216 protein-coding genes, 5 tRNA genes and 32 pseudogenes (2 of these 253 only partly in view) are annotated in these 228,024 nt (G+C 53.1%); 92 read left to right on the top strand and 161 right to left on the bottom strand.

Annotated features, from left to right (window positions below; genetic code table 11):
- A protein-coding gene (locus tag HA45_RS10025) for a sugar-binding transcriptional regulator (RefSeq protein WP_100702845.1) crosses the window boundary here: on the top strand, positions 1-450 show its 3' portion. It extends 498 nt beyond the left edge of the window; the window shows 450 of its 948 coding nt (coding positions 499-948); the start codon falls outside the window, past its left edge; its stop codon occupies positions 448-450.
- 123 nt (positions 451-573) lie between these two features.
- Here the strand turns inward: HA45_RS10025 and emtA are convergent, their stop codons facing one another.
- Positions 574-1,203 (bottom strand): membrane-bound lytic murein transglycosylase EmtA, encoded by a 630-nt coding sequence (emtA, locus tag HA45_RS10020; protein ID WP_100702844.1) that lies wholly within the window; start codon positions 1,201-1,203, stop codon positions 574-576.
- 163 nt (positions 1,204-1,366) lie between these two features.
- On the opposite strand from emtA, the gene ldcA reads away from it, so the two are divergent.
- Entirely contained in the window at positions 1,367-2,290 is a 924-nt protein-coding gene (ldcA, locus tag HA45_RS10015; protein ID WP_100702843.1) for a muramoyltetrapeptide carboxypeptidase, read from the top strand.
- A gap of 23 nt (positions 2,291-2,313) precedes the next feature.
- Positions 2,314-3,003, top strand: a complete 690-nt coding sequence (locus HA45_RS10010; RefSeq protein ID WP_100702842.1) for an MBL fold metallo-hydrolase — start codon at positions 2,314-2,316, stop codon at positions 3,001-3,003.
- On the opposite strand, the gene HA45_RS10005 is transcribed toward HA45_RS10010, so the two are convergent.
- From HA45_RS10005 to HA45_RS27425, 3 genes are all read right to left on the bottom strand, one after another.
- The gene (locus HA45_RS10005) at positions 2,998-3,381 is read right to left on the bottom strand and encodes a hypothetical protein (protein WP_100702841.1); all 384 of its coding nucleotides are present in this window, start codon (positions 3,379-3,381) and stop codon (positions 2,998-3,000) included. The two genes, HA45_RS10010 and HA45_RS10005, sit on opposite strands and share 6 nt — an antisense overlap.
- Before the next feature lie 131 nt (positions 3,382-3,512).
- The gene (locus tag HA45_RS10000; RefSeq protein WP_100702840.1) at positions 3,513-3,734 is read right to left on the bottom strand and encodes a YgdI/YgdR family lipoprotein; all 222 of its coding nucleotides are present in this window, start codon (positions 3,732-3,734) and stop codon (positions 3,513-3,515) included.
- A gap of 279 nt (positions 3,735-4,013) precedes the next feature.
- Positions 4,014-4,157: a hypothetical protein gene (locus HA45_RS27425; protein WP_162288445.1), complete on the bottom strand. Its 144-nt coding sequence runs from the start codon at positions 4,155-4,157 to the stop codon at positions 4,014-4,016.
- A 136-nt stretch (positions 4,158-4,293) separates the two neighbouring features.
- Between HA45_RS27425 and HA45_RS09995 the strand changes: the two genes are divergently transcribed.
- Complete coding sequence (locus HA45_RS09995) at positions 4,294-4,623, top strand: hypothetical protein (protein ID WP_100702838.1); 330 nt, start codon at positions 4,294-4,296, stop codon at positions 4,621-4,623.
- Positions 4,624-4,683: 60 nt separating this feature from the next.
- Positions 4,684-5,235 carry a hypothetical protein gene (locus HA45_RS09990; RefSeq protein ID WP_100702837.1) on the top strand — a complete coding sequence of 184 codons (552 nt, stop codon included), beginning with the start codon at positions 4,684-4,686 and terminating at the stop codon, positions 5,233-5,235.
- Positions 5,236-5,260: 25 nt separating this feature from the next.
- Here HA45_RS09990 and HA45_RS09985 read toward each other — a convergent pair whose 3' ends face one another.
- Entirely contained in the window at positions 5,261-5,467 is a 207-nt protein-coding gene (locus HA45_RS09985; RefSeq protein ID WP_100702836.1) for a DUF2767 family protein, read from the bottom strand.
- Between the two features lie 184 nt (positions 5,468-5,651).
- On the opposite strand from HA45_RS09985, the gene HA45_RS09980 reads away from it, so the two are divergent.
- On the top strand, positions 5,652-5,900 hold the full coding sequence (locus HA45_RS09980) for a DUF883 family protein (protein ID WP_034822005.1): 249 nt from the start codon (positions 5,652-5,654) through the stop codon (positions 5,898-5,900).
- 330 nt (positions 5,901-6,230) lie between these two features.
- Here HA45_RS09980 and HA45_RS09975 read toward each other — a convergent pair whose 3' ends face one another.
- Entirely contained in the window at positions 6,231-6,428 is a 198-nt protein-coding gene (locus tag HA45_RS09975) for a DUF6404 family protein (protein ID WP_100702835.1), read from the bottom strand.
- A gap of 205 nt (positions 6,429-6,633) precedes the next feature.
- On the opposite strand from HA45_RS09975, the pseudogene HA45_RS09970 reads away from it, so the two are divergent.
- From HA45_RS09970 to HA45_RS09955, 4 genes and pseudogenes are all read left to right on the top strand, one after another.
- Positions 6,634-7,886 (top strand): annotated as a pseudogene (locus tag HA45_RS09970) (mechanosensitive ion channel family protein).
- 262 nt (positions 7,887-8,148) lie between these two features.
- Positions 8,149-8,508 carry a GtrA family protein gene (locus HA45_RS09965; RefSeq protein WP_100702833.1) on the top strand — a complete coding sequence of 120 codons (360 nt, stop codon included), beginning with the start codon at positions 8,149-8,151 and terminating at the stop codon, positions 8,506-8,508.
- Positions 8,505-9,428: a glycosyltransferase family 2 protein gene (locus tag HA45_RS09960; protein WP_100702832.1), complete on the top strand. Its 924-nt coding sequence runs from the start codon at positions 8,505-8,507 to the stop codon at positions 9,426-9,428. Before HA45_RS09965 ends, HA45_RS09960 begins: the two co-directional genes overlap by 4 nt.
- Positions 9,428-10,942 (top strand): hypothetical protein, encoded by a 1,515-nt coding sequence (locus tag HA45_RS09955; protein ID WP_100702831.1) that lies wholly within the window; start codon positions 9,428-9,430, stop codon positions 10,940-10,942. Before HA45_RS09960 ends, HA45_RS09955 begins: the two co-directional genes overlap by 1 nt.
- A 57-nt stretch (positions 10,943-10,999) precedes the next feature.
- On the opposite strand, the pseudogene icd reads toward HA45_RS09955, so the two are convergent.
- Positions 11,000-12,249: pseudogene (gene icd / locus HA45_RS09950) on the bottom strand (NADP-dependent isocitrate dehydrogenase).
- Positions 12,250-12,380: 131 nt separating this feature from the next.
- Between icd and rluE the strand changes: the two are divergent.
- From rluE to HA45_RS09910, 8 genes are all read left to right on the top strand, one after another.
- Positions 12,381-13,019, top strand: coding sequence for a 23S rRNA pseudouridine(2457) synthase RluE (gene rluE / locus HA45_RS09945; RefSeq protein ID WP_240629241.1), 639 nt, complete (start codon positions 12,381-12,383; stop codon positions 13,017-13,019).
- A gap of 43 nt (positions 13,020-13,062) precedes the next feature.
- Complete coding sequence (locus HA45_RS09940; protein ID WP_100702828.1) at positions 13,063-13,536, top strand: NUDIX domain-containing protein; 474 nt, start codon at positions 13,063-13,065, stop codon at positions 13,534-13,536.
- Positions 13,537-13,577: 41 nt separating this feature from the next.
- A complete protein-coding gene (gene mnmA / locus HA45_RS09935) occupies positions 13,578-14,690 on the top strand; it encodes a tRNA 2-thiouridine(34) synthase MnmA (RefSeq protein WP_100702827.1) in 1,113 nt (370 codons plus the stop codon).
- 35 nt (positions 14,691-14,725) lie between these two features.
- Positions 14,726-15,367: a high frequency lysogenization protein HflD gene (hflD, locus tag HA45_RS09930; protein WP_100702826.1), complete on the top strand. Its 642-nt coding sequence runs from the start codon at positions 14,726-14,728 to the stop codon at positions 15,365-15,367.
- Between the two features lie 44 nt (positions 15,368-15,411).
- On the top strand, positions 15,412-16,782 hold the full coding sequence (gene purB, locus HA45_RS09925; RefSeq protein WP_100702825.1) for an adenylosuccinate lyase: 1,371 nt from the start codon (positions 15,412-15,414) through the stop codon (positions 16,780-16,782).
- Between the two features lie 107 nt (positions 16,783-16,889).
- A complete protein-coding gene (phoP, locus tag HA45_RS09920) occupies positions 16,890-17,558 on the top strand; it encodes a two-component system response regulator PhoP (protein WP_100702824.1) in 669 nt (222 codons plus the stop codon).
- A gap of 3 nt (positions 17,559-17,561) precedes the next feature.
- A complete protein-coding gene (gene phoQ / locus HA45_RS09915; protein ID WP_100702823.1) occupies positions 17,562-19,022 on the top strand; it encodes a two-component system sensor histidine kinase PhoQ in 1,461 nt (486 codons plus the stop codon).
- Positions 19,023-19,079: 57 nt separating this feature from the next.
- Positions 19,080-20,201, top strand: a complete 1,122-nt coding sequence (locus HA45_RS09910; protein ID WP_100702822.1) for a ribosomal protein uL16 3-hydroxylase — start codon at positions 19,080-19,082, stop codon at positions 20,199-20,201.
- Positions 20,202-20,327: 126 nt separating this feature from the next.
- Here the strand turns inward: HA45_RS09910 and pepT are convergent, their stop codons facing one another.
- The 5 genes and pseudogenes from pepT to lolC all read right to left on the bottom strand — a co-directional run bounded on the left by pepT (position 20,328) and on the right by lolC (position 25,793).
- A complete protein-coding gene (gene pepT, locus HA45_RS09905) occupies positions 20,328-21,554 on the bottom strand; it encodes a peptidase T (RefSeq protein ID WP_100702821.1) in 1,227 nt (408 codons plus the stop codon).
- A gap of 119 nt (positions 21,555-21,673) precedes the next feature.
- Positions 21,674-22,507 (bottom strand): Sir2 family NAD+-dependent deacetylase, encoded by an 834-nt coding sequence (gene cobB, locus HA45_RS09900; RefSeq protein WP_100702820.1) that lies wholly within the window; start codon positions 22,505-22,507, stop codon positions 21,674-21,676.
- A gap of 149 nt (positions 22,508-22,656) precedes the next feature.
- On the bottom strand, positions 22,657-23,901 hold the full coding sequence (gene lolE, locus HA45_RS09895) for a lipoprotein-releasing ABC transporter permease subunit LolE (RefSeq protein ID WP_100702819.1): 1,245 nt from the start codon (positions 23,899-23,901) through the stop codon (positions 22,657-22,659).
- On the bottom strand, positions 23,901-24,602 hold the full coding sequence (gene lolD / locus HA45_RS09890; protein WP_100702818.1) for a lipoprotein-releasing ABC transporter ATP-binding protein LolD: 702 nt from the start codon (positions 24,600-24,602) through the stop codon (positions 23,901-23,903). Before lolD ends, lolE begins: the two co-directional genes overlap by 1 nt.
- Positions 24,595-25,793: pseudogene (gene lolC, locus HA45_RS09885) on the bottom strand (lipoprotein-releasing ABC transporter permease subunit LolC). The gene lolD and the pseudogene lolC overlap by 8 nt, the downstream one beginning before the upstream one ends.
- Positions 25,794-26,232: 439 nt before the next feature.
- Here lolC and HA45_RS09880 point away from each other — a divergent pair.
- On the top strand, positions 26,233-26,442 hold the full coding sequence (locus tag HA45_RS09880) for a hypothetical protein (protein WP_038647560.1): 210 nt from the start codon (positions 26,233-26,235) through the stop codon (positions 26,440-26,442).
- Positions 26,443-26,749: 307 nt separating this feature from the next.
- Positions 26,750-30,189, top strand: a pseudogene (gene mfd / locus HA45_RS09875) (transcription-repair coupling factor).
- Positions 30,190-30,307: 118 nt separating this feature from the next.
- Here mfd and HA45_RS09870 read toward each other — a convergent pair.
- The 8 genes and pseudogenes from HA45_RS09870 to hinT form a co-directional block, all read right to left on the bottom strand.
- Entirely contained in the window at positions 30,308-30,850 is a 543-nt protein-coding gene (locus HA45_RS09870) for a glycine zipper 2TM domain-containing protein (protein WP_100702875.1), read from the bottom strand.
- A gap of 295 nt (positions 30,851-31,145) precedes the next feature.
- Positions 31,146-32,450, bottom strand: coding sequence for an NAD(P)/FAD-dependent oxidoreductase (locus tag HA45_RS09865; RefSeq protein WP_100702815.1), 1,305 nt, complete (start codon positions 32,448-32,450; stop codon positions 31,146-31,148).
- Positions 32,451-32,663: 213 nt separating this feature from the next.
- Complete coding sequence (gene ycfP / locus HA45_RS09860) at positions 32,664-33,206, bottom strand: alpha/beta hydrolase YcfP (protein WP_100702814.1); 543 nt, start codon at positions 33,204-33,206, stop codon at positions 32,664-32,666.
- 39 nt (positions 33,207-33,245) lie between these two features.
- Positions 33,246-34,289, bottom strand: coding sequence for a beta-N-acetylhexosaminidase (nagZ, locus tag HA45_RS09855; RefSeq protein WP_100702813.1), 1,044 nt, complete (start codon positions 34,287-34,289; stop codon positions 33,246-33,248).
- Positions 34,290-34,304: 15 nt separating this feature from the next.
- Complete coding sequence (gene thiK, locus HA45_RS09850; RefSeq protein ID WP_420849065.1) at positions 34,305-35,147, bottom strand: thiamine kinase; 843 nt, start codon at positions 35,145-35,147, stop codon at positions 34,305-34,307.
- Positions 35,107-35,703, bottom strand: coding sequence for a penicillin-binding protein activator LpoB (lpoB, locus tag HA45_RS09845; protein WP_100702811.1), 597 nt, complete (start codon positions 35,701-35,703; stop codon positions 35,107-35,109). The genes thiK and lpoB overlap by 41 nt, the downstream gene beginning before the upstream one ends.
- 10 nt (positions 35,704-35,713) lie before the next feature.
- Positions 35,714-36,079, bottom strand: a complete 366-nt coding sequence (locus HA45_RS09840) for a YcfL family putative periplasmic lipoprotein (protein ID WP_100702810.1) — start codon at positions 36,077-36,079, stop codon at positions 35,714-35,716.
- Positions 36,080-36,097: 18 nt separating this feature from the next.
- Positions 36,098-36,447, bottom strand: a pseudogene (gene hinT, locus HA45_RS09835) (purine nucleoside phosphoramidase).
- A 359-nt stretch (positions 36,448-36,806) separates the two neighbouring features.
- Between hinT and HA45_RS09830 the strand changes: the two are divergent.
- Positions 36,807-38,411, top strand: coding sequence for an MFS transporter (locus HA45_RS09830; protein ID WP_100702808.1), 1,605 nt, complete (start codon positions 36,807-36,809; stop codon positions 38,409-38,411).
- Positions 38,408-39,547 carry a beta-galactosidase BglB gene (gene bglB, locus HA45_RS09825; RefSeq protein WP_100702807.1) on the top strand — a complete coding sequence of 380 codons (1,140 nt, stop codon included), beginning with the start codon at positions 38,408-38,410 and terminating at the stop codon, positions 39,545-39,547. The genes HA45_RS09830 and bglB overlap by 4 nt, the downstream gene beginning before the upstream one ends.
- Before the next feature lie 378 nt (positions 39,548-39,925).
- On the opposite strand, the gene ptsG is transcribed toward bglB, so the two are convergent.
- The 14 genes and pseudogenes from ptsG to yceD form a co-directional block, all read right to left on the bottom strand.
- Positions 39,926-41,359 carry a PTS glucose transporter subunit IIBC gene (ptsG, locus tag HA45_RS09820; protein ID WP_100702806.1) on the bottom strand — a complete coding sequence of 478 codons (1,434 nt, stop codon included), beginning with the start codon at positions 41,357-41,359 and terminating at the stop codon, positions 39,926-39,928.
- Positions 41,360-41,642: 283 nt separating this feature from the next.
- Entirely contained in the window at positions 41,643-42,434 is a 792-nt protein-coding gene (locus HA45_RS09815) for a metal-dependent hydrolase (RefSeq protein WP_100702805.1), read from the bottom strand.
- Between the two features lie 17 nt (positions 42,435-42,451).
- A complete protein-coding gene (holB, locus tag HA45_RS09810) occupies positions 42,452-43,441 on the bottom strand; it encodes a DNA polymerase III subunit delta' (RefSeq protein WP_100702804.1) in 990 nt (329 codons plus the stop codon).
- Complete coding sequence (gene tmk / locus HA45_RS09805; RefSeq protein ID WP_100702803.1) at positions 43,438-44,073, bottom strand: dTMP kinase; 636 nt, start codon at positions 44,071-44,073, stop codon at positions 43,438-43,440. The genes holB and tmk overlap by 4 nt, the downstream gene beginning before the upstream one ends.
- Positions 44,063-45,082: an endolytic transglycosylase MltG gene (gene mltG / locus HA45_RS09800; RefSeq protein WP_100702802.1), complete on the bottom strand. Its 1,020-nt coding sequence runs from the start codon at positions 45,080-45,082 to the stop codon at positions 44,063-44,065. Before mltG ends, tmk begins: the two co-directional genes overlap by 11 nt.
- Positions 45,079-45,891 carry an aminodeoxychorismate lyase gene (gene pabC / locus HA45_RS09795; protein ID WP_100702801.1) on the bottom strand — a complete coding sequence of 271 codons (813 nt, stop codon included), beginning with the start codon at positions 45,889-45,891 and terminating at the stop codon, positions 45,079-45,081. Before pabC ends, mltG begins: the two co-directional genes overlap by 4 nt.
- Positions 45,892-46,013: 122 nt before the next feature.
- Complete coding sequence (gene fabF / locus HA45_RS09790; RefSeq protein WP_100702800.1) at positions 46,014-47,255, bottom strand: beta-ketoacyl-ACP synthase II; 1,242 nt, start codon at positions 47,253-47,255, stop codon at positions 46,014-46,016.
- Between the two features lie 86 nt (positions 47,256-47,341).
- The gene (acpP, locus tag HA45_RS09785) at positions 47,342-47,578 is read right to left on the bottom strand and encodes an acyl carrier protein (RefSeq protein ID WP_007885774.1); all 237 of its coding nucleotides are present in this window, start codon (positions 47,576-47,578) and stop codon (positions 47,342-47,344) included.
- Between the two features lie 153 nt (positions 47,579-47,731).
- Positions 47,732-48,465: pseudogene (gene fabG, locus HA45_RS09780) on the bottom strand (3-oxoacyl-ACP reductase FabG).
- A 10-nt stretch (positions 48,466-48,475) separates the two neighbouring features.
- Positions 48,476-49,408: an ACP S-malonyltransferase gene (fabD, locus tag HA45_RS09775; RefSeq protein ID WP_100702798.1), complete on the bottom strand. Its 933-nt coding sequence runs from the start codon at positions 49,406-49,408 to the stop codon at positions 48,476-48,478.
- A gap of 16 nt (positions 49,409-49,424) precedes the next feature.
- Positions 49,425-50,377 (bottom strand): annotated as a pseudogene (locus HA45_RS09770) (beta-ketoacyl-ACP synthase III).
- Positions 50,378-51,417 (bottom strand): annotated as a pseudogene (gene plsX / locus HA45_RS09765) (phosphate acyltransferase PlsX).
- A gap of 27 nt (positions 51,418-51,444) precedes the next feature.
- Entirely contained in the window at positions 51,445-51,615 is a 171-nt protein-coding gene (gene rpmF, locus HA45_RS09760; RefSeq protein ID WP_007885783.1) for a 50S ribosomal protein L32, read from the bottom strand.
- Positions 51,616-51,629: 14 nt separating this feature from the next.
- On the bottom strand, positions 51,630-52,151 hold the full coding sequence (gene yceD / locus HA45_RS09755; protein ID WP_100702795.1) for a 23S rRNA accumulation protein YceD: 522 nt from the start codon (positions 52,149-52,151) through the stop codon (positions 51,630-51,632).
- 143 nt (positions 52,152-52,294) lie between these two features.
- Between yceD and HA45_RS09750 the strand changes: the two genes are divergently transcribed.
- Positions 52,295-52,876: a Maf family protein gene (locus HA45_RS09750; protein ID WP_205960963.1), complete on the top strand. Its 582-nt coding sequence runs from the start codon at positions 52,295-52,297 to the stop codon at positions 52,874-52,876.
- A gap of 11 nt (positions 52,877-52,887) precedes the next feature.
- Here the strand turns inward: HA45_RS09750 and rluC are convergent, their stop codons facing one another.
- Complete coding sequence (gene rluC / locus HA45_RS09745) at positions 52,888-53,844, bottom strand: 23S rRNA pseudouridine(955/2504/2580) synthase RluC (RefSeq protein WP_100702793.1); 957 nt, start codon at positions 53,842-53,844, stop codon at positions 52,888-52,890.
- Positions 53,845-54,146: 302 nt separating this feature from the next.
- Between rluC and HA45_RS09735 the strand changes: the two genes are divergently transcribed.
- Positions 54,147-54,353, top strand: a complete 207-nt coding sequence (locus tag HA45_RS09735) for a hypothetical protein (RefSeq protein WP_100702792.1) — start codon at positions 54,147-54,149, stop codon at positions 54,351-54,353.
- 64 nt (positions 54,354-54,417) lie between these two features.
- Positions 54,418-57,786: a ribonuclease E gene (gene rne, locus HA45_RS09730; RefSeq protein WP_100702791.1), complete on the top strand. Its 3,369-nt coding sequence runs from the start codon at positions 54,418-54,420 to the stop codon at positions 57,784-57,786.
- 246 nt (positions 57,787-58,032) lie between these two features.
- On the opposite strand, the gene flgL is transcribed toward rne, so the two are convergent.
- The 11 genes from flgL to flgB all read right to left on the bottom strand — a co-directional run bounded on the left by flgL (position 58,033) and on the right by flgB (position 67,954).
- On the bottom strand, positions 58,033-58,995 hold the full coding sequence (gene flgL, locus HA45_RS09725) for a flagellar hook-associated protein FlgL (RefSeq protein ID WP_100702790.1): 963 nt from the start codon (positions 58,993-58,995) through the stop codon (positions 58,033-58,035).
- A 21-nt stretch (positions 58,996-59,016) separates the two neighbouring features.
- Positions 59,017-60,660: a flagellar hook-associated protein FlgK gene (gene flgK / locus HA45_RS09720; protein ID WP_100702789.1), complete on the bottom strand. Its 1,644-nt coding sequence runs from the start codon at positions 60,658-60,660 to the stop codon at positions 59,017-59,019.
- Positions 60,661-60,779: 119 nt separating this feature from the next.
- Positions 60,780-61,721 carry a flagellar assembly peptidoglycan hydrolase FlgJ gene (gene flgJ / locus HA45_RS09715; protein WP_100702788.1) on the bottom strand — a complete coding sequence of 314 codons (942 nt, stop codon included), beginning with the start codon at positions 61,719-61,721 and terminating at the stop codon, positions 60,780-60,782.
- Complete coding sequence (locus tag HA45_RS09710; RefSeq protein WP_100702787.1) at positions 61,721-62,827, bottom strand: flagellar basal body P-ring protein FlgI; 1,107 nt, start codon at positions 62,825-62,827, stop codon at positions 61,721-61,723. The genes flgJ and HA45_RS09710 overlap by 1 nt, the downstream gene beginning before the upstream one ends.
- An 11-nt stretch (positions 62,828-62,838) precedes the next feature.
- Positions 62,839-63,549 (bottom strand): flagellar basal body L-ring protein FlgH, encoded by a 711-nt coding sequence (locus tag HA45_RS09705; protein WP_100702786.1) that lies wholly within the window; start codon positions 63,547-63,549, stop codon positions 62,839-62,841.
- Positions 63,550-63,610: 61 nt separating this feature from the next.
- Positions 63,611-64,393, bottom strand: coding sequence for a flagellar basal-body rod protein FlgG (gene flgG / locus HA45_RS09700; RefSeq protein ID WP_084935295.1), 783 nt, complete (start codon positions 64,391-64,393; stop codon positions 63,611-63,613).
- 17 nt (positions 64,394-64,410) lie between these two features.
- On the bottom strand, positions 64,411-65,169 hold the full coding sequence (locus HA45_RS09695) for a flagellar basal body rod protein FlgF (RefSeq protein ID WP_100702785.1): 759 nt from the start codon (positions 65,167-65,169) through the stop codon (positions 64,411-64,413).
- A 20-nt stretch (positions 65,170-65,189) separates the two neighbouring features.
- The gene (gene flgE / locus HA45_RS09690; RefSeq protein ID WP_100702784.1) at positions 65,190-66,422 is read right to left on the bottom strand and encodes a flagellar hook protein FlgE; all 1,233 of its coding nucleotides are present in this window, start codon (positions 66,420-66,422) and stop codon (positions 65,190-65,192) included.
- A 24-nt stretch (positions 66,423-66,446) separates the two neighbouring features.
- A complete protein-coding gene (gene flgD / locus HA45_RS09685) occupies positions 66,447-67,121 on the bottom strand; it encodes a flagellar hook assembly protein FlgD (RefSeq protein WP_100702783.1) in 675 nt (224 codons plus the stop codon).
- Between the two features lie 12 nt (positions 67,122-67,133).
- Positions 67,134-67,538, bottom strand: a complete 405-nt coding sequence (gene flgC / locus HA45_RS09680) for a flagellar basal body rod protein FlgC (protein ID WP_034830669.1) — start codon at positions 67,536-67,538, stop codon at positions 67,134-67,136.
- 2 nt (positions 67,539-67,540) lie between these two features.
- Positions 67,541-67,954 carry a flagellar basal body rod protein FlgB gene (gene flgB, locus HA45_RS09675; protein WP_100702782.1) on the bottom strand — a complete coding sequence of 138 codons (414 nt, stop codon included), beginning with the start codon at positions 67,952-67,954 and terminating at the stop codon, positions 67,541-67,543.
- Positions 67,955-68,107: 153 nt separating this feature from the next.
- Between flgB and flgA the strand changes: the two genes are divergently transcribed.
- The 3 genes from flgA to flgN all read left to right on the top strand — a co-directional run bounded on the left by flgA (position 68,108) and on the right by flgN (position 69,618).
- Positions 68,108-68,767, top strand: coding sequence for a flagellar basal body P-ring formation chaperone FlgA (gene flgA / locus HA45_RS09670; protein ID WP_100702781.1), 660 nt, complete (start codon positions 68,108-68,110; stop codon positions 68,765-68,767).
- 105 nt (positions 68,768-68,872) lie between these two features.
- The gene (flgM, locus tag HA45_RS09665; protein WP_100702780.1) at positions 68,873-69,181 is read left to right on the top strand and encodes a flagellar biosynthesis anti-sigma factor FlgM; all 309 of its coding nucleotides are present in this window, start codon (positions 68,873-68,875) and stop codon (positions 69,179-69,181) included.
- Positions 69,182-69,186: 5 nt separating this feature from the next.
- A complete protein-coding gene (flgN, locus tag HA45_RS09660) occupies positions 69,187-69,618 on the top strand; it encodes a flagellar export chaperone FlgN (protein ID WP_100702779.1) in 432 nt (143 codons plus the stop codon).
- 31 nt (positions 69,619-69,649) lie between these two features.
- Here the strand turns inward: flgN and murJ are convergent, their stop codons facing one another.
- The 4 genes from murJ to rimJ form a co-directional block, all read right to left on the bottom strand.
- Entirely contained in the window at positions 69,650-71,188 is a 1,539-nt protein-coding gene (murJ, locus tag HA45_RS09655) for a murein biosynthesis integral membrane protein MurJ (RefSeq protein WP_100702778.1), read from the bottom strand.
- Between the two features lie 121 nt (positions 71,189-71,309).
- Complete coding sequence (locus HA45_RS09650; protein ID WP_100702777.1) at positions 71,310-72,230, bottom strand: Gfo/Idh/MocA family protein; 921 nt, start codon at positions 72,228-72,230, stop codon at positions 71,310-71,312.
- A 1-nt stretch (position 72,231) separates the two neighbouring features.
- Positions 72,232-72,873 (bottom strand): DUF480 domain-containing protein, encoded by a 642-nt coding sequence (locus HA45_RS09645; protein WP_100702776.1) that lies wholly within the window; start codon positions 72,871-72,873, stop codon positions 72,232-72,234.
- A gap of 13 nt (positions 72,874-72,886) precedes the next feature.
- Positions 72,887-73,480, bottom strand: coding sequence for a ribosomal protein S5-alanine N-acetyltransferase (gene rimJ / locus HA45_RS09640; protein ID WP_100702775.1), 594 nt, complete (start codon positions 73,478-73,480; stop codon positions 72,887-72,889).
- A 243-nt stretch (positions 73,481-73,723) separates the two neighbouring features.
- On the opposite strand from rimJ, the gene mdtH reads away from it, so the two are divergent.
- The 10 genes from mdtH to HA45_RS09590 all read left to right on the top strand — a co-directional run bounded on the left by mdtH (position 73,724) and on the right by HA45_RS09590 (position 81,454).
- Positions 73,724-74,926: a multidrug efflux MFS transporter MdtH gene (mdtH, locus tag HA45_RS09635; protein WP_100702774.1), complete on the top strand. Its 1,203-nt coding sequence runs from the start codon at positions 73,724-73,726 to the stop codon at positions 74,924-74,926.
- A gap of 89 nt (positions 74,927-75,015) precedes the next feature.
- The gene (gene grxB / locus HA45_RS09630; protein WP_100702773.1) at positions 75,016-75,663 is read left to right on the top strand and encodes a glutaredoxin 2; all 648 of its coding nucleotides are present in this window, start codon (positions 75,016-75,018) and stop codon (positions 75,661-75,663) included.
- 110 nt (positions 75,664-75,773) lie between these two features.
- Complete coding sequence (locus tag HA45_RS09625; protein ID WP_100702772.1) at positions 75,774-76,337, top strand: lipoprotein; 564 nt, start codon at positions 75,774-75,776, stop codon at positions 76,335-76,337.
- Positions 76,338-76,472: 135 nt separating this feature from the next.
- Positions 76,473-77,519 carry a dihydroorotase gene (gene pyrC / locus HA45_RS09620; RefSeq protein WP_100702771.1) on the top strand — a complete coding sequence of 349 codons (1,047 nt, stop codon included), beginning with the start codon at positions 76,473-76,475 and terminating at the stop codon, positions 77,517-77,519.
- Positions 77,520-77,587: 68 nt separating this feature from the next.
- A complete protein-coding gene (gene dinI, locus HA45_RS09615) occupies positions 77,588-77,833 on the top strand; it encodes a DNA damage-inducible protein I (RefSeq protein ID WP_100702770.1) in 246 nt (81 codons plus the stop codon).
- 142 nt (positions 77,834-77,975) lie between these two features.
- Positions 77,976-78,245: a hypothetical protein gene (locus tag HA45_RS09610; protein WP_100702769.1), complete on the top strand. Its 270-nt coding sequence runs from the start codon at positions 77,976-77,978 to the stop codon at positions 78,243-78,245.
- Positions 78,246-78,533: 288 nt separating this feature from the next.
- Positions 78,534-78,788, top strand: a complete 255-nt coding sequence (gene bssS / locus HA45_RS09605; RefSeq protein WP_013508627.1) for a biofilm formation regulator BssS — start codon at positions 78,534-78,536, stop codon at positions 78,786-78,788.
- Between the two features lie 106 nt (positions 78,789-78,894).
- Positions 78,895-80,010, top strand: coding sequence for an N-methyl-L-tryptophan oxidase (gene solA, locus HA45_RS09600; RefSeq protein ID WP_100702768.1), 1,116 nt, complete (start codon positions 78,895-78,897; stop codon positions 80,008-80,010).
- A gap of 294 nt (positions 80,011-80,304) precedes the next feature.
- A complete protein-coding gene (locus HA45_RS09595) occupies positions 80,305-80,877 on the top strand; it encodes a cytochrome b (RefSeq protein WP_100702767.1) in 573 nt (190 codons plus the stop codon).
- A gap of 1 nt (position 80,878) precedes the next feature.
- Positions 80,879-81,454, top strand: a complete 576-nt coding sequence (locus HA45_RS09590; protein ID WP_100702766.1) for a YceI family protein — start codon at positions 80,879-80,881, stop codon at positions 81,452-81,454.
- Between the two features lie 44 nt (positions 81,455-81,498).
- Here the strand turns inward: HA45_RS09590 and trhO are convergent.
- Positions 81,499-82,553, bottom strand: a pseudogene (trhO, locus tag HA45_RS09585) (oxygen-dependent tRNA uridine(34) hydroxylase TrhO).
- A 268-nt stretch (positions 82,554-82,821) separates the two neighbouring features.
- Between trhO and HA45_RS09580 the strand changes: the two are divergent.
- The 3 genes and pseudogenes from HA45_RS09580 to HA45_RS09570 all read left to right on the top strand — a co-directional run bounded on the left by HA45_RS09580 (position 82,822) and on the right by HA45_RS09570 (position 85,087).
- Positions 82,822-83,744: pseudogene (locus HA45_RS09580) on the top strand (Kdo(2)-lipid IV(A) acyltransferase).
- A gap of 558 nt (positions 83,745-84,302) precedes the next feature.
- Entirely contained in the window at positions 84,303-84,569 is a 267-nt protein-coding gene (locus HA45_RS28060; RefSeq protein ID WP_034820172.1) for a hypothetical protein, read from the top strand.
- A gap of 119 nt (positions 84,570-84,688) precedes the next feature.
- A complete protein-coding gene (locus tag HA45_RS09570; protein ID WP_100702763.1) occupies positions 84,689-85,087 on the top strand; it encodes a MysB family protein in 399 nt (132 codons plus the stop codon).
- Positions 85,088-85,090: 3 nt separating this feature from the next.
- Here HA45_RS09570 and HA45_RS09565 read toward each other — a convergent pair whose 3' ends face one another.
- From HA45_RS09565 to HA45_RS09555, 3 genes and pseudogenes are all read right to left on the bottom strand, one after another.
- Positions 85,091-85,330: a YceK/YidQ family lipoprotein gene (locus tag HA45_RS09565; protein ID WP_100702762.1), complete on the bottom strand. Its 240-nt coding sequence runs from the start codon at positions 85,328-85,330 to the stop codon at positions 85,091-85,093.
- A gap of 139 nt (positions 85,331-85,469) precedes the next feature.
- Positions 85,470-88,019 (bottom strand): glucans biosynthesis glucosyltransferase MdoH, encoded by a 2,550-nt coding sequence (mdoH, locus tag HA45_RS09560; protein WP_100702761.1) that lies wholly within the window; start codon positions 88,017-88,019, stop codon positions 85,470-85,472.
- Positions 88,012-89,546 (bottom strand): annotated as a pseudogene (locus HA45_RS09555) (glucan biosynthesis protein G). The gene mdoH and the pseudogene HA45_RS09555 overlap by 8 nt, the downstream one beginning before the upstream one ends.
- A gap of 279 nt (positions 89,547-89,825) precedes the next feature.
- On the opposite strand from HA45_RS09555, the gene mdoC reads away from it, so the two are divergent.
- Positions 89,826-90,965, top strand: coding sequence for a glucans biosynthesis protein MdoC (mdoC, locus tag HA45_RS09550; RefSeq protein WP_100702760.1), 1,140 nt, complete (start codon positions 89,826-89,828; stop codon positions 90,963-90,965).
- Positions 90,966-91,030: 65 nt separating this feature from the next.
- Here mdoC and HA45_RS09545 read toward each other — a convergent pair whose 3' ends face one another.
- A complete protein-coding gene (locus HA45_RS09545) occupies positions 91,031-92,488 on the bottom strand; it encodes a phospholipase D-like domain-containing protein (protein ID WP_100702759.1) in 1,458 nt (485 codons plus the stop codon).
- Between the two features lie 155 nt (positions 92,489-92,643).
- Between HA45_RS09545 and HA45_RS09540 the strand changes: the two genes are divergently transcribed.
- Entirely contained in the window at positions 92,644-93,792 is a 1,149-nt protein-coding gene (locus HA45_RS09540; RefSeq protein ID WP_100702758.1) for a glycoside hydrolase family protein, read from the top strand.
- Here HA45_RS09540 and HA45_RS27480 read toward each other — a convergent pair.
- From HA45_RS27480 to HA45_RS09430, 24 genes and pseudogenes are all read right to left on the bottom strand, one after another.
- Positions 93,789-93,962 carry a hypothetical protein gene (locus tag HA45_RS27480; RefSeq protein ID WP_167390577.1) on the bottom strand — a complete coding sequence of 58 codons (174 nt, stop codon included), beginning with the start codon at positions 93,960-93,962 and terminating at the stop codon, positions 93,789-93,791. The two genes, HA45_RS09540 and HA45_RS27480, sit on opposite strands and share 4 nt — an antisense overlap.
- Before the next feature lie 39 nt (positions 93,963-94,001).
- Positions 94,002-94,145: a hypothetical protein gene (locus HA45_RS27475; RefSeq protein WP_167390576.1), complete on the bottom strand. Its 144-nt coding sequence runs from the start codon at positions 94,143-94,145 to the stop codon at positions 94,002-94,004.
- A 133-nt stretch (positions 94,146-94,278) separates the two neighbouring features.
- Positions 94,279-96,481, bottom strand: a pseudogene (locus HA45_RS09535) (TonB-dependent receptor).
- A gap of 261 nt (positions 96,482-96,742) precedes the next feature.
- Positions 96,743-97,976: pseudogene (locus HA45_RS09530) on the bottom strand (beta-ketoacyl-ACP synthase).
- Positions 97,973-98,704 carry a 3-ketoacyl-ACP reductase FabG2 gene (locus tag HA45_RS09525; protein WP_100702756.1) on the bottom strand — a complete coding sequence of 244 codons (732 nt, stop codon included), beginning with the start codon at positions 98,702-98,704 and terminating at the stop codon, positions 97,973-97,975. The pseudogene HA45_RS09530 and the gene HA45_RS09525 overlap by 4 nt, the downstream one beginning before the upstream one ends.
- A complete protein-coding gene (locus HA45_RS09520; protein WP_100702755.1) occupies positions 98,701-99,174 on the bottom strand; it encodes a hotdog family protein in 474 nt (157 codons plus the stop codon). Before HA45_RS09520 ends, HA45_RS09525 begins: the two co-directional genes overlap by 4 nt.
- On the bottom strand, positions 99,167-100,324 hold the full coding sequence (locus HA45_RS09515) for a beta-ketoacyl-[acyl-carrier-protein] synthase family protein (protein WP_100702754.1): 1,158 nt from the start codon (positions 100,322-100,324) through the stop codon (positions 99,167-99,169). Before HA45_RS09515 ends, HA45_RS09520 begins: the two co-directional genes overlap by 8 nt.
- Positions 100,321-100,896 carry a DUF3261 domain-containing protein gene (locus HA45_RS09510; protein ID WP_100702753.1) on the bottom strand — a complete coding sequence of 192 codons (576 nt, stop codon included), beginning with the start codon at positions 100,894-100,896 and terminating at the stop codon, positions 100,321-100,323. Before HA45_RS09510 ends, HA45_RS09515 begins: the two co-directional genes overlap by 4 nt.
- Entirely contained in the window at positions 100,893-103,214 is a 2,322-nt protein-coding gene (locus tag HA45_RS09505) for an MMPL family transporter (protein ID WP_100702752.1), read from the bottom strand. Before HA45_RS09505 ends, HA45_RS09510 begins: the two co-directional genes overlap by 4 nt.
- Positions 103,180-103,791, bottom strand: coding sequence for an outer membrane lipoprotein carrier protein LolA (locus HA45_RS09500; protein WP_100702751.1), 612 nt, complete (start codon positions 103,789-103,791; stop codon positions 103,180-103,182). Before HA45_RS09500 ends, HA45_RS09505 begins: the two co-directional genes overlap by 35 nt.
- Positions 103,788-104,204 (bottom strand): acyl-CoA thioesterase, encoded by a 417-nt coding sequence (locus HA45_RS09495; protein ID WP_100702750.1) that lies wholly within the window; start codon positions 104,202-104,204, stop codon positions 103,788-103,790. Before HA45_RS09495 ends, HA45_RS09500 begins: the two co-directional genes overlap by 4 nt.
- Positions 104,197-105,891 (bottom strand): glycosyltransferase family 2 protein, encoded by a 1,695-nt coding sequence (locus HA45_RS09490; protein WP_100702749.1) that lies wholly within the window; start codon positions 105,889-105,891, stop codon positions 104,197-104,199. The genes HA45_RS09495 and HA45_RS09490 overlap by 8 nt, the downstream gene beginning before the upstream one ends.
- Positions 105,885-106,232, bottom strand: coding sequence for an ApeI family dehydratase (locus tag HA45_RS09485; protein ID WP_100702748.1), 348 nt, complete (start codon positions 106,230-106,232; stop codon positions 105,885-105,887). Before HA45_RS09485 ends, HA45_RS09490 begins: the two co-directional genes overlap by 7 nt.
- Positions 106,219-107,544, bottom strand: a complete 1,326-nt coding sequence (locus tag HA45_RS09480) for an AMP-binding protein (RefSeq protein WP_100702747.1) — start codon at positions 107,542-107,544, stop codon at positions 106,219-106,221. The genes HA45_RS09485 and HA45_RS09480 overlap by 14 nt, the downstream gene beginning before the upstream one ends.
- Positions 107,541-108,101: a COG4648 family protein gene (locus HA45_RS09475; protein WP_100702746.1), complete on the bottom strand. Its 561-nt coding sequence runs from the start codon at positions 108,099-108,101 to the stop codon at positions 107,541-107,543. Before HA45_RS09475 ends, HA45_RS09480 begins: the two co-directional genes overlap by 4 nt.
- Positions 108,102-108,109: 8 nt before the next feature.
- On the bottom strand, positions 108,110-108,364 hold the full coding sequence (locus tag HA45_RS09470; RefSeq protein WP_100702745.1) for an acyl carrier protein: 255 nt from the start codon (positions 108,362-108,364) through the stop codon (positions 108,110-108,112).
- An 11-nt stretch (positions 108,365-108,375) separates the two neighbouring features.
- Positions 108,376-108,633, bottom strand: a complete 258-nt coding sequence (locus HA45_RS09465) for a phosphopantetheine-binding protein (protein ID WP_100702744.1) — start codon at positions 108,631-108,633, stop codon at positions 108,376-108,378.
- A 3-nt stretch (positions 108,634-108,636) separates the two neighbouring features.
- Positions 108,637-109,436, bottom strand: a pseudogene (locus HA45_RS09460) (lysophospholipid acyltransferase family protein).
- Complete coding sequence (locus tag HA45_RS09455) at positions 109,426-110,157, bottom strand: beta-ketoacyl synthase chain length factor (RefSeq protein WP_100702742.1); 732 nt, start codon at positions 110,155-110,157, stop codon at positions 109,426-109,428. The pseudogene HA45_RS09460 and the gene HA45_RS09455 overlap by 11 nt, the downstream one beginning before the upstream one ends.
- A 197-nt stretch (positions 110,158-110,354) precedes the next feature.
- Positions 110,355-110,747 carry a hypothetical protein gene (locus HA45_RS09450; protein WP_420849064.1) on the bottom strand — a complete coding sequence of 131 codons (393 nt, stop codon included), beginning with the start codon at positions 110,745-110,747 and terminating at the stop codon, positions 110,355-110,357.
- Between the two features lie 229 nt (positions 110,748-110,976).
- Positions 110,977-112,347, bottom strand: coding sequence for an efflux transporter outer membrane subunit (locus HA45_RS09445; RefSeq protein ID WP_100702740.1), 1,371 nt, complete (start codon positions 112,345-112,347; stop codon positions 110,977-110,979).
- Positions 112,344-113,432, bottom strand: a complete 1,089-nt coding sequence (locus tag HA45_RS09440) for an HlyD family secretion protein (protein WP_100702739.1) — start codon at positions 113,430-113,432, stop codon at positions 112,344-112,346. Before HA45_RS09440 ends, HA45_RS09445 begins: the two co-directional genes overlap by 4 nt.
- The gene (locus HA45_RS09435; protein WP_100702872.1) at positions 113,429-115,108 is read right to left on the bottom strand and encodes an MFS transporter; all 1,680 of its coding nucleotides are present in this window, start codon (positions 115,106-115,108) and stop codon (positions 113,429-113,431) included. The genes HA45_RS09440 and HA45_RS09435 overlap by 4 nt, the downstream gene beginning before the upstream one ends.
- A 2-nt stretch (positions 115,109-115,110) precedes the next feature.
- Positions 115,111-115,542 (bottom strand): MarR family winged helix-turn-helix transcriptional regulator, encoded by a 432-nt coding sequence (locus HA45_RS09430; protein WP_100702738.1) that lies wholly within the window; start codon positions 115,540-115,542, stop codon positions 115,111-115,113.
- A 484-nt stretch (positions 115,543-116,026) separates the two neighbouring features.
- Here HA45_RS09430 and HA45_RS09425 point away from each other — a divergent pair, with 484 nt between their 5' ends.
- Positions 116,027-116,284 carry a biofilm/acid-resistance regulator YmgB/AriR gene (locus HA45_RS09425; protein WP_100702737.1) on the top strand — a complete coding sequence of 86 codons (258 nt, stop codon included), beginning with the start codon at positions 116,027-116,029 and terminating at the stop codon, positions 116,282-116,284.
- 150 nt (positions 116,285-116,434) lie between these two features.
- Entirely contained in the window at positions 116,435-117,931 is a 1,497-nt protein-coding gene (locus HA45_RS09420) for a SulP family inorganic anion transporter (RefSeq protein ID WP_100702736.1), read from the top strand.
- A gap of 653 nt (positions 117,932-118,584) precedes the next feature.
- Here the strand turns inward: HA45_RS09420 and HA45_RS09415 are convergent.
- Together HA45_RS09415 and HA45_RS09410 are read right to left on the bottom strand one after the other, a co-directional pair.
- Positions 118,585-119,064 carry a hypothetical protein gene (locus tag HA45_RS09415; protein WP_128598917.1) on the bottom strand — a complete coding sequence of 160 codons (480 nt, stop codon included), beginning with the start codon at positions 119,062-119,064 and terminating at the stop codon, positions 118,585-118,587.
- Between the two features lie 147 nt (positions 119,065-119,211).
- A pseudogene (locus HA45_RS09410) lies at positions 119,212-119,337 on the bottom strand (DUF4113 domain-containing protein); the annotation flags it as partial.
- A 351-nt stretch (positions 119,338-119,688) separates the two neighbouring features.
- Between HA45_RS09410 and HA45_RS09405 the strand changes: the two are divergent.
- Positions 119,689-119,910: a DUF2116 family Zn-ribbon domain-containing protein gene (locus HA45_RS09405; RefSeq protein WP_100702709.1), complete on the top strand. Its 222-nt coding sequence runs from the start codon at positions 119,689-119,691 to the stop codon at positions 119,908-119,910.
- Between the two features lie 326 nt (positions 119,911-120,236).
- On the opposite strand, the gene HA45_RS09400 is transcribed toward HA45_RS09405, so the two are convergent.
- Genes HA45_RS09400 through HA45_RS09385 form a run of 4 tightly spaced genes read right to left on the bottom strand, consistent with a single transcriptional unit; the run spans position 120,237 to position 122,492 of the window.
- Entirely contained in the window at positions 120,237-120,527 is a 291-nt protein-coding gene (locus tag HA45_RS09400; protein ID WP_052696538.1) for a hypothetical protein, read from the bottom strand.
- Positions 120,524-121,786, bottom strand: a complete 1,263-nt coding sequence (umuC, locus tag HA45_RS09395) for a translesion error-prone DNA polymerase V subunit UmuC (protein ID WP_100702708.1) — start codon at positions 121,784-121,786, stop codon at positions 120,524-120,526. The genes HA45_RS09400 and umuC overlap by 4 nt, the downstream gene beginning before the upstream one ends.
- A complete protein-coding gene (gene umuD / locus HA45_RS09390; protein WP_100702707.1) occupies positions 121,786-122,208 on the bottom strand; it encodes a translesion error-prone DNA polymerase V autoproteolytic subunit in 423 nt (140 codons plus the stop codon). Before umuD ends, umuC begins: the two co-directional genes overlap by 1 nt.
- 50 nt (positions 122,209-122,258) lie before the next feature.
- On the bottom strand, positions 122,259-122,492 hold the full coding sequence (locus HA45_RS09385; protein ID WP_100702706.1) for a DNA polymerase V: 234 nt from the start codon (positions 122,490-122,492) through the stop codon (positions 122,259-122,261).
- 356 nt (positions 122,493-122,848) lie between these two features.
- On the opposite strand from HA45_RS09385, the gene HA45_RS09380 reads away from it, so the two are divergent.
- Both HA45_RS09380 and HA45_RS09375 read left to right on the top strand, forming a co-directional pair.
- Positions 122,849-123,340: a Panacea domain-containing protein gene (locus tag HA45_RS09380; protein WP_100702705.1), complete on the top strand. Its 492-nt coding sequence runs from the start codon at positions 122,849-122,851 to the stop codon at positions 123,338-123,340.
- Positions 123,341-123,351: 11 nt separating this feature from the next.
- On the top strand, positions 123,352-123,780 hold the full coding sequence (locus HA45_RS09375) for a hypothetical protein (protein WP_205960955.1): 429 nt from the start codon (positions 123,352-123,354) through the stop codon (positions 123,778-123,780).
- Between the two features lie 347 nt (positions 123,781-124,127).
- Here HA45_RS09375 and HA45_RS09370 read toward each other — a convergent pair whose 3' ends face one another.
- The 29 genes and pseudogenes from HA45_RS09370 to HA45_RS09230 form a co-directional block, all read right to left on the bottom strand.
- Positions 124,128-124,553, bottom strand: a complete 426-nt coding sequence (locus HA45_RS09370) for a tail fiber assembly protein (protein WP_100702704.1) — start codon at positions 124,551-124,553, stop codon at positions 124,128-124,130.
- A gap of 629 nt (positions 124,554-125,182) precedes the next feature.
- A pseudogene (locus HA45_RS09365) lies at positions 125,183-125,415 on the bottom strand (gp53-like domain-containing protein); the annotation flags it as partial.
- A 3-nt stretch (positions 125,416-125,418) separates the two neighbouring features.
- A complete protein-coding gene (locus HA45_RS09360) occupies positions 125,419-126,000 on the bottom strand; it encodes a YmfQ family protein (protein ID WP_100702703.1) in 582 nt (193 codons plus the stop codon).
- A pseudogene (locus HA45_RS09355) lies at positions 125,991-127,057 on the bottom strand (baseplate J/gp47 family protein). Before HA45_RS09355 ends, HA45_RS09360 begins: the two are co-directional and overlap by 10 nt.
- Complete coding sequence (locus tag HA45_RS09350) at positions 127,050-127,463, bottom strand: phage GP46 family protein (protein ID WP_100702701.1); 414 nt, start codon at positions 127,461-127,463, stop codon at positions 127,050-127,052. The pseudogene HA45_RS09355 and the gene HA45_RS09350 overlap by 8 nt, the downstream one beginning before the upstream one ends.
- Positions 127,460-128,017 carry a phage baseplate assembly protein domain-containing protein gene (locus HA45_RS09345; protein WP_100702700.1) on the bottom strand — a complete coding sequence of 186 codons (558 nt, stop codon included), beginning with the start codon at positions 128,015-128,017 and terminating at the stop codon, positions 127,460-127,462. Before HA45_RS09345 ends, HA45_RS09350 begins: the two co-directional genes overlap by 4 nt.
- Positions 128,017-129,090, bottom strand: a complete 1,074-nt coding sequence (locus HA45_RS09340) for a phage baseplate assembly protein (protein ID WP_100702699.1) — start codon at positions 129,088-129,090, stop codon at positions 128,017-128,019. The genes HA45_RS09345 and HA45_RS09340 overlap by 1 nt, the downstream gene beginning before the upstream one ends.
- Positions 129,087-130,415, bottom strand: coding sequence for a DNA circularization protein (locus HA45_RS09335; RefSeq protein WP_100702698.1), 1,329 nt, complete (start codon positions 130,413-130,415; stop codon positions 129,087-129,089). Before HA45_RS09335 ends, HA45_RS09340 begins: the two co-directional genes overlap by 4 nt.
- Positions 130,416-130,451: 36 nt before the next feature.
- Positions 130,452-132,285: pseudogene (locus HA45_RS09330) on the bottom strand (phage tail tape measure protein).
- An 84-nt stretch (positions 132,286-132,369) separates the two neighbouring features.
- Entirely contained in the window at positions 132,370-132,693 is a 324-nt protein-coding gene (locus HA45_RS09325) for a phage tail assembly protein (RefSeq protein WP_100702735.1), read from the bottom strand.
- A gap of 2 nt (positions 132,694-132,695) precedes the next feature.
- Positions 132,696-133,052, bottom strand: a complete 357-nt coding sequence (locus tag HA45_RS09320) for a phage tail tube protein (RefSeq protein ID WP_100702696.1) — start codon at positions 133,050-133,052, stop codon at positions 132,696-132,698.
- Entirely contained in the window at positions 133,052-134,548 is a 1,497-nt protein-coding gene (locus HA45_RS09315) for a phage tail sheath subtilisin-like domain-containing protein (protein ID WP_100702695.1), read from the bottom strand. Before HA45_RS09315 ends, HA45_RS09320 begins: the two co-directional genes overlap by 1 nt.
- Positions 134,548-134,736, bottom strand: coding sequence for a DUF2635 domain-containing protein (locus tag HA45_RS09310; protein WP_100702694.1), 189 nt, complete (start codon positions 134,734-134,736; stop codon positions 134,548-134,550). Before HA45_RS09310 ends, HA45_RS09315 begins: the two co-directional genes overlap by 1 nt.
- 3 nt (positions 134,737-134,739) lie before the next feature.
- On the bottom strand, positions 134,740-135,300 hold the full coding sequence (locus tag HA45_RS09305) for a phage tail terminator protein (RefSeq protein WP_100702693.1): 561 nt from the start codon (positions 135,298-135,300) through the stop codon (positions 134,740-134,742).
- Positions 135,297-135,803: a hypothetical protein gene (locus HA45_RS09300; protein ID WP_100702692.1), complete on the bottom strand. Its 507-nt coding sequence runs from the start codon at positions 135,801-135,803 to the stop codon at positions 135,297-135,299. The genes HA45_RS09305 and HA45_RS09300 overlap by 4 nt, the downstream gene beginning before the upstream one ends.
- Positions 135,796-136,185: a phage head closure protein gene (locus HA45_RS09295; protein ID WP_100702691.1), complete on the bottom strand. Its 390-nt coding sequence runs from the start codon at positions 136,183-136,185 to the stop codon at positions 135,796-135,798. The genes HA45_RS09300 and HA45_RS09295 overlap by 8 nt, the downstream gene beginning before the upstream one ends.
- A 1-nt stretch (position 136,186) precedes the next feature.
- Positions 136,187-136,516, bottom strand: a complete 330-nt coding sequence (locus tag HA45_RS09290; protein ID WP_100702690.1) for a head-tail connector protein — start codon at positions 136,514-136,516, stop codon at positions 136,187-136,189.
- Positions 136,517-136,525: 9 nt separating this feature from the next.
- A complete protein-coding gene (locus HA45_RS09285) occupies positions 136,526-136,831 on the bottom strand; it encodes a DUF7210 family protein (RefSeq protein ID WP_240629235.1) in 306 nt (101 codons plus the stop codon).
- 43 nt (positions 136,832-136,874) lie between these two features.
- Positions 136,875-138,086: a phage major capsid protein gene (locus tag HA45_RS09280; RefSeq protein WP_100702689.1), complete on the bottom strand. Its 1,212-nt coding sequence runs from the start codon at positions 138,084-138,086 to the stop codon at positions 136,875-136,877.
- A gap of 9 nt (positions 138,087-138,095) precedes the next feature.
- A complete protein-coding gene (locus HA45_RS09275; protein ID WP_100702688.1) occupies positions 138,096-138,944 on the bottom strand; it encodes a head maturation protease, ClpP-related in 849 nt (282 codons plus the stop codon).
- 11 nt (positions 138,945-138,955) lie between these two features.
- Positions 138,956-140,259: pseudogene (locus HA45_RS09270) on the bottom strand (phage portal protein).
- Positions 140,259-142,004, bottom strand: a complete 1,746-nt coding sequence (locus tag HA45_RS09265) for a terminase large subunit (protein WP_100702686.1) — start codon at positions 142,002-142,004, stop codon at positions 140,259-140,261. The pseudogene HA45_RS09270 and the gene HA45_RS09265 overlap by 1 nt, the downstream one beginning before the upstream one ends.
- Complete coding sequence (locus HA45_RS09260; RefSeq protein ID WP_100702685.1) at positions 141,958-142,425, bottom strand: phage terminase small subunit P27 family; 468 nt, start codon at positions 142,423-142,425, stop codon at positions 141,958-141,960. The genes HA45_RS09265 and HA45_RS09260 overlap by 47 nt, the downstream gene beginning before the upstream one ends.
- Positions 142,426-142,585: 160 nt before the next feature.
- Complete coding sequence (locus HA45_RS09255; protein ID WP_100702684.1) at positions 142,586-142,927, bottom strand: HNH endonuclease; 342 nt, start codon at positions 142,925-142,927, stop codon at positions 142,586-142,588.
- 50 nt (positions 142,928-142,977) lie between these two features.
- Complete coding sequence (locus HA45_RS09250) at positions 142,978-143,187, bottom strand: hypothetical protein (protein ID WP_100702683.1); 210 nt, start codon at positions 143,185-143,187, stop codon at positions 142,978-142,980.
- A 92-nt stretch (positions 143,188-143,279) separates the two neighbouring features.
- Entirely contained in the window at positions 143,280-143,819 is a 540-nt protein-coding gene (locus HA45_RS09245) for a hypothetical protein (protein WP_100702682.1), read from the bottom strand.
- A 28-nt stretch (positions 143,820-143,847) separates the two neighbouring features.
- On the bottom strand, positions 143,848-144,318 hold the full coding sequence (locus HA45_RS09240) for a lysis protein (RefSeq protein WP_100702681.1): 471 nt from the start codon (positions 144,316-144,318) through the stop codon (positions 143,848-143,850).
- Complete coding sequence (locus HA45_RS09235) at positions 144,308-144,811, bottom strand: lysozyme (RefSeq protein WP_100702680.1); 504 nt, start codon at positions 144,809-144,811, stop codon at positions 144,308-144,310. Before HA45_RS09235 ends, HA45_RS09240 begins: the two co-directional genes overlap by 11 nt.
- Positions 144,812-144,813: 2 nt before the next feature.
- Positions 144,814-145,065, bottom strand: coding sequence for a phage holin (locus HA45_RS09230; protein WP_240629233.1), 252 nt, complete (start codon positions 145,063-145,065; stop codon positions 144,814-144,816).
- Positions 145,066-145,499: 434 nt separating this feature from the next.
- Here HA45_RS09230 and HA45_RS09225 point away from each other — a divergent pair, with 434 nt between their 5' ends.
- Both HA45_RS09225 and HA45_RS09220 read left to right on the top strand, forming a co-directional pair.
- Positions 145,500-146,615, top strand: a complete 1,116-nt coding sequence (locus HA45_RS09225; protein ID WP_128598916.1) for a nucleoid-associated protein — start codon at positions 145,500-145,502, stop codon at positions 146,613-146,615.
- Between the two features lie 39 nt (positions 146,616-146,654).
- Entirely contained in the window at positions 146,655-147,866 is a 1,212-nt protein-coding gene (locus tag HA45_RS09220; RefSeq protein ID WP_100702678.1) for a hypothetical protein, read from the top strand.
- Here the strand turns inward: HA45_RS09220 and HA45_RS09215 are convergent.
- From HA45_RS09215 to HA45_RS09175, 9 genes and pseudogenes are all read right to left on the bottom strand, one after another.
- Positions 147,863-148,215: pseudogene (locus HA45_RS09215) on the bottom strand (antiterminator Q family protein). The gene HA45_RS09220 and the pseudogene HA45_RS09215 sit on opposite strands and share 4 nt — an antisense overlap.
- Positions 148,216-148,238: 23 nt before the next feature.
- A pseudogene (locus tag HA45_RS09210) lies at positions 148,239-149,242 on the bottom strand (DUF968 domain-containing protein).
- Entirely contained in the window at positions 149,239-149,604 is a 366-nt protein-coding gene (locus HA45_RS09205; protein WP_100702675.1) for a RusA family crossover junction endodeoxyribonuclease, read from the bottom strand. The pseudogene HA45_RS09210 and the gene HA45_RS09205 overlap by 4 nt, the downstream one beginning before the upstream one ends.
- The gene (locus HA45_RS09200; protein WP_100702674.1) at positions 149,601-150,905 is read right to left on the bottom strand and encodes a ParB/RepB/Spo0J family partition protein; all 1,305 of its coding nucleotides are present in this window, start codon (positions 150,903-150,905) and stop codon (positions 149,601-149,603) included. Before HA45_RS09200 ends, HA45_RS09205 begins: the two co-directional genes overlap by 4 nt.
- Before the next feature lie 112 nt (positions 150,906-151,017).
- Positions 151,018-151,440: a MarR family transcriptional regulator gene (locus HA45_RS09195; RefSeq protein ID WP_100702673.1), complete on the bottom strand. Its 423-nt coding sequence runs from the start codon at positions 151,438-151,440 to the stop codon at positions 151,018-151,020.
- A 2-nt stretch (positions 151,441-151,442) separates the two neighbouring features.
- Entirely contained in the window at positions 151,443-152,318 is an 876-nt protein-coding gene (locus tag HA45_RS09190; RefSeq protein WP_100702672.1) for a conserved phage C-terminal domain-containing protein, read from the bottom strand.
- Positions 152,281-152,409: pseudogene (locus tag HA45_RS29415) on the bottom strand (DUF4222 domain-containing protein); the annotation flags it as partial. The gene HA45_RS09190 and the pseudogene HA45_RS29415, both read right to left, overlap by 38 nt.
- Before the next feature lie 348 nt (positions 152,410-152,757).
- Positions 152,758-153,291: a YmfL family putative regulatory protein gene (locus HA45_RS09180; protein ID WP_100702671.1), complete on the bottom strand. Its 534-nt coding sequence runs from the start codon at positions 153,289-153,291 to the stop codon at positions 152,758-152,760.
- Between the two features lie 25 nt (positions 153,292-153,316).
- The gene (locus HA45_RS09175; protein WP_100702670.1) at positions 153,317-153,559 is read right to left on the bottom strand and encodes a Cro/Cl family transcriptional regulator; all 243 of its coding nucleotides are present in this window, start codon (positions 153,557-153,559) and stop codon (positions 153,317-153,319) included.
- A gap of 101 nt (positions 153,560-153,660) precedes the next feature.
- Between HA45_RS09175 and HA45_RS09170 the strand changes: the two genes are divergently transcribed.
- Positions 153,661-154,347, top strand: a complete 687-nt coding sequence (locus HA45_RS09170) for a LexA family protein (RefSeq protein WP_100702669.1) — start codon at positions 153,661-153,663, stop codon at positions 154,345-154,347.
- 327 nt (positions 154,348-154,674) lie between these two features.
- Here the strand turns inward: HA45_RS09170 and HA45_RS09165 are convergent, their stop codons facing one another.
- Both HA45_RS09165 and HA45_RS09160 read right to left on the bottom strand, forming a co-directional pair.
- On the bottom strand, positions 154,675-154,995 hold the full coding sequence (locus HA45_RS09165) for a hypothetical protein (RefSeq protein WP_128598915.1): 321 nt from the start codon (positions 154,993-154,995) through the stop codon (positions 154,675-154,677).
- A gap of 497 nt (positions 154,996-155,492) precedes the next feature.
- Entirely contained in the window at positions 155,493-155,813 is a 321-nt protein-coding gene (locus HA45_RS09160; RefSeq protein WP_100702667.1) for a hypothetical protein, read from the bottom strand.
- 366 nt (positions 155,814-156,179) lie between these two features.
- On the opposite strand from HA45_RS09160, the gene HA45_RS09155 reads away from it, so the two are divergent.
- Genes HA45_RS09155 through HA45_RS09120 form a run of 8 tightly spaced genes read left to right on the top strand, consistent with a single transcriptional unit; the run spans position 156,180 to position 159,980 of the window.
- Positions 156,180-156,341 carry a DUF1317 family protein gene (locus HA45_RS09155; RefSeq protein WP_100702666.1) on the top strand — a complete coding sequence of 54 codons (162 nt, stop codon included), beginning with the start codon at positions 156,180-156,182 and terminating at the stop codon, positions 156,339-156,341.
- Between the two features lie 11 nt (positions 156,342-156,352).
- Positions 156,353-156,862, top strand: a complete 510-nt coding sequence (locus tag HA45_RS09150) for a hypothetical protein (protein WP_100702665.1) — start codon at positions 156,353-156,355, stop codon at positions 156,860-156,862.
- A complete protein-coding gene (locus HA45_RS09145) occupies positions 156,862-157,278 on the top strand; it encodes a YoqU family phage-derived protein (RefSeq protein WP_100702664.1) in 417 nt (138 codons plus the stop codon). The genes HA45_RS09150 and HA45_RS09145 overlap by 1 nt, the downstream gene beginning before the upstream one ends.
- Positions 157,271-157,882, top strand: a complete 612-nt coding sequence (locus tag HA45_RS09140) for an ASCH domain-containing protein (protein WP_100702663.1) — start codon at positions 157,271-157,273, stop codon at positions 157,880-157,882. Before HA45_RS09145 ends, HA45_RS09140 begins: the two co-directional genes overlap by 8 nt.
- The gene (locus tag HA45_RS09135; protein WP_100702662.1) at positions 157,882-158,343 is read left to right on the top strand and encodes a hypothetical protein; all 462 of its coding nucleotides are present in this window, start codon (positions 157,882-157,884) and stop codon (positions 158,341-158,343) included. Before HA45_RS09140 ends, HA45_RS09135 begins: the two co-directional genes overlap by 1 nt.
- Positions 158,343-158,681 carry a hypothetical protein gene (locus tag HA45_RS09130; protein ID WP_100702661.1) on the top strand — a complete coding sequence of 113 codons (339 nt, stop codon included), beginning with the start codon at positions 158,343-158,345 and terminating at the stop codon, positions 158,679-158,681. The genes HA45_RS09135 and HA45_RS09130 overlap by 1 nt, the downstream gene beginning before the upstream one ends.
- 52 nt (positions 158,682-158,733) lie before the next feature.
- Positions 158,734-158,958 (top strand): DUF4224 domain-containing protein, encoded by a 225-nt coding sequence (locus tag HA45_RS09125; protein WP_100702660.1) that lies wholly within the window; start codon positions 158,734-158,736, stop codon positions 158,956-158,958.
- Positions 158,958-159,980 (top strand): tyrosine-type recombinase/integrase, encoded by a 1,023-nt coding sequence (locus HA45_RS09120; protein WP_100702659.1) that lies wholly within the window; start codon positions 158,958-158,960, stop codon positions 159,978-159,980. The genes HA45_RS09125 and HA45_RS09120 overlap by 1 nt, the downstream gene beginning before the upstream one ends.
- Before the next feature lie 113 nt (positions 159,981-160,093).
- On the opposite strand, the gene HA45_RS09115 is transcribed toward HA45_RS09120, so the two are convergent.
- The 6 genes and pseudogenes from HA45_RS09115 to uvrY form a co-directional block, all read right to left on the bottom strand.
- A tRNA-Leu gene (locus HA45_RS09115) sits at positions 160,094-160,179 on the bottom strand.
- An 11-nt stretch (positions 160,180-160,190) separates the two neighbouring features.
- A tRNA-Cys gene (locus HA45_RS09110) sits at positions 160,191-160,264 on the bottom strand.
- Between the two features lie 42 nt (positions 160,265-160,306).
- Positions 160,307-160,382, bottom strand: a tRNA-Gly gene (locus HA45_RS09105).
- Between the two features lie 196 nt (positions 160,383-160,578).
- On the bottom strand, positions 160,579-161,127 hold the full coding sequence (gene pgsA / locus HA45_RS09100; RefSeq protein ID WP_100702658.1) for a CDP-diacylglycerol--glycerol-3-phosphate 3-phosphatidyltransferase: 549 nt from the start codon (positions 161,125-161,127) through the stop codon (positions 160,579-160,581).
- A gap of 68 nt (positions 161,128-161,195) precedes the next feature.
- Complete coding sequence (gene uvrC / locus HA45_RS09095; protein ID WP_100702657.1) at positions 161,196-163,028, bottom strand: excinuclease ABC subunit UvrC; 1,833 nt, start codon at positions 163,026-163,028, stop codon at positions 161,196-161,198.
- Positions 163,021-163,679: pseudogene (gene uvrY / locus HA45_RS09090) on the bottom strand (UvrY/SirA/GacA family response regulator transcription factor). The gene uvrC and the pseudogene uvrY overlap by 8 nt, the downstream one beginning before the upstream one ends.
- 429 nt (positions 163,680-164,108) lie before the next feature.
- Between uvrY and HA45_RS09085 the strand changes: the two are divergent.
- On the top strand, positions 164,109-164,336 hold the full coding sequence (locus HA45_RS09085) for a DUF2594 family protein (RefSeq protein ID WP_100702655.1): 228 nt from the start codon (positions 164,109-164,111) through the stop codon (positions 164,334-164,336).
- A 30-nt stretch (positions 164,337-164,366) separates the two neighbouring features.
- On the opposite strand, the gene HA45_RS09080 is transcribed toward HA45_RS09085, so the two are convergent.
- Together HA45_RS09080 and HA45_RS09075 are read right to left on the bottom strand one after the other, a co-directional pair.
- Positions 164,367-164,978 (bottom strand): acyl-homoserine-lactone synthase, encoded by a 612-nt coding sequence (locus HA45_RS09080; RefSeq protein ID WP_100702654.1) that lies wholly within the window; start codon positions 164,976-164,978, stop codon positions 164,367-164,369.
- Between the two features lie 123 nt (positions 164,979-165,101).
- Complete coding sequence (locus tag HA45_RS09075) at positions 165,102-165,824, bottom strand: autoinducer binding domain-containing protein (protein WP_100702653.1); 723 nt, start codon at positions 165,822-165,824, stop codon at positions 165,102-165,104.
- A 551-nt stretch (positions 165,825-166,375) separates the two neighbouring features.
- Here HA45_RS09075 and HA45_RS09070 point away from each other — a divergent pair.
- Positions 166,376-167,050: a DUF4396 domain-containing protein gene (locus tag HA45_RS09070; RefSeq protein WP_100702652.1), complete on the top strand. Its 675-nt coding sequence runs from the start codon at positions 166,376-166,378 to the stop codon at positions 167,048-167,050.
- Here HA45_RS09070 and HA45_RS09065 read toward each other — a convergent pair whose 3' ends face one another.
- Complete coding sequence (locus HA45_RS09065) at positions 167,051-167,749, bottom strand: extensin-like domain-containing protein (protein ID WP_100702651.1); 699 nt, start codon at positions 167,747-167,749, stop codon at positions 167,051-167,053.
- Between the two features lie 284 nt (positions 167,750-168,033).
- On the opposite strand from HA45_RS09065, the gene cycA reads away from it, so the two are divergent.
- Entirely contained in the window at positions 168,034-169,425 is a 1,392-nt protein-coding gene (cycA, locus tag HA45_RS09060; protein ID WP_100702650.1) for a D-serine/D-alanine/glycine transporter, read from the top strand.
- A gap of 43 nt (positions 169,426-169,468) precedes the next feature.
- On the opposite strand, the gene HA45_RS09055 is transcribed toward cycA, so the two are convergent.
- Together HA45_RS09055 and rutR are read right to left on the bottom strand one after the other, a co-directional pair.
- Complete coding sequence (locus tag HA45_RS09055) at positions 169,469-170,443, bottom strand: metal-dependent hydrolase (RefSeq protein ID WP_100702649.1); 975 nt, start codon at positions 170,441-170,443, stop codon at positions 169,469-169,471.
- Positions 170,444-170,465: 22 nt separating this feature from the next.
- On the bottom strand, positions 170,466-171,038 hold the full coding sequence (gene rutR, locus HA45_RS09050) for an HTH-type transcriptional regulator RutR (protein ID WP_128598914.1): 573 nt from the start codon (positions 171,036-171,038) through the stop codon (positions 170,466-170,468).
- A 370-nt stretch (positions 171,039-171,408) separates the two neighbouring features.
- Between rutR and rutA the strand changes: the two genes are divergently transcribed.
- The 5 genes and pseudogenes from rutA to rutG all read left to right on the top strand — a co-directional run bounded on the left by rutA (position 171,409) and on the right by rutG (position 175,896).
- Complete coding sequence (rutA, locus tag HA45_RS09045) at positions 171,409-172,500, top strand: pyrimidine utilization protein A (RefSeq protein ID WP_100702648.1); 1,092 nt, start codon at positions 171,409-171,411, stop codon at positions 172,498-172,500.
- Positions 172,500-173,210, top strand: coding sequence for a pyrimidine utilization protein B (gene rutB / locus HA45_RS09040; protein WP_100702647.1), 711 nt, complete (start codon positions 172,500-172,502; stop codon positions 173,208-173,210). Before rutA ends, rutB begins: the two co-directional genes overlap by 1 nt.
- Before the next feature lie 44 nt (positions 173,211-173,254).
- Positions 173,255-173,650, top strand: coding sequence for a pyrimidine utilization protein C (rutC, locus tag HA45_RS09035; RefSeq protein ID WP_100702646.1), 396 nt, complete (start codon positions 173,255-173,257; stop codon positions 173,648-173,650).
- Positions 173,650-174,453, top strand: coding sequence for a pyrimidine utilization protein D (rutD, locus tag HA45_RS09030; protein ID WP_100702645.1), 804 nt, complete (start codon positions 173,650-173,652; stop codon positions 174,451-174,453). The genes rutC and rutD overlap by 1 nt, the downstream gene beginning before the upstream one ends.
- A 118-nt stretch (positions 174,454-174,571) precedes the next feature.
- Positions 174,572-175,896: pseudogene (rutG, locus tag HA45_RS09025) on the top strand (pyrimidine utilization transport protein G).
- Here the strand turns inward: rutG and HA45_RS09020 are convergent.
- Both HA45_RS09020 and HA45_RS09015 read right to left on the bottom strand, forming a co-directional pair.
- A complete protein-coding gene (locus HA45_RS09020; protein ID WP_100702643.1) occupies positions 175,893-176,807 on the bottom strand; it encodes a DMT family transporter in 915 nt (304 codons plus the stop codon). The pseudogene rutG and the gene HA45_RS09020 sit on opposite strands and share 4 nt — an antisense overlap.
- Before the next feature lie 109 nt (positions 176,808-176,916).
- The gene (locus HA45_RS09015) at positions 176,917-177,081 is read right to left on the bottom strand and encodes a con-10 family general stress protein (protein WP_071845623.1); all 165 of its coding nucleotides are present in this window, start codon (positions 177,079-177,081) and stop codon (positions 176,917-176,919) included.
- Positions 177,082-177,391: 310 nt separating this feature from the next.
- Here HA45_RS09015 and wrbA point away from each other — a divergent pair, with 310 nt between their 5' ends.
- The 3 genes and pseudogenes from wrbA to HA45_RS09000 all read left to right on the top strand — a co-directional run bounded on the left by wrbA (position 177,392) and on the right by HA45_RS09000 (position 179,668).
- On the top strand, positions 177,392-177,991 hold the full coding sequence (gene wrbA / locus HA45_RS09010; RefSeq protein WP_100702642.1) for an NAD(P)H:quinone oxidoreductase: 600 nt from the start codon (positions 177,392-177,394) through the stop codon (positions 177,989-177,991).
- Between the two features lie 20 nt (positions 177,992-178,011).
- Positions 178,012-178,242, top strand: a complete 231-nt coding sequence (locus tag HA45_RS09005; protein ID WP_100702641.1) for a YccJ family protein — start codon at positions 178,012-178,014, stop codon at positions 178,240-178,242.
- A 54-nt stretch (positions 178,243-178,296) separates the two neighbouring features.
- Positions 178,297-179,668: pseudogene (locus HA45_RS09000) on the top strand (NAD-dependent succinate-semialdehyde dehydrogenase).
- Positions 179,669-179,715: 47 nt separating this feature from the next.
- Here HA45_RS09000 and agp read toward each other — a convergent pair.
- From agp to HA45_RS08985, 3 genes are all read right to left on the bottom strand, one after another.
- The gene (agp, locus tag HA45_RS08995) at positions 179,716-181,356 is read right to left on the bottom strand and encodes a bifunctional glucose-1-phosphatase/inositol phosphatase (RefSeq protein ID WP_205960954.1); all 1,641 of its coding nucleotides are present in this window, start codon (positions 181,354-181,356) and stop codon (positions 179,716-179,718) included.
- A 256-nt stretch (positions 181,357-181,612) separates the two neighbouring features.
- A tRNA-Ser gene (locus HA45_RS08990) sits at positions 181,613-181,700 on the bottom strand.
- Between the two features lie 35 nt (positions 181,701-181,735).
- A tRNA-Ser gene (locus tag HA45_RS08985) sits at positions 181,736-181,823 on the bottom strand.
- Between the two features lie 224 nt (positions 181,824-182,047).
- Here HA45_RS08985 and yccA point away from each other — a divergent pair.
- Positions 182,048-182,704, top strand: coding sequence for an FtsH protease modulator YccA (gene yccA, locus HA45_RS08980; RefSeq protein ID WP_100702638.1), 657 nt, complete (start codon positions 182,048-182,050; stop codon positions 182,702-182,704).
- A 98-nt stretch (positions 182,705-182,802) separates the two neighbouring features.
- Entirely contained in the window at positions 182,803-183,129 is a 327-nt protein-coding gene (gene tusE, locus HA45_RS08975) for a sulfurtransferase TusE (RefSeq protein WP_100702637.1), read from the top strand.
- On the opposite strand, the gene yccX is transcribed toward tusE, so the two are convergent.
- Entirely contained in the window at positions 183,130-183,408 is a 279-nt protein-coding gene (yccX, locus tag HA45_RS08970) for an acylphosphatase (protein WP_100702636.1), read from the bottom strand. It abuts the gene before it with no gap.
- A gap of 82 nt (positions 183,409-183,490) precedes the next feature.
- Between yccX and rlmI the strand changes: the two genes are divergently transcribed.
- Both rlmI and hspQ read left to right on the top strand, forming a co-directional pair.
- Positions 183,491-184,681, top strand: coding sequence for a 23S rRNA (cytosine(1962)-C(5))-methyltransferase RlmI (rlmI, locus tag HA45_RS08965; RefSeq protein WP_100702635.1), 1,191 nt, complete (start codon positions 183,491-183,493; stop codon positions 184,679-184,681).
- A 58-nt stretch (positions 184,682-184,739) separates the two neighbouring features.
- A pseudogene (gene hspQ / locus HA45_RS08960) lies at positions 184,740-185,056 on the top strand (heat shock protein HspQ).
- A gap of 32 nt (positions 185,057-185,088) precedes the next feature.
- On the opposite strand, the gene HA45_RS08955 reads toward hspQ, so the two are convergent.
- Positions 185,089-185,511, bottom strand: a complete 423-nt coding sequence (locus HA45_RS08955) for a CoA-binding protein (RefSeq protein ID WP_100702633.1) — start codon at positions 185,509-185,511, stop codon at positions 185,089-185,091.
- A gap of 177 nt (positions 185,512-185,688) precedes the next feature.
- On the opposite strand from HA45_RS08955, the gene HA45_RS08950 reads away from it, so the two are divergent.
- Together HA45_RS08950 and HA45_RS08945 are read left to right on the top strand one after the other, a co-directional pair.
- Entirely contained in the window at positions 185,689-186,315 is a 627-nt protein-coding gene (locus HA45_RS08950) for a YccT family protein (protein WP_100702632.1), read from the top strand.
- 68 nt (positions 186,316-186,383) lie between these two features.
- Positions 186,384-186,845 (top strand): methylglyoxal synthase, encoded by a 462-nt coding sequence (locus HA45_RS08945; RefSeq protein WP_100702631.1) that lies wholly within the window; start codon positions 186,384-186,386, stop codon positions 186,843-186,845.
- Positions 186,846-186,848: 3 nt separating this feature from the next.
- On the opposite strand, the pseudogene helD reads toward HA45_RS08945, so the two are convergent.
- Positions 186,849-188,902 (bottom strand): annotated as a pseudogene (gene helD / locus HA45_RS08940) (DNA helicase IV).
- Positions 188,903-189,025: 123 nt separating this feature from the next.
- Between helD and HA45_RS08935 the strand changes: the two are divergent.
- Both HA45_RS08935 and yccS read left to right on the top strand, forming a co-directional pair.
- A complete protein-coding gene (locus HA45_RS08935) occupies positions 189,026-189,469 on the top strand; it encodes a YccF domain-containing protein (RefSeq protein WP_100702629.1) in 444 nt (147 codons plus the stop codon).
- A gap of 12 nt (positions 189,470-189,481) precedes the next feature.
- Entirely contained in the window at positions 189,482-191,620 is a 2,139-nt protein-coding gene (gene yccS / locus HA45_RS08930) for a YccS family putative transporter (protein ID WP_100702628.1), read from the top strand.
- A gap of 2 nt (positions 191,621-191,622) precedes the next feature.
- Here the strand turns inward: yccS and HA45_RS08925 are convergent, their stop codons facing one another.
- Positions 191,623-192,246, bottom strand: coding sequence for a TfoX/Sxy family DNA transformation protein (locus HA45_RS08925; RefSeq protein WP_100702627.1), 624 nt, complete (start codon positions 192,244-192,246; stop codon positions 191,623-191,625).
- 221 nt (positions 192,247-192,467) lie between these two features.
- Here HA45_RS08925 and sulA point away from each other — a divergent pair, with 221 nt between their 5' ends.
- Together sulA and ompA are read left to right on the top strand one after the other, a co-directional pair.
- A complete protein-coding gene (gene sulA, locus HA45_RS08920; protein ID WP_100702626.1) occupies positions 192,468-192,959 on the top strand; it encodes an SOS-induced cell division inhibitor SulA in 492 nt (163 codons plus the stop codon).
- Positions 192,960-193,307: 348 nt separating this feature from the next.
- The gene (gene ompA / locus HA45_RS08915; protein WP_100702625.1) at positions 193,308-194,381 is read left to right on the top strand and encodes a porin OmpA; all 1,074 of its coding nucleotides are present in this window, start codon (positions 193,308-193,310) and stop codon (positions 194,379-194,381) included.
- Between the two features lie 69 nt (positions 194,382-194,450).
- On the opposite strand, the gene matP is transcribed toward ompA, so the two are convergent.
- Positions 194,451-194,918 carry a macrodomain Ter protein MatP gene (matP, locus tag HA45_RS08910; protein WP_143808500.1) on the bottom strand — a complete coding sequence of 156 codons (468 nt, stop codon included), beginning with the start codon at positions 194,916-194,918 and terminating at the stop codon, positions 194,451-194,453.
- A 53-nt stretch (positions 194,919-194,971) separates the two neighbouring features.
- Here matP and HA45_RS08905 point away from each other — a divergent pair.
- Positions 194,972-196,833: pseudogene (locus tag HA45_RS08905) on the top strand (AAA family ATPase).
- A 67-nt stretch (positions 196,834-196,900) separates the two neighbouring features.
- Positions 196,901-197,419: a bifunctional 3-hydroxydecanoyl-ACP dehydratase/trans-2-decenoyl-ACP isomerase gene (gene fabA / locus HA45_RS08900; protein WP_100702622.1), complete on the top strand. Its 519-nt coding sequence runs from the start codon at positions 196,901-196,903 to the stop codon at positions 197,417-197,419.
- A gap of 65 nt (positions 197,420-197,484) precedes the next feature.
- Here fabA and rmf read toward each other — a convergent pair whose 3' ends face one another.
- The 6 genes and pseudogenes from rmf to rlmKL form a co-directional block, all read right to left on the bottom strand.
- A complete protein-coding gene (rmf, locus tag HA45_RS08895; RefSeq protein ID WP_007887362.1) occupies positions 197,485-197,652 on the bottom strand; it encodes a ribosome modulation factor in 168 nt (55 codons plus the stop codon).
- A gap of 269 nt (positions 197,653-197,921) precedes the next feature.
- Positions 197,922-198,488, bottom strand: coding sequence for a membrane integrity-associated transporter subunit PqiC (pqiC, locus tag HA45_RS08890; RefSeq protein ID WP_100702621.1), 567 nt, complete (start codon positions 198,486-198,488; stop codon positions 197,922-197,924).
- Entirely contained in the window at positions 198,485-200,128 is a 1,644-nt protein-coding gene (gene pqiB / locus HA45_RS08885) for an intermembrane transport protein PqiB (protein WP_100702620.1), read from the bottom strand. The genes pqiC and pqiB overlap by 4 nt, the downstream gene beginning before the upstream one ends.
- Positions 200,100-201,383 carry a membrane integrity-associated transporter subunit PqiA gene (gene pqiA / locus HA45_RS08880; RefSeq protein WP_100702619.1) on the bottom strand — a complete coding sequence of 428 codons (1,284 nt, stop codon included), beginning with the start codon at positions 201,381-201,383 and terminating at the stop codon, positions 200,100-200,102. Before pqiA ends, pqiB begins: the two co-directional genes overlap by 29 nt.
- A gap of 16 nt (positions 201,384-201,399) precedes the next feature.
- On the bottom strand, positions 201,400-203,313 hold the full coding sequence (locus HA45_RS08875) for an ABC transporter ATP-binding protein (protein WP_100702618.1): 1,914 nt from the start codon (positions 203,311-203,313) through the stop codon (positions 201,400-201,402).
- A gap of 5 nt (positions 203,314-203,318) precedes the next feature.
- A pseudogene (gene rlmKL / locus HA45_RS08870) lies at positions 203,319-205,435 on the bottom strand (bifunctional 23S rRNA (guanine(2069)-N(7))-methyltransferase RlmK/23S rRNA (guanine(2445)-N(2))-methyltransferase RlmL).
- Positions 205,436-205,532: 97 nt separating this feature from the next.
- On the opposite strand from rlmKL, the gene HA45_RS08865 reads away from it, so the two are divergent.
- A complete protein-coding gene (locus HA45_RS08865) occupies positions 205,533-206,642 on the top strand; it encodes a YcbX family protein (RefSeq protein WP_100702616.1) in 1,110 nt (369 codons plus the stop codon).
- A 4-nt stretch (positions 206,643-206,646) separates the two neighbouring features.
- On the opposite strand, the gene HA45_RS08860 is transcribed toward HA45_RS08865, so the two are convergent.
- The 5 genes from HA45_RS08860 to HA45_RS08840 all read right to left on the bottom strand — a co-directional run bounded on the left by HA45_RS08860 (position 206,647) and on the right by HA45_RS08840 (position 212,265).
- Positions 206,647-207,189: a cell division protein ZapC gene (locus tag HA45_RS08860; RefSeq protein WP_100702615.1), complete on the bottom strand. Its 543-nt coding sequence runs from the start codon at positions 207,187-207,189 to the stop codon at positions 206,647-206,649.
- A gap of 139 nt (positions 207,190-207,328) precedes the next feature.
- On the bottom strand, positions 207,329-208,339 hold the full coding sequence (gene pyrD / locus HA45_RS08855) for a quinone-dependent dihydroorotate dehydrogenase (RefSeq protein WP_100702614.1): 1,011 nt from the start codon (positions 208,337-208,339) through the stop codon (positions 207,329-207,331).
- 117 nt (positions 208,340-208,456) lie between these two features.
- Positions 208,457-209,458 (bottom strand): glycosyltransferase family 2 protein, encoded by a 1,002-nt coding sequence (locus HA45_RS08850; protein WP_100702613.1) that lies wholly within the window; start codon positions 209,456-209,458, stop codon positions 208,457-208,459.
- Positions 209,455-210,981 (bottom strand): lipopolysaccharide biosynthesis protein, encoded by a 1,527-nt coding sequence (locus tag HA45_RS08845; RefSeq protein WP_100702612.1) that lies wholly within the window; start codon positions 210,979-210,981, stop codon positions 209,455-209,457. The genes HA45_RS08850 and HA45_RS08845 overlap by 4 nt, the downstream gene beginning before the upstream one ends.
- A 303-nt stretch (positions 210,982-211,284) precedes the next feature.
- The gene (locus HA45_RS08840) at positions 211,285-212,265 is read right to left on the bottom strand and encodes a glycosyltransferase family 2 protein (RefSeq protein ID WP_100702611.1); all 981 of its coding nucleotides are present in this window, start codon (positions 212,263-212,265) and stop codon (positions 211,285-211,287) included.
- A 781-nt stretch (positions 212,266-213,046) separates the two neighbouring features.
- Here HA45_RS08840 and ssuE point away from each other — a divergent pair.
- From ssuE to ssuB, 5 genes are read left to right on the top strand one after another with little or no spacing between them, the layout of a single operon-like run.
- On the top strand, positions 213,047-213,598 hold the full coding sequence (ssuE, locus tag HA45_RS08835; RefSeq protein ID WP_100702610.1) for an NADPH-dependent FMN reductase: 552 nt from the start codon (positions 213,047-213,049) through the stop codon (positions 213,596-213,598).
- 10 nt (positions 213,599-213,608) lie between these two features.
- Positions 213,609-214,562 carry a sulfonate ABC transporter substrate-binding protein gene (locus HA45_RS08830; protein WP_100702609.1) on the top strand — a complete coding sequence of 318 codons (954 nt, stop codon included), beginning with the start codon at positions 213,609-213,611 and terminating at the stop codon, positions 214,560-214,562.
- Between the two features lie 11 nt (positions 214,563-214,573).
- Positions 214,574-215,719 (top strand): FMNH2-dependent alkanesulfonate monooxygenase, encoded by a 1,146-nt coding sequence (gene ssuD / locus HA45_RS08825; protein ID WP_100702608.1) that lies wholly within the window; start codon positions 214,574-214,576, stop codon positions 215,717-215,719.
- A gap of 10 nt (positions 215,720-215,729) precedes the next feature.
- Positions 215,730-216,518 carry an aliphatic sulfonate ABC transporter permease SsuC gene (ssuC, locus tag HA45_RS08820; protein ID WP_100702607.1) on the top strand — a complete coding sequence of 263 codons (789 nt, stop codon included), beginning with the start codon at positions 215,730-215,732 and terminating at the stop codon, positions 216,516-216,518.
- Positions 216,515-217,306, top strand: a complete 792-nt coding sequence (ssuB, locus tag HA45_RS08815) for an aliphatic sulfonates ABC transporter ATP-binding protein (RefSeq protein ID WP_100702606.1) — start codon at positions 216,515-216,517, stop codon at positions 217,304-217,306. The genes ssuC and ssuB overlap by 4 nt, the downstream gene beginning before the upstream one ends.
- A 75-nt stretch (positions 217,307-217,381) precedes the next feature.
- Here ssuB and pepN read toward each other — a convergent pair whose 3' ends face one another.
- Complete coding sequence (gene pepN, locus HA45_RS08810) at positions 217,382-219,997, bottom strand: aminopeptidase N (RefSeq protein WP_100702605.1); 2,616 nt, start codon at positions 219,995-219,997, stop codon at positions 217,382-217,384.
- A 244-nt stretch (positions 219,998-220,241) separates the two neighbouring features.
- Between pepN and pncB the strand changes: the two are divergent.
- From pncB to HA45_RS08790, 4 genes and pseudogenes are all read left to right on the top strand, one after another.
- Positions 220,242-221,448 (top strand): annotated as a pseudogene (gene pncB / locus HA45_RS08805) (nicotinate phosphoribosyltransferase).
- A 147-nt stretch (positions 221,449-221,595) separates the two neighbouring features.
- Positions 221,596-222,996: an asparagine--tRNA ligase gene (gene asnS / locus HA45_RS08800; protein WP_100702603.1), complete on the top strand. Its 1,401-nt coding sequence runs from the start codon at positions 221,596-221,598 to the stop codon at positions 222,994-222,996.
- A gap of 300 nt (positions 222,997-223,296) precedes the next feature.
- On the top strand, positions 223,297-224,403 hold the full coding sequence (gene ompC / locus HA45_RS08795; RefSeq protein ID WP_100702602.1) for a porin OmpC: 1,107 nt from the start codon (positions 223,297-223,299) through the stop codon (positions 224,401-224,403).
- 199 nt (positions 224,404-224,602) lie between these two features.
- Positions 224,603-225,792 (top strand): annotated as a pseudogene (locus HA45_RS08790) (amino acid aminotransferase).
- Positions 225,793-225,835: 43 nt separating this feature from the next.
- On the opposite strand, the gene HA45_RS08785 reads toward HA45_RS08790, so the two are convergent.
- The 3 genes and pseudogenes from HA45_RS08785 to ldtD form a co-directional block, all read right to left on the bottom strand.
- A complete protein-coding gene (locus HA45_RS08785) occupies positions 225,836-226,465 on the bottom strand; it encodes an MBL fold metallo-hydrolase (protein WP_100702600.1) in 630 nt (209 codons plus the stop codon).
- A gap of 36 nt (positions 226,466-226,501) precedes the next feature.
- Positions 226,502-227,052 (bottom strand): annotated as a pseudogene (gene mepK / locus HA45_RS08780) (peptidoglycan L,D-endopeptidase MepK).
- A gap of 189 nt (positions 227,053-227,241) precedes the next feature.
- Positions 227,242-228,024, bottom strand: partial view of a L,D-transpeptidase gene (ldtD, locus tag HA45_RS08775; RefSeq protein WP_100702598.1) — the final stretch only. It continues 1,029 nt past the right edge of the window; the window shows 783 of its 1,812 coding nt (coding positions 1,030-1,812); its start codon lies off the right edge, out of view; the stop codon is at positions 227,242-227,244.

Raw genomic sequence — 228,024 nt, 5'->3', positions numbered from 1 at the left:
GATTGCCCAGCCTGGCTGCTGCCCTCACAGTCAATTGAGCATTCGGTGCAGGATCGCCAGCGTTTATCGGTCAACCCCGACGTGGCGGTGGTGCTGGAAAAATTCGAACAGGTGGATCTGGCGATTGTCGGTATCGGCGATCTCGAGCCCTCAGCGCTACTGCGTAATTCCGGGAACTACTACGACGGTGAAATGCTGCGCACGCTGGCCGAACGCGGTGCCGTGGGCGATATCTGCCTGCATTACTTTGACGCCGATGGCAAACCGGTGCTGAGCGCGGAAGAAGATCCGGTGATTGGCATGGAGCTGGCGCAAGTCAGGCAGTGCGCGCAAGTGGTGGCGCTAGCGGGGGGTAAAGAGAAAGCACAGGCGATTCGCGGTGCATTGCGCGGCGGATACGTGAAGGTGCTGATTGTGGATTATCCCACGGCGCGGCTGTTGATCGAGTGATGTCATTCAAGTGGGCGCCATACATGGCGCCACTACACCGACAGGGTATGCATCAATGGTGCCCCTCATCGAGAAGGGCGTCATTACGACAGACAGGTGCGTATTGCAGCGCAGCGGGCGCTATCAGCCAATGGTGCGGTAAGCTGTCGTGACCTTCCATAAGTAACGTGGTGCCTGCGCCGCCGGATGTTTATCCTGCACGTGCTGATAAAACTCGTCTGGTGACATTCTGTTAATCATCGCAATCGCCTGGTCGCGGTTGCGTGAGAAGGTGCGCAGCAGTGCACCTGCACCATTGGCGTAGGAAACGATGGTGGCGTAGCGTAGCGTCAGCGGGTTTTGAATACCGGCTAACTCTGAATCCTGCAGCAGCTTGAGATAAGCCGCGCCGATTTGAATATTCTTCGCCGGATCGCGCAGTTCCGATGACGTCGGCTGGCCGTGACGGCCCTGCGTGCGATACACCGCACGACCTGCGGTAGAGGCTTTAATTTGCATCAATCCTACCGCGTTAGAACGGCTGGTCACGGTAGGATTGCCGCCGGATTCGACACTAATAATGGCGCTGATTAACTTCTCATCAACGCCATAATGACTGGCGGCATCTTCGGTAAACAGTGACCACGCATCATTCACTTTCGACGGCGGTGCCTGGGTTAATGGCGTATTTTTTTCTGGCACGACCGTTTTTTCTGGCTCACTGGCACAGCCCGCAAGCAACAGAGCAGAGAGCATAAGTAGTCGAATTTTCACTGATTTTTGGTTCCGCAATAAGGTTGGCGCAAGCTATCATACCTGGCGCAGCGCAATGCAAAATTACCGTTTATCCTAAATAAGTAAAAAACCTTGTGCTGCCGTGACTTCAGTAACGGTTTTCGCCATCATCGGCATGCCAATTTTAATCAGGATCTACGCTATGGTCGCCTCCCGCTCAATTCGACTGATCGCCCCTTCTGGCTATTGCCACAATCAGGATGCGGCTCAGCGTGCCGTTAGCCGTTTAGAGGCTGCGGGCCATCATTTGGACAATCAATCCGTTATCGCGCGCCGCTTTCAGCGCTTTGCCGGTGAGGACAGTGAACGCCTGAATGACATCAACCAACTGGCCACGCTCGCCACACTGCCCGATATCGTCTTAGCGGTGCGCGGTGGTTATGGCGCCTCCAGATTGCTTGACCAGATTGATTTCGTCGGGCTGCAGCGCCAGTTGCTTAATCAGCCCATCGCACTGTGCGGACACAGTGATTTCACCGCTATTCAGTTGGCATTACTGGCGCAAACCGGGTTGATCACCTTCAGTGGGCCGATGCTGGCTGGCAATTTTGGTGCAGAGGTATTATCCGAATTTACCCAGTCGCACTTTTGGCAGGCGCTTTCTTCTCCTACAGTCAATATAGGCTGGCGCAGCCTCAGTCCGGATACGGGTCGCTGGCAAGGGACATTGTGGGGCGGAAATCTGGCGATGATCTGCTCGCTGATTGGCACACCGTGGATGCCGCAATGTGATGGCGGTATTTTGGTGATCGAAGATGTGAACGAACATCCCTTCCGTATTGAACGCATGCTGATTCAGCTGCAACAGAGCGGAATTTTGGCGCGTCAGCGCGCGATCGTTACCGGCAGTTTCACCAGCACCTCGCTCTCGGCCTATGATAATGGCTTCGATTTTGCCAGCGTATGGCAGCGCATCCGCGATGAGTATCAAATTCCGGTGATCAGCGATCTGGCCTTCGGACATGATGCCGATACTGTTACGCTGCCATTGGGCGCCAGCGCTACGCTACAACTTGATCAGGGCGAAGCCCAACTTGCCTTCACCGGCCACCCGACATTGCGCTGACGTTTTGCCGCAGGAGACCGACATTGAAGCCACTCTACGAAGATTTGTGGATCTCCACGCCGGAATTTCCCTCTGAAGAAACTGCCAGTGATGTGATGATGCATGGCTTTATGCTGCGCCATCCGCGCGGCAATTTGCTCATTGGTCGCGTGGAGCATCCGCTCGATCACGAATTTCTCAACGATGCCGGTGGCGTGATCCGCCATTATCTTACCCACTGGCATGAGGCCGCGCCCGGTGCGCTGGCCATTCAGCAGCGCTTTAACAGTGCATTGTACTGCCATAGCCGCTCGTTGGGTCCAGTGAGCCTGATTATCGAGCCGGATGAAACCTTCATCCAGCAGGAAACCCATTTTGGTGATTTCCATCTGTTGCCCACGCCCGGCCATACGCCCGGCAGCAGCAGTTTTCTTTACCACTCCCCACTTGGGCATACTTATCTGTTTGTGGGCGATACGCTCACCTGCGATTACAACCGCTGGATCAGCGTGCTGGTGCCGGAAAGCAATCCCGCGGAGCTACAGCAATCGTTGGAACTCTATCGCGCATTGCGCCCCGATGTGGTGTTGATGAGCACCACACGCGGTCATCTGTCATGGGCGAAAGTGGATTTGCAAAGCTGGCTGGCCGCCATTGATGAGGCAGAACAGTCACCGCTGGATCTGCGCCAGCAGCAGCTGCTTAATCACGTTGATATGTCTCGGCCATCATGAGTTAGGCCGCTGACTGTCGTCGTAGCGCTCCAGCGAAAGGATCTCCGTATCGCGTTTTTCCGTGCGATTGCAGGGTATCAGCTTATTGCTGTCGGCGAACACGAAGAACGTATCGTCGTTGTTTTTGTTCACAATCAGCTGATCGCCATTGCGGAAGCGCGTAATCGCCACTTTGTCTCCACCTTTCATGCTGACGCGCTGCTGCCCAGCCGCAATTTGGAAGTGACGCGTGGGCCACATCAGGGTGCTTAAACCGTATTCGGCACGTGAAACGGTCATGGTTGGGCGGCCCGGACAGGTGATTTGAAATTCGGTTTCGCTCCACGCCGGCGCGATTTGACATGCCATCAGGCCAACGGCAATAGCTATCGCCTTCATTGGATTCTCCGCTGAGGTTAGATGATGATTTCGTTGGGTTTTGTGCGGAGAAGCCTAGCATAAATTCAAGCGGGATGATGTGCAATGGCCCGCCAGCAGCGGGCCAACAAGGATTTTTGCGCGAGAATCAGTTAGTTAACTGAATTCATGTCCTTGATTTGATTTCGATTTATCTGCTGTTCCTTACCGTCGATATCTTTGTAAGTAATCATGCCAGTATCTTCATCTACCACCGGTTTACCTTGCACAACAATGGTTTGCCCGTCAGTGGTGTGCAACACGTGGTCGGATGCACAACCCGCCAACAGCAGGCCGAGGCTAAAAGTACCAATTAAAAGCAGTGTCTTTTTCATCTCATCCTCCTTTTGGATCCACTGTCAGGTTTAGCACAGCCAGCCGCAAAGTGAACCAGGAGAAAGATTAATGCAGGGTAAGACAACCGCTGTGCATCAGCCGATATCGACTGAGCAGCAGCTTTATTGCGTGGATTTTCCACCGCAGGCGGGTGGGAGAAAGGCGTGACGTGGGGGATTACTCTGCGGCAACCTGTGCGGCCACCAGCATTAATGCCAGCCCCGCGTCTTCTGGGTCGAAACGCTGCATCACTTCATGGATGGCCGCTACGCAGTTCATTACCTGCTTTTTTTGTCGGCTTCTAATTTATCAATCGCGTGCTGAAGAATCATTAAACTCGCTTCTTCTTCTCTCATAGATTTGCCCTTGTTTTGCTTACCTGATGCGCAACGCTGGCAAGAATAACGTTTATCTGCTACCAAAGTCACCCCTTAACATTCTTACCGCTTAACGATTAAGCAAATGCCAAATGGGAAGCGGCGCCAGAAATGCTATGATCAGGTATTGAGTGTGCATTTGCGGGCCACTGCAAACCAGGGAACGAACCAGGACAGGATCATGTTGCGAATCACCGTTGTACTCACCCTCTTATTACTGGCTGGCTGCAGCTCTACGCCCAAAGGCGTCGACTGCCCAGGAGAAGTTGCGACCATTTATGGTCAGTCGAAGGGAAATACTCAGGCGCGCATTTTCGATTTAGTGAATGCTTTCGCCGTCACGCGCGAGGGTGTTACGGTCCAAAGCGGCAGACTGCACTCGACCGATCGCTTCCAGTATGTCCCTTCTGCGGTAACAGCCGAGGGTTTTACGGCGCAACGCCTGTCAGATAAACAGTTCCGACTGATCAATCCTTATCAGAACACCATGATTACCTGGACGTGCCCTTAAACGTGCTTAGCCGGGCAAGATGGTTTATTGTCAGGCTTCCTCACGCTGCGGACCTGCACCATGGAAAAGAGTCTGGATAATAACGGCTATATTGATTTCCCCTTCCCTGCCTCCACCAATGCGGATGGCTCGGTGAATCCCTGTGGGTTTGATCTCACGCTGGAGACCGGCCGTATTGATGAAATATCAGCAAGTAAACATTCCGAAAATTTACGCCGTTTACTGGAAGAGGTGAATCTGCAGGAAGGCGTGTTCATGACGCTAGCCTGTGACTGGCAGCAACGTGAAGATGGCGTGTGTGGATTTATAGACGTGGCATTACGCCCCACGCTTTCGAGCGGCAGCAGTGAAGAGACGCAAAGTCTGGATCAGGCGTTTGAACTCTATCTCAGTCGCCAGGAGAAGCAGCACAACATGCAGAGTGGCGCCTTGGTTAATTACGCGCGCGCCGTGCTGGACTGGAGCTGGTCGCCCCTGCATCAGCGCCACATGCGCTACGAGAAAGTCACTATTCGCTATTACTGCCAGCAGTCTGACGATGCTGAATGGTGTTTTGACCACTTACGCCACTTTTTAGTGACCTGGTATCCGGCCTATCGCGGCAATCAGTAAGGGCGCCATGTCGCGCCCTCCAATTTCATGGCCTGACCAAACGGATAGCATGTTCTAACATCCGTTGCTCATCGCGCTCGTCATTAGCGCGGTGATGGCGGGTTCGCTTTAGCAAATCCGTGATTTCAGCCCGTTTGGTCTCATGGCCACACTCGGTGAGTACAATCACAGCATCGCCAATGACACGGCACACCTCATCATAATCGTCTTCACTCAACACATCGCGCTTCATGCGTCCTCCCGCTGTAGTTCGGCCAGTCAAACAATGATGCCAAATGCACCTTCGCACGTTTAAGCCTGGACAGAATTACTCATTCCTGCAAACCGCTGTTACAACCTTATCGGTTTGAGGGTTGCTGGCCTGAAAATCTGTGACTACGCTGAAACGTAATATTCACAACCAACAGGGAATTATCATGACTGATAAAGCGGAAGCAAAATTGAATGAAGCAGCGGGCGCTGTAGAAGAGAAGATCGGGGAATGGACTGGCTCTCGCAAACATCAGGCTAAGGGTGCTGCACGTCGTTATCCGGCGCAAGCCAGCTATGCAGTGCAGGATGCTGCAGACTGCGTGGTTAAATCTGTGCGTGATAATCCGGCAACCGGTCTGGCCGTCGCCGCCAGCATCGGAATCATTGTCGGTTTCCTGCTCGGCAGGAAATAATCTGCAATCAGGGGCCTTTACGGCCCCAATGACTATTGATGTTGACCTGCTTCATCCAATCGTTCCTGAATGTGCTCATCTGGCGTCTCTGCCACATCAGCCGTGCTGTTATTCACATCCAAATGACGACCATGTTGTCCAATGACTTTCATTGGGACATCAGGTAACTGCGCGCAACTGCCCAATGACACCAGCAAAAATAGCCAAGCAGCTATCGATGTCTTTCCCATTTCAACGTCCGCCCACACTGTTTTGAGTCGGCTCAGCTTGCCTGAGGGAGTGCAAATTAGCGTCAGCCCTGCGCAAAGCTGTGTGGGGAGATGTGATCAATCAGGCTTGTGCACGGCGCGCTTTGAATCGCGTCACCATGGTTATCAACGCCTGGTAAATTAAACCGGCGTACAGGCTTTTCACCACCACCATACTGATGGCTTCCCCCTGCGCCTGCCACGATGTGAACCACATAAAAATGCCCCACAGCAGCGAAAACAACAGCCAGCCTTTGACGAATTTGATCACACCTTGCATATCACCTCCTGAATCTGAAGCGCTGAAGATAGCGGGTTTCCCGCTGAAAGACACTGCGCAGAGTGCATGGATGCTATCTGTTTCAAAGTTTTGCTAAATGTATGAGCATGAACGCGTCTTTTTTAAAAATTGCGCACTTGTCGCATACAGTGTGGTGTCAGTTTGTGGTTGAATCCCCGACAACGTAGTCAGGCTTGTGAATGAAATGAATTATTTAGTCAATATCCAGAAATTTATCGAAGGCAATACCCTGTTATCCGCCAGTTTCAGCCTGTTGCTGCTGGTGATTGCCGGGATGGTAGCGCATTTAATCTGTAAGTTCTTTGTGGTGAAAGTGGTGCGAAAAGTCTTCTTTAGCACCCACAAAAACAAGTGCCGTTGGATAAAGACGTTCGCCTCTCTGAGAAGCTCTCGAACTTCATTCCCGTCATAACGGTCTATTACCTGCTGCAATTTATGCCGGATCTGCCAGAACATTTGCTGATCGCGATTAAAACCATCTGCGGTATTTTGTTCTTTGTCTACCTGTCGCTGTTTTTTACCGAAGTACTGGAGATCGTCAATAACTCCTACTCGCGTAAGTCAAAGCGTAAAAATCACTCGATTAAAGGCTATATCCAGGTCGGCAAAATCCTGGTGCACATTCTTTCGGCCATCATGATTCTGGCGATTATGTCGAATAAATCGCCGGTGATTATTATTTCGAGCCTGGGTGCGGTTGCTGCCGTACTGATGCTGGTGTTTCAACACACTTTGCTATCACTGGTGGCAAACATACAGGTGTCGTCTAATGATGTCCTGCAACTGGGCGACTGGATTGAGATGCCAGAAAACGGTATCAGCGGTGAAGTGATCGATATTGCGCTGCACACCATTACCATCCGCAACTGGGATAACACGCTGTCACGCATTCCCACCAAGAATTTCCTGACCGAAACCTACACCAACTGGCAGGCGATGTTCACCTCGGGTGCGCGCCGTATCATGCGAAGCTTTCATCTTGACCAGACCTCGATTCGCTTTATCGATCAAGAGATGGTGCAGCAGATGAGTCAGGTGCGCGGCGTTAACGAGCAGTTGTCCGCGCTGATGGATGGACGTGACAGCAGCGTGGTGGGAGACCGCTGGTTTGCTGATAATGGCATCACTAATCTGACGGTGTTCCGTAAATACCTCACCGCCTGGCTGTCTCAACGTGACGATATCAAAAAGGATATGTATATCGTGGTGCGCGCCATGAAACCCTCACCAGAAGGTTTGCCGGTGGAAGTGTATTGCTTTACCTCATCGGTGCTGTGGGTAGATTACGAGAACTCGCAGTCAGCGATCTTCGAATATATCTACGCGATCCTCGCTCAGTTTTCACTGCGCACTTATCAACATCCTACAGGCAATGATTTCTGGCGGCTGTCGCAGCATCGCGAAGCACTGAACCATCAGCAAGGACCGGAAGCGTAATAATGTCTCTGGAGCAGGAGCATGCGCTTCTGCTTCTGCTTCTGCTTCTGCTTCTGCTTCTGCTTCTGCTTCATTGATTATTTGATCCCTTGTAGAAGATCGCTTTGGTTTTTTATCGTTAGCGACTCTGGTAAGATTTGTCCTCATCACGTTGTGATTTAATCAACATTTCATTGTGGCTCCCATTTCAATAAGCACGTTCAAATGGGTGGGCAGTTTGAAGCACTCAATCTCTTACCTGGGTTAACACTGCACCGCAACAATGTTTAAAATTTTCGCACGATACTTATCGATTGGGGTGGTTAATAACATTATCCATTGGGCAATTTTTGGCGTGCTATACGCCTTCGGCTCATCTCAGTCGATTGCCAATTTCAGCGCCTTTTGCCTGGCGGTGACCTTTTCTTTCTTCGCTAATGCGCGCTGGACGTTCAAAACTCAGGCGACACGTTTGCGGTATGTGCTTTATGTGGTGTTCATGGGAGCGCTAGCACTAGGCGTTGGACGTTCGGCAGATCATTTCGCTATCAATCCACTGGTTACTCTCGTTATTTTTTCATTGGTGAGCGTGATCGTTGGGTTTCTTTATTCCCGTTTCATCGTTTTCAGGATTAAAACGTGAAAATTTCTCTTGTGGTTCCTGTCTTCAACGAAGAGGACGCCATTCCTGTTTTTTATCGGGCAGTGAAAGAAACGCTTGGCCATTATGATGTAGAAATCCTGTTTGTGAATGATGGCAGCAAAGATGCTACAGAACACGTTATCAATGCGCTAGCTGAAGCAGACCCCGCAATTACAGCCATAAATTTCGTGCGCAATTTCGGTAAAGAACCTGCGCTACTGGCGGGTCTGGAGCATGCATCTGGCGATGCTATCATTCCCATTGATGTTGACCTGCAAGATCCTATCGAAGTGATACCTCTGCTGATTGAAAAGTGGCAAGAAGGCTGGCCCGTGGTGTTAGCGAAGCGCACAGACAGAAGCCATGACACTAATTTTAAGCGTAAAACAGCCGAATGGTTTTACCGCCTGCACAATAAAATCAGCACCCCAAAAATTGAAGAAAACGTTGGGGATTTCAGACTGCTTTCGCGGGAAACGGTTGAGAACATAAAACAACTTCAAGAAAGAAACCTTTTTATGAAAGGTCTTCTCAGTTGGGTTGAAGGTGAAGTCGCGATTGTTGAATATTCACGTGCAGAACGCCTGCATGGTGACTCAAAGTTCAACGGTTGGAAGTTATGGAATCTCGCACTTGAAGGCCTCACCAGTTTTTCAACCTTCCCGCTTCGCATCTGGACTTATCTTGGGTTAACCGTTGCCGCGTTGTCATTTATCTACGGTCTCTGGATGATTATCGATAAATTGGTGTGGGGAAACCCTGTAGCGGGCTATCCATCCATACTGGTCTCTATTCTCTTTCTGGGAGGAGTACAGCTAATTGGGATTGGTGTGCTTGGGGAATATATTGGCCGAATTTATATTGAGACCAAAAAAAGACCTCGTTATTTAATTAAAAAGAATAATGGAAATAAAAAATAATGGATGCAAAAAAATCACAAAGCCTGGCATGGATAGGCATTATCTTACTTTGCCTGGCGGCGTCATGGTACTTAACCTTCCGCTATTTCCCATTTGAGCCTGATGTGGCGAATAGCCCTCTGGTGTGGCGCGCGTTTCAGCAAGAAGGGTTCTCAATTTTTCGTGACTGGCTCCCCACGCCTGATAACTGGTACTTCACCGTTTATCCCATAAATTTCATTTTCTTTTCCCTGCTTTCGAGTGATGGCCGGTTCGCCCTGACGCTTTCCACTGCGTTCTTTGTTTTCTTAACACCACTACTGATTGCCGCGGTGATTAATTCAACTCATCGAAAAATCACCTTTATCTTAGCGCCGTTGCTGATTGTTTTTCTTCCAGCCTATTGCTACATCAGTGGATTCATTGCTCATCCATTTTCCCATTACTCAACCAACTTTTTTGGCGTGCTGATCTTTGCTCTGTGTTTTTATAATCTGCAAAAACGTTCGCTTACCATTGTTATACTTTATAGTCTACTCTCGTTGTTATCTGCAGTATCTGACCCTTGGTTTGCTGCAACCTTCTTCCTTCCTCTGTTACTGGTGCATGCCTACTTCACATGGAATAAGCACATCAGTAAAACAGCGACCATTATCTACCTTGTCACTTTCATCTTCACCATGATTCATGCTGTCCCTCGCTGGTTGCATATTCCTGTTCAACGATTCACATTAGTGCCGTTTGAACAGTGGGTGATCAACGCTGAATGGACCGCACATATATTGGGGCGCGGACTGAACCTGTTCTTTGTTGAGAACAGCATTGCCTACATCGCCTCGTTGTTGATTTGGGTGGTAATGTTTCTTCATGCAATGGTGATTTGTTGGAAAAAGGGGAGTCAAGCACGCTTTATTACCTTATTTTCTTTCCTGAGCATCGCAGCCATCATTACTTCATTCATCATTGGTTATGACATGCCTTATGAAGGAAGTGCCCGATTCTTTGTTAATGTATTTTGCTTTGTCATGATGCTAGTGACTTTACGACTCTCATTTAAAAATAATGTCATTGTAGGTTGTGTATTCATCTTATTCTTAGCATCATCCGGCTACTCCTATTATAAAAACACCGGCCCCTTCGCGGACAGTGAAGCCCAAACACGTTCTTACATCGACTTCCTGAATAATAACAATTTGACGTTTGGCTACGGTGACTTCTGGAAGCTATCTAATAATGTTAACTGGCTTTCAGAAAACAAAATTCATATCACGCCAGTGTTGTGGGAAGATAACTATCAAATCATGTTCTCTAGTTCTCGTGGGCAGACGTTGCGCTCCTGGTTACAGCCAGCATTTATTGCGCAGTCACCTGAACGTCAATTTATTTCCATCCCTGCTTTAGCGACTGCGGATAATAACAGCGAAGCAAACCGTCGACTCGCCGCGATACGTCAGCAACTTGGCGAACCGGATGAAGTCCAGACCTTCGCCGACATGACTTTCTTCATCTACAACCACAGAATAATGTTTAACTAACGCCCATAAAAAACGGGAGCCCTTGGGCTCCCGTTATGCATTCTGCCTATTGGCAAATTACATGTTCGCGATGATCGCGTCACCAAACTCTGAACATTTCAGCAGTTTAGCGCCATCCATCAGACGCTCGAAGTCATAGGTCACGGTCTTGGCAGCAATTGCGCCTTCCACGCCTTTAACAATCAGGTCTGCTGCTTCGAACCACTCCAGGTGACGCAGCATCATTTCTGCTGACAGGATTACGGAACCTGGGTTCACTTTGTCCTGACCGGCATACTTAGGTGCAGTACCGTGGGTGGCTTCGAACAGCGCGCATTCATCACCGATGTTCGCGCCCGGTGCGATACCGATACCGCCAACCTGTGCCGCCAGGGCATCAGAAATGTAGTCACCGTTCAGGTTCATACAGGCGATAACGTCGTATTCGGCTGGACGCAACAGGATCTGCTGCAGGAAGGCATCGGCGATCACGTCTTTAACGATGATCTCTTTACCGGTGTTCGGGTTCTTGAACTTCATCCACGGGCCGCCATCGATCAGCTCGCCGCCGAACTCTTCTTTCACCAACTGGTAACCCCAGTCTTTGAAAGAGCCTTCGGTGAACTTCATGATGTTGCCTTTGTGAACCAGGGTCAGAGAATCACGGTTGTTGGTGATGGTGTACTCAACTGCTGCACGCACCAGACGTTTGGTACCCGCTTCAGAGCATGGCTTCACGCCGATACCACACTGCTCTGGGAAGCGAATTTTCTTCACGCCCATCTCTTCACGCAGGAACTTGATCACTTTGTCAGCTTCTGGCGTGCCCGCTTTCCACTCGATACCGGCATAGATATCTTCTGAGTTTTCACGGAAGATCACCATGTCAGTGTCTTCTGGGCGTTTAACCGGGCTTGGCGTACCGGTGTAGTAGCGAACCGGACGCAGACACACGTACAGATCCAGCTCCTGACGCAGTGCAACGTTCAGAGAACGAATACCGCCACCAACTGGGGTGGTCAGCGGGCCTTTGATGGCAACGCGGTATTCTTTGATTAAATCGAGGGTTTCTTGCGGCAGCCAGACGTCCTGACCGTAAAGTTCTACTGATTTTTCACCAGTATAAATTTCCATCCAGGAAATTTTGCGCTCGCCGTTGTAGGCCTTCTTCACAGCGGCATCAACCACTTTCAGCATGACAGGGGAAACATCAACGCCGATGCCATCACCTTCGATATAAGGAATGACTGGGTTATTCGGAACGTTCAGTTTGCCCTGATCCAGGGTGATTTTTGACCTTCCGCCGGAACAACTACTTTGCTTTCCATCAACCTCTCCTTCGAGCGATTTTTTGTTAATGATTTGTAAGATGCGGGTCAATACTACTTGAATATTTCCGCTACGCCAATCACCGTAGTTTCGCGCTATAATGCGCCGATTGTTTCTGACTGCAAAGCCCATGCGAAAAACTTCTCAACGAATTCACCAGGATAACCGTCGAAATAGCGCAGCACGCCAGCCCGTGCGCCGAGACACGCGCCCGAAAGGGCCACGACGCGTCATACTCTTTAACAAACCTTTCGACGTACTGCCGCAATTTAGCGATGAAGCCGGGCGCCGCACGCTCAAGGATTTTGTGCCCATCGGTGACGTCTATGCCGCAGGCCGCCTCGATCGCGACAGCGAAGGATTGATGGTCCTGACCAACGATGGCGCGTTACAGGCGCAGCTGACTCAGCCCGGCAAACGCACCGGCAAAATATATTACGCACAGGTTGAAGGCGTACCGCAGGAATCAGATTTATCCCCATTACGCAGCGGCGTGATACTCAATGATGGTCAAACGCTGCCTGCCGGGGTGGAATTAGTGAGTGAGCCAGAGTGGCTGTGGCCGCGCCAGCCGCCGATCCGCGAGCGTAAAGCCATCCCCACCCGTTGGTTGAGAATCACGTTGTATGAAGGACGGAACCGCCAGGTGCGGCGCATGACGGCCCATATTGGTTTTCCTACGCTGCGTCTGATTCGCTTTGCAATGGGCGAGTATCAGCTGGATGAATTGGCCCCGGGCGCATGGCGCGATATCAGTGCCGAAGTCTGAAAGGGGATTTCAATAACTTTTAGTTAACAATTTTGGAGGAAGGATGTTTAAACCTCATGTAACGGTGGCGTGTATTGTGCAGGCGCAGGGAGAATTACTGGTGGTCGAGGAGCGTGTTCATGGCCGCATTACCTGGAACCAGCCTGCCGGTCATCTGGAAGCGGATGAAACGATTATCGAAGCAGCGCAACGTGAATTATTTGAAGAGACGGGCATCGACGCGCAGCCTGAATACTTTCTCGGCGTTCAGCAATGGATCGCCCCGGACGATACACCTTTCGTGCGGTTCCTGTTTGGCCTTGATCTGCCGGAAAAATGCGAGACCTCGCCGCACGATCGTGACATCGATTGCTGCTGGTGGCTACCGCCAGAGCAGATTCTGACGGCCAATCGCCTGCGATCGCCGCTGGTCGCCGAAAGCGTACGGTTGTGGCAGCAAGGTGTACGTTATCCGCTGCAACTGGTGGCACCGTTCCAATGGCCGTTTCACGAGGGTGCGCGCCCGGCTTCGGCATGATAGAATGCGCCGCCTGTTTTTATCGTAATTAAGAGTGCGTCATGTCTGACAACAGCCAGAAAAAAGTGATCGTCGGAATGTCCGGCGGCGTCGATTCTTCCGTATCCGCCTGGTTACTGCAGCAGCAGGGCTACCAGGTTGAAGGCCTGTTCATGAAGAACTGGGAGGAAGACGATGGTGAGGAGTATTGCACCGCCGCTGATGATCTGGCTGACGCACAAGCCGTGTGTGACAAACTCGGCATCAAACTGCACAAAATCAACTTCGCCGCTGAGTACTGGGATAACGTGTTTGAACACTTCCTGGAAGAGTACAAAGCGGGCCGTACGCCAAATCCTGATATTCTGTGCAACAAAGAAATCAAGTTCAAAGCGTTTCTCGAATTCGCGGCTGACGATCTCGGCGCAGACTTTATCGCCACCGGTCACTACGTGCGCCGTGCCGATGTGGATGGCAGCAGCCAGTTGCTGCGCGGCCTCGACGGCAATAAAGATCAGAGCTACTTCCTCTACACGCTGAGCCATGAGCAGATTGCACAAAGCCTGTTCCCGGTCGGTGAGTTGGAAAAGCCAGAAGTACGCCGTATCGCCGAAGAACTGGATTTGATCACCGCGAAGAAAAAAGACTCGACCGGTATCTGCTTTATCGGTGAGCGCAAATTCCGCGACTTCCTTGGCCGCTATTTACCTGCACAACCGGGCGAAATCGAAACCGTTGACGGTGAAATTGTCGGTGAGCATCAGGGTCTGATGTATCACACCCTGGGCCAACGCAAAGGACTGGGGATTGGTGGTCGCAAAGAGAGCAACGACGATCCCTGGTACGTGGTGGATAAAGACGTGGCGCGCAATCGTCTGGTGGTGGCTCAGGGTGCGGAACATCCACGCCTGATGTCTGTTGGTCTGATTGCTCAGCAGTTGGATTGGGTCGATCGCCAAATGATGACGGCACCGTTGCGCTGCACGGTGAAAACCCGTTATCGCCAGACCGATATTCCGTGTGAAATTATCCCGCTCGATGGCGAGCGTATTGAAGTGCGTTTTGACGAGCCGGTTGCGGCCGTCACGCCTGGCCAGTCGGCCGTATTTTATCTGGGTGATGTTTGCCTCGGCGGCGGCATTATTGAACAGCGCCTGCCATTGGCAGAAGCCTGAGGTCGGCTCTGCCGGCGCGATGACAGGAGTTAAGCGTGGCTAAGAACTATCATGAGATTACACTCGCGCTGGCGGGTGTTTGCCAGGCTGCCCATTTAGTGCAGCAATTAGCACATCAGGGATCGTGCAATACGGCAGCGCTGAATGTGTCGCTGCGCAGTTTGCTGGACCTCAATCCTGGCTCAACGCTGGCGGTGTTTGGTAACGATGAAGCGAATCTGCAGCTGGGGCTGGAATCCTTAATGGCGGTGCTGAACAGCGGCAGCCGTCAGGGTGCTGGCGCGGAACTGACCCGTTACACCCTGAGCATGATGGTGCTGGAACGCAAACTGCATGGTAACAGCGCGGCGTTAAACACGCTCTCACAGCGTATTGCACAGCTGGATCGGCAATTGGCGCATTATGAGCTGGAATCAGAAACCATCACTAGCGCCATGGCTGGCATTTATGTCGATGTCATTAGCCCGTTGGGTCCGCGTATTCAGGTCACCGGTTCGCCACAGGTTTTGCAGAACTCTCAAGTGCAAAGCAAAGTGCGCGCCGCCCTTCTGGCCGGTATTCGCGCTGCGGTGCTATGGCAGCAGGTTGGCGGTGGCCGCTTGCAGTTAATGTTTTCACGCCAGCGTCTGCTGCGTGAAGCCAAAACCATTTTATCCCGGCTGGGTCCGGCGTATTAAGCGCCCCCCTGCCCTTATTTGTTAACGATTCAGGAGTTGCACTGATGGAATTATCCTCTCTGACCGCCGTCTCACCTGTCGATGGCCGTTACGGCGATAAAGTCAGCCCGCTGCGCGCCATTTTCAGCGAATACGGTTTGCTGAAATTCCGCGTTGAGGTTGAAGTTCGCTGGTTACAGAAATTGGCCGCGACCGCAGAGATCAAGGAAGTTCCTGCATTTGATGCTGACGCAAACGCTTACCTTGATGCTGTTGTCGCGAATTTCAGCGAAGAAGACGCGGCGCGCATTAAAACCATCGAACGCACCACCAACCACGATGTAAAAGCGGTTGAGTACTTCCTGAAAGAAAAAGTGGCCGATGTGCCTGCGCTGCACGCGGTGTCAGAGTTCATCCACTTCGCCTGTACCTCTGAAGATATCAATAACCTGTCCCATGCACTGATGCTGGAAACCGCTCGTCGCGACGTGATCCTGCCGTACTGGAACAAAATCATTGATGCCGTAAAAGGTCTGGCACTGGAATACCGTGATATTCCACTGCTGTCGCGTACACATGGTCAGCCCGCTACGCCGTCGACTATGGGTAAAGAGATGGCCAACGTCGCTTACCGCATGGAGCGTCAACTGCGCCAGCTGAGCAAAATCGAAGTGCTGGGCAAAATCAATGGTGCGGTGGGTAACTACAACGCCCACATTGCTGCCTACCCGGAAGTGGACTGGCATCAGTTGAGCGAGCAGTTTGTCACCTCGCTCGGTATCACCTGGAACCCGTATACCACGCAGATTGAGCCGCACGATTACATCGCTGAGCTGTTCGATTGCGTCGCACGTTTCAACACCATCCTGATCGACTTTGACCGTGATGTCTGGGGCTACGTTGCGCTGAATCACTTCAAGCAGAAGACGATTGCCGGTGAAATCGGCTCTTCCACCATGCCGCACAAAGTGAACCCGATTGACTTCGAAAACTCCGAAGGCAACCTCGGTCTGGCGAATGCGGTGATGCAACACCTGGCGAGCAAACTGCCGGTTTCTCGCTGGCAGCGCGACCTGACCGACTCCACCGTGCTGCGTAACCTCGGCGTGGGCGTGGGTTATGCGTTGATCGCTTATCAGGCCACGCTGAAAGGTATCTCTAAGCTGGAAGTGAACCGCGACCGTCTGCTGGACGAGCTGGATCACAACTGGGAAGTGCTGGCTGAGCCGATCCAGACCGTGATGCGTCGCTACGGCATTGAAAAGCCATACGAGAAGCTGAAAGAGCTGACGCGCGGCAAGCGGGTTGATGCTGCCGGCATGCAGGCGTTTATCGACAGCCTGGAACTGCCAGAAGAAGAAAAAGTGCGACTGAAACAGATGACACCGGCCAATTACCTCGGTCGCGCCATTCAGATGGTTGATGAACTGAAGTAAGCCAAAATAAGAGCGCGCAACGGCGCGCTCTTATTATGTTGCTCTGCGGTTTAGCCGACTTCGCATATACTTTTTCCCATCATTGAGTGGGAAGTTAAGGAAATACTATGCGTGTTCTGGTTGTGGAAGATAATGCCCTGCTGCGCCATCATCTCGCGGTGCAGTTGCGCGAGATGGGTCATCAGGTGGATGCCGCCGAAGATGCCAAAGAGGCCGATTATTTTCTTCAGGAGCACGTTCCAGACATTGCCCTGGTCGATTTAGGCTTGCCTGATGAAGATGGCATGTCGCTGATCCGCCGCTGGCGCAGTGATGCAGTGCGTCAACCCATCCTGGTGTTGACGGCACGTGAAGGTTGGCAGGCCAAGGTGGAAGCGCTGGAAGCCGGTGCCGATGACTACGTCACCAAACCTTTCCATATTGAAGAAGTGTCTGCGCGTTTGCAGGCATTAATGCGCCGTAACAGTGGACATGCTTCGCAAATTATCGCCATGCCGCCGTTCCAGGTGGATTTGTCGCGCCGCGAAGTCACCGTCAATGATGCACCGGTTAAACTCACCGCTTTTGAATATACGATCGTGGAAACCCTGATCCGCAACGCCGGGAAAGTCGTCAGTAAAGACTCGCTGATGTTGCAGCTTTACCCGGATGCCGAACTGCGTGAAAGCCACACCATCGACGTGTTGATGGGACGCCTGCGCAAAAAAATTCTCGCACTCCATCCGACCGAAGTGATTAACACGGTGCGTGGGCAGGGCTATCGCTTTGATCTCTGATTTATGACCTGGTTAAGTCGCTTACGCCCTTTCTCATTACGCGCCCGCTTTTTACTGGCGACCGCCGCGATTGTGCTGTTTTTGTCGCTCTCCTACGGCATGGTTGCCGTAGTCGGCTACGTGGTGAGCTTTGATAAAAATACTTATCGCGTGATGCGCGGTGAGAGCAACCTGTTCTTTACCCTGGCACAATGGCAAAACAGTAAACTCACCATTGCTCAGCCAGAGCGTATGACGCTCAATTTCCCCACGCTGGTCTTCATCTACGATGAACATGGCAAACTGCTGTGGCAACAGCGTGACGTGCCAGAAATTCGCAACAATATTCGCCGCGAATGGCTGCTCAAGCCCGACTTTTATGAGATCGACACAACGAACCGCACCAGCCTGGCGGCAATCGGCAATAACTCTGAAGTGAAAGAGCGGCTGCACCAATTAGACAGCGACGATAACGATACCTTTACCCACTCGGTCGCCGTGAACCGCTACGATGCCACCACTAACCTGCCCGCGTTGACTATCGTGGTAGTGGATTCTATTCCCCAGGAGCTTCAGCATTCGGATGTGGTGTGGTCATGGTTTAGCTACGTGCTGGCGGCGAACCTGTTGTTAGTGATTCCGCTGCTGTGGCTGGCAGCGCACTGGAGCCTGCGCCCGATCGGCCATTTGACCGCGCAAGTGCGCGAACTGGAAACCGGTCATCGCGAGAATCTTGATGATCATCCGCCGCAGGAGTTACGCAGTCTGGTGCGCAACCTCAACCTGCTGCTGACCAATGAACGTCAGCGCTACACCCGTTATCGCACCACGCTTTCTGATTTAACCCACAGCCTGAAAACCCCGTTGGCGGTATTGCAGAGCACCCTACGCTCATTGCGCAGCGGCAAAGAATTCACCGTTGAACAGGCTGAGCCGGTGATGCTGGAGCAGATCAGCCGCATATCGCAACAAATCGGTTATTACCTGCATCGCGCCAGCATGCAGGCCGACCATAATCCGCTGCAACGCGATTTGCATTCGGTCTCAGGTTTACTCGATAGTCTGTGTTCGGCACTGAACAAGGTTTATCAGCGTAAGGGAGTGGACATTACGCTGGATATTTCGCCTGAACTCACCTTTATCGGCGACCAAAATGACTTTATGGAAGTGCTGGGCAACGTGCTGGATAACGCCTGCAAATACTGCCTGGAATTTATCGAGGTCAGCGCACGGCAAACGGATAAAGCGCTGCACCTGTTTATTGATGATGACGGCCCCGGCATCCCAGAGAGTAAACGTGACTTAATCTTTTTGCGTGGGCAGCGTGCCGATACGCTGCGTCCGGGCCAGGGCCTGGGTTTAGCGGTGGTGCGTGACATCCTCGAACAGTATGCCGGTCAGGTAATCGCCACCACCAGTCCGCTGGGTGGTGCCCGCATGGAAGTGATTTTCCAGCGTCAGGAAGTTGAACATCACCGCGAGTAGAAAGGCCTGCGGGCTGTTATACTTGCCTGCATTCATGGCCCTAACCGGAACACTCGTATGGACTATCAGCTCGATATCAATTGGCCCGACTTTATTCAGCGCTACTGGCAAAAACGCCCGGTGGTGCTCAAGCGTGGTTTTAAAAACTTCATTGATCCTATTTCTCCTGATGAGCTTGCGGGTCTGGCAATGGAAAACGAGGTGGATAGCCGCCTGGTGAGCCATAACAACGGCAAATGGCAGGTTAGCCATGGTCCATTTGAAAGCTATGATCATCTCGGTGAAAGCAACTGGTCGCTGCTGGTACAGGCGGTTAACCACTGGCATGAACCTTCTGCCGCGCTGATGCGCCCGTTCCGTTTCCTGCCTGACTGGCGCATGGACGATCTGATGATCTCCTTTGCCGTGCCGGGCGGCGGCGTAGGTCCGCATTTCGATCAGTATGATGTGTTTATCATTCAGGGCACCGGCCGTCGCCGCTGGCGTGTTGGCGAGAAAGTGCCCTTGAAACAGCACTGCCCGCATCCCGATCTGCTGCAGGTTGAGCCGTTTGACGCCATCATCGACGAAGAGATGGAGCCTGGCGACATTCTGTATATCCCGCCAGGATTCCCGCACGAAGGGTATTCACTGGAAAATGCCATCAACTATTCGGTGGGCTTCCGTGCGCCAAATGGCCGAGAGCTGATCAGCGGTTTCGCCGACTATATGCTGGCGCATGAATTGGGCAGCTACCGTTTCAGCGATCCGGACGTACCGTCGCGTGAGTGCCCGTCACAGATCCTGCCTTCTGAAGTGGAAGGGATTCGTCAGGTCATGCTGGATGTGATTAATCAGCCTGAGCAGTTCAATCAATGGTTTGGCGAATTCATCTCGCAGTCACGCCACGAACTGGATATCGCGCCACCGGAGCCGCCGTATCAGCCCGATGAGATTTACGATGCGCTGCAGCAAGGTGATGCGTTGACCCGCCTCGGCGGACTGCGTGTGTTAACGCTGGGCGATGCGGTGTTTGTGAACGGAGAGCGCGTGGCGTGCAGCCATCCAGAAGTGCTGGCGGCACTGGCACACAATCAGGTGCTGACGCTGGAAGATTTCGGTGACGCGCTGGACGATCCGTCGCTGCTGGCACAGCTTGCTGCACTGGTAAACAGCGGCTATTGGTTCTTTGGCGAGTAATTTGTTGCGCTAAATCGCGCCTTTTAATGGCGGCGCGATTTAGCGTGCATGTCTGCAGCCAGATTGACGCGGACAGATACGCAGAGATATGTTGATGAAAGGCCTGCTGAGCAGGCCTTTTTCATGTTATTTCTTCTCTGCTGCCAGCGCTGACAAGCGCACAATCACATCCACCGCCTGCGACATCACATTCAGTGACGCGAACTCGTGTTTGCCGTGATAGTTATAGCCACCGGTAAACAGGTTTGGACAGGGCAATCCTTTCCATGACAGCGCTGAGCCATCGGTGCCGCCACGAATCGGCTTCACCACCGGTTCAATTCCGCAATCGCGAATCGCCTGCAGCGCCAGCTCAATGATCTGCGGATGCGGCTCTACCTTTTCTCGCATGTTGCGATAGCTGTCGCTGATTTCCACTTTCACCGAGCATTCGTGTTGCAGCCCTTTGCTGATACGCTCACCAATGTCCAGCAGCAGCTGTTTACGCTTTTCGTAGCTATCAGCATCGAAGTCACGAATCAGATACATCAATTCGGCGTGCTCAACCGTGCCTTTGATGGTGTGCAGATGGAAAAAGCCTTCGTAGCCGTCGGTAAACTGGGGTTTTTCTTGCGCAGGCAGCTCTGCATGAAAGCGCATGGCAAGGTCAAGGCTGTTGACCATCACGTTTTTCGCGCTACCGGGATGCACGTTATTTCCGGTGATTTTCACCATCACGGTGGCGGCATTGAAGTTTTCAAATTCAAACTCGCCGAGATCGCTGCCATCGATGGTGTAAGCCCAATCCGCCGCAAATCCTTCCACGTCAAAGTGCGAAGTCCCGCGACCAATCTCTTCATCCGGCGTGAACGCCACGCGGATAGCACCGTGCGGAATATCGTCCTTCACCAGACGCGCCATCGCCGTCATGATTTCCGCAATCCCGGCTTTGTCATCAGCACCCAGCAGGGTTTTGCCATCGGTAGTGATCAGCGTGTGGCCAATCAGCCTATGCAGAATGGGGAACATCACCGGCGAAAGAATTTCATCGCCGTTGCCCAGCGCAATATCGCCGCCGCGATAATTTTCGATAATCTGTGGATTGACATTTTTGGCGGTGAAATCTGGCGAGGTATCCATATGCGAGATAAAGCCAATCACCGGCGTTGGCCAGTCAACGTTGGCGGGCAACGTGCCCATCACGCAGCAATGGTCACTTAAGGAAACATCGACAAATCCCAGTGCGATCAGCTCTTCCTGTAACTGACGCGCCAGCGTCCACTGCCCTTCACTGCTCGGCACCTGACGCGCCTGCGGTTTTGCCTGGGTTTCTACTGCCACATAACTGAGAAAACGCTCAAGTAATTGATCCATTTGTCATCCCTCTAAAGAACCTGCGTTATTATCATGGCGCTTGAACCGCGCCATGTTGCGTCAAATCATTATCCTTCAGGTTAGCGTTCTCAGCGCGAATTGCTTAACCAGTTATCGCCTTACTTATACAGTCCGCGCAAAAACGTATGCACATAATCCGGCACCACTTCACTGGCTAAACCATACTGGCTTTCCGCAAACTCATTGCCCACCTGACTCGGTTCCAGATTGAGTTCAACGGTATGCGCACCCTGTAGTTTTGCTTCATGCACAAAACCAGCGGCAGGATAAACGTGGCCCGACGTGCCAATCGCGATAAACAGATTCGCTTTCTCAATCGCCTGATAAATTTCTTCCATGCCCAGCGGCATTTCACCAAACCACACTACATGAGGACGCAGTCTGGACGGGAACTGGCAGCAGGTGCAGCGATCGTCTGGCGTGACATCTTCTGTCCACTCCAGCACCTGGCCACTGCTCTCACAGCGCACTTTCAGCAACTCACCGTGCATATGCAGCACGCGCTGGCTACCGGCGCGTTCGTGCAGATTATCGATGTTTTGCGTCACCAGCAGGAAGTTATCGCCTAATACCTGTTCCATTTCGGCCAGCGCTTTGTGCGCATCGTTAGGCTGGATTTCCGGCTGTTGCAACTGACGGCGGCGCGCATTGTAGAAGGATTGCACCAGGTCTGGATTGCGATGAAAGCCTTCTGGTGTGGCGACATCTTCTACCCGATGCTCTTCCCACAAACCATCCGCCGCGCGGAAGGTGCGGATGCCCGACTCAGCGGAAATGCCTGCACCGGTCAGCACCACCACGCGTGGTTGCGGATGCGCAGCCAGTTCAGCTTTGCGATCGCGTTCAAAGATGCGCTGGCGAAAGCGCTGGTGCACTTTGCGGCGATTTTTCTTGTCGCGGGCGAGTCGTAGGCGGCGGCGCGGTATGCGCATAAAGGCTCCTTATGCTGCGGTGGTTATCACCGCATGTCGGGTGTTTAGCTCGGGTTAATGGTTCCCGATAATAGCGGCTACGCATGACGGCTGCATGCCACAGACGCTGAAAATGTGCGCAGCCGCGAAGGCGGCTGCGTTTTATATCTTTATTGCCCGCTGAGAACGCGAGCGGGATCGATACGGCTGGCACGCCGTGCCGGATACCAGCTGGCAATCAGGCTGAGCAGGATAGCGGTCACCAGCACCGAAATCACATCAATCCAGTGCAGCTCCGAGGGCAGGAAATCAATAAAGTAGATATCCCCCGCCAGCAGCTGATGGCCGGTAACCTGCTCCAGTCCACGGATGATTGGCGTTAGGTTGAGCGCCACCAGCACACCCACCACGACGCCGCTGATGCTGCCGAGCAATCCAGCCAGCAAGCCATACCAGATAAAGATGGCGCGGATCAGGCCATCTTTGGCACCCAGCGTGCGCAGCACCGCAATATCGCTGCTCTTGTCTTTCACCGCCATCACCAGCGTTGAGACAATATTGAAACAGGCCACACCAATCACCAGCACCATCGCCAGATACATAATCGCGCGGATCATCTGGATATCGCGATACATGTAACCGTAAGTGCCAATCCAGCTCTTAATATAGACGTAGGAGTGAGTGGCTTCACCGGCATCGCGCACCAGTTTTTGCGCCTGGAACGGATCGCTCATCTTTAGCGCAATGCCGCTGACGCTGTCACCCATATCAAGATATTTTTGCGCATCCGCCAGGGGTACCAGCGCCAGGCTGTGATCCAGCATCCCGCTGAGCTGAAGAATACCCGACACCTGCAGGCGAATACGCTTCGGCTGCAGCAGCTTATTCTCTCCGTCATTGTTGGGGATCATGATGGTGATCCAATCGCCCTGCTTCACGTTGAGTGATTTGGCAATACCACCACCCAGGATGATCTGCTGCTTATCCGCGCCAAATTGCTGCCATGCATCGCCATCGACAAAGCTCGGCAAGGCGCTCAGGCGTGATTCCTGTTGCGGATCGACACCTTTCACCTGCAGCGCCTGCATCTTCGCGCCGCTCTCAATCAAACCGGTGAAGTTAACGTAAGGCGCCGCTGCCGCGATGCCCGGCACTTTTTCAATCGGTGCAATCATCGGTTGCCAGTTGCGGAAAGGCTGATTCACCGGTTCGATCTCACCGTGCGGTACCACGGCCAGAATGCGCTTATTCAGCTCGCGCTCAAAACCGTTCATTGCACTCAGGCCAATAATCAACACGGCGACACCGAGGGCGATACCGATCGTCGAGATGATGGAGATCAGTGAGACCATACCACCGCGCCGCCGACCGCGACTAAAGCGCAATCCAAGCAGCAGGGATAATGACGAACCCATCAGATGGCTCCCAGCGTCAGATGTTCGCTCAGCTGACCGTCGAGCATCTCCATCTGACGGTTTAAACGTTTAGCCAGGTTCAGATCGTGCGTCACCACCAGAAATGCGGTGCCCTGCTGCTGATTGAGTTCACCCAGCAGTTTGAAAATCGCATCGGCGTTACGCGCATCCAGGTTACCGGTGGGTTCATCTGCCATCACCAGACGCGGACGATTGACCAACGCGCGCGCAATCGCCACACGCTGACGCTCACCGCCTGACAGCTCAGAAGGACGATGTGCGGCACGTTTTTCCAGCCCTACCGCTGCCAGCATTTCCAGCGCACGTGAGGAAGCTTCGGCTTTGGCGGTTTTGCCAATCAACAACGGCATCGCCACGTTCTCCAGCGCCGTGAAGTCTGGCAATAAATGGTGGAACTGGTAGATAAAACCGAGTTCACGGTTGCGCAGTTCGGCTTTAGCCGCAGACGACATGGCATTCAGTGATTTGCCGTCAAACACCACGTCGCCCGAGGTTGGCGCATCCAGGCCGCCGAGCAAGTGCAGCAAGGTACTTTTACCCGAACCGGAGCTGCCAACGATGGCTGTCAGTTCGCCTGGCTGCAGGCTGAAAGCCACATTGCGCAGCACATCGGTCTGCACGCTGCCTTCCTGATAGCGTTTGCACAGGTCACGACACTGCAACAAAGGGGTATTACTCATAACGTAAAGCCTCAGCGGGTTGAACGGCGGCAGCGCGCCATGACGGATAAAGGGTAGAGAGCAACGCAACGATCATTGAGACCAGCGCAATAGTGACCACCTGCCAGACATTGATATCAACCGGTAGCGCCGCACCATCAAGGAACAGGCCAATCACCGGCATCAAATTGTTCAGCTGGCTGGCGAGCAGCACGCCGAGCAGCGTACCGAGCAAGGTGCCGATAATGCCGGCACTGGCGCCCTGCACCATAAACACCGCGACAATCTGTCGACGGGTTAAGCCCTGCGTTTGCAGAATCGCCACTTCGCCCTGCTTTTCCATGATCAGCAGGCCGAGTGAAGTAATGATGTTAAACGCCGCTACCGCAATGATCAGGCTCAGCAGCAGGCCCATCATGTTTTTTCCATGCGCACCGCCTGGAACAGATCGCCTTTGCGCTCGCGCCAGTCTTTCAGCGTCAGGCCATCCGGCAGTTTCTGTTCGCTGAAGGCATCCACATTCAGCGGTTTCTCCAGCCACAAACGCCAGCCGGTGATGTTACCCAGCGGATAGCGCATCACGCGTGAGGCATCCTGCTGGTTCACCAAAATCTGGTAGGCATCGACTTCGCTGTTGGCGGCGTAAGTCCCCGCCACCGTGAAGATACGCTGACTTGGTAAACGCCCGACCGGCGTGAACTGGCTCACCGTCGGCACCATCAGACGCAGCTGATCGCCACGTTTCACACCTAACTGAGAGGCCAGCTGTTCGCCGAGAATCACATTGTATTGGCCTGGTTGCAGTACGCTTTGTTGAGTATTGACGAGGTACGGCGTCAGCGGATCCTGTTCGTCAGGATTGATGCCCAGCATCACGCCCACCGAGACGTTGCGCGCGCTCTGCAGCACCACATCCGCGGTGGTCAACGGTGCCACGCGCGTCACGCCCTGCAATTTGAGGCTCTCCGCCGTCACCTGCTGCGGATTGATGCTGCCTTTATCGCTGGTGACCAACGCTTGCGGCATCAGGCCGAGGATATTGCCTTCCAGCTCACGCTCGAAGCCGTTCATCACTGACAGCACCGTCACCAGCGCCAGCACGCCGAGCGTGATGCCGATAGTGGAAAGCCAGGAGACGAAGCGACCGAAGCGGTCTGAGGCACGTCCACGCATGTAGCGCAAACCGATGAATAACGCGACTGGTTGATACATGAGATCCGTCTTGGCAGTTGCCTGAAAATAAGTACAGGGATGATAAAGGAGCCGTCCTGTTTATGAAACCTCTAACCCTCTGAGTCTGCGGCAAAGTTGCATCCAAATACGTCGCGATCTGCGTCAATGCATAAAATTGCGACAAAATAATGATACTCATTGTGCGTTTATTAGGCATACCCTGCGGTAGACTCGCTCGTGTAGCAAAGATTTTATGTCCAACCGGCACCCCCGTTAGCCCGGTCAATCAGCACCGTAGTCAGCCGGCACCGCAGTAAGCCCGTTTAATCAGCACCGCAGTCAGCCCAAAGATTTCGTGCTGTGGCAAGGCGGCAAGCCTGCTAATCCCCAGGAGTTTACATCAGTAAGTGACTGGGGTTAGCAGGCGCAGCCAACGCCGCCACGGTGCGAAAGATGCCGGGCGAAAAGGAGAATACCCATGTTCAGATATCCCAAGGGCAGTATTGTTAAGCACAAATCGGGAGAAATCAGAGGCGAGATCGTCAACGTCTTTGAACAGGGAGATGCGGCAACCGGCTATTACGTGAAGTGGGACGACGGCAATCACAGCTATCATCTAGAAAAAGAGCTGTCCTGGGCCAACGTCGATCGTCCGCGCATGCACTACACACAGCAATCAAGTAAGTAGCTATACCCGAATAATTCAAGGTGCTGACCCACAGGATAAGGTCGCCAAGCGAATCACGCGGCAATGAAATGAATCTCCAGTCACTGACTGAAGTCAGCCCAAAATAATTCGTGCTGTGGCAAGGCGGCAAGACTGCGAATCCCCGGGAGCTTACTGAAGTCAGTGACCGGGGATTCGCAGTCGCAGCCAACGCGACCACAGTGCGAAGTATGAAGGGCGATGAGAAATAGCACCGCGACAGATGATCCTTAGGGCGGATTATGGAATGATGACGCCCTGGAATCCAAGGAGAGAATGTCGAGTCCTTATGTCGGAACAGAGTCGTTATACCCTGCCTGCGAAAGCGGGCGATCATCGTCAGCTCGGCGAACTGATTGGTGCCGCGCAGGCGGTTGAGTGCGCCAGTATCACCGAACGCCACCCGGGTCCGGTGCTGATGATTACCCCGGATATGCAATCTGCCCTGCGCTTGCAGGAAGAGATTCGCCAGTTCACCGATCTGCCGGTCACGAATCTCGCCGATTGGGAAACGCTGCCCTACGACAGCTTCTCCCCGCATCAGGACATCATCTCCACTCGTCTTTCCACCTTATACCAGTTGCCCAATTTACGCGCGGCATGCTGATTATGCCGGTCAACACGCTGATGCAGCGTGTCTGTCCGCATAGCTTCCTGCACGGCCATGCTTGGTGATGCAGCAGGGGCAAAAGCTATCGCGTGATGCACTGCGCGACCAGCTGGAGCAAGCCGGTTATCGACATGTTGATCAGGTGATGGAGCATGGCGAATACGCCACGCGCGGCGCCTTGCTCGACTTGTTCCCGATGGGCAGCGATCAGCCCTACCGTATCGATTTCTTTGATGATGAAATTGACAGTCTGCGCCTGTTTGATGTCGACAGCCAACGCACGCTGGAGGCGGTCAACGCCATCAATCTGCTGCCTGCGCATGAGTTCCCCACTGACAAAGCCGCGATAGAACTGTTTCGCAGCCGCTGGCGCGAATTGTTCGATGTCCGCCGCGAGCCGGAACACGTCTATCAGCAGGTGAGTAAGGGCACGCTGCCTGCGGGTATCGAATACTGGCAGCCGCTGTTTTCGAGCAGGAATTGCCGACGCTGTTTAGCTATCTGCCCGCCAATACGCTGGTGCTCAACAGCGGCGATCTGCACAGCAGCGCCGACCGCTTCTGGCAGGACGCGAATGCGCGTTTTGAAAATCGCCGCATCGATCCCATGCGTCCGCTGCTGGAGCCCGCCACCTTATGGCTGCGGCCGGATGCACTGCTCGGTGAGCTAAAAAGCTGGCCACGTATGCAGTTAAACAGCGAGACGCTGCCAGAAAAGCCGCGAATACCAATCTCGGCTACCAGCCTCTGCCGGAACTCACGGTGCAGGCTCAGGCGAAAGCGCCACTCGATTTGCTGCGTCAGTTCCTCGAACAGTTTGATGGTCAGATCATTTTCTCCGTAGAAAGTGAAGGCCGCCGTGAAAGCCTGCAGGAGCTGCTGGCGCGCATCAAGCTGCGTCCGTTACCGATTGAGCACTTCGACGAGGCCAGCAAACAGCCACACAGTTTGATGATCGGTGCCAGCGAACGCGGGTTCATTGATAGCGCAGGCCATCGCGCGCTGATTTGTGAAAGCGATCTGCTCGGTGAACGCGTCAGCCGTCGCCGCCAGGACAATCGTCGCACCATTAATCCTGATGTGCTGATTCGTAACCTTGCCGAACTGCATCCTGGCCAGCCGGTGGTGCATCTGGAACATGGCGTAGGCCGCTATATCGGCCTGACGACGCTGGAAGCCGGCGGCATTATCGCGGAATACCTGATGCTCTCTTATGCAGGAGACGCCAAGCTCTACGTGCCCGTTTCGTCGCTGCATCTGATCAGCCGCTATGCCGGTGGTGCCGATGAAAATGCCCCACTGCATAAATTAGGCAGCGATGCCTGGTCACGCGCCCGGCAGAAAGCCGCCGAGAAAGTGCGCGATGTGGCGGCGGAACTGCTGGATATTTACGCCCAGCGTGCGGCGAAAACCGGTTTTGCCTTTAAGCACGATCGCGATCAGTATCAACTGTTCTGCGAAGGCTTCCCGTTTGAGACCACGCCGGATCAGGGCCAGGCGATCAATGCCGTCCTCAGCGACATGTGCCAGCCGCTGGCAATGGACCGACTGGTGTGCGGTGACGTGGGCTTTGGTAAAACCGAAGTTGCCATGCGCGCCGCGTTCCTTGCGGTAGAAAACGCCAAACAAGTCGCGGTGCTGGTGCCCACAACGTTGCTGGCACAGCAGCACTACGACAACTTCCGCGACCGCTTTGCTAACTGGCCGGTGCGCATTGAAATGCTGTCACGTTTCCGTAGCGCCAAAGAGCAGAGCCAGGTGCTGGAGCAGGCCCGCGAAGGCAAAGTGGATATTCTGATCGGCACCCATAAGCTGCTGTCAAACGACCTCAAATGGCACGATCTCGGCCTGTTGATTGTCGATGAAGAGCACCGCTTTGGCGTGCGCCACAAAGAGCGTATCAAAGCGATGCGCGCCGATGTCGATATCCTGACGCTCACCGCCACGCCGATTCCACGTACGTTGAATATGGCCATGAGCGGCATGCGCGATCTGTCGATTATTGCCACGCCGCCGGCGCGACGTTTGGCAGTGAAAACCTTTGTGCGCGAGTACGACAGCCTGGTGGTGCGCGAGGCGATCCTGCGTGAAATTTTGCGCGGTGGCCAGGTCTACTACCTGTATAACGATGTCGAGAATATCGAAAAAGCCACGCAGAAACTGGCAGAGCTGGTGCCGGAAGCGCGTATTGCCATCGGTCACGGCCAGATGCGCGAGCGCGATTTAGAGCGGGTGATGAATGATTTCCACCACCAGCGCTTTAACGTGCTGGTGTGTACCACCATCATCGAAACTGGCATTGATGTGCCCAGCGCTAACACCATCATTATCGAACGAGCCGATCACTTCGGTCTGGCACAGTTGCATCAGCTGCGTGGCCGCGTCGGTCGCTCACACCATCAAGCCTATGCATGGCTGTTAACGCCGCATCCGAAAGCGATGACCACCGATGCACAAAAGCGTCTGGAAGCTATCGCCTCGCTGGAAGATTTGGGGGCAGGCTTTGCGCTGGCCACTCACGACCTCGAGATTCGTGGTGCCGGTGAACTGCTGGGTGAAGATCAGAGCGGCCAGATGGAAACCATCGGCTTCACCTTGTATATGGAGCTGTTGGAGAATGCGGTAGATGCGTTAAAAGCGGGGCGCGAGCCGTCGCTGGAAGACCTTACCAGCAATCAGACCGAAATTGAGCTGCGCATGCCCGCCCTGTTGCCGGACGACTTTATCCCCGATGTCAGTACCCGTTTGTCATTGTACAAGCGCGTGGCATCGGCCAGCGATGAACAAGATCTGGCGGAATTGAAAGTGGAGATGATTGATCGCTTCGGTAAATTGCCTGATGCGGCACGTAATCTGCTGGATGTTGCCGGGTTACGTTTGGTGGCTCGCGAGCTGGGTATTCGCAAAATCGAAGCCAGTGACAAAGGCGGATTCTTCGAGTTTGCACCGCAGAATCATGTCGATCCGGGTTGGTTAATTGGCCTGCTGCAAAAAGATCCTAAACAGTGGAAGCTGGATGGTCCAACGCGACTGAAGTTCACTCGCGATCTGGAAGAGCGCAAAGCGCGCATGGAATGGGTACAGAACTTTATCGCTGAGTTAGCGAAGAACCGGGTGTAAACGTCGTGCGTGCAACCATGGCGCCTGAAGAATTCCGCATTCCCCTTCACCACCGCATAAAAAAAAGCGCCTTTCGGCGCTTTTTTCGTTACTGCTGCTGTGACGTGTCTTTGCCCAATCAGGCCTGATTCGAATTCAGGATCAGCTGACCATTACGGTCGAGCGGAATGCGGGTGCCAGGGTCATTTTCCATGCGGATTTTGCCCTGCTGGTCGCCTATTTTATAGGTCACATCATAACCCAGCATTTTTTCCTGTTTGTCATAAACGGTTTTGCAACGCTGCTCGTTGGTGGTGTAGGTATCACGGTCCTGCATGGCCCCCTGCACCTGATTACCACCGTAACCGCCCGCCAGCGCGCCCGCTACCGTTGCGACATCGCGCCCACGTCCGCCACCAAACTGGTGACCGAGCACGCCGCCTGCTACCGCACCCAGTACCGAACCGGCTATACGGTTCTCATCCTGTACTGCACGACGATGCGTTAACGTCACATTGCGACACTCCTGTCGCGGCTGTTTTATGCTCTCTTTGATCGGCGTAGCCGAGAGAACTTGTGCGAACTGCGGGCCGCGGTCAAACACATCCATGCTGGCGACGGCGGCAACACCTAACGCTGCTGCTACGCCGATACCGATACCCGCTAACATTGATTTATTCACAGGAATGTCCTCCTGAATGTTGTTACCGCGCATTCCTGCCGCTACGAAATCCTGTGTAGCCGAGGCATAACCGGCGTGCGCGCCGCGCCGTTTTTGTTGAGATAAGTTTTACAGATGGACCGTAATTGCAACATCAGATTAATGGAGGAAACGCAGCGGAATGGCATCAGGGCCAGTTTTTCGGAGAGTTCTGAATGCGGGTGAAATATCGCCGTAATCTTAAGCTGAATGATTGTTTCTCAGCAGCTTACGGCGCTTAAAGGGCAGCGGGCGGCGCAATACCGCCCGTTAATCATCAGTGCAGCTTGAGACGAGGACGCAACACGCGGTTCAGACTACCCACCAACATCATCAGGCCGGTTTTGAAGTATCCGTGGAGCGCAATCTGGTGCATACGATATAGAGAGATGTAGACAAAACGCGCGATGCGCCCTTCTACCATCATCGAGCCGCGCATCAGATTACCCATCAGGCTACCTACGGTGGTGAAGCGTGACAGCGACACCAGTGAACCGTGATCTTTATAGACATAGGCTTTCAGTGGCTTGCCTTTACGCTGCGCCAGAATATTTTCCAGCGCGCGTGATGCCATCTGGTGTGCAGACTGCGCACGCGGTGGCACAAAGCCGCCGCTCGGCAGTGCGCAGGAAGCACAATCGCCAATCGCGTAGATGTCATCATCCAGGGTAGTTTGCAGGGTGTCTTTCACCACCAGCTGATTGATACGGTTGGTTTCCAGCCCACCAATCTCTTTCATGAAGTCCGGCGCTTTGATCCCTGCAGCCCATACCATCAGGTCGGCGTTAATGAATTCGCCGCCTTTGGTGTTCAGCCCCTCATCTGTGGCGCTGGTAACCATGGTTTGCGTCAGGACGCGCACGCCGAGCTTGGTGAGTTCCTGATGCGCAGCCGCTGAGATACGCGGTGGCAAAGCAGGCAGAATACGTTCACCGGCTTCCACCAGCGTGACATTCAAGGAGGAGCTGTCGAGGCCTTTATAGCCGTAGCTGTGCAGTTGCTTCACCGCGTTATACAGCTCAGCTGACAGCTCAACGCCGGTTGCGCCGCCGCCAACAATCGCGATATTCACTTTTTCCAGGCTACCTTCGCTGGCTGAAAAACGCAGGAACAGGTTGAGCATTTCGTTGTGGAAACGACGTGCCTGATGCGGGTTATCCAGGAAGATGCAGTGGTCTTTTACGCCCGGCGTGCCAAAGTCGTTCGAGGTGCTGCCCAGCGCCATTACCAGACGGTCGTAAGACAGCTCGCGCTGTGGCACCAGTAACTCGCCGTTAGCATCACGGATTTCCGCCAGCTCGATGGTTTTACTGTCGCGCTTGATTTGCGTCAGCGATCCCAGCTGGAACTGGAAGCCGTGGTTACGCGCGTGCGCCAGATAGCTCAGCGCATCAATCCCTTCGTCCATTGAACCGGTAGCCACTTCATGCAGCAATGGCTTCCACAGATGGCTGTGGTTGCGATCGACGAGAATAATCTCGGCTTTCTTATTGCGCCCAAGCTTATGGCCGAGCTGCGTTGCCAGCTCTAAGCCACCGGCACCACCGCCAATAATGACGATTTTTTCCATAGATGTAGTCAACAAAGACCCCCTCAAAGTTGTAAACCAATAGTTAATTAATGGTTACTAAAAACCTTAATAAACATAGGGTTGGCGACGTTTAAATCGCGAGCTGAGGGCAGAATATCACGGCACAATCGACATATCATAAGAAAATTGATGTACATCAATCTTTCAACAGCATTATCAGAATGTTACACATTTTGTGCGCCGCATCACGCGGCGCGCCGGGGCTCAGGCAAGGGATTTAAAGGCTTTGATGCGCTGCAAATGGGGCGAGATATTCTTGAATTTATGACTGGCTGCTTCGTCCCATACGATCTCGTAAAAAGGATGCAACTGGGCGGCAGTACGCTGATTATCCAGCGCTTCATCATGGCGTGACAGAATGGTCAGACAGCGGTCGCGATTTTTTTCACGAAAATCACTGACGCACTTGGTGGCAATATCCAGGTACTCTTCCGGACGATCGATCTTGCCCTCCATGTTCTCAAACGGAAACAGGTTAGGGTTAAACATCACCTGCCGCATGCCACACAGAAAGCCAATGCGTTCAGCCCAGTAACCGCCGAGGCCGACGCCGCAAATCAGCGGATGCGCATCGCCACCCTGCTGTAACAACTTATCGCACTCTTTTAACAAAAACTGCATGTCATGTTTGGGGTGAAGCGTGCTGTAGCTAATGAGTCTGACGTCCGGGTCAATAAACTGTAGCTGCAGCACCTTCTCGTGATTGCCCGGACTGTTGGAATCAAAACCGTGCAGATAAATGATCATGATTTTCCTCAGTGTGGATGGATATCCGGGCAGCGACGCTTAACTGCCCGAAGCTTTGTGCGCCAGCCAGCGCTCCTGCAACGCACTGAGCTGGCGTTGATTCTGCTTCCAGCGTGCGCTGGATTGCAGCGTCTCGCGGGTATAGCGTCCCTGATGGTATAACTGCGTCACACGCTCTGCCTGGATCGACGTCAAGTTATCCAGCACACTCACCGCACCGGCGCGCTGATTGCACACCAAAATCATATCGCATCCGGCATTGAGCGACTGTTGCGCGCGTTCAGCGTAGCTGCCCATCACCGCAGCGCCTTCCATCGACAAATCGTCGGAGAAAATCACACCGTTAAAACCCAGCTCTTTGCGCAGCACGGTTTGCAGCCAATACGGCGAGCCGCTGGCGGGTAACGGATCCACCTCAGTATAGATAACGTGCGCGGGCATCACCGCATCCAGTAACAGCTCATCGATGAGCTGTTTAAAGATCGCCATATCGTGCTGGCGCAGTGTAGCCGCGTCACGGGGATCGCGCGGCGTCTCTTTATGTGAATCTGCGCTAACCGCACCGTGGCCTGGGAAATGCTTACCGGTGGTTTTCATGCCGGCTTCATGCATACCGTTGATAAAACGGCGGGCGATTTGCAACGCAATGGCCGGATCTTCATGGAATGAACGATCGCCAATCGCCGCGCTGATGTGGCCGATATCCAGCACCGGTGCAAAGCTGATGTCGATGTCCATGGCGATCATTTCGGCGGCCATCTGCCAGCCCGCCTGCTGCGCCACTTCACCCGCCGTCGCGATATCATGCAATGCGGCAAAAGATTGCATCGCGGGCAGTTGGGTGAAGCCTTCACGGAAGCGCTGCACGCGCCCGCCTTCCTGATCGACGGCGACCACTAAGCGATTGCGCGAGGCGGCACGAATCTGGCGCACCAGTTCCGCCAGCTGATCCACATCGTGGAAGTTGCGGGCAAACAGAATGAGTCCACCCACCAGCGGATGTTGCAGAATCTCGCGCTCTTCGGCATCGAGTTCATAGCTTTCAACATCCAGCATCAGCGGGCCGGGGGTATGCATGGTCATGGTTACAATCCTGAGTTATAAATCCTGCCAGCTGGCCTGCGCCAACTGTTGTAAATGTGGGTCACGGCTCTGCTCGGCGCGTAACTGATACCAACTGGCCATCAGCAGTTGCAGCCACGGCTGCCAGCGGTGCATATGTCGTTTGAGTATCGCTTCATTAAGCTGGCTGCGCTGTGAGTATCCGGCAATCCAGTCGGTTTGATGCTCTCCATCGACCGCGCACAATGCGGCGAGTTCCAAAGCCACATCGCCGTCAGCGGCGTATTCCCAGTCGATCAAGCGTAAGCCGTCAGGGGTGGCGATGACATTACCTGCATGCACATCCATATGAATGGGGGCAAGGCGTAACGGCCGCGGTTCACCCTGGCTGGTCAAGCGCTGCAGAGCATGCTGCCAGCGCCAGTGACGTTGCTGACACAGCTGCCAGTAGCGTTGCAATAGTGGAGTGAGTTGCAAGCGATAACCGGTCAATGGCTGCTGGTGAAAACGATAGATCAACGTCAACACCGCTTCGCGCTGCTGATTGAACTGCGCAGACGACAGCACATCGCCGGGCAACCAACTTTGTAACAGCCAGGGAGAATGCCAGTCCAGCGGTGCTGGTCCTAGCTGCGCGGCACGCATTTTACGCAAAATGCGAAATTCACGTTGGCGATCGACAAACGGAATCGGTTGTTGCGGCGCACGGCGCGCCAGCAGTTCGCCCAGCTCAGTTTTCACCTGCACACTGTTGCCGCTCAATCCCGGCAGGGCGAAAAAATGACCGGCAGCTTGCGCCGTCGGCCATTGTTGCTGAATCCGCTGTTGCAGTTGCGAATCAGGGCTGAGCAATACCGTTACCTGACCAGATAATCTCACCGGTCTGCACCAGCATCAGCTGCATTTGCAGCGTTGGCGCTTTCACGTCGCCCTGCGCACTGCTGTACAACACATACTGTGCGTTGACGTTGCGCGCCAGGCCAATCGCCTTGCTACGCGAGTTGAGGCTATCGTCTGCAGACAGGCCCAGGGTTTGTTTCGCCTGTGCCAGTTGCTCTGGCGTCACCAGCGTGAACTTGCCGTTGTTTGCTAACGCATTTTGAATCGCATCGGTGGCTTTATCGCTTTGCAGCGATCCATTGGTGCTATTTTTGATGCGGTCTACCAGCAGCACGCTGCCTGCATTCACGCCCGCCGACTGCACCATGTTGCCCACTAACGGCTGCACGCTGGCATTCCAGTTGATGGTTTTCAACTTCGGCGGCTGCGGCACGGTTTCTGGTGGTGGAACCGGCTGCGGCTGTGGCTGCTCCGGTTGCGTCGGGGTGGTCGGCTGGGTCGGTTCAACCGGTGCCGGGGTTTGCTGTTTCACCACACAACCGGTGAGCATCAGCGCAAATAACAGCGCGCTGGAACGTTTTACACTGCGAATCACAGGTTACTCCTCAGAGATAAAGATACAGACGCACCTTGCTGGCGGTCAGGTTACCGATTTGCGAGACAACTTCAGTGCTGCCATGCGCCGGAACGGTTTGGGTTTGTGCCGGTTCTTCGGGCGTAATCTCCAGGCCCTTATCGTCGTACCAATAGAAACGATAGTGCACCGTCACCGGAGTCTCACGCTGATTATAGAGCACGCTTGACGCACGCATCTGTCCATCGCTGCTGGCTAGCGTGGGTTCATCGGTGATGATGCCCGCAGAGAGCACAGAAGATTCCATTACCAGCGACTGCGACGTATTGATCATCGGTTTATCGCTACTGCATCCCACCAGGGTCAGTAACAGCAGGCCACTCAGCCATTGACGCATCACAAAGTCCGCCTGAGGTTAAATTGCCAACATCGGACCGAGCGGCTGACCGCCGACAAGGTGCATGTGGATGTGGTAAACCTCCTGACCGCCATGGCTGTTGCAGTTCATGATCAGGCGATAGCCATCTTCGGCAATGCTTCATCTTTAGCAATTTTGGCTGCCACGGTGATCATACGGCCCAGCGCGTGCTCGTGCGCCTCTTGCACGTCATTGGCCGTAGGGATCAAGACGTTAGGGATAATCAAAATATGCGTCGGCGCTTTGGGCGCGATATCGCGGAAGGCGGTGACCAGTTCGTCCTGATAAACCACATCGGCGGGGATTTCGCGACGAATGATTTTACTGAAAATGGTTTCTTCAGCCATGGTGCATTTCCTTAAGCCTGGAGTTCAGTCAGGCAGTATGCGTGAGGAATTCGATTGCTTTCAACCTCAGGACAACTTTTCTTGTATTAAATGGCCGCCTTTACACCATTTTTCACCCCTGACGCTGCCACTGTGCTGCGGCTCTCATTTTTAACACTGCGCCAACTACAAAAATGAAACGCTGTTTTATAAATTAGAGATGTCACGTCAGTTTCTTTGTGTTTTTGCCACTTCCCGATCAGACCTTGCCAAATCGCGAAGGTTTGCCGCTGCGTGGCGCTCTACTTTCTATCCAATCCGGGCAAGCAGTACGGAGTAATGAGGGATGTGTCATCCGTCGATTTCAAGGAGAACCTGCCATGCAGTCTCGTAAGATTGGTTTCGGCCATTATCTGGCTTACGGTTCCGGGGATTTTCTCGGCGCCGGCACCACGGCGCTCACTGCCGCCTGGTTGCTCTATTTCTACACCACTTTCTGCGGCCTCTCGCCCATCGAAGCCACCTTTATATTCGCTGCGGCTCGCGTGCTCGATGCCGTTGTCAGCCCGTTGATGGGCTTTCTCACTGACAACTTCGGATCCACCTGGCTCGGCAAGCGTTTCGGCCGCCGCAAGTTCTTTATTTTGCTCGGCATTCCCTGCGTGTTCAGCTACAGCCTGATGTGGATTAGCGACATGAGCTTCTGGTGGTATCTGCTGACCTATCTGCTGTTTGATGTGGTCTACACCATGATTCTGGTGCCGTATGAAACGCTGGTGCCGGAAATGACCGATGACTTCAAGCAAAAAACCCGTTTCTCCGGGGCTCGCATCGCACTGGCACAGCTCTCCTCGATTCTGGCCGCCTTCCTGCCCGGCGTGCTAATCGGCTGGTTCGGTAAAGAGAATCCCATCTCCTTCTTCTATGCCAGCCTGGTGTTTTCGGTGATCTGCGCGCTGGTGCTGACGCTGGTGTGGCGCTTTACCTGGGAACGCGCGCCCGAGGACTTCTCTGCCGAGTCACGTCGAGCAGAGGAAGAAAAGTCGCAACTCTCGCTGATACAAAGCCTGAAACGGCTCTATATCGAACTGGCCTCAACGCTGCGTATTCGCATCTTCCGTCAGCATCTCGGCATGTATCTGGGTGGCTACATTGCTCAGGACGTATTTAATGCGGTGTTTACCTGGTATGTGGTGTTTGTGCTGATGCAAAGCGCGCAAATCGCTTCCAGTCTGATGGGCACCATGGCGGTGCTGCAATTTATTGCGGTGATGGCGATGATCCCGCTGTGCATTCGCATGGGACCGGCACCGGCATATCGCTTAGTGGTGGTGCTGTTTGGCCTCAGCGCCCTTTCCTACGCGGGACTGTGGTACAGCGGAATGAACGATAACTTCGCGCTGTTGGTACTGATATCTGCCTTCGCCGGTTTGGGACGTGGCGGCATCAACTATGTGCCCTGGAACACGTACACCTACATCGCTGATGTCGATGAAGTGATCACCGGGCAACGTCGCGAAGGGATTTTCGCTGGGATCATGACGTTGACGCGCAAAGCTTCGCAGGCCGGCGCCGTGATGATTGTCGGCATCATGTTGCAGTTGGCGGGCTTCACCTCGGGTAAACCCGAGCAGGTTCCTGCGGTCGGCCACACCATTTTGCTGATCCTCAGCGTTGGCACCGTTGGCGTGCTGATTTGCGGCTTCATCGTCTCGCTGCGCTTCAAACTCAATCTGCATACCCACACTGTTCTGCGCGAAGAGACGTTGAAGATGCGTGAAGCGGGACGCGTCGTCCCGGAACGTATTACGCCGCAGGCACGCGCTATCGTCGAAACGCTGGCAGGTATGCCGTATGAAAACTTATGGGGCAATAACAACGTCGGTTATCTCAACCGTGACAAGCCCCTCGCACCGCCGCTGCCCGCGCAGCGCGGCACGCTTCACCCTCTCCCTACCCTGATTAACGATAGGAATGAACCATGACTGTATTTCCTGTGAAACACAGCGCGTTACTGCGTCAGCCGGAATATCTGTTGCCACGCAGCGAGCTGGTACAGCTGATCCACAAACTCACTGACAATTTGGTCAATATCACCGATCACAGCGGTGAGTTTCTGCTACGGCTGGATGACGGACGCGTCATTGACACCAAAGGCTGGGCCGGTTGGGAATGGACGCACGGCATCGGGCTATATGGCATGCTGCATTACACCCAGCAAACGGGCGATCGGGCGACGTTGAAGATTATCGATGATTGGTTCAGCGCAAGACTAACGGAAGGTACGCCAACCAAAAACGTCAACACCGTCTGCCCTTTCCTGACCTTGGCTTATCGCTATGAAGAGACCGTCAATCCAGCGTGGCGCCCGGTTCTGGAACGCTGGGCAGAATGGGTGATGTACGACATGCCGCGCACCGAACAAGGCGGCCTGCAGCATATCGTTTACAACAATGAGAATACCCAGCAGCTGTGGGATGACACCCTAATGATGAGCGTGATGGCGCTGGCGAAAATCGGCCAGTTACTGGATCGCCCTGAATTTGTCGAAGAAGCCAGCTATCAGTTTCTGATCCACACCCAATACCTGATGGATCGACAGACCGGTTTGTGGTTCCACGGCTGGACCTTCGACGGCCGCCACAATTTCGCTAACGCGCGCTGGGCACGCGGCAATAGCTGGTTAACCATCGTTATTCCTGATTTTCTGGAGATGATGAACTGGCCAGAACAGCATGCGACACGTCGTTTCTTACAACAGGTGTTAGCCAGCCAGGTCAAGGCGTTGGCAACCTGTCAGCACACCAGTGGATTGTGGCATACCTTGCTCGACGACCCGCAAAGCTATCCCGAAGCCTCTGCTACCGCCGGGTTTGCCTATGGGATCCTTAAAGCGGTGCGCAAGCGTTACCTTTCCGCAGAATATCTGCCGCTGGCAGAGAAGGCATTGCGCGGCGTGATTGCCAATATTGATGAAAACGGGGAATTAAAACAGGTGTCATTCGGCACGGCGATGGGCAGCGACCTGGATTACTACCGCCAGGTGCCACTGACTTCAATGCCCTACGGCCAGGCAATGGCACTGCTGTGTCTGACGGAGTATTTGCGCGTGTATTTATGATTGTATGTTCGCGGAGGCGGGGAAGCATTCCGCGACAGAAACTCCCTAATGTCGAAGTATAACGCTGCAAAGTTTGACAATATCTGAAGGATTTATCCATGACCGCACCCAAGGTGAGGTGCGAGGGAGCGGCGGCAGAGGAGTAAAGCGTCCCGCCCCCTGATTTCTTAGGATAACGCTGCAAAGTTTGACAATGTCTGAGGGATTTATCTATGACCGCACCCAAGGTGAGGTGTGAGGGAGCGGCGGCAGAGGAGTAAAGCGTCCCGCGACAGGGATGTCGCGGGCCGAGCCCCAGGGATGGTTTATGGCGTCTTTACGATCTGCCGCCGCTTCATCGCACAGGCTCGGCCCCTGCCTTGACCTTGACCTCAGCCACTACATATTACGAATATAATCATCCATTTCCGTTTTCAGGTTATCGGACTTCGTGCCGAAAATCGCCTGAACACCGGAGCCTGCTACCACCACGCCACGGGCGCCGAGGTTCTTCAACTCTGTCTGGTTCACTTTCGCCACATCCGCCACGCTAACGCGCAGACGAGTGATGCACGCATCAAGGTTAGTAATATTCTCTTTACCGCCAAACGCGGTCACCAGTTTACCTGCCATTTCGCTACCGGTTGCGCTGCTCTGCTCCATTACCGTGTCCTCACGTCCAGGTGTTTTCAAATTCAGTTTCACAATCAGCACACGGAAAACGGTGTAGTAAATCAGACCGTAAATGATGCCGACAATCGGGAACAACCAAATTCTGCTGCTATTGCCGCTCAGAACCACAAAATCGATCAAGCCGTGCGAGAAACTGGTGCCATCACGCATACCAAGCAAAATGGCAATAGGAAACGCCAGACCGGCCAGAATCGCATGGATCACATACAGAATCGGTGCCACGAACATAAACGAGAACTCGATCGGTTCGGTGATACCCGTCAGGAACGAGGTCAGTGCAGCGGAGATCATAATGCCGCCCACTTTGGCGCGGTTCTCCGGCTTAGCCGAATGCCAGATAGCGATTGCCGCTGCTGGCAGGCCGTACATCTTGAACAGGAAACCGCCCGACAGTTTACCCGCGGTTGGGTCACCCGCCATATAGCGTGGAATATCGCCGTGGAACACCTGACCCGCAGCGTTAGTGAATTCACCAATCTGCATCTGGAAAGGAACGTTCCAGATATGATGCAAACCGAACGGCACCAGTGAACGCTCAACCAAACCGTAAAGACCGAACGCCACAACCGGATTCTGATATGCAGCCCATTGTGAGAAGTCCTGAATAGCAGTACCTATCGGTGGCCAGATAAAGGACAACACAATGCCGGTGAAAATGGCGGTCAGGCCAGAAATGATCGGCACAAAGCGTTTACCGGCAAAGAAGCCAAGATATTCAGGCAGCTTAATGCGGTAGAAACGGTTAAACATATAGGCGGCAATCGAACCGGCGATAATCCCGCCCAGCACCCCGGTATCCGCGAGATGTTTCGCCTCAATCTCTGCGGCTGGCAAATGCAGCACCAGAGGCGCAACCACCGCCATGGTTTTCACCATAATACCGTACGCCACAACGGCGGCTAATGCGGAAACCCCGTCGTTATTGGTGAAACCAAGCGCTACACCAATCGCGAAAATCAGTGGCATGTTGGCGAACACCGAACCGCCCGCCTCTGCCATCACATGAGAAACCACAGCAGGCAACCAGCTGAAGTTAGCCGAACCAACACCTAATAAAATACCGGCAATCGGCAAAACCGATACCGGCAACATCAGCGATTTACCTACTTTTTGCAGGTTCGCAAATGCGTTCTTGAACATAGAAACTCCTGAGTATGAGTGCATATTTGCGCAGTGCGCTGGCAAAGGGGGAGGATCCTTCACCGGGGTGACGCTGAGCGTCTTTTGATTTATTACGAAGGGTAAAATAAATCGATAATTGTTACTTTGACGGCTATCACGTTTCGTTAATGAGGCGCGCTTGCTTTCAGTCTTTTCTTACTGACTTGCCTGGATAAACAACAATAAAACACTGCCCGTGCCGCGATAAACGCAGCACAGGTTAATGTTTACAGATTAATTACAGAGTTAAAAATAAAGCGGATTAGCCGCCGAGACGACTCATAGGGACATGAAACAGACGTGAGAAGTTTTCCGTGGTGGCAGCGGCCAGCGTTTCGATATCCACGCCTTTCAGCACCGCCATATAATCAGCAACATCGCGGGTAAAGGCAGGTTGATTCTCTTTGCCACGGTGCGGCACCGGTGCCAGATACGGTGAATCGGTCTCCACCAGCATACGATCCAATGGCACATAGCGCGCGGCATCACGAATTTGCTCCGCATTGCGGAAGGTCAGGATGCCCGAGAAGGAGATATAAAAACCCATATCCAGCAACTGCGCGGCGGTTTCTTTATCTTCAGTAAAGCAATGCAGCACGCCGCCACACTTCTCCACCTGCTCTTCACGCAAAATCGCTAAGGTGTCTTCACGCGCATCGCGGGTATGCACGATGATCGGCTTATTCAGCGCAATACCGGTGCGAATGTGTTCGCGGAATGAAGCTTGCTGCTGCGCTTTGGTTTCCTGCTGATAGAAGTAATCCAGCCCGGTTTCACCCAGCGCGATCACCTGTTCTTCCGCAGCCAGGCGGCGAAACTCTTCTACATCGTACGGCGCTTCCTGATTCAATGGATGCACACCGCAGGCCAGCGCAACGTTTTCCCGATCACCAACCAGTTGCTTAATTTTGTAGTAATCCGGCAACGTGGTGGCAATCGCCAGCATAAATTTCACATCACGTGCCGCCGCTTTCGCGATGACATCATCTAAATCACGATGCTGCTTTTCATAATCGAGGCCATCAAGGTGGCAGTGCGAATCTACAATAAACATACTTCTCTCTTATACGCTTAGCCGACCGCCGTGGGCGACATCAGGCGTCCCCAGGCTAACAGGCGATCGGTCAGAATGAGTTCACGGTTCAGGGCGGCGACATGCAGCAATTGCTCACGGCACTGCATCCATTGCTGGACGCTGGCATTAAGCGCACTGCTGCTGAGTTGCTGAGCCAATTGCGCGACCACGTCCGGGCGATCGCCATTACTCAGCCAATTGCTGGCCCCTTGCTGCACTTTCATCGCATCGACCAGCAACGAGATCAACCAGCTGAGACGCTCCGCCACATCGTCATGATTGAGCGCGGGGAGCAGCTGTAACACGTCACTGCTCAACGCACTCAACAAGGTTTCGCACAATTTCTCACGCGCCTGCCAGCGATCTGGCTGCAACAACGCCAGTGCGGCTGCCGGCGCGCCATTGCTCAAGCGCAGTGCTGCACGCATTACCGCTTCCGATTGCGGCAGCTGCTTCTGCAACCATTGCAGGCTTTGTACTTCTTCAGGCGGCGACAGATGCCATGTCATGCAACGACTGCGCAGCGTTGCCAGCAGGCGTGATGGCTCCTGCACGCTGAGGAAAAACCAGCAGTTCGCCGGCGGCTCTTCCAGCGTTTTTAGCAAGGCATTGGCCGCGGCTTCGGTGAGTTGCGCCGCATCGGGCAGCCAGACAATCTTTGCGCCGCCCTGCTGAGCAAAATGATAGAGCTTTTCAGTGACATCACGCACCGCGTCAATGCCTAACGAAGACTTGCCCTTTTCCGCTTCCAGACGATACCAGTCAGGATGCGTTTGAGCCTGCATCAGGTGACAGCCATGACAGTGGCCACAACTTTTCAAACCTTCGGGATGTTGGCACATCAACCAGCGACTCACGCCCCAAACCAGCGCATCGTCGCCCATGCCATCGATCGCCTGAATCAGCAAAGCATGATGCGCCTGACCGCTTTGATGGCGAGTGATTATTTGTCGATAAGGCTGGTTCAGCCATGGATACCAGTTCATGCCACCTGACCTGCCAGCCATTGACGCAAGGTGCTTTGAAGTGACGATGTCACGTCTGCAATATTCTGTGTGGCATCAATGGTTAAAATCGAAGCATCGGCCGCCGCTAATGCCAGATAACGTTCGCGCGTGCGCTCAAAAAAGCGCAGTGATTCCTGCTCGATACGATCCAGTTCTCCGCGCGCACGGGCGCGCTGCAGGCCGATTTCCGGCGTAACATCCAGATAAAGTGTCAAATCTGGGCGGAAATCGCCGAGCACCGCCTCACGCAACGTGGTCATCAACTGCGTATCCAAACCCCGTCCGCCGCCCTGATAGGCTTGAGAAGAGAGATCGTGACGATCGCCAATCACCCACGCGCCGCGAGCCAATGCCGGCTTGATGACGTTTTCAACCAGTTGAACGCGCGCGGCATATAGCATCAGCAGTTCAGCTTGATCGGTCACTTGCTCGCCATCAATCCCCTGCTTGACCAGCACACGTAACTGTTCAGCCAGCGGCGTTCCACCCGGCTCACGGGTAAACACCACGTCATGAATCCCTTGCTCATGCAAAACGGCAACCACCGCATCACGTGCCGTGGTTTTGCCTGCGCCCTCAAGGCCTTCAATGACGATAAACTTACTTTTCATTTTTTTCCTTCATAGCCAGCCGATACACCTGCACAGCTTTATTGTGGCTGGCGAGATTGGTGGTAAAGGTATGACCGCCTTTACCATCCGCAACAAAATAGAGGTAATTGGTTTTTTCCGGATGCGCAGCCGCTTCCAGAGAAGCGCGGCCCGGCATGGCGATCGGGCCCGGCGGCAGACCGCTAATGGTATAGGTATTGTAATCGGTTGGCGTTTCGAGGTCTTTACGTGTAATCGATCCGGTGTAGTTATCGCCCATGCCGTAAATCACAGTGGGATCGGTTTGCAGCTTCATACCCGTGCGTAAGCGATTGATAAACACCGAGGCGACGCGCGCGCGCTCTTCCGTCACGCCGGTCTCTTTCTCGATAATCGACGCCATGGTGACCAGATCCTGCTCTTTTTTATAAGGCAGGCTGTCATTGCGTCCCTTCCAGATTTCATCAACCAATGTGTTCATGCGGCTATGCGCACGTTCTAACAGCGCCACGTCGCTGGTATTGGCGGTATAGAGATAGGTATCGGGATAGAAAGCACCTTCAAGCTGGTTCGCCTCTAACTTCATGGCGCTCGCTACGGTAGCAAACTGATCGTCAGTCAGCGTGTGCTTGAGATAAGGCGCTTTGCGTAATTCGGCCAGCCACTCTTTCAGGCGGGAGCCTTCAACAAAACGCACTGGGAACTGCGCCTCTTTACCGCTGGCCAGCAGTGCCAGTAATTGACGTACCGTCATGTTGCCTTCAAGCCGGTAGGTCCCCGCTTTAAATTTGGCCAACTCAGGTTCAAGTTTTAACAGTGGTCCAAACCACATGCTGGTGGGAATGATGTGCTGACTTTCCAACTGCGCTTCCAGCACCACGCGTCCACTGCCGGCCGGCAGTGTATAGATGGTTTCCTGGTGAATAGTCAAAGGTGTATCGGCGAAACGTTCAATCTGCCAATAACTAAAGGCGGCCGCGAGGCCTGCAATCGCCAGAGCGCTGACGATGATTTTTTTCATTCGAGTCATGATGCTTCCATCTTTTGGCAACTGGCTTGCAGTTGCTGATACAGCGAGCGTGCGGTGAACAAGACATCGTCAATTTGTCGCACGGGTAATACCGGCATCAGGGCATTGCAGAGCACCACTTCATCGGCGTTTAGCACATCTTCCCTGCTACCATCCATCAATTCACAAGACTGACCTGCCATTGCCATTTGCGCCATCAGAAAACGACGCATAATGCCGTTGACGCCAGCGTGATCAAGATGCGGCGTGTAGATTTTCTCGCCTTTGCGCCAGAATAAATTGGCCGCACAGCATTCCACCACCGTCCCTGCAGTGTCAAGCACCAGCGCTTCATCGGCGTCTGTCTGGTCGATATGCTGACGAATCAGCACTTGCTCTAATCGATTCAGGTGTTTTAAGCCGGCCAGCAATGGATTGCGCGCTAAAGGTATCGGACTGGTTACCAGACGTGCGCCATGTAGCTGCAACGCCGCGTAATGCTGCGGCCAGGGGGAGAGCGAAATAATGCGCGTAGGCGTTTCGCACCCCGTGCGGCTGTAACCCCGCCCTCCCGCGCCCGGCGTGAGGATCACTTTCATCACCGCGCGCACTTGCCCGGCGGCCGCCTGCTGCATCTCTTCAGCGAGTTGTGTCAGGTCGGGCAGCGGCATGAATAAGCGCTCACAGCTTTCGTGCAATCGCTGCAGATGCGCATTCAACAGTTGGATCTTACCCCCAACCACTGCTGCGGTGGTAAAACAGCCGTCACCAAACTGTACCGCACGATCGCGCGCGGAAAGTTCGGTTTGCGCTACGCCATTTATCCACATATTGAACCCCTCTGACGACTATGCCTGTTTCAATATCACCGACCGCAGTAAACATCCACGCCACTGCGTGACAAAATATAAAAAAGGCCCGCATTGCGGGCCTTTGTTTAGGCGGGTGTGATTTACACCTTGCGGAAGATCAGCGAGCCGTTAGTGCCGCCAAATCCGAAGGAGTTACAGAGTGCATACTCCAGTCCACTGACCTGACGTGCCGTGTGCGGCACGAAGTCCAGATCGCAACCTTCATCAGGATTATCCAGATTGATGGTTGGCGGAATAGCCTGGTCGCGCAATGCCAGAATCGAATAAATCGATTCAACAGCGCCTGCGGCACCCAGCAAGTGTCCCGTCATCGATTTGGTGGAGCTGACCATCACACTGTGGGCCGATGCACCAAACACCGATTTAACGGCCTGTGCTTCTGCTTTATCACCGGCAGGTGTAGAAGTACCGTGCGCGTTAACGTAGCCGATTTGTTCTGCGTTCAGTTGCGCATCACGCAGCGCATTCACCATCGCGGCGGCTGCACCTGAACCATCTTCCGGTGGAGACGTCATGTGATAAGCATCGCTGCTCATGCCAAAACCAATGATCTCAGCATAAATTTTCGCGCCACGCTTTTTCGCATGCTCGTACTCTTCCAGTACCACAATGCCTGCACCGTCACCCAACACAAATCCATCACGATCTTTATCCCACGGACGACTAGCGGCCTGCGGGTTATCGTTATGGGTTGAGAGCGCACGTGCCGCACCGAAGCCACCGACACCCAACGGGGTACTGGCTTTTTCAGCGCCACCCGCCAGCATGACGTCAGCATCGTTGTAAGCAATGATACGGGCTGCATGACCAATATTGTGTACGCCAGAAGTACAAGCCGTCGCGATGGAAATGCTAGGACCTTTCAGACCGTACATGATGGTCAGGTGACCGGCTACCATGTTAACAATGGTAGAAGGAACAAAGAACGGGCTGATTTTGCGCGGACCGCCATTGACCAGTGAACTGTGGTTATCTTCGATCAAACCCAGTCCGCCGATGCCGGAACCGATAGCTGCGCCGATGCGACCAGCATTCTCTTCAGTTACGACCAGACCGCAGTCTGCCATAGCCTGAATACCAGCAACAATGCCGTATTGGATGAAGTCATCCATCTTGCGCTGATCTTTGCGCGAGATGAAATCATCGCAATTGAAATCTCTTACTAAGCCCGCAAAGCGTGTTGCGTAGGCACTAGTATCAAAATGGTCGATCAGGCTGATGCCGCTCTGACCGGCAAGGAGAGCACTCCAGGTAGACTCTACGGTATTGCCGACAGGAGACAACATGCCAAGACCAGTCACAACTACACGACGCTTAGACACGTACGTCCTCCAGGGAGGGAAAAAATAACGCTATGTGGGGCAAACATAAAACTCAGGCGGTCGAGGTGACCGCCTGAAGATATTCATTAGCCTTGGTGGCTATTGATGTAATCGATCGCTGCCTGAACGGTAGTGATTTTCTCAGCTTCTTCGTCTGGAATTTCAGTATCAAACTCTTCTTCCAGAGCCATTACCAGCTCAACGGTGTCAAGAGAATCTGCACCCAGGTCTTCAACGAAAGAAGCAGTGTTAATCACTTCGTCTTCTTTAACACCCAGCTGCTCAGCTACGATTTTCTTAACGCGTTGTTCGATATCGCTCATACTATTTAATTTCCTATCAAAACTCGCTTTCGCGATGGTTTTCGTAGTGTATAAAATGTTGAAAAAGATGCAACAAAATCCCGGCTGGTCGAACCACGATTTTGCGTTATTCTGCGGTGTTTACCGCAGATAATGCAAATGTTTTCGTGATTATCAGACCATGTACATGCCGCCATTGACATGCAGCGTCTCACCCGTGATGTAAGAGGCTTCGTCAGAGGCTAAGAATGCAACAGCATTGGCAATTTCCTGCGGGTCGCCTAAACGACCTGCCGGCACTTCTGCCAAAATACCCGAGCGCTGATCTTCGTTCAGTGCACGCGTCATGTCCGTCTCAATAAAGCCCGGAGCCACGACGTTTACTGTAATGCCACGTGACGCAATTTCTCGCGCCAGTGATTTGCTAAAGCCAATCAAACCTGCTTTTGCTGCCGCATAGTTTGCTTGACCCGCGTTACCCATGGTTCCAACTACAGAACCGATGGTAATGATACGGCCCACGCGTTTTTTCATCATGGCACGCAATACCGCCTTAGAAAGACGGAAGACAGATGTCAGGTTGGTATCGAGGATATCCGCCCATTCATCGTCTTTCATGCGCATCAACAGATTGTCACGCGTAATGCCTGCATTATTGACTAAAATGTCCACTTCGCCAAATTCGGCGCGAACTTTCTCGAGAACGCTCTCAATAGAGGCCGCATCGGTTACGTTCAGCAGCAGACCTTTGCCGTTATTGCCGAGGTAAGCCTGATTGCTTCCGCACCGCTTTCGCTGGTGGCAGTTCCCACCACTTTAGCACCGCGCGCAACCAGCGTTTCCGCGATGGCGCGGCCAATGCCACGGCTTGCGCCAGTCACCAGCGCTACTTTACCTTCAAAGCTCATGTTTTTCCTCTTATTCCTGTGTAATCGCAGCAGACAGTGAAGCAGAGTCGTTCACGGCTGCAGCGGTCAGGCTATCCACAATACGTTTGGTCAGACCGGTCAGAACTTTACCCGGACCGATTTCCAGCAGTTGGCTCACGCCTTGCGTGGCAATAAATTCAACGGCTTCCGTCCAACGCACTGGGCTATAAAGCTGACGCACCAGAGCACTGCGAATCGCAGCGGCATCGGTTTCACACTTCACGTCAACGTTGTTGACGACAGGCACAGTCGGTGCGCTGAAAGTGATGTTTTCCAGCGCGACAGCGAGTTTATCCGCAGCAGGCTTCATCAAGGCACAGTGAGATGGCACGCTGACAGGCAACGGCAGAGCACGCTTGGCACCCGCCGCTTTACAGGCCGCACCCGCACGTTCAACCGCTTCTTTATTGCCCGCGATCACCACCTGGCCCGGCGAGTTAAAGTTAACCGGCGAGACCACCTGACCTTGTGCACTCTCTTCACAGGCTTTACGGATTGACGCATCGTCAAGACCGATAATGGCTTGCATGGCACCCGTGCCTTCCGGAACGGCTTCCTGCATCAACTTACCGCGCAGTTCAACCAGCTTAATGGCATCAGTAAAGTTCAGCACGCCTGCACACACCAGCGCAGAGTATTCACCCAGGCTGTGGCCTGCCATCAATACCGGCTGTGGGCCATTTTTGCTCTGCCAGACGCGATAAATCGCGACGGAAGCCGCCAGCAGCGCAGGTTGCGTCTGCCAGGTTTTATTCAGTTCTTCAGCTGGACCTTGCTGCACCAACTGCCATAAGTCGTATCCCAGCGCATCAGAAGCTTCACGGAAAGTGGCTTCAACCTGCGGGTTTTCAACAGCCAGGTCAGCTAACATGCCGACGGTCTGCGATCCCTGTCCTGGGAAAACAAAAGCAAATTGTGTCATTTGTCGTTCCTGTCAATCAAAAGCGAACCAGCGCGGAACCCCAGGTGAAACCACCACCAAAGGCTTCCAGCAAAATCAGTTGGCCTGGCTTGATACGGCCATCGCGCACCGCTTCATCCAGTGCACTCGGTACCGATGCCGCCGAAGTATTACCATGGCGATCAAGGGTCACAACCACTTTATCCATGCCCATGCCAAGCTTTTTGGCGGTGGCACTGATAATGCGCAAGTTGGCCTGATGAGGGACCAGCCAGTCCAGCATTTCGCGATCGAGATTATTGGCCTGCAGCGTTTCATCAACGATGTGCGCCAGTTCGGTCACCGCAACCTTGAACACTTCATTACCCGCCATGGTGAGATAAGCAGGTTGATCCTGATTCTCGCGATCCTGATACGGCAGCGTCAGCAACTTGCTGTAACGGCCATCGGCATGCAGGTGAGTAGACAGAATCCCCGGCTCTTCGCTTTGGCTCAGGACGACTGCGCCGGCGCCATCACCGAACAAAATGATCGTACCACGATCGTTCGGATCCAGCGTACGGGCTAATACGTCAGCACCGATCACCAGAGCGTGTTTCACCACACCATTTTTGATGTACTGATCGGCAACGCTCAATGCATAGGTAAAGCCCGCGCAGGCGGCAGCCAAATCGAAGGCTGCGCAATCGTCAATCTCCAGCATCTGCTGGATCATGCACGCTGAACTTGGGAAAGCGTGGCTGGAAGAGGTGGTCGCCACGATAATCAGGCCAACATCACTGGCAGCAACACCCGCCATCTCTAGCGCGCGCTGTGCCGCGGCAAAGCCCATGGTGGCGACGGTTTCGTCCGGTGCAGCAATACGACGCTCACGGATGCCGGTACGGCTGACAATCCACTCGTCCGAAGTCTCCACCATTTTTCCAGATCCGCATTGGAGCGAACCTGCTCAGGCAAATAGCTGCCCGTACCGATAATTTTGGTAAACATCTACGCTTTGTCACTCCTGGCTAATACAGCGTCAAGGCGCGCCGCAATCCTCTCTGGGACTTGCCTGCGCACCGCCTGCTCTGCCTGCTCTATCGCCACGGCAAACGCACGTTGATTCGCCGCACCGTGGCTTTTGATCACTGTTCCGCGCAATCCTAACAGACAAGCGCCATTATACTGGTCGGGGTTGAGATGACCGAAACGTTTGGCCAGACGCTTTTGTAACCAACGCCCTACCCATTTCAGCCACCAGGCCCGTTTTTCCCATCCTCTGACGACTTCAGCAGAGAAAGGAACATTCTTACCACGCCTTCCATGGTTTTAAGCGTGACGTTTCCCACGAAGCCATCACAAACCAGCACATCCGTCTTACCGGTGAGGAGATCGTTCCCCTCAAGATATCCAATATAGTTGATTTGCGGCGTGTCTCGCAGAACCGCAGATGCTGCGCGAATCGTTTCCAGACCTTTGGTCTCTTCCTGCCCAATATTGAGCAGTGCGACGCGTGGCCTGACGATTCCCAGCACTTCCTCGGCCATGACTGCGCCCATCACCGCAAATTGCACCAGCATTTCGCTGTCGGAATCGACGTTCGCGCCGAGGTCCAGCACCACCGTTTTACCCTGCTGCTGATGCGGCAGTACGGTCATCAACGCCGGACGCTCAATGCCATCCAGCGGCTTCAACAACATTTTAGCCAGCCCCATCAGCGCACCGGTATTACCCGCACTGACACAGGCTTGTGCACGCCCTTCTTTAACCAGTTCCAACGCCACGCGCATGGAACTGCCGCGACTGTGACGAATGGCCTGTGAAGGTTTAGCATCACTTGCAATAACCGATTCGGCAGGGATCACCTGCACACGCCCCAGTAACGAGGAATCCGCTTTGGCAAGAAATGACGAGATGATGTCGGGATCACCGACCAGAAGAAGAACCAGATGCGTATGAGAGGCCAGTGCCTGCAAGGATGCAGGCACTGTCACGCAGGGACCGAAGTCCCCGCCCATGGCATCAACTGCCAGGGTCAAACGTGTCAAGGTATCGCCTTGCGTAACCGCAAAGAATTACTTGGTGATAACCTTGCGACCGCGGTAGTAACCATCCGCAGTGATATGGTGACGCAGATGAGTTTCACCAGAAACTTTATCTACTGACAGAGCTGCGGTGGTCAGCGCATCGTGCGAACGACGCATACCACGCTTAGAACGGGTTGGTTTATTCTGTTGTACGGCCATGGACCTTACTCCTATTACTTACGCTTTAAACTGGCTAATACGGCAAATGGATTTGGTTTTTCTGCCTCTGCAGGCAACTTACCAAATACCATGTCCGCGTCGGACACTTCACAGTGTTCAGAATCATGCACCGGAACTACAGGCAGCGCGAGGATGAGTTCATCTTCGATAACTGCCAGCAAGTCGATTTCGCCGAAATCATTGATATCAACTGGCTCGTAAGCTTCCGGCAGTGCCTCGGCCTGCTCATCAGAAGAGACAGGACTGAAACAATAGCTTACGTGGACAGCGTGCGGGAAAGACTGGTTGCAGCGTTGACATGACAAAGTCACCTGCACATCAGCAGTTCCTTGCAGAACCGCCAGGCGCTGGTTGTCAATCGCAAACGACATGGTGCAATCCACATCACTGTCCACACTAACGACCGTGTCGGCCAGGCGTGCCACCAATTCAGGTGCATACACACCTTGATAATCAAGGCGCTTTTGCGCGGCACGGGCCAGATCGATCGTTAGGGGTAATTTTACCTTTTGCATAGGGCGCGCATATTAACTTTGTAACGTCATAGAGTCAAAGAAAAAGGCCGGTTTACGGCATCTTTCACCCGTTAGTCGCATCCAGTGCGGCGCATAGTTTAAAATGACTGTCATGTTTACGCTATATATTCTGCAAAAAAATGATGACACCTTTAATTCTGGCCTCAACCTCCCCGTTTCGTCAGGCGTTGCTGCATAAGCTCGGCCTGCCTTACATCGCCGCCGCGCCCGATTGCGACGAAACACCGCTGCCTGATGAATCCGCTCCCCAGCTGGTACAAAGGCTGGCGCTGGCTAAAGCGCAAGCGCTGGCGCATCAATATCCTCAGCACTGGATCATTGGATCCGATCAGGTCTGCGTGCTGGACGGCAACATCACCGGAAAACCGCATACTATGGAAAACGCCTGCCGACAGTTGGCGGCGGCCAGCGGTAAGGTGATTACGTTTTATACGGGACTCGCATTGCTTCAACCACAAACGGCACAACAGCAGGTGATTTGTGAACCGTTCAACGTGCATTTTCGCCACTTAAGCCCGGCGGAAATCCGTCACTACGTTGAAAAAGAGCAGCCGTTGAATTGTGCAGGCAGCTTTAAAAGCGAAGGTATGGGAATTTGTTTGTTCGAACGACTAGAGGGACGCGATCCCAATACGCTGATTGGATTACCGCTGATTGCCTTAAATGAGATGCTCATAAAAGCGGGCATCAACGCATTAGGTTGATGCCCGTCGTGTCAGGCTTTTTTCTGGCGCAGATGCGTGAGGCAGCGTTGCAACGCGCCATCCAATGGCGCTTCCATCCGCATAACTTCCCCGGTATTCGGATGGGTGAAGGTCAACGCCGCCGCATGCAGGAACAGACGCGACAAGCCGGTTGAACCCAGCTGGCGGTCAAACTCGCGGTCGCCATAGCGATCGTCAAACGCGATCGGATGGCCACCATGCAGAGTGTGCACGCGAATCTGGTGAGTTCGGCCCGTAACCGGACTGGCTTTCACTAAGGTGGCGAAGCCAAACCGCTCTTCAACTTTAAAACGCGTTTCAGACGGTTTGCCTTCCGCGTTGACGCGCACCACGCGCTCTCCACTTTGCAGAATATTTTTTAACAGCGGCGCCTGAACCACTTTCAAATGCGAGGGCCAATCGCCGCGCACCAGTGCCAGATAATCCTTCTGCATGCCTTTTTCACGTAACTGCTCATGCAGTGAACGCAGCGCGGAGCGTTTTTTGGCCACCAGCAGAATGCCGGAAGTATCGCGGTCGAGTCGGTGTACCAGTTCGAGGAAGCGGGCTTCCGGACGAAGCGCACGCAACCCCTCAATAACACCAAAGCTTAAGCCGCTGCCGCCATGCACCGCAGTACCCGATGGTTTGTTCAGCACCAGCAGATGATCATCTTCATACAGGATGGCATTCGCCAGCGCCGCGACTTTATCCAGTTTTGGTGAAACGGCCTGCTCTTCACGCTCCGCCACGCGCACGGGCGGAATGCGCACGTCATCCCCTTCTACCAACTTGTATTCAGGTTTAACGCGTCCTTTATTAACCCGCACCTCGCCCTTACGCAAGATGCGATAAATCATGCTTTTCGGCACACCTTTAAGATGAGTGCGCAAAAAGTTATCAATTCGTTGACCGGCATTTTCAGCCGTGATGGCGACATAGAGTACGCCGGGATTCTCTGTTTTCATGGCGGCGATTCTAAATAGTGTCCCTGGATAGCGCCACCCCTTTTTCTGTGCTTAACTCTCTCTTTGTCGTGTTGGGAAAAGGTGTAAATGATGACTTTTTCAGCGATGCGATGATTAGCCCTGCAAATGAACAGGTTAAGGACACACAAACTTCACAGCTCGGCAAAAGTCGCCTTGCTATATGTTGGTGAGCAATGGAATAATGCAGGGGTTTCTGCCCTGGAAAAATTCAGGCCGGAATAAAGAGCGAAATAAGTCATTTTGCCGGATTGAACGGACACGCAGCAATGGCGTAAGACGTAATGTTAAATCAGGCACTTAGCGGGCTGCGGGTTGCAGCCTGGACGACAGACTGGGATGTGTGGATTTCTGAATTTACTCTAGCTATTCCACCTTCAGGCGCTGTTTTTCCTTATGAAAAACAGGCCACCGACAAGATTTGCGCCCCTTTAGCCGCCGACAACCGTGAGGTTGACGTCAGTGCATTAAGACACGGGGCCATCGGTTGATTCTCGTCCAGGGTAACGATGCCCGCAGCTACATCACTCATGTGAGAATAACGAGTAAGTCACGATGAAAAGAATGTTAATTAACGCATCTCAGCAGGAAGAGTTGCGCGTTGCCCTTGTTGACGGCCAACGTCTGTACGATCTGGATATCGAAAGCCCAGGCCACGAGCAGAAAAAAGCCAACATCTACAAAGGTAAGATCACCCGTGTTGAACCCAGCCTCGAAGCGGCATTTGTCGATTATGGTGCTGAACGTCACGGTTTCCTCCCTCTGAAAGAAATTTCCCGCGAATACTTCCCTGCTAATTACAATGCACACGGCCGTCCAAACATCAAAGAGGTGTTGCGTGAAGGTCAGGAAGTTATCGTTCAAATTGATAAAGAGGAGCGCGGTAATAAGGGTGCAGCACTCACCACCTTTATTTCGTTAGCCGGTAGCTATCTGGTTCTGATGCCTAATAACCCGCGTGCGGGTGGCATTTCACGCCGTATCGAAGGTGACGATCGTACCGAATTGAAAGAAGCCCTGTCCGCGCTGGAACTGCCAGACGGTATGGGTTTGATCGTGCGCACCGCAGGCGTTGGCAAATCTGCCGAATCCCTGCAGTGGGACCTGAGCTTCCGTTTGAAGCACTGGGAAGCGATCAAGAAAGCCGCTGAAAACCGTCCAGCCCCGTTCCTGATTCATCAGGAAAGCAACGTGATTGTCCGCGCCTTCCGCGATTATCTGCGTCAGGACATCGGTGAAATCCTTATCGATAACCCGAAAGTACTGGAACTGGCACGTCAGCATATCGCTGCACTGGGTCGTCCAGACTTCAGCAGCAAAATCAAACTGTACACCGGTGAAATTCCGCTGTTCAGCCATTACCAAATCGAATCGCAGATCGAGTCTGCGTTCCAGCGCGAAGTGCGCTTGCCTTCCGGTGGTTCGATTGTTATCGACAGCACCGAAGCGCTGACCGCGATCGACATCAACTCCGCACGCGCCACACGCGGCGGCGATATCGAAGAGACCGCGTTCAATACCAACCTCGAAGCGGCCGATGAAATTGCCCGTCAGTTGCGCCTGCGTGACCTCGGCGGACTGATCGTCATCGACTTCATCGATATGACGCCTGTTCGTCACCAGCGCGCGGTGGAAAACCGTTTGCGTGAAGCGGTACGTCAGGATCGCGCACGCATCCAGATTAGCCACATCTCACGCTTCGGCCTGCTGGAAATGTCGCGTCAGCGTCTCAGCCCATCGTTGGGTGAATCCAGCCATCACGTGTGCCCACGCTGTAGTGGCACCGGCACCATCCGTGATAACGAATCGCTGTCACTGTCTATCTTGCGTCTGATTGAAGAAGAAGCGCTGAAAGACAACACCAAAGAAGTGCATGCAATTGTACCGGTGCCCGTTGCCTCTTACCTGCTGAACGAAAAACGTGATGCGGTCAGTGCGATCGAAAAACGCCAGGGTGGCGTGCGTGCCATCATCGTGCCAAACGATCAGATGGAAACCCCGCACTACTCCGTATTGCGCGTTCGCAAAGGCGAAGAGACTCAGACGCTTTCTTACCACCTGCCGAAATTGCACGAAGCAGAAATGGCGTTGCCTTCGGAAGAAGAGAGCGCCGAACGTCGTCGTCCAGAGCAGCCTGCGCTGGCAGCCTTCGTGATGCCTGATGCACCGCCGGCTCCGGTTGAAGTCGAGCAAGAGATCCAGCCGGTTGCGAAAGCAGAAGCAAAACCTGCCGCTTCAGTGGCTGCACCTGCCGTTGCCAGCACCGGTTTTGTGGCTCGCCTGTTGGGTGGTTTGAAGAAACTGTTTGCTGGCGACACGCCTGCTGCTACTCCGGTTGAAGCTCAACCAGAAGTGAAAGCCGCTGAGGGTGAGAACAATCAGCCGCGTGGCGACCGCCGTAACAATCGTCGTAGCAATAATCGTCGCGATCGTACACCGCGTAACGGTGAAAATGCACAGGGTCGCGAAGGCCGTGAACCACGTGAGGCCCGTGAATCGCGTGAGCCGCGTGAATCACGAGAGTCTCGTGAACCACGTGAAGCCCGCGAACCGCGTAACGACAATCAGGATAATCGTCGCAACAAGCGTCAGAACGAACCGCGTGGCGAACGCCCAGCGTTGACTGATGAGCAGTTGCAGCAGCGTGATGAACAGCAGCAGCAGCGTCGTGAGCAGCGTGCTGAGCGTCAACGCCGTCGTCAGGAAGAGAAGCGCAATCAACAACAAGATCAGAAAGCGGCTGAAAACCCAGTGCAGACTGATGTTGTTGACGAAAACGCTGTGCAGGAAGAAGAACGTGTTCAGGTGTTGCCTCGCCGTAAACAACGTCAGCTGACTCAGCGCATCCGCGTGGGAGATACTGGTGAAGTGGCAGCGGCTATCCCGGCACCGGCAGTGAGTGAATCCGCTGAGGAATCAGCCCAGCGTCAGACCTTCATCGAACAGCCAGAAGTCAGCAACGATGAGCAGGATGATAACGAAAACCGTGATAGCGCCAATATGCCGCGCCGTTCACGTCGTTCGCCTCGTCACCTGCGTGTCAGTGGTCAACGCCGTCGTCGCTATCGTGATGAGCGTTATCCAACCCAGTCTGCGATGCCGCTGGAATCTGCTGCTGCTTCGCCAGAAATGGCTTCAGGCAAAGTCTGGATCACCTATCCGGTTGCTCAGGCTCACGATCAGTTCTCCTCTCAGGAGACGCTGAACGAGATGCCAGATTACAGCTATCAGCATGACGCCGTCGTGGAAGACGTGGCGGTTGCTGCAGAGACGCTGGAAACGGTAACGGCTGCACCGGTTGAAGCGGAAGTCGTTCATCAGGCAGAACCTCAGGCACATACTGAAGTGCCGGTGGTGAATACTGATGATCTGGCGCCTGTCGCTGCACCTGTCAACCAAGAGCCTGCCGTGGTGTCTGTTGTTGAGCAACAGGTAGCAGAGGAAATCGCTGCTGAAGCTGAACCGGCAATCGTCGAACCCGCAACGCCTGCGGCGGTAGAACCAGAAGTGGTTAACGCAGCTGTAGAACCAGAAGTGGTCAACGCAACTGTTGAACACGAGGTGGTTAACGAAGCCGTTGAGATTGCTGAGCAAGCACCGATTGAGGCCGCTCCAGCAGTTGAAGCTCAGGTTGAGGAAGTCCTCAGTGCTCCGGTTGCCGCTGAAGCGCCGGTTGCCCCAGTGACTGAACCTCACGCACCGGTTGCTGCACGTGATACTGCGGTAAACAGTGCTGATACTCGCTGGAAGCATCATGCGACTGCGCCAATGACCAAAGCGCCTGCTCCGGCATGGGAACCTGAAACCGTTCGCCAAAGCGATTGGGTTCGCCCACCGTTTGACTTCGAAGGTCGTGGTTCAGCGGGTGGTCACAGTGCAACGCATCTCGCCACTGCGCCAGCGACTCGCCCAGAAAGCGTGTAAGCTGAAGCAGTCATCATAAAAACCCCGACTGGTTCGGGGTTTTTTATTGCCTGTGATTTGCTGTTTACCCTTCTTTCCGCATCAAGGGAGGAGTGATTGCGTGGACATGGCATCGTCAGGTAGGTACTGCACAGTTAAGTTCGGATATCGCCACTGAGCAGGCAAAAAATCCCACGGCCCCGAAAGGCAGTGGGAGAAACTAAGCGCGCCCGGTTAAAGCACGCTCAAATTTTCAGGTCAGGTCAATCAGGAATTCAGCTGGAACAGTGACATCTTCGACATGTCAGTGAAGGTCTTGTAAGACGCCTGTAATGCTGTCTGTTGCATGGTGTAGCTGGAAATGGCAGAGGTATAATCCACCTCGACCAGATTACTCATCTGCGTAGCCATGATGGTGTCATTGGTATCGCCCTGCGCATCTAGCGTGTCTACTTCATCCATCTTAATGCCGACTTCAGAACGCACTGACAACACGTTATTGAGCGAGTTACTCAAACCACGGTTGGTCTTGTCCATCGCATCCTGGAACGTTTGTTGAGTGGCCTCATCAGCATTATCCTGCGGCACCTTCAGTGCAGCGATAGCGCTATCCAGCATATCAAACAGATTCGTTTCACTGGTGCTGCCATCTGGCTCAGCTTTGGCATTGCTGGTGATCGACATAAACACCGAATCGCCGGTGTTGCCTACCGTCATGGTTCGGCTGTCACTCACTTTCTGGCTAATGGCATCGGTGCCGCCTACGTAGGTGACGCCCGTTCCCGTGTCGCTGAAAGGTTCGGCTTCGGTTTTGTAACCCGCAAAGATGTAGCGACCGCTGGCATCCTGGCTGTTCGCCAGTCCCAACAGTTGATCGCGCAGCCCTTGTAATTGCGTCGCCAGAGAGCCACGGTCATCATCACTGAGCGTGCCCGTTGAAGCATTGACGATGGTGGTCTGTGCATCCTGAATCGCTGACGTCACGCCCTTGAGGGTGTTCTCTTCCAGGGACAAGCTCTGGTTAGCGAAAGTGCGCGCGGTCGCATATTGGCTGCTTTTCGCCTGCGACTGCGCCAGGACAACCGAACTCGCTGCCGCAATCGGATCATCAGAAGGATTATTCACACGCAGACCGCTCGAAAGCTGCTGCCCTACTTTTAACCAGGAGGATTGCGAACCGGTAATGCCGCGCACCTGCTGGTCGAAAATCATATTGGTACTTAAACGCATGGTTTTTTATCCTTTGATGACTTAGCCGCGGATATCCATCAGCGCATTAAAGATGGTACTTGCTGTCTGCAATACCTGCGCATTGGCCATGTAAAACTGCTGGTACTTGGTCAGGTTGGCGTACTCCTCATCGAGGTTAACGCCGGAAACGGATTGCTGACGGTCAGTTAACTGCGTCACCACGTTTTCCTGAGTGGTACTGGCGGTCTCTAACGAACTGGTTTTGTTGCCCACGGTGCTAACGATGGTGGCGTAGGCTTGTGCCAGTGTGGCATTGCCGTTGACCAGGTTAGCATCCTGCAGTGCCAGCATTTTTTGTGCGTTAGTGTTATCACTTTCGCCGCTGGTGGCAGACGATGCTGCAGCAATTTGTGACTCATCGGTAATCGCGACCGACATACCGCCAATGACGTCTTGCACCGGTTTGACCAGGAAGCTGTCTTTAGCCTGGGCAGTACCGCTGACGGTCAGGTCAAGACCATCGAAACTCAGCGTCGTGTTGCCATCAGTATCGGTACCCGTCGTCGGCGATACTTTCACGTTGTCCGACAGACGCGTGACTGACCAGTTAGTGCCGTCGTAGCTCACGGTGTAATTTGAAGCCTTCAGCGCACTGCTGTCTGACCATGCTGCGGTCACTTCAGCCGTACCGGTATTCTTGGTGTTGCTCAATACGTTCGGGCTGCCAATGGTGAAGAAGTCAGTGCCCTGGTCGCCATTGCTGTCATAGCCAGCAGTTTGCACGGCGTTGAAGCTGGTCGTGAACGCAGCGGCCAATTGACCCAACTGGTTCTGTGCGGTGTCCAGGTCCTGGGTACGGAAAGCCAGTAATCCGCCTAAAGAACCGGTGGTCAGGGTCTTCTCCGGGATTTCAACGTTCCCTGCGCTCTTGTCTACATATCCCACCGTGGTGCGTGAAGGATCGCTGCTGGAAGGCATTGCCACCAGCTGAGTGGTGTTTTTACCGTTCACCAGGGTCGTGCTGCCCATGGTGACGATGTAGCTGCCGTCCTGTTGCGAAACGTTAACGCCAACGACGTTGTTCAGGTTGTTGACCAGTTGATCGCGCTGATCCAAAAGATCGTTCGGCGCGCTGCCAGCGGTGGTGAGCTTGGCGATTTGCGTATTAAGGTCGGCAATCTGGCTGGTGTAGGTATTGATTTGGTCGACGCTGGAAGCGACGTCCGTATTCACGCTGTTTTGCATATTGGTGAGATATTGCGCGGTGGTCTGGAACTGATTCACCAGGCCTTGCGCATAACTCAGCATCGACTGACGAGCTGACGGATCGTCTGCATTGCTGACCACGTTCGATACGTTGGTAAAGAAGCTTTGAATCGAGGTCGACAGACTGGTGGTCGAGGTTGACAGCAAATCATCGATATTGGAAATCTGTGAATATTGCGTATTCACTGCACTGTAATTGGCACTGGAACCGCGCAATTGAGCCGTAATGAATTCATCATATTCACGCTGCACGCCAGTGACATTCACACCGTTACCGTAATAGCTGTTGCCCGATAAGGTACTGTTTGCCTGGTTCAACAAAATGGTCTGACGCGAGTAACCCGCCACCGTATAGTTGCTGATGTTGTTACTGGTGGTGCTTAATGCGGCCTGTGCGGCGCTCAGCCCACTCATCGCTGAGTTAATTATGCTGGACATCTCGGTTCCTTAATTTCCCGTTAACCGGGCTGGCAGTCATCAGTGCGATTGCGCGGGCGGAGTCGCCCGCGGCATGTGATAGTTATCGGCGTGCTTAAGTGAAACTTGAGGCAAAAAAATCAGAACAAATCAGTGATATCCTGGCTGTACGCTTTAACCACTTTCTCGCCCATGTTTTTGAATTGTTGGATCATTCCCACCAGCTTTTGTGCATATTTCGGATCGGTGGCATAACCCGCGGCCTGCAAGGCACGTGCGCCCTGCTCTGGCGTAGCCGCATTGGCTACGGCGGCATATCGTGGATTGTTGGAGAGCAGTTTGACGTAGTCACTCAGCGCTTCCATGTAGGATCCATAAACACGGAAAGTGGCATGCACTTTCTTCGCCACGCCACCTTCATATTCGGTGGTCATGATGTCGGTGGTTTCCCCCTTCCAGTCACCGCTCGCCTTGATGCCAAACACGTTGTAACTTGGCTTGCCTTCACGTGTCAGAATCTGGCGTTGTCCCCAGCCCGATTCCAGTGCCGCCTGGGCAAGAATCAGGTGATGCGGAATACCACTTTGCTGGCTGGCGACCTGCGCCGGTTGCGCCAGCTGAGAGATAAAGTCGGTGCTATCGGTTGGCAAGCTTGACGGAGACACCGGCAGACGCGGCACCGCTTTGCGCACCATCTGCTCCAGCTGGCTGGAAGGCAGGTTGCTATAAATGAAGCTGTTATCCAGCTTCATTGGCACGGTACCCGCGCTTTCATCCGGTTCCTGCGCGGGCTGCATCTGTTTGACGATCAGATCCGCCATCCCCAGCCCGCGTTTGCCAATTTCCTGCGCAATTTGCTGATCGTACATCGAGGTGTACATCTTCGTTGAGTCGCTGCTGAAGATGCCGTCCTGCGGCAAGGCTTCACGCATGCTTTTCAACATCATCTGTACGAACATCCCCTCAACCTGTTTGGCGACCTGCAGCGCCTTCCCTTTCGGGTCGGCGGCCGCTTCACGCTTCAGGTTGTTCAGTGAGCGGCTGTCATACGCCGCATTCATCAGCGATTGCGTATCGGTCATCAGATGATTTCCAGTTTGGCGCGCAGACAACCCGCCGTCTGCATGGATTGCAGAATCGACATCAGTTCAATCGGTGTCGCACCCAACGCGTTCAGTGCGCGAATCACGTTGTTCAGATTGGCGCTCGCATTAACACTCTGTAAGGCGCCACCGCTCTGGCGCAGATCGATTTGCGTCTGAGTCGTCGCCACCGTTTGCCCGCCCGCGAATGGCGTATTTGGCTGGTTAACGTTCTGCTGTTGGTTAACGGTGACGGACAGATTGCCCTGCGCAACCGCACAGGTGTTCAGCGTCACTTCACGATTCATCACCACCGAGCCAGTACGTGAGTTGATGATCACTTTGGCATCTTCCAGCGGTACAGAGACGTCGAGGTTCTGAATCTCAGCTAACAGTCGCACCTGCGAACTGTTGTTAGGTGAGACGCGGATCTGCACGGTGCGCGCATCCAGTGGTTGAGCTGAACCCATGCCGCGGCTGTTAATCGCATCCGCAATCCGCTGAGCCATAGTGAAATCTTCACTGTTCAGCTGCAGGTTGATGGTGTTCTGGCTACCAAAGTTGCTCTGCAACTCTCGCTCCACCGTGGCACCGCCGGTGATACGACCGCCGTTCAGCTGGTTGACCTGCACGCTGCTGCCGCCCGCAGACGCGCCCGCGCCGCCCACCAGGATGTTGCCTTGCGCCAGCGCATACACCTGATTATCAACGCCTTTCATCGGCGTCATCAGCAGCGTTCCGCCGCGCAGACTTTTGGCGTTACCCAGCGAAGACACCACCACATCAATGGTTTGTCCCTGACGCGCAAATGAAGGCAGTTTCGAGGTGACCATAACGGCTGCCACGTTTTTCAGCTGCATGTTAGTACCCGTAGGTACGGTGATGCCGAGCTGTGACAGCATGTTGCTGACCGTCTGGGTGGTAAACGGGGTTTGCGTGGTCTGGTCACCGGTACCGTCCAGACCCACCACTAAGCCGTAACCAATCAGCTGGTTTTCGCGCACGCCCTGCACGGATGTCAGATCGCGAATGCGGTCAGCATGGGCAACCAGGCTAACGCCAAGTAGCAAGCCCAGGCTTAGACGCAGCAGAGTGTTCATTTTCATCATTACCTCGATTACATCGGCGACACGTTCAGGAAGAAACGCTGGAACCAGCCCATGGTCTGCGCCTCATTGATATACCCGTTTCCGACATACTCAATACGTGCATCGGCCACCTGCGTTGACAACACGGCGTTGCTGGCGCTGATGGTGCGTGGGTTAACCACACCGGAGAAGCGAATAAATTCGGTTCCCTGGTTAATTTCGATCTGTTTCTCACCCACCACGCGCAGGTTGCCGTTCGACAACACCTGATTGACGGTGACGGTGATGGTGCCGGTAAAGGTGTTGTTGGCGGTAGCGCCACCTTTACCTGCGAAGTCGTTTTTGCCATTGGCATCCAGTCCGGCTTTCTCGCCGGCAGCACCGACCAGACCACTCAGGCCGGTTGGGACAGTACTCACACCGAAGCTGTTGCTGCCATCGCGGCTGGCGCTGGCGGTGGAGCTTTTGCTGGCGCTGACATTTTCTTGCAGAGTAATCGTCAGGGTGTCGCCAATGTTACGTGGACGACGATCTTCAAACAGCGGCTGATAGCCGTAGTTCAGCGGCGCAACGCCCTGAAAAATAGAACCGTTCACCACCGGCGGAGCGGAAGGCGTCGGTTCTGCCGTTGTTGTGCCCTGCACCAGTGGCGTGCGCGGAATCAACGCACAACCGTTTAATGTCAGTAGCAGCGTGGCTACTAACCAATGCCCAGGCTTGAGAATCACTTGCTTCGCCACGGAGTTCTGACCTTCTTCATGTTCTTAATCGGGCCAGCCAGGCCGGCCCAACGATCCCAGATTAAATCTGGGTTAATTTCTGCAGCATCTGATCAGAGGTGGTGATCGCTTTGCTGTTGATTTCATACGCGCGCTGCGTCTGGATCATCGTCACCAGCTCTTCCGCTACGTTAACGTTAGAGGTTTCGACATAGCCCTGATACAGCAGACCCGCGCCGTTCTGGCCCGGCGTACTTTGCGTGGCCGCACCGGATGCCTGCGTTTCCTGATAGAGGTTTTCACCCAGGCTATCCAGACCGGCATCGTTCATGAAGGTGCTGATCGTCAGCTGTCCGACCTGTGCCGGGTTGGTCTGGCCCTGCTGTGTCACGCTCACCACACCGTCACGAGAAATGGTAATGCTGGTGGCGTTTGCCGGAATGGTAATCCCCGGCTGCACCGGATAACCGGCGTTGGTCACCAGCTGGCCATTCTGATCCACCTGGAATGAGCCATCGCGGGTATACGAAGAGGTGCCATCTGGCATCTGCACTTCGAAATAACCCTGACCGTTGATCGCCACATCTTTGGAGTTGCTGGTCTGCGACAGGTTGCCCTGAGTGTGCAGACGCTCGGTGGTCACGGGACGCACACCGGTACCAATCTGCAAACCTGAAGGCAGCGTGGTCTGTTCCGATGACTGCGTGCCTGGCTGACGCAGCGTCTGGTACATCAGATCTTCAAACACCGCACGCGAACGTTTAAATCCATTGGTGGATACGTTGGCCAGGTTGTTCGAAATGACGTCCATGTTGGTTTGCTGGGCATCAAGACCGGTTTTGGCGATCCATAAAGAACGAATCATGCTGTTTTCCTTACGCCTTAGCTGCTCATGTTGAGCAGTTGATTGGCTTTCTGTTCGTTTTCATCGACGTTGGTGATGACTTTCATCTGCATCTCGAAACGTCGGGCGTTGGCGATCATGTCGACCATGGTTTCCACTGGCTTCACGTTGCTGCCTTCCAGCACGCCTGGCATGACCGCGACGGTCGCGTCAGCGCCCAGTGCGGCGCCGCGCGTGGCCTGAGTGGCCTGAGTTGGACGGAACATGCCGTCGTCACCGCGCTGCAACTCTTTGCCTGTGGCCTTGACCAGCTTCAGCCTGCCAATCTGCACCGTGGCGTTCGGCGCATCACCCGCATTACGCGAGGTGATGGTGCCGTCAGCCGCGATGGTCAGTTCGGCGCCTTGTGGAATGGCAATAGGACCGCCATCGCCCATCACGGGATTGCCCTGAATGGTCAAAATACCGGTGGAGCTGATCTGCATGTTGCCGTTGCGGGTATAAGCTTCAGAACCGTCAGCCGTGCGCACGGCCAGCCAACCATCTTGCTGTACCGCTACATCCAGCGGACGACCCGTGTTGTCCATCGCGCCCGGTGTCATATCAGCACCAGGCGTTGAAGCGGCAACCAAAGTACGCGTCGGCAGCGACCAGCCGTTGACCGGCACCGCGCGCAACGCGTTGAGCTGGGCACGAAAACCCGGCGTTGAGGCGTTGGCGAGGTTGCTGGCAGTCACCGATTGCTGTTCCATCGTCTGACTGGCGGCGCCCATTGCGGTATATATTGCGTGATCCATAGTGCAATCCCGTTAGCGTATTAGCGTAATTGAATCAGTGTGTTGAGGATCTGATCCTGCGTCTTGATGGTCTGGCTGTTCGCCTGATAGTTGCGCTGTGCAACGATCATGTTCACCAGCTCTTTACTCAGATCCACGTTGGAAGCTTCCAGCGCGCCCGAGGTCAAAGAACCGTAGGTGCCGGTGTTCGCCAGACCAATCGCTGCCTGACCGGAAGAGTTGGTTGCTGACCAGACGTTATCGCCCTCTGACTGCAAACCTTCTGGGTTAGAGAAGCTGGCCAGAACGATTTGACCCAGCAGCTGAGTTTTCTGGTTTGAATAGGTACCGGTGATGGTGCCGTCATCGTTGATGGCGTAGCTGGTCAGATCGCCCGGTGCATAACCATCTTGCGTTGGGTTACCGAATGAAGTAGTGCCGGTGTTTTGTTGCAGGCTACCCAGAACACTCAAGGTGATAGGCTGATTTGCTGCCGCGCCGTTGGAGCCTTGGATAGTCAAGCCTACCGTTGTGGCGCCAGCAGTAGTTGTTCCACCGCTGGTGATTGAGGCCAGCTTACCGCTGGAGTCAAAGGTCATGGCGAAATCACCCGCTGAAGCGCCGGTGGTTGAATCCACAGCATGCACATCCCAGTTGTTATCACTGGTTTTCACATAATAGAGATCCAGCGCATGATCGTTACCCTGCGAGTCATACACAGTGACGGTGCTTTTGGCGTTGTAGCTATCCACGTCAGAGGTACTAAACGTCGCCACCGTTGGGATAGCATCGGTTGAGTTCAGGTTTGATACTAAACCTGCAGTGGTGGTTGCACGTGCAGACATCTGGGTCGTCGGCACACTCAATGCCACTGGGTTTGCACCGGTCTGAATGGTTGGCGGTGTGCCCGTTGCCGGATAACCCGTCACGCTCATGCCTTGGGTGTTCACCAGATTACGGTTTTCATCCAGCGTGAACTGACCATTACGCGAGTAGTAAACGCTGCCTGCAGCATCGGTCATACGGAAGAAACCGTTTCCGCTCAGTGCCACGTCCAGCCCGCGGCTGGTTGAAGTGGTGGTACCGTCATTGAAGTTCTGAATGACCGCAGCCACTTTGGTGCCCATACCAATATCGGAACCGGCAAACATGTCCGCGAATGAAATGGTGCTGGATTTGAAACCCGCAGTGGCGGAGTTGGCGATGTTGTTACCAATGACATCCAGGTTACTGGAGGCCGCATTCATACCACTTACAGCTTGAGAAAAAGACATAGCGTGTCTCCTGCTAAAATTGAATTAGAGAATCTGACGAACTTCATCAAGAGTGGCGGAGCCCATGGTGCCGAGATCCAGTTTTGAGGTGCTATCCACCGTACTCACGCCATTCACGTAAGCGTAATTAAGCGGTTGTGCCACCAGTTGGGTGCTGCCGTTACTGGCGGCAATCGATACAGAATATTTCCCGTCTGCGACAGTGGTGCCATTGGCATCAGTGCCATCCCATGAGAAGGCATGCACGCCCGATGTCAACGCGCCCAAATCAATGGTGCGCACCACTGCGCCGCTGCTGTCTTTGATGGTGGCAGTTGTCGCAGTGGAAGCGGTGGTCAATTCCACGCCAAACGGTGTGGTGGTGCCGCTGCCGACTAACACCTGGCTGCCATCAATCATCACGCCATGACCGATCAGCGTCGTGCTTTGCAGTGACTGGCTAGTGGTGAGCTGACCCGAGATCGAACCCAGCGTGGTGTTCAGCTTCTCAATACCGCTCAGGGTGTTGATCTGTGCCAACTGTGTCGTCAGCTGGCTGTTATCCATCGGATTAGTAGGATCCTGGTTCTGCAACTGCGTCACCAGCATGGTCAGGAACTGATTTTGTAAATCTTGTGCGCTATTACCGGTACCCGTTGAACTGGAAGAACTCAGCACCGTGGGGTCAAGGTTTGCGTTAACGCCTACTGCTACGCTCATGATCGTGCTCCGTTATTGACCCATCGTCAGGGTTTTCATCATCATTGACTTCACCGTGTTCAGCACCTCGACGTTGGCCTGATAGCTGCGCGACGCTGACATGGTGTTAACGGTTTCCGATACGACATCGACGTTTGGCATCTTGACGTAACCCTTCTCATCCGCCATCGGATTGCCTGGGTCATACACCAACTTGGCAGGTGTTGGATCATTCACGACACCCGCCACTTTGACGCCACCGGTGGCTGCGCCAGGCGCGGCATCGGTCTGGAAGATCACCTGTTTGGCCACATACGGTTGGCCATCTGGCCCGGTGACGCTGTCGGCGTTGGCCAGGTTACTGGCGCTGACGTTAAGGCGCTGTGATTGCGCCGTCATCGCAGAACCGGCGATATCAAAGATATTCAGCAATGCCATGGTTATTGCCCCTGCAATACGGTCATCATGCCCTTGATCTGGCTACTGATGAGGGTGAGATCGGTTTGGTATTTCAGGCTGTTATCAGCAAACTGCGTACGTTCACGATCCATATCCACGGTGTTGCCATCCGCGGCGGGTTGATCGGGAATGCGGTACATCAGATCCATTGACGGCTGAGAATTGGTTTCGGCGGCAATATGGCGTGAGGATGTGACCTTCAGCGACATGCTGCTGCCTTCCGCGCGACCATTTTCCATCACCTTGCTCAGCTGGCTGGCAAAGTCGATATCCCGAGCCTGGTAGCCCGGGGTATCGGCGTTGGCAATATTTGACGCCAGGATTTCCTGGCGCTGAGCACGCAGGTTTAACGCTTCTGTACCAAATCGCAGCGCGGCATCGAGTTTGTCGAGCATGCTTCCTCCGCGAATGAGAATTTCGAGCTGACAGCTTAGTTCGACAAAAGCAAGAGCCATCGTCTGAATAGCAGCAAAAATGACGGCTATTTTTGAGATTGATTTTCCCGCACCCAGAGTAGACTCAGGCCATCTTCTCGACAGGAGGCGTTTATGCGCAGATCTTCACCCTTGCTGGCCACCATTTTGTTGGCCATCGCGCTGCCCGGCCACGCGGCGGACCTGACCGCCCAGCTCACGCAGTTTTTTAAAGCGCGCGATCCGCAACATGCGGCGGGGATGACGGTAGTGGTACGCACGCCCAAAGAACAATGGCCGACCTGCGCCGCGCCGGAATGGCAACTGCCGGGGAATAGCCGACAATGGGGTAATCTCAGCATTGCAGCCAGTTGCGATCAAAACCGTCGCTTCTTGCAGGTTCAGGTGCAGGTGACCGGGGAGTATTTGGTGGCCAGCCGGCAGATATCGCGTGGCAGTGCACTCGATCCCAATGACTTCCGAATGGAAACTGGTCGTCTGGATGAGCTACCCCCGCGCGCGCTGGTCAATAATGGCAACGTGATGGATGCGATTGCCTTGCGAGATATCCCACCAGGACAGCCCGTAACGGCCATGATGGTGCGTCAACCATGGCGCGTGAAAGCCGGGCAAAATGTGATGGTGGTGGCGAGCGGAAACGGGTTTAATGCCAGTAGCGAAGGACGTGCGCTGAACAACGCCAGCGCGGCACAAATGGTGCGCGTGCGCATGGGAAATGGTCAGGTTGTCAGTGGTCGCGTCGACGCGGATGGGAATATTCTGATATCGCTATAAAGCGTTAAAGAACCCTGTTGTTCTGCCGATAGAGATATCAACGAAGACATTACCCTATGCTGACTCAGTTGACTGACCCTCAGCTGACCTTACAGGAGCACTACCATGAGCATCGACAGAACGCAGCCTTTAATCCCGGTTAGCACTGTACAGACCCGCGACACCAACGATAACAACGGCAAAGTCCGCCAAAGCGCGACGGCTGCAAGCCCAGCGGCCACCAGCGAAAGCGGTGCCGAAGTGAAATTAAGCACGGCTCAGGCGCAATTGATGCAGCCGGGCAGCAAAGACATCAACACGGCACGTGTTGAGCAGTTGAAAACGGCCATTCGTAATGGCGATCTGAAAATGGATACCGGTAAGATCGCCGACGCGCTGATCGCCGATACCAAGGCGTATTTAGAGGGTAACTAATCCCAATGGACAATCTGCTGACCACCTTAGATAAAATGCAGGATGTGCTGGCTTCACTCACTGTGGTGATGGATGAAGAACAACAGCAACTTTCTGCCGGCCAGGTTAATGGCAACCTGTTGCAGCGCATATCAGAAGATAAAAGCGCGCTGCTAACGACGTTGAATTATCTGGACGAAATGCGCCGTAATACCGAAAAGTCACTCGGTATCCAGGCGCCTTATGGTGGTCACAGCGATCGTGAACGCCGTTGGCAGAGCATCCAGCAGCATACCCGCCGTTTGCGCGATACCAACACCCATAACGGTATTCTGCTGCAGCATCAAATCAGCTACACCAATGATGCGCTCGCGGTGTTGAAACCGCATCAGACCCAGGCGTTCTACGGCCCCGATGGATTAGGGAAAGGTCAGTCGACGCTCAGTCGCAAAGGTTAATAAAGAAAAATCCCGCCGAGGCGGGATTTTTTTATGCTATTGTACGGCGGGCAAAGTCTCTCGGTCGGAAGCCCAGCAAGCCCAGCATCACAAAGTAGGCGCCACCGCCAATTGCACACACCGCAGCCAGACGCAGTAATCGCGACCACATCTGCCCTTCTTCCCAGGCAGGCATGATTTGCAGAATGCCGAGCAGCGCTGCCGCCATCACCACCACCGCGATCAACAGACGCACCAGGAAGCTAAACCAACCCGGCTGCGGCTGGAAAATATCCTGTTTGCGCAGTTGCCAGTACAACAGTGCGGCATTCAGACAGGCCGCCAATCCAATCGACAGCGACAAGCCAGCATGTTTGAGTGGACCGATAAACGCCAGGTTCATCACCTGCGTCATGATCAACGTCACGATGGCAATCTTCACGGGGGTTTTGATGTTCTGACGCGAATAGAAGCCTGGCGCCAGCACTTTAACCACAATCAGTCCCATCAATCCCACTGAATAGGCCACCAGCGCACGCTGCGTCATCGCAGCATCGAATGCGGTGAATTTGCCGTACTGGAACAGCGCAACCGTCAGCGGACCAGACAAGATCCCGAGAGCAACGGCGCTCGGCAGCGCCAGCAGGAAACAGAGACGTAAGCCCCAGTCCATCAGGCGTGAATATTCATCATGATTGCCGCTGGCGAAGCTTTTTGCTAACGACGGCAGCAGAATCGTGCCGAGCGCCACACCCAGCACGCCGGAAGGGAACTCCATCAAGCGGTCGGCATAGTACATCCAGGATACCGAGCCTGAAACGAGGAATGAGGCAAAAATGGTGTTGATGATCAGGGAAATCTGGCTCACCGACACGCCAAGAATCGCCGGTCCCATTTGACGCATAACGCGCCACACACCCGCATCGCGCAGATTGAGGCGCGGCAGCACCAGCATGCCAATTTTCTTCAGATGCGGCAGCTGATAGAACAGTTGCAGCACACCCCCCACCACCACTGCCCATGCCAGCGCCATCACCGGTGGATGAAAATGTGGGGCGGCAAACACCGCGAAGCCAATCATGCTGATATTCAACAGCGTGGGCGCAAACGCGGGCACCGAAAAGCGATTCCAGGTATTCAAAATCGCGCCAGCTAGCGATGCCAGAGAGATCAACAGAATATAAGGAAAGGTGACGCGCAGCAGTGAGCTGGTGAGCGCGAATTTATCGGCGGTATCGGCAAAGCCTGGCGCGGTGACCACAATCACCCACGGCGCGGCAATCATGCCAAGCACCGTGACCACCGCCAGCACCAGCGTCAGTAGGCCGGAGACGTAGGCGACAAACACCCGCGTGGCATCTTCACCCTGCTTGCTTTTATATTCGGCAAGTATCGGTACAAACGCCTGGGAAAATGCGCCCTCCGCGAAGATACGGCGCAATAAGTTGGGCAGTTTGAAAGCGACAAAGAAGGCATCGGTGGCCATACCGGCACCGAAAACGCGTGCCACGATGGCATCACGGGCAAAGCCCAGCACGCGGGAAAACAGGGTCATCGAACTGACCGCAGCCAGCGATTTCAACAAATTCATATTGAGTGGCGCATCCTGAAAAGTGTCGGATAAATGAGCGACTTAGCGCGGACATCCGATGATGTCCGGCGCTAGTCTACTGCCACGGCGGGAAATGACCAGCATTGAGTGTTACAAGGGGTTATTCCTGTTCGGCATCACGCCAGAGTTTTTCCACCAGACGCTGCGCCGCCAGCGCCTGTTCACCGCTGGTTTCAGGCATCGTCTGATTTTCGATGCACTGAATAAAATGGTGTGCCGCGCCGCTGAAACCGCGCTGGGTAAGATGGCTTTGCCACGAAGGCGCGGGATCGGTACGTAAGCCGCTGAGGTTTTCTTGCTGCCAGTCATGCATATCACGAATGTCGATGTAATCACCGTCGCAGATGGCGCTGACCACTTCGCGCTGCGTGCCCGCACGACGATGCATACTGGTGGTAATTTGCAGCGCGCCCGCCGAGAAGTGATGTTCGGCATACAGCATCGCGCCCTCCTCATTGGTTTCAATAAAGCCCTGCTCACGCGTCAGCTTGCCGCCCGCCAGCCACAGCGCCGTATCCACCACGTGCAGATAGTCATCCAGCAGGGTAAAACGCAGATCCTGTGGGCCAACGCTATCCGCACGATGCTTCTCAATGCGCAGTGAGGCCGCACGCGGCATCTCGGCTTTCAACTGTTGATAGCGTGGCGCAAAGCGGCGATTAAACGCCACCATCAGTTTACGTTTGCGCTTTTCTGCCAGTGCCACCAGCGCTTCCGCCTGCTGCAAGGTTTCGGCTAAGGGTTTATCCACGCAGACATCTTTGCCCGCGAGCAACAACGCCTGTACCACCTCAAAATGACTGGCAGTGCTGCTGTGCACAAATACCGCATCACTGGCTGCTGCCAGTGCGTCAAGCTGATTGAAATAGGGTATGCGATAGCTATCACAGATCGGCTGCGCTTTTGCCTGATTCGGTGAAAACGCCCCTGCCAGCTGCCAGTGCGTGGCCTGAGACAATACCGGTAGCCAGGCTTTTTGCGCGATGCCGCCTAATCCCACGATGCCAATGCGCAGCGTCATGTTAATGCTCCTTTTGCAGCAGTTGCTGTAACTGGGATTGTAATTCGGCGACCTGCCGTTCCAACTGTGCAACCCGGCTCACCAAATCCTCGCTCTCCCCCTCGACCTCACTCATCACTGACGCTTCGGCAACCTCACCACTGAAGAGATGCATATAACGACTCTCACGTTTACCAGGCTCACGTGCCAGACGCACGATCATGGGGCCATCATCACGGGTGATTAAGCCGTTCAGCGTTTGCTCAACCTCATCCATATCAGCGAACTCATGCAAGCGCCCGCTGCGGGTGCGCAGTTCACCCGGCGTTTGTGCGCCGCGTAAAAACAGCAAGGTGAGCACGGCGACCTCAGCGCTGCTGAGTTGCAGGTTGCCAAACGCCGAGTTGCAAAAGCGCTGTTCATATTTGCTGACGCGTTGGCCAAACCCGTTGTTGGGCGTGACCAGATGCTTTTTCACCAGTTCATCGAGTTGAGACTGCACTTCCATCTCACTCAGATTCATCACCGGTTCACGATTGGATTTTTGATTGCAGGCGGTGACCACGCCATTAAGAGAAAGCGGGTATTGATCGGGTGTGGTGACCTGTTTTTCCAACAGGCAACCTATCACACGTAAAGCCTGTGTGGATAAAGCCATCTTCATGTAAATGTCCTTGTTATTGTCCACGACGATCCGCGGTCCACTCCTGCCAGGTTAACGCCGTCAGCACATGATCCTGCCAGCGTCCATCAATCAACAGGTAATCTTTGGCGTAGCCCTCTTTCTCAAAGCCAAGGCGGGCCAGCAGATCGCCGCTGCGCTGATTGTGCGGCATGTAGTTGGCCATGATGCGGTGAATACGCTGTTGCCGCTGCATATAGCGAATCGCCGCCTGCAACGCTTCAAACATCATCCCTTGTCCCTGCCACTTTTCGCCCAGTGAATAACCGAGATAACAGGCGTGAAACGAACCGCGCAGCACGTTGCTAAAGTTGGCGACACCGCGCACTTCATGCTCTTCCTGGTCCATCAGCACAAAATAGTAGGCTGAGCCCTGTTTGTGCATATCAGCGATCAACCCAAGGCGTGCCTGCCAACCCGAGGGATAGCAATGACTTTCGTCACGCACCGGCTCCCACGGTTTTAGAAAGACACGATTCTCGGCGTAATAATCCGCCAGTCGCCAGGCATCGCGTTCGTGAACTAAACGGACCACCAAACGATCGGTAGAGAGGCGCACGCGGGGTCCAGCAGAACGATAGCCAAACATCATGACTCCTGAAATCCATAACTGTAAGAAAGATGTACGCCAACGGCGATACTTCTCACTATAACCGTCACCTTCGCTGCGGTAAAACCCTCGGCAGTGTGCGAAAGGATTGTTCCTGATTCAGGATTAATTTTTCTGCGCATTCGATGAAAAAATATCATCCTCGATTCGCTGTTTTTCCCCTCATCGCAGGCGGAAAATAGACCAACTGGTCTCTTATTTCATCTCTTGCTCAGGAAAAGCATGTCTCGGGTAGCGCGGGCACGACGCCTCGGTAAAACTTTTTTGTTAGTCGATAACATGTTGGTGGTGTTAGGGTTTTTTGTGGTATTTCCCTTAATCTCCATCCATTTTGTCGAGCAGCTCGGCTGGGCAGCGTTAATGGTCGGCATCGCGCTGGGTTTACGCCAGTTTGTGCAGCAGGGGCTGGGGATTTTTGGCGGTGCGGTGGCCGACCGTTTTGGTGCCCGCCCGCTGATTGTCACCGGGATGCTGATGCGCGCGGCCGGATTTGCCTGCATGGCGCTGGCTCACCAACCGTGGATGCTGTGGCTGGCCTGTTTACTCTCCGGACTTGGCGGCACTTTATTTGATCCTCCCCGCAGCGCCATGGTGATGAAATTGGTGCGTGCCCGCGATCGCGGTCGTTTTTTCTCCTTATTGATGATGCAGGACAGCGCAGGCGCCGTGCTGGGTGCACTGATTGGTAGCTGGCTGCTGGCGTGGGATTTCCGTCTGGTGTGCTGGGTCGGCGCAGCGGTGTTTGTCGTGGCGGCGATATTTAATGCCGTGTGGTTACCGGCATGGCGCATCTCAACCGAACGCATCGCCATGCGCGAGGGCATGCAGCGCGTTTGGCAGGATAAACGTTTCCGCCTTTATGTACTGACGTTGACCGGCTACTACATCCTGGCTGTGCAGGTGATGCTGATGTTGCCGGTGATGGTCAATCAGGTGGCTGGTGCGCCCGCCGCAGTGAAGTGGATGTACGCCATCGAAGCGATGTTGTCATTAAGCCTGCTGTATCCGCTGGCACGCTGGAGTGAGAAACGTTTCCGTCTGGAAACCCGTCTCATGGCTGGCTTGTTCCTGATGACCTTTAGCCTGCTGCCCGTGGGAATGACCCAATCGCTGCCCTCCTTGTTCATGCTCATTGGCGTGTTTTATCTCGGTTCGATCATCGCCGAACCGGCGCGTGAAACCCTCAGTGCTTCGCTGGCCAGTGCGCGTGCGCGTGGCAGCTATATGGGTTTCAGCCGGCTAGGACTCGCCATCGGCGGTTTAATTGGCTACTCCGGCGGCGGCTGGATGTTTGACGTCGGGCAGCAAATGGCGCTGCCGGAACTGCCTTGGATGCTGCTCAGCAGCGTGGGCATGGTTACGCTCATGGCATTATGGTGGCAGTTCCAGCCGCGATCCGTGGCACCGGCCATCTTCAGCAGCTAGTTTGCCCCTTCGAGTGATCTCTTCCATACTTCCCGCACGTCCGGAAAAAGGGTGACCTCCGTCACCCTAAGACTCACAGGAGAAACGGGATGAAACTTTACATCTACGATCACTGCCCTTTCTGCGTCAAAGCACGCATGATTTTCGGCTTAAAAAATCTGCCGGTTGAACTGATTGTGATGCTCAACGACGATGAGCAGATGCCCAAAAAACTGATTGGTCAGAAGATGGCGCCCATTCTGCAAAAAGCTGACGGCAGTGCCATACCGGAAAGTATGGACATTGTCCGTCTGGTGGATAAACAGGATCGCGAGCCGCTGCTGAACGGTAAAAACAATCCTGCCATCAGCGAATGGCTGCGCCGCGTCAACGGCTATATTAATAAGCTGCTGATCCCGCGTATCGCTGACGCCTCGTTTGCTGAATTTGCCACGCCGGAAGCGCGCCGTTATTTCCGCGATAAAAAGCAGGCGAGCATTGGCGATTTCGCTGAGCTGCGCAAACACTCGTCGGGTCTGATTAAAAACATCAGTGATGATCTGCGCCAGCTCGATAAGCTCATCGTCAAAGCGAATGCCGTGAACGGTGAACTGTCAGAGGACGATATTAATCTGTTTCCTCTACTGCGTTCGCTCACGTTGGTGGCGGGCATTGAATGGCCGAGTCGCGTCGCAGATTATCGCGACAATATGGCTAAGCAAACGCAAATCAACCTGCTCTCTTCCATCGCTGCGTAATGCGATCTGTTGAGAAACGCTGCGGCGTTTCTCATCCCTCACCTGGTGACACCTGGCCCGGTTTCAGGCAGGCTATGGCTGGTTTGCCGTATCGTTCAGGATGAGGAACTATGAAAAAGGCGATGTCCGGGCTGTTGGCCCTGTTTTTAGCCGCGCTATTGAGCGGCTGTAATCAATTGACGCAATACACCATCAGCGAACAGGAAGTTAACCAGGCGCTGCAGAAGCGCAATAACTTCGAAAAAGACATCGGCGTTTCCGGGTTGGTTAATGCACATATTGTGCTGAGTGACCTGAATAGCCAGATAGGTCGGGAGGAGCCAGGCAAAATTACCCTGTCCGGTAAAGCGAACATTAATGTCAGTTCGCTGTTTGGCCCGCAGCAAGCGGAAATGCAGCTGAAGATGAAAGCGCAGCCAATTTTCAATGCCCAGGAAGGCGCGATTTATCTGCATGATATCGAGATTGTCGATGCGCAGGTGCAGCCGGAGAAGATGGCGTCGATAATGAAAAGCCTGACGCCTTATCTGAATGAATCGTTAAAGCGTTACTTTAATGAGAAGCCGGCGTACGTGCTGAGTGAAGATCGCAGCAAAGGCGAAGCGCTGGCGAAGAAATTCGCCAAAGGCATTGAAGTGAAGCCGGGGCAATTGGTGATTCCGTTTACCGATTGACCTGCCAAACCGCACCTTCGGGTGCGGTTTTTGTTTGCCGCAATAAAATCCCGTGCAAACGGTTGCTCACACCCTTATGATTACTCCCCGGCCTAAACGTGCCCATTCGTTTTTTCACAGCCGGAGCCTTTTTGAATGACAGCCCAACCCCAGCAAATCACGATTCGCCGCCCTGACGATTGGCATATCCATCTGCGCGATGGCGCAATGCTCAATGCCGTTCTGCCTTATACCAGTGCGGTGAATAGTCGTGCGATTGTCATGCCCAACCTGGTTCCACCGGTAACCAGCGTGGACGCCGCCGTTGCTTACCGCGATCGCATCCTGGCTGCGCTGCCTGCTGAACACACCTTTACGCCATTAATGACCTGCTATCTCACCGATACCCTGGATGCGGATGAGATCGAACGCGGCTTTCACAACGGCACCTTCACGGCGGCTAAGCTCTATCCTGCGCATGCCACCACCAACTCCAGCCATGGCGTCACCAATATCGACGCCATCGCCAGCGTGCTGGATCGTATGCAGCAGATCGGGATGCCGATGCTGGTGCACGGTGAAGTCACGGATTCGCACATTGATATTTTTGACCGTGAAGCCCGCTTTATCGAAACGGTGCTAGAACCGCTGCGTCAGCGCTTCCCTGCCCTGAAAGTGGTCATGGAGCACATCACCACGAAAGAGGCGGCAGAATATCTGGCCGCGGGCAACGACCTGCTGGGCGCCACCATTACGCCACAGCATTTGATGTTCAACCGTAACCATATGCTGGTGGGCGGTGTTCGTCCGCACCTCTATTGCCTGCCGATCCTGAAACGCAATATTCATCAGGAAGCGCTGCGTAAACTGGTGGCAAGTGGCAATCGTCGCGCCTTCCTCGGCACGGACACCGCGCCGCATCTGCGCCATCTCAAAGAAGCGAGCTGCGGCTGTGCCGGCGTGTTTAACGCGCCCACCTCATTGCCCGCTTATGCGACGGTATTTGAAGAGTTAAATGCACTGGAGCACTTCGAAGCGTTCGCTTCTGAGAATGGGCCAAACTTCTACGGCCTGCCGCTGAACGAAGGCACGCTGACGCTGGTACGTGAGCCGTGGACGGTGCAGGAAACGATCGCCATGACTGACGACACGCTGGTGCCGTTCCTTGCCGGTGAAACGTTGAACTGGCGCATCAAAGAATAATTGAGCCCTGCTTGCCTTTGGGATAATTATACTGTACAAATAACCAGTATATTATCCCGGAGGCTTTTATGCGTGTTGAAATTACCGTAGCGAAAACTCAGCCCCTTCCTGCAGGTGCCTTAGATGCACTCGGCGCCGAACTCACTCGTCGTATTTCCCGTGATTTTCCTGAAGACGATCACCATGTCAAAGTCCGCTATGCCGGGGGCAATCAATTGAGCGTATTCGGTGGCTGTAAAGCGTCACGCGAACGCATTAGCGATATTTTACAAGAAACGTGGGAAAGCGCAGACGACTGGTTTATTACTGATTAACTGCCACTGTGCCGTTTTTACCGGGTTTCGCCACCCGGTTTTTTTGTTTTTATTTCCCCTCGCCAGAAAAAGTCACTGCATCTAGACTCATGTTAAACGATCCCCTATTCTTGCCTCGTCATGCTTACAGGAGGTGTTTTACATGACTACTGAAAAACCAGAAGAGGCGATGACCTTCGGTGAATTGCTGGCATTCATTGCCGAACAGCAGCGCCGTTTAACCGTGCTGGAAAATGCCTTTGCCAGTTTGACGTTCTGTCTTGATGAGCGTGCCAGTCAGTTGCTGGTGCACAACCTGTCACTCGAAGCGCAAAATCAGAACCACGACGCCCAGTTACAGCAGCATTTTACTCGGCTGGCAGAAGAGATTCAGAAACGCAATGGTCAGTTACCACCGGAAACACAGGCCTAAAGCTTTCACTTTTTTACCTGCTCCCACAGCGTAAAGTTTTACTCTGGCACTGCCGATAACCAGGGTGTAGCCGCTGCGTAGGATATCTAATAAATGCCCAGTGCATCGGGCATTTTATTATTCGACAAAAGTCGCATTTTAAACGCATTTATTATCGTTATCTTTTTAATCGCCACACCTTTTAACTATTGTACCGTCTGTTTCATGTTATAATTGTTCCGCTAGTGCAAGAAAAGCTGCATTGAACCTCAAGAAGCACTTCGTTTAACGAGTAATAAGGAGGTTATAATGGACAGAAATAAAGACGTCATTCAGACTCATCCGCTGGTCGGATGGGATATCAGTACCGTTGACAGTTATGACGCCATGATGATCCGCCTGCACTCGCTATCATCGCAGGATCAGAAAGAAGAAGAAGCTGACGTAGGCCCTACCTACTGGCTGACCACTGATGTGGCCAGACAGTTCATCTCGATACTCGAAGCTGGCATTGCAAAGATTGAGTCCACAGAACAATACCTACGCGATAATCAAAAGCACTAATTTCTTATCTCGCGTGAAAGGGCACCCAACAGGGTGCCTTTTTCATGGGGGCTCTCTTTTGATATGCTGTTGAAAAATTTCGCCGTTTTGCAGGAGTGATGTGGTTATGATTTATGATCTGATTGTGGTGGGTAGCGGATCGGTCGGGGCAGCCGCCGGTTTTTACGCCACTCAGGCAGGCTTATCGGTGTTAATGATTGATAGTGCCCATCCGCCGCACAACCAGGGCACACACCACGGTGAAACTCGCCTGATCCGCCATGCTTACGGCGAAGGTGAACGCTATGTGCCACTGGTGCTGCGTGCGCAGACCCTGTGGGATGAGCTGGAGCGTCAGAGCGGTGAGCGCATCATGCATCGCAGTGGCATCCTCAACCTTGCACCAATGACCTCTTCCTTTATTCAGAATGTGATCGACAGCGCCAACGCTTTTCAGTTAGACGTCAAAATCCTGCAGGCGGATGAAGTGCGTAAACGCTGGCCGCAAATTTCTGTGCCTGACGGCTACATTGGCGTATTCGAGCCCCAATCCGGTTTCCTTAAATGTGAGCAGGCGGTGCGCAGCTGGGTGCAATTGGCTGAACAGGCCGGCTGTGCGCAATTGTTTAACTGCCCGGTGACCGAAATCGCACGCGATGGCGATCTGCAACAGGTGACGACGTCAGACGGGGTGTTCCGCGCACGTAAAATACTGGTCAGTGCCGGCACCTGGGTCAGCGAACTGGTGCAAGGCTTGCCGGTTGCCCCGGTGCGTAAGGTGTTTGCCTGGTATCAGGCTGATGGCCGATACAGTGAGAACAATCAATTTCCAGGCTTTACGGTAGAAATGCCCGATGGCAGCCATTTTTATGGTTTTCCTGCGGATAACAATGCATTGAAAGTGGGACGCCATGATGGCGGCCAACTCATGCATAAACCTGAAGATCGGAAACCGTTCGGCAGCATCGCCGCCGATGGCAGCGAAGCCTTCAGCTTCCTGCGTCAATTCTTGCCTGGTGTAGGCGTCTGTTTGCATGGCGAAGCCTGTAGCTATGACAACACGCCAGATGAAGACTTCATCATTGATACGCTTCCCGGCGAACCCAATCGTTTGATCATCACGGGTTTAAGTGGACACGGATTTAAATTTGCCAGCGTATTGGGCGAACTCGCCAGTGAATTTGCGCAGGATAAACCGTTTTCTTTTGATCTCACGCCGTTCTCGCTGGCACGTTTTCACTGATATTTTGCGCTGGCCCGCATCCCGCGCCAGCGCAATTGACAGAACTTGACGATAATAAATCTTTCCTGACTATTTCATCTGCTGCGTGACGCATTAGGTGTAGCAATCGCTTATTACTCCCCGTTTGACATCGATATTCCCATGCCATATTCAATAATCCTGAATCTTATTTGAATAAAGAGTCATTATTTCCGAATATCTTTTAAAAAGTTATAGAAAGGTAAGCCTGATTGCATTCATATTTCAAAATGTAGATGCTCATGACATCTTATTTCCTGTTGCTGGCAAATTCTCATGTGGCGTAATTCCAAACAGCATTTCGGACGACTTTCCATTATGTTGCACTGGCTGATGGCGTTGGCCATTTACGCTATGTTCGCGTTGGGTCTGTGGATGGTGGGCTTAGGTTATTACGATGGCTGGTATCATAGCGCACCAGAAATACATAAGGGCATTGGCATCCTGTTATTCGCCACCCTGATGTTGCGTCTTGCCTGGCGGTTCATCTCGCCACCCCCTGCTCCTTTGTCACATTACTCACCGCTGATACGACGCTCTGCGCGCGCAGCACACGGGCTGTTGTATGGCTTGTTGCTTCTGCTGCTGATCAGCGGCTATCTCATCTCCACCGCGGATGGCAAACCTATCTCTGTGTTTGGCTGGTTTGAAGTCCCTGCTGTCTTTAGCGGCGCGGGCGAGCAGGCCGACCTGGCCGGAGACCTGCATTTATGGCTGGCGTGGGGACTGGTGCTCTTTTCCGCTCTGCATGCGCTGGCCGCATTGAAGCACCATTTCGTTGACCGTGACGTGACGCTAAAAAGGATGTTGGGTTACCGCATCCCGTTAACCTCTGAAAAGGAAAAGTAACATGTTAAAAAAGACCCTATTGGCCCTAAGCGCCGCAAGCATCCTGAGCACTTCATTTATTGCCAGCGCGGCGGACTACAAGTTTGACAAAGAAGGGCAGCATGCCTTTGTGCAGTTCCGCATTCAGCATCTCGGCTACAGCTGGTTGTACGGTACATTTAAGGATTTTGACGGCACCTTTACTTTTGATGAAGCCAATCCGGCAGCCGACAAAGTGAGTGTGACGCTTAACACCGCCAGCCTCGACACCAACCACGCCGAGCGTGACAAGCATATTCGCAGTGCAGATTTCCTCAATACCGCGAAATTCCCGCAGGCCACCTTCACCTCGACCGCAGTGAAAAAAGAGGGTAAGGATTACAAAATTACCGGTGATTTAACGCTCAATGGAGTGACCAAACCGATTACGCTGGATGCGAAGCTGCTGGGCGAAGGCAAGGACCCGTGGGGCGGCTATCGTGCTGGGTTTGAAGCCAATGGTGAGATCGCCTTGAAGGAATTTAATATCACGAAGGATCTTGGGCCGGCTTCGCAAAAAGCAGAGTTGATTATCTCGGTGGAAGGTGTGCGCCAGTAAAACAGTCTCAGCCTGAGGTCGTATGATCTCAGGCTGGACAGGCGTTACTTCTTCTCTGGCGCGGGGATCGCCATGGTCATGTTCAGTAAACCACGAGATTTGTTGAACACCTTGTTGCCGTTTTCACGACCGGCACGACGAGAGCGCTGCTCTTCTGGCGTCAGCGTAGACTCTTCCATGCAGATTGGGCTGCAGCAGTTTTGATACTTCTCAGCACAGCTTGGGCACTGAATAAACAGCAGATGACAACCGTCATTTACACAGTTGGTGTGGCTATCGCAGGGCTCGCCGCACTGGTGGCAGCTGGAGAGGATATCATCAGAAATACGCTCACCCATGCGCTCATCAAAGACAAAGTTTTTGCCCTTGAATCGCACCGGTAAACCTTGCTCACGCGCACGGCGGGTATATTCGATGATACCGCCTTCAATGTGATAAACATCATTGAAGCCATTATGTTTCATCCAGGCGCTGGCTTTTTCACAGCGGATTCCGCCGGTGCAATACATGACAATTTTTTGTCTTTCTGGTCCTGCAGCATATCAACGGCCATCGGCAGCTGATCGCGGAACGTGTCAGCGGGCACTTCCATCGCCTGATCAAAATGCCCCACTTCGTATTCATAGTGGTTACGCATATCGACAAACACCGCATTGGGATCGTCCAACATGGCATTCACATCTGCGGCCTTCAAATAGGCACCGACATCGCTGGCATCAAAGCTATTGTCTTCAATCCCATCCGCCACAATGCGCTCGCGAACTTTAAGACGCAGCACCCAGAAGGATTTGCCGTCATCGTCCAGCGCGATATTCATCCGCAAGTTATTGAATGCCGGATTAAACGCATAAAGCGCGGCCTTCATCGACTCATATTGACTGGCGGGAACACTGATTTGTGCGTTGATGCCTTCATGCGCCACGTAGACGCGGCCAAAGACCTTGAGCTTCATCAGCGCAACGTAGAGTTCATCACGGAATGCTTTGGGGTCGGCAATCTGGAAGTACTTATAAAAAGAGACTGTAGTCCGCGGCTCGGTTTCAGCCAGCATACGATCTTTCAGCTCTTTATTGGAAACAAGGTTATGTAACACTGGCATGGTGTTCGATCCTGTTAGCAATCAGAGAAATTTAGCGCGCATATGATACCTGAATTAGGCTTGATGCAAAGCCCCTGGCAGGATAATCCTTGCAGCCGTGATAAGCGGCGCGATTCTCTGCCATAATTGCCGTTTAATGCGCAAAGCCACTGCCCAGAGCCGATCAGCCAGCTATGCTTGATTTCAGTCAGCTCGAAATAATGGCATAATCTCAGTAAATAACAGAAACCGGACTCTCTGGCACAAGACGCAGGATACTGACATTTCAATGACTCAACTTCCTCAATTTAATCGTGAACTCCTTCACCCACGTTACTGGCCTACCTGGATTGGTATTGGTTTCCTTTATCTGCTGGTGTTGCTTCCTTATCCGCTTTTGCACGCGCTGGGCTGTGGTTTAGGGCGCATTGCCATGCGCTTTTTGAAGCGGCGCGTGGACGTGGCACAACGCAATCTGGCGCTGTGTTTTCCGGATATGCCCACTAACGAACGTGAAGCCATGGTAAAGCACAATTTTGAATCTGTGGGAATGGGTTTGATTGAAACGGGGATGGCGTGGTTTTGGCCTGACTGGCGTATTCAAAAGTGGGTCAGCACTTCCGGTCTTGAGCACATCGAGAAAGCGTTAGCTGAGAAGCGTGGCATTCTATTGATTGGCATGCATTTCCTCACCCTTGAACTGGGTGCGCGCGTCTTTGGCATGCACAATCCTGGCATTGGCGTATATCGTCCGAATGACAATAAACTCATCGACTGGCTGCAAACCTGGGGACGCATGCGCTCGAATAAAAGCATGCTCGATCGTAAAGATCTCAAGGGTATGATCCGCGCGATGAAGAACAACGACATCATTTGGTATGCACCCGATCATGATTACGGCCCGCGCAGCAGCGTGTTTGCGCCCTTTTTGCGGTACCTGATGCTGCCACCACTAGCGGCACGCATATGTTGATTCGTTTGGGTAATCCTGCCGTGGTGCCTTTTCTCGCCCGCCGCCTGCCCAATGGGCGCGGTTATGAGCTGAAAATGATGCCTGACATCCGCGATAAGTTCTCACTTGAAAATGAACTGGATACGGCAAGCGTGATGAATAAGGTGGTTGAAGAGACCGTCTTGCTGGCGCCTGAGCAATATATGTGGCTGCACCGTCGCTTTAAAACCCGCCCGGAAGGTCAACCTTCGCTGTATTAATGTGATGTGGAGCACACTTCGTGCTCCCCCACTTCCTGAGTCAATTTGCGTTATGACGCGCTGATATTCCGCTAATTTTGGTGAAACTGGACCAGTCTGAATTCAGGCTGATGGGATTAAACGGTCCAAATTTTACTTTATCCACTGCCTCGAATAACTTATAGAAATGCAGAATATTAATCTTTGTTAACGAAATGTGAACAAGAAATAGTGCATCTTATTGAATTGCCTCCAAAGCTCATTAAGGGGCTTTACTGATTGAAACATGTCTATTCGGACCTGATTTTCATGAAATCCAGGTCTATTCCTATTTAATATTGCTGAATGCTTTGGCTTCGCTTATCAATCCAGTAAAATTAACTTACTTAACAAGGTTTTGTCCGAGTGATCCACCCGTATATTCTGTTTCTATAGAAGAAGTACTATCGTTATTCCTTTCTGGAATTTGTCCGCGAAATCGATTCCAGTTAATTTCAACCGTGACAGTTAGCTCAATAACTGCCCTTCTAAAAATATAAAAAGATTACACACAGCAAATATATCGCAGGAACTCATAATATGAATAAAGGCATCTATTACTACGTGACAATCAGTACTGATCAAGAGGGCTATCACCTCTTGCATCGTAAAGAATGTAAACGTCTCCCCGTAAAGGAGGATATGGTGTTTATCGGTACCCTCTACAATTTGAACCAGGCTTTATCGACCGCGCGAATTAATTTTAAAAAGGTGAAACCCTGTATTAAATGCTGTATTCGTTATTCTGCTCCTATTATTCGCGAGTCTGTACGTCCTGTACTGCATTTCCCGCAAAAGATGATCTAAACGGTTTGGGCGGATGAATTTTACTCATCCGCCCGCCGTTATTCCCCTCCTGCACTGCACACCCTGATTTTTCGTCTATCCTTCTGTGAAATCCCTTTTTTACAGACAAGGAGTTCATCATGAGCCTCTACAGCACCCTTGAAGAAGCCATCGACGCTGCACGCGAAGAGTTTCTTGCTAGCAAACCAGACCTCAACGAAGACGATGCCAATGTAAGTCAGTTCTCACTGCAGAAATATGTGATGCAGGATGGTGACATCATGTGGCAGGCGGAGTTTTTTGAAGGTGAAGATGAGCAAGGCGAGTGCCTGCCGATTCACAGCGGTGAAGCGGCTCAGGCAGTATTTGACGGCGACTTCGACGAGGTGGAACTGCGTCAGGAGTGGCAGTCGGAAAACACTCTTCACGAATGGGATGAGGGCGAGTTTCAGCTGGAACCGCCGCGCGACCTCGAAGAGGGCGAAGCCGCCGCGCAAGAGTGGGAAGATGATGACAGCCCGTCAGACAAATGGGCCTAGAATCTATTCGTATGGGCCGTGGTTGGCATCCACTGGCAACAGCAGCGTGTCCATCACCAGCGATAACGGCAGGTCGAGGATGGTCAGTACGCGCCAGGGTCCGTCACGCACATCCCATTGCACGCCAGGATAATACTGGCTGCCGTGGCCCTGACCCGGAATGGTTCGGCTGATAATACTGCCGCAGCCGGTCAGCAACAAAATGGTGGCGCAAAGTACGGTTAATTTCAGGAAAGGATTCACAACATTTACTCACAATGAACTGGCGTCAGTTTAACCGGGTACCGAGGGCAATAACTATACTCAGGCGCGTAAAGATTGTGTTAGTCAGAATACTGGTATAAAAAAAGCGGCATCTCTGCCGCTTTTTTAGTTTGAAAACTTATCGCTGAGGCAACGCCGCAGGATTAAGTTTCAGTTTCTGATAACTCTCCACCCACTGATGGTATTTGTCAGCACTTTCCCACAGACGTGAGTGTACGCGTGCCAACACCACCGGATCGCTGATCAGCTGCAAACGCTGCTCGCGATTCAGTTTCTCCGGCGCATCACTCAGGGCCTGATCAACACGACGATCGCGCGCATGGTCCAGCAAGGCACTCTGCTTATGACGAGAAGTCGCCATCGCTGTTGCCAGCGCGTTAAACGCCGGATTAAACAGCGCGTGCATAAAGCCATTTTTCAGCGCACGTTCACGGTTCAGCTGCAGATAATGATCGGTATCGACCAACTCCTTCGGCGGCTCATACTCTTCCGGAATCAGGAACAGTTTGGCGTTACGGCTTTTCTGGCCCACGGTTGCACGGCTCGACATCACCGAAACAAACGGCGACAGGATCAGTGAGAACACGATAGGCGACAGCCACCACAGGAAGTTAAGATCCAGCAAGCCCATACCACCAGCCCACACGATACCCAGCAACATCTGAGAACCATGACGACGGAAGGCTTCGCTCCACGGCGTGGCATCATCATCACGCTGAGGTGAATTCCACACCACTTCCCAACCAAGGAATGCACTGACCACAAACACCGTGTGGAACAGCATGCGCACCGGCGCCAGCAGCACTGAGAACAGCATTTCCAGAATCAGCGAGCAGAACAGGCGAATCGCACCGCCATACGGCTTGGCACCTTTAAACCAGATCAGCACCACGCTCAGCAACTTCGGCAGGAACAGCAGCACCAAAGTGGTGGAGAACAGTGCAATCGCCAGATCAGGACGCCACTGCGGCCACACCGGGAACAGCTGGCGAGGTTGCAGGAAGTAGGTCGGTTCCATTAGCGTATGCACCACCTGCAAGGCAGTGGACAACGCGAGGAACATAAACCACAACGGCGCAGACAGATATGACATCACACCGGTCAGGAACACCGCACGGTGGACCGGGTGCATCCCTTTTACCAGGAACAGACGGAAGTTCATCAGGTTACCGTGGCACCAGCGACGGTCACGTTTCAGCTCATCCAGCAGGTTCGGCGGCAGCTCTTCATAGGAGCCAGGCAGATCGTAGGCAATCCACACACCCCAACCGGCACGACGCATCAATGCAGCTTCTACAAAGTCATGCGACAGAATCGATCCGGCAAAGGAACCCTCACCTGGCAACGGTGCCAATGCACAGTGCTCGATGAACGGCTGCACGCGGATGATGGCGTTATGACCCCAGTAGTGCGATTCACCCAACTGCCAGAAGTGCAGACCCGCAGTAAACAGCGGACCATAAACACGCGTGGCAAACTGCTGACAACGCGCGTAAAGCGTATCCATGCCAGACGCTTTTGGCGACGACTGGATAATACCGGCGTTCGGGTTGGCTTCCATCATGCGCACTAAACCGGTGAGACAATCACCGCTCATCACGCTGTCGGCATCCAGCACTACCATGTAGCTGTAGTTGCTACCCCAGCGACGGCAGAAGTCATCGATGTTACCGCTTTTACGCTTCACACGGCGGCGGCGGCGGCGATAGAAAATCTTGCCTGCGCCTCCGACATCACGCACCAGCTCCATCCAGGCTTTCTGCTCGGCGATGGCGATATCGGCATCGTAGCTGTCGCTCAGGATATACACATCGAAGTGCTCTGCGTTACCGGTACGCTGCACCGATTCCCAGGTGGCACGCAAACCGGCGAATACGCGTTCAACGTCTTCGTTACAGATCGGCATGATCAGCGCGGTGCGGTGCTCCGGATTCAGCGGCTCGTCGCCGGTGGTCGAATACGAAATACTGTATTTATCACGACCAATCAGCAACTGGAGGAAGCCCATCAACGCGGTCCAGAAACCGGCGGACACCCAGCAGAACAAAATCGCAAACAGGAACAGGATCCCGGTTTGTAAAATGTACGGCAGCACCAGCTCCACTGACTGCAGCCAGTTCTGGTTAAACAGCTCGATAGGATCGAGCAGTGTCCAGCCCTGATACGGCAGAATGGTTTTCATGTACCAGGTCGCAACCACGGTCTGCAAAATGGTCAGAATCAACAGCACATATCGGCGCATCGAGCCGACATGACGCCATTTATCTTCTGTTTTCTGCTCTTCTACCGTGGCATAGCGCGGATTGGATTTCTGACCACGCAGGGAATCCCACGCGCGAGCGATGGGGTTAGTGCGCCAGATTTCCGGGAACATCAACGAACGCTTGACCTTCGGCATCGCCTTCAGCGTGGTGCGATCGAGATAATCTTTGCTGAGCTGCTGACCTTCCGCCAGTGAATCTGGCCAGGCCATCTGCACACGGGATGACACCGATTTCAGCGGTGCATCATCCGGGCGCTCGCTGGCCGCGTTATCTTGCCCCAGCGACGTATGAATAGCGTGGAACGCCTGCGCATTCTGTAACGAATCGCTTAGACGCGCGCGCCCCGCCGCATCAAGCGGCAGGGCCTCCACGTAAGATTGAGGTAGAAAAGTCGATTTATTCATTGGCAGGTAGCTGATAGCTCCAGGTTTCCGTCAATGTCTTGTCGCCGCTCACCAGCGCCGCACGCATTTCGGTCGGCTGCTTGTTATCTTTCACGCGCAGACGCAAGACTAAACGCCAGCCTTTGGTCACTGGGTTGTAACGTACGCTTTGCTCCACGACATCCGCATTGTTGCCGACGCTGACCTGCGGTGCGACCTGAGTGTTGTCCGGCAGCTTGCTCATGTCTTTACCGACAAAGTCGATGGTAAAGGCAATCGAGCCATCCGGTTGACGCACCAGATTAGACTGTTTCACATCACCGGCTGAGCGCAGCGTGTTTTTCACCCAGGCTACATCGTCAGAGTGCAGCTGATTTTCATCACGCGTGAAGTGCAGGCGATACTGGAAGTTCATCTCTTTGCCCGGCTCTGGCAGCTTCTCCGGCGTCCAGAACGCAACGATATTATCGTTGGTTTCGTCAGCAGTCGGAATTTCTACCAGCTCAACACGACCTTTGCCCCAGTCACCCTGTGGCTCAACCCAGCCGCTTGGACGCTGATCGTAGCGATCGTCGAGATCCTGATAATGGCTGAAGTCACGCCCACGCTGCAGCAGACCAAAACCTTTCGGGTTTTCCACGGTAAAGGTGCTCACCGCCAGATGTTTCGGGTTGTTCAATGGACGCCAAATCCATTCGCCGTTGCCCGCGTGAATCGACAGCCCGTTAGAGTCGTGCAACTCATTGCGGAAATTGGTCACCGGCGAAGGCTGGTTCGCACCAAACAGGAACATACTGGTCAGCGGCGCAACACCCAGCTTGCCGACGTTATCGCGCAGGTAAACTTTCGACTGCACATCAACCGTGGACTCTTTGCCCGGCTTGATGATGAAGCGATAAGCACCAGCGGCACGTGGCGAATCCAGCAGCGCATAAATCACCAGTTGTTTGTCCTGTGGTTTAGGACGCTCAATCCAGAATTCTTTAAAGCGCGGGAACTCTTCACCTGAAGGCAATGCGGTATCGATAGCCAGACCGCGCGCGGACAGACCATACACCTGGCCTTCACCAATCACACGGAAATAACTGGCTCCGAGGAAGCTGGAGATTTCGTCGTCTTTACCCTTTTTATTCAAAGGATACAGGACCTTGAATCCGGCAAAACCGAGGTTTTTAACGGAATCAGCATCGTGCTTGACGTTACCGAAGTTGAAATAGTCAGGGTTATATTTGATTTCACGTACCGACGATGCAGTGACTTCGTTAATTTTCACTGGCGTATCGAAATACATGCCTGATGGTAGAACTCGAGCTTAAACGGCGTGCGCAGTTTGCCCCAGTACGCTTTGTCGTGGTTAAACTGAATTTGCTGGTAATCCGCAAATTTCATTTCACGAAACTGAGAGGGTAAATTGCTCTTCGGCGCTTCGAAACTTTTATCCGCCAACGCCTTGGCCTGTTTTGCAACATCATCAATGTTAAACGCCCAACTATTATTGGCGTACATCGCCAGCAGAACTGCTGCGCCTAACCAGCGCATCTTCACCAGCCCACCATTATTTTTTACTTTAGTTAGCACGTCCCCCCCTTTCGTGTGCTTAGATCAAACCCGCTTATCTTAAAGGATTATTCTGTTTTCCGACAGCGTATGTAAAAGATTGTTCCGCTGAATCATAGGCCAAAAGGGTACTTTTCAGATAATTAGACGCAGGAGATTAAGATACAGATTCACCTGATAGTATACGCTGTTTACAGCCAGTAGAATTTTCATCCGGCATAATCCGGTTTCAGGGTGAAACCGGCAAGAAAACTGACAAGTTGGAAGCTTATGAGTTCAGCAAAACCCGAACGCGAATATTTTCTCGACTCCATTCGAGCGTATTTAATGTTATTAGGCGTGCCCTTTCACGTCTCGTTGATTTACTCCACCCAACGCTGGGCGGTCAACAGCCATGATGCCTCCATGTGGCTGACGGTGTTGAATGATTTTATCCACGCCTTCCGCATGCAGGTGTTCTTTGTTATTTCAGGATATTTTTCCTATATGCTCTACCTGCGTTACCAGCCACAACGCTGGCTAAAGGTGCGCATGGAGCGTGTGGGCATCCCATTATTGACCGCCATTCCGCTCATCACTCTGCCGCAGTTTTTTATGCTGAAAAACCTGACGGATAAAGTGGGAGACTGGAGTCAGCTTTCGCTGTACGACAAGTACAATACCCTGTCGTGGGAACTCATTTCTCACCTGTGGTTTTTACTGGTGCTGGTGATCCTGACGGCGCTGGGGATGCTGACCTTCCGCTGGTTGCGCACCCAGCAACGTAAAATTGATTATCAGCAGGTCGGCTGGGGAAAATTGACGCTGGTCTTCATGGCGTACGCGCTGGTGTGGTGCCTGTTCCGCCGCGCGCTGTTTTACTCGGTCCCGGGCGTGTTTGCTGATGGTCTGTTCAGCGTGGCGGTCATGCAAACCCTGACTTTCCTGCCGTTCTTTATGCTCGGCGCGCTGGCGTGGAAGCATCAGGCGCTCAAGGCGCTGTTTATCCGCTTCAATCCGGTGATGTGCTTTGGGTCGATTGTGGTGTTTGTCGCTTATAGCCTGAATCAACGCTTTAGCAGCGGTGAGGGTTGGTTGTATGAACTCGATGCGATCATCTCCATCATGATGGGACTGTGCATGCTGAACGTCTGCTTCAGCTTCGGCCACAAGCTCCTCAACAGCCATTCGCCACGCATCATGTATTTGGTTAACGCTTCACTGTTCATCTATCTGGTGCACCATCCGCTGACTATTCTGTATGGCATTTACGTTACGCCGCACATTAGCAGCAACACGCTGGGCTTCTTTGTTGGTTTGCTGATGGTATTCGGTGTAGCGTTTGCGCTCTACGAAATCCACTTGCGCATCCCGCTATTGCGTTTCCTGTTCTCCGGTAAACCGCAGCGTAAAGAGCCGCGCAGCGCATAATAATTGAAACCTTAGCGGCGCAATTCATTCATTGCGCCGCTAAGGTTGATACGTAAATGACACGCCTACAACAACCACTCCACCGGCAAGCGCCAGACTAATCGCACCAGCAGCCTTTGTATCCACGTGCACTGCGGTTCATGTTTGTGGACCACCTCACCCGACTCACCGGCATACTCCACCCAATTGACGCGTCCCCAGTTGTCGAGACGCAATGTCCAGGCACGATCGCGCATCCCGGCGATAAAGCGCTGATGGGTTTGCTGGGCCAGCGTTTCGCTCTCAATAACCAGCCCCATTTCGGTGTTCAGCTCCGCCGAGCGCGGGTCAAAATTGAACGAGCCGATAAACACTTTTCGATTATCGACGGTGAAGGTTTTGGCATGCAAACTGGAACCGGAGTTACCGGTTAATCCGCGGTCGTGCGGGGCTTCGCTGGCATTGGCTTGCGGTTTCATCTCATACAGCGCGATACCGTGGCGCAACAGTTTTTTGCGCCAGCGCGCATAGCCCGCATGCACCACCGATACATCATTAGCCGCCAGCGAATTGGTTAAGATGGCGATTTTCACCCCGCGCCGCTTCAGCGCCACCAACTGCGCCACGCCCGCGCGCGTAGGCACAAAGTACGCCGAAATGATGTCAAACTGCTGTTGCGGCGTGCCGATCACCTCGAGCATACGCTGCGGCAACAGGCTGGAACGTTTGGCTTTGCCCAATCCTTTGCGTGGGTCATCACTCAACAGACGCGATGCTGCCCAGGTCATCTGCATCGACCCCTGCTCCATTTGGCTGACAAACGACGAATGCTCGAGTCGTGACAGATAGCGCTGAACGGCCTCGCTCTGCTGCCATTCTGCGGGCAGGAGCACCGACTGGTGCGCATCACCTGTGACATCGACCACCGCACGCAGCGGCGACACCGCTTTGCTGTGCCAGTAGCGTTCAAAATCGTGCGACACCTGTTGCACTACAGGCCCAATCGCCAGTACATCGAGATCGGTAAACAGCGGCTCATCGCCAGTACCAAAATATTCGTCGCCGATGTTTCTGCCTCCCACCAGCGTAGTCGCGCCATCCACCGTCAGGCTTTTGTTGTGCATACGTCGATTGAGGCGGGCAAAATCAGTCAGATAGCCGAGCGCACGCAAGGTACGGAACGAAAAGGGATTGAACAGGCGCACCGCAATATTAGGATGACGATCCAGCTGAGCAAGCGTGTCATCCAGCCCCGGCGTGTTGTTGTCGTCCAGCAGCAGACGCACTTTAACGCCGCGCTCGGCGGCTTCCAGCAGTGCACTGAATAATAAACGACCAGACATGTCGTTGTGCCAGATGTAGTACTGCACATCAATCGTGTGTTGCGCCATACCCATCAGCAGGTACCGCGCGGCAAACGCATCCAGACCATCATTTAGCGGATGAATGCCGCTCATATCAGGATGCAGCGCACAGCGCGCATCAACAATTTCTCGTAACCCTTCGCCCGTTGGCTGCGGCTGGACGGATGCTGCTTCACTCATACCGAATCCCTGAATTCACTGGATCTATTATTGTTGGTATAACCGCGTCACACGGCAATCAGAGGCTTCTGCATCCGCTCGCTGACGCGTCGTTAATTTACAGTCTAGACTTAGGCTTGCGTTCTGCATCCGACGTTTACCGTGAGGAGAGGATGATGACTCAGCAATCCCCGCGCCATCACCCGCAGCTTTTCCGCAGTTTCTTCCAGGGCAGCTTCCCCTGCTCTACCGCTTGTCGTAGCGGCGGTCGGCGCATTGATATGGTGATCAGTAGCGGTCACGACATGTTACTGGAGAAAGATTACGCAGCGCTGGCGCAAGAGGGCTTACACACCGCCCGCGATGGCGCACGCTGGCACCTGATTGAAGCCACCCCCAATGAATATGACTGGCGCAGCTTTTTACCGATGGTACAGGCTGCCAAGCGTCATGACATGCAAATCATTTGGGAGTTGGCGCATTTTGGCTATCCCGACCACCTGGATATCTGGCGAGCGCCGTTTGTCGACCATTTCGAACGATTCGCGCGCGCAATGGCACAACTGATGCGGGATGAAGGCATTGAACAGCCGTTCTTCACGCCCATCAACCAAATTTCGTTTTGGTCGTGGGCCGGTGCCGATGTGTCCTGGCTTGACCCTTACGCCAGTGAGCGCGGCCGTGAGCTGAAGCGTCAACTGGTGCGTGCTTCACTGGCAGCGATGCACGCCATTCGCGATGTTTATCCCGATGCGCGCTTTGTGTTAACCGATCCGCTGGTGCAAATCGCCACCGATCCCGATAACCCCGACAGCAAACCTTATGCCGATGCCCAGCATCAGGCGCAGTTTGAAGCCTGGGATTGGATTGCAGGGCGCGATGCGCCTGAACTGGGCGGACGCGAGGACTTTCTCGATATCCTTGGCCTGAATTACTATCCCGACAATCATTGGTTCTTTTCTGGCGCCACCATTTCCACCGACCACCCCACTTATCAGCCGCTGCATCAATTAATGTTGCAATGCTGGCAGCGCTATCAGCGTCCCTTGCTGCTGGCAGAAACCGGTGCCGAAGGTGACGCACGCGCGCCCTGGCTGCGACACGTTACTGAACAAGCACGATTAGCCCTCGATGAAGGGGTGGCGCTGGAGGGGATTTCGCTCTATCCGGTGGTGGAATATCCGGCCTGGGCAGACGATCGTCGATCGCCCGGTGCGCTGTTTGGTCCTGGCGATCCCAATGGTAATCGCACCCTGCATGAAGCGCTGGCGTTGGAGTTGCGCAGTCAGCAAATAAAGTGGCACAACCGGGAAAAACAGGATTAGGAGTGTTGCGTCGGAATGGTTTTTGGCGGGCAGGTTTGCACGTCGAGCGTGGGGTCGGCGGGATGGCGCACATCGGTGAGCCACGTCATGGTAAACAAGAACACCACGCCAATCAGACAGGCGGAAAGCAGGCCAATTATGGCGATCAGTTTGTCATCTCGGGCTTCCATCGACATCTCCTTGCAGGCTTCCATGAACTGTTGCTGACCTTAACTCATCCATAACGTCACCATCAGGACGAAGATTATAAGGGTAACAGAGGTCACTGCAAGTACCACAATGGCGAAGTGCGCGTCGTCCAGTGATTGCTTTAGCGGTTCGTCGTGATCGTCAGGTGGAGCAGGTGAACTCATGTTGACTCAATGACAGTGAGACTTTTGTGCGCAGGATTGCCGCACTGAGTGTAATGGAATGCGTGGCAAGGTACATAATTATTTCAGTATGAAATGACAACAGGGACGCGATGGCGTCCCTGTTAAGAGCGGATTAGAAATCGTAGCTCATGGAGACTTTCAAGGTGCGTGGATCGCCCTGGTAGATGTAGTAGCCGTAGCTTTCTACGCTCGACCAGTACTTCTCGTTGGTGACGTTATCAACGCCCACACGCCAGACCATATCATGGTCGTTCAGCTTGGTACGGTAACGCACACCGAGATCCAACGTGGTGTAGCTATCCAGCGACTTGGTGTTCTGCGCATCGGCATACTGCGAACCTGAATGGTTAACATAAGCCGTGGCCGTTAAGCCATCCACCGGTTTGATGTCGTATTCAGCACCGAGTACAAAGTAGTAACGAGGAACGCCAATCGCCTGCTTGCCATTTAACGTGCCGTTGGCGGATTCAGTGATCTGCGCATCCAACCAGGTCGCACTGCCGTTCAGGCGGAAGCCCAGCACCGGCTCACCAAACAGATTCAGTTCAACACCGCGGTTACGTTGCTCACCGTTCAGCGCATAAACATTATCGCTGTTGGTGATAGCGTTAGGTTTGCGGATATCAAACAGTGACAGCGCGCCGCCAACACGATCGAAGTCGACTTTTACGCCCACTTCATTCTGCTTAGAGTGCGCGATGCCAGTGGTTTTCCGTAGTTGACCGCAGTGTTTGGTGCAGCACTACCCGGTTGCAACGCTTCGGTATGGTTGGCATAGAAAGAAACTTCTTTCCATGGCTTGTAGACCACGCCATAGGTTGGCATCCAGCGGCTGGCGTCAAAGCGAGAATCGGTATCTTCAGCACCGGTGTCGTTATTGTAACTGCGCACCACCACTTTTTGATGACGTGCTCCGGCGGTAAACAGCACAGTGTCATCGAAGAAGCCTAAGGTATCGCTCAGCAGATAACCCTGGGTACGCGTGCGGCCGGTGGTCAGCGGATCGTGGTAATCACCACTGCCGGAGGTGGTCACTGGGACAGCGGTGGTCGGGGTGTTATAAATATTGGTGTCTACCGAACCTGCACCATAACGCCACGCCGTTTTGACCGCCTGAGTCACGGCAGAGTAACCAAAGTTAACTTTGTGGGTGACAAAGCCGGTGGTGAAGTTACCGCGAATGCCCGTCATGCCACTGAAAGCATCACTGATACGGTTGGTATCTAAGCGACCATACTGCGCATCGCCGCTGGCATCGGAAACCGCCGGGCTGGCATACAGGCCAATTTCATGCGAGTGCTGAGCACCCACCGCACCGTACCAGGTCCAGCTATCGGTTAAATCATACTCGGCTTTCGCCATACCGAATTCGCTTTCGATATTGCTGTAGACCCAAGGCTGGCTGGTATTGTGCGTAGCGGCTGTCGGTGCAGGAATAAAGTCCAGTCCACTGACGTTAACGCCAATACGGTCACCGTGGAAAGTCTGTTTCTGGTAGCCGAGGTCCAGTGAAGTACGCAGGCGATCGCCACGGAAATCCAGACCGAGGGAAGCGGCCGTGGTGCGGCGTTTAGCGCCATGCACTGCGGTATCACCTTCACGATCCAGCACATTAACGCGCACGCCGAACTGGTTGTTGTCACCAAAACGACGTCCAGCATCAACCGAACCGCCCACCTGAGAAGAGGAGGTATAATCCAGGCCAACACGCGCCATTGGCGTATCTTCAGCGTGTTTTGGCTCAAGGTTGATCATGCCGCCAACGCCCGACGTTGCCGCACCGTTGACCAGTGAGTTAGCGCCTTTAAATACTTCGACGCGGTCAATCAGCTGGGTATCGATCACCTGACGCGGCACGACACCTGGCAGCCCGCCATAGGTCATGTCATCGCCATCCAGCTCAAAACCGCGGATGCGATAGGTCTCGGCATAGTTGCCGTAGCCCTGAACGTTCTGCACGCTGGCGTCGTTGCGCACTACATCAGCAATGGTTTTTGCCTGCTGATCCTGAATCATCTTCGAGGTGAAGCCGATGACGTTAAACGGCACGTCCATCGCGTTCTGCTCACCCAGCATGCCGAGGCGGCCACCGTGGGCGATTTGACCATCGAGGTAGGCAGGCACTAAATCGTTACCGCCTGCTTTGAAATCAGTTTGTGGTGCTGCGGTCACGATCAGCGTCTGCTGTTCGTTTTTGCCGCAGCTGAAGATGTTGTGGTGTTGGTGGTAGCAGCCATCACTGGCAAACAACCGGCACTGACCAGAACGGCGAGCAGCGTCGGTTTCAGTCCGGGATTGAAAGGCGAAGTACGCATGGATATCCCCTGATACAAAATGTATTGATAATCATTATTATTGCGGTTTGCGATTATGCTTGGCGCTATTACGAAAGCAAGTAAAATCGCTGAACTTTCTGAATCAGGCGCGGTCGTAAGCGCGCAACCGTCAGGAAAGCGCAAAGATTGCGGCTTTTTTAAGCAACTCCCTGCATTTCACGCAGCTTTTGTGGGGATTTGAGGCCGGAAAAAATCAGAGGCCAGCGGCTCTATGGCTAAAGCCGCCGGTTAAAAGAGGAGTTAAGCGTCGCGCCAGCGTTTAAACACCAGAGAAGTGTTGATCCCACCGAAAGCAAAATTATTGGATTGGATATAATCGGTATCAATAGCGCGTGATTCGCCGATGATGTAATCCAAATCACCGCACTCCGCCGCGGGCTGTGTCAGATTCAGCGTGGGTGCAAACCACCCTTCTCGCATCATCTCAATGCTCATCCAGGCTTCTAATGCACCACAAGCACCGAGCGTGTGACCAAAGTAGCTTTCAGCGATGAAATTGGCGTGCTGTTGCCGTAGATCGCCGCCGTGGCCTGGCTTTCGGCGATATCACCACGATCGGTGGCTGTGCCGTGTGCGTTGATATAGCCAATCTGATCCGACGTCACACCCGCGGTTTTCAGCGCACGCTCGATACAAATCTGCATGGTTTCACGCTGCGGCTGGGTAATGTGCGCAGCGTCGCAGTTGGTGTGGAAACCCACCAGTTCAGCGTAAATGGTCGCACCGCGTGCCTGCGCATGCTCCAGCGATTCAAGAATCAAGGTCCCGGCCCCTTCGCCAATCACCAAACCGTCGCGCTGTTGATCAAACGGTGACGGCGTGGTTTGCGGGGCATCGTTGCGCTGGCTGGTGGCAAACAGCGTGTCAAACACCGCCGCTTCAGAGGGACAGAGTTCTTCCGCACCACCTGCCACCATCACGGTTTGATAACCATGGCGGATCGCTTCCCACGCATAGCCAATCGCCTGGCTGCCCGACGTACAGGCGCTGGAGGTGGGGATCACCCGGCCACGCAGGCCAAAAACAGCCCGGCGTTTACCGCCGTGGTGTGCGGCATCATCTGAACATAGGTGGTGCCGGTGATGTTATTGGTGTGCTTCTCCGTCAGCATGGTGGCGAATTCGCTGACCGGGCCAGTGCTGCCGGTGGAAGAACCATAGGCAATGCCGGTTTCACCGCTGGTCAGTACCGGATGATCGATCAATCCCGCCTGCTCCAGCGCCAGTTCGGTGGCACGGGTCGCCATCAATGAGACGCGGCCCATCGAGCGGATGCGTTTACGCGTGTAGTGCGCGGGCAGTTCGAAGTGATCAACCGGTGCACCAAGCAAGGTGTGCAAACCGTCGTAAATCTGCCATTCCGGCATTTTCCGCACCGCGTTTTGCCCCTGCTTAATCCGCGCCGCGACCGACTGCCAGCTCTCGCCAAAAGCCGTTACGCCGCCCATACCGGTTACCACTACACGCTGAATCACAGCATACCTCCGTTGATTGAAATCACCTGACGCGTCACATAGCCCGCGATATCCGACATCAAATAGCTGGCGAGTCCGGCGACTTCCTCAGCCGCGCCCATGCGCTTCATCGGGATGATTTTTAGCGCTTCATCCATCACCCTCGGCTCTAAATCGGTCATACCGGTATCGATCAAGCCCGGTGCAATGCAGTTCACAGTGATTTTGCGTTTCGCTAACTCGATTGCCAGCGCTTTGGTGGCACCGATAATCCCGGCTTTGGCCGCGCTGTAATTCACCTGACCCCGGTTGCCCATGATGCCAGACACTGAGGACAAGGTGATGATGCGGCCGCCATTGCGCAGACCGATCATCGGCATCACGCACGGATGGATCACGTTGTAGAAGCTGTCGAGGTTAGTGTGGATCACGCTATCCCACTCATCTTCGGTCAGGGCCGGGAAAGCACCGTCGCGTGTGATGCCGGCATTGTTCACCACGCCGTAATAGGCGGCGTGCGCGGCAATATCGTTCTCAATCGCGGTGCGCGTGGCTTCGCGTTCGGCCACGTCAAACTGCAGGATGCGCCCCTGGCCACCCGCGTCGGCGATCTCCGTTAGCGTCTGTTGTGCGCCTGCTGCATCACGGTGGTAATGCACCACCACGTGAAAACCGTCCTGCGCCAGACGAAGCGCGATGGCGCGGCCAATCCCTTTACTGGCACCAGTCACTAATACGCTGCGTGTCATGGCTGAATTCCCTGTTGTAGTTGATTAAGTTCCTGCTCATCTGGCTGATAAGTATTTAACCGTCCGCTGGCAATCACCGCGTCCTGACTTCGGATTTCGCCTTCGAAGCTGCCGAGCTTGTCGTCGCGCATCAGCAGATGCATTTCCACACGCAGCGTGCTGTCTGCCGCAAAGGTGGCCGCAGTGGCGCGATAGCCGCGTCCGCCCAGTAACATGCCAGGCTGGATATCCCGATCGCCGCGCTGACGGGCATGATAGCCTGACCAGACGCCCACGGTTTGCGCCATGATCTCGACACCGAACCACGCGGGCAACTCGCCCTGCGCATTGAGAAACGGGGCCAGCACGCCATGGTGGTTGATCGTCACTTCACACACTACGCGCTCGTCGCTGACCTGAATGACGCGATCCAGCAGCAACATCGGTGCACGGTGCGGCAGATAATCGCTTACCGGCAGAAAATCAGTCATGAGGCTTTCCTACAATCAGGCAGGTATTGTTCCCGCCAAAAGCAAAAGAGTTTGAAGCAATGATCGGACGCGCCAGCGGCTGCGGCGAAGTCAGCAGTCCACAGGCAGGCAGCGTGCTATCCAATGTAGTGGTGGTGAAATCCTGCGCCGGTAACGCCAGATTCTGTTGCACGATAAGTGCCGCCAGCGCCGCCTCAGTAGCACCCGCCGCACCCAGCGTGTGGCCCGTCAGATGTTTGGTGGAGCTGCACGGCACGCGATCGCCAAACAGGCGATGGATCACTGCCGATTCAACCTGATCGTTGAGTAGCGTGGCGGTGCCGTGCAAATTAATGTAGCCGATATCCTGCGGCTGCAAGCCGGCCTGCTGCAACGCCATCCTCATCGCCTGTTCTGCGCCTACGCCTTCCGGATGTGGAGCCGACATATGCCAGGCATCCGATGATTCACCCGCGCCAAGCAGCGCCAGCGGCTGCGGTTCACGCGTTAGCAACAGCAGCGCCCCCGCCTCACCAATCGAGATACCGTCACGTTCTGCGCTGAACGGCGCGCAATGGCGCTCGGATAACGAATCCAGGCTGGCAAAGCCGTTTATTGGCATGCGGCTAAGCGAATCCGCGCCGCCCACCAGCGCCACATCCACCAGACCGGCCTCAATCAAACGCTGTCCGCTGATCAACGCACGGGCGCTGGAGGAACAGGCGGTCGAAATGGTGTACGCCGGGCCGTCCAGTTCAAGGTAATGTGCCAGGAAACGCGACGGATCGCCCAATTCCTGCATGCGGTAATCGTAGCCCGGCAAACCACCGTCAACCTGACGATCGCCCTCATCCACACCCGAGGTGCTAGTGCCCAGCACCACCGCGACGCGTTCACGACCAAAGTGGGCAATCGCGGCATCGACAGCCGGACGGATCTGCGCCAGTGCCGCCAGCAGTAGCTGATTATTGCGCGTATTGTGTGCGGCAAGGGCGGCGGGCACTGGCGGCAGTTCACCCGGCACCTCGCCCAGCCAGCAGGTTTTATCTTGCTGCAACCAGCCTTCGCGCGGCTGCATGCCGGGTGCATGGCCTGACGTTAGCTGCGCGGCAATCTGCTCCAGCGTGTTGCCGAGCGCATTGACCATACCAAACGCCGAGATGTAGATCATGAAGATGCGTCCAGATGCTGGATTTGAATTTGATAACCGAATGCACGCTGGTCGATGCTGATCGGTTCACGTACGGTTCCTCGTTGCAGATAGCGAATCAGCGTCACCACGTTACCGGCAGGATCGCGTAACTCACGACGGTCGCCCTCGTCGACCAGCTGCCAGCCCGGCGGCAGCTGCGGCTGCCACGCACTGAGCGGCCAGTGGCTCAGCATCACATCGGCTAACACCTGGCTGGCGGGCGGCATTTCGGGCAGCGCCATCATCTGCTGAGTATGAATACCGTTTTGATCATAGGTCACGCGGAACAAGCGAATACCCAGCGAAGATAACCCGGCCAGGCTGATTTGCTGCGAATCGGCACTCAGCAGCACCAGCAGTGACTGGGTTTTGCCTTTGGCGTGGCCGGTCAGCAGTTGCTGCTGCTGAAACGCGGGTGAAATACCCGGCGCAGGCAAAGTGACGCGCACGCCCGGTTTTAGCCACGCGGTGGGCCGATCGGATGGGCTGTCATGCTGTGCACAGCCGCTCAACAGCAGGCTCAGCATCAATAACAAAGCACCTGTTTTCATCGTTGCTTTCTTTTCCCAGGGGCCAGCGCTAGCGGAGCCAGCAAGAATGCACAAAAGATCCCGCTGCACAGCACGGTGCCAAAGCCACTGATTGCCGCCGTGCTGCTGAACACCAACATGCCTAACGTCAGCAATGTGGTCATCATCGCCAGCGTGACCGCCAGCATCGAGGTCAGCGGCGTACCGCGGGGATTACTGAAGAACAGCGTGTAATTGATGCCGATGCCGAGCACCAGAATCAGCGCCAGTAAGGCGAATAAGTTCAGGCTGGCACCAATCCAGCCTAACGTCGCCAGCGCCGCCGCCAGCGACAGCCAGGAAGGCAACGCGCTGCGCAAGCCCGCTGGCAAACCAAGGCGTACGATGTAACTCGCGGTGATCAACAGCAGCGCCAGCCCCAACAGGCCACTTAGCATCGTGCGCCAGAAGCGGAAAAGCTCATCGTAACTGGCTTTGCGATCGACCCAGCTCACACCCGCCTGCTGCGTTGCTAAGTCCAGTAACGCCGCACTGTTTTTCACGCCATTGACCGGCACCAGCACGCTGCTGCGTCCATCCGGTAATGACAGCCACAGCAAGCGCCAGCCTTCGCTGAGCGGACTCGCCAGCCAGTCATCGGCATTGACCGGCATCGCCGCAAGGTCGGCATTGGCTAACGTGATTCCCGCCTGTTTTAACCGCGCCAGGATATTCGGCGCGGCCTGCTGCAACAGCTGGACATCCTGCTGTTGCTGGTCCAGTGAATTGAGCGGCAAGACGCGATAACCCGCCATCCAGCCCTGCTGCTGTGCTTGTTGCAGTTTCGGCGTCAGCGCGCTGAGACGCTGCAATGCCTGTTGTTCGTTATCGCCCCACACCACAAACCAGGTTTGATCGGCCTGCTGGCCGGTGAGTTGCGCCAGCTGACGATCCTGTGCCAGCAGTTTCGCGGGTGCGCTTTGCAGATGGGCAATATCGTCATCAACGTGCAGCTGAATGATGCCGCTCAATGCATAGATTGCCACCAGCAGCGGCAATCCGATTTTCAACAGTTTGTTGCGACGCCACGCCGCTAACCAGCGCGCCAGCCACACCATGCCGGGAATCGGTCGCACCGGCAAGCCGCGCACCAGCCACGGATAAAAACAGATCACCGTCAGACAAGAGGCACTCAACCCGCTGGCGGCGAACACCGCCAGCTGGCGCAAACCGGGAAACGGTGCCAGCAACATCAGCAGCCAGGCAATCGCCGTGGTGCCCAGTGCCAGCAGTAAGGTGGCGCGCACCTTGTGCAGGCTTTGCCATGGCGTGGATTGCTCGCCGTGCACCATGCGCTCCGTCAGGTAGTACAAGGTGTAATCGGCAGAGATACCGACAATGCTGAGGCTCATCACTAAGGTGGTGAGATGCAGCTCGCCAAAGCAGAGCAAGGTCAGCACCGTGCCGGCCATCGCACCTATCGCCACCGAGAGCGCACAGAGTGCCAGCGGCCGCAGCGAGCGGAACACCAGCCACACCAGCAGCAACAATCCGGCCAGCGTTACGCTGCCGAGCGTTTCAACATCATGCTGCGCACGCTGGCTGGCATCATCACTGAACAGCACCGTGCCACGCGTTAACAGCTGCGCATCAGGCCAGCGCGTTTTTAATTGCTGTTCAAGCTGGTTGAGGGCGGTTACCAACTGATGGCTCTGCTGAATGCTAAAGGCATTGCTGGCCAGTTCACCGTGCAGGAAATACCAGCGGCGAGGCTGGGCATCATTCACGGTTAACCAGCCGTTATGCAGCACCATTTTGCTGGCATTCTGCTGCAGTGCCAGCTGCGCACCACGCACCAGCATCAGTGGATCGTTTTGGATCTCTTTACTGCCAACACCGGCAAACGCTGAGAATAACTGCGCCAGAATCCAGTCGGCTTGTGCGGTGCCGCCGTTTTGCAGACGTGCTCGTGTCAAAGGATCGATCAGGCCATTACGATGCTGGAAAGCATAGGTGCCCCAGCGTTGCATCTGATCCTCATCCAGCGCACCGCTGACCTGTTTCAGCATCGGCAGCGCCTGCAACTGCGCTTGCCACCACTCCGCTACCTGATCACCGTGCGCGTCATCGGCGCTCACCAGCCACACCAGCTGACGATCCAGCCGCTGCATAAAGCCTTGCTGGATCTCAGCGGGTGCCTGCCCGAGATTTTGTTGCGGCAGTAAGGCCAGTACGCTGCTGTTCAGCTGGCTGCGCGGCAACAGGATGGCAAGGGCCACCGCCAGCGCCAGACACACCGCCAGCCACAGCAGCGCAGCAGTTTTCTCACTGCGCTGGGGCAAAACGCGCTCGCTCTTCATCGGTCAGTTGTTTTGGCTCAGTGCGGGTATCACTCAGGGTAATGGCGGTTTTATCGCCCTGCTTATCATCCAGTGTAATGCTGCTAAGGAAGGCGGCGCCCTGCAGATCGATACGGTTGAAGATTTTATTCAGCGGTGCCGCTTTCGGCGTCAGGCTCAGCTGCCATTGATCATTGCCTCGATCGTGGAAATCGAGATCGAAATTCTCGCGCAGCACCTTTTCATCGGCCTGGAACAAGGCGCGCATCAGATGATTGAACTGGAACATCTGCGGATTGCTGTCGGCGGTGATCACCTGCGGCGGCTGGCCACTCATGCTCTGCACCATGCGCTTATCATCGAGAATCAGAGTCATTTCAAACGGTGTGGCCTGATGCCACCACAAGCCTTGCTGCTGAGCGATCAATAACTGGCCGCGCGACACCAGCGGCTGCGACATGCCGGAAATGGTGCGCACCTGCTCGAAGTTGGCACGGATCACTGGCTGGCTGGCAAAACGCTGTTGTAGCTGATCCAGCGTCACGGCGTGTGCGCTGGCACCGATCAACGTCAGCAGTAAGCAAAATAGTCTGATCACGGTTTGACTCCCAGGCGCTCAAACAAAATATCCGGCGAGACGAAATTCATCTCCTGGCTGGCCGCATCCACCGCCACCTGCAACGTGTGCGCTTTGGTGGTGATTTGGTCCGCCGCATTGCGGATCACATAATCGATACGCAGGCGGTTTTCGTATTCCGTAATGCTGGCTTCTACGCGAATCACCTCTTCGCAGCGCAGCGGCTGGCGATACTTAACGCGTGTGTCCACCACCGGCCAGACAAAACCGCTGGCGGTCATCTCACCGTAGCTGTAATTGATGCTGCGCAGCAGCGCTTCACGCGCCACTTCAAAAAAGCGGAAATAGTTGCCGTGCCACACCACGCCCATCGGGTCGCAGTCGTGGAACGACACGGTCAGTGCAACTTCAGCGCGCCAGGTGCGTTCACTCATCGCGGCTCTTCTCCTCTGGTAACGTCCAGAAATCGTAAAAGTTAAACCAGTCCAGCGGCGCCATCAGCGCATGCTGTTGCAGTCGTTCGGCGTAGCAATCCACCGTGGCCTGCAGCGCTGCCTGTCGTTGGGCGCGCGGTAGCTGGATAGGATCGGCGAACGGTTCACAGTGCACCCGCAGTCTGCCCTGTTCACGCAGGGCAAACATTAACAGCACCGGGCAACGCAATGCCGCCGCCAGCACAAACGGCCCCTGCGGAAACGGTGCCGGACGGCCCATAAATTGACTCCACACTACGCGGCGTTCACCTCCGCGCTGACGATGCACGGCGGTACGATCGCCCACAATCGCCACCCATTCCCCGGCATCCAGCTTTTGTTGCAGCAGAATGGCGGTATCCGGGCCGATATCGGTGACCGGCATCAGATTTACCCCGGCCTGCGGCGCGATGCTCTCCAGCACTTCACGAAAGCGCTGGGCGTTATCGGTAAACACCAAGGCGTTAATCACCAGCCCGCTGACCTGTTTTGCCATGGCGCGGCAGGCTTCGATATCACCCAAATGCGACGCGAGGATCAAATGTCCTTTGCCATCCGCTGCACGGATGACCTCTTCGGCACCCGGTGCAAAATCAATATCGCGTCCCCACTGTACATCTCCGCGCCAGCTGGCGACTTTGTCCAGCATGCTGTAACCAAAGCGCAGAAAGTGGCGATAGCTGTTGATCGGCGTTGGCAGCGCAATCTGCTGCTTGCTGGCTTCGGCCTGCACCCGCGTCAGCCACTGCTGAGAAGCGGCACGCGCCTCACGTCCGCTTAGCCAGTAAACCGCCACCACCGGCCACAGCAGCAGCACAAACGGCAGCCGCCCGGCACGACGGTACAACCACAGCATAAAACGCAATCCGCTCTGACCGCGTCGTTCAGGCGTGGCTGACCAGTGCTGTTCAGCTCTACGACGGCTCAGCAACTGTGGGATGCGCGGCAACATGCCAAAGAACAGGCGCGTGTGCATCCACGAGATACGCAGGTTGTCGTGCAGCGCATCAAAATGCGACAGACCACTTGCCGGATAGGTGACGCGCGTGCTGATAAAACGGCTCGGTGTGCCCTGCCAGTACAGACGCACCATGATTTCGGTGTCGAAATCCATGCGCTGACCAATCGGCTGACGGTCACACAGTTGCAGAGACGGTTGCAGTGGATAAACGCGGAAACCGCACATGCTGTCTTTTAGTGAAAATGACAGCGTTTCGATCCACACCCAAAAATGGGTGATGTAGCGGCCGTATAAGCGGGATTTGGGGATGGAATCATCGTATACAGGCTGGCCGGAGATCAGGCAATCGGGATGGCTTTCCGCTTCCGCCAGCATGCGCGGGGTGTCTTCCACCTGGTGCTGGCCGTCTGCGTCGAGTTGCAGCGCGTGGCTGTATCCTGCCGCAGCGGCTCTGCGCATCCCGGCGATCACCGCCGCGCCTTTGCCCTGGTTCACCGGTAAGGTGAGGATTTCCAGCTGCGGAGCGTCCAGCGCGGCGATCTGCTGCTGTGTCTGCGCATCGCTGCCGTCATCGACGATAATCACCGGCAGATTAAAGGCAGCCAGTCGCGCCAGCACCGAGGCCAGCATGGCGCCGTGGTTGTAGCAGGGAATCAGAACACAGGGTTTGAAAGACGTGCTCAGCACAGGCGTATCTTCCCGCTGCTGGCCATCTCAGCGCTATCACCACGAATCAGGCTGAAGCTGAACATCAACAGTGATTTCTCTTCCTGCCAGTTCAGCTGCAACTCCAGTTCCGCATCAGGCGGCACCGGCTGCTGAAATTTGATGTTTTCGATAGAACTGAAGTGTTTGCCGATCGCCAGGCGCGACAGGCCATAATGCAGCGCCCAGTCAAGCTGCGCGACGCCGGGTAAAATCGGTAAGGTGGGAAAGTGGCCGCGGAACCAAAACAGATCCGCGGCGGCATGCAGGCGCAACGTTAGCGTCGCGCCCTGCTGCTGGGCGTTAAGTTCAACCGGCAACATCAAACAGTTCCTCAATTTGGGGCCAGGCGCGTTTGCTCTGCGCCGTAACCGGAATCGCGTTGACGACTCGCCAGTAACGCGGCATGGCAACCGGCTCCAGCCAGGGTTGCAGCGCGATTTTCCATTGTTTCTTACGTTGGGTCAGCTTTGCGGCATCGAGCGTGTCCGGCAAGGCCAGCACCACGCCAATTGCCTGACGGCCATGACGCTGAATCGCCAGAGCCGCTGCGTCTTCTACGCCGGGCAAGGCTAGCAGACGGCGTTCGATTTCGCTCAGCGACACGCGTTTGTCTTCAATCTTCACCACCCGATCCTGACGGCCTGCCAGCTGAAATGCGCCTGAGGGCTGTTGCACAATACGATCGTCGAGCGGCCAACCTTCGCTGGTTTCCAGCAGAGCCGAAAACACCCGCCAGCCGGCTTCCTGCTGAACCAGCTTAACCTGTGGGAAACAGTGCCACGGGGAATTTTCTGCCTGCGCACAGCGCCAGCCAACCACACCGGTTTCGGTGCTGCCGTAAATTTCATCCACCGCACACTTAAAGGCGCGCTGTGCCTGCTGTGCATCAGCCCAGGGCAATGCCCCGCCAGCCGAAACAATCAGCGCACACGACGGAGCCTCCAGGGAAGGATCCAGGCGACGCAAAAAGGCCGGGCTGCTAATAAAGGCGTAGCGGCGATCGCGGCGCTGATCGGCCAGCTGTTCACCGTAAAAGATTTGCTGGGCGGCGAGCGGCAAGCTCAGCGCCATCGGCAACACAATGCGAAACGTCAGGCCATACAGATGCTGATGGCTCACGGAGGCAATAACATGGCATTGCTGCAGACGGTCGGCCCATAAGTCCGCCAGCCACTGGGCTTCCAGATCGAGTGCGCGCAGTGATTTCACCACGCGACGCGGCGTGCCGGTGGAACCGGAGGTGAACAGCACCAGCGCGGCATCTTCAGCGATGGCAGGCAATTCACCCAGCGACAGTGCGCCGTCCCAACGCAGTTGCGGCAGTGAGACCGCCAGTGGCATATCACTGATCACCCCATCCAGCTGATCGGCCATCTCTTCCAGCTGCGCGGCGCGACAATGTCCAGGGATCACCGGCGTTTTGCCGGCGTGCCAGAGCGCCAGCAGCGCAGCCGTGAAGTGATAACTGTTATCGAAGCACAACGCCCAGTGCTGGCCCGGCAGCCGTTGCAGTGTGTCCACTAGCGCCTGCACCTGCTGACGCATCTCCGATAGCCAATGCTGTTGCTGCCCTTGCCAGGCCACCACGCGATCCGACGCAGCGAGCCAGTCGCGGATACTTACCACCTTCATGCCTTGTTCCTCATACGCTGACGCAGCAGCCATTCGCCGCCCATCAGCGTGCCCATCAGCAGATAGCTGATGCACCCATTCCAGAGTGTCCATAGCGAGACATCATTGCGCAGGCAGGTGACCAGCGCCACGCTGCCGTTAAAAACGAAAAAAACACACCATACCTGGGTGACGCGGCGCGTATAACCTACGGCTCGCGCGGGCAAATCCGGCTCGCGCAGGCGCGCTAAACGCTCAACCAGCGGCATGGGACTCCATAAAGATGTGCCAAACAGCAGCAGCATTAAGACATTCACCACCACCGGATACCACAGCAACAAATGCTGACTGCGCAACAGCATACTGGCAAGGCACAATAGCGCGCCCACCAGTGCCACCGTTAGCATCACCCGCCCCATCGCACCCTGTGCGTGACGCAACGACCAGATGCGCCAGCCAAACAGCAGCGCCAGCAGGGCAATCACGCCACGCCACTGCGGATGAGTAACGGCGAGCCACACCAGAAACGGCCAGGCCAGCAGGGCCAAACCATTTAACAGGCGCAGAATGGCAGGCATAGTGCGAATCAGGCTTCGTCGCGCATGAGTTGGTCGACGGCGTCCACCACATCCTGCACGGTACGCACCGCGCGAAACGCTTCCGGTTTGATTTTACGACCGGTACGCTTTTGCAGGTGCACCACCATGTCTACTGCGTCAATGCTGTCGAGTTCGAGGTCTTCGTACAGACGGGCATCCGGGCGGATATCATCGGCTTCAATTTCAAACAGCGAGGTGAGCAGCGAGGCCACTTCCTGGTAAATTTCGTCTTTATTCATCATTTTGGCTGTTCTCAGGCTTGCTGTTGTTCAACAAACGCGGCCAGCGTGGCCACGGAAAAAAAGTGCGCGCGTAAGGTTTCGCTTTCAGCCGAAAGCTGTACGCCGAAGCGATTTTTCACCGCCAGTCCCAGCTCAAGGGCATCGATGGAATCGAGTCCCAGCCCTTCGCCAAACAGCGGCGCGTCAGTTTCAATATCGTCCGGGCTGATCTCTTCCAGATTCAGCGTGTCGATAATCATCAGTTTGATGTCGTTAATCAGTGCTTGCATAACTTACTTCGTCTCTTCAGGGACCAGTGCCTGTTGCAGGTGACGCGTCAGACGGCGCGCGGCGAGCGGCTGCGCATCCTCATCGGCTTCACTGAAGGCCTGGCTATCAATACGCGATTGTACGCGTACAGTAAAAAGTGGTTTAACCAGCGGAATCTGATACCAGCGACTTTGCTTATCGAGCATACGCTGGCTGCAACTAATGTGTACCACGCGCAGATCGCATCCGGCACGCACCGCAATATTGGCGGCACCGCGCTGCAGCTTCAGCGGTTCACCGTAGCGGGTGCGCGTACCTTCAGGAAAAATCAGGATAGTATCGCCGCGCGCCAAACGTTGCTGGCTATCTGGCAGCAAGGTATCGGCTTCGCTGTTAATCAGATAATCGGCAGATTTGATCACGCCATTAAAAAAATATTGTGCTGCAGTTCGGCCTTCACCAGACAATCCATTTCTGGCAGTACCGAGGCAATCATTACGTAATCGATTAACGAAGGATGATTGGCGACGATCAGACAGCCGCGATCCTGGCGCAGTAACTCCGCACCCATAATTTGGTAATCGTAGACGCCGACAAAACGACAGAAACGCAGGAAACAGCGGAAGCTCCACGCAATGCTGCTGCGCGCAATTTGACGACGGCGCAGGCCATCACGCTGAACCAGCAGTAGCAGGTTAAACCAGGTTACAGACAGCAGCAGGCCGCCCACGCTGAACAACGTAAAGCTGACGGCGGTCATCACCAGCCGCCAGTAAAAGTTGCAGGCAGCACGCCAGCGCAGGACAAGAGAATTAGCTGCCATGATGGCGCTCCCAGTGCCACAGGTGACGTTCACCGGCAATCGTCATTTGCGCATCACTCCGCAACATCGCCTGCAGGAATTGCAGACTTTGCGGCAACGGCGCAGATTCGGGGCGCGCGGATGTTGCGGTACAGCACCACTCAGCGCCGGATTGCAGCAACAGTGCCACCGCGTAAGGGGCGTTGAAGCGCTCAATTTCAGGCAGCCAGGGCTGATAATAGGCGGGGACAACGCCGTCGAAATCCACCAGCAGCACCTGCGCGTAGCCCGCCTGATGCAACGCCGTGACTTCAAGCAGCCCCTGCTGAAAACTGTCAATGCCCGCAGAGATCGATGAAGAGACCAGCGGCTGACGCGCCGCGATGGTTAAGCTGCCCACCGCAGAATTATGCACTGACATAGCAAAGTCGGTCGGCGACAGCGCCTGCTGATCTTTTAACGCCGTCAGTATGCGCAGATTGCGTTCCAGCTCACCGTGGCGGCTAGTGAACACAACGGCATCCACTGATTGGCGTGCCAGCAGCGTCAGTCCGCACTCCACAGCCGCACGGCTGCCCGCACTGAGGCGACGCGCGGTCATCATCGGCAAAAATTGGGGTTTGGCGATCGGTAAGGTGGCGTCCAGCGCAGATGCCTGCCCGGCCCAGCGCTGCCATTCGTCGGCGGTGCTGTGACCCGGTGCAATTGCGTGCCAGTCAACCAGGGTGTAAGCGAGTTTCATACCTGTATTCTTTCTTCAGCCTCAGGGATGGTCAGATTTTCGCTGTGCGGCATCCCTTCCCTGCTTGCGTTCGAGTCCGTCATCCGTCTCATGCGGATGTCGCCGATTAACAAGGCGGGCACATGGCCCGCCTGTTTTCTCTTTCGGCAGCGTTACCGCATTCTTTACAACAATATCTCAGCGGTGACGCATGGCGCTTATTTTACCGCTTGAACCGCAAGGCGCGTCTGGATGCCCTGATTCAGGTTCTGAATCCAGTGATTATAGTTACGGTGGATCTGACCGCTGCCTGCTTTCAGATTGGTACTGCTCACGTAATCAATACGATAGCTGTTGGCGGTGTAGGTGATACGAATATCCGCCGTGTGACCGCGCTCGGACAGTTGGCCGTTCATCACGCCAGGACCCGCCGGGGAAATCACCCAGTGGTTGGCTGCACCGGCTTCAACGATAGCACGCTGCATTTGGCTATCCGTGTAGCTCTGCCCAACGGTCTGGCTTACGTTCTGAATCGGTGCGGTGCGCGGTGCACAGCCGGTCATTAATGCCGCCGTCACGATCAAGGCGAAAGCCGCTTTTTTATTCATCATTTCCTTTTTTTCCCCTGTCATAGCCAATCGCCGGATGGGCGACCGTGCAAGTCATCAAACTGGCACTGATCCGTTCAGACTTTGTAAAGCGCGCGAATAATACCACTAGATGTAAAGACAAGTAAAAAAAGCACGAATGACTTAAGAACCGCCTCACGCCATGGCAAAAGCAGAATTTGCCGGGTTTACAGCAGAAAATATGCCGCAAATTCGCTTTGCGGCATCATGTTTACCCCTGCCAGCCGCCGCCCAGCGATCGGTAAAGATCGATTTGTGCGAGCAGCAGAGTATTTTTCACTGAAACGATGTTGAGCTGAGTGCTAAACAGCGTGCGCTGAGCGTCCAGTTCATCCAGATAGGAGGCGTATCCGTTCTGATAGCGATTGTGTGCAATGCGGTACGCTTCTGTGACATAGCCTTCCTGCTTCTGCAGTTCCGCTAGCTGTTCCTGGCTACGGCGAATGGCATCCAGCGCGTTATCGACATCCGAAAAGGCACTGCGTACCACTTTTTCATAACCGTACAACGCCTGATTGCGCGTTGCCATTGCCACATCCACCTGCGCCGTTAGCGCTTCGCGATTGAGCAACGGTGCGAGAATGCTGCCGCCAATGCTCCACAGGCGGAAAGGATTATCCAGCAGCTGATGCAATTGATAACTTTCCAGCGTGCCGCTGGCGGTAAGATTGAGCGATGGCAATAAATCCGCTTGCGTCGAGGCCAGCGAAGCATCCGCTGCGATCAGCTGACGCTGCGCCTGCACGATATCAGGACGGCGGTTGAGCAGCTGAGACGGCAACAGCGATGGCAGCGTCTGCGGTTTGATGTGGTCAAACGCAGTGGGGCGGGCAATCTCACGCGGGTTCATGCCCACCAGCACGCTAAGCGCGTTTTCCTGCTGCTCGATCTGATGCTGTAGCTGCGGCACCTGCGCTTTGGCAGTTTGATATTCCGATGCGGCCTGCATCCACTCCAGTCGCGAGGTGTAGCCGGTTTCAAACTGGCGCTGTGCCAGATTGAGTGAGTTTTCACGCGTGGCTAGCGTGGCTTCGGTGACACGCAATTGCTCATCCAGTGCGCACAGGCTGAGATAGCCGGAGGCCACCGAACTGGCGACGGTCAATTCCGCCGCCGAGGCTGCGGCACGCTGCGCATCTAGCGAAGCTTGCGAGGCGCGAATGCTGTTGCTGCGGCTGCCCCACAGATCCACCTCATAGTTGGCCTGCAACAACCCCTGAAATACCGCGTTCTCATACGGTTGCCCGGTCACAGCCGACAACGCGCGCTGATGCGTGGCCGCCACGCCCGCCGATAACGTCGGGAAGTTGTCACCCTGAGCCGCACGCAGCTGCGCGCGATACTGATCGACCCGAGATCGGGCAATCAGGATATCGCTATTATGCTGCAACGCCTGGTTGACTAAGCGATTGAGGTCGTCGTCGCCAAAGCGTTGCCACCACTGCGCTTCGGGTGCTGCTGAGGGCCCCACCTGCTGGCGCCAGCTCTCCGGGATCGGCAACGATGAGGGGGCTTTTTCCACCTCTGTCGCACAGCCGCTGACCATCAACGCCATCAACGAGGCGAGGAGTAACCGCTTCATGGTGCATCCTTGTGCGGCTCTGCTGCGGTATCAATATTAACTTCAACCGACATGCCAGGACGCAATCCTTCCGTGTCATCCAGAATACGGATGCGCACCGGAATGCGCTGAGCAATTTTGACAAAGTTACCGGTGGCATTGTCTGGCGAAATGGCACTGAATTCAGAACCTGCAGCGGGCGAGATAAATTCAACCCGGCCGTTAAAACGCTTGCCGTCGAGCGCATCCACACGAATGGTGACCGGTAAGCCCGGACGCACACGTGCCAGCTGCGTCTCTTTCAAATTGGCGATCACCCACTTGTTGTCCGGCACCACAGAAGTCAGCCGCGTGCCCGCCGTAACATAAGTGCCTTTGCGCACTGACAGTTGCCCCAGCTGTCCGCTATCGGGCGCGATAATGCGCGTGTTAGCCAGATCGATATTGGCCAGTTCCAGCGCGGCTTTGGCGCTTGCGACATCGCCTTCCAGTGAACCGCGATTTACAATCACCGTTTGTAAACTCTGCTGCGACACCGCAACCTGCGCATCGGCCTGGCGGAGTTGCGCCTGCGCCTGCGCATTGGCCGCGCGCGATGCATCACGCTCGCGCACTGACAACGATCCATCGGCTGCCAGGTTTTCCACACGCTTAAGGTCCAGCGTGCTTTTCAGCGCCTGCGCTTTTGCATTCTCCAGCGCGGCTTTATTGCTGAGAATATTCGCTTCGGCACTGCGACGCTGTTGCTGGTTGTTATTTTGTGCCGCGATTTTCATATCCAGCTGCGCCTGCGCCTGATGCACGCGCTGGCGATAGATACGATCGTCAATGGTCATTAGCAACTGCCCTTTAGTGACAGGCTGCAAATCCACCACGTTGACGTCGGTCAAATAGCCGCTCACCTGCGGGCTGATAAAGGTCACCTGACCGCGCACGTAGGCGTTTTCCGTGGACTGAATGGTGCTGGTAAACGGCCACAGCTGCCAGGCGTATAAAATCACCAGCACACCAACAATCACGATGCCGCTGCCGAAAGCGATGGAAAGAATACGTCGGCGGTTGGCGCGTTCGCGCTCCGCAGCCTGAATATCGTCCTGTTGGCTCATGAATTCTCCGTCGGGTTTGAAGCTTGCTGACGCTGTTCCGTCAAAGTACGGCGTGCCTGACGCCAGTTGATGTAACGCAGCCGCGTCAGTCGCCACAGCACCCACATCAGGGTGATCAACGCCATCGCAGCAGTGAGTAAATAGGTGTCGTTATAGGCCAGTACATTCGCCTGCAGCGTGGCCACGGTTTGCAGTTGGCTCGAACTCTGTGCGCTGAGCAAAACGTTATCGGACAGCTGGCTGCTAAACAGTGAACTGTATTGGCTCAGCCGCTCGGTGACGTTGGGATCGAGCTGCGAAAGCTGATCGCCCAGCAGGCTGGAGTGATATTTCTCCCGCCACGTCTGGAAAGTACCGAGAATGGCCGAGCCAATCAGCCCACCGAGATTTTGGCTCATACCAAACAGCACCACAAAACTCACCAGATTTTTCGGCTGCGTGACCACACCGCCAATTCCTAACAGCATCGCGGGCCCGAGGAAAAAGGCGCTGCTAAAGCCGAGTAAAAACTGACTGAAGTACAGATTGTTGCCGCGCGTCAGCGGGCTCGATTGCGCATCCATGTACGACGCGACGATCATCACCACCAGCGAGGTGACAATCGGCCAGCTAAGATGCGTTGGCTTGATGGTGAGCGCACTGGCGATCATGCCAAAAATCACCCCGGCGATAATCGCCAACGCCAATCCACGCATCTGATCATTCAGCAGCCCGATCTGTTGCAGGAATCCCACCGCGCCGGTGTTCTGCTCCGCCAGCACGATACGCATCATGATCATCACAATGCCCAGCCGGACAATCATGCCGTTGCTCAGCCATCGGGTGTTAATCAGCGGGTTCGCGCGGTTATGTTCTACCACCACCGCCGCGACAATCAGCACCAACGAGATGGCTAATGAAATGCCCAACCACGGCGTGGTAAACCACCACTCGATGCGACCCAGTGACAAAACGCCGCACAGCAAAGCCATGCCCGGTGCCAGCAATATAAAAGTGACAAAATCCATCTTTTCAAACGCTTTGATACGGTCGCCGGGCGGCAACTTCACCACCAGTACACAGCCGAGCGCAATCAGTGCCAAGCCAAGCTCAAACAGATACAGGCCGCGCCACTCTTCCAGCTGCAACAGTTCTGTTGAGAACAGGCGGGCCAGCGGGATCGCCAATTGTGAGGCGGTAATGCCGATCACCAATGCTTTAAGCCGATGTTTGGCCGGCCACGCTTGAATCTGGTAATAGATGCCCAGCGAGCTGAGTGCCGCGCCCACCATGCCGTGCGCGGTGCGGACAATGATGGCGGAGCTGAGATCGTTGGCAAGGATGTGGAAGAACGCCACGATGACGTAAAGCACCAGGAACGCTTCGGTAAATAGCCGCAGGCCGAACTGCTGGCGGAATTTCACCAACAGCAGGTTGATGGAAATATTGCCCATCACATAAACGGCCGGCAGCCAGGCAATTTCATTGCTGTAGGCGCCAAAGGTGCCCTGAAGATTGGTCAAATTGGCGGTCACCAGCGCATTGCTGAGCGCGCCGGTGATGGAAATCAGCAGTCCGATAATGCCGAATGCCACGCGCTTTGAGGGCGAGTGGATTGGGGTCGAGGGTGAGCCTGGCAGCATCGGCTTTTCATGCGGCAGCCATTCACGTTGAGCATAGGGATTGCGTTTTGCCACGATCACATACTTCCTAATCGCGCCAATAACTGTTGCAGCACCTTCTCGGTCACCGCCAGCGCTTCAGGATCGATATCAGCCAGCAGTTGCGTACGCAAAGCGTCCGCCTGCGTTTTCACTTCGTCAAAGGCCACGCTTCCCTGCTCGGTCAGCACCAACAAACGTTTGCGGCGATCTTCTTTGGGCTGAACACGCGCCAGTAATTGCTGTTTCACCAGACGATCCACCAGCGGTACCACGCTCGCTTCTTCTAATCCCAACAGTTGGGCCAACGCTTTTTGAGTTGGCGGCTCGGTGGCAGTGGCTACCGTCGCGATGGCCATCCAACTGCTCATGCTCAGGCCGCTCTCTTTGAGGCGACGATCAACCGCCAGCCGCCAGGCATGGGCCGTTAAATGCAATAAACGCGAAAAAGGTTGTGGGTAGTCGCTCAAAACGTAGTAGCCTAATGGTTAGGTATCTAACTAACTGGGTGCGTTATTATAAACAAAGCGCACGCACGATGAAAAGTTTGCTTACATTAGCCATGTTAGTTCACCTGTTCACTCTCTCGCATTTCCCACCAAAATGTAACGCTTTGAGCCTAAATTTGACTCTGTACAGCTATATTGTATAAGTTTGCAGTCTCTCGCCAAATATAAGTGCATGTTAAATAAAACAAAGCACGAATCACTCAAAAATATCATTGTACAAGTTAAGTTACTTTGTATAAGTTTACACCCCGTGAGCCGGCTAACGGCTCCGTAACGAATGATGCACTTTGCGTCGCCTCTGAAGGTGTTTTTGGATTTCCACCTTCAGAGGTGTCTTTTTGCGTTGGTTGATGAGTTTGGGTCTTGCGCGCCTGTCCGCGCGTGAATTTTTCATCATGGAACTGAGGGCCTGGTTGCCATCAGACCGATCTTAAGGGCTTCACACATGCAAAACGCCGCTACCAGCAGCGCAGCTATCGCTGACTATTTTAAACTCGCAGGCAACAGCGACAGCACTGAGATGGAAGTTTTCGGACAGATCATTGCTGAAATCCTGCAGGCCGGCAAACCGGTCACCAATAAAGCCATTATTGCTTCGCTGATTAACCGCCTTGAATTGGAAAGCGATGTGATTCAGCTGGATATTTATCGTCATTTGTTGGAACTGGTTGTCAACAAAACACCGGACGACCTGTCGGTTTAACACCGGATTCCAGGGACGGAATCACTCTCTTCTTCGCTCTCCGCTAGCTTCATTTCTCGATGCCCGCTAACATCATCCGCGTTTACTGTCTAACTGGTTAATGCCTTGCCGTGACGGCATGTGCAAAATAATAAAAGAGCCTGCACATTTATGAGCAAATCCCCTGATCACGCCCCTGAGGCGAACGATATTACCGTGGGCAGCGTTTTACGTTCGCCCGCGCTGTTAACCCGCGAGTGTCTGGCGGGCGTCATTACCGCTTTGGCATTGATCCCAGAAGTCATCTCCTTTTCAGTTATTGCCGGTGTCGATCCGAAAGTGAGTTTGGTCGCTTCGGTGGTGTTGTGTCTGACCTTGTCGATTTTAGGTGGCCGTCCGGCGATGGTCACGGCGGCGGCTGGCTCAGTGGCGCTGGTGATTGGCCCGATGGTGCACGCGCACGGTGTGGAGTACATCCTGCCTGCCGTGATCTTCGGCGGTATCATCCAAATCATCTTTGGCCTGGGCGGGCTATCGCGCATGATGCGTTATATTCCGCGCTCGGTGATGCTGGGTTTTGTCAACGCGCTGGGTATCCTGATCTTCTTTGCTCAGGTGCCGCATGTTTGGGGTCAGTCTGGATTGGTCTGGGTGCTGTTTGCCGCAACGCTGGCCATCGTGTTGTTGTTGCCAAAAGTACTGAAGAGCGTGCCGTCACCGCTGGTGGCGATTGTGGCCGTCACCGCTGTGGCATTGCTGCTGGGCTATCGCGTGCCCAATGTGGGAGATGAAGGCCCGATGAGTGCGGGTTTGCCCGGCTTTACGACCCTGCTGGTGCCGTTTAATCTGCAAACGCTGCAGATCGTCTGGCCGACAGCACTGAGTATCGCGTTTGTTGGCTTAATGGAGTCGTTGCTGACCGCCAAACTGGTGGACGATATTACCGATACCCCATCCGGAAAACGCCGTGAATCCTGGGCGCTCGGCATCGGCAATATTTTAGCCGGATTTTACGGCGGCATTGCGGGCTGCGCGATGATTGGCCAGACCATCGTTAACGTGGAACTGGGTAAAGCACGCACCCGCATTTCCACCCTCGCGGCGGGTATTGTGCTACTGCTGATGGTAACCGGGCTGAGCCAGATTATGGCGCAAATTCCCATGGTGGTTTTGGCCGCCATTATGATGGTGGTGGCGGTGAAAACCGTGAACTGGCATAGCCTGCAGCCCGCTACGCTCAAGCGCATGCCGTGGTCAGAAACCTCAGTGATGGTACTGACCGTGGTTGTCACCGTCTGGACCGGCAACCTGGCGCTGGGCGTACTGATCGGCGTTATTCTCGCCATGATGCTGTTTGCCCGCCGTATTGCCCATGTGATCCATGCCGAGCGCCAGTTGAGCGATGACGGTGAGCAAGTGTATTACACCGTGCGTGGCCCGCTGTTCTTTGGCAGCAGCAATGATTTATTTGAGCATTTCGATTACGGCCACGATCCGAAAATCGTCACCATTGATCTGACGCACGCCCAGATCTGGGACGCATCCAGTGTCGCCGCGCTGGATGCCATTGAATATCGCTACCAACGCCACGGTGCAACCGTGCAGGTTATCGGGTTGGATAACCGCAGCAGCGATTTCCGCGATCGGTTAAGTGGCAATTTGGGATGATTGGCGTGGCGCTTTAGCGGCCTGTCAGCGCAATTTTACGGTAACACCCAGCGGCTATTTCTGACGAAATAGCCGTTTTTTATATCCGGAAAGGTTGCGAACAGGTATTAGGGCATAAACAACAAAAACAAAAAAACCGCCCTTGGGCGGTCACGACATTGCTTATATTGCTTTGTTTTAATTCGTTTTTATTTACTACTGAATATGGTGCCCGGGGCGGGACTTGAACCCGCACAGCCATAAGCCGAGGGATTTTAAATCAGTCTTTTTAATCACTTTAAACAACAATTTAACCAATATATTCATAATATAATGAAATCACATGACTTATATAAATCATATAGTTAGTGATTCACTCATTCGCTTATTATGAAGATATATTTGGAGTTTTTGAAGCGTTGAGTGGAAGTTATAAAATTTCGAACTTTTCACAAAAAAAGGCGCACAAGGCGCCCTATTATCAATCATTACTTAAAAAAGTAAACGCGACGAACCGCTGTGGGCGTATGCCCAAATGTGTGAGGTGTATGGGTCGTGCCCGTACCAAAAATACGCGATTGAATCACCTCTTAATGAACCAAACAGATAAGCAATTAAAACTAGAACTACTGGGACGGCAGCAGCAATAGCCAGAAAGTAAAAGGCTTTCCACATTAACTTAGGATACGCGCTACGAAGACGGTTGATAATGGAGGAAAGTACAAAAAGCCAGATAAATGCGATAATCGGCATCGCAAAATAAACGCCGGTAGTGCCAAAAAATATGCCAAGTAGTAAGGCGCTCCAGCCACCTTAACGGCTAAATCCCATGCCGTGTAAAGCAATGAACCTATCCAGCTGAAAGGCGCGGGGGTGTTCATAAGGAGCCATGAGGCGTTTAGTGCCGGAAATGCAACTAACCAGTACAACACTAATACCGGCCCAATGAATGCTATCAGCGTTTTGAACTCATCCCAACTGATATCGATACCACCAGCGCCTCCGCCTCCGCCTCCAGATGCATGATCAGTTTGTGGATGTAATGCAGCCTGTAAATCCCTCTCATGGCGGTAAGCTGCATCCGCGTAGTCAAATTCCTGCGTATTGTCCGCGTAGGTTCTATATTTCCCGTTTTCGTCTCTGTAAACACTCATTCCTACATCCTTATTTGAGAATATTCTGAACGATTATTTAATCAATCACAGTGTTTAGCAAGACATGAAAAAGGGCGCAAATGCGCCCTTCCCACTCCACTAAGTAACAGGTACTGCTGGTTGTCGTCAATTTCTAAGCCGGGAGAGTCACCTCGCCACTGGCAGGTCCGAATATCGAGTGGTGTATGCCGGAGACAACATTTCCCGCTTCATTGTCCACGATTTCTGAATACCCTGACCTGCGAACCATGGCTTCCACTTCCCGCTTTGGTCTGAGCCGTTAGTATCAAATGCCGCTTCGCTAGCTTTTCCTCAGTGCCATCCTATTATCAATGTGTCACTTCTACTTACCTGTGATGTTGACCAACTCTCATTGGAAATGTTTGGCATAGGATTGTGCCAGCCCGGCCTGCCACCAGTAACGGGCTTTTATTTTTCAATAGGGTATGACGCAGGTTCTTATCCAGAGTGATACCTCGACCACCACCACATCTTCTAGTTGCTCACCCTCTACCAATCGAAGCTTTTTACTTAGACCGGAGCTAATTTTTATTGTCTGAAACTAAACCTTAGATATGAGCTATCATTGCTTAAATTTTGACGACAATGCATTAGGAATTAATTATGGATGATGTAGATCTGGCGCAAGAACGCGAAGAGGCTCACTTGGCGGCTTCGATGTCAGCGCGTATACCGAGATTAGTTAGCCGAAACGGCAACTGCATCTGGTGTGCGGACGAGCCAATCGTTGCAGCAACAGCTTTCTGTTCGGCCGAATGTGGTGAGGATTACCACAAGCATAAACGTGAGATGAAGCAGAGAATCACTGGTGATTTAATGACCTGAGTCGTATCCATTAGAAAATAAAATCCTGCCGGATAATTCTTATCATCGATCATTTTCGGAGCGTTTCGGAAAGTGATGCTACTATATCCCCGTGATACACACAGCAAACGTGTTGTTTTACGAGAAGAGAATTTTAGCATTGAACGAATTTTGGCCCGCCTCTGTGCGGGCTTTTTTGTGGGCTCTAACTAGTAAATTATTCAGAAAGCGTTATTATCCAAAAGTTCTAGTTTTCCTCGGGACTACCAACACTCCATTGATGTATCAGGCATGTAATTGTTGCCGCCCGGGTGACTGTTGTTTCCCGGGCTTTTTTATTCTGGGCATTAAATTGGTGAGCCGTCCTGTTCATGTATCGCGGTGACCTCATGCGTTACCACCCCCACAACAGCCACATCCTCAAGCAAATCATCTTCCAGTGTAAGGCCGTCATCCGTGATAATCCGGCTAGGGTGCAGATAAGCGTGACCCCATTCATAGAGGCCTGACATATCGAGCAAAACAGTATCGCCGTTTTGTGGCCGCCGCTTCTCATCAACTATGCAACTCCGCCCCTTCCACTCCACCAGGTAGCAGGTCGTGCTGGTTGCCATGACCTTTTGAACCGGCAGCGTCATCTCGCCACTGGCAGGTCCGAATAGCGAGTGGTGTACGCCGGTGACAGCATTTCCCGCTTCATTGCCCACGCTTTCTGAGTACCCTGTCCTGCGAACCATAGTTTCCCCTTCCCGCTCTGGTTGAGGCCATCTACAACGCGCATCAGCGCCTCACTGTTGGCCTGTGGTTTGTGTTCGTCAAAGAGATTGAGTTGTGAAACACCCTGGCTGAAAAAGTCGCCCAGCATGACGCCTGCCTTCATGTAACGCCGATTATCGAGCCAGATGCGATCCAGCATCTCCATAGCAACTCGGATGATGTCGCGGGTGTCATTGGATGGAGTCATCAAATTACCCATAGCCTGATTGCCGTAGTAAATTTCATTTTCTGCATGTGGGCTGGTTCGGACGAATACCGCTACCTGTCTGCAGAATTGACGTTCTCCGCGCAGCTTCTCCGCAGCACGCTCCGCATAAGCGCATATCGCCTGTCGCATCCCCATGTATTCGGTTATCCGTGAGCCAAACGAGCGTGAGCAAACAATTTGCTGTTTAGTTGGTGCGAACTCTTCTATCTCAAGGCATTGCTCGCCACGCAACTCTCGCACCGTTCTCTCAAGCACCACATTGAAGTGCTTACAGATGATATAAGTGCTCTGCTCTGAGAGGTCTTTGGCCGTGATGATGCCCATGGCATTTAGCTTCTTGCTGATTCGACGGCCAACGCCCCAGACGTCTTCGACTGGCACAAGAGCCATTAGCTTCTTTTGACGGTCAATATTGGACAGGTCCAGCACACCGCCTGTCTTTGACCATTTCTTGGCTGCGTGATTTGCCAGCTTAGCCAATGTCTTGGTTGGCGCGATACCAACTCCAACAGTGAGATGCGTTTCCTGCTTTATGCGCGCCCTTACACGGCGTCCGAAGTTTTCCAATGGCTCAATCCTGCTCATTCCATCAAGCAGCATAAAGGCCTCGTCTATTGAGTAGATTTCAACAGCAGGCGCCATCTCTTCAAGCGTGGTCATTACCCGGTTAGACATGTCAGCGTAGAGCGCATAGTTCGAACTGAAGATGTGGACACCATGCTTTCTGAACTCGTCTTTAAGCTTGAAGTAAGGCGCGCCCATTGGCACCTGCAACTTTTTGGCCTCAGCCGAACGAGCGATCACGCAGCCATCGTTATTGGATAAGACAACAACCGGCTTACCGCGCAGGTCAGGACGGAAAACAGTCTCACAACTAGCATAGAACGAGTTCACATCAACCAGGGCGAACATTATCGACTCATCGTTTTAATGGAGTGCTTCACCACGCCAAATATTTCAAACAGGTCAGGGTCAGTAATCTCTATGACTGAGTGAGCAGAGTTCATTGGCTTCAGTTGTAGAAATGGCTTAGTTATTAGCTGCTTTACCGTGAACTCACCACCCAATGAAGCAACGATAATGTCGCCGTGTTCGGCCTTGACTGAGCTGTCAACAACAAGCATGTCGCCATCACTGATTCCAGCGTCAATCATCGATTCTCCACTTACCTTGATGAAATAGGTCGAGCTGGGATGACTGATAAGCAGGCTGTTAAGGTCAATGCGTTGCTCAACATAATCCTGCGCCGGTGATGGGAAGCCACACGGAACCCGGTCATTGAACAATGGCAACTCTAAAATGGCGCGTAAATCCGCAGGCTTGTAAAATTTCATGGCTATGGTCTCAATAGAAGCACTTCATTACGCGTTTTATATTCATTAGATCAACCATTTGGATTGAACACCTGAAATACACGCTCCTCTCCCTCACTTGAGGATATATCCCGGAAAGTGGTCGTGTGCGTCTCGATCCACTTATTGGCGTCACGCAGGGAATAATCCCACTTGTAGCGTTTAAGCACGGTAACAAAGTCGAGGGTACTGATGGTAAAGCGGCCTTCGGCATCACGCGTAATCGCCTGCCTAAAAGCCATCATGATTTCGTAGTCGCGGGGCATGAGATGTTCCTCCATAACTTTACTGTATATACGCACAGTATTATTTGTAAGAAGAACCTTATCAAGATGCTATTAGGGAGGTTTTTGTAAAGTCTTTGGCGGGTATGGGAATTTTGTTGTAGGGGTGTAAAAATTAGCTCAAATCACATTCAATAAGTTAATCGTGCTGTCATTCATGAATCCTCAGCACATAATGTTATCTGCGAACGGTGGCGGCTAACTCCGTTACAATATAATATGTGCATTGTGATGTGCTTGGGGTTATTATAATTACTGTACATCCATACAGACCACTCTTAGGTAGACACCTTTAGAGAAGTTTTCACACATCTTAATTTTAACGAAGGAGGCATAAGATGGCTTACTCAGCTAGCGCGGTAGCTAATGCCTTCATTGAAAGAGCAGCTCAGGGTAAGATCTCTGATCTGACTCCTATGAAGGTTCAAAAGCTGTTGTTTTACACACAGTCTTGGTTCCTCAAGCTCTATGGTAACACTCCAATAATTGACGATAGTTTTGCCAGATGGCGTCACGGGCCAGTCATTACTTCGCTTTACCATGACTTGAAAAATTACGGATACACCCCCGTAATGAACAAAATAACCAGAGCGGTTCCATCTCCAGATGGCAATGGTATTAGACTGATAACACCTGAAGTTGACCCTAATGATAAGACAGCAACTGAACTCATTGATCGCATTACTGAAGTTTATGGTAAGTTTTCAGGCACTCAATTATCAGCAATGACTCACGCCCCGGGAACTGCGTGGAGTCTACGTGGCGGTGATGGATCAATTATTAATTTTGATGAAATGGCCAACTACATCCATCCTAACCAAAATGCCTAAATTGGAAGATCATGGAAGAGCATCCTAAGGTAGACATTCTAAGTCAAGTAGTCCCTCCAGCTGATGCGGGGCTACTTGCTCCTGAAAACTCTCAAGTCGATGAACCACCTCATACCGCTAAGGGCGAGGTAGTTCGTGAAGAGAAATCTAGCGAAAAAGACCTTATGTTACTCAATGAAGAGGTTGAGGACAGAAAGGCTGATAGGGCTCTTCGAGAAAAGTTTGGCGATAAAGCGTACAAGGTTGTTAGAAAAACATTGTATGGGTGGGCCATACTTCTGTTCTGTTATGGGTTCTCCAGAATCTTCGGTTTCACGATATTCCCAGACCCAGTCATCATAGCAATTACATCTGCTGTAACTTTAAATGTTTTTGCTGCGTTTTTGGGAGTTATACGTGGTCTATTCCCCACTTCTAAAACGTCAAAAGAAAAGGATTAACCCGGCCACCGCGCCGGGTTTTTTGTGCCCCAGCATAGAACAATCCTAACCTAATAACTTGTCAGACCATTCCCACATAGATACAACTGACATTGCCCTAGCCTTTAATAGCTACACGCATACAGGATGTTGCGCGTTAGCGTACGAGATTTGCAGGTCAACCCTGCCATGAACCACTTTGCCCGCCACTGCGCGGGCTTTTTTACGCATGATGCATGGGAAGGGATTGGCGGGAAGGGAATTTTGTTGGAGTGTAACGGAGTGAGGAGTTCACCTGTACTCACCCAACTCGCAGTCTGCAAAAAGATAGTCGCGGCACATGCCTGCCCCGTTACCGGGGCTTTCAGTTACGCAGGCTGGTCAGGCCATGTGATGTCATCGGCAGTGTTGGCATCAATGCGATTCACAGCCACGCGATACTGTTTCCATAGCTTAAGTGACGATGTTTCTGCGTCAGTCGCTTCATCCAAGTCCACAGCATCCTGAAGTGGTGCAATCGCAATCGTTGCCTGTGCAATTAAGCTGGCTTTGGTCGATACATTATTGGCTATATTTTGCTGATTCTGCGCCTCTATTTGCTCATCAGTAAGAGGGGGAACAGCAAATTTAGAACCATCATAACTCCATCCGATTGAAGGTTGATTACCTTCGCCGTCTGGTATTTCCGCGTAAGTTACACCTTCACCAAAGTCAACCGGTGAAACATCCGGACCATCCCATACGATCGTGTTAGTGACGGTACCATCTTGAATAAGTGCGTATGATTTCGTCATTATGCCATCTCTCTTAGTATGCAAAGGCCTGGACCACCAATATTGCCTGCTTTTGCTGTAGTGTCTGATGAAATAGCTCGGCTACCACTTCCCCCTGCCCCGTTACCAGCTGAATCTGGGCCAGATGAACCAACAGGAGTAGCACCACCAAGGCCGGGTGAACCACTGGTGTTGTTAGACAGATACCCCGGGGCACCTGCCTGTCCTCTGGATTTAGCAATCACTGTGACTGATGATGAAATAGTCGCTTCAGCAGGAGAATTTGCTCCTCCTGCGTTAGTTGCTGTAGTTGACGTTGAGTAACCACTTCCAAGACCGCCGGGACAGACAACCAGTGAGCCGAAAGATGAATTTCCACCTGCTCCGCCAGTGCCCCCACCTGATACACCGGCCACCCCTGGAATACCGATTGTTACAAGAACGCCAGACGCTATTAAAGAAACGGGTATTCTGAACTTAACCCAGGTTCCTGCCGACGCCCCCCCAGCTATCGCAGCAGTACTTCCTGAGTATGCTGGCACTCCCGCGCTACCTCCCCCGGGAGCATAAAGCTCAACTTCAACATATTTAACCAGTGATGAACTGGGAGTATATGTTCCTGTTGCTGTCATTACGATTGGCGCGCCAATTTGACGACCTGTAAATAAGGCTCTCATGGCCGTTAGCAACTGCGAGTTCGTATCTTTTTTAGTGTAATTCCAGCGGCTTCAATTACACCTGCAAGTTCTTCCTGCAGGCTATCGAAGTAATCCGCATCAAGCGCTGTAGGCAGGACGCCGGTTTGTGGGTTGCCACCCGTGAAGCCATTTTTACCCGAGCCGAATTTGTCCACCTGAGCAGTAGACGTGTCAATACGATGCATGGATTACTCCGTGTATAAAAAGATTACGTAAGTGTGAGACGGGGCAAGCTTGTTGAGCACGCACTCAACCACGGTTTCGCCCCATGAACGGATTGAATCAGTACAATTACTGATGCAGATCATAGGGCTGATTTGAGCTGCTGCAGGGATGTTTACGCGCCAGTAATATCGCCATTCATCGCTATATAAGGATTCTGTGCAGTCAGATACACAGGTGAAACTACTTTTGGGATATCGCGTTATTGTCGCTTCGGTATAACCCAGCGCATCCAGCTGCGCGCGATAAAAAGCTTCGTTTATCCCACCAGCAAGATTTACTTTCGCATCTAAACGCTGGCGGCGCTGCTGAAGCGTTTGTGTGCCTGCTGGCGTGCAACTGTCGGGAAGCCCGGTAATACCTTCGTAGCGATCTATGAGTTCGGTAACGGAACGTGGGTCGATCTCCAGCATCAGTGCGTCAGCACGTTGATGTGCGCGAGACATAACCGGAGCAAAACCCTGCAGCAACGGGTCTTCAGCATCCCACGCTGGCCCACGCGGCAGCAACGCGCCCAGCATCTGCTCGTACTGCGCTGTCAGGTCCATGTGAAGTCTCCCACTACTCCCACTTCACCTTTTGCGATTGGCACCTCATCTGCCGGGCTTACGAGAACGTGGCTGTATTCACCGGTCGCCAGGCTGATGGCTTCACTGATTCGGGACGGCTCAAGCGCGCCCTCAGGTACACCATCTCGGAGATTCATCGCTCTGATCTCCGCCTCTACAGCCAGCCTGATATCTTCAGTGTCGGGCGTGAGGCGGATGTGATAATCAACGACATGAGGGGTTGCGGCGAAAGCGTAAACGTCCGACCCTGCTATCGGGGCAAGCGGTTCAATATGTGCCTGGACGGCAGCCACAACAGCGGCATCCGGTATCGGGTTATAAAGGTCGCTGTTTGCAAGCATGACGCCCACCGTTCCGCGACCTGCCCAATGCCGGTAGGTCCATGCACGGGTTACGCCAGATACCTCTTTCGCCCACACCTCATAATCGGGATCTGCTCCACCTGCGGGGTGTAATACCAGCGCTCAATAATTCTGGCGCGCCATACCTCAAGGTCTTCGATATCGGTGCCGCCCTGAATGGTATCTGCCACTCCAGCTGAAGCCAGCCCAGTTACCGGACTGGTAAGGCGCATTGTGATACCGTCATCAGTATTGCCGGTGACGCCTGCCGTATCGCAGGTGACTGGCACACGAAGCACGCCACCAGAAGGCGTAGCGCTGGCAGTAGTGGTGAATGACACCAGATCATCACGCTGGATGGTCACACCAGCAGCAATACCGGTAGTACCCGTTACGCCATCCCAGCGAACATAGCCACTTGCGTAAGTAGCTGCCTTGCGCGGTGCTCGCTTCATGTTCCCATGGCGGATTAGCCAGTCTTCATCGGCAAGGTCGGCAAGAAGATTGCGGGCGAGATAGTCGATATAGCCATACACGGTATGGACTGAGGCAGCCAGAACGCGGCTGTAGACCTCGGCGTCTGTGCGGCGTAATTCTGCCAGCGTTGAATCAGCCGCGAGGCGTGTAAGAATATCGCTCCGTACTGCGGTGATCAGCTGCGGGAGTGTCGGGCGGGAATATCCGCTATCAGCCATTAAGTTCACTCCATAAATCATCAAAGGTAAGCGTCAGGGTTGTGCCGTCCTGTTTCTTAATAACCGTAGAAGCTGACAGTGCATTGATGCCGAGCCTTTGTGCGGTGACATCCACACGCGCGGCCACACCATCAGTCGTGAGCCACTGCAGCGCTTCTGCGATGTACTCACGGGCTTTAAGCGGCGTCTGGTTTGTAAGTTTTGAGCGCTTAAGTAAATAAAGGCGGGAGCCGATCCGGTCATTCTGAATAGTCGGGAACGAGTCTCCCCACCAGCCATTGACCTCTTCAGGCACGTCGTCTTTTCCTGCTTTTCTCCAGGTGAAGAGGGAGATGACAACCGCGCGGGTTAGCGGGTCGGTTAACTCGTACACCGCCTGCTGCTTACCATTTATTGTGAGGATCATGAGCTATCCATTTGTTGCAAGGTTGCGTCCGTTGTGCCGCCACCGTCCCCGTTTTCTTTGTGCTTGTGACCGTTGTAAGTCACGCGCATCTGAGCCATGGAGACGCCGCCAGAGTCACAGTTGTCGGTGATGTTTCCGGTTGCCTCAATGTCCATTTCAAAACGGGCTTTTGGGGCATTTTTGAGCGTGATGAGTTTCCCTCCACCATCAACAACAATTCCTGTTCGTGTAAGTGTTACCGACTTGGCCTCATCGTCATAAATGGCAACCTCACCGCCCTTCAAGCCTTTAAGGCGATAACGCCGATCCGCCACCACCAGCACGACGCCATGAGAGCGATCGCCATCAAAGTAAGCCGCAACTGCTTCCGCGCCGCTCAATGCCGCTGACGTAAAGCCATAGGGCTCAAGATGTTCGATATCGTTTTTTCCTTCACCGCCTGGCATACTGATTTCCAGCATCTGGCACTTACTGGCGGTATCGATACCACGCAGCACCGCTCTGGCGAGAACATTTGAAATAGCCCGATTAATCGCATCAAGTGGACCAGCCATCAGAAATCATCCTCCACTGCTGCTTTCTTCTTACGCTTGCCGGACTTAGCAGGCTCAGGGAGATAAGCGTCGGCAGGGCCAACTCGTAGCTCACTGATGGTGCCGTTTTCATCCTGCTGATAGGTCACCTCCGCGATCACCATTTCACGGTTATCAAATCCTAGGACGGGATCGAATACGTTCACCAGCATGTTGGGCTGCCACAGCTTTCCGTCTCCCTGATGCCAACCCTGAACGGTGTAAGTCACCTCGTCAGTTTTGGCAGCACGCTGGCGCATTTCAAACTCGCTACGCTCTGCACAGGTTGCTGAAGTGGCATTACCTGTCTGCCTGACCAGAAGCGGCCTGTAGCGGGCAATACCAGTGTCTGTTGCCGAGCCCCGAATAGCCGTTGTGGTTGCTTCGCCAAAATCATCATTGTTTCCGGCACGCATGCCTGACACCTGGTAGCTACTGAAGCGGTCTTTAATGCTCTGCTCGCTGTCGCAGGTCAGGATATTTTCGCCCAGCACCAGTGCGGTGGTGGCTTTTACAGTGCCGATCCCGCCAATGACTAAATCCCCCGCTGCGTTGTCATAGGCCAGCGCCTGCTGCAGTCCCAGCATCTTATTCAGCACATCCATAACGGATTCGCCCTGGTCGGCCTGCACGCCCTGCAATACGCCAGACACGCCGCCCGCATCCACAACGTTAATGCTGAAAGGTTTGGCAAGGTCAGACGCAACCTGAACGATTGAACGTCCGTTGTACTGCGAGGGTGAGGCCGAACAATCAACGAGGTCGGATGTTTTACTGCGGCCAACGATACCCATTGAAATGCTGTTAGCGTCATACCGCACGGGCATTGCTTCCACCCATCCGGTGATAACCAAATCGTCACCGATCAGCACTTCAACCTTGTCGGCCTTTTTAATGCGGCTGCGACGACTGACCTGTGATTCGTCACCCGGCCATGAGCGTGTAATCTGAACGTTGAAATCTCTTGCGATACGTTCAATGCCTCCGGCAATGCGGACAGAGGTCCACCCGCCCCACTCACGGCCATTAACGCGTAGAAGTACGGTTGTATTCACTGGACGGGCACTCTGAGGGTTTTTACCGGAACGAATCCGGGGTGCCGGATGGCATTGCGCGCGGTGATGTCATATTCACGCCCGGCATCGTCATACCAGTCAGCAGCAAGCACTACTGCAGGTAAAACTTCGGGCGGGATGCGTTCAACCGTTCTTGAGGTTTGTTCAAGACGTGCCGTAATATCTTCATTCAGCGCGGTGCGTACCTGTCGAAGCGCAAGGAAAAGTCCGTCATCGGTTACGCGGATCATCTCCTGATCGATGGCGGTATTTAGCGTGTCGCGAACTTCGGTTAAATCATCCCAGGACGGAACCGTGTCAGTTGCTGTGGAAGTGGTTACCCCCACGGCTGTATCGTCTTCCAGCACGTCATTAACTGCAGGGTGCGAAACAATGACTGTCGCTGACGCCTGTTCTACCGCATTCGTGCTTGATGATGCGGATTTGGGAAGGCTCGTTACCGTATTCACTGCCTCGCTCAGTGCCGACGTGCGAATAGCCTGCGCCACGTAATTTCGCTGCTCTGTTCTTGCCTGCGTGCTGGCACTGTCTGTTTTCCAGACTCCACGCGGGGCAAGTCCTGTATCGAGGGTAATACCGCTGAGGCCTTTGACCATTGAGATAAGGTCTGTGACATTACCGCTCAGCTTTGTACCGGCTCGCCACATAGTCTGAAGCTGATTTACAAAGCTCATGCCACTGGATGGCGGCATCAACAGCACGGACAAATCCCCCTGCAACAAACGGGATGCTGCGCTGATACCTGAATCCACGTACTGCATGGCGTCAGTTACGGTATTGAACATCTCCGTTGCATCATCCAGCAGGCCGTTTTGCGTGAAGTCTGGCAGACCATCAAGCCCAAACGCTTCAAATGCCGATGACAGGAAATCATCCATTAGCGCTGCGGCACCAGTAAGCTTCATCCCTGTTGCAATACCGGCTTTAGGGAATGACAGTTCGCCCGACTCGATGAAGCTGAAGCTGACTCGGCACATGCGGCCTTCGTCTTTGGTGTGGCTTACACGCACTTCATCCGTAACAGTGACGGTCATTTCGCCGTAGAACGGATGAACGAGCGTGCAACTACCGGGCTTTTCAACCGCCTCGATCAGCCTATTTCGCTGTTCAAAATAGTCATCGCCGACCAGATACGCCTGAACGCTGAAGCGCCGCGTTGCACGCCCCATATCTTCTGCCCATGGCTTATCGCGGTTAGGGTATTCATGAACCTGAACACGGCGTCCGAAAGTAGCTTCATCCTCATCGACTTTGAAAGGCACGCCGCGCAGTGAGGCATCCTGCAGATTATCAATCCAGCTCATGCAATCTCCGGGCAATAAAAAACCCGCCGGAGCGGGTTACTGGTTTGAGAAGCGGTTATATCCGACATCATAGTTAAGCCAGGGTAGTGAGTTACCCGCTGGCGCAACTCGCATGCCGGGCGGCGCATTATCGAATGTTACCTTCAATTCGCCCTGCTGTGGGCGAGAAAGCGGAACCGCTGACTGATAGCCTCCGCCGCCCTGCTGATTGTTGTACCAGCCTCCCGCATTCCAGCGGTTCTTCAGGGATTGCCAGAAGGATGTTGTGCCGTCCTTTTCAGTAACTGCATCAGCGATATCATTTAGTTTTTGAAGATGTAAATCGCAACGCCAATGGACACCGTCAAAGCACCGAGTGAAGCTATCTGCGCCAGCACGCCGGAAAGTGAAGTCGCTGTTGTAAGCGCGGTTTTCAGAGTGCCAACGGTGCGGATTGTGAATACGCCAGCCATGACGGCACTGATACCTTCAATCGTGCTCTGCCATCCACCCATCGCTTCAACGACATCATTCACGTCTTGCCATACTGCTTTAACAACCGGCCCAACCTGATCCCAGTTACTGACAATAAGGCTTCCACCCAGTACCAGCAGCGAGACCAGTTTGCCCATGGTGGACATCTTCAGCACGGTTTCAAACATTTTCACTGCCTTGACGGCAATACCAACAGCAGAGGCTGTGCCAAGCAATGTGAGGCCAAACTTAAAGGTGCCGCGAACCATCTCGGGGTTAGCTTTGGTGAACTGCCTGAACTGTTCAACCATCGGCTGAACCTTCTGAGTCAGCCTGACGATATCTGGCAGGAACATATCTCCGATGGTTATGCTGGCAGCGTTGAACTGATTCTTAAGCAACTGAACAGAGTTCGCCGTCGTAGCCGCGCGCGACTCATATTCCTTCTGCATCGACCCTGCATACTGCTGCGCATCCGCAACACGATTGAAGTTGGTGCGCAGTAAGTCCAGGTTCGTCAGCAGAGGTGCAATCGCACCAAGCGACTCTTTGCCAAACAGCGCATTCATGACCGCTGCCTGTTTGTCTTTTGGCACCTTAGCCAGAGAGTCCAGCACCTTAAGCATCGCGGCGCGTGAATCCTTCTGCATGTCAGCCGCTAACTGGCCAGGATCAATCTTTATAAACTTCAGCGCTTTCTTCTGTGATGCCGTGGCTGACTTGCCAGAGGTAAGGGAAAGCATGAAGTTTTTGATGCCCGTTGCGGCTATCTCAGACTCCACGCCCATACCCGCGATGGTTGCGCCCATCGCGGCAATCTCACCGGAAGCCACACCAGCAACACCACCCAAAGGACCAATGCGGGTGACGATATCGGAAATCTTTTGTGCATTAGCCGGTCCAGTGTTGCCCAGGTAGTTAATTTTATCGGCGAGAACCACCACGCCATCCTGAGTCATTTTGAAGGCGGTTCGCCATTGCGCCATCATCTGGCCTGACTCTTCTGCAGTCTGGTCAAATGCCACGCCCATCTTCACCGCATCGCTGGCGAACTGCATCAGGTCTTTACGCGCAATACCTGACTGACCACCAGCCGCAACGATCTGAGCAATGCCGTTTGCAGCCATTGGCAACTGAGTCGAAAGCTTGAGTACGTCCTCACTCATCTCTTTAAACTGCTGTGGGGTGTCGAAGTTCACGACCTTGCGAACGTCTGCCATCTGCGATTCAAAATCCATCGCCTGGCTGATTGGCACTGCAAAGGCAGATGTCAGCGCGACGCCCATAGCCGCCGCATTGACCATGATATTTTTGGCTTCTTTTTGGAAGCCTTTGAGGTTTTGCTCATCCCCTTCAGTGGACCAGATAACTGATCCACTGCCGTGATGATCGCCTTCAGCTGAAAACTATCTGCCACGGTTCATTTCCTCAGAGATGCGGACAGCCTCAGATTCCATTTCAAGGAACTTGCTGAGGCTGACATTTTTTAACTCAAGCGGATTTATGCGCCAGAAGTGGGCTGTGTTGTAGAGTCGCTTTCTGAACCCTCCGCCGCTTCCGACCCCGTAAAAAAACCAACGATTGTCATTGAAGCCATAAATACATCCTTGAGCGCCAGTTTCGCAGCCGAAGAACGCGGGATAGCTGCAAGCACCGGGATGTATTTCAGCGTGACGCGGGAATCCAGTTTCATTTCACCGGACTCGTTGTAGCTGAAAGGGATGCCGAATTGCTCAACTTCGTCGTAAGTGGGCTCGCGGATTTCCAGCACATGAAGCGTCTCATTTGCCGCCACAATGGGTTTAGTCAGTACCAACTCTTTCACTGTCACTGGTAAAATCCTTCTGAACCGTGGAATTCAAGGTCAACCGTACCTTCTTCGGCATTGTGATTGGCCTCACCAAACAACCAGGCTTCGGTCAGGACATACACCTGACCATTCGCCAGCTCAGCAGTACCGGTCATGTTGTCGGACTCTGTGATTTTGCTGAGAGGGAAAGTCTTCGGTACCTTGAAAGTGCCTTTGATGTAAGGGGCACGATGTGTTTCTTTACGATCAACATCACCAGCAAGCCCGATCAAATCATCGTTTACCTTGGTGTTCATCGGCACTTCAATGCCACCCGTCAGCGACAACTGAAGCCCGTCGAGTTTGAAATACGTGGTACCAGCAATACGGGCCATTATTCGCTCTCCTCGCTGTATTGCAGACGGAACTGATTAACCAGAGCAAATACACGCAGCTGATTAACGTAGTCAGGCGGGAACAGCACATCAACGCGGTTTGGATTATCCGCGTTGCGCTCCACCACCAGATAGGTTTTGAACAGGTCAAAGTTTTCAACGATGGCTGAACGCTCCATCTGCTTGTAGACCGAGCACATCTCACCTTTGATAACCGCTGGCGTCACCACCGCCTGGCCATCACCAAAGCGGGTGCCGTCATTAGCCAGTTTATGGCGCGGGTACTTGGAGGTGATAACGCTCTTCAGTTCGCGCAAAACGTAAGCGCTGGTATGCAGCGTTTCACTGTCCAGATAGCTGTCATCAGACACGCCGTAGCTGTTCTGCTGATAGGTTGTGATATCGCGCTGAATACGCAGCACACCGCTTTCGGCATAGGCCATTGCAATACCGTGCGTCAGCAGAGACTGCTGCTCTGAAAGGATGAAGCGGCTCCCCTTCGGTGCCGGCAGTGCACCGGTCAGCTCTCCGGTTTGCGTTGGGCGCGCCGGATCGTTGCGGATAAATACCGCGTTGCGGGCGGTGCGCATCGCTACAAGCTCATCGCAGGCTGTCTGCGTGGCCACTTCATAACCCGCAACGGTGATGTGCTGGTTATTCATGGTATCGCCAAAAGCAACCAGGTCTGACAATGTGCCAGTTTTGGCCGTGTATACGTGGCCATACAGCTGACGCGCATAGCTCCAGCGTCCCGATCCATCATTCATTTCCAGCGCCATAGTGGCGAGAGATGCCGAATCGCTGAACGGTAGACCAATGAAATCAAATGGCTCATCGCCCATTGCCGCAATGGTGTCGGTAAGGTCCGGTGAACCGGTACCGCCAGACAATGCGGTAATGGTCACGGTAATGCCGTCCGGTGTAGTTTCACCGCCCACCGTGCCGTAGTAGTTCATCATCAGCGGAATGTCATTCCCGGTCAGGCCTTTGTGGCGCGCTTTCACTGCCACTGATCCGTCAGTGACTGTTGCAGTAACAGGCAGACTGGCATTCGCGTTGATAGCAGCTGCCAGCGTGGTGGCAACGTCAGCAGCCTCATCGCCAATCACCACGGCGGCCTGCACACGTTCAACCCCGATATAAAGGCTGAGCGTACCTGACGCCTGAGCTGTGCCTGCAATGACTACCGAGCCTGCTGCCTGCGCACCTGTAGATTCACCCACAGCCAGAATCCACAACTCACCAAAGGGATCGATGGCGCGATAGCGCTTGACCATACGGTGTAACTGGCTACCGAAGCCACAAATTTTCCCGGCAAGATCAGCAGAGGGCATGATAGTGAGCGTGTTTTTTACAACCGTTGCCGTGGTCGCCACGGTACCGATTAGCAGTGCCGGGCTGCTTGAACTCGCGCTGTTTGCCTGGCTGGCATCCATCTCTGCCCAGAACAGCGGCACGCGGATATCAGAAGGTACCTGATTAAAGCTGACAGTCATCACTCGCCACCTTGTTTAGTTGCGTCTTTTGCAGAAGCCTTTGTTTCTGCTTTGACTTCCGTAACATCCCCAGCCTTAATACGGCGGAGCCAGTAGGTACTCATTTCGACGTTTCGCCCTTCTTTGGGCAATAGGTCGCCACGGGCAGGATCAGGAACTGATCGCCCGGCTACAGGTTTTAGTTTCATTGGTTACTCGCTGAGGTTGACCTGAAGTTTGTGTTCGATCATGCCGTCTGGTTTCTGATCTTTGCCGATAAAGTCCACGTCGACATCGATTTCTCTAAAATCATCCAGAGCATTGAGATCGTCATGCTGGCGCGTCAAATCTTCTGTGATTTCACGCGTCAGCATGAATTCATACTGGTAATAGAGTCGTCCACGGTCCATATCCAGAAGCTGACCGCCGGAATAAGCCACCGGGCCCGCGTCTTCATCCGGTTGCCAGCCCAACAGCGCCTTCCAGATTTCACCCCGCACGTCATGCACCGCGTCATAACCTGATGCCTGACCGCGTTCGTCGCGGGTATTGTCCAGTACAACGACAACCGCAAACCCTTCAGTGACGTTCTGCCAATAATCGGTCAGTGACTTTTGTTCGGCAGTGATGTCTTCAGTCGGCACCACGTAGGCTGCCGGAAGTTTCATTTTTCCGGTCTCAGGAATGGCTTTGAATTCCGCCGCACCAGCCACGTTGCCCGCAAAGCGCGGACATCGCGCGCGAAGCGCAGCTATCACAAGAGACAGCTTCATTTCTTTTTCCTTTCAGGCCTGAGTGAGGTACGTAGCGCCCTGCTGAGTACGTAACGCGTCCAGCTTTTGCGGGATTCAAGCACCTCCGCCATATAGTTCTTACGTGGTGCAATACGCCAGCCGTTGCCGCCAGACTTGCCTTTATGATGGCTTTTACCGCGTTTCGCCCCGCGCCGGACACCGTAAAACAGGAAGGCAGGATAGAAATCGCCTTCAATGAGCCTGTTTCCCTCACCCCGCTTCTGGTTTGGCGCAATGCGCACCATCAGGCCAGGACGGTTTTTGGATGCGCGCGGAACGTAGTAACCGATTGAGCGAGCCAGCCTGCCAGTGAGGTATGCAGGACTCTCACCCGGCGATGAACGCCCACGGCTCATCACCATCCGGCGTGCATCACGCATGTGCACCTGGCCTATTTTTACAAAGGCCTTCCGCATTTTGGCGCGATTAAAAACAAGTTCTTTCGGCTGGTCGAAATCGACGTGCAGCAGAGGCTTATCCATACATCTCTCCATCGCGCTCTACCGCACCCAGCTCTTCGCATTCCATCAGCAGGTAACGGCCAGCGGAGTTAAGATCACGAAGGCGCTTAACCCGGTAAATATTGCCGCCATAAACCACCTCAAAATCTGAAGTAATGCCCTGGCGAAAGCGGATCGTAATGTAGTGGGTGATGATGTCATCAGCCTGAATGGATTCGTGATATGTGGTAGCCCCTACCTGACGGACCTTTGCCCACACATCCTTTTCATTCTGATAAACCGGCTCAACGCCATAATCCGCCGCCGCATGATCTATACGCTGCCGTAAGTGGATGCGCTTATTAAGTTCACCGGGATCGGGTAGCGTGAATACAGCGCTAGTATTTGATGACCGTAACTGCATATCAGTACCCCGACACAGGCAGGCGGCGTGAATAAAGAAGGAACTCAAACGCCTGCGGCGTTTCTGTCATCTCCAGTTCAGACACAGAACTACGGTGTTCGTACCAGTGACTGACCAGCATCAGGATGGCAAGCCGGATGTCTTCTGTGATCACCATGCCGTCAGTATCAAGCGGGGCAATGTCGGCAATTGTTTTATAGAGGTTGCGGTTGAGGTAGGTCACCGCCTTCGCTTCAGCAGCCAGAGCAAAAAGCTCAAGAAGCTGATCCTCTGCAGTGAAATCGCTTTCCAGACGGCACTGCAATTTGATTTCTTCGAGCGTCAGCAGCATGACCAGGCCTTATTTTTTAGCTTTTTCCTTTGCTTCAGCTTCTGCTTTGGCTTGCGCTTCAGCAGCGGCTTTAGCCTGGGCCTCTTCTTCAGCCTTGGCCTTGGCTTCAACTTCGGCCTGCGCTTCGGCTTCTGCTTTGGCTTGCGCTTCAGCAGCGGCTTTAGCCTTTGCATCTTCACCGCCTTCATCATCGACTGGGCGGGCATACTTAAGCTTGATGAGTTGTCGACCGTGTTGCTCATCCGTTTCAATGGTTTGGCCTTCAGTTACAACCACACCCTTGAAATAATTCGGCTTTAACAGAATCAGTTTCATGAACGTACCCCTGAATGAGGCGGCACTCAGGCCGCCGGATTAATTAGCTGGCAGCAGGAATGGTGAATGTACCGTAGATGAATGCTTCAGGACGTTTAACCGCCAGAGCCAGACGCTCTTCACAACGGATTGAGATCATGTTTTTCTCAAAGTCGTCGGCGTTTTCGGTGGAGATCACAACGTTAGCATCTTCACGGTCGAAGATTTGCGCACCGGCATTAAACGCGCCAGTCAGGAATTTGCCCTGGAATGCGGCCGCTTCGGTAGCCACTACCGGAAGACCCCAGAGGGTTGGTCCCGTTAGCGCCGCAGGATTCGCCAAGATATAGCGACCCAGCGTGTCTTTGGTCAGTTCAATCTTGGCCCAGTCGATAAAGTGCAGGACGTGACCAGAAGCCGGGAATCTCGCCAGCTGAGCCTGAAGCATGGCTAAGCGAAGATCGTCAATGCCGTTCTGGCTTTCAACTTCAAAGGCAGCGGCAAAAGCTGAAGCCTGCGGAACAATGCCGTCGAGATGCGCACCCGTTCCATCACCGAACAGAATTTCCTGTTCTTCAACATACTTCAGCCCATAGCGAAGCTCTGCATCGATAGTGGACTGCAGTTGCGGCATATCATCCAGAATCTGCTTGGCCGCCTTAAACAGGTGAGCGATCGTGCGGACTGGCGTGATCTTCTCCGCAAAGGCAATGTCGCTGTACGGCTTGGTCGTGTTTTCAGCCACGGCAGCAGCTCTGTTGGTGAAACCGGTTTGCTGCACCCAGTAAATGGTGTTGGAAGCCGTACGACCCGGCGCAATCAAATCACGGATAAACAGGCGCTGCTTTGGCTGGGTGTCGATACCTGGAAGGCGGTCAGGTGCAACGATTTGACCAGGGACATCGACTGAAACCAGCGCTGCACTAACCGGAATGCTGAGGCGCTTATTCCCTTCAACGCCAGCAGCGAAAGCCTTAAGCGCTTCAGAGGAAACAACCTGACGGCCCACTGTCTCAACAACTTTAGCGGCGTTGTTTAAAGGCATCTGAGCAACGTGCTGCTCCAGTTCGCCAAGAGAGGCTTTGAGAACTTTTTCTGCTTCACGCATGGCATTGAGTTCAGAAGCCATTTTATCAACTGCGTCCTTCGTTTCAGCAGAGAGTGAGCCCGCCTTCTTTGCCTCTTTCAGGGCATCTTCTGCCTTGGCACTGAATTTGCCATTAGCTTCTTCAATGCTTGCCGTGACCTTTTTAAGAATCTCATTTACTTCAGACATGGGTAATCCTCATTTGCCGAACGCGGCCAGCGCGTTATTAAGTTGTTCAATACTTTCAGGGTTGATTTCGTCGGTAGCGCCCGGCATACCTTCAGGGGTGGCAGCAGCGCCTGGCTTGCTGCCGGTTAGTGCTTTGAGAAGTTTTCGACGTTCGGAGCGAGGTGCATCGGTTTTAGCCAGCATCGCGTCAAGTTTGCGTAATGCAGCGGCGGGGCTGTCGTCGTCGTCTGCAATTTCATCTGCTGAAAGCAGCCGGTCCGCAAACCCCTTATCAACGGCATCACTCCCACCGATGTAGGTTTCAGCGTCCATCATCGCGTCGATAGTGGCGGTATCCAGCCCAGTGCGAGCGCCGTAGATATCGTTCATAGCCTTATCAAAAGGCACCATGTCCGAAGCAATCTGCTGCAGGTCGTGACGGTTGCCCATCGCATACACCCAGCAGTTATGGATCATCAGGAAAGCACCGCGACCAATCTGCACCTCATCACCGGCCATCGCGATAATCGACGCTGCAGAGGCGGCGAGACCAAGCACCTTAACAGTGACCTTTCCCTCGTACTCGCGCAGCAGGTTGTAAATCGCCAGACCTTCGAACATATCGCCACCTGGCGAATTGATATTCACGGTTACATCAGCACCGCCGATTGAGCGGAGCGCCGCCGCGATACGGCTGGCGGTGACTCCATCGCCGTACCAGTCGGCACCGATCACATCAAATACTGAAATGCTGTTTTCAGACTGCTTTGCGGCTTTAATACCACCGTTCCAGCGATCCATTGCGGAGGACGGCAGATCGCGATTTTCGCGCGCAAAAGGCCGCCCCTCCGGCGCTGCCGGAAGACTTTTCAATGTCATGGGGGTTGCTCCTAAGCCGCTTTTTTAAGCGGTGACTGTTCTAAAGGAATGTCCGGGAAAACTGCATTGTGAACTTCGCGCAACAACGTAGCCCTTGCTTCGATGCTGTTTTTCGCAAGTCCTCAAGCGGGGTAAGGTTAAGCTGCACGGTGTAGATATCACCGCCTTCAATTGGCGGCAGATTCTCTAGGCGACGAACGTCATTACGTGACATCCAGCCATTCTGCAGTGCGGTGGTGTAGTAGGCGGAACGTCCGGCGCTGTCGGCGCGTAGCAGACCCTCAACGGAGAATTCAGCAAATAAATCTTCATCACCGTTAAGCAGGCAGCGTGAAATTTCCTGCTCAATATTAACCAGCATCGGGCGCAGCGTATTGGTCAGAAACAGCAGGTTCATACCCTCTACACTCGAAGCCCAGCTGCTTTGTTTATCAACGTGTCCCACCATAAAGGGCGGAACACGGAACCAGCGGCAGATTTCTTCAATACTGAACGAACGTGACTCCAGCATCTGAGCGTCTTCAGGATTAAGCGTAATGCCCTGATAGGACATATCGCCTTCCAGCACCATTACCTTTCCGGCATTTTTTGACCCAACGAACCGATTAAGGTTTTCACGGTTCTTCTGGCGTTGCTCTTTTGTCAGCAGGTTCTTCGACAGGAAAAAGCCGGATGTCTGAATACCGTTTTCAAAAATCTTGGCAGCGGATTCTTCGACCGCCATTGCGGCACCGAACACATCACGCCCGGTGCGCATCGGCATCATCCCGCAGACGCCATCTAGCCCGAAACCACGAATATGCATCATGTTCTTCACAGGAATGATGCGGGGTATGCCCTTTTCGGTGTAGGTATATTGCAGTTCACCGCTGTCAAGTCGCTCTACCTTCATACTCTGTGGAAGAAGTGGCACAAGCGAAACCAGCTTGGTGCCGATCATTTTTTTCTCAACGTAGGCGTTGCCCCGCAGACAGATACTGGCAACCACCATCAGCATGAATCGTGACGGTGTCATTTCACTGTTCGGGCGGCGGCAAAGCAGCTGATAGGCCGGATGATTCAGAGCAAGCTTGCGGGAACCATCGGCAGCGCGTTCATAAACCTTCATGGGCAGAGTTGAAACCGATTCACTTAGAAGTCGAACACATGCCCAGACCGAAGCCAGCGCCAGCGCTTTCTCAGCTGTCACTACTTTTCCGCTGCTACTGGTGCCGTACCATTCCTGCCAGAAAGCAGCATCGTTAAGCCCAATGGACTCGCCAAGCCAGTTAACAATCGCGCTCTTAATGCGGCCCGGCTGTTTCTTTTCCTTCATCAGATACCTACCATAATCGGGTCGTCAAAAAAGTCATCGGGGTCGCCACTGTCTACCAGTACTGCATCCTCAGCCGCACCGATTGCCATAGCAGACGCCACCACGCCATCAATACGGCCAGTGCTTTTCTTTTTGGCAAAAATACGGTTGTCCTTCTGATCTGCCTCCAGTACGGCAGAGGCAGCGTTCCAGCGCAGGCAGGGATTAGGCCGGATAACAAGAACCCGGTTATTGAGATGTTCCTCAAACAACTCGATAGAGCGCGGCATCCAGAGTCCGGATTCCTGCGCCTTATAAAAGCCCTGACCGTGCGGAACAAGGTCAACGCTCACAGATTCGCTTTCGAGTTCGGGCTCCAGATACTTAATGCGATACTGGTCAAACGCGATGCACTTAATGTCATATCTGGCAGCCAACTCACCAATTCGCACCGCCACAAAGCCGTAGTTAACTGCCTTCCCCGGTGGTGCGTGAATGAAGCCGTTACGCAACCAGGCGTCATAGGGAACATGGTCCGTTTTGGCGCGCTCAAGCAGCGAGTCTTTAGGGGTCCAGAATTCGACTAAAAGCTTCTTGGATTTCGGGAAGTAAAGCGCCAGTGCCGTCAGGTCTCGGGAGCCTGAGAGGTCCAGCCCCCCGTAACACTCTTCTCCCGCCAAATCTTCGGGATCAAAGTCCTTTTCGCAGTTCATCCAGGTGTCGCTGTCAATCCACGGATCGGACGCTTCTACCCACTGACAGAAGTTAAGGCGGCGAACGATGCTCTCTTTTGAAGGCATGCCGCGCGCCTGCGTCACCTGCTCACGCAGATATTTATCCGTGAATGTTTGCCCCAGAGAGGGGTTAGCTTTACCCCAGCATGTTTCGTCTTTGAAGGGATCATCACCTTCATCAAGTGAACAGATGAAGCTGAAAAAGCTGTCATCAACCAAATCACCTGCAGCAACCTTGCGTCCGTACTCGTGATACTCGAAGCAGACGCTGGTCTTATCGTGGCCGCTGTTGGTGATGAGGAACATCAGCGCCTGACGACGGCCCTTAGTCCCGGCGCGCATCATCTCAACAACGGCGTTTGTTTTGTGCTCATGGACTTCATCAATCAGCGCGCCGTGAGGGCGCGGACCTGACTGACCATCATCGGAGCTGATCGGCTTGAAGAAAGAACCCGTCTGCAAGAATGCAAGGTTCCAGACGTTGAGACCCGTGCCTGATTTGGTAATGCGTTGAGACAGTGCGGGAGACTGATCTACCATCGTGACCGCATCGCGAAACAAAATCATCGCCTGGTCTTTTTTGGTTGCCGCTGCATAAACCTCGGCGCGTGGCTCCTTGTCTGCCATCAGCAGGTAAAGCCCAACACCACCAGCCAGAGGCGACTTGCCTGAACCCTTACCGGATTCGATATAACTCATGCGAAAGCGGCGCGTGCCGTCTTCCGCTTTCCAGCCAAACAGAGAACCTACAATGAAACACTGCCATGGCAGCAGGATAAAAGGTTTTCCCTCATGCTCCCCGCCGTTAAGTTTAAGAACCTGAGCGAAGAAATTAACGACGCGAGTTACAGCTTCAACATCCCAGAACAGGCCACGCTTCGGACCCTCTTCCAGATCGCGAAGGTGGCGGGCACATGCAGCGCGGATGTCTGGTCCGGCAATAACCGTGCCGCTGGTAACGTCCATTGCATACTGCGTTGCCGGATCAACCGAAGAACTGGTTGAGCGGGTCTTCTTCCTTTTCTCCACCATCAGCATTTACCTTTGACCGGGCAGCCGGTGTAAGGCCGAACTCCACCAGATAACTTTTAAACCGACGATCCACATCCGCCAGCATGGCGACAGCCGGGTTAGCTTTAATAAGAAAATCACCCATCTGGGTTTTAGTCGTATAGGTGCGCCCTTCGATATCGACTATCTGGCGCAATTGCAGAATTTCTGCATACAGATCGCAGAGCCGTTCGAGCGCAAATGTGTCCGCAACCGTGAGCACGCCCATCCCGTCCAAAAGAACGGTGAGCTTTCCCCAGGCTGTTTTACCCCAGTCGGTCAGATGTGATGGAGGGCTTGGAATTTCCCGTGCTGGCTTCGGCTCTTTTTTATTGAGCGCGCGCTTGCCGGGATTCCCAGTAACAACTTTCAGATGGGTAGGTTTTGGTCGTCTTCCGGCCATAAAAACCTCCCAGAAAAAAACTTTTCATTTCGCGGTTGTGCATAAAAAGGGGGGCGGGCGGTCAGGAAGGCGATGAACCCTGAAGATTTGCCCCGCCCTCCCCCGCATAATGCTAAATTTTTGCACCACTTTCGTGCTGATATCGTGCAAATGATAATGATTATCGTTTTCTCCAGTGGGATGATGGGTCGAGTGGCATGCCGTTCTCGTCGCATCCGATGACATGACCACGCTTTTCTTCACGCTGTTTCGTCGAATCATGATGCTGTTTGCACAGCGGCTGCCAGTTGCCTTTGTCCCAGAAAAGCTTCTGAGCAATGGCAATCTCTTCCTGCTTGCCACCGTTGATTGCTTCTTTAAGGCGGTGAGGCTTGATGTGGTCGACAACTGCTGCGGCGACTGCCCGCCCTTGTCGGTGACACATTACACATAGCGGGTGAGATCTGAGAAATGACTGCCTGGCTTTGTCCCAGCGGCTGTTATAGATACGTGGCTCGGACACTTAACCTCCCCAAAAAAACCGCCCGTAGGCGGTTAGGTGATGAGTGTGTTTTACCCACCCCAAACAAAATCATCGGTGCCTAGCTTGTGCGATCCGTAATGCACAAAATAATCAGCGCCCATTTCATCTGCCTTAACTGCAGCTTCTTCTTTGGAACCATAAACTCCAGCCAAATGCCATTTGTTACTGCGCACAACGCCCCACGCTTTAACCATGCCGGGATTATCTTCGTCTACTGGTAAATGATTATCGACAAACATTTTTTAATCCTTTTCAACGCTGGGAAAATTATTTTATCTTCTTCCTTTAAATTTAAAAAGCTCAGTAATCTCACAGAGAGCAAGATTATTGATCACGTTTTCAGAGAATTCATCAGGGGGCGATCAAGTTTGAAAATTAATGATTGACCAGTTCCGAGCCTGACTAAATATCTAAGCTTTTTCAATTTTCCTTGAGAATTTTCAATGTTTTTTAACATTAAAGCTTTCCATTCACCAAAATCATCAAACTGGTGAAAGAACATCGCTGACTCGCCGTGCTCAAGTTTTTTGGGGAGTGATGCTGACCCAACGCCATTCATACTCATTACAAACTTTTTATTCCCTCCGCACTCCCACGTTATTGAGCTCACCATAACTGGATAGATGCCGATATTAGCAATTTCAACACTCAATCCAATAAGGCTTATGCCAGGCGCGGGAGAGATAATTACGGTGGAACAGTGGGATGATATTGATGGTTTGGGCTTTCTGTTTGCTAAGTAGAGAGTCGTTACAACCGCAAGAAAAGTTGCCGTACCCGCTACCCAAGTTGCGTACATCATCCATAAAGTCCATTTTGCCGTTTCTTGAGCCGCAAGCATCGTTTCAAGGGCTATAAAGTCTGTGTCCATTGTCATCCCTTTTAGTAAAAAAGAGATTTTACCTCAAACATTGTTCACTTATGAACTGCTGTAATCCGGCTATTTGCTTTCCGGCGATTTCGATTCGCTCTCTGAGGGTGAAATAATCCCGTTGAGCGGAGTCAGTAAGTCGGGGGCTGGCTGCATAATCCACGCTGGCGGTGCCGGTGGTGTTACCCGCTGGGCATTTTGCGTTGAGGCGCAGCCCACACTTGCCAGAATTAACACACTGCTGAAGAGCTTCGAGACGGGCTTTAGCATCTGCTAATTCCTTCGTGTATTTCGCATCGAGAGCGGCAATTTCCCGCTGACGCGTGGTCATATCCGTGATCGTGTCGTTTGCCAGCTTTAGCTTGTCTGTGGCCGTATCTCTCTGCGCTTTGTATTCGATGGCATTGCCACGGTAATAAAGAGCTAATGAGGATGCAGATACGATAGCGATCAGACATACAACGACGAAAACGATAAGAGCCTTTGCCTTAGAGGTCATCTGCACCTTCCGCAAGACATAGTGAACGCTCCATATCGCGGCGGTTCTGGAGTCCTCGCCACTTCATACCGCCTGCATAGACCCAGCGGCGCATCTCTTCACACGCTCCGGTAACATCGCCAGCATTAAGCTTTTTGAGAAGCGTTGATTTCGAGAAAGCCGATGTGCCAACGTTATAGGTGAAGCTGTAAAGCGCGGCGCGCTGATACTCACCCAACGGAACCTTGACCAGTCCATCTACTGCTTTCTTAACGGGCTGTAGATCATTGCACATCAGGCGTTCGCATTCGCGGTCGGTGTACTTGCGGCCTTTCACAATGTCGTTGCCAGTATGGCCGTCACAAACAGTCCAGACGCCAGCAACATCTTTGTAAGGCTCATACACGCGGCCTTCGACGCCGTCTTTACCACCGATGAACAATGAAGCGATGAGCATTGACCCACCGCCTGCCGCGGCAATTAGCTTGTTACGTAAGCTGGCAGACATAGCCATATTTATTCCTCGCCAAGCTTATCGGATGGGATGTATCCACGCTGCTCAAGTGCTCTTATCTGAGCCAGTGAAACCTTGCGCTTAAAATAGGCATTGATCGCAAACGTCATCAGCGCCAGGACGATACCTGCTATAACGCCGACCGCACTCCATTCATCCGGGCTCAGTCGCGATAAAACGCCATTTGCCACAGCTGAACCAGCCGCGCCGTATGCCGCTCCTGATGCTAGTTTGCTCATATGGTTGATACTCATCTTCACCTCCGTGATTACGGTCGGTGCTGTCTGTAGTCACAATTAAAATTGCGCGCCGCCACAGCGTGAAAGGGTGAGAGTCGATGTGATTGGCGGGCGCAAAAACGAAAGAAGGCCGCTCTATGGCGACCCTCTGTAAATAAAACCCTGACGCATTACGCGATAGTTACTTGCCCCGTCGAGCACAGGGTTAAGCTTGATTTAACGCAAACGCAAGAATGCACGTTAGTGAGATTTGATGTAAATAAAAACGCCCATAAGCCAGCAAGGCTAAGGGCGTTAGAATTAACTAAATTTTTCGCAACTAAATCATGATGATAAGTAGTACTGCGTAGTAACAACTCTTAGCACATTACAATACTTTTTGCGTACGCGTTAGTATTTTTATACTATTTCTATAAGAATTTTCCGCAACAAAACATGGAAGGTTAAAAATGAGTAAAATCAACATCAAGCACGTTATTGTCCACGAGCTTATCAAAGAGGCTCAAAAGGATTTTGATCATTCAAAACCGTATAACCTGCGTGATACTGAACTTGATAAGAGCAATAAGGTCGTACAACAGCTTGTTGATGGAGTTGTTGAGCTTTACGGCACTAAGGGTAATTCCGCGCATTATGGAATTTTCATTCAGAAAGGTGAACACAAAGGTCCAATACCTGAGCTATTTAATCAATATCATCAGTTAGCGGGTTATGATTCAGATAAATTTATTGAACTTAGCCAGCAAATAATGAAGCAAATGTTTGAAGCTGCAAAATCTCAACCTTGGTCATCTGGAGGGTATGTTGTATTCTCGGATTACGTCTTATCAGGAATGCGATATCTTATAGTGACAATGATTAAGAAAACCAACGGTGTGACAATCAGCGACAATTTAGAACCAGAAGAAATGATCCATCTTGAGCTTAGTAATATCAATCAAGCTGCTAAGATAAATTTTCGTTTATATGACGAATATCAAAAAGCAGATGAAGAACAAAAAACTGAATTGAGCTATTTAAGCTTTATAAACAAGGTGACGGGTCAGTCAGCAGCTGCTTATTTCATAGCGGCTTTAGGTTGCGATAAGGGCACAGCTTCGGCTGGTGCAACTAGGAAGTTACCCAATGAAGCCAAGCGCTATTTCAAAAAACATCAGGAGTTAATGGCGCATGCAGATAATTTTAGAAATTCTTTAATTTCTTACATGGAAACCCAATTTAAAGCCAGTAATTCTGCTCGACTATCTGACGTGGAGGCTTTAGCAATAAGTAAATTAAGCTTTCTTGATGAAGAGAAAAGGGATCAATTAGTCCGTGGCCTGATGAAACACCTAAACAACGAAGATAACCAAATCCCCACTGAGTTTGTAATTAACAAGACCTCGTTGGATAAGATAAGAAACGTCATTTTTAAAGATCCTGACTCCCAATATAGCTTTAATTTTGATAAGGATTTGCTCGGCACCACAAGCGATGCTAAAATATTTTATGATGACGAAAAAGGCAACCTAACATTTAACCATTTGCCGCTCGAAGCTAAAAACAAAAATCAAAAAAGCAATTAACGAGATGGGAATGACTACTGTTAGTAGAAAAGGTTAACAATGGCAGACTTAAATGATGTGATAAAACTTTATAGAACATCCGGATGTCCTGAATTCAGGGGGGCTTTTTTTTCTGCATCATTAAATTTTATAGAGAACCGTGAACTTATAGTATCTTTATTTCAAGAAAACACTGGCTTGGGGAGGTTTAAAGATGTAGAAGTTGACGGTGTTGATATAGATGAAGCTAACAAACTACCCAAGAATGGTAAAAAAGTAGTATATACTTTCTCGGTAAATCAAGGTAGCGCTGAGAAATTTTATCCAAGAAGAATTGATTTCTTAATTACCAACACCTTAAAGAGAGGCGAAGTTCCTAATAATTACTATATTACTGAAGACAACTACTGCCCAAAGGATGATTTTAAACCCGATTTTATAATAAAGATTGAAGCAATATGTAAGCTGATTAAAAATCTGGCTAAATTAGCTCATTTTAATGATATAAAGCTAGAGGGAAATGAATCCTTTTATAAACTTGTATTTATATTAAACTCAGAATCCAAATCTTCAACAGCTGTAGTTGAGATAAATCTAGATGAAAGCATTTTGGGCATTGATAATTTAGATACTAGTATAATCGATGCTTTGGCACAGCCTGGAGCAGAAAAAGACATACACTATATTGAGAAACTTAATACTTTCAGAAATACTTTCATTGAATACGTTAACTCATCTTCACGAAACTTCTTTCAGATACTTAAAGGATGGGAGGAGCTTAATAATCTTTATGTGAATAACTTAGCCATATACATGTCTGCATTCTCCTTTCATAAGTCCAGGAAAGAGGTATCTGAAGCCGAGTTAGAATATGCTGAAAAAATTTCTAAAGTCGTGTCAGAACTAACTACGAAAGCATTAGCTATACCTGTATCTATAGCGGCATCAATTGCCACCTTTCAACTTACATCAAAGTCAGAAGCGATAATCGCTCTTATAGGGTTATTCTTAACTTCGCTAATTACCTCTTTAATGTGCTCATCTCAAATGAAGCAATTACAGAGAATAGTACATGCAAAAAACACGCTATTCGATGGCATTGAAAAAAGGCTACTTAGCGAGCAGTCAGAAATAAAATCTCGCTTATCAAGTGCAAAAACGCACCTTCGTGATAATGAGGTTTTTTGCCACAGAGTTTTGGAGTTTTCATTAATTATATCTTGGGTGCCCACAATCATAGGCACCTTAGGATTGATGCAAAGATATCTTTAGAATTTATAATCTAATATGCATAACATTCCTTCTACAAAACCTAACGCAGTCTGTAGGTCTTTCCTTACTGTACCATCCGAGCACTTTCTTTTTTTGCGATTGTTCTTAAAGATAAGCCTAGCACAAAATGGGCTATAATAATTTCATATTCTTCTGGCCTCAGCTGCTTCAATTTGCCCAAACAACTGTCGATTAGAATACCCTCATCGTCACAGCATTGTTGTCTTCCGCTTATACCATAAGGTATTAACCCCTTAAATCCTGCAGCTATGTGTTGCCAATCAACTCCACTGCTATCCGCAGCGGCCCACGCGCCCCAACAATTAAGTATTAGTGACATGTCACGCATATAACTCCCTCCACGCTTTAACTTTACCCGACCACGCCGACAGCAATCGAGTGATCGAGGAACCTGACCAGCAGCTCCACCTGACTGCCGTATTTTTCATCAAATGCCCTCATGTCCCGGTGCAGTTCATCGTGATGCGCCCTGCAAAGCGGTATCACAAATAAATCATGCGCCTTCGTTCCCATTCCCCCCTGACCATGTCCGATGATGTGATGCGGGTCGTCTGCTGGCTTTCCGCAGCATGCACATGGCTGTGCTTTGACCCATCGTGTGTATTTCTCGTTGATCCAGCGAATACGCTTTGGTCGTGCCATGTATGACTGTGGTGATTCAGTATCAATGCTGATGGTCAGCACCTGCTTAACCACTTCTGCCGCTTCCTGAATCATTTGCTTCGCCGATGGTGCCGGGTCTATCCACGCTTCAGGCATTGGACCTGTGACAGCCACAGGCTTTGGCATACGCAGAACGCGGCGGGCATGTGATTCCGGTATCAGGTCGATAACGTCATTCAGACTGGCCCACCAGCACAGTTCCGGCAACGTCATCTGATGGTCCGTTCCTAATCCCATCTGGATGCAAGCAGAGTCGATAATCCACTGCGCCAAATTGACCGCTGCGACATTTTCCAGGATACCAGGTACGCCGTTCAAACGACAGGAATTGTCGCAGGAATAACATAGGCAAAGTGAGCCTGAATCGGTCCGCAGGGTAGTGTAATCGTGATGGTGAAAAGAATCTTTTTCCCGGTACTGGCAGGCTCTGATTTTTGCACCCAGGCATCATGAATTTCCCATCCACCAGCGGCTTTGATCACCCTGCCGTCGGCGAAGAAGGCTTTCAGGCTGGCATCGTCCAGTAGTGGCTGGCTGCTCGAATTTACCAGCCCCGCTGGTAGGTGTGACATGTCACGGGGAAGTGTGCAGACGAGCACGCGCTCACGGAACATCGGTATCAGTTCGCTCCCCGGCTTGAACAAGACAATACCGGTTTTGTTGGCAACATCAGGTGTGAGAATCGCCCTCATGCAGCCACCGCCTGATAAACGCCAATGCTTATCTCAGCAAATCCGCCTTTGGTTACTGGCCCCCACTCCACCGCCATTCTTTTCACCTGGCTGTCATCCCTCCAGATTCCGGCATGAGTCATGCTGTCGAACAGCGCTTTCAGGTAATTGTCCAGGTCACGCTGCCGGCGATCAGGTGGCGAGATGATCACAGTCACCTCTACATCCACCTCAATCGGTTTTGGCTTGCGGCCTAACTGCATATACACAGCCGCAATAGCGTTGGATCGGAAAGAGCGCCCGGAGGCGCTGATTAATACTCCCTTCCCGGTATTTCTCCAGTAGGTGTTTACGGATGGAGGGAATGGCAAAGTTAATTTCATTCATTCCCCTCGCTGTCAGGAACTACAACGCGGGAAAGGCGGTTGCTGACTTCTTGGCGCAGCGCTCGGATGTTGTAACCACATTCATGATCGATGTTGTCGAGTAATGCCAAAACCACATCGAGCGACATGTCGGTTTCTGATAGCACGTCAGCGAAACGCTCAATGACGTCATCAAGCTGTGGATCGTCCTGATACTTCGCCGAAACCCATTCAGCAATATCTTCATGCGCAGCATGTTTGCTGATGAATGAAATGGCTTTATCGACTGTCTCAGCAGGGATAACCAGAAACTCAGGATTGGCAATGCTGTCTGCTGCCCATGTGTGAGCGTATTTCGATTCAGTGTGCGTGTAGGTCGGCTTATCGCCGAACGCGGCAACTACACAGGCCAGCACCTCAATCCCGCTTTGCTGCTGAATGTCTTCACGGCTCAGCGGTAACGTGGTTTCATGAATGCCGATATCGTCAGATTTAACTTCTGATGCGAAGTGCTCACGGGCTTCTCTGATAATCTGCATCGCTTTCAGCGCTTCGAAGTCGCTGGAGAAAACCAGTGTGATTGCGAAGGTCTCTTCTGCAAAATCCACTTCACAATGTTTCGCCACCAACTCCAGTAACTCACGCATCTTGGCAGCGCTGAACTGAGGCATTGCATCATTCAGGGTCAGTTTCTTTTTGCCGCTCGCTTTAGCCTTCTGCAGCTGGGTTTTAGCAACGGTCTCAGCTTTCGCGCCATGCTCACGCACCATGGCTACTGCGGTTGATGCCGCCACTTCACCAGCCTTAACCATCGCGATTAATCCATCACCGGCAGTCAGCAACTGGAGATGATGATCCACATCGGCGGGAGAGCGCTTAACCTTCTTGGCAATTTCAGCAGGCTCCCAGCCTTGGTTTATCAGGCGCTGATATGCTGCTGCGCGTTCCAGTGGCTCAAGTGCACGGCCCTGACTGCTTGTCACCATGAAGGCAATGCGATCGGCTTCGCTGCCAACGAAGTCTTTGCACTCCAGGCGGATATCGTAACCTGCTTCCTGTGCCATCTTCGCGCCATGCCAGCGGTGATGACCGTCGATAATCTTAATACCCTGCTCTGTGACCTGAACGGTCAGTGGCGGGACATGCTCACCTGCAATGTACGCATCGCGGAATTCTTCGACGTGGGTCTGATCAATGTCGCGGACGTTATAACCCGGCTCGATGTACAGCTCATCAACGCCCAACAGATGGGTTTTACGAACGGTGATATCGGTGTTGCTGTCGTCTTTGTTTTTATAGACCTGATTTAAATTGCTCATGCTTTGTGAAACTCCCACGCCAGATAAATAGTCAAACTGATGATTGCCAGAATCGAAACTCGCGCGCCGATGTAAAATCCTGCGTTGCACTGGAAATGCGCTTTAATCGGTCTCATCGGCTGTAACTCCTGCCCAGAAGCGGGTCAGGCTCTGGCTTGGGCGCTCGGATGTTGCCCTCTTCCATGCAGCGCTGATGCTGATAAATGGCTTTTTCTTGCAAGCCAGGACGGCTGGTAGAGTTACGTGCTTGTGCCCATGCCTGTCCGGCGCGATACCAGCAATTACGTGACTGAAGCTCTTCAGCCAGTTTCGCAAGGCGCAGATACTCAGTTTCGGCAATGCCATCGGCCTCAACAGCGAAATGAAGGGAGTAACCGTCATTCCATACATCACAGTTGGCTAGCATGATCTTGAGTGTGCTCTTCACCGTTATGTAAGTACGTCCAATTGCTTGAGCAATCTGCGCCGGAGTCTGGCCGGGGTTCGCCACCAGGTGAGCCAGAATCAGCGATTCAGTGTTAACTGCGTGCTTCATGGTTAAGCCCCCTTGAATCCGTCAGGAATCTGGTAATCCATGCTCGCCACCTGTGTGGTGTCGCGCTGCCACTTGCCTTTGACGCATGGCGGACGGCCAGCGCGCTCCCATGCCTGAGCCGAACCGAGGTATGCGGGGAACTTTCCCTGACGGAAAATCGTTTCCGGGCGGACGTAGTCGCGCATCTTGGCGTCATCGGACCATTTAGCGATGGTGTAATCCACGGCGAGGATCAGCTCATCGGCGGTAAAATCCTCTAACAGGCGACCACGGATTGGGCCTAGCGATGAACGAGATTTCTGGTAACGAAGACCAGCGGCACGGTTCAGATGCTCAAGAACCTTGAACTCATCCAGCTCATCGTCGGGTTTCGCAGAAACCGGACAAGAGTCTTTACCTGTAATCTCTGTAGTATTCTCTGTTGTATTCTCTGTAAGAACAGGGCGTTTTGCCCCGATGGATGAGGGCAGATTGCCACCAATCGAAGATGGTGTTTTTGCCCTGCTCGATGAGGTGGAATTTGCACCCTTCGATGAGGGCAAATTGCACTCATCGGTTAGCAGTGGGTTGTCATAGTTAATTGCGTAGAAATTGGTGCGGTCATGTTTAGACTTGTTCCACTGTTCCACATGAATCAGACCATGTTTTTTCAGGCTGTTAAGTGCGCGCTTGACCGTATCTGACGACCAGAACGGGAACTGCTCATTCCACTGCTCATGTGTGTTGTACACCCACTTACGGCCAGCCTTTTCAACGCCAGACGGCGTGTCTTCCAACCAGTAGCAAATCTGCTGAAGCACGATTGCTTCGTTGAGACCGATACGGCAGGCAAGCACAGGGCTAACCACCAGCGGTTTCACTTTCAGAAGTAAACTCATGTGGTGCCTCTATTTCCCGAAAGTCGCGGAGGAACATTTCCAGAGGGCTAAAGCACTCTCCATGTTCGTAACCGGGTATGAGGTAGATAACCCGTCCAGTGTCTCACTCCCAACGAATGACATGCACAGCGATGCCTCTTCGGTTGGTGAACCAGCGATCAACGATTCGCATATGGAACCCTCTGGTTTACGGTAAAAATCATTCCACGCGTTGCCCACTACCAGATGATCCACTGAGTGGTAGTTGTTCACCCCACCAGCACCAGGTATGATTTGCTCATACCGAATGCCGCTAACCTCCACGCGACACCGGAATTGCAAGACAGGTCTTGTATGATTTATGCTGGACATATCGTTGTTTCTCCACGCTGGACGATTTGACGATGCCGAACGCTCTGGTCTGCAAACCGGGGCGTTCAACTTTTCTGCTCTACTCACTTCATACCTCCGCCGACTGAACCTGCATCCCGGCAACTTCCACCTTGCGGTTAGCCATGAACATATCCACGTTGTGTTCTGAGACGCTTGCGCCATACAGCGCGAGGAAGCCAAAGAAACCGTGCATCTGGTGGCGAATCTTTTGCTGAAATAAACCGGAAAGCTTCTTCAACTCTTGCTTGTCAATCACGCCATCAGCTGCGGCTTCCTGTTTGGCAATCGCCAGTTGGCCAGCTGCTGCGTTAGAGCGCATCTCAATGTCGAACAAATCAACCTTGTCCACATTCTGTACGGAGGCAATGTCCACCAGCGTTAAGCCACGGCGGTTAGCGAAGTACTCAGCCAGGTGATTACTCTTGGACAGGTCTTCCATCTGCTGCAGCTCATCCATGGTGAAAAAGCGACTTCCGCACTTCCGGTACAGGTGGTTTTGGAACTGATCGATGGTCATACCCATGTCAGAAGCCATGCCCAAACGACCATGTGGATGCGCTTTGCACATCAGGCGGATCGCTATGTTTATGGTGTCTACCATTTCTATTTCCCTGTTGTAGTTACCGCTAAGCTGCGGTGGCTTTAGAATTCAGTTCGGGCCAGATTTTCATCCAGTCTTCCGGGTGAAGGTCTTTCCTGCTTACTGCACCTGATGAATTAATTTCGATAAGAACTGATAACGCTGGGCCAAGCTTTTGGCCTTTACTGATTGCTTTGCGCAGGTACTCAAGTGACGTTTCGCAATTAGCGGCGAAGTCCCGTTGCTTACCCAACGCAAGGCCATTTAGATACGCTCTTAACGTTTCCATGAAGCCTCCTGTGATTGATGAAAATGAGTATACCCGTAAGTATATTTTATTCAATACCTGAGAGTCATTTACCTGAGAGTAAATTTTCGTATGATTCGGGTATGAAAATTGAATCAGGCAATGACATCTTCGAAATCCGCAGGCAGAAACTGCAGGAATTGGTAGATGGATATGAGACACAAAGAAAATTTGCTGAAGCGGCAGGGCTAGACGCGACCGTTGTTTCTCGAATGCTCTATCCAGCAGGAAAAGCCAACAAGCGAAACATTGGAGAGCAGTCCGCTCGTCAAATCGAAGAATCTTTAAAGCTCAGTCGAGGCTGGCTGGATGGTTTGGTTAAACCTGAGCCATCAAACGTGGCCTTCGCTGGCATGAATGAACCAAAGGGAAGTTTCCCAGTTATCAGCTGGGTTAGCGCAGGACAATGGATGGAAGCTGTAGAACCCTATCACCGCAAGAGTGTTGATCGCTGGTATGAGACGACTGTTGATTGCTCAGAGAATGCATTCTGGCTTGATGTTAAGGGTGACTCGATGACAGCTCCAGCTGGCCTGAGCATTCCTGAAGGTATGGCAATCTTGATTGACCCCGAGGTTGAGGCTCGTAACGGGAAGCTGGTTGTCGCCAAGCTCGACAATGAGAACGAAGCAACCTTCAAAAAGTTGGTAATTGATGCGGGCAGAAAGTTCCTCAAGCCCTTAAACCCTCAATACCCAATGACAGAAATCAATGGCAACTGCCGGATCATAGGTGTGGTTGTCGATGCGAAGGTTACCAACTTGCCCTGACTTGAATGATTCTTCCCCTGACCCGGCCACAGCGCCGGGTTTTTTATTGCCTCAACCCCCCTTAAAAATTTATTTTCATATAAAACAGCGTAGTATACCTAAAAGTACAATTAATTTACCTTTGAGTATTTACACTCAATATACTCGAAAGTATATTTAACTCATCGGATAGATGCCGACTGATGTGGAAAGCTGTATCGGGATGATTCGCGATTAAGCAGGATGATGGATATGAATTACTCGTTCTTTGAGCACCTAAATGTTATTGCTCCCGGCTCGGTTAGCATTAACAAAGAGTTAGGCGAAGTTAAGGTTTACGGCTGGGACTTAAAAGAACTTGTAAATCCCTATTGCTGTGAGTGTGGCACCAAGAACGTCAAAGGCGATGCCAATGGGTTTGTTGCTTCTCCATCTGATCGTGAAGACGCGTTCCCTAAAAGCATCTTCCTGATAGATGGCAGTTTTCAAAGGGTGATTTATCCATTCGCCGATGCCAATGAAAACACAGCCGAGAGAGATAGCTCCTGTTGCTGCTGTAGGAAAAGCAGGAAATGCACCAGCGCCAGTGAGAAGAAACACTGCGCCTCCAAGGGCGATCAGGACCTTGTACCAGGCATTAAGGGCAAGTTGAGAAAGTGGATTTTGCAAGCTTACGAATTCCTTTTTCAGCCGCTTTAGAGATGCATAAAGATTATCCGATTACTTAGCTTGTTGGAATTATCTGGGTTGGATTTTTGCGGAGGTTGTCAGGTGAGTAAATTGCCAATGATGGTCAAGCAGATGACGGCTACAGCATTGGGGATTTGATTACCTTCCTTAAGCTTTTCCCAAATGCTGAGCTGATATGTGATGCAGATACTGGTGTGCTGAGTGTTGATCTTGACGAAGTGCAGTTACCCTCAAAGAGTCCGTTTTGAAGGCTGTGTGTAGTGGAAAGAGAGATATTGTTTTATTTAAGCGGTTGCTCCGGGGCTTTCACCCTTTGTAGGAGAGGGAAGATAGTGTTCGACCCGGTAACCGCCACTTTTTAGCGAGGTTATTGATGGCTAACAAATCAAAAAGCGCCGCAAGTGGACGCTTAAAAGTTGTCGAGACCAAGCCGTTCGCAATTCAAAACGGGCCGGTTTTCATTGATGTATCGGTGATTAAGCAGGCTTCGCTGACGAAAGAATCTTAATGATTGTTTGCTTCGCTCCCTGGACCGCTTCCTCTTGTCCAGGAATATTTAAAGGTGCTGATTTAACAAATTCACAAGCCTTATCTTTATCAATAAGGCCTGAATTAATTAGCGCAGCTATGAGGCTAACGGTGATTTCTGTTCTTACCGTTAAGTTTGCGAAGTTGGCGTCATAATGCTTTTGCGCGGCTTTAAGTCTATCAATGTCGAAATTTAATGCGTTGATTTGAGCCTGAAGTCCATTGATATCCATAAGATTCTCTAAATTCTGTGTAGGAATGAACAGCATACCATCGAGCCTGATGTGGTGAAAAGACAGGCACACAACGATGAGAGCATTTGGCGGGCGTAAATGGGCGCGCCACAGAGGCGCTAAGTGCTCTCAACGTTGTGGTGAATGCGGCTATGCGCTCGTGGTGAACTGATACCAACTTTCATGCGGTCAGTTGGTGCTTCAAGTCTAAGTCACCGCTCTGGACCTTGTCAGTTCGGCCAGAGCACCGGGAGGCACCCGGCACCGCAATACCTTTCATAGCGTGGAGTTAACCGGCTGCAGGTTTTGCAGAACCTGCCAGCCAATTTTATGAATCCCTCAGTGATTTATTGCCATCAAAGGCAAGGGATTCGTGCAAACAAAAAACAGCGTGGAGGAAGTATGCAACACCCTAAAGACCACATCACTGTAGGCATCATCACCCTGCCCTACAGCATCATTTTGGCGGGTTGGATCATGCCTGACGGCTCAGTAATCCATAACCCTGTTGCAGCACAGAACGCAGCTGAGCGACTCAACAACGCTCACCGTACCATTCACTAAGGGCCACCAGCATGTTTAATAAATTATCAAATAAAGAGCTGGTTTCGGTCACTCACGACCTGGCTAAAACATTGGGCGCTGACACCCCACTACTAGATATTGCAAAGCTACTGGCGGAATCAGCTACACGTCTCGATGTTGCGATTGCTCGCGGTAATGAGCTGCAGCGGAAAGTGGAAGACACAGAAGCACTGATGCTGGCTATGCGTGATGATTCGCGTGAGTCGCGCTCGAAGCTGGAGTTGGTCACAGCAGAGTGCGCAGCGTTGGTTAATTACATCGATGGCGAGTGCTACACCGAGAGCAAACGAACTGGCGTCTACACATGTGCCGGCATCAATAAGCCAGCTTCTCCAGCTACTGATGCCATGGTCAATGAGATTCGCGCTGAAGGTGTCGAGTTGGCTATCAATTACCTGATGAATAAGTTTGAAGGCACTGGTCATATCGGCGTTCCAGTAATGGCTCTTGAATCTCTTGCCAACCAACTCCGGGCCGATGCAGCTAAGGATGGTGAGTGATGGCTACCAAAAATGAACGTCTGGAACATGCCAACCAACTCATTCAGGTTATCTCAGCACACGGGCGGCGGTTCTTCTATAACGACAGCACCGACATGACTTCTAAGCTGCTTGTAGATAAGCGCGGTCGTGTTTGGTTCCTAGATGATTACACGCTCAAGTGGGTTTTCACGCACAAAACCACCTGGACAAACAAATGGCGTGGTTTCTCTCACGGGGGAACCTTGCGCGGTTTAGTTGAAATGATGCGCGACTACATCATCCACGGCACCCAAATCCACCCCTACTATCTTGGTATGGAGCGCCGCAATGTTTATGACGGCAATATATGGGGCTACCCAGACGATGCCATCAAAGCGGTTCGCGATCAGGCATCACTTTTGCCAATCATTGCAGAGGTGAAAAGCCATGCGTGAACGTCCAATCATCTTTAACAGCGAAATGGTTCGTGCAGTTATGGAAGGCAGGAAGGTGCAGACGCGCCGGATCATCAAGCTAGACCATGAGCGTGGAATGCAAAATCCGGTTGTTCGCGGTAAATGTGGCGCGGTGAGCTATGTCGGCTGTCGCCTTGCTGCCAATCTATGCCCGTTCGGTGCAGTAGGTGATCGTTTGTGGGTGCGTGAGACGTGGAGTGAAGACTTTGCGAATTACTACCCAAATGACCGTGTCTGGTACGCAGCTGATGACGATCGCCGCTTGGACATTGAAGTCGTGGATGGTGTGCGCGGTATTTTCAGCCCTGAAAGCGATGTGCATGTTCCTTTCCGCTGGCGTCCATCCATCCACATTCCGCGCTGGGCTTCCCGCATAACGCTGGAGATTACCGGTGTTCGTGTGGAGCGGTTGCAAGATATCAGCGAGGCTGATTGTGCAGCGGAAGGTTTAGGCAGTCCATTTCTACGCGATTACAAAAAGCCCAAGTTCGCAGCGTTGTGGCAGTCCATCTACGGAGAGGAAAGCTGGCAGGCTAACCCGTGGGTGTGGGTAATTGAGTTCAAGCGCGTGGAGGGTGAGTGATGAGCAAGGTGAAATTTTCTGCCCTCCAGGACATCAGTTCAAGTGCTGCCGAGGTGCTACTGGCTATCGCTGGGAAGCATGAGGATGTAAGCAAGAACGACAGCACCGAGATGTGCCGTCTATGGGACAACCTAAACGACCATTCCGCTCCACCAGCGGTGGTGAAATCAATGGCCGATGAGCTTATTAACCTGCGAAAACAAAACCAGCGGCTGCTCGCGCAACGTATTGCTGACCGTCGAAGATTTTCCAACCCTGCTCCAATTGAACTCCTCTCATTGGTATGCAGTGAAACAAAGACCGGAAAAGAGTTGTTTATGCATGACATCAAGAAAATTTGTCTTGGTCATGGATACACAGAGCAGAATTGGAATAAAGGTTCTCATGACTGGGGTGATTTATACGACCAAGGCTATCGGGATGCGGGAGAGGCTTTCCAGGAAGCGCGGAGGTGTGAGTGATGGCAATGTCACCCACCGAACGCAAAGCAGCGCAGCGGGCACGTCAGGCCGCTGCCGGTGAAACAAAGGTTGAACTGGTACTTGATGCCGAAGAGGTGCAAATGCTCGATTACGATTGCTCTCAACGCCGTCCAGGTCGTGAGCCATACAGTCGGGAAGAACTGGTGTCGCTCATGATTCGCAAGTATCACGCAGAGCTACTGGCTACGCAGGAAGAGTTGAGTGGGCGGCAGTGCGGGAAGTGTGGCGATCAACTGCCGGTGCAGGATTGCCCGTGCAAGGGCGAAGCGGCCTGTTGGGTCAACCTTGGTTGGCACGAAACGAAATTATCACTGTGACATGTCACAGCAACTAACGCCTGTTGCAGCAGGTAAAGCGTGGAGATTGGAGATGGCTATGCAGAACGACATAATTTCCGATGCTGACATCGAAAAATTAACCGGCTACAAGATTCCTTCGAAACAGTGCAATTGCCTAAAGCAGGCTGGCATCTTCTTCGTTGTGAGACGTGATGGCCGTCCAAGAACAACCTGGCAGCACTTTAACGATCCGATCACGCATCGCAAAGTGGCTGAACAGGAAACCCATGAACCAAACTTTGGCGCGCTGGATTAATGGCAAGAACAAGAAAAAATACTGAAGACGCATGGATGCCGCCGCGAGTATATCGCGGCCGTTCAGCTTACGAGTTCCACCCTAAGAATGGCGGCGCTATTCGCCTGTGCAGTCTTGATGCTGTGCAGTCAAAGGTTTGGGCAGCGTATGAAGCGTTGATCAACGAGATACCCGACGACAAGCTGTTAGCATCACTGGCTGACCGATTCTTTAAGTCGGCAGATTTCTTTGAGTTGGCGCGGGAAACACAGAAGGACTACCTCAAGTATTCAAAAAATGTTTTGTCTGTCTTTGGTGCCATGCCTTCTGATGCGATCAAGCCTGAGCACATCAGGAAGTACATGGACAAGCGAGGATTGAAAAGCCGCGTCCAGGCTAACCGTGAGAAGGCATTTATGTCCCGTATGTATCGCTGGGGATATGAGCGCGGCATGGTGAAGGGGAATCCTACAAAGGGCGTGAAGAAGTTCAAAGAGGAGTCTCGTGACCGCTACGTCACAGATGCGGAATATCAGGCACTGTATTCGTGTGCGCCGGATATTGTGAAGGTGGCAATGGAGCTGGCCTATTTATGCTGTGCCAGACAAGCAGATATCCTTTCCATGAAAAAGAGCCAAATCGTGGAAGAAGGTATTTTAATTAAGCAGAGTAAAACAAGCGTAGCGCAAATTAAAGGCTGGTCCCCTCGCCTAACTACTGTGATCAGCATGGCTGGAGAGCTGACCCTTAAGCCTGGCATGAGCAGTATATTCATCATCCACCAGCCAAACGGTTCAGGCTATACGCGCGATGGCTTTAACAGTCGCTGGAGTTCAGCGCGTGAAGAGGCCCGCGTTAAATTTCCAGAACTGCTTTTTGATTTCACTTTCCACGATCTGAAAGCAAAAGGTGTGTCCGACCTTGAGGGTGATCTTTATGAGAAGAGAGCCATCACCGGGCATAAGAACGTGGAACAAACCGCAGCATACGACCGCAAGATTGTTGTTGTTCCGGTGGTCGGCGGTCAGAAAAAGAGTGTCTGATATTAGGAAGTTATATTAGGAAATAAATTGCGGGCAACAAAAAACCGCCCTTGGGCGGTCACGACATTGCTTATATTGCTTTGTTTTAATTCGTTTTTATTTACTACTGAATATGGTGCCCGGGGCGGGACTTGAACCCGCACAGCCATAAGCCGAGGGATTTTAAATCCCTTGTGTCTACCGATTTCACCACCCGGGCAGGGTGTAAATTGGAGGCGCGTCCCGGAGTCGAACCGAGGTAGACGGATTTGCAATCCGTTGCATGGCCACTCTGCCAACGCGCCTTTAATCTGAGGCGTAATACGTTGAAAACGTACTACTAAATTTGGAGCGGGAAACGAGACTCGAACTCGCGACCCCGACCTTGGCAAGGTCGTGCTCTACCAACTGAGCTATTCCCGCATCATCTTCGTCTTTCAATTGCTGACTTATCGCAAACTGAAACACTAGATTCTATACTTCACCGAACTCGCTGATTTTATTCAGCTTCTTGCAGACTCGCTGCTGTTCGATGCGATGCATTCTACTTATCTGACGCAATGAGTCAATATAATTATCCACACACCGCGTCCGTTTGCTGCTTTTTGAATCGCATCGATCAGCTATCGAGCAAATCACCGCGTGCGGCGCTGAGATACTGGAACATTGACCAGAAGGTCAACACCGCGGCGATGTACAACGCCACCACGCCAATCCCCACCACTGTTGCCTCTGGACGCCACAACAGCGCGAACAGCGAAAACATCTGCGCGGTGGTTTTCACTTTACCAATCCAGGAAACGGCCACGCTGCTGCGTTTCCCAATTTCCGCCATCCACTCACGTAACGCAGAGATGATAATCTCGCGGGCAATCATGGTGGCAGCCGGCAATGTAATCCACCAGGCGTGGTAATACTCGGCCACCAGCACCAACGCAATGGCAACCATGACTTTGTCGGCAACCGGGTCGAGGAAGGCACCAAAGCGCGTGGTCTGCTTCCAGCGGCGTGCAAGGAAACCATCGAACCAGTCAGTGACAGCCGCAACCACAAAGATCAATGCGGTGGCAAAGGGTGCCCAATGGAAGGGCAGATAGAATGCCAGCACAAAGAATGGAATCAGTACAACTCGAAACAGGGTAAGAGACGTCGGAATGTTAAATTGCATATGCCAGTAACTGTCTGGTGTGTGTAGGATTTAACGTATGTTCCTACATTGCCCCCCCTGTTTCAATGTTAGTGTTTCAGCGAGTGGTAGATTTTTTCTGCTAACGCTGAAGAAATACCCGGAACTTTGGCAATCTCATCGACGCTGGCATTCATCAATGGTTGCAGGCCACCCATATACTTAAGTAGCTGCTGACGGCGTTTGGGGCCGACGCCTTCGATGCTTTCAAGCGCACTGGTGTTCTTTACTTTGGCGCGTTTTTTACGGTGACCCGAAATTGCATGATTGTGAGAGTCATCACGAATATGCTGGATCACATGCAGCGCCGGCGAGTCCGGCGGCAGCGAAACGCCCTCACCTTCCGCTTCGAAGAACAGCGTTTCCAGACCGGCTTTACGATCAGTGCCTTTTGCCACGCCCAGCAAGATAGGACGATCTTTGTCCCAGGGCACATCCAGTTCAGCAAACACCCGCTTCGCTTGCGCCAGTTGGCCTTTACCGCCATCGATGATAATCACATCGGGAATTTTATCTTCTTCCAGCGCTTTACCATATCGACGGCGTAATACCTGATTCATCGCCGCATAATCATCGCCTGGCGTGATGCCCTCAATGTTATAACGACGATAATCGGAGCGCAGTGGGCCATCACGGTTAAACACCACGCACGAGGCAATGGTCTGCTCGCCCATCGTGTGGCTGATGTCGAAACACTCCATACGTTTGATGATGTCCAGCTCAAGAAACACCGCCAACGCCGCCAGCCGCTGTTGAATCGTGGAGTGCTGAGAGAGTTTGGTGGTTAATGCGCTGGCTGCATTGGTGCGCGCCAGCTTAAGGTAACGTGCCCGATCGCCACGCGGTTTGCTTTGAATATTGACTTTACGCCCCGCCAGTTCGCTCAAAGACGTCGCCAGCAGCTCGCGCTCGGGCAGCGTGAAGTCCAGCAGAATATCCGCAGGCAAGGTACGCGCTTCGCTGCCTTGCAGATAAAACTGGCCGACAAAGGTTTGCACCACTTCAGTGAGATCGGTATCAGCAGGTACTTTGGGGAAATAACTGCGGCTGCCCAACACTTTACCCTGCCGAATAAACAATACGTGCAAACAAGCCATTCCGGCATCGAACGCCACGCCCATCACATCCAGATCGTCCCCCTGATTGGAGACAAACTGTTTCTCAGTGACACGCCGAACCGCCTGAATCTGATCGCGCAGGCGCGCCGCTTCTTCAAAACGCAGCCCATGACTGGCATCTTCCATACGTTTAACCAGTTGGTTGATTACCTGGTCATCTTTACCGGCCAGGAACAGTCGCACGTAATCCGTCTGCTGCACATACTCTTCTTCGCTGACCAATCCGGCAACGCACGGCCCAAGGCAACGGCCAATCTGATATTGCAAACAAGGACGCGAGCGATTGCGATAGACACTGTTTTCACACTGACGAATAGGAAAAACTTTTTGCAACAGCGCCAGCGTTTCACGCACGGCATAACCATTGGGGAACGGTCCAAAATATTCCCCTTTGGCATGCTTGGCACCACGATGCATCGCCAGCCGCGGATGGGTATCGGCACTGAGAAAAATATAGGGATAGGATTTGTCATCGCGCAGCAACACGTTATAACGCGGCTGATAAAGCTTGATGTAGTTATGCTCAAGCAGCAGCGCTTCGGTTTCGGTATGCGTAACGGTGACATCAATGTTCTGGATGTTACTGACCAGCACTTCGGTTTTACGGCTGCCAACCTGTGCACGGAAATAACTGGTCAGGCGCTTTTTGAGGTCTTTCGCTTTACCCACATAGATCACCGTGCCTGTCGCGTCATACATACGATAGACGCCGGGCTGACTGGTCACGGTGCTGAGAAAGGCTTTGGAATTGAAAACGTCACTCACTACTGATTAACGGCTCCGCATTGAACAGGCCATGTCGTATGGCCAGGTGCGTTAACTCTACGTCGCCACTGATATTCAGCTTACTGAACATGCGATAACGGTAGCTGTTAACGGTTTTGGGCTGAGATTGAGCTGCTCGGAAATATCCGTCACCTTTTGCCCTCGGGTGATCATCAGCATAATCTGCAATTCCCGTTCCGACAAACAGCTAAACGGTGATTCCGCTCTTTGTGGCTCGATTTGGCTCAGTGCCATTTGTTGCGCAATATCTGACGCGATATAGCGCTGACCAGAATGCACCGAACGAATCGCACTCACCACTTCTTGCGGGGCCGCACCTTTGCTCAGGTAACCGGCTGCTCCCGCCTGCATGACTTTCGCAGGCAGCGGGTTTTCCGTGTGTATGGTCAGCATAATGATGCGGATGTCAGGATTGAAGCGCACAATTTTGCGCGTCGCTTCCAGGCCACCAATGCCGGGCATATTCATGTCCATCAGCACGACGTCAACGGGATTGCTACGGCACCACTTAACCGCATCTTCACCACAAGCCACTTCCCCGGCAATTACCAATCCCTTCATATCTTCCAGTATGCGGCGAATACCGGCGCGAACCAGTTCATGGTCATCAACAAGAAGCAGGCTGATCAACGGGACGTACTCCGCAGGTTAGTGAGGGGAAAATATATTACAGGAGGGCCATCTTACCGGGTTTGCCGGAGAAAAAACATCTGGTAACGCAGATAAATCCCAAACAGAATGACCTAAATCAATGCTTCACCCACGGCGCTTGATTTCTTACTAATTCGTAATAACATGCAAGAATTAAAATGTTAAATTGTGACTAATATCATTAAGTTATAATTTATAGCCATTTGTGCTGACGCATTTTCGCCCAAATTTCAATTATCCCCTTTGACGCATTTTCCTCAGTCGATAAATAGCGCAAACGTTAATTAATCGCCGCAATGGTCTCCACCGCTTCGCCTGGGCTAAATTCCTCCGACAACCCTATGATATACTCTGTTTTTACACACAGGTATTGTGTCAACATTGAGTAACACCACCAAGGAGTCAATTATGAGTGATGAGAACTTTTCAACTTCGCAGGATACGCAGGCGCTGGCAGATGAAGTGGCTTGCCTGAAAATGATGGTGACGCTGATTCTGAAGGGAATGGGTCAGGCAGATGCCGGTAAGGTGATTATCAATATGGAGCGCTACGTGCAGAGCGCATTAGCCGATAAACCGCAGGCGGAAGTGTTCAGCAACACCATTCGTCAAATCAAAACCGCTTATCGTCAATAAGCGGCATGCCCCGCGCACCGCGCGGGGTGATTAGCTGTGCGACTGCCAGTTGACGGAAACACCGAGTGACGGTAAGACCTCTTCAGGACTGAAGCGGCGCGTACCACGATATTTATCTGCCAGCGCCGGTTGATGCACCGGAATGCGAATGGCAAACAGATTATCTTCGGATTGAATCAGGCCCGGTGACAATGGCTCGTACTCGACCCGGTGCTGTTCAAACATCTTTTCCAGCATCGGCGTGGCTGAACTGATGAGATAATCCATACCACTCAGTTCCGCCAGTTGCACAGAGTGCCATAAAATAGTCAGCGGCAGCTCCACATCGACTTCCAGACGAGCCGAAAAGCGCGACATTTCCCAGACTTTGTGCTGATCGAACGGTAGCACCATGCCCTCTGGCACTTCGGGCTCATTCCACGGCAGTAAACGCGCGCAGCCGCAAATGCCCTGACGCGCATTCCAGGCGATTATCCAGGTCACATCAGAACGATCAAAACGGTCATATTCCTGGCCGGGCGTGCTTAATCGCGGCGGAATGGACCAGCCTTCACCACGCGCAAATACGCTGTAGCGATACGTTCCCAATTCTGCCAACAAAGAGGACGGCATATCCTTAAGCTGTGTTTGAATTACTTTCATCATGCGCCCCTGACATCCCCCATGTTTGCAATGATTTCTTTGCGCCAGCCTGGCAAAGTTCCGGCGCAGGGTAGACAACTGACTAAAGAGTGGGAACTACTAAAATTAGTAGTTGCCTTTTTGCTATATCAGGCCAATTGCTGCCGCATAACATGCAATCTGCGTTTTATTGGAAACATTAAAACGCTTTTGCATATTCTTTTGGTGAAAATTCACCGTATGTTCAGAAATCGCTAAAATAAGTGAAATTTCCGCAGAGGTTTTTCCTTCTGCCGTCCATTTCAGAATTTCCAGTTCGCGTTGACTAAAATCATTAGATAAAACGACCATAGAACTGTCATTCAGTCGCTCAAGCACGCGCAAACTCAGTTCCGCCAGAAGATGCAGTTTCACCTCTAGCTGAACGCGTAAGTGTTGGGTCTGACTGTGAAGCGACGATGCTATAGATAATATACCAATGGCACGATTTGGCGCCATTGCCGAGCAAGAAAAGCCGCTATTGAGACCTGCAGCGTTTGCATCCGCCCATAAATTACCTGCGCCGGTAAATAAATCACGCGTCCATTCCACGCCACGCCCCGGTCGCTGACAAAGTAACAGCACCGGATCAACAGCATAATAGTTTTCGCTTTCATAGCGTTTTACCCAGCTTTCCGGGTAAGTACTGAACAAAAACACGCGCGGCCGGGTAAAAGGCACGGGATGCTGAACCAAAAAAGCGAAGGAATCAAAACCCAGCGCTTCAATGTGTTTTTGTAATAGCTTTTTTACCTGCAGCACTTCCGTCAGCGCCTGAAATTCATTTTCAGTTTCGCTACGCCAGACGAAATAATTATCGGTAGTCATTATTGCCTCAGCGTTGTTTCACGCTTTAACTTGTTATTCGTTCTGATTAACACAAAAATAAATTAACGAGAGAAAAAATATTGATTGAGATGAGAGCAGCCCGCGGGGTAACAATCATAAACGTCCTGTTGTCAATGCGTTACCATTATTGGGGGCTGTAAGCAGATATTTTTTGCTAACAGCTTCACAACTTTAATCCTCTTTCGTGATTAGAATAGGATTTTTCTGAAGGAGTTTCAATCACCCTGTTCATCGAAAATTATCATTAGATTGATAAATTTTTAGCATCGTCATTAACTAAAATCACTCACTTAAGAGCGGTTACTGATAACTAAAGACTATTTAGCGGGACGATTACCCATCGGCTTAGTCTTCATCCCAGCTATTTCTGTGGCAAGCACGACAACCGGATTTCCGCCACCCTCTTTTCCGGCTACTCTTAGAGGATGCGCGGCGCAACACGCCACGGGATTTTGCAAAGGGAAGACAATGCCGCAGCATCTACTCAGGCGCATTGTTGCGCGTATTCGGGCATCCAAACGGGACTGACTATGTTGAACCAGTTGGCATTACCTTTCCTTGTGCTGGGCGGCTGTACAGCCCTGATGATTCTAAAAGATCTTTTCCGTCACCCGCATCCGGTGGCGATAATGAATATCATCTGGCCATTAACCGGCCTCTATATGCCCTTCATCGGCTGGCTGGCCTGGTGGTATCTGGGACGTAAACCGTCGCGTCAGGTAAAACTCGCCCTGTTGGTTCCCCAAAAAATTCAGAGTAATGCCAGCTGGCAGACGATATTTATTTCCACCTCTTTATCCGCCGCTGCTTGTATATTCGGCGACATCATGACACTCCCAATAATCACCCTGCTAAATCAATTTGCCATTAACCCAACCCTCTGGATGCAGGCGATTATTTGCGTGATAGTTTCATTCGTGGTGGGATTATTTTTCCAGTTTCTGGCTATTCGCCAACGTGAAAAACGTTCATTTGGCCGCGCGTTATTATTAGCATTTAAAACCGAAACTTTTCCGCTGCTCATTTATCAATTAGGTATTTTTATCTTTATGGCGCTGGCACTAAAATTTGTGCTCAATCAGCAAATCAATCCATTGCTGGTGGCATTCTGGTTTATGCTGCAATTGTCCATGATAATCGGCTTTCTATTCTCCTGGCCGGCTAATCATTTCCTGATAAAACGTGGGCTTAATCCCGCCGTCTAGTTAACGACAGTACCCTGCGCCGCGCATGCCGAGATGAAAATGCCCGGCGTGGGCAGCGTTGTAATCTGGCCCCAGCGCATTGCCAAAGGTGGCACAACCGTTGCGCCACAACGCATGAAGACCGGCCGCTGCATCCTCTGGTTGCTGCCAGTTTTTACTCACCTGAAGCCAACGCCCGTTAGCCAACTGAAACCCTGTCACATCCCATGCATCAGCTGTGGCATGTTCGCTCAAGCGACCTTGCTGGCGATGATAGATATTGCGACAGGCATAGCTGCCAACATGGGCAATTCGCCGGAGTGGGCTGTTAATCCCTGCCTGCTGCAACGCGGCTGTGCTGTTTACGACAAATAGCGTACTGCTGACGGCCATCGGACAGCTGGCAATAAAACTGCTGCTCAATGTCACTTCCCCAAAACCGCTCACCCGAACAGGTTGATCAATCGGGCAATCGCCTTTTAGCGCGGGGACGCGACGAAACGCTACCCATCCCTGTTGGCTCGCGCGCTCCATTACCGCCAGACACGCGGCGGGGTCGTGACTTAAGCGTTGTAATTTATAACGCATCATCCATCCTGGAGGATCGGTGACCGACAGCGGCGTAAACGGATTCCACTGTGGCGGAAGATGAATTTTTAGCCAGGGCAAACACCACCAGCCGCACAGGGCCAGCACTGCAACAGCAATGAATGCGCGCACCACACCTCACGTTTACTGATTAATAGAACCACTAAGTGTAGATGGCTAAAAGTCGCTATCACGGAGAAAAGGCTTAATTGTTGAAGATTTACGCGAAATGACCGAGGTTTATGCCATGTAAATTTTTACTGACAGAACGAATCGCGTAAAAGGTCACAATTGTTAAAAAACAATTACCGAGAGTAGCGGCCTTTCCACTATCTTATGCCACTTACCCTGTAAAAGGGTGCGTCATCCAACAGCCAGTAGAGCTGACACAACATCAAGACAGGAAAGATATCTTTATGGTTGATCAATCCAAAGAGGCGCTGGTAGAGGCCGAACAGCCGGAAAAACTCCAGCGTAATCTGCATAACCGTCATATCCAGCTGATCGCCATCGGTGGCGCGATTGGCACCGGGTTGTTTATGGGCTCAGGTAAAACCATCAGTCTGGCCGGACCCTCGATCATTTTCGTTTATATGATCATCGGTTTTATGCTGTTCTTCGTTATGCGCGCGATGGGTGAGTTGCTGCTCTCTAATCTCGAATATAAATCCTTCAGCGATTTCGCCGCCGATTTACTCGGCCCGTGGGCGGGATACTTTACCGGCTGGACTTACTGGTTCTGTTGGGTGGTCACCGGCATTGCTGATGTTGTCGCCATTAGCGCCTATTTCCAGCTCTGGTTCCCCGATTTTTCCATCTGGATGAGTGCACTGCTGTGTATTGTGGTGTTCCTTGCGCTCAACGTGGCCACGGTGAAACTGTTTGGCGAGATGGAGTTTTGGTTCGCCATTATTAAAATCGTGGCGATTGTGGCGCTGATCGTCACCGGCATCGTGCTGGTGAGCATGCATTACCCTTCACCAGGCGGCAGCACCGCTTCACTCAGTAATATCTGGGATCACGGTGGTATGTTCCCGAAAGGCCTGAGCGGTTTCTTTGCGGGCTTCCAGATTGCGGTGTTCGCGTTTGTGGGTATTGAGTTAGTGGGGACGGCGGCGGCGGAAACCAAAGATCCGCACAAGGTCTTACCGCGCGCGATTAACGCCATTCCTTTACGCATCATTATGTTTTACGTATTGGCGCTGCTGGTGATCATGGCAGTGACGCCGTGGAATCAGGTACTGCCTAACCGCAGTCCGTTTGTTGAGATGTTTGTGCTGATCGGTTTACCTGCTGCTGCCAGCATCGTTAACTTCGTAGTGCTGACTTCAGCTGCGTCTTCGGCTAACAGCGGAATCTTTTCAACCAGCCGCATGCTGTATGGCCTGGCGGAACAAGGCGTAGCGCATAAAGCCTTTGGTCGTCTGTCGTCGCGCGCCGTTCCCACCACCGGGCTGTTCTTCTCGTGCTTCTGCCTGCTGTGTGGTGTTGCGCTGATTTATCTGATCCCTGACGTGATGACCGTATTCACCATGGTCACCACGGTGTCCGCGATTCTGTTTATGTTCGTCTGGACCATTATCCTGTGCAGCTATCTGGCATATCGTAAACAGCATCCACAGCGCCATGCGGAATCGAAGTTTAAGATGCCGCTGGGCAAGTTGATGTGCTGGGTATGCATGGCGTTCTTCGCCTTTGTGCTGGTGCTGCTGACCCTACAGGAAGATACCCGCCAGGCGCTGATGGTGACGCCGCTGTGGTTTGTAATCCTTACCATGGGCTGGCTACTACGTCGTCGTAAAGCCTGATAACCCTGCCGATAAAAAGCCCCGACACTCTCGGGGCTTTTTTTTATAGCCTTTCGCGTAATTTATGCCATGCCTGCACCAATGATGGCCGCACAGAAGGTTCTCTTTCTGGTGCTGGTTCCGGGGCATGTGCCGACCCGAGATTGAAGGTGAAGGTGTAATCTGGCGCTTCCCCCATCCTCAAATCCGAGATTAAGGTATCTTCACCCTGCTGCTGCATGGCGTAAAAACCGTGGCTAAACCAGGCAACTCGCTCGGCATACCAGTCACCTTTAAATGCATCGAACAGTTGCGGATTGCGCGGATGCCAACGGATCTCCAGCGCACGATCAGGTGATAGCAGAGACCAATAGGCTTCCCCGTAGCGATCGGGGGTGATAATAACGGTTCGCCACACCAAAGTATTAAACGCCGTTGGCGTCACCAGCACTTGCTGCGGCTTGATGGATTGCTGGGTTAAATCACGACCGATGTGCTGCGTCGCCACGGCCTGCACCACCATGCTCCAGCCGAGATACAGCGTGCTGAGCAACAAACCAGCCTGGTTCCAGCGTAATCCCACCCCATCACGCCGCCACAAGGCAATGCCGAGGGCAATCAACAGCGGCAAGGTATATAGCGGATCGATGATGTACATGCTGCCAATAGCGTAGGGAAAATCGGTAAAGGGCAAGCCAAGTTGAGTACCGTATACCGTGGTGAGATCGAGCAAAGGGTGGGTAATCAGTGCCAGCCAGATAGCCAGACACCAACTGCGCCAGCTGGTACGACTGCGGGTGATGCCAGCCACCAGCCAACCCAGCAACGGTGCAATCAGCGTCAGCCATAGCAGCGCATGGCTTTCGGTGCGATGCAGCGTCATATTGCGAATGGCATCGCCGTGGTCGATAAAGACATCAAGATCGGGCAAGGTGCCGGCAATCGCGCCGACCAGCGCCGATTGCCACAGTGGCACGCGCTTGCCCATCACCGCGACGGTAACCGCCGCGCCCAAGGTCAGTTGTGATAGCGAATCCATGCACGCTCCTGGCTAAGCGGGATCAGCGCACGCGGATCCCTTCAATAATCATGCGCTGTACATTCTCCAGCGTCTGTTCAAAAAACTCAGGGTCGCTCAGTGTTTGGCCGGTGATGGCCTCCACCTGCGACGCAAAATCAGCGTAGTGTTGCGTGGTCGCCCACAGCAGGAAAAACAGATGCTGTGGCTGCACGCCCGCTAATCGACCTTCTGTGATCCACTGTTCAATGATGGCGGCTTTTTCATCCACCAGCGCTTTTAAATCACCGGCTAATTCGCCTTTAAGCAACGGCGCGCCTTGTAACATCTCCAGGCAGAACAGGCGCGAGGCCTGCGGGTGATCGCGCGAGACTTCCAGCTTAAGACGAATATATTTCCGTATAGCGGTCAGAGGATCCTGATCGTGGCGTAATGCGCGCAGCGGCGCCAACCAAACGTCAAGAATCTCTTTCAACACCGCAACATACAGCACCTCTTTCGAAGGATAGTAGTAGAGCAGATTGGTCTTGGAGACATCAGCCCGTTCCGCCACTTTATCGAGGCTGGTGCCGTGAATACCGTATTGCGAGAAGAAGGTTAACGCCGCTTCCAGAATCGCGGCCCGTTTGGCGGCAACGGCTCGCGAACGTCGCCCCGGTTTTTTTCATCGCTTTTCACACTGTTACCTCTTCCATCCTGCATAACCGCATCATAACAAAGGCCCTCTTTCCTGCCTAATCGCTGCCACTGCACCTTTTTTGACCATGCCACGCATGAAAAATGTGCAAAAGGTTTTGACCAAACGGTCTGTTTTAGACCATTCACTCCACTTTATCGCGCAGTGGATTTTTAACACATTGTTGTACAAGACATTTAAAAATGTGGCACAGGCTTTGCAATTTTGTGACTGAGCGCCGCCCACAGGATGTGTGCAGGAAGCAGCGTAGCGCGTGAAGCAATTCCCGTTCAATGCAGAGAGGTTTCACATGAAAATTGGCGTCTTCATCCCGATTGGCAACAATGGCTGGCTCATCTCCACTCATGCGCCGCAGTACAAACCGACATTTGAACTGAACAAAGAGATTGTGCTGAAAGCCGAGCACTATCACTTCGACTTTGCGTTATCGATGATTAAGTTGCGCGGCTTCGGTGGCAAAACCGAGTTTTGGGATCACAACCTCGAGTCCTTCACACTGATGGCGGGACTCGCGGCGGTGACCTCACGCATTGAAATTTATGCCACGGCAGCCACTCTGACGCTGCCACCGGCGATTGTGGCTCGCATGGCCTCAACCATTGATTCCATCTCCAATGGTCGTTTCGGCGTCAACCTGGTCACCGGCTGGCAAAAGCCCGAATACGAGCAGATGGGCTTATGGCCGGGTGATGAATACTTCTCCAGCCGTTACGACTACCTCACGGAATACGTTACCGTGCTGCGCGATTTATGGGGCAAAGGCCAGAGCGATTTCAAAGGTGAATTCTTCACCATGAACGACTGCCGCGTCAGTCCGCAGCCGCAAAAACCGATGAAAGTGATCTGCGCCGGTCAGAGCGATGCCGGTATGGCATTTTCCGCCCAGCATGCCGATTACAACTTCTGCTTCGGTAAAGGGGTGAACACCCCAACCGCCTTCGCCCCCACCGCTAGCCGCATGAAAGCGGCGGCCGATAACGCCGGACGTGATGTCGGTTCTTACGTGCTGTTTATGATCATCGCCGCCGAAAGCGACGAAGCTGCGCGCGCTAAATGGGAGCATTACAAAGCGGGCGCCGATGAAGAAGCCCTTGCCTGGCTGACCACGCAAAGCCAGCAGGACACCAAATCTGGCAGTGACACCAACGTGCGTCAGATGGCCGATCCCACTTCGGCGGTGAATATAAATATGGGCACACTGGTGGGCTCTTACGCCAATGTGGCACGAATGTTGGATGAAGTTGCTGAGGTCGACGGCACTCAGGGCGTATTACTGACCTTTGATGATTTCCTGCAGGGCATCGAGGATTTCGGTCAACGTATCCAGCCGCTAATGCAGTGCCGCCAAAATGTCATCACATCGCAGAAGGAGGTTGCCTGATGAGTACCATCACTTGCGCCCACACATCGAGCTTGCCCAACATCACCCTGCCCGCGCGTCCCGAGGCGATCGCGCTACCGCCAGCACAAAGTGCGTTGATTGTGGTGGACATGCAGAACGCCTACGCCACCGAAGGCGGTTATCTCGACCTTGCGGGTTTTGATGTCTCGGCCACCAAACCGGTGATCGCCAAAATCCATCAGGCGGTGACTGCTGCCCGTGCTGCAGGCATACAAATCATCTGGTTCCAAAACGGCTGGGACGATCAATACGTCGAAGCGGGTGATGCCGGCTCGCCTAATTTTCATAAATCGAATGCGCTAAAAACCATGCGTAAACGTCCTGAATTGCAGGGCACCTTGCTCTCCAAAGGCGGATGGGATTATGCGCTGGTGGATGAACTGGTGCCGCAGGCGGGCGACATCGTGCTGCCAAAACCACGCTATAGCGGTTTCTTCAATACGCCGCTCGACAGCATGCTACGCAGCCGTGGTATCCGCCATTTGGTGTTCACCGGCATCGCCACCAACGTGTGCGTTGAATCGACGCTGCGCGATGGTTTCTTCCTCGAATATTTCGGCGTGGTGCTGGAAGACGCCACTTATCAGGCTGGCCCGCCGTTCGCTCAGCAGGCAGCGATTTTCAATATTGAAACCTTCTTTGGCTGGGTCAGCGATACGAACACGTTTTGTGAAGCCCTGAAAGCCTAGGATCTCTATCACCTGCAAAACCATAACGATAAGGAACAGCGACGATGCCTAAAAGTGTGATCATTCCTGCCGGTAGCGGCACCCCGATAGCGCCCTTTGTGCCGGGAACGCTGGCCGACGGCGTGGTGTATGTATCAGGCACGCTACCGTTCGATGCCAATAACAATGTGGTACACGTTGGCGATGCGGCGGCACAAACTCGCCACGTGCTGGAAACCATCAAAAAGGTGATTGAGACCGCCGGCGGCAACATGAATGACGTCACCTTCAACTCCATTTTTCTCACCGACTGGAGCAATTACGCAGCCATTAACCAGGTTTACGCCGAGTATTTTCCCGGTGATAAGCCTGCACGCTTCTGCATTCAATGCGGATTGGTCAAACCGGATGCGCTGATTGAGATCGCCAGCGTGGCTCACATTGGCAGCCAGGAGGCGTAATGCATCTTGAGACCCATGGATTAACGGCTGACGATGCCCCTACGCTGGTGTTGTCTTCAGGACTTGGCGGTGTGGCTGGCTTCTGGCAACCCCAGTTGGCGGCACTGACGCCACATTATCGCGTGGTGACTTACGACCAGCGCGGTACCGGACGCAGTGCCGATACGCTGCCAGAAGGCTACACCATGGCGATGATGGCAGCTGAATTAGCAGAACTGCTGGCAGAGCACGACATTCATCATTACGACATTGTTGGCCATGCGCTGGGCGGGTTGATTGGCTTGCAGTTGGCACTGGATTACCCCGAACGCGTTGGTCGCGTTGTGGTGATTAACGGCTGGCTATCGCTGGATGCCCACACGCAGCGCTGCTTCCAGGTCCGCCAGGATTTGTTGCTGAACGTGGGCGTAGAAGCCTTTGTGCGTGCTCAGCCGCTGTTCCTGTATCCCGCCGAATGGCTGGCGCGTAATCAAACGCGGATCAACGCAGAAGATGCCCATCACGTAATGCATTTTCAGGGGATGGAAAATCTGCTACGCCGATTACATGCGCTGATGAGCTGCGATTTTCGCCCGCATGCTAAGCAGATCGCTCAGCCAGTATTAGTTATTTGCAGCCAGGACGACCTGCTGGTGCCGTGGAGTTGTTCTCCGCAACTGGCGCAGGCTCTGCCCAATAGCAGTTTGATTGAGATGGCATGGGGCGGACATGCCATGAGCGTGACCGATGCCGATAACTTTAATGCGCTACTGCTGGAATGGCTGGCCGAAACGGCATCCTCTGCACAGCATGCCCTGAGCTAGACAGAAGAGCACAACGATGATCGGCCTGAGCTTGCAGGAATATCATCAGCTTTTACGGCAGGACGCCCGCTAACGCCGCCCTGTGCGGCCTGGTTCCACCGACACCCTGGAGAAGACGATGGCGAGTTCCTGGTTCCCCCGCTGGCAGAAAAAGTCAGCCATGACCGAAGATGGGCTGATTGCACCGGATGAAACGCTGCCGTTTGGGCAGACCTTCGTGCTTGGCCTGCAGCATGCTGTAGCAATGTTTGGCGCAACGGTGCTTATGCCGTTGTTAATGGGCCTCGATCCTAACCTGGCGATTCTGGTTTCCGGCATCGGCACGCTGCTGTTTTTGTGGTGACCGGCGGCCGTATCCCCAGTTATCTTGGCTCCAGTGCGGCGTTTGTCGGGGTGATTATTGCTGTGACCGGATTCAACGGTCAGGGACTGAACCCCAACCTGTCGCTGGCGCTGGGCGGCGTGATCGCGTGCGGCGCACTTTATACGCTGATCGGGGCCATTGTCATGAAAGTCGGCACGGGCTGGATTGAACGTTTGATGCCACCGGTGGTGACCGGCGCGGTGGTGATGGCGATTGGCCTGAATCTGGCACCGATCGCCGTTCACGGCGTTTCCGCCTCAATGTTCGACAGCTGGATGGCGGTCATGACGGTACTGTGCATTGGCGTGGTGGCGGTATTCACCCGCGGTCTGGTGCAACGCTTACTGATTCTGGTTGGATTGATCGTTGCCTGGGCCATCTACGCGTTGCTGACCAATGTGTTTGGCCTGGGTAAACCGGTGGATTTCAGCGGCATGGCCAATGCGCCGTGGTTTGGTTTACCGCATACCACCGCGCCAGTATTCGATATGCAGGCAATTGTGATGATCGCGCCGGTGGCAATCATTCTGGTGGCGGAAAATCTCGGGCACATCAAGGCTGTTGCCGGCATGACCGGGCGTAATCTTGATCCCTGGATGGGCCGCGCGTTTGTCGGTGATGGCCTGGCCACCATGTTGTCCGGTTCGATCGGGGGCAGCGGCGTCACCACTTACGCGGAAAATATCGGCGTAATGGCGGTGACCAAAGTTTACTCAACGCTGGCGTTTGTCGCCGCCGCTGTCATCGCGTTGGTACTCGGTTTTTCACCGAAGTTCGGCGCATTAATTCACACCATTCCCGGCCCGGTCATTGGTGGCGCATCGATTGTGGTGTTTGGCTTGATTGCCGTGGCAGGTGCGCGTATTTGGGTGCAGAACCACGTGGATTTTAATCAGAACGGTAATCTCATCATGGTTGCTACCACGCTGGTGCTGGGTGCAGGCGACTTTGCTTTAAAAATCGGCAGTTTCACCCTTGGCGGGATTGGCACTGCGACCTTTGGTGCGATCATCCTTAACGCGATTCTTAAACGTCGCGGTGCCGCACTGGCAAACCAGGCGGCACGGCAGCATCCTTAAGGTTCTTGCGGTGCCTGCTCGGGCACCGCTTTTTTCCGGCGAAAACGCAATTCGCTGACGATCACCCCACACACAATTAGCACTCCGCCCAACAGCGCGGCAGCGGGTAAACGTTCACCCGCCATACGCCCAACGACGCCAGCCCAAACCGGTTCGCCCGCGTAAATCACCGTAGCACGCGTCGGTGATACGCTACGCTGTGCCCAATTCATGGTGACCTGAATCAGTGCGCTCGCCGCCCCCAAACCTAGCGCGCTAAATAACAGTGGCGCAGACATTGATGGAACCGACTCACCGTTCGGGATCATAAAAACAAACGCGCAGGCTGACGCCACCATCAGCTGGACCAGGGTCACGCGGCGCACATCGACCTGACCGGCGTAGCGGCTGATCAGTATGATTTCTGCCGCAATCGCTAACGTGCTGATTAATGTGGCTATCTCACCCGCGTTTAACGTCAGGCTGCCGTCCTGTGGACCCGCGACCAGCACCAGGCCGGTAAACGCCAGCAAGATGCCTATCCACGCCATGATACCCGGTGGGCGGCGCAGAAATAACCATTGCAGCAACGGCACGACCGGTACATATAACGCGGTGAGAAATGCCGACTGACTACTGGAAATGGTTTGCATACCCCAGGTTTGCAAGCCATAGCCGCCCGCAATCGACAGGCCAATTAACGCACCGGCTTTAATTTCCAGCCACGTCATCTGCTTTAAGTAGCGACGGAAGAAGAACGCCAGCAGCAGTGAAGCCGTGGCAAATCGCAGTCCGACAAAGAAAAAAGGACCGGAGTGTGCCATCGCTCGGTGCACCACCAAAAAGGTGCCACCCCAAACCATGGTGATGAAGATGAGAACCAGTTCCTGGCGCGAGATGCGCAGGCTGAGACGAGAGGTTGTAGCGGACATAACGCACCAAAATAATCTGTTGGCGGTCATTTTTGCCTGGTAACAGGGGGAAATGCAATGTCTGTTACCGCCGGGTGAACCCGGCGGTTGGGGAATCGAAAGCAATCGCCTACTTCTTGCTGCGACTGCGTCCCCCTTTTTCACCTGCTTCGGAAGCGCGCTGCGGATCGTTTCTGAAATTACCCCCGCTATTTTTGCCGCCTTTGCGACCTGCTTCCGCGGCTCTTTCACGGTCTTCCGCAAAATTGCCTGATCCTCCACGATGTTGAGCCATCATTTCCTCCAGGGATTGAGCATCGGTGGTTAGGACTTTTCATCCAGTTTGGTGAAAAGCAAGGTGGCGAAAGGTTCGCATCACCTGAACAAAGAATAGCCAGGCGAGCCTGAGATCTGGCTGATATTCATACTTTGAAACACATAATCCACTTATTTTTGCCCTGTTAACCAGATTAATGGCCCCGTTACAAGCGGTTAGTCGGGGAAAAGCGCAGCGGTAATCGGACAAGTCCCTCCCTCTCGCCCGCACCTCGCGCAGTCTCTTCTATACTTCTGAATACTCATCACCCTCAGCAGGATAGAAAACCATGGCAAAAGTTTTGGTGCTTTATTACTCAATGTATGGACATATCGAAACCATGGCACAAGCCGTGGCAGAAGGCGCAAAGAGTGTGAGCGGTGCGGAGGTCACCATCCTTCGTGTTCCGGAAAGTATGGATGCGGAAAGATTTGCACAGGTCGGTGGCAAGGTGAATCAGGCTGCGGCAGAAGCTAAGCCGGAAGATCTGACCGAGTACGATGCCATCATCGTCGGTACGCCGACCCGCTTTGGCAACATGACAGGCCAGATGCGCAATTTCTGGGATCGTACTGGCGGGTTATGGGCTTCGGGCGCACTGTACGGCAAACTGGCCAGTGTGTTCGCTTCCACCGGCACCGGTGGCGGTCAGGAACAAACCATCACTTCCGTGTGGACCACCCTCGCCCATCACGGCATGGTCATCGTACCCATCGGTTACGGCACCAAACAACTCTTCGATATTTCTCAGGTTCGTGGCGGCACGCCTTACGGCGCAACCACGATTGCCGGCGGTGATGGCTCACGTCAGCCGTCTGCGGAAGAACTGGAAATTGCCCGCTATCAGGGCCAATACGTCGCCGGACTGGCGGTAAAACTGCAAGGATAAATCCACAACAGGAGACCTGTATGGCCACAGAACAGTCGAAAGCTCACCACGTGGGCGAATGGGCCACGCTGCGCCACACCTCGCCAGAAATTGCTGAAGCGATATTTGAGGTGGCAAATTATGACGAACGAATCGCGGAAGAAATCTGGCGTCAGCAAGGTAGCGACGATGTGCTGCTCCGCGCCTTTGATAAAACCGACCAGGACGTTCTGACGTGGGACGATAAAACGGTCGAGCGTAAAAACGTTTAACTCACAGGCGGGCATGTCCCGCCTTTGTCATCTTTTCATGCCAAGGAGCCATTTATGTCAGCCTATCAAAGCATCAACCCAGCCAATAACGAGTTGCTAAAATCCTGGCCCGCCCACAATGACACCTTTACGCATCAGGCGCTCGGCACAGCAGATGAGCTGTACCATTCCCCGTGGAGCAAAGGCGATATTCAACCGCGTCTGCAGGTGTTGCATCGGTTGGCCGACCTGATCGAGCAACGTGTTGACGAGCTGGCGGCGATTGCCAGCCGCGAGATGGGCAAGCTCATTGGGCAGAGCCGTGGTGAAGTAAAAATATGTGCGCAGATCGCCCGTTATTATGCCGAGCATGCGGCTAACTTTTTACAGGCTCAGCCTTATCCCAGCACCGTGGGCGACGCCTGGCTTGAGTACCATCCGATTGGGGTGATTGTGGCCGTCGAGCCGTGGAACTTCCCGTACTACCAACTGATGCGGGTACTGGCTCCTAACCTGGCATTGGGAAATCCGGTGCTGGCAAAACATGCCAATAATGTGCCGCACTGTGCGGATGTATTCGAAAAGCTGGTTGAAGAAGCGGGCGCGCCAAAAGGGGCGTGGACTAACCTGTTCATTTCTAATCAGCAGGTTGCCGATCTGATTGCTGATCCGCGCGTGCAGGGTGTTGCCTTGACCGGATCGGAACGCGCCGGTAGCGCCGTGGCGGAACAGGCGGGCAAGCATCTGAAAAATCCACTCTTGAGCTGGGTGGCAACGATGTTTTGTGGTGCTGGATGATGCCGATATCGACGAAGCTGTGCGTCAAGGTGCGCAGGCACGCTTGAGTAACTGCGGGCAAGTCTGTACCGCTGCGAAACGCTTTATCCTGCATGAGAAGATTGCCACGGAGTTTATGGCCAAATTCAGTGCGGCGCTGCAATCGGTCACGCCGGGCGACCCGCTGGATGAAAAAACCACACTCGGCCCGCTGTCGTCACAAGAGGCACGCGATAGATTAGTGAAGCAGGTCGACGATGCAGTCAAGCAAGGTGCGCGCGTGGAGTTTGGCGGTAAAGTGATTGAGGGCGTGGGATGTTATTACCAGCCAACGGTTCTCACCGGCCTGACCCCGAGTAATCCAGCCTATTATCAGGAGTTCTTTGGCCCGGTTGCTCAGGTTTATGTGGTGGCGGACGATCGAACGGCGGTGGCTCTGGCCAACGATTCGCATTACGGATTGGGCGGTTCGGTGTGGACACGCGATATAGTGCGCGGCCGAAATATGGCATCGCAGATTGAAACCGGCATGGTGTTTATTAATTCGCAAAGTGATACCGCCGCGGAGTTGCCGTTTGGTGGCGTTAAGCGCTCGGGTTATGGACGCGAGTTGTCCGATCTTGGCTTAAAAGAATTCGCCAATCAGAAACTGGTGGTGGTAGCCGGTTAAAGGAAATAAAAAACCCCGTCGCGACGGGGTTTTTCATGACCGCGAACTTAGTTGCTGGCGGGCGCAGGTTGCGCCGCATTGCCTTGAGGTTTGGCTGGCGCTGCATCTGACTGCGCTTTTTGCGCGGCTGCTGCATCCGCTTTCGCTTTGTCGTCCGCCGCTTTCTGCGCGCTGGCTTTCTCCGCTTTCGCTTTATCCTCTGCCGCCTTCTGGGCAGCCGCTTTGTCCGCTTTCGCTTTCTCTTCGGCAGCTTTCGCATCAGCCGCTTTCTGCGCAGCGGCTTTATCTGCTGCGGCTTTATCTGCGGTAGCCTTATCGGCAGCCGCTTTATCCGCCGCGGCTTGATCGGCTTTTACTTTGGCATCGTCATTTGCAGCCGCCGCCGGTGCGGGCTGTGCAGCAGGTTGTGCTGCCGGAGCCGGTGCCGCGGGCTGCAACGGCGTGCCCTGCAATGAGGTGTTCAACGCCGTGGTAAACTGATCCCAGCTGCAGTAACCGTTGGCATCGGCATCACAGCCTGCCAATTGCAGAGTGACACGCTTCGGCGGATTCTTCAGGCTCAGCACATCTGCATTGCGCAGCTGCTCGGCTGTCTGATAAACAAATTCCACTTTCAGCAGGTCTTTATTGTTTTTGGCATCGTGCCAGCGTTCAAATACGACCTGGCCACCAATCGGTGTTTTCTCATCGTTGCCAGGCAGTTCGTAAGGCTTAACCTGCAATGCACTGAGCAGTGAGGCGATATTCGAATCGTGCCCTACCATGACCGTGACTTTCGGCGCGTTGGCTTTATCCTGGTCCACTAATTGACTGCGAATGTAATCCACCAGCGGAGCCGCCACTTCACGTGCGACATCAGGAGAGGTAAACAACGCATCCTGATAGCCGTTTTTGATCGCCGCAAGGGTCTTCCACTGCTCTGGGGTTTTGATCTGACCCCAGGCCACCTGATCGGCCGGGAAGCCTTCGTAATATTGCAGCGTGAAAGCGTCTACCAGCGAATTGCCGATTTTCAATGGACCATTCACGTTTGGCTCTTTGCCATTTTCCGCGCTAAAGGTGTTGTCACCGCTGCTTAAATCACACTGTTTTTTGCCATTACAGGCCGGTGCTGATTTGTAATCGACAATTTTCTCTAACTGCTGGAAAGCGGGCTTCAGCGCCAGTTTTTCATTGGCTGCGGTCATTGCGGCCAGCGCTTTCTTATTGAAATCATCGCTGCCGTCAGTGATCACCGGATTAAAGATAGGATCCATGGTGCCCATCGCATCCTGATGCGACACCGAGATATCACAACCTGGGAAGGCGCCAGTAATGAAATACTGCGCGGTGGCGACCGTACGCTGCAAGCTATTGGCATAGACAAAAATGTTGCTGCTGTCTGGACAGGTGCCGCTCTGCACCAGGCCCTGCTGTGCCAGCCACTGACGGGTATAGTTACCCATGTAGACTTCCAGCACACCGCCTTTGGTGGTCAACTCGCCGCCGGGAACATCCCACTGCGGCCAGTTTTTCTTGGTGGATTGTTCCAGCACGCTGCCATTGTTGGCTAGCGGGGCGCGCAGATTGTGGCGACTCAGCATCAGTACTTGCTGCAGCTGCATATCTCCATCCGCCGCATAAGCAGACATACCCAGCGGAAGCGCAGCGATAACTGACAACGCGCAAAGACTCAGTTTCTTGATCATTGTGCCTATTCCATAATTCATCAGTGAAACACTCTGGCATTCAAACGATTAGCTCGCCATTGAGCGAATTACCGCACAGTGTAACCCAGCTTGCCTCGGAAAATCGCCAGATGTTTACAAAAACAGTGAATGGAATATAGCAGTAAACGCGCGTGCCGTCGGGTTACAGCAGCAGATTGAAAAGCAACGGGATGTTTTTCGGAATTCCGGAACGCAGAAAAGCAAAAAGCCCGCATTTCTGCGGGCTTCTTTAATATGGCGGAGGAACAGAGATTCGAACTCTGGGATGGTTTCCCATCGACGGTTTTCAAGACCGTTGCCTTAAGCCACTCGGCCATCCCTCCGGAAATCTTTTTGTAACGTCACTCTGCAAGAGTGATGGCGGAGGAGGAGAGATTCGAACTCTCGGATGGTTTCCCATCGACGGTTTTCAAGACCGTTGCCTTAAGCCACTCGGCCACCCCTCCGCAATGAGGCGCACTATAAACATCCCCCCGAACGATGTAAAGCGTGTAATGAATCGTTCGCCTGAAAAACAGTCAAAATCCATTTTTTCGATGTCAAATTCGCCATTCTGCTCAGTGAAACAGCAATTTATCGCGTAAAGATGGGTAAAACGCCTTTGCTGTCTGGTAGCCGTTGCGTATCCTCAGGCCATATTTGGTGTTCTCTCTCTATAATGGAGCGCATGATGGATAGAATAATCAGCTCGTCGCAGCAGCAATCACTGATCAGCACCCACAAAGTGCTGCGCAATACCTACTTCTTACTGGGCATTACGCTGGCGTTCTCAGCCCTCACCGCCACGCTTAGCACCGTCTACGCGTTACCGTCTCCGGGATTGATCCTGATGCTGGTGGGCTTTTACGGCTTAATGTTCCTGACTCATCGTCTGGCCAATAGCCCGGCAGGTATTTTGGCAGCCTTCGCTTTTACCGGTTTCCTCGGTTACTGCCTTGGCCCAATCCTGAGTTCCTTCCTCGCTGCGGGCATGGGTGATGTGATTGCCATGGCGCTCGGCGGTACCGCGCTGGTGTTCTTCTGCTGCTCCGCCTACGTCCTGACCACGCGCCGTGATATGTCGTTCCTCGGCGGGATGATGATGGCAGGCTTCGTGGTGCTGTTGGTTGCTGTGGTTGCAAATATCTTCCTGCAACTGCCGGCGCTGCATCTGGCCATCAGTGCACTGTTTATCCTGTTTTCTGCCGGTGCCATCCTGTGGGAAACCAGCAACATTATTCATGGCGGCGAAACCAACTATATTCGTGCGACGGTGAGCCTGTATGTCTCGCTGTACAACATCTTTGTCAGCCTGCTGAGCCTGCTGGGCTTCGCCAGTAAAGATTAAGCGACATCATCGCTGTGTTAACCCCGCTTCGGCGGGGTTTTTGCTTTTTAAGCACCGCCGAACTTACAATATGATGATTGATGCTGTGAGGATGAACTGTGATTTTTGCCGGTAACGAGATAGCCACCGATACGGAAGGCTATTTAAAAAATAGCGCAGACTGGAACGAAGCACTCGCTGCGGCGATTGCCGAGCAGGAAGCGATTGTTATGAGCGAGGCACACTGGGAAGTGGTGCTTTTTGTCCGCGCTTTTTATCAAGAGTTCAATACTTCCCCGGCGGTGCGTATGTTGGTCAAAGCAATGGCGCAAAAATACGGTGAGGAAAAGGGCAACAGCCGTTATTTGTTCCGACTGTTCCCGGAGGGCCCAGCCAAACAAGCCACGAAAATTGCCGGTTTGCCTAAACCCGCCAAATGCCTGTGATCAACCCGTGGTAAATCGGGTGGGAATCGGTGCGGCTTGATGGGGTTCCACCAGCACCTTATCAACGCGAGCGCTGGTTGGCCCACCCGCTTTTAACCAGGCGATCAACGCATCCACCTTTTGTTCATCACCCGCGGCCAGTACTTCGACGCTGCCGTCACGCAGATTGTGTGCATAGCCCGTGACGCCTAACTGATTAGCCTGCGCCTGAGTGTAATAACGAAAGCCTACCCCTTGCACAATTCCGTGCACCCAGATTTTGTAGCACGTGTTCGCCATCGTAAACTCCCCTTTGTGCGTTGCAATTTGCCGCCATCCACCGGAAAATGGCGCCTCATTTTTTCAGGTAAGCATAGCAAACATGACCGTTCGATTGATTCTCGCAAAGGGACGTGAAAAATCCCTGCTCCGCCGCCATCCATGGGTATTCTCTGGTGCCGTTGCACGTATGGAAGGAAAAGCCCAGTCGGGTGAAACTATTGATGTCTGTGACAGCAATGGTAAATGGCTGGCCCGTGCCGCTTATTCACCTCAGTCACAAATTCGCGCGCGCGTCTGGAGTTGGAAGCAGGATGAGTCAATCGACATCGCCTTCTTTGTGCGTGCTTTTGAAAAAGCGCAGCAGTGGCGTGAGTGGCTGGCCCAGCGTGATGGGCTCGACAGTTATCGCCTGATTGCCGGTGAATCAGATGGCATGCCTGGCGTGACCATTGACCGCTTTGGCAACTTCATGGTGCTGCAACTGCTGTCTGCAGGCGCTGAGTATCAACGCCCAGCCATTCTTTCAGCTCTGCAACAGTGCTTCCCGGCTTGTGCGATTTACGATCGTTCCGATGTCGCCGTGCGTAAAAAAGAGGGACTGGAGCTGACGCAAGGTCCGGTGACCGGCGAGCTACCGCCGCCGTTACTGCCAATTACCGAACACGGCATGAAACTGCTGGTCGATATTCAGGATGGCCACAAAACCGGTTATTACCTTGACCAGCGTGACAGCCGTTTGGCCACGCGCCGCTATGCTGAAAACGCCCGCGTGCTGAACTGCTTCTCTTACACCGGTGGATTTGCCGTGTCGGCCTTAATGGGCGGCTGCAGTGAAGTGATCAGCGTGGATACTTCTCAGGATGCACTGGACGTGGCGAAACAGAACGTGGAGCTGAATAGCCTCGACCTGTCGCGCGCGCAGTTCGTACGTGATGATGTGTTCAAACTGCTGCGTCGCTATCGTGATAGCGGTGAAAAGTTTGACGTTATCGTGATGGACCCGCCGAAATTTGTTGAGAACAAGAACCAGCTGATGGGCGCCTGCCGCGGATATAAAGATATTAATATGCTGGCGATGCAGTTGCTGAATCCTAACGGCATCCTGCTTACGTTCTCATGTTCAGGGTTGATGGCTACCGATTTGTTCCAGAAAATCATCGCAGATGCCGCCTTAGATGCGGGCCGTGATGTACAATTTATTGAGCAGTTCCGTCAGGCAGCCGACCATCCAGTGATCGCCAGCTATCCTGAAGGGCTTTATCTGAAAGGCTTCGCCTGCCGCGTGCTGTGACTTGAAAATCTGTTCCCTGCCTCCATATTAGAGACAGGGCACAGTTTTGGGAGGCACAATGATTACCAGCAAATTTGGAATTGGACAGCAAGTCCGTCACCGTCTCTCCGGGGTGCTCGGCGTTATCGTGGATGTCGACCCGGAGTTTTCGCTCGATGAACCTGAGCAGGATGATGTTGCCGCCAGCGAAACGCTGCGCGCTGCTCCGTGGTATCACGTGGTAATGGAAGATGAAGAAGGCGATCAGGTGCACACCTACGTCGCAGAGATTCAGCTGGCGGGGAAACCTCATATGAGCATCCAGAACAACCTTCGATGGATGAACTCGCGGCTTCCATTCGGCAGCAGCTGCAGGCGCCAAGCCTGCGTCATTAATACAAACGGCGACTTCGGTCGCCGTTTTTGTTTCAGTGCGTTGAGGGTGTTAGACCCAGCCGCGGAATTTCAATTTTTGGGCAGCGATCCATCACCACCGTCATACCCGCATCGCGCGCGAGAACGGCTGCCTGTTCATTAATCACGCCTAACTGCAGCCACAATGTATCAGCACCAATGGCGATGGCTTCCTGCGCTACGCCCCACGCGGCCTCGGCATTGCGAAACACATCCACCATATCTACTTTGCCCGGAATGTCTGCCAACGTGGCATAGGCCGTCTGACCGAGCAACTGCTGTCCCGCCAGTTTTGGGCTTACCGGAATCACCTCGTATCCTTGCTCAAGCAAAAACTTCATCACGCCGTAGCTCGGGCGATCGGGGCGATCGCTGGCGCCGACCAACGCAATGCGCTTGGTTTTGCTTAACACATCACGAATTGTTTGATCATTCATGCATTTTCTCCTTGTTCACTCGCCTGAGTGTAGATGGCATTCACCTGAGTAGCGCAAATACTTCAAGCGAAAACCTTGCGCCTCAGCACGAATAAATATGTAAAAATGTAAATTTACTGCCATAATGTAATAATTTGCTACACATCACTGATTTATCCCCACCTTCCGGGAGTTGAAATGAAGCTGTCTTTGGCTGTTACGGGTTTACTCGTGTTGCTCGTATCGGCATCCTGCCATGCTATCACCCTCAAACTTGATCCTGAGATCGAGCTGCTGGTGTTGGATGGCCGCAAAATCTCGGGCTCGCTGCTGAAAGGCGCGGATAGCCTTGAGCTGGAGCGTGGACAGCATCAATTTCTGTTTCGCGTTGATAAGCCCTGCGCCGATGCCACCCATTTTCAATCGATACCGATGATCGTCACCTTCAATGCCAGTGCCACTTCGGTTGCCATTCGCCTGCCCGCCCTGAATAACCGACGTGAACGCAACACCTTCGATAAAGCGCTTAATTTTCAACTGATCGATGAACGGGGTAATGAAATCCTCAGTGTGCGTGACCGCTTACCGCAAGGAAGTGAAGGCAATTTAGAACAAGCCATGCTGAATTATAACCGCACCGCGCAGGCTGCCTCTGTTCCTCGTTTTGCTTTGCAACCCGTAAGCGCGCCGGATGCACAATTAAATCTTGATTTTGCCTGGCAAGATGCGAGCGACCTCCCCTCTTTACAGCGCTGGTTTCAACGTTTTGATGCGGCGACGCGCCAGCGATTTATCAGTTGGATGAAAACCTTACGCGCAAGTTGATAGTGAGGAAATGCCAGGGGTAAACTCGTGCCTTGATAATTAATGCATGAGAAGAAACAGGAAGCCCTATGGAGCAGACCGTTCGTACCCTTGAAGTTCAGAAACACATTGCCCTCGTTGCCCACGATCACTGCAAAGCCACCCTGCTGGAGTGGGTTAAAGCCAATCAAAACGCGCTGCAATCGCATATTCTTTACGCCACCGGCACCACCGGTAATCTGATTAACCGTCATACCGGATTAGAAGTGAACGCCATGTTGAGCGGCCCGATGGGTGGCGATCAACAAGTCGGGGCACTGATTTCAGAAGGCAAAATTGATGTGCTGTTTTTCTTCTGGGATCCCTTAAATGCGGTACCGCACGATCCCGATGTTAAGGCCCTGCTGCGTCTGGCCACCGTATGGAATATCCCGGTGGCGACCAATCGCGCCACCGCAGACTTTATTATTCAGGCTCCGATGTTTGCCCAGCAGTTCGAGATTCAGATACCCGATTATCAACGCTATCTTGCCGATCGCCTGAAAGCGTAGTGTTTAGGCCTTCCGGCTCTGCGGCACGCCCAATTCGCGGAAGTGTTCAACAAAATGGAAGGCCGTTCTTTATCAAACATCATCCACACTTGCTGACGCGCGCGGGTGATTGCCACGTAAGCTAACCGCCGCTCTTCCGCATCAGGAAAATCTTCCGGCTGAGGTAATAACCCCTCTTCCATAATCGATTCTCGCGCCTGAGCAGGAAAACCATCACGCCCTTCATGCAGCCCCAGCATAATAACAAAATCGGCCTGCTGCCCTTTGCTGGCATGGATGGTCATGAAATCGATGTGCAATTTTGGCCATCGCGTTTTGGCTTTTTTAAGGATGCCCGGACGTAAATGATGATAACGCGCCAGCAGCAGTACGCGTTCTTCCGGCTTCGCATAGCCACTCAATTTATCCAATAGCGGCTCCAACTGCTCCTGCGGCAGCAGCGTGATGGACTTTTTATTGCCCTTACTCAGGCTGTTAAGCGGTTTGCGCAGTTGATGTGGATTCTGCTGCACAAAGCGGTTGGCAATCTCACCAATGCGGTCGTTAAATCGATAGGTGGTATCCAGCACGCAGCGGTCGCCGTCACCAAAATAGTGATGGAAGGCGGTGGTCAGGCTCATTTCGGCACCGCTAAAGCGATAAATCGCCTGCCAGTCATCGCCCACCGCGAACAGGCTGGTACGTTTATTTTGCTGACGTAATGCTGTCAGTAACGCGGCGCGCTGTGGCGAGATATCCTGGAATTCATCGACGAGGATGTGCTTCCAAGGGCTGATAAAACGTCCTTTTTCGAGAATCGCAATCGCCTGATGGATCAGCCCAGAGAAGTCGACTGCGCCCTCTTCTTTCAACGCACTCTTCCAGGCTTTTAATAGCGGGGCCATCAGTTTGACGCGCTTGCTGAAGTTATCGCGAAAATCTTCTGGCACATCGGCAATCATTGCGGCCTGCGCACCGCCGTGCATGCGCATCAGCCCCAGCCAGCGCTCCATCCGGGAAGCCAGCCGTTGCGCCAGCTTGTCATCCTGCCAGAAGGGACCTTCGGCAACATCCCACGCTAACTCCTCCTGCAGCCACTGTCGCCAGCCGCTCGCCTGCGCTTTTTTGCTGTTGCACTGCTCACGCCAGGTGTCGATAAGCAGTGTGCGCCGCGCTTTGCTGTCACTCTCAAGCTTGCTGATCACTGGCTGCTTGTTACTGCCTTCGCGAATAATGTGCAACGCCAGTGCATGGAACGTACGCGCCTGAATGGCACTTTCACCTAAGCGCTGTTGAATGCGTTCGTTCATCTCTTCGGCAGCCTGGCGACCAAACGCCAGTAACAGGATTTGCTCTGGCTGCGCCAGCTTACGCTTTATCAACCATCCAGCCCGTGCCACCAGCACTGATGTTTTACCGCTTCCTGCGCCTGCCAGTACCAGCAGGACGTCTTCACCATTGACCACGGCTTCGCACTGGGAAGCATTGAGCGGTGTGGTTTCCACGTTAGAGAAGAACTCGTGATAATCCTTGATCACTTTCGCCGTCCATTCGCGGTTACGCTGACGAATAGCGATCTCACCCTGCTCCAGCCATTGCTGGCAAAACTGCCAGCGCGCGCGACAGTTTTCGAACTCGTTCATGCGTGATAGCGGCAGCGGTAAGGCGGAAAACTGACGGGTAATACTCTCTTTCACCGCAGCCAATTCACTGCGTTTCAACCAACGGTCTTGCTGCGTGAAGGCAACAATTTCTTGTTCGAGAGCGGTCAGGACTTGCGCACTCACTTCGCTCATCTCCTGGCTCCACTGCTGCCAGGCATGCTGCAAATAGTGGAAGAAACGCTGCGTTTCCTGCCATTCGGTGCCGTGCAAACGCACCACTTTCTCTTCGGGCAACTGGAATTCCAATTCACCCCACACCATGCCACGTTTACAGGTGATGCTGATTAATTGGTTGAACGGGATAAGATATTCGTGACGATCGCCACTGACTTCCACTCCGGCGGCCAGCAGCCGAACCCGATTATAGGGATGCTGAGCCAGACGTTTGCCCATTGATGTTGCTTTCAGTTCCATGTCCGCACCGTCATGTGGAATTCGATTATCGCGCAGTTTACCTGTCAGACCCTTGGCGCTCCAGCCTTAAAACACGCTAAACTGGGCGGCACATATTGCGGATTGCAAAAGGAAAATCGTGTTATGCGCACCGTACTGAATATTCTTAACTTCGTTCTCGGTGGTGTGTTCACCACCCTTAGCTGGCTGTTTGCCACACTGGTCAGCATTGTGCTGATATTTACTCTGCCTTTAACGCGATCCTGCTGGGAAATCACCAAACTTTCGCTGCTGCCTTTTGGCAATGAAGCGGTACATATTGATGTGCTGCGGCCCGACAGTAAAAGTCATGTCCTGAATGCCGGCGGAACCTTTCTCAATATTTTCTGGCTGGTATTCTTTGGCTGGTGGCTCTGTTTGATGCACATCTCTGCCGGCATTCTTCAATGCCTGACCATCATCGGTATTCCGGTGGGCATTGCTAACTTTAAAATTGCCGCCATTGCCCTCTGGCCCGTCGGACGCCGTGTGGTGTCGGTGGAAGAGGCCCAGGCTGCACGCGAAGTTAACGCTCGACGTCGCTACTGAGGCGGTTCACTGATGCTTATGAACGCTATGCCGGGATGGCGACGTTATCTGTTCAATAGCAGTCTGCGTTATTTACTGCGCATCTTCTTCTCACTGGCGGGCTGTGCCGCCGTGCCATGGTGGCTGCAGCAAATCGAGTGGACCATACCGTTAACACTTGGCGTGGTGGCGGCGGCGCTGGCCGATCTTGATGACCGATGGACTGGCCGCCTGCGCAATCTGATGATTACGCTGGTCTGTTTTTGCATTGCTTCGGTATCGGTTGAGTTGCTCTTTCCCTATCCGTGGGCCTTTGCTGTCGGTTTAGCGCTCTCTAGCTGGGGCTTCATTCTGCTTGGCGCATTGGGGCAGCGTTATGCCACCATCGCATTTGGTGCGTTGTTGATTGCCGTCTACACCATGTTGGGTATTGGATTGTTCCCCCAATGGTGGATGCAGCCCGCGCTGCTGCTGATTGGTGCCTTGTGGTACAACCTGCTGACATTCATCGGCCATTTGATCTTTCCTGTGCGGCCGGTACAGGAGCAACTGGCAGCCAGTTTCTCGCAATTAGCGAGTTATCTGGATGCCAAGGCCAATCTGTTCGATCCGGATGCGGGTGAACAGGATGATGCCAGTACCATTGCAACGGCGATGGTTAACAGCCAGTTAGTAGCACAACTGAATCAAACCAAAACTACCATTCAGAGCCGTTTACGCGGCGATCGTGGTTCACGCAGCACGCGTCGCAGCTTGCACTACTACTTTGTCGCTCAGGACATCCACGAGCGTGCCAGTTCATCGCATCTCCAGTATCACCTGTTACGCGACGACTGGCGCTACAATGAAGTGTTGTTCCGCTTTCAGCGCCTGTTGAATAAGCAGGCTCAGGCTTGTCGTAAGCTGGCTGAAAACATTTTGTTGCGACAGCCATGGCATCATGACAGCAGTTTTGAACGCACTTTTGCTCGACTGGAAACGGCGCTTGAACGCTTACAACACAATGACCCGCAAGACCCGCATATCCGTGCGCTGTTTTGGTTATTGCGTAATTTACGTGCGATTGATGCGCAACTGGCATCTATTGAGTCTGAGCAGGCCCTGGCTGAACCGGCGACCTCCGCCGATCATCATCTTTCACGTGAAGGTTTGAGCGGCTGGGCCGATATCCGGCTGAGATTAAGTCGTCATCTGAGTCCAGGTTCGGCACTGTTTCGCCATGCCGTGCGCATGTCGCTGGTGCTTTGCGTGGGGTATGCCTTCATACAGATTACCGGCCTGCATCGCGGCTACTGGATTTTGCTCACCAGCCTGTTTGTCTGTCAGCCCAACTACAATGCGACACGGCGTCGGCTTGCTCTCCGTATCGGCGGAACGGTCGTCGGTGTGGCCATCGGTTTGCCGGTATTGTGGTTAGTGCCTTCGATTGAAGGGCAGCTGATTTTGATCGTGCTGAGCGGTGTGCTGTTTTTTGCCTTCCGCCAGATTCAATATGCACAGGCAACGTTGTTTATCACCTTGTTGGTCCTGCTGTGTTTCAATCTGCTTGGCGAAGGCTTCGAAGTGGCTCTGCCGCGCATCGTTGACACGCTGCTCGGTTGTGGACTGGCCTGGATGGCAGTGGCATTTGTCTGGCCCGATTGGCGTTTTCGTAAGATCAGCGCGGTGGCAGATCGCACGTTGACAGCTAACTGTCGTTACCTCGATGCCATCATGGAGCAATATCATCAAGGCAAAGATAACCGCCTGACCTATCGTGTGGCGCGCCGCGATGCACATAATGCGGATGCGGAGCTGGCATCGGTGGTATCGAACATGAGCAGTGAGCTAAAGCTGCAGCAGCCGTTACGTGAAAACGCATTTCGGCTGCTGTGCCTCAATCACTCCTTCCTGAGCTATATCTCTGCGCTGGGTGCGCATCGTGAACAACTCACCGATCCTATCCTGCTGCAGGTGTTAGATGATGCCGTATGCTTCGTTGAAGATGTACTGCAAATTGAACGCGTTAGCGATGAGCAGGCATGCGCGATGCAGCAGCAAGTCTTGCAGCGGTTGAGTGAGATTAAAAACAGTCTGGAAGTGCAGGCGCCGCTGGTGATGCAGCAGTTGGGATTACTGATTGCCCTGCTGCCTGAAATTGCCCGCCTGCGCCGCACATTATCCAGTCATTAACGTTAAGCCTGCTCCACCGTGTTTGTGCGGTGGAGCGTCTTTACATACCACGCATAAAGCTCTTCCCTGATCGCCGTTGGCAATGCCGCCTGATGATGCCCGGAGATCGCCCCTTCCAGCGCCATTAAAGTTTTCAAACCGATGTGTTTATTAACCGCACGCAGTTTGAGCCAGCTTTGACGCGACCCCATTTCATACAACAACCGCACTGAACTGATCCCGACCTTATGTAGCATCATCTCCATACGCAGGCTGAGATTAGGCAAATCTTTTAAACGTAGCGTCACTGAGCGGGTGGCCAATTCTTGTTGAGCGGCGCGCAACGCACTGGCAGAAAGCTGCAAAAGCTGCTCTGAGTCCTGCCACAACGTGTCATCCACCTTGAAGTAATTGAGCTGCACAGGCATGCCGCGTTTGCGATACACCAGCGGCTCGAGGGTGCGTTGAGTGTGGTAAACCTGCAGCGCTTCACTGGCGCGCAGGTAGAGCGCGTCTTCATTGATGTAGGCAAAAATCACCTTTTCTACTGTGAGTGCGTAGCCTCCAAATTGCGTACGAGACTCGATCTTTCCTAACGGCGCTAACTGCGCTTTTGATTGTTTAACTAGCGGATTGTTGGTTTTCATTACAGCTCCTTTCCGTGAATTCTCATCCGAGAAAACTCCTTAAAACCCTGGATTTTCATCTGGTTAGAAGATAGAAAAAACCTATTAGCTGTTCAATGAATAAAAGCGTTTAGTGGATACGTTGTGCACAATTTGCGAGGTGTTTTCAGAAAATGAGGTTGATCTTTATCCAGGAAGACATTACTGTATATTCATACAGTTCATTACTGAGTGATTAAATTATGCGTACTCAATTCTCTGGCCTTGCTGATCGTTCTCAACGTTTTGCTTCTTCAAGCTTGACGCAGCCTTCTCTGGGTGGAATTACTGAACTGCGTTACAGCGAACAACCCGGTATGATGCAGTTGCTGCTCTTGCCAGTCTTAAAGCAGCTCAGTGAGCAATCTCGCTGGCAGTTGTGGTTAACACCGGCACACAAGATTAATCGTAGCTGGATGCAGCAGTCAGGTTTGCCGCTAGAGAAAAGTATGCATATCAACGAGTCTGAACGACTCAGTACGGTGGAAAGTATGGTCAAAGCGCTGCGCACTGGAAATTACAGTGTCGTATTGGCCTGGATTCCGTATGAATTGAATGATGAAGAGCGTTTTGAACTTGAATTGGCAGCGGCGGAAGGTGAGGCGTTGGGTTTGATTATGCGTCCTCAAGGTCATGATCGCGTCTTGTCCAGACAACCAAACTCGTCAAAAATTCCGTCAGATTTGTTTCATTAAGTAAAACCAGGAATTTTCTCACGCTTTTTTTTCTACTGGATGCTGCTAAGCCACTGATTCTTACACCGCCAGCTTTGACAATGGTTTAGCCGTATTTTCTCAATCAGTAAGCGAAGATTTTGCCATGTGATTTGTTAAAATGTGTGTATAAATCGCTGTTTTTTACTGACTGGCCTCACATCATACTTGTAACTTTCCAATCTCGTTGTAGACTTTATCTCGCCAGGGTGCTCAATAACCTCCGTTTTTTCGGTAGAGTCAAAAGCGAGCGTTCAGACCCGGCGAAGGATTAACACAAAGAGCAACCTTTTTGCTCATTGCCTATTTGGATGATAACGAGGCGCAAAAATGAAAAAGACAGCTATCGCAATTGCAGTGGCACTGGCTGGCTTCGCTACCGTAGCGCAGGCCGCACCGAAAGATAACACCTGGTACACCGGTGCTAAACTGGGCTGGTCTCAGTATCACGATACTGGTTACTACGGTAACGGTTACGCGAACAACGACGGTCCTACTCACGAATCACAGCTGGGCGCAGGTGCTTTCCTGGGCTATCAGGCTAACCCGTACCTGGGCTTCGAGCTGGGTTACGACTGGTTAGGCCGTATGCCTAACAAAGGCGACCAGGTAAATGGCGCATTCAAAGCACAGGGCGTTCAGCTGGCAGCTAAACTGAGCTACCCAATCACTGACGATCTGGACGTGTACACCCGTCTGGGCGGCATGGTATGGCGTGCAGACTCTAAGCAAGCTAACCTGAACACTGGCGACCGTATCAGCAACCATGACACCGGCGTTTCTCCGCTGGCTGCTGTTGGTGTTGAATACGCACTGACCAAGAACTGGGCAACTCGCCTGGACTACCAGTGGGTTAACAACATCGGTGACGCAGGTACCGTTGGTGCGCGTCCAGACAACAGCATGCTGAGCGTCGGCGTTTCTTACCGTTTCGGTCAGGATGAAGCAGCAGCACCAGTTGTTGCTCCAGCACCTGCTCCAGCGCCAGTTGTTGAAACCAAGCGTTTCACCCTGAAGTCTGACGTACTGTTCACCTTCAACAAAGCGACCCTGAAGCCAGAAGGCCAGCAGGCTCTGGATCAGCTGTACAGCCAGCTGAGCTCAATGGATCCTAAAGACGGTTCTGTTGTCGTACTGGGCTTCACTGACCGCATCGGTTCAGAGCAGTACAACCAGAAACTGTCTGAGAAACGTGCTCAGTCTGTAGTGGATTACCTGGTATCTAAAGGTATCCCTTCTAACAAGATCTCTGCACGCGGTATGGGCAAATCTAACCCAGTTACTGGCAACACCTGTGACAGCGTGAAAGGCCGTAATGCCCTGATCGACTGCCTGGCGCCAGACCGTCGCGTTGAAATCGACGTGAAAGGTATCAAAGACGTTGTAACTCAGCCACAGGCTTAAGTTATCACGCAGTAAAAAACCCCGCTTCGGCGGGGTTTTTTTTATCTCTTTAAACAGCTAAAAATAACGTTACTCGTTTTCCGAACCACCTTTCCCCAGAATCGCCTGCAAGTCTTGCTTGAGGGTCGACATCTGGCTGGCATACTTCTCTTTGCGCTCTGCATCTTCAATTAACTGCACAATGGTTTCTGACAGCGTATTGCTGCGGCGCTGTGCTAATCCGGCCAGTCGTTGCCACACCAGATATTCCAAATCGATGGATTTCTTGCGCGTATGCTGATGTTCAGCATTGAAGTGGCGCTTGCGCCGGGCACGAATAGTCTGCTTGAGGCGATTCTCGAGGTCCGGATGAATATGCTGAGCAATCCATTCCGCCACCTCCACAGGGCTATTTTCCATTGCCAGCAATGAATCGACTGCGACCTGCGCAGCACTAAGTTCAAGATGACGGGTGATCAATTCACCCTCCCGATGCTTTTTCACCAGGTATTTCCACTTCCATCCACTTTCAAGATTTTCGAGTTGCTGGTATTTCATCGGAATCTCATCGTGATCACGTAACAAACTAAGAATAACAGCTTTTTTCCCGGATGCAGCAAGGAAAAACATGTTGCGGTCATCACATTTCGGGCTGGAACTCCGCAGTGCTTAACCAGGTCGATTCCTGTATAATCGCGCTTTTCCTAAATAAGACTAATGCGAATATTTTGACCAGCACTCAAATTACGTGGCAAGCCCTGCAGCCGGATAGCATCCGCTACCAATCCATTTTTTCAAACGTCTCACTGGAAGATAGCGATAGTCTTGCCGCGGTTCAGCCGCGTCTGCTGAATGCGCTGGCGCATTTGCATCATCAAACTCTTGGCTTTCCTCTGCTGCTGTTGCGCAGTCAGGAAAACAGCGATTATCTCGCCTGCATCGCAGAAGCTGCACAGCGCTTCCAGCCAGAAGAGAGCGTTCTGTACGGCGGTGACTACCATGTGATGGGCGATACCGTCAGCCTGATGCCACCCAGCGATGCTAATCGCCCGTTCACCAGCCAGGGCGGCGTCCACTTCGCCGACTGGATTGAGTCTGAACAGCTGTTTGGTTGCGTTCGCCAATATAAAGATCGCATCCAACCCGAACCCGGTCTGATTCATCAAGCCAATGGTGGCACGTTAATCCTCTCAGTCAGCACCTTGCTGGCTCAGCCGCTGCTGTGGCTGCGCCTGCGTAAGTGCATCGAACAAGGTCGCTTTGACTGGTACTCGCAAGACGAGCGTCAGCCGCTACCGGTGGCGATCCCTTCTCTTCCACTGCAACTGCGTCTGATTTTGTGCGGAGAACGTGATGCGTTGGCCAGCTTCCAGGAGCTGGATGCAGAAGTGCATGAAATGGCACTCTACAGTGAGTTCGAAGAGAACCTACAGATCAACGATGAAGAGGATATGACCTTTTGGTGCCAGTGGACGCTCACTCAGGCAGAACAAGCCGGTCTGGAGCATCCTGAAGCCGATTTCTGGCCATTGTTGATCACAGAAGCCGTCCGCTTCACCGGTGACCAGGACACGCTGCCGCTCTGCCCACGCTGGTTACGCCGTCAATTGCAGGAAACCGCACTGCACGGTGACAATATCAATGCCGAAGCGTTGAAAGAAGCGCTGGAAGCACGCGAGTGGCGCGAGAGCTATCTTGCCGATCGTATGCGCGATGAAATTCTGCTCAATCAAATTATGATTGAAACCGATGGTGAAGTGGTGGGACAGATCAATGGTCTGTCTGTGGTGGAATTCCCTGGCCATCCACGTCCATGGGGCGAGCCGTCACGTATTACCTGTGTGGTCCATCCCGGTGATGGCGAGTTCACCGATGTTGAGCGTAAAGCCGAACTGGGCGGCAACATTCATGCGAAAGGCATGATGATTATGCAGGCCTATCTGATTGCCGAGCTGGAGCTGGAGCAGCAACTGCCCTTCTCTGCCTCGTTGGTGTTTGAGCAATCCTATTCCGAAGTGGATGGTGATAGCGCCTCGCTGGCCGAACTGTGCGCACTCATCAGCGCATTGGCGAATCAGCCTTTAAGCCAACACATTGCCGTGACAGGTCAGTGGATCAGTTTGGAAATGTGCAACCGGTCGGCGGTTTGAATGAAAAAATCGAAGGCTTCTTCCACATTTGCCAGTCACGCGAACTGACAGGGAAACAAGGCGTCATTCTGCCCGCCAGCAACGTGCGCCATTTAAGCCTGAGCGAAGCCGTGGTTGATGCGGTAAAACAGGAGCAGTTCCACATCTGGGCGATTGAAAGCGTGGATGAAGCCTTGCCCTTGCTGACGGGAATTGCGTGGCAAACCGAAAGCGGTGAGTCGCTACTGACGATGATTCAGGATCGCATTACCCAGCTCAATCAGCAGGAAATCCGTCATCGTCCATGGCCATTCCGTTGGCTCAACTGGTTCAACCACAGCTGATTGATTTGCTCAGCGTACAACTGTTCGCTAATATTCGGGCTTCACTAAAAGAAGGCATATTGAGAACATGGTAGATAAACGCGAATCCTATAGCAAAGAAGACCTGGTTGCCTCAGGTCGCGGCGAACTGTTTGGCGAAAATGGCCCGCCGCTTCCCTCTGACAATATGTTGATGATGGACCGTGTGGTCATGATGACCGAAGACGGTGGCAAATTTGACAAAGGATATGTGGAAGCCGAACTGGATATCCGCCCTGACCTGTGGTTCTTCGACTGCCACTTCAAAGGCGATCCGGTAATGCCTGGTTGCCTCGGCCTCGACGCCATGTGGCAGCTGGTAGGTTTTTACCTCGGTTGGTTAGGCGCTGAAGGTAAAGGTCGTGCACTGGGCGTGGGTGAAGTGAAATTTACCGGCCAGGTACTGCCAACCGCGAAGAAAGTGACCTATAAAATTCACTTCAAACGCGTCATCAACCGCAAACTGGTGATGGGCGTGGCTGACGGTGAAGTTTTTGTCGATGGCAATCTGATTTATAGCGCGACAGATTTGAAAGTCGGTCTGTTCAAAGACACCTCCGCTTTCTAATCCCCAAACGAAAACCTCCGCGCGCAGCGGAGGTTTCTTCCATCGTTTATAGACATCCGACAGTGCTAGGCCACCGCCGACCTGTCCTCCATGGCTTGACGCCAACCTCCCAACCAGTAAGACCGCGCATCGATCATTTGATAAGGGCATATCTCTTTTGAGCGGCCCGTAATACCGGCTTGATAGCCTCGTGAATGTGCTCGTTCCAGGCGGTCTCTCTTCTGTCTCTTCATGCCTCGATTCCCTCATTTCAGGTCTGGTGGATTCTGGGTGGAAAGAAAGAGTGGCGATATAATGTTCAACCACAGTAATGTTCTAACCCCAAGCAGAAGAAAGGTCAATGCGCAAAATTCACGCCAATGTCATCAATTTGACGTTAAAACGACATCGATAATTGTCAATTCCGTGTATATCTGGCTGATTAAACGATAAAAAAAGCCCCTGATTTGATGTCCGTCACACAACGGCAAATCAGGGACTTAGCATAAGCATCGAACAAATCTTAATTTAGCGAAATGACACTTTTTGCGATTTGTTGTGCCGTTTGCTGCCAACCGATAGCCAGAGTGCGCACCAGCGCATCGTAGCCATCTTCGGTTTGTGGCAGGGTCAGATTAAAGCCATGTTTGATTAGGCGCCCTTGATGTTGCAGCAGCCATTCACCGCTCACGACCACCTGACCATCATAACGTCCCTGAAAACCCGTCACATTCACCGTCAAGGTATCATGGCTCTCGCCCAGCGGAGCACCCGCCACAATCCGTCCCGGCAGCGCTTTACTGAGGTTGCTGATCAGCGTTTGTTGCAATTGCTGATCCAACGGGCTGGCCCACAGATTATTGGCTGCAATCACATATTTCACATCGCTGGTTTGATACACCAAACCATTGCCCGCCATGTAATCGGGCACCGAAACCTGTTCAACCCAAATCATCGGCTGATTGCCACTCGATTCACTGTCGACGCGAGCAACATTGGTGCCCGCTGGCAGCTGGTAATAGGTATTCTCAATTGTGCTGCTGCAACCCGTCAGCAGGAGCAGCGCACCGATAATCAGCCCTTTTTTCACTGTTTCGCCCTCTTTGGCTGGGGATCCTGGCCCGGTTTAGCTTCAAACACCAAGGCGTTACTCTTGGTATTCAGCGTTTTCAGCACTGGCTGCAATTCGCGCAGTACCTGATCGAGTCGCTGCATATCGCCCACCAGTTTGTTGTAAGCAGGTGAACCCGGCTGCAGTCCTTTCATACTGCGATTCAATTCGCGGAGCGTCTGCTGCATGTCAGATGGCAGGGTTTTCATCGCTGGGCTGGCCGTGATGTGATTGAGGTTATCCAACGTTTTCTGCAACTGCTGCATGGTGCGTTGGCTCTCTTTCAAGGTCCCTGTTGCCTCGGTAATCATTGGATTCAGTGGCAAGCCGTTGATCTTATCCAGTGCCGCGGTCAGTTTCTGTTGAATCTGACTCAGACCACCACTCACGGTTGGAATCACTTCCAGCCCCGCGACTTCGTTTGGCCCTTTGAACACAGGCGCGTTGTCGTAGAAATCGAGATCGATATACAGCGCCCCAGACAGCAGATTGCCTGTCTTCAACGTGGCACGCAGACCGCGTTTCTTACCTTCCTGCAGATGCTGCTCAAGGTTGAAGTCGCCACCCAGTCGTTTCACGAAGCGATCCGGTTCGATACGAATCAGCACCGGAACCCGATAATCGTTATTTAATGCCTGATTGACACCCGGAATGGTGTAAGGCACTTGCGAGACGGTACCCAAACGAATGCCGCGGAACTCAACCGGTGCGCCGACCTGCAAGCCGCGAATCGAATCGGTAAAGAACAGCAGGAAATCGGTATGCTCGGTGTACAACGAATCCTGAATACTGCGCTGATCGTCAAACAGATGGTATTCCGCTTTGTTCTCGGCGATCTGCCCCAGATCTGCGCCATCTGGCACATCAAAACTCACGCCACCGCTAAACAGCGTGGTCAGCGAGCCCATTTCCACCCGCATGCCAGATGCAGACATATCTACGGCGATACCGCTGTCTTTCCAGAAACGCACATTGGTGGTAATCAGACGGTCGTAAGGTGCGGCGATAAAAAGCTGATAGGTCATCATGCGCTTATCGGTATCAAAGGTGCTGGATTCAACGGTACCCACTCGATAGCCGCGGAACAGCACCGGATCGCCTGCATTTAGCTGTCCGGCCTTTTTGCTGTCGAGCGTAATACGAATGCCTTTGGCATCAGGTGGGGCCAATGGCGGCGCGTCCAGCAGCTGATAATGCTCCGGCTGATCGCCCTTGGCACCCGGCTGCAGTTCGATGTAAGCGCCTGACAGCAAGGTGCCGAGACCTGTAATGCCTTCACGACCAATCTGCGGTTTGACCACCCAGAACACGCTATCGCCGTGCAGCAATTTTTCCATGCCAGAATTCAGACGTGCTTTGATCTCAACATGATGCAGATCGTCAGTCAGCACCGCGCTTTCGACTACGCCAACATTGACGCTACGGCTTTTGATGGTGGTTTTTCCGGCCTCGATGCCTTCAGCACTTTCAGTGATCAACGTCACTTCCGGTCCTTGATGGCTGAAATGATAAAACAGGATCCAGCCACCGATGAGTAGCGTGACAATAGGTACGATCCAGACCGGTGACCAGCGTTTTATCTGGTCGACCTCAGCAGTCCCGTGATGGTTGTCCGTCAAGACGCGGCTCCTTACGTTCAGTTTCCCGTAGTCGATCCCAAATCAGGCGCGGGTCAAAGGTCAACGCTGCAAACATGGTAAGAATCACCACCATGGCAAACAGCAGCGCACCTGGCGCGGGATAAACACTCATTAGCTGTCCCATCCGCACCAGGGCGGAGAGAACGGCAATCACAAATACATCAATCATTGACCAGCGGCCGACGAACTCAACCACCTCATACACCACGTGCATTTTTTCATCATCACGCCGGCCACGACCGCTGGCGTGCCAGCAAAGCCAGGCAATCGCCAACATCTTAAGCGTAGGCACCATAATACTGGCGATAAATATCACCAGCGCCACCGGCCAGGAGCCATCGCTCCACAGCAGAATCACCCCGGCCATAATGTTCGAGGGATACTGCGAGCCCAGTGTCTCAGTGACCATAATCGGCATAATGTTGGAGGGAATGTAGAGCATCACCGAAGTGATCAACAGCGCCAGCGTCCATTGCAGGCTGTGTTTGCGTCGCGGTGCAGCCACGACGCCACAGCGCGGACACTCGACCTGCGCAGCAGGCAATATCGCAGTACAGCATGGACAGCTGCGTAACCCTTGCTTCAGGCCACTGATACCGGCCTTGGGCACCATCGGCAGTGCGGGTAACGGCTTGATGCATTGCCACACCCAGCGCCGATCCACGCATTGAAAGGCACGTAACTGCAGCACACAAAACATGCACCACGGCCAGAAACTGCTGCCAAGGCCAATCTCGCCATAGGCCATCAGTTTCACGAAACTCACCAGCACGCCCGCCATAAAGATTTCAGCCATACCCCAACTGCGCAGCTGGAATAAAATGCGCGCCAGCCCAAGACGCAGGCTGTGCGGCATGCGCACACGATTCACCAACAGAAGGATGGTGACCATGCAGAAAGCGGGGATCCCCTGCACGAACAGCAGAAATAGCGTCGCCAGGCTGCGATAATCTTCGCGGTCCATGACCGCGGGAATTTCAAGCAGCGAGATTTGACTGCTTAGCCCGGCCACATGCATGTTGATGAAGGGAAAAAGATTGGCCAGCACCAGCATAAACAGTGCCGCGAAAGCGTACCCGGAGGGACGTTTTCGCGGCTCATGCCAGTTGGCGGTCAGCGTGGTATGGCAACGTGGACAGCGCGCGCGACTGCCCACCGGCACGGCAGGCAGTTTCACGGTTAAATCACACTGTGGACAGAGAATCCACTGATGCGCCTGATCCGTTGCACACATACTGACTTCCTCTGTGTTACGCGCCGTTTTTCAGCGCTTCTAACTCTTCCCAGCGCTCAAACGCCACTTCCAGCTCTTTTTCGGTTTGCGCGAGCGCATCCAAAACGGGCTGAGATTTGTCGTGTGGCTGGCTGAAAAAGTCCGGATGGCTCATTTTTGCCTGCAGTTCGCCAATACGTGTTTCCAGTTGCTCCAGTTTTTGCGGCAGCTGTTCCAGTTCACGTGTCAGGTTATAGCTTAGTTTGTTCGCGCTACGTTTTGGCTCATTACTTTTATCAGCCGCTTTTGGCGCAGCAGATGAGGTTTTCACCGTGGCGGATTTGGATTGCTTATACGCGCTACGCTGCAACTGCGCATCGTGATAGCCGCCCACAAATGCGCCCACTTCACCGTTGCCTTCAAAGATCCAGCATTCGGTCACGGTGTTATCCACGAATTGACGATCGTGGCTCACCAGCATGACGGTGCCTTGATAGCCATCGACCAGCTCTTCCAACAGCTCCAGCGTTTCCACGTCGAGGTCGTTGGTCGGTTCATCAAGAATCAACAAGTTGCTAGGTTTCAGGAACAAACGTGCCAGCAGCAGGCGGTTACGCTCACCACCGGATAATGCACGCACCGGCGTCATCGCACGCTTCGGATGGAACAGGAAGTCCTGCAGATAGCCCAGCACATGGCGCGGCTTACCGTTCACCATCACTTCCTGCTTACCTTCCGCGAGGTTATCCATCACGGTGCGATCCGGATCCAACTCAGCACGGTGCTGGTCGAAGTAAGCAATCTCTAACTTGGTACCGCAGTGCACGCGGCCGCTGTCCGCTTTTAACTCATCCAGCATCAGGCGCAGTAAGGTGGTTTTACCACAGCCGTTCGGGCCAATCAGGGCGATCTTATCGCCGCGCTGCACCTGGGTGGAGAAATCACGCACCAGCGTTTTGCCATCAACACTGTAGTTGACGTTTTCCATCTCAAACACAATCTTGCCCGAGCGTGCCGCTTCGCCAACCTGCATATTGGCTTTGCCCATCACTTCACGGCGCTCAGAACGCTCGTTACGTAAGGCTTTCAGCGCACGCACACGACCTTCATTACGCGTACGTCGCGCTTTGATGCCCTGGCGGATCCACACTTCTTCCTGCGCTAATTTGCGGTCAAACTCAGCGTTCTGCATCTCTTCAACGCGCAACGCTTCTTCTTTGCCGGTGAGATAGAGATCGTAATTGCCCGGCCAGGAAACCAGTTTACCGCGGTCGAGATCGACAATACGCGTCGCCATATTGCGAATGAACGAGCGGTCATGCGAGATAAACACGATGCTGCCGGTAAAGGTTTTGAGGAAGGTTTCCAGCCAGTCGATGGTTTCGATATCGAGGTGGTTAGTCGGTTCATCGAGCATCAGTACGCGCGGGTTGCTCACCAGCGCACGGCCCAGCGCGGCTTTACGCAGCCAGCCGCCGGAGAGTGAGGAAAGCTCGGTATCGGGTTCCAGCCCAATCTGCAGCAAAACGTCATTGATACGGCTGTCCAGCTGCCACAAATTCTGATGATCCAGAATGGTTTGCAGACGGCCCATTTCGTTGAGGTTTTTCTCGCTTGGATCTTCCATCACCAGATGGGAAATCGCGTGATAGGCTTTGAGATGCTCAGCCTGCTCCGCAACGCCTTCAGCCACGAAATCGTAGACTGAACCGGTGATGTTGCGCGGTGGATCCTGTTGCAGACGTGCAACCACCAAATCCTGCTCGTAAATAATGCGGCCATCATCCAGCGGTTGTTCGCCGTTGATGATTTTCATTAATGTGGATTTACCGGCACCGTTGCGGCCCACCAGACAGACGCGTTCGCCTTCTTCGATGTGCAGTTCGGTGTTATCCAACAGCGGCGCATCGCTGAATGAGAGGTAAGCGCCATGGATACTGATCAGTGACATAAAACTTATTCCTTACCGGCGTGGCTAACCAGCCAGCAGTTGTGAATTTGACGGTTGCGTGCGAAATCTTGCGACAACGTTTTTTGGGTAATTTCCTGCGCCTGCAGACCCAGACCGGCTAAGCCGTCGAGGTCCATTTTGAAGCCGCGCTTGTTATTCGAGAACATAATGGTGCCACCGCGACGCAGCAGACGTTTCAGATTCTGCATCAGCATCATGTGATCGCGCTGCACGTCAAAATCGTCTTCCATCCGTTTAGAGTTAGAGAACGTCGGCGGATCGATAAAGATCAAATCAAACTGTTCGTCACTGTCACGCAGCCAGCTCAGGCAATCGGCGTGCATCAGTCGATGTTGACGTCCGGTCAGACCGTTCAGGCGCAGGTTGCGCTCGGCCCATTCCAGATAGGTGCGCGACATATCGACGGTGGTGGTGGTTTTCGCGCCGCCCAATCCGGCATGCACACTGGCGGTGCCGGTGTAGGCAAACAGGTTCAGGAAGTCTTTACCGGCGCTCATCTTGCCCAGCATCTGACGCGCCAGACGGTGATCGAGGAACAAACCGGTGTCGAGGTAATCGGTCAGATTGACCAGCAGACGCGCGTCAAACTCCTGAACTTCGAAGAAGTCGCCCTTCTCTCCCAGCTTCTGATACTGATTTTTGCCTTTCTGACGTTCGCGAGTTTTCATCACCAGGCGATTAGCCGGGATCTCCAGCACGCTTAAGGTGGCGCTGATCACATCGAACAGACGCTGGCGCGCTTTATTGGCATCCACGGTTTTCGGTGGAGCATATTCCTGAATCACCACCCACTCGCCGTAACGGTCTACCGCGACGTTGTATTCTGGCAAATCGGCATCATACAGGCGATAACATTCAATGTTGGACTGTTTCGCCCACTTCTCCAACTTCTTAAGGTTCTTACGCAGACGGTTGGCGAAATCCTCAGCAATCTGCGCGCTGCCTTCACCGCTGGTCGCGGCCAGCTGATAGTTTTCTGCACACATTCCAGCGGGCCATTTTTGGCTTTGAACTGGCGATCGGCGCGCAGTTGCAAACAGCTCAGCAGCTCCGGAGAAGCACTGAACAGCGACAGGTTCCAGCCACCAAACTGCTGCTTCATGATGCGTCCCAGCAGCGTGTGTAGCGCAATCAATGCCGGTTCGCTTTCCAGACGCTCACCATACGGCGGATTGCTCAGCACCGTGCCGGTTACTTCCTGCCCCGCCAGCGGATTCTTCAGCTTGATGACATCCTGCTGGGCAAAGGTGAACAGTTCGAACACGCCAGCACGACGCGCATTGGCACGCGCGGATTCCAGCACGCGGTTATCATTATCGTAGCCATAGAAACGCGCGGTCGCTGCTGCGGTGCCGATGCGTGCGCGTTCTTTCGCTTCACCATGCACTTCTTGCCATACCGCCTGGTTATGGTTTTTCCAGCGGTTAAAGCCCCAATGGGTACGCAACAGGCCAGGTGCACGATCGCAGGCGATCATTGCCGCTTCCAGCAACAGCGTACCGGAACCGCACATCGGATCCACCAGCGGCGTGTTGCTCTGCCAACCCGAGCGCATCACAATCGCTGCGGCCAGCGTTTCTTTTAGCGGTGCCGGACCGGTTTGCTGGCGATAACCACGCTGATGCAAGGCATCGCCACTCAAATCCAGCGCAATGCTCACGCGATCTTTATTCAGCCACGCATTAATACGGATGCCAGGTTGCTCACGATCAACGCTTGGACGCTCCAGATTTTGACGGGTGAAGCTATCCACGATGGCATCTTTAATACGCAACGCGCCGAACTGGCTGTTACGAATCACCTCGTTGGTGCCGCTAAAGTGAATGGCAAAGCTGGTGTTGGTGTCGAACATCTCGGTCCACGGAATGCTTTGTGCACCCACATACAGGTCGAGATCGCTCCAGATGCCGAATTCTCCCAGCGGCAGCAAAATACGCGAAGCCAGCCGGCTCCACAACAGGCTTTGGTACATCACACGGTCGTCGGCTCGGAAGTGGACGCCGCCCTGCACCACCTGCAAATCTTGCGCACCCAGCGCGTCCAGCTCAGTTTTCAACAGCTCTTCGAGCCCACGCGCCGTACTGGCAAACAGAGAATTCATATCGTCACTTTTTACTCTTGCTAAAATTGTTGCGCATTATAGCGAATCAGCGTCCTATGTCATAAAGTTAGCTTCTTTTTGTCCGCCTGGAGTTGTGATGATCACCCTATCCCGTCTTTATATCCATCCGGTCAAGTCTATGCGCGGTTTGCAATTGTCACATGCGCAGGTGCTGGAGAGCGGTCTGGCGTTTGATCGCATCTTTATGGTGACCGAATTAGACGGCACCTTTATTACGGCACGGCAGTATCCAGAAATGGTGCGTTTTACCCCGGCGCTGCTGCCGGATGGCCTGTTTTTAAATGCGCCGGATGGCAGCCAGGCGCTTATCCGCTTCAGCGACTTCAGCGCACAACCGGCGCCCACAGAAGTCTGGGGCAATTGTTTCACCGCGCAGATTGCCCCAGCAGCCATCAATGATTGGCTGAGTGAATTCTTCCCTCGCCCGGTGCAATTACGCTGGACGGGTGTAACGCCGACACGTCGTGTAAAACGTTTTGATGACGTGCCGCTGAGTTTTGCCGATGGATTTCCTTTCCTGCTGGTGAATATGTCATCGCTGCAGGATCTTCAGCAGCGTTGTCCGGCCAGCGTACGCGTTGAGCAGTTCCGCCCCAATCTGGTGGTGAGTGGTGCAGCGGCCTGGGAGGAAGATAGCTGGAAGCGTATCAAGATTGGTGAAATCGCCTTTGACATGCCCAAGCCCTGCAGCCGCTGTGTATTTACCACGGTCGGCACTGAAAGCGGCCGCAAGCATCCTGAAGGCGAGCCGCTAGCTACGCTGCAGCGTTTTCGTAGCGGGCAGGACGGCAGCGGAGATATCGATTTCGGTCTGAATTTAATCGCCCGTAACAGCGGCGTGATCCGCGTCGGCGACCGGGTGACGATTGTGGAACGGCAGACGCCGCGCGTTTACGGGCCGGGTGCGGTGGTCGAGACTCTCAAACCCGCAGCCAGCTCGCAGGCCGAAGTCACGATTGGCTATCAGGGCAGTGAATTTACCGGCGATAATCAACAAGTGCTGCTCGAGCAACTGGAAATGCAGGGCTATCGCATTCCCTACTCGTGTCGCGCCGGAATTTGTGGCAGCTGTAAGATGACGCTGGTATCGGGCGAGGTGAAAGCGCTGAAAAAGAGCGCAGTGCGTGAGGACGGCACAATTCTCAGTTGTAGCTGTATTCCAGCCGGAGATATTGTTCTGGCTTAACGGCTTAAACCGCCCGCGCAAAGTGGGCGTTCTGTTCCTGCTGATGCGGTCGCAAACGATCGTTCATGATCTTAATCGCATCGCCTAACTGCATGCCTTTACCGGCGACCGATAACGCATTTTGCGCCAGCAAACACAGTGCTGCATTTTCACCGCTCTCGACCACCAGCAATTGCGCCTGTTCGCCGCTATCCGCCAGCGTCACGGCCACCATATCGCCTGATGTGGGTTGCCAGCTATGAGCATGAGTCGTGAAATGCCAGCTTTTCGGCATCAGCGGTTTTAAAAAACGACTCGCCACTAATGCGTTTAATACTAATTCGGCGCGCTGATCGCCTTTTAATCCACTCTGGCGGCAACGCTCTTCAAAAGTAAAATAGAGCGCGGCATCGTCAACGCAAAATCCGCTGACATTAAAGGCATCCGGTGTCAGCATTTTACGCGAGAAGCGCGAGCGAAATAGCATGCCATCAGCCAAATCCAGCATCATACGATCGTGCTCTGCGTCGAAATACCAACGCCAGTTATCATCAGGTTTGATTTTCATGATGTGCCCTGCTGCGCTAAACGGCGCTTAATTTAAAATAATTACGCTAAGGAAAAGCTGAAAAATGCACCAGCAGGACAAAATATAAACGAGCCGAAGGGATAAATAAACCCCCCGGCGCGGGAAAGTGGGAAATGTCTTAGAGATGGGTCACGATATCTTTAATTAAACCCGGGCCTTTATAAATAAAGCCGGAGTATATCTGCACCAATGTGGCCCCTGCGGCAATTTTTTCACGCGCTGAAACCAGTGAATCAATGCCACCGACGCCAATAATCGGTAAGCGGCCCTGTAGCTCTTGCGACAGGCGGCGAATCACTTCCGTGCTCAGCGACTGAACCGGGCGGCCACTTAATCCACCCATCTCGTCAGCATATTTAAGACCAGAAACCAGCGAACGATCGAGGGTGGTGTTGGTGGCAATAACGCCATCAATTTCATGGCGGACTAAACTGTCGGCAACCTGGATCAATTCTTCTTCAGAAAGATCCGGCGCGATCTTCACCGCCACCGGCACATATTTAAGGTGCCGTTCTTGCAGCTCTTTTTGTTTTAATTTGATCGCCGAAAGCAGATCGTCCAATGCCTCACCATATTGCAAGGTGCGTAATCCCGGGGTGTTAGGCGATGAAATATTGATGGCAATATAACCGGCATGGGCATACACCTTTTCCATGCAGATCAGATAATCGTCTTTACCCTGCTCCACTGGCGTATCTTTATTTTTACCAATATTGATACCGAGGATGCCTTTAAAACGCGCCTTTTTAACGTTCTCGACTAAGTGATCAACGCCGTGATTATTAAAGCCCATGCGATTAATAATCCCTTCCGCTTCCACCAAACGGAACATACGCGGCTTATCGTTGCCGGGCTGGGGACGCGGCGTCACGGTTCCTACTTCAACAAAACCAAAGCCCATCGCACTGAAGGCATCAATGCACTCTGCGTTTTTATCAAGACCTGCTGCAAGACCCAGCGCGTTAGGGAACGTCAATCCCATGCAGGTCACCGGACGTGACGGCAGCGACTGGCGAATCAGTCCTTCCAGCGGTGTCCCGCTGATAAAACGTAATTGTTGAAAGGTGAGTTCGTGCGCACGCTCTGGATCGAGCTTAAACAGCGCCGGCCGGACGATAGGATATAACATGCACTCTCCTGAATGGCGGAAGCGAAGACGTCGGGTGCACGAAAATTTGTGCGCCAGAATGGTAAAGGCCTCTGGCGCAAAAGTAAATTTAATCAGGTGGTGCTGAGTTGATCGAAATCAGCGCTTACCGGTATAACGTGCCAGCAGGCTGCGACTCGCCTTCAGACCGTTATAAAGGGTGGGATAGTACCACTGCAATTTCATGCGTTTACTTTCACCGGTTACCTTGCGGATCAGCTGATCAATGGTGACATGCCATTCGCCAGGGACTTCAATGTTGTTTTTCTGCATCTCAATCAGGCAGCCGTACATCACCGGCTCGTAATAGCGATCCAGCAACCACTCATCGACGGGCATTCCCCATGCTTGCATAAAGCTTTCACTGTTACCGCGCGCAATGAAGTAATTTTCAACCCAGGCAAAGGTCGCTTTACGCTGAGACAGCGATGTCACCATAAAGCGTTTGTAGTAGTAACTTTCCGCGGAGAACACCACTTCCTGCGCTTGCATGTACAGCGCGAACATATAGGGCGCATCTTCGTGGTTTTGAATCGGCAAAAACTGCACGCCAACGCGTTCAATCAAATGACGCGACACAATGCTGCTCCACAACACACGATGCGCAGACTGATGAGTGATCATGTTGCGCAGCGTGGTGCTGCCACCGGGAAACGCGCCGTTGATGCGCCGCTGATGGAACTGCTGGTATTGGCGCTGTGCCAAAGGACGGTCCGTAAACATTTTAGCGCCGAAGCAGAACAGTTCCATCTCCGGATGCTGGTCGCGGGCACGCCGGAAATCGGCGAACAGCGTTTTACCGACAAAATCATCGGCATCCATAAAATAGATAAAGTCGCCGGTGGCGATCGCCAGCCCTCGCGTACGTGCGGCACTAACGCCGCCACGCTGCGCCTGCAACAGTTCAATTTGTGGATAGCGAGCGGCCATCGCTTGCAGCAGGTCGATACTGTTGTCGGTTGAGCCGTCATCAATCACGATGATCTGCTCAGGCGGTGACGATTGCCCCGCCAAAGACTCAATCGCTTCCGCCAGCCAGGGCGCGCAGTTCCAGTTTGGTACGATTACCGTGATGGTGGGTTTCGAACTCTGGCCGCTCATTCTCTCTCCTCGACGTTAAATCCTTTACCGAAAGGCAGACGCAGGCGTTTGATCACCAGGCTGTGCAACAGACAGCACACCGCTAAATTCACCATACCAATCAATCCAAGCCACAACAGATTCAGCCAGTGGTTTTGGTCCCAGCTGATAGGCAATAATGAGCACAGCCAGGCAATCGCACCGGCAACCACCCACACCAACATCACATCTCGCGTCAGCCAGGTGAAGTGGATCCCTGGTGCGAATCGGCGATGCACCAGCCACGCCCAGCCCAGCAAATAAAATACGTTTTGCCCCAGCCACAACCAACCGGTACCCAGCGCACCAAAATGGATGGCCGCAAAAATATTCAGCGGCACCAGGACGATGGCAAAGCAGGAGAAACCTTTGACGTGCAGTTTGAGGTTACCGTTGACGTATTGCAGGTGATAAAGCAAGCCGCAAATCGCCTGCACGCCGCTGCCCAGCGCATACAAACTGAGCACAAACGACATCTCATTCACCACTTGCTGATTCTGCGTCCATGCCCACAGCAGGGGGGCAGAGAAACAGGCAATGGTGATGCTGAGCGGTGCCATAAAAATGGCGACTGCTTGCGTGGTATAGCGGTAAAGGATCAGCGATTGTGCATCCCCTTCTTTCTTGGTTTTCATCCCGGTCATGCGGGGCACGATGGCCTGCATAATCGGGCTACTCAGCAAAATAATGCCGGTAGCGGCAGTGGCGACCACGGTGAAGGATCCGTATTCGCTCAACGGCAAGGTTTTCGACAGTACTAACCGGTCAATTTGCGAAATAAAGGTCCACACTGCGCTGGCGTAGGCGGCACTGAGCGCGAAGCGGATAAACGGCTTTAATATCGTTTTCAGATTCTCATGCTTCTGCTTGCGCGCAGCGGCAGGCACGATCTGGAAACATTTGTAGATTAGACATACGGCTTCAACAATCGAGACCAGCAGTTGCCAAATAAAGAAGCTCAGCACCGGATTAGAAAACAGCTGGATCACCAGCACCGCGCCAAAGGTGCGCAGCGTGACGATCACCAGATTGACGCCGTTTAGCCACACCTGATGTTCAAAGCCAACAATCACGCTGCGATAGGGGCTGGTGCGCCAACGAATGGCGGCCGTGATCACCATGATGGCGACGGCAATCACCACATCCGATGACGGCAGATGCTTCGCATCCAGCCAATGATGGGCAATCCACGGCGTTGCCAACCAACCGATCAGCACCAGAATCACCGTTGACATCAGGAAGAATTTTGACAACGCGGCGAACAGCGAGGGAAACCAAATAAATTCTGCCTGATTGGCGCGGTAACGCGCCGCCTCACGCATCAAGGTGGTTGAGACACCGGCATCCAGCAGCTGTAACCAGGTTAATAGAATCGAAAAAAATCCCACTAACCCGTAAGCTTCCATCCCTAAATGATGAATATAAAGTGGTACCACCAGAATGCCCGACAGCGTCAGGTAAATCTGACCAACATAGTTAGCAATGGCGTTTCGTTTAATTGACATAAGTATCGAGGCGTCTGGGAAAATTCGCTAAAAACAGAGCCTGACACAGAACAACAAAACTGCCTACCAGACTTAATCTTAATTTTATGCGCGGCGCTAAAATGAGATAACTTCCACGCCATACCGAACATTTAAAATGCAGTCACACGCGTAATGAAATTGCTTTTTTACTTTCCACTTGTGCGTACAATTAATGACAGCGAGATGAATTTGACATCAACCGTAACATTTTATTGATCTTGCACCTGACAATGACACATCCGCCAGTAGAGGGTTATTAGTTCAGGATGGAATAAAAAGGAATCATGCGGCGCGTTTTAATTCACGCGACACTTTCATATTCTGAAGCAGAATAAACATTTCCGGTCGATGAATAAGCAACCACTCTTTAACATTAGCTGGCTCATATTGCCCACCCAAAAAGCGTATGGCATTAATCACATACTCTGGAACCTCGCTGCCATTGTACACCGAGAGATAAATCATCAAGCGGAACGAGTGCAGGACATACTCTTTCTCAAGTTTCTTTTTCAAGGGTGAGTTGTGCAGCGCGATTTTTAGTGTGCTGTAAGCCTGCATAAATGCGTTGTAGCGTTGCAGGAAATAGTCATCACTTTTGCGACCGTTGGTCAGTGAACCATTGCGCACGCGCTGATGGTAATACACGTGTTGGCTCACCCACGCATGGCGAGAGTAGACGAAAGCAGACAGGGTGAACTGGTGATCCTCATGCACGCGGCCACGGAAACGCAGTCCTTGCTGCTCCACCAGCGTTTTTTTCACCGCATAACTCCACGCAGCTGAGGTGTAGCTGCCATTGCACAGCAGGCGTGAGAATACGTGGTGGGAAGACTGTTTGCCGAAGACCTCATGGCGTACTTTCGGACGCGTGATATGACGTTGACCCTCCTCAAACATCTGCGAGCTGAAACAGAATAGCTCAGTATCTGGATGTGCCTGGTAAACCTGCTGCAGTTCGGCCACAAAACCCTCCGCCACGATGTCATCCGGATCGCAGAAGAACAAAAATTCCCCCTGGGCGGCGTCGATGCCTGCGTCGCGCGCCTGGCCCGCACCACCGTTAAGGGTAGTGATAATTTTCACCTGAGGCAGATGACCATAATGCTGTTGAATTAACGCTAAGGTGCCATCTGTTGAGCCATCATTGACGATGATAATTTCATCAGACGGATTAATTTGCTTCACCAGGGCGTCAACGCACTCGACAATATAATTCTCTACGTTGTACGTAGGAATAATTACGGATAACAGGATTTTAGACATAAACCTTTCCCGACAACGGTTGAAAGAAATGAAATGCCACAGGCAATGCATGCCTGAGCAAAAAGAATTGCGCTTTTAAGCTAAACGTAAAGTAAACGACTGAATTTTTGATTTCGGGATCAGTTAAGCAGATTGTTTTTTTAATTCACAGGACCAAATAATAATTAAGTAATTTAAATCATTCCCAACACATTAAGCTGGCTAATTTCTTTATCCATTCCTGCCAAAACCACATTAACGCTTTTAACTTTTTCTGTATCTGCAAAGGGGAAGTTTCACACTTTCTGTGTGGAAGCGTTTCAAACATTATTTAATCATGAAAAATAGCGGGATAATGCGCGACGTGCGCTTGCCACTGATTGATTAAACGATTGCTAAACGGCTGTTACCTCGCCATTGATTTAACAATGCTTTTTAATCAGTACCGCGTGCGCAATTCCCACTCGTGTTTTGTGATGTGCCATCTTCGACCATTTGTACAAACATTTCCGCGGTTACAGATACCTTAAGGCGAAAGTATCATTTCCTGACTCACTATTAGCCACGGGTTAATTCATCTGCGGTAATCAATTGCATGCGCAGTTAAGGGGGGTTTTAAGATTAATCGCAAAACTGCAGCACCATGCCTCTCAATGCCCTTTTGACCACGACATCCCTTTTGCAGTTTCCACCTTTTGATTGCCAGATAAATCATTTAAGCCCATCCGCCTGCTCTGCCAGTATTGAACACATCAGTTCTCAATATCAGATAATCAATAACTTTTAGTTATAAGGAGTGACTATGCGGGTTATTACGCTGGCGGGCAGCCCTCGCTTTCCTTCACGCTCTACTGCGCTGTTGAGCCTGTGCCAGCAGGCGCTGGAAGCACGCGGTGTCGAAGTCATTCCGTGGAATATTCATAACTTCCAACCCGAAGATCTGCTTTATGCACGCTTCGACTCTCCAGCACTGGCAGCGCTAAAAGCCGATTTAGCCCTGGCTGACGGACTGATTGTCGCGACACCTATCTATAAGGCTTCGTTTTCTGGAGCGCTGAAAACCTTGCTCGACCTGCTGCCTGAACGCGCGCTGGAGCACAAAGTGGTACTGCCACTGGCCAGCGGCGGCAGCGCATCCCATCTTCTGGCGGTGGATTACGCCCTCAAACCAGTGCTGAATGCGTTAAAAGCGCAGGAAGTGTTGCACGGCGTATTTGCTACCGACGGTCAGATTTTGCATTACGACCGCCAGCCCGAGCTGGACCCACTACTGGCCGATCGTATTGATGACGCGCTGGATACCTTCTGGCACGCGCTGCATCGTCGCCATCAACCTTACGCACAAGCGGTATAAAGGAAGAATCATGAAAAGGATGTTTACAGGACTACTGTTACCGGCTTTTGCCGCGTTATTCGCACTCAGTGCCAGTGCCGCGGATGCACCGGAGCAACTGCGTATTGGCTACCAAAAAGGGTCGGTCAGTATGGTGCTGGCGAAATCGCATCAGCTACTGGAGCAGCGTTTCCCGCACACGCACATTAAATGGATCGAATTCCCGGCAGGCCCACAGATGCTGGAAGCGCTGAACGTCGACAGCATTGATTTGGGCAGCACCGGCGACATTCCGCCACTGTTTGCTCAGGCGGCAGGTGCAGACCTGCTTTACGTCGGCTCCGAGCCACCCAAGCCGCAGGCCGAAGTGATTCTGGTGCCAAAAGACAGCCCGATTCACAGCGTGGCCGATTTGAAAGGCCATAAAGTTGCGTTCCAGAAAGGGTCCAGCTCTCACAATTTGCTGCTGCGCGCGCTGGAACAGGCGGGACTGAGCTTTAAAGATATCCAGCCAACCTATCTGACCCCTGCCGATGCGCGTGCTGCTTTCCAGCAGGGTGATGTGGATGCCTGGGCCATTTGGGACCCGTACTACTCTGCTGCTTTATTGCAGGGCAACGTACGCGTGTTGGTTGATGGCAGCAAACTCAATCAAACCGGTTCGTTCTATTTAGCCACACGTCGCTACGCCGAAGCCCATGGTCCGTTTGTGCAGCAAGTCTTACAGGCTTTCAGCGATGCCGATGCGCTAACGCGTAGCCAGCGCGACCCCAGTATTGACCTGCTGGCAAAGGCAATGGGCTTACCCAAGCCAGTGATAGCCAGCTATCTCGACCATCGTCCGCCGACCACCATTACGCCGGTCAGCGCGCACACCGCGCAGGCCCAACAGCAAACGGCCGATCTGTTTTATGCCAACCATTTGATGCCGGTAAAAGTGAATATCGCTGACCGCATCTGGCATCCACAGTCCGCCAAGCCATAAGGAATTGAATCATGAGCGTATCCGTATTCTGGTTTCTCCCGACCCACGGTGATGGACACTATCTTGGCACCGCAGAAGGTTCTCGTCCGGTCGATCACGGTTATCTGCAGCAGATTGCGCAGGCCGCAGACCGCCTTGGCTTTGGCGGCGTGCTGATCCCCACCGGCCGCTCCTGCGAGGATGCGTGGCTGGTGGCCGCATCGCTGATTCCGGTAACGCAGCGTTTACGTTTCCTGGTCGCGCTGCGCCCGGGGGTAATTTCACCGACGCAGGCCGCGCGGCAGGCCGCCACGCTTGATCGCCTGTCCAACGGCCGTGCGCTGTTCAATCTGGTGACCGGCGGCGATCCCGAAGAGCTGGCCGGTGACGGCGTGTTCCTTGATCATCGCGAACGTTATGAAGAATCTGCCGAGTTCACCCGCGTCTGGCGACGTGTGACTGAGGGTGAAACCGTTGATTACCAAGGCAAGCACGTCAAAGTGCGTGGCGCGCGTTTGATGTTCAAGCCAGTCCAACAACCCCGCCCGCCGTTATGGTTTGGCGGTTCATCGGATGCGGCACAGGATCTCGCGGCAGAACAGGTTGATGTCTATCTCACCTGGGGCGAGCCGCCAGCATTGGTGAAAGAGAAAATTGAAAAAGTGCGCGCCAAAGCGGCGGCACAAGGGCGCACCGTTCGCTTCGGCATTCGCCTGCACGTCATTGTGCGTGAAACCAACGAAGAGGCATGGCAGGCGGCGGATCGTCTGATCGCGCACCTCGACGATGCCACCATCGCCAAAGCTCAGGCTGCCTTCGCCCGCACCGATTCTGTTGGTCAACAACGCATGGCGGCGCTGCATGGCGGTCAACGTGACAAGCTGGAGATCAGTCCAAATCTCTGGGCGGGTGTGGGTTTAGTGCGGGGTGGCGCCGGAACCGCGCTGGTGGGCGATGGCCCTACCGTGGCGGCCCGTATGCAGGAATATCAGGATCTTGGCATTGAGACCTTTATTCTCTCCGGCTATCCACATCTGGAAGAAGCTTATCGCGTCGGCGAACTGTTGTTCCCTCACCTCGATTTGGCGATTCCTGAAGTACCGAAGCCGCGCGTGGTTCAGGCACACGGTGAAGCGGTAGCCAACGATTTCACCCCGCAAAAAGTGTCGCAGAGTTAAGGAGCCGATCATGGCAAAGTTTCAAAAACAACTGAGTAATGCCCTGCTGCCCTGGGCATTGCCGGTGCTGCTGATTGTGGTGTGGCAGCTCGCCTCTCAGGTTGGCTGGCTGTCGACGCGCATCTTGCCGTCGCCTGAAAACATCATTATCACCTTCTGGAAACTCACGGTGAGCGGCGAGTTATGGCAGAACCTGGCGATCAGCGGCTGGCGTGCGGCCATTGGTTTTGCTATTGGCGGATCGATCGGCCTGATTCTGGGCTTAATCACCGGCACCTCGCGTTTAGGTGAACGCTTGCTAGACACTTCGGTACAGATGCTGCGCAACGTGCCGCATCTGGCGCTGATCCCGCTGGTGATTTTGTGGTTTGGCATCGATGAGTCGGCCAAGATTTTCCTGGTGGCTCTCGGAACGCTGTTCCCAATTTACCTCAACACTTATCACGGCATCCGTAATATCGATCGCGGACTGGTGGAGATGGCTCGCAGCTATGGCCTTTCTGGCTGGAGCCTGTTTATTCAGGTGATCCTGCCCGGCGCGCTGCCCTCGATCATGGTGGGCGTACGCTTTGCGCTGGGTCTGATGTGGCTGACCCTGATCGTTGCCGAAACGATTTCCGCTAACTCAGGCATTGGCTATCTGGCAATGAATGCCCGTGAATTCCTGCAAACCGATGTGGTGGTGGTCGCCATTATTCTCTATGCGCTGCTTGGCAAACTGGCCGATGTAGCCGCTCAACTGCTGGAGCGCGTATGGCTGCGCTGGCATCCAGCCTACCAATTAAAGGAGAACGCATGAGCAACGCAACGTTAAGTCCATCGCGTCTGAACAGCGGCACACCGGTTGGCGTCAACGGTGTCAGCAAGCAATACGGCGACCGCACTATCCTGAACAATATCGATCTGCATATTCCTGCCGGGCAGTTTGTCGCGGTTGTGGGTCGCAGCGGCTGTGGCAAAAGTACCCTGCTGCGTTTGCTGGCGGGGCTGGAGTCCACCACGCGCGGTGAGCTGCTGGCGGGCACGGCGCCCTTGGCGGAAGCGCGTGAAGATACGCGCCTGATGTTCCAGGATGCGCGTTTACTGCCGTGGAAAAAGGTCATTGATAACGTTGGTCTCGGTTTAAAAGGTCGTGCATGGCGCACTGCGGCGCTGGAAGCGCTGGAGGCCGTGGGATTAGCCGATCGCGCCAATGAATGGCCTGCCGCCTTGTCTGGCGGACAAAAACAACGCGTGGCATTGGCGCGTGCACTGATTCATCGTCCGGGATTGTTGTTGCTGGATGAGCCACTGGGTGCACTGGATGCGCTCACGCGTATCGAGATGCAAGGCCTGATCGAATCCTTGTGGCAACAGCATAACTTTACGGTGCTGCTGGTTACCCATGACGTCAGTGAAGCGGTGGCGATAGCCGATCGCGTGCTGCTGATTGAAGAGGGGAAAATCGGACTGGATTTGACGGTGGATTTGGCCCGTCCTCGTCGTCGTGGATCGGCGCGTCTGGCAGAGCTTGAAGCTGAAGTGCTGGATCGTGTGATGAAGCGAGGTTCTTCGGAACAGCCGTTGAAATTCGCGCAACAGCGTTAAATCAATCCGCACGATAAATCACGCCGCTACAGCGTTGTTCAGACTCTGTAGCGGCGCTATTGATGGTGTTATTTCTCAGGCATTTAACGCCTTGGTGATCTTCTCGTACAGATCGCCTGACAGCTTATCTAACCCTTTCAAGGTTTCCAGCGCTTTACGCATCAACGCCTGACGATCGGCATCATAGCGTTTCAGGCGAATCAGCGGTTCGATCATGCGCGCGGCAACCTGCGGATTGCGCGTATTAAGATCGGTCAACATCTCCACCAGGAACTGATAACCACTACCGTCTTTGGCATGGAACGCGGCCGGGTTGCCAGAAGCGAAAGCCCCAATCAGTGAGCGGATACGGTTCGGGTTGCCCATGGTAAATGAACGGTGATTTAACAGTTCGCGGACTTTGCCTAAAACATTTTCCGCCGGGCTGGTCGCCTGCAATACAAACCACTTGTCCATCACCAGACCATCCTGATGCCAGCGCTCGTCATACGCGGCCAGCAACGCTTCGCGGCAGGGCAATTGCGCCGCCACGGCCGCAGAGAGTGCAGCCAGTGCATCCGTCATGTTGGTGGCCTGATGATATTGCGCCTGCACCAGCGTATCCGCCTGCTGCGCATCAGCAAAGGCCAGATAACTCAGGCAGACGTTTTTCAACGCACGTTTGCCAATCTCAGCATGTTCAACCCGGTATTCATGGCTCTGATTCGCCAGATACACCGCGTAAAATTCATCGCTCAGTTCAGTGGCAAGCGCGTGGACCAGCGCGGTGCGCACCGCGGAAATCGCTACAGGATCGATCACCTCAAACAATTCGGCGATTTCGTTCTCTGTTGGCAGTGACAGAATTAACGCCATTAATGCCGGATCGCCCTGCTCATCCAGCAGCACAGCGCGGAAGGCATCCGCCACGTGCAGCGGCAGTGACAGCGGTTGGCCCTGCTGATGACGTGCGACGTTGAGGCGGATGTAGGTCGCCAGCAGGCTTTGCGCGGCATCCCAGCGTGAAAAATCATTACGGGCGTGGCGCATCAGGAACGTCAGTTGCGCATCGCTCCATTTATAGTCGAGCTTCACCGGCGCAGAGAACTCACGCAGCAGCGAAGGCACCGGCTGGAAATGCACGTTATCGAAGATAAAGGTCTGGAACTGCTCGGTGACATTCAGTACGTGATGCACTGGATGGCCGTTGTGCTGCAGCGGAATCACCTTGCCTTCGTTGTCGTAGAGTTCGATATCGAGCGGGATATGCAGCGGCAGCTTTTCTTTCTGCTCAGTGGTTGGCGGCGTGTGCTGCGTGACATGCAGTGTGTACTGCTCCAGCTCAGGATTGTAGTCGTCACGCACGGTCAGCACCGGCGTACCCGCCTGGCTATACCAGCGACGGAACTGTGACAAATCAACGTTGGATGCATCTTCCATCGCCTGGACAAAATCGTCGCAGGTGGCTGCACTGCCATCGTGACGCTCAAAGTAGAGCTGCATGCCTTTCTGGAAATTGGCTTCGCCGAGCAAAGTGTGCAGCATGCGAATCACTTCGGAACCTTTTTCGTACACCGTCAGGGTGTAGAAGTTGTTCATCTCGATCACCTGATCCGGGCGGATCGGGTGCGCCATCGGGCTGGCGTCTTCTGCGAACTGTGCGCCGCGCATCACGCGCACGTTGTCGATACGGTTAACCGCACGTGAGCCAAGATCGGAACTGAATTCCTGATCGCGGAACACGGTTAAGCCCTCTTTCAGGCTGAGCTGGAACCAGTCGCGGCAGGTGACGCGGTTACCGGTCCAGTTATGGAAGTACTCGTGACCAATCACCGCTTCAATGCCGAGGTAATCTTTATCGGTGGCGGTTTCCGCTTTTGCCAGCACATATTTGGAGTTAAAGACGTTAAGCCCTTTATTCTCCATGGCGCCCATGTTGAAGAAATCCACCGCGACGATCATAAAGATGTCGAGATCGTATTCGAGGTTGAAGCGCTCTTCATCCCACTTCATGCTGGCTTTCAGCGAGGTCATCGCCCAGTCGGCGCGATCGAGATTGCCACGATCGACGAAGATCTCCAGCGCCACATCACGGCCGGAACGGGTGGTAAAGCTATCGCGCAGCACATCGAACTCCCCCGCCACCAAAGCAAACAGGTAGCAGGGTTTCGGGAACGGATCTTGCCACTTCACCCAATGCCGGCCATCTTCGTGGCGCCCGCTTTCCAGCTTGTTGCCGTTTGACAGCAGGTAAGGATATTTCGTGGCATCGGCAATGATGGTGGTGGTAAAACGCGCCAGGACATCAGGGCGATCCAGATACCAGGTAATATGGCGGAAGCCTTCTGCTTCACACTGCGTACAGAGCGCATCACCCGATTTGTACAATCCTTCCAGCGCGGTGTTTTTGTCTGGATGGATATCATTAATAATCGTCAGGGTAAAGTTTTCGGGCAGTTGGCTGATGACCAGCGCACCCTCTTCTTCGCGATAGTGTGACCAGGGATGACCATCCACTACCAGCGAGACCAGCTGAAGGTCTTCGCCATCCAGACGCAGTTCGGCATCCGCCGCACCGAGACGTTTCACCTGGCTTACCGCGGTGACGCGCGTCGTGGCGTCATCAAGGTCAAACGTCAGGTCAATATCGGTGATGGTGTAATCCGGCGCACGGTAGTCGTGGCGATATTTGATTTGCGGCTGTTGCGTCATAAGTCCTTCTCGCATCGTTAATATGTTGACCCGTCAAAGTCTAAGCGGGTTGTGCCTTCGTTGCCACGCACAATGCGTGCCATCGTGCAAAAGGCTACAATTCATTAACAATGGCACAAATGACCCTCGACCTGCCACCCGCAATTATGGTGTGATCGCGGACATTACTGTTTTATACTCCTGCGTCTTTATGACTTTGTTGACACCGGGCTCTGCTCCGCGGAAGAGGATGCTGAAACGCACCATGACTGGACACGCTTCCCCGATTTTGACCACGCTGCTTGATACCGATGCGTATAAGCTTCATATGCAGCAGGCCGTTTATCATCGTTATTACGATGTCCCGGTAACGGCAGAATTTCGCTGTCGCGGCGATGAATTGCTCGGCCAGTACGCTGACGAGATTCGTGCGCAACTCGATACGCTGCCTTCCCTCGCCCTGAGCGACGATGAACATCATTACCTCAGCGGCTTACCTTTCTTTGAATCCGATTATCTCGACTGGCTGCGCCAATTCCGTTTTGATCCTTCGCAGGTCAAAGTGCGCAATGATAATGGCCGTCTGACGCTTCAGATCAGCGGACCGTGGCGCGAAGTGATTTTATGGGAAGTGCCGCTGCTGGCGCTGATCAGTGAAGTGGTGCATCGCCATCGCACACCTGACATCGACGTCGGGCAAGCGGTGAGCCATCTGCAGCAAAAGCTGGTGACGTTCCGTGAGCAGGTTGGCGATCTCGATATGTCGCGCTTCCAGCTGATGGATTTCGGCACGCGCCGTCGTTACTCCAAAACCGTCCAGGAAGCGATCGTTGCCACCCTGAAAGCGGAATTTCCGTGGCTGGTGGGCACCAGTAACTACGATCTGGCGCGACGCTTACAGCTCAACCCTGTGGGCACTCAGGCACATGAATGGTTCCAGGCGCATCAGCAAATCAGCCCGGTACTGGCCAACAGCCAGCGAGCCGCATTGCAGTCGTGGCTGGATGAGTATGATGACCAACTGGGTATCGCCCTGACGGATTGCATCACCATGGATGCTTTCCTGCGTGATTTTGGTCCCGGCTTTGCACATCGCTATCAGGGCTTGCGCCATGATTCGGGTGATCCGGTGGAATGGGGTGAAAAAGCCATTGCGCACTATCAGCGTCTGGATATTGATCCCAAAAGCAAAACGCTGGTGTTCTCCGATAATCTCAATCTGGACAAAGCGCTGGCGCTGTATCGCCACTTTGGCCAACGCGCTAACGTGGTATTCGGCATCGGCACCCGTCTGACCTGCGATATTCCGGGCGTGACACCGCTGAATATCGTGATCAAGTTGGTGAGCTGCAACGGTAAACCCGTGGCGAAACTTTCCGATAGCCCCAGGCAAAACGATCTGTCAGGATAAGGCCTTCGTGCGTGCCCTGCGTAAAGCGTTCGACCTTCCACTGGTGAAAAGAGCCAGCTAATCGTTGATGCAGGGTGCTCGCACCCTGCTTTCATGCAACAAATCTCCCCTCTCCCCGGCAAAACTACTTGTTTCCTGTTGGCTCGCAAGTAACATAGCAAAACCCTAAATTGGGCTTTTATCCACTTCTATATATAGAGAGATATTTATGAGCGTAGTGCCTGTAGCGGATGTACTGCACGGCCGTGTCGCGGTTGACAGTGAGGTCACCGTACGTGGTTGGGTGCGTACCCGAAGAGATTCCAAAGCCGGTCTTTCCTTTATCGCCGTTTATGACGGTTCCTGCTTTAATCCCGTTCAGGCTGTCGTCAATAATTCTCTGAATAATTATCAGGATGAAGTGCTGCGTCTGACCACCGGCTGTTCGGTTATCATCACCGGTAAAGTCGTGGAATCGCCAGGTGAAGGCCAGGCGTTCGAAATGCAGGCGACCAACGTGGAAGTCACTGGCTGGGTGGACGATCCGGATACCTATCCGATGGCGGCAAAACGCCACAGTATCGAATACCTGCGTGAAGTCGCACACCTGCGTCCACGCACCAACCTGGTGGGTGCCGTGGCGCGTACGCGTCATACTCTGGCGCAGGCACTGCATCGCTTCTTCCATGAAAATGGCTATTTCTGGGTTTCTACCCCGCTGATCACCGCTTCCGATACCGAAGGGGCTGGCGAGATGTTCCGCGTCTCTACGCTGGATATGGAAAACCTGCCGCGCGATCCGCAAGGCAAAGTCGATTACGACAAAGATTTCTTTGGTAAAGAAGCCTTCCTGACCGTTTCCGGCCAGCTGAATGCCGAGACTTATGCCTGTGCATTGTCAAAAGTCTATACCTTTGGCCCGACCTTCCGTGCAGAAAACTCCAACACCAGCCGCCACTTAGCGGAGTTCTGGATGCTGGAGCCGGAAGTCGCCTTCGCTAACCTTGACGATGCTGCCGCACTGGCCGAGGCCATGCTGAAGTATGTGTTCAAGGCCGTGCTTGATGAGCGTGCCGATGACATGGCGTTCTTCGCTGAGCGCGTAGACAAAGATGCGGTTGCTCGCTTAGAACGTTTTGTCACTACCGATTTCGCGCAAGTCGACTACACCGATGCGGTGGATATTTTGCTGAAAAGCGGTCAGACCTTCGAAAACCCGGTTTCCTGGGGCGTGGATCTCTCCTCCGAACACGAGCGCTATCTGGCCGAGAAACACTTTAAAGCGCCGGTGGTGGTGAAGAACTATCCGAAAGACATCAAAGCGTTTTACATGCGCATGAACGACGATGGCAAAACCGTGGCAGCGATGGATGTGCTTGCGCCTGGCATCGGTGAAATCATTGGGGGTTCACAGCGTGAGGAGCGTCTGGATGTATTGGATGCGCGTCTGGCTGAGATGGGTCTGAATAAAGAGGATTACTGGTGGTATCGTGACCTGCGTCGTTACGGCACTGTGCCGCATGCAGGCTTTGGATTAGGTTTCGAACGATTAATCGCCTATGTCACCGGTGTACAAAATGTAAGGGATGTTATCCCCTTCCCACGCACCCCACGTAACGCCAATTTCTAAAATTCGCTATTAAATATAAGTAATTCATATATATATCGAGGTCGGCACTGCCGGCCTTTTTTTATTTTTGTAAATTTAGAGTTCTCTCACAAAGTTCCCGATATTTTACAAATTGTAATACAATATTGCTTTTTGATACGTAATTGCGAGATTTGAATCATTTTCGGGCTAGAATTAGCAACCCCGTGATGGAAAGATGCGTGCAGACACAGGAGACATCAAACTTCTTTCAAGGTTCCCGTAAAGGTTTCTTGACGGCAGTGGCAGATGTCCAAATAACTCCAATGAGGGTAATAAAAAATGATGAAGCGCAACATTCTTGCAGTGGTTATCCCTGCTCTGTTAGCTGCAGGCGCAGCAAACGCAGCAGAAATCTATAATAAAGACGGCAACAAACTGGATCTGTACGGTAAAGTTGATGCGCGCCACACTTTCTCTGACGACGCTGGCAACGACGGCGACGCTACCTATGTTCGCTTTGGCTTCAAGGGTGAAACTCAGATTAATGACCAACTGACCGGTTACGGCCAGTGGGAATACAACGTTCAGGCTAACAACACCGAAGGCGCTGACGCGCAAGACGGCAACAAAACCCGTCTGGGCTTCGCAGGTCTGAAATTCGGCGATGCGGGTTCATTCGATTACGGTCGTAACTACGGCGTTATCTATGACGCAATGTCTTACACCGACCAGTTGCCAGTGTTTGGTGACGATACCCTGTATCAAGACAACGACAACTTCATGATTGGTCGTTCAAGCGGTCTGGCTACTTACCGTAACAGCAACTTCTTCGGTCTGGTTAACGGCCTGAGCTTCGCTGTTCAGTATCAGGGCAAAAACGAAGGTTCCCGTAGCGCACTGTCTCAGAACGGTGACGGCTGGGGTTCTTCTGTAGCCTATGACACCGGTATGGGCATCAGCGCTGTAGGTTCTTACTTCTCAGCTGACCGTACCGATGCACAGGTTGCTGACGGTAACGGCGATAAAGCTGACGCATACGCTTTCGGTCTGAAATATGACGCGAACAACGTATACCTGGCAGCATTCTACGGTGAATCACGTAACACCACTGCTTACGGCAGCACCGCACGTCAGGTTGCTAACAAAACTCAGAACTTCGAAGTGGTTGCACAGTACCAGTTCGACTTCGGTCTGCGCCCATCCATCGCTTACCTGCAGTCTAAAGGTAAGGAGCTGAACGGCAACACTGCTAACGGCTCAACCTTCGCTGGCGGCGATGCAGATCTGGTTAAATACATCGAAATCGGTACTTACTACTACTTCAACAAAAACATGTCTACCTATGTTGATTACAAAATCAACCTGCTGGACGACAACAACTACACTCGTGCTCAGGGCGTAAGCACTGATGACGTAGTAGGTGTTGGTCTGCAATACCAGTTCTAATCCCGCGATTAGATACTTGTAATGCTTAAAAACGGAGCCTTCGGGCTCCGTTTTGCTTTTTAGTGATCGGCTTCTCAATTAGCGCCACTACTTTATACATGCAGCTTATTTCTTTTTTATGTCAGCGGTTGGCAAGCGTATCATCTGACGCTAACCTGATAGCTCATTTTGCTAAAGTTCACCCAAACGGAACTGACTCATGTTTGAATCGATCTCTGCCGCACCCGCCGATCCTATTCTGGGACTGGCTGACCTGTTTCGCGTCGATGACCGCCCGAATAAAATCAACCTTGGCATTGGTGTTTATAAAGATGAAACCGGCAAGACGCCGGTGCTGACCAGTGTCAAAAAGCTGAGCAGTATCTGCTGGAAAATGAAACCACCAAAAATTATCTGAGCATTGATGGTCTGGCTGATTTCGCTCGCTGCACTCAGGAATTGCTGTTCGGCAAAGAGAGTGCGCTGATTTCAGCCGGCCGTGCGTGCACCGCACAAACCCCAGGCGGTACCGGCGCACTGCGCGTGGCTGCCGATTTCCTCGCGACACAGACCAGCGTCAAGCGCGTATGGGTAAGTAACCCAAGCTGGCCGAACCACAAAAACGTGTTCAATGCCGCCGGTCTGGAAGTGTGTGATTATCAATATTACGACGCAGCCAACCATAGCCTGGATTTCGACGGCATGGTGGCTTCGTTGCAGGAAGCAAAAGCGGGCGATGTGGTGCTGTTCCACGGTTGCTGCCACAATCCTACCGGTGTCGATCCTTCTGCGGATCAATGGCAGCAGCTGGCGAAGCTCTCGCAGGAAAAAGGCTGGCTCCCGCTGTTCGACTTTGCCTATCAGGGTTTTGCTCGCGGTCTGGAAGAAGATGCAGAAGGCCTGCGTATTTTCGCGGCTTCTCATCAGGAACTGATGGTTGCGAGTTCCTACTCGAAGAACTTCGGCTTATATAACGAGCGTGTGGGTGCACTGACGATTGTGGCGGCCAACAGTGACGTGGCTAAGACGGCCTTTAGTCAGGTGAAGTACAGCATCCGTGCTAACTACTCTAACCCACCGTCACACGGTGCCGCTGTGGTGGCCACCATCCTCGGTAACGACGCGTTACGGACCATCTGGGTGCAGGAACTGACGGATATGCGTCAACGTATCCAGCGCATGCGTCAGCTGTTTGTGAATACCCTGGCTGAGAAAGGCGCCAATCAGGACTTCAGCTTCATTATCAAACAGAACGGCATGTTCTCGTTCAGCGGCCTGACCAAAGATCAGGTTGTGCGTCTGCGTGATGAGTTCGGCGTGTATGCGGTGAATTCGGGGCGTGTAAACGTGGCAGGAATGACACCGGACAACATGTCGCAGCTGTGTGAAGCCATCGTCGCGGTGCTGTAAGTCTTGTTAGCTAAATGAGAAATGGGCCTTTAAGGCCCATTTTTTATTGCAGGAACGGATTGCTTAGGCGCTCATGTCCCAGCGTGGAGACAGGTCCATGCCCTGGAACAAAAGTCACATCATCACCCAGCGGTAATAGCTTGGTGTGAATGGCGTCAATCAAGTCACTGTGGCTGCCCTGTGGGAAATCAGTTCGCCCGACGCCGCCATTGAAAATCACATCGCCTGATATCAGCAAGCGTCCTTCACGGTCAAAGAATACAATGTGTCCCGGCGTGTGACCAGGGCAAAGCAGTACCTCCAGCGTCACATTGCCTACCTGAACCGTTTCGCCCTCTTCCAGCCAGCGGTCCGGCGCCAGCGGCGCACATTCCGGCAAGCCAAACATCCGGCTTTGAGTCGGTAAGTTATCCAGCCAGAAAGCATCCAGTTTATGAGGGCCGACGATAGGCACCTGATAATGTGCCGCGAGTTCGGCGGCGGCACCCACGTGGTCAAGGTGCCCATGGGTAAGGAGAATTTGCGAGGGCGTTAAGCCCCGCTCTGCCAAAATGGCGATAATAGTTTCGGCATCGCCGCCGGGATCAACCAGCGCCGCCTGCTGAGTTGCATCATCCCAGATGACTGAGCAGTTTTGAGAAAAGGCCGTAACCGGAATAATCAGGTAGTTCATAGCGCTCCATGACCGACACACGCAGCGCTGCCGGTATCAGGACCAGTGCCTTGCAGGCCCGGTATCTATGTGTACGAAGTTGCTGCGCGGGTAATATCCTACACCACCCGCGCGCATAGATAACGCCGCTTTGCGAACATTGCTCAACGAAATTCCCTCAATGTGGAAATCCATCGCCTGTCCTTTGGTGTGATAGCTGTGTTTGGCCACGCCAGGGCCCGATTCGCGCAGCATATTATTGGTTGCCAGCGTGCGGTAACCCGAAATCAGCTGCACCGGTTTGCGGGTGTTTAACACCATCTGCAAACGATAAAGCTGATCAAACAGGTGGGGATCGATGTGCTTCACCTGATTGGCGCGATAATCGCGGAAGAAGTGATTTAAGCGGGCTAACTCATCCTTGTCATAACTCTTGCCGTTAAAAACTCCGTTTTAAGGGTTTCACCGGTGTGAAGGTTATTAAGCGTCAATATACGTGGGCGCGAGGTAGAAAGCGAAGCCAGTGCTGAGCCTGGAAGCAGAGACAAACCTGCCGCTGCGCCCCCAATCAGGAGTAATCGACGACGTTGAGAATCAAAATTAGCCATGTTGCGGAGTTACCTAATCTAAAGCGATAAAAATAATGTGTAAAAAGTACACAAGGCCGAACAGTAACCGCAGCCTAAGAGTCAGTCAACCCGGAATGTGTCACAGAACGAACAAAACCAGCGCAAAATCGAAATTTTGCGACTGGTCTTGGGCTTTTTAGGGCTAGGTGATAATCGGAAAATCAATAACTAGAGAAGAAGTTTTCCCGCTTTTGACATTACCTGGCTACCGGAACGTGCAGGATTATCATAATTGTAAATATCTGTACGATACTGCGGCTGACCATCTGCAGCCACCCATGCGGTCAAATAATATAGGTTGACCGGAATACGGTGACGAATCGGCACATAGCGCGTGTCACCCTGCTTAAGGGTGTCGGAGATGCGACTGTCATTCCAGCCCACATCCTGTAGCAGCAGATCGGCTAACTCGGAAGCTTTATTCACGCGGACACAACCCGAACTCAGTGCGCGGATATCACGCTGGAACAAACCATGATTCGGCGTATCGTGAAGATAGATAGCATCCGAACTTGGCATGTTGAATTTATAGCGCCCTAATGAGTTCATTGCGCCTGGTGCCTGACGAATGCGGTACGGGAAGCTGGCTGCCGATACCATATGCCAGTCAATCATCGATGGATCGATCACTTCAGCATCAGCACTCCAGCCCGATAGCAACGTATAGCCATGCTTATAGAGGTATGCCGGATCCTGTTTTACTTTGGGCACAATATCCTGACGAACCAGCGTGGTGGGCACGTTCCACGGCGGATTGAGCACCACGTTGTTGAGCGCACTGCGCATCAACGGCGTTTTGCGATCGGGACGGCCCACAATCACCCGCGAGGAGAGAATGGTGGCACCGTTGTTGTAATAGGTCAGCGAATAGTTAGGGATGTTCACCATAATGCCGTTGTGCATATCATCTGGCAGCAGGCGTAAGCGCTGAATATTCAACGCCAGCAGTGA

Source organism: Pantoea rodasii (assembly GCF_002095465.1).
Taxonomy (GTDB): domain Bacteria; phylum Pseudomonadota; class Gammaproteobacteria; order Enterobacterales; family Enterobacteriaceae; genus Pantoea; species Pantoea rodasii.
Note: the sequence above shows the minus strand (reverse complement) of the source record. Positions and strands in the feature narration are given on the sequence as shown.

Bases quoted from the DNA above. Each gene is read 5' to 3' on its own strand.
- acpP (WP_007885774.1), bottom strand. From the start codon at position 47,578: ATGAGCGATATCGAACAACGCGTTAAGAAAATCGTAGCTGAGCAGCTG.
- wrbA (WP_100702642.1), top strand. From the start codon at position 177,392: ATGGCAAAAGTTTTGGTGCTTTATTACTCAATGTATGGACATATCGAA.
- HA45_RS09540 (WP_100702758.1), top strand. From the start codon at position 92,644: ATGACTCAGCAATCCCCGCGCCATCACCCGCAGCTTTTCCGCAGTTTC.
- HA45_RS09570 (WP_100702763.1), top strand. From the start codon at position 84,689: ATGAGCCTCTACAGCACCCTTGAAGAAGCCATCGACGCTGCACGCGAA.
- HA45_RS09290 (WP_100702690.1), bottom strand. From the start codon at position 136,516: ATGCTGCTGACGCTCGAAGAAATCAAATTGCAGTGCCGTCTGGAAAGC.
- nagZ (WP_100702813.1), bottom strand. From the start codon at position 34,289: ATGACCATGCATACCCCCGGCCCGCTGATGCTGGATGTTGAAAGCTAT.
- mdtH (WP_100702774.1), top strand. From the start codon at position 73,724: ATGTCTCGGGTAGCGCGGGCACGACGCCTCGGTAAAACTTTTTTGTTA.
- HA45_RS09260 (WP_100702685.1), bottom strand. From the start codon at position 142,425: ATGGCCGGAAGACGACCAAAACCTACCCATCTGAAAGTTGTTACTGGG.
- HA45_RS09400 (WP_052696538.1), bottom strand. From the start codon at position 120,527: ATGACGCTGCCGGTTCAAAAGGTCATGGCAACCAGCACGACCTGCTAC.
- bglB (WP_100702807.1), top strand. From the start codon at position 38,408: ATGACTGTATTTCCTGTGAAACACAGCGCGTTACTGCGTCAGCCGGAA.
- HA45_RS27480 (WP_167390577.1), bottom strand. From the start codon at position 93,962: ATGGAAGCCCGAGATGACAAACTGATCGCCATAATTGGCCTGCTTTCC.
- HA45_RS09375 (WP_205960955.1), top strand. From the start codon at position 123,352: ATGGAAGAGCATCCTAAGGTAGACATTCTAAGTCAAGTAGTCCCTCCA.
- HA45_RS09085 (WP_100702655.1), top strand. From the start codon at position 164,109: ATGAGTGATGAGAACTTTTCAACTTCGCAGGATACGCAGGCGCTGGCA.
- HA45_RS09180 (WP_100702671.1), bottom strand. From the start codon at position 153,291: ATGGTAGACACCATAAACATAGCGATCCGCCTGATGTGCAAAGCGCAT.
- HA45_RS09075 (WP_100702653.1), bottom strand. From the start codon at position 165,824: ATGACTACCGATAATTATTTCGTCTGGCGTAGCGAAACTGAAAATGAA.
- HA45_RS09225 (WP_128598916.1), top strand. From the start codon at position 145,500: ATGAGTAAAATCAACATCAAGCACGTTATTGTCCACGAGCTTATCAAA.
- HA45_RS09830 (WP_100702808.1), top strand. From the start codon at position 36,807: ATGCAGTCTCGTAAGATTGGTTTCGGCCATTATCTGGCTTACGGTTCC.
- HA45_RS09980 (WP_034822005.1), top strand. From the start codon at position 5,652: ATGACTGATAAAGCGGAAGCAAAATTGAATGAAGCAGCGGGCGCTGTA.
- umuC (WP_100702708.1), bottom strand. From the start codon at position 121,786: ATGTTCGCCCTGGTTGATGTGAACTCGTTCTATGCTAGTTGTGAGACT.
- HA45_RS09590 (WP_100702766.1), top strand. From the start codon at position 80,879: ATGTTAAAAAAGACCCTATTGGCCCTAAGCGCCGCAAGCATCCTGAGC.
- phoQ (WP_100702823.1), top strand. From the start codon at position 17,562: ATGACCTGGTTAAGTCGCTTACGCCCTTTCTCATTACGCGCCCGCTTT.
- tmk (WP_100702803.1), bottom strand. From the start codon at position 44,073: ATGAAAAGTAAGTTTATCGTCATTGAAGGCCTTGAGGGCGCAGGCAAA.
- mdoH (WP_100702761.1), bottom strand. From the start codon at position 88,019: ATGAATAAATCGACTTTTCTACCTCAATCTTACGTGGAGGCCCTGCCG.
- HA45_RS09145 (WP_100702664.1), top strand. From the start codon at position 156,862: ATGGCTACCAAAAATGAACGTCTGGAACATGCCAACCAACTCATTCAG.
- flgA (WP_100702781.1), top strand. From the start codon at position 68,108: ATGCGCAGATCTTCACCCTTGCTGGCCACCATTTTGTTGGCCATCGCG.
- ompC (WP_100702602.1), top strand. From the start codon at position 223,297: ATGATGAAGCGCAACATTCTTGCAGTGGTTATCCCTGCTCTGTTAGCT.
- HA45_RS09990 (WP_100702837.1), top strand. From the start codon at position 4,684: ATGGAAAAGAGTCTGGATAATAACGGCTATATTGATTTCCCCTTCCCT.
- HA45_RS09510 (WP_100702753.1), bottom strand. From the start codon at position 100,896: ATGAAAACAGGTGCTTTGTTATTGATGCTGAGCCTGCTGTTGAGCGGC.
- lolE (WP_100702819.1), bottom strand. From the start codon at position 23,901: ATGGGTTCGTCATTATCCCTGCTGCTTGGATTGCGCTTTAGTCGCGGT.
- rluE (WP_240629241.1), top strand. From the start codon at position 12,381: ATGCGAAAAACTTCTCAACGAATTCACCAGGATAACCGTCGAAATAGC.
- rimJ (WP_100702775.1), bottom strand. From the start codon at position 73,480: ATGTTTGGCTATCGTTCTGCTGGACCCCGCGTGCGCCTCTCTACCGAT.
- purB (WP_100702825.1), top strand. From the start codon at position 15,412: ATGGAATTATCCTCTCTGACCGCCGTCTCACCTGTCGATGGCCGTTAC.
- ptsG (WP_100702806.1), bottom strand. From the start codon at position 41,359: ATGTTCAAGAACGCATTTGCGAACCTGCAAAAAGTAGGTAAATCGCTG.
- HA45_RS09170 (WP_100702669.1), top strand. From the start codon at position 153,661: ATGAAAATTGAATCAGGCAATGACATCTTCGAAATCCGCAGGCAGAAA.
- HA45_RS09425 (WP_100702737.1), top strand. From the start codon at position 116,027: ATGCAAAACGCCGCTACCAGCAGCGCAGCTATCGCTGACTATTTTAAA.
- pepN (WP_100702605.1), bottom strand. From the start codon at position 219,997: ATGACGCAACAGCCGCAAATCAAATATCGCCACGACTACCGTGCGCCG.
- HA45_RS08830 (WP_100702609.1), top strand. From the start codon at position 213,609: ATGAAAAGGATGTTTACAGGACTACTGTTACCGGCTTTTGCCGCGTTA.
- mltG (WP_100702802.1), bottom strand. From the start codon at position 45,082: ATGACTCGAATGAAAAAAATCATCGTCAGCGCTCTGGCGATTGCAGGC.
- ssuE (WP_100702610.1), top strand. From the start codon at position 213,047: ATGCGGGTTATTACGCTGGCGGGCAGCCCTCGCTTTCCTTCACGCTCT.
- HA45_RS09480 (WP_100702747.1), bottom strand. From the start codon at position 107,544: ATGAAGGTGGTAAGTATCCGCGACTGGCTCGCTGCGTCGGATCGCGTG.
- cycA (WP_100702650.1), top strand. From the start codon at position 168,034: ATGGTTGATCAATCCAAAGAGGCGCTGGTAGAGGCCGAACAGCCGGAA.
- HA45_RS27475 (WP_167390576.1), bottom strand. From the start codon at position 94,145: ATGAGTTCACCTGCTCCACCTGACGATCACGACGAACCGCTAAAGCAA.
- HA45_RS09610 (WP_100702769.1), top strand. From the start codon at position 77,976: ATGACTACTGAAAAACCAGAAGAGGCGATGACCTTCGGTGAATTGCTG.
- rutC (WP_100702646.1), top strand. From the start codon at position 173,255: ATGCCTAAAAGTGTGATCATTCCTGCCGGTAGCGGCACCCCGATAGCG.
- HA45_RS09125 (WP_100702660.1), top strand. From the start codon at position 158,734: ATGGCTATGCAGAACGACATAATTTCCGATGCTGACATCGAAAAATTA.
- agp (WP_205960954.1), bottom strand. From the start codon at position 181,356: ATGATCAAGAAACTGAGTCTTTGCGCGTTGTCAGTTATCGCTGCGCTT.
- rutA (WP_100702648.1), top strand. From the start codon at position 171,409: ATGAAAATTGGCGTCTTCATCCCGATTGGCAACAATGGCTGGCTCATC.
- HA45_RS09020 (WP_100702643.1), bottom strand. From the start codon at position 176,807: ATGTCCGCTACAACCTCTCGTCTCAGCCTGCGCATCTCGCGCCAGGAA.
- HA45_RS09130 (WP_100702661.1), top strand. From the start codon at position 158,343: ATGGCAATGTCACCCACCGAACGCAAAGCAGCGCAGCGGGCACGTCAG.
- HA45_RS09230 (WP_240629233.1), bottom strand. From the start codon at position 145,065: ATGAGTATCAACCATATGAGCAAACTAGCATCAGGAGCGGCATACGGC.
- HA45_RS08845 (WP_100702612.1), bottom strand. From the start codon at position 210,981: ATGTCAATTAAACGAAACGCCATTGCTAACTATGTTGGTCAGATTTAC.
- pyrD (WP_100702614.1), bottom strand. From the start codon at position 208,339: ATGTTATATCCTATCGTCCGGCCGGCGCTGTTTAAGCTCGATCCAGAG.
- HA45_RS09625 (WP_100702772.1), top strand. From the start codon at position 75,774: ATGAAAAAGGCGATGTCCGGGCTGTTGGCCCTGTTTTTAGCCGCGCTA.
- yceD (WP_100702795.1), bottom strand. From the start codon at position 52,151: ATGCAAAAGGTAAAATTACCCCTAACGATCGATCTGGCCCGTGCCGCG.
- HA45_RS09380 (WP_100702705.1), top strand. From the start codon at position 122,849: ATGGCTTACTCAGCTAGCGCGGTAGCTAATGCCTTCATTGAAAGAGCA.
- HA45_RS09485 (WP_100702748.1), bottom strand. From the start codon at position 106,232: ATGTTGCCGGTTGAACTTAACGCCCAGCAGCAGGGCGCGACGCTAACG.
- HA45_RS10000 (WP_100702840.1), bottom strand. From the start codon at position 3,734: ATGAAAAAGACACTGCTTTTAATTGGTACTTTTAGCCTCGGCCTGCTG.
- HA45_RS09965 (WP_100702833.1), top strand. From the start codon at position 8,149: ATGTTTAAAATTTTCGCACGATACTTATCGATTGGGGTGGTTAATAAC.
- HA45_RS09235 (WP_100702680.1), bottom strand. From the start codon at position 144,811: ATGGCTATGTCTGCCAGCTTACGTAACAAGCTAATTGCCGCGGCAGGC.
- solA (WP_100702768.1), top strand. From the start codon at position 78,895: ATGATTTATGATCTGATTGTGGTGGGTAGCGGATCGGTCGGGGCAGCC.
- HA45_RS09470 (WP_100702745.1), bottom strand. From the start codon at position 108,364: ATGATGAATAAAGACGAAATTTACCAGGAAGTGGCCTCGCTGCTCACC.
- HA45_RS08935 (WP_100702629.1), top strand. From the start codon at position 189,026: ATGCGCACCGTACTGAATATTCTTAACTTCGTTCTCGGTGGTGTGTTC.
- HA45_RS09305 (WP_100702693.1), bottom strand. From the start codon at position 135,300: ATGAAGCTGTCTCTTGTGATAGCTGCGCTTCGCGCGCGATGTCCGCGC.
- pyrC (WP_100702771.1), top strand. From the start codon at position 76,473: ATGACAGCCCAACCCCAGCAAATCACGATTCGCCGCCCTGACGATTGG.
- HA45_RS09310 (WP_100702694.1), bottom strand. From the start codon at position 134,736: ATGAAACTAAAACCTGTAGCCGGGCGATCAGTTCCTGATCCTGCCCGT.
- HA45_RS08945 (WP_100702631.1), top strand. From the start codon at position 186,384: ATGGAGCAGACCGTTCGTACCCTTGAAGTTCAGAAACACATTGCCCTC.
- HA45_RS09150 (WP_100702665.1), top strand. From the start codon at position 156,353: ATGTTTAATAAATTATCAAATAAAGAGCTGGTTTCGGTCACTCACGAC.
- HA45_RS08950 (WP_100702632.1), top strand. From the start codon at position 185,689: ATGAAGCTGTCTTTGGCTGTTACGGGTTTACTCGTGTTGCTCGTATCG.
- HA45_RS09815 (WP_100702805.1), bottom strand. From the start codon at position 42,434: ATGTTTATTGTAGATTCGCACTGCCACCTTGATGGCCTCGATTATGAA.
- HA45_RS09015 (WP_071845623.1), bottom strand. From the start codon at position 177,081: ATGGCTCAACATCGTGGAGGATCAGGCAATTTTGCGGAAGACCGTGAA.
- HA45_RS09440 (WP_100702739.1), bottom strand. From the start codon at position 113,432: ATGAGCCAACAGGACGATATTCAGGCTGCGGAGCGCGAACGCGCCAAC.
- rutD (WP_100702645.1), top strand. From the start codon at position 173,650: ATGCATCTTGAGACCCATGGATTAACGGCTGACGATGCCCCTACGCTG.
- HA45_RS09300 (WP_100702692.1), bottom strand. From the start codon at position 135,803: ATGGATAAGCCTCTGCTGCACGTCGATTTCGACCAGCCGAAAGAACTT.
- yccA (WP_100702638.1), top strand. From the start codon at position 182,048: ATGGATAGAATAATCAGCTCGTCGCAGCAGCAATCACTGATCAGCACC.
- holB (WP_100702804.1), bottom strand. From the start codon at position 43,441: ATGAACTGGTATCCATGGCTGAACCAGCCTTATCGACAAATAATCACT.
- HA45_RS09695 (WP_100702785.1), bottom strand. From the start codon at position 65,169: ATGGATCACGCAATATATACCGCAATGGGCGCCGCCAGTCAGACGATG.
- HA45_RS09525 (WP_100702756.1), bottom strand. From the start codon at position 98,704: ATGACACGCAGCGTATTAGTGACTGGTGCCAGTAAAGGGATTGGCCGC.
- HA45_RS09520 (WP_100702755.1), bottom strand. From the start codon at position 99,174: ATGACTGATTTTCTGCCGGTAAGCGATTATCTGCCGCACCGTGCACCG.
- HA45_RS09140 (WP_100702663.1), top strand. From the start codon at position 157,271: ATGCGTGAACGTCCAATCATCTTTAACAGCGAAATGGTTCGTGCAGTT.
- flgL (WP_100702790.1), bottom strand. From the start codon at position 58,995: ATGCGTTTAAGTACCAATATGATTTTCGACCAGCAGGTGCGCGGCATT.
- HA45_RS08955 (WP_100702633.1), bottom strand. From the start codon at position 185,511: ATGAATGATCAAACAATTCGTGATGTGTTAAGCAAAACCAAGCGCATT.
- phoP (WP_100702824.1), top strand. From the start codon at position 16,890: ATGCGTGTTCTGGTTGTGGAAGATAATGCCCTGCTGCGCCATCATCTC.
- HA45_RS09420 (WP_100702736.1), top strand. From the start codon at position 116,435: ATGAGCAAATCCCCTGATCACGCCCCTGAGGCGAACGATATTACCGTG.
- HA45_RS09315 (WP_100702695.1), bottom strand. From the start codon at position 134,548: ATGACTGTCAGCTTTAATCAGGTACCTTCTGATATCCGCGTGCCGCTG.
- pgsA (WP_100702658.1), bottom strand. From the start codon at position 161,127: ATGCAATTTAACATTCCGACGTCTCTTACCCTGTTTCGAGTTGTACTG.
- HA45_RS09385 (WP_100702706.1), bottom strand. From the start codon at position 122,492: ATGCCCCGCGACTACGAAATCATGATGGCTTTTAGGCAGGCGATTACG.
- HA45_RS09975 (WP_100702835.1), bottom strand. From the start codon at position 6,428: ATGCAAGGTGTGATCAAATTCGTCAAAGGCTGGCTGTTGTTTTCGCTG.
- ssuD (WP_100702608.1), top strand. From the start codon at position 214,574: ATGAGCGTATCCGTATTCTGGTTTCTCCCGACCCACGGTGATGGACAC.
- HA45_RS09190 (WP_100702672.1), bottom strand. From the start codon at position 152,318: ATGAGTTTACTTCTGAAAGTGAAACCGCTGGTGGTTAGCCCTGTGCTT.
- HA45_RS09455 (WP_100702742.1), bottom strand. From the start codon at position 110,157: ATGAAACTCGCTTACACCCTGGTTGACTGGCACGCAATTGCACCGGGT.
- HA45_RS09595 (WP_100702767.1), top strand. From the start codon at position 80,305: ATGTGGCGTAATTCCAAACAGCATTTCGGACGACTTTCCATTATGTTG.
- flgJ (WP_100702788.1), bottom strand. From the start codon at position 61,721: ATGACCGATACGCAATCGCTGATGAATGCGGCGTATGACAGCCGCTCA.
- HA45_RS08865 (WP_100702616.1), top strand. From the start codon at position 205,533: ATGATCACCCTATCCCGTCTTTATATCCATCCGGTCAAGTCTATGCGC.
- HA45_RS09360 (WP_100702703.1), bottom strand. From the start codon at position 126,000: ATGGACCTGACAGCGCAGTACGAGCAGATGCTGGGCGCGTTGCTGCCG.
- ompA (WP_100702625.1), top strand. From the start codon at position 193,308: ATGAAAAAGACAGCTATCGCAATTGCAGTGGCACTGGCTGGCTTCGCT.
- rne (WP_100702791.1), top strand. From the start codon at position 54,418: ATGAAAAGAATGTTAATTAACGCATCTCAGCAGGAAGAGTTGCGCGTT.
- rluC (WP_100702793.1), bottom strand. From the start codon at position 53,844: ATGAAAACAGAGAATCCCGGCGTACTCTATGTCGCCATCACGGCTGAA.
- HA45_RS10005 (WP_100702841.1), bottom strand. From the start codon at position 3,381: ATGAAGGCGATAGCTATTGCCGTTGGCCTGATGGCATGTCAAATCGCG.
- cobB (WP_100702820.1), bottom strand. From the start codon at position 22,507: ATGCGCATACCGCGCCGCCGCCTACGACTCGCCCGCGACAAGAAAAAT.
- HA45_RS09135 (WP_100702662.1), top strand. From the start codon at position 157,882: ATGAGCAAGGTGAAATTTTCTGCCCTCCAGGACATCAGTTCAAGTGCT.
- pqiA (WP_100702619.1), bottom strand. From the start codon at position 201,383: ATGTGTGCAACGGATCAGGCGCATCAGTGGATTCTCTGTCCACAGTGT.
- HA45_RS09275 (WP_100702688.1), bottom strand. From the start codon at position 138,944: ATGACATTGAAAAGTCTTCCGGCAGCGCCGGAGGGGCGGCCTTTTGCG.
- flgE (WP_100702784.1), bottom strand. From the start codon at position 66,422: ATGTCTTTTTCTCAAGCTGTAAGTGGTATGAATGCGGCCTCCAGTAAC.
- HA45_RS09345 (WP_100702700.1), bottom strand. From the start codon at position 128,017: ATGGCTGGTCCACTTGATGCGATTAATCGGGCTATTTCAAATGTTCTC.
- HA45_RS09465 (WP_100702744.1), bottom strand. From the start codon at position 108,633: ATGCAAGCACTGATTAACGACATCAAACTGATGATTATCGACACGCTG.
- HA45_RS09495 (WP_100702750.1), bottom strand. From the start codon at position 104,204: ATGAGTGAACGCACCTGGCGCGCTGAAGTTGCACTGACCGTGTCGTTC.
- HA45_RS09320 (WP_100702696.1), bottom strand. From the start codon at position 133,052: ATGGCCCGTATTGCTGGTACCACGTATTTCAAACTCGACGGGCTTCAG.
- yccX (WP_100702636.1), bottom strand. From the start codon at position 183,408: ATGGCGAACACGTGCTACAAAATCTGGGTGCACGGAATTGTGCAAGGG.
- pepT (WP_100702821.1), bottom strand. From the start codon at position 21,554: ATGGATCAATTACTTGAGCGTTTTCTCAGTTATGTGGCAGTAGAAACC.
- HA45_RS09445 (WP_100702740.1), bottom strand. From the start codon at position 112,347: ATGAAGCGGTTACTCCTCGCCTCGTTGATGGCGTTGATGGTCAGCGGC.
- flgB (WP_100702782.1), bottom strand. From the start codon at position 67,954: ATGCTCGACAAACTCGATGCCGCGCTGCGATTTGGTACAGAAGCGTTA.
- lolD (WP_100702818.1), bottom strand. From the start codon at position 24,602: ATGAGTAATACCCCTTTGTTGCAGTGTCGTGACCTGTGCAAACGCTAT.
- flgM (WP_100702780.1), top strand. From the start codon at position 68,873: ATGAGCATCGACAGAACGCAGCCTTTAATCCCGGTTAGCACTGTACAG.
- HA45_RS08875 (WP_100702618.1), bottom strand. From the start codon at position 203,313: ATGTCACTGATCAGTATCCATGGCGCTTACCTCTCATTCAGCGATGCG.
- HA45_RS09985 (WP_100702836.1), bottom strand. From the start codon at position 5,467: ATGAAGCGCGATGTGTTGAGTGAAGACGATTATGATGAGGTGTGCCGT.
- HA45_RS09710 (WP_100702787.1), bottom strand. From the start codon at position 62,827: ATGAAAATGAACACTCTGCTGCGTCTAAGCCTGGGCTTGCTACTTGGC.
- HA45_RS09195 (WP_100702673.1), bottom strand. From the start codon at position 151,440: ATGAAGCACGCAGTTAACACTGAATCGCTGATTCTGGCTCACCTGGTG.
- HA45_RS09735 (WP_100702792.1), top strand. From the start codon at position 54,147: ATGTTAAATCAGGCACTTAGCGGGCTGCGGGTTGCAGCCTGGACGACA.
- HA45_RS09840 (WP_100702810.1), bottom strand. From the start codon at position 36,079: ATGCGTCAATGGCTGAGTGGCCTGCTGTTACTGACCCTGGTGGGATGC.
- HA45_RS09295 (WP_100702691.1), bottom strand. From the start codon at position 136,185: ATGCAGTTACGGTCATCAAATACTAGCGCTGTATTCACGCTACCCGAT.
- HA45_RS09335 (WP_100702698.1), bottom strand. From the start codon at position 130,415: ATGAGCTGGATTGATAATCTGCAGGATGCCTCACTGCGCGGCGTGCCT.
- bssS (WP_013508627.1), top strand. From the start codon at position 78,534: ATGGACAGAAATAAAGACGTCATTCAGACTCATCCGCTGGTCGGATGG.
- HA45_RS09250 (WP_100702683.1), bottom strand. From the start codon at position 143,187: ATGTTTGTCGATAATCATTTACCAGTAGACGAAGATAATCCCGGCATG.
- HA45_RS09265 (WP_100702686.1), bottom strand. From the start codon at position 142,004: ATGGTGGAGAAAAGGAAGAAGACCCGCTCAACCAGTTCTTCGGTTGAT.
- grxB (WP_100702773.1), top strand. From the start codon at position 75,016: ATGAAACTTTACATCTACGATCACTGCCCTTTCTGCGTCAAAGCACGC.
- HA45_RS08925 (WP_100702627.1), bottom strand. From the start codon at position 192,246: ATGAAAACCAACAATCCGCTAGTTAAACAATCAAAAGCGCAGTTAGCG.
- HA45_RS09120 (WP_100702659.1), top strand. From the start codon at position 158,958: ATGGCAAGAACAAGAAAAAATACTGAAGACGCATGGATGCCGCCGCGA.
- rutB (WP_100702647.1), top strand. From the start codon at position 172,500: ATGAGTACCATCACTTGCGCCCACACATCGAGCTTGCCCAACATCACC.
- HA45_RS09080 (WP_100702654.1), bottom strand. From the start codon at position 164,978: ATGAAAGTAATTCAAACACAGCTTAAGGATATGCCGTCCTCTTTGTTG.
- HA45_RS09005 (WP_100702641.1), top strand. From the start codon at position 178,012: ATGGCCACAGAACAGTCGAAAGCTCACCACGTGGGCGAATGGGCCACG.
- murJ (WP_100702778.1), bottom strand. From the start codon at position 71,188: ATGAATTTGTTGAAATCGCTGGCTGCGGTCAGTTCGATGACCCTGTTT.
- HA45_RS09155 (WP_100702666.1), top strand. From the start codon at position 156,180: ATGCAACACCCTAAAGACCACATCACTGTAGGCATCATCACCCTGCCC.
- rpmF (WP_007885783.1), bottom strand. From the start codon at position 51,615: ATGGCCGTACAACAGAATAAACCAACCCGTTCTAAGCGTGGTATGCGT.
- HA45_RS09450 (WP_420849064.1), bottom strand. From the start codon at position 110,747: ATGATGAATAAAAAAGCGGCTTTCGCCTTGATCGTGACGGCGGCATTA.
- HA45_RS09175 (WP_100702670.1), bottom strand. From the start codon at position 153,559: ATGGAAACGTTAAGAGCGTATCTAAATGGCCTTGCGTTGGGTAAGCAA.
- matP (WP_143808500.1), bottom strand. From the start codon at position 194,918: ATGAAATACCAGCAACTCGAAAATCTTGAAAGTGGATGGAAGTGGAAA.
- HA45_RS09240 (WP_100702681.1), bottom strand. From the start codon at position 144,318: ATGACCTCTAAGGCAAAGGCTCTTATCGTTTTCGTCGTTGTATGTCTG.
- HA45_RS09245 (WP_100702682.1), bottom strand. From the start codon at position 143,819: ATGGACACAGACTTTATAGCCCTTGAAACGATGCTTGCGGCTCAAGAA.
- flgN (WP_100702779.1), top strand. From the start codon at position 69,187: ATGGACAATCTGCTGACCACCTTAGATAAAATGCAGGATGTGCTGGCT.
- HA45_RS09750 (WP_205960963.1), top strand. From the start codon at position 52,295: ATGACACCTTTAATTCTGGCCTCAACCTCCCCGTTTCGTCAGGCGTTG.
- HA45_RS09910 (WP_100702822.1), top strand. From the start codon at position 19,080: ATGGACTATCAGCTCGATATCAATTGGCCCGACTTTATTCAGCGCTAC.
- HA45_RS09220 (WP_100702678.1), top strand. From the start codon at position 146,655: ATGGCAGACTTAAATGATGTGATAAAACTTTATAGAACATCCGGATGT.
- flgD (WP_100702783.1), bottom strand. From the start codon at position 67,121: ATGAGCGTAGCAGTAGGCGTTAACGCAAACCTTGACCCCACGGTGCTG.
- yccS (WP_100702628.1), top strand. From the start codon at position 189,482: ATGCTTATGAACGCTATGCCGGGATGGCGACGTTATCTGTTCAATAGC.
- HA45_RS09055 (WP_100702649.1), bottom strand. From the start codon at position 170,443: ATGGATTCGCTATCACAACTGACCTTGGGCGCGGCGGTTACCGTCGCG.
- mdoC (WP_100702760.1), top strand. From the start codon at position 89,826: ATGAGTTCAGCAAAACCCGAACGCGAATATTTTCTCGACTCCATTCGA.
- HA45_RS09645 (WP_100702776.1), bottom strand. From the start codon at position 72,873: ATGAAGATGGCTTTATCCACACAGGCTTTACGTGTGATAGGTTGCCTG.
- rmf (WP_007887362.1), bottom strand. From the start codon at position 197,652: ATGAAGAGACAGAAGAGAGACCGCCTGGAACGAGCACATTCACGAGGC.
- HA45_RS09475 (WP_100702746.1), bottom strand. From the start codon at position 108,101: ATGCCTGCCATTCTGCGCCTGTTAAATGGTTTGGCCCTGCTGGCCTGG.
- HA45_RS09650 (WP_100702777.1), bottom strand. From the start codon at position 72,230: ATGACGCTGCGCATTGGCATCGTGGGATTAGGCGGCATCGCGCAAAAA.
- HA45_RS08840 (WP_100702611.1), bottom strand. From the start codon at position 212,265: ATGTCTAAAATCCTGTTATCCGTAATTATTCCTACGTACAACGTAGAG.
- ldcA (WP_100702843.1), top strand. From the start codon at position 1,367: ATGGTCGCCTCCCGCTCAATTCGACTGATCGCCCCTTCTGGCTATTGC.
- HA45_RS08850 (WP_100702613.1), bottom strand. From the start codon at position 209,458: ATGAGCGGCCAGAGTTCGAAACCCACCATCACGGTAATCGTACCAAAC.
- ycfP (WP_100702814.1), bottom strand. From the start codon at position 33,206: ATGATCATTTATCTGCACGGTTTTGATTCCAACAGTCCGGGCAATCAC.
- sulA (WP_100702626.1), top strand. From the start codon at position 192,468: ATGCGTACTCAATTCTCTGGCCTTGCTGATCGTTCTCAACGTTTTGCT.
- HA45_RS09285 (WP_240629235.1), bottom strand. From the start codon at position 136,831: ATGAAACTGATTCTGTTAAAGCCGAATTATTTCAAGGGTGTGGTTGTA.
- HA45_RS09415 (WP_128598917.1), bottom strand. From the start codon at position 119,064: ATGAGTGTTTACAGAGACGAAAACGGGAAATATAGAACCTACGCGGAC.
- HA45_RS09405 (WP_100702709.1), top strand. From the start codon at position 119,689: ATGGATGATGTAGATCTGGCGCAAGAACGCGAAGAGGCTCACTTGGCG.
- umuD (WP_100702707.1), bottom strand. From the start codon at position 122,208: ATGAAATTTTACAAGCCTGCGGATTTACGCGCCATTTTAGAGTTGCCA.
- fabD (WP_100702798.1), bottom strand. From the start codon at position 49,408: ATGACACAATTTGCTTTTGTTTTCCCAGGACAGGGATCGCAGACCGTC.
- fabA (WP_100702622.1), top strand. From the start codon at position 196,901: ATGGTAGATAAACGCGAATCCTATAGCAAAGAAGACCTGGTTGCCTCA.
- flgK (WP_100702789.1), bottom strand. From the start codon at position 60,660: ATGTCCAGCATAATTAACTCAGCGATGAGTGGGCTGAGCGCCGCACAG.
- HA45_RS09205 (WP_100702675.1), bottom strand. From the start codon at position 149,604: ATGAAATTAACTTTGCCATTCCCTCCATCCGTAAACACCTACTGGAGA.
- ssuB (WP_100702606.1), top strand. From the start codon at position 216,515: ATGAGCAACGCAACGTTAAGTCCATCGCGTCTGAACAGCGGCACACCG.
- HA45_RS08785 (WP_100702600.1), bottom strand. From the start codon at position 226,465: ATGAACTACCTGATTATTCCGGTTACGGCCTTTTCTCAAAACTGCTCA.
- rlmI (WP_100702635.1), top strand. From the start codon at position 183,491: ATGACCGTTCGATTGATTCTCGCAAAGGGACGTGAAAAATCCCTGCTC.
- HA45_RS09505 (WP_100702752.1), bottom strand. From the start codon at position 103,214: ATGAAGAGCGAGCGCGTTTTGCCCCAGCGCAGTGAGAAAACTGCTGCG.
- HA45_RS09995 (WP_100702838.1), top strand. From the start codon at position 4,294: ATGTTGCGAATCACCGTTGTACTCACCCTCTTATTACTGGCTGGCTGC.
- flgG (WP_084935295.1), bottom strand. From the start codon at position 64,393: ATGATTCGTTCTTTATGGATCGCCAAAACCGGTCTTGATGCCCAGCAA.
- pabC (WP_100702801.1), bottom strand. From the start codon at position 45,891: ATGTGGATAAATGGCGTAGCGCAAACCGAACTTTCCGCGCGCGATCGT.
- HA45_RS09350 (WP_100702701.1), bottom strand. From the start codon at position 127,463: ATGATCCTCACAATAAATGGTAAGCAGCAGGCGGTGTACGAGTTAACC.
- flgC (WP_034830669.1), bottom strand. From the start codon at position 67,538: ATGGCATTGCTGAATATCTTTGATATCGCCGGTTCTGCGATGACGGCG.
- HA45_RS09545 (WP_100702759.1), bottom strand. From the start codon at position 92,488: ATGAGTGAAGCAGCATCCGTCCAGCCGCAGCCAACGGGCGAAGGGTTA.
- HA45_RS09880 (WP_038647560.1), top strand. From the start codon at position 26,233: ATGTTCAGATATCCCAAGGGCAGTATTGTTAAGCACAAATCGGGAGAA.
- HA45_RS09370 (WP_100702704.1), bottom strand. From the start codon at position 124,553: ATGACGAAATCATACGCACTTATTCAAGATGGTACCGTCACTAACACG.
- HA45_RS09940 (WP_100702828.1), top strand. From the start codon at position 13,063: ATGTTTAAACCTCATGTAACGGTGGCGTGTATTGTGCAGGCGCAGGGA.
- ssuC (WP_100702607.1), top strand. From the start codon at position 215,730: ATGGCAAAGTTTCAAAAACAACTGAGTAATGCCCTGCTGCCCTGGGCA.
- HA45_RS09160 (WP_100702667.1), bottom strand. From the start codon at position 155,813: ATGCTGTTCATTCCTACACAGAATTTAGAGAATCTTATGGATATCAAT.
- dinI (WP_100702770.1), top strand. From the start codon at position 77,588: ATGCGTGTTGAAATTACCGTAGCGAAAACTCAGCCCCTTCCTGCAGGT.
- mnmA (WP_100702827.1), top strand. From the start codon at position 13,578: ATGTCTGACAACAGCCAGAAAAAAGTGATCGTCGGAATGTCCGGCGGC.
- HA45_RS09200 (WP_100702674.1), bottom strand. From the start codon at position 150,905: ATGAGCAATTTAAATCAGGTCTATAAAAACAAAGACGACAGCAACACC.
- HA45_RS09280 (WP_100702689.1), bottom strand. From the start codon at position 138,086: ATGTCTGAAGTAAATGAGATTCTTAAAAAGGTCACGGCAAGCATTGAA.
- asnS (WP_100702603.1), top strand. From the start codon at position 221,596: ATGAGCGTAGTGCCTGTAGCGGATGTACTGCACGGCCGTGTCGCGGTT.
- HA45_RS08860 (WP_100702615.1), bottom strand. From the start codon at position 207,189: ATGAAAATCAAACCTGATGATAACTGGCGTTGGTATTTCGACGCAGAG.
- HA45_RS09515 (WP_100702754.1), bottom strand. From the start codon at position 100,324: ATGATCTACATCTCGGCGTTTGGTATGGTCAATGCGCTCGGCAACACG.
- HA45_RS09955 (WP_100702831.1), top strand. From the start codon at position 9,428: ATGGATGCAAAAAAATCACAAAGCCTGGCATGGATAGGCATTATCTTA.
- HA45_RS09070 (WP_100702652.1), top strand. From the start codon at position 166,376: ATGTTGAACCAGTTGGCATTACCTTTCCTTGTGCTGGGCGGCTGTACA.
- HA45_RS28060 (WP_034820172.1), top strand. From the start codon at position 84,303: ATGAATAAAGGCATCTATTACTACGTGACAATCAGTACTGATCAAGAG.